The sequence below is a fragment of the Mangrovibacter yixingensis genome (genome assembly GCF_020523985.1).
In the GTDB taxonomy this organism is placed as follows: domain Bacteria; phylum Pseudomonadota; class Gammaproteobacteria; order Enterobacterales; family Enterobacteriaceae; genus Mangrovibacter; species Mangrovibacter yixingensis.
Window position 1 is genome coordinate 1267528 of record NZ_JAIVKM010000001.1, and the last position, 230686, is coordinate 1498213.

Consider the following 230686-nt stretch of genomic DNA (forward strand, 5'->3'; position numbering starts at 1 on the left):
CTGGAATTTCAACTTTCTTCGCGGCTTCGCCACCTTCTGCCAGCAGTTTACGGCCAGTCTCTGAATCCGCAGGAATGGCGTTAGGGCTCTGCAGAACACGTTTTTTGGCATCCGCTTTATAGATAAAGGCTGTGATCATCTGGTTTCCGCCCTGGTTAGTATCCATTTGGCGAACAATGTAGAAAGATGCTGCACCTTTTTCTTTAGCTGCTTTGGCAATGGCTGCGTTAACATCAGGTTGTGAGCGGTAGAAACCCTGCACAGTTACCGTATCAAATGGTTCCAGAGCGATCGCCTGATCTTTCGGTAATTCCATTACGCCTTCAATGATACGGTTTTTGGTTTTTTCTGCTTCTTTTGCATCGGCATGATAGATGTCGGCGGTAACTCGCGAGTTACCACTATTGCCATAATCATGTGAGTCAACAATATAAAATGATGCTGCACCCAGACTGTCCGCTTTTTTGGACACGGCGGCAACTGCATCGCCAATGGAGTTAAAACGACCAGTTAGCACGATACGGTCATAGGGTTTTAATGCAGCTGCTTTTTCTGGCGTCAGTTCAGTTGCGGCATGAGCCGATACTGCCACCACAGAAAAGAGAGTGGACGCCAGCAGGGTGTACTTAAAATTCATAGTTAATCCTTCGCCTTGCGCATAAAAAGTACTGATTACAGCCTTATAATACTGTTGTGTATCGCTCGATTATTACATTGAATAGCTTTACTGTCTTCGCCAATTTTGGCGGTTAATGCATTTCCCTTCACATGCTGCAATATCATTTTGTGATATTTATAGAAAATAGCCGCTTTATCAGTATATTCGCTAATCCTTATCACTTTTATAAGTTACGGTAATGTTAACTACTGCCGGAAGGCAAAAAATCGGATCGCGTTTTAACCGTAGATTGTGGCTGAATGTGTCACTTTTCTTAAAAATATAAGTAAAAAATATTACCTGAATGTGCACCTGACTACACTTTCACTGTTCAGATGAGAAATGTAAGACCTGAGATATAGATCACAGGCGTTATTTTCAGTAGGTTATAGAAACATTGTTACAACAGGATTTTCTTGCAGATTAAAAAGTCGTCAGTCGGTCAAAATGCCGGTTGTACGTCTTTTTTCTCATTTTCATTAAAACCATCACGAGAAATAGATGGAAGGGAAAACTATGCGTATTGGTGTACCTCTCGAACGCCTCAACGGTGAAACCCGGGTTGCCGCAACGCCGAAAACGGTGGAACAGCTGCGTAAACTCGGGTTTGATGTCGTCATTGAACATGACGCCGGAAAACTCGCAAGCTTTGATGATGATGCTTATGTCCAGGCGGGTGCAGAGATTGTGGATACTGCACAAGCCTGGCAATCTGATGTCATTTTTAAAGTGAATGCGCCTGAGCAAAGTGAAGTTGAGCAGATGCGTGATGGCGCAACCCTGGTCAGTTTTATCTGGCCGGCTCAAAATCCAGACTTAATGGCTATGCTCAGCACACGCAATATTAATGTCATGGCGATGGATGCGGTGCCACGTATTTCACGTGCGCAGGCGCTGGATGCATTGAGCTCAATGGCGAACATTGCTGGTTATCGGGCTATTGTTGAGGCCGCTCACGAATTTGGCCGCTTCTTTACTGGGCAAATCACCGCGGCAGGTAAAGTCCCGCCCGCGAAAGTGATGGTGATTGGAGCAGGCGTCGCTGGCCTGGCGGCGATCGGCGCTGCGAACAGCCTGGGGGCAATAGTTCGGGCATTCGATACCCGTCCTGAAGTGAAAGAACAAGTGCAAAGTATGGGCGCTGAGTTCCTTGAGCTTGATTTTGAAGAAGAAGCGGGCAGCGGTGATGGTTACGCGAAAGTCATGTCAGAAGCTTTTATCAAGGCTGAGATGGCTCTCTTCTCTGCTCAGGCAAAAGAAGTCGATATCATCGTCACTACAGCACTGATTCCGGGCAAACCAGCACCAAAACTTATTACCCGTGAAATGGTCGACAGTATGCAACCTGGTAGTGTTGTGGTTGACCTTGCAGCGCAAAATGGCGGCAACTGTGAATATACCGTGCCGGGTGAAGTTTTCGTGACGCCAAATGGTGTCAAAATCATCGGCTATACCGATTTACCGGGCCGCCTGCCAACACAATCCTCTCAGTTGTATGGTACTAACCTCGTAAACCTGATGAAGCTTTTGTGCAAAGACAAAGACGGTATCGTCACCATTGATTTTGAAGATGTCGTGGTGCGCGGGGTTACTGTCGTGCGTGAAGGTGAAGTTACCTGGCCTGCACCACCGATTCAGGTTTCAGCACAACCGCAAGCGCAGGCTGCGCAACCGAAAGCAGCTGAGCCTGCTGCACCAGAAAAAGCCGCTTCTCCGTGGCGGAAATATGCGTTCCTTGCCCTGGTGATTATCCTCTTCGGCTGGTTATCTACTGTGGCACCGAAAGAGTTCCTGGGTCACTTTACTGTATTCGCGCTGGCCTGTGTGGTTGGTTATTACGTGGTCTGGAATGTGAGCCATGCCTTGCACACTCCCTTGATGTCAGTCACCAATGCCATTTCCGGGATTATTGTTGTAGGGGCTCTACTGCAGATAGGCCATGGCGGCTGGGTTAGTTTCCTCAGCTTTGTCGCGGTATTAATTGCCAGTATTAACATCTTCGGTGGTTTCACCGTGACTCAGCGCATGCTGAAAATGTTTCGTAAAAATTAAGGGGTAACAAATGTCTGGAGGATTAGTTACAGCTGCATACATTGTTGCCGCGATCCTGTTTATTTTCAGTCTTGCCGGGCTTTCCCGCCATGAGACATCAAAACAGGGCAACGTGTTTGGCGTATCAGGGATGGCTATTGCACTGGTAGCAACCATTTTTGGGCCGGATACCAGTAATGTTGTCTGGATTCTGGTTGCCATGGTGATTGGTGGCGGCATCGGTATTCATCTTGCCCGTAAAGTTGAAATGACAGAAATGCCTGAGCTGGTGGCAATTCTGCACAGCTTTGTTGGCCTTGCTGCTGTGCTGGTTGGTTTCAACAGCTACCTTGATCACGCTCCGGGGATGGAAGCCGTTATGGAAAACATCCACTTAACGGAAGTCTTCCTTGGTATCTTTATTGGTGCGGTTACCTTCACGGGTTCAGTGGTCGCTTTTGGCAAACTGCGTGGAAAAATCTCATCAAAACCATTAATGCTGCCACATCGCCATAAACTGAATCTGGCCGCACTGGTAGTCTCCTTCCTGCTACTTGTCATGTTTGTTCGCACGGACAGCGTGGGAACACAGGTCTTTGCATTACTGGTAATGACTGCGATAGCACTGGCTTTCGGCTGGCATTTGGTGGCATCTATTGGTGGTGCGGACATGCCAGTGGTGGTCTCGATGCTGAACTCCTATTCCGGTTGGGCAGCTGCGGCGGCAGGTTTTATGCTGAGTAACGATTTGTTGATTGTTACTGGTGCGCTGGTTGGTTCGTCTGGGGCTATTCTGTCGTACATCATGTGTAAGGCAATGAACCGCTCCTTTATTAGTGTGATTGCGGGTGGTTTCGGTTCTGATGGTGGCACTGGTGGCGAAGAAGTCACCGGCGAACACCGTGAGATTAGCGCGGAAGACACGGCTGAAATGCTGAAAAACTCTACGTCGGTAATCATCACTCCGGGTTACGGTATGGCGGTAGCCCAGGCACAGTATCCGGTTGCGGAAATTACCGAAAAATTGCGTGCGCGCGGCATTAAAGTGCGCTTCGGTATTCACCCGGTTGCCGGGCGGTTACCTGGGCATATGAACGTTCTCCTTGCCGAAGCAAAAGTACCTTATGATATCGTGTTGGAAATGGATGAAATCAATGATGATTTTGCCGACACTGATACAGTTTTGGTCATTGGTGCTAACGACACGGTTAACCCGGCAGCGCAAGATGACCCGAAAAGCCCTATTGCGGGTATGCCAGTGCTTGAAGTGTGGAAAGCGCAGAACGTGGTGGTATTCAAACGCTCTATGAATACTGGTTATGCAGGGGTCCAGAACCCATTGTTCTTTAAAGAGAATACTCAAATGCTGTTTGGTGATGCCAAAGCCAGCGTGGATGCTATTCTTAAAGCTCTGTAACCATGTAATCAGACCGAAAATGCAAAGCCCCGGAAACCATAAGGTAACCGGGGCTTTTTTTTGTAACGTCCTACTGGAAAATAAAAACCCGGCTTTTATCGCCAGGTTTTTACTTAATAAACAATGTTTGTTTATGAGGCATCAACGCTGTCTTCTGGCAATACCGGCGACTGATAGTCATCTGGTTTTAATGCCAGTAAGTCGCAGCGCAAATGGTCGATTACCTGTTCAGCTGTATTTCCTAAAAATGCTGCTGAAAGCCCGGTACGGCCAACTGTTCCCAGTACAACAATCCCTGCTTCAAGGTGAGTGGCTAAGTCTGGGATAACTTCTTCCGGCAGGCCTTTCTCAACATGAGTCAGGTTCTCTGGAATGCCATATTGTTGGCGCAAAGCTTTCATTGCCAGCAAATGCTGTCCACGAATTGCATCATTATAAATACTGGGATCAAAGTCGGGTAATTCGATAGCGATATTAATCGGTGTGGAAGGATAGGCGCTGACCAGATGGACTTCGGTATGGTCTACCTGTTCAGCCAGACTTATGGTTTCACGAACCAGTTTCTCATTGAGTGCACTGTGATAGGGCTCTTCACTGGACAGGTTGACTGCAACCAGTGCCTTACCGTGAACGGGCCATTCCTGATCTTTTACCATCCAAAGCGGGCAAGGGCATTTACGTAACAAGTGCCAGTCTGTTGGGGTGAAAATAACTGATTCCAGTTTGTCGTGCTGGTGTGCCATTTTCAGCACTAAATCGTGCCCGCAGGCCAGCACTTCCTGAATAATGGCTTCGTAAGGGCGATTGTGCCAAACCACCTTAATATCTATAGGAATTCCGGCTTCAAGGTAATACTGTGCTTGCTCTCTAATCCAGGCAGTACGTTGAGCAACCACCCCTTTACGCATCGCTGTTCGTTCATCCGGGGACAACAATGTTGTCATCTCATAAGAAAAGTCATAAATCGGTAAGAATGCTTTAATAGTACCGCCAATCCGTTGGTGCAGGTACACCGCACGCCGTAATGCAGGTTGATCATCCTGATTTGGGTCGATAGCTACCAACATGTTATGAAACTTTGCCATACAAGGGTCTCCTTACAACAAACTGTAATTACAGCTTAAATCAAGAGTAACCTATAAGCAGGGAATGAAACAGGGGAAAAAGTCTGCCGGATCAATAAATCAGTAAAATTTAACAATTCGGCAGATTTGGAAGGTCTAGGCTACGCTTTTTGACTGACCAGCCAGTACAGCTAACTCGTCACTGTTTTCGATAGTAATATATTTGCCTTTTACTGCCAGCATTCCGCTTTTCTGAAAGCGGCCTAACAAGCGGCTAATGGTTTCTACAGTCAGGCCTAAATAATTACCGATATCACCGCGAGTCATAGTCAGGCGGAATTCACGGGGAGAAAAGCCGCGTTGAGAGAAACGGCGTGACAAGTTATAGATAAACGCAGCCAGTCGCTCTTCTGCATTCTTCTTGGACAAAAGCAGAATCATGTCCTGGTCACCTTTAATCTCGCCACTCATAAGGCGCATCATTTGTTGGCGAAGATTTGGCATCTTACCGGATAAGTCATCCAATGTTTCAAACGGAATTTCGCAAACCATTGATGTTTCAAGTGCCTGAGCAAAGCTCGGATGGTGACCAGCACCAATAGCATCAAAACCAACCAGGTCTCCGGCTAAATGGAAGCCAGTAATCTGTTCGTCACCTTGCTCAGTGATGGTGTAGCTCTTAATAGTGCCTGAGCGAATAGCATAGAGTGATTTGAGCTCATCACCCGCCTTGAACAGTGTTTGGCCTTTCTGGATTGGCTTCTTACGTTCAATGATATTATCCAGTTGATCAAGCTCATGTTCATTCAATGTGAATGGGATACACAACTGGCTGATACTACAATCCTGGCAGTGGATTGCACATCCGCCCGATTGTATGCGTCGTATAATTCGCTTTTCTGGGATCATAGGTTTGCTCAGGCCATAATTGATTTTAGTCAATTTTAACATCTTTTTGGCGGCAAGGTACAGTGTGACGAAACACCTGGCCACTAAGAATGAAACAGCTTGCCCAAAATGTACTCACCATCTTCTTGAAATTTCTGAAAGAGTTTTGGAACCACACCATAATGTAACGGTTAAAGCGCACAAAATGTCACCTGCAACCGGGTAAAACAGGCTCTGAGGAGATCGCTCCGTAATCACGATATGCACGCGTAAAAACTCTCACTGGGAACACCAGTAACAAATAATACTTAACCGGAATTACTGGTGCTACGCGATTCATAAATCATGATGGTTAAAAAGCGAGCACTCATTGGTGTATTGTAAAGAATTTACCTTAGGTCAACAAATGTAGCGGGGAATATGTGCATTTCTGGCATCTGAATAAAGGGGTGGGATGCTTGTAATGATATCAGGTGAGGCTGTTATCTGCCGAAATATTCAAACAAGAAAAGATTGAGAGAATATATTTCCCATGAAAACCATTCTCATAAACTTCACCTTATAATAACTTTTTGCGAACGAAAAGTAGAGCCTAAAATGGGTTTGTCAATATTTTTATCAAGTGGTCAGGTCTGATGCGCTGTAATAGAGGTATTTCAAGATGATGTTTCTAAAGTAAATTAATTTTTAATTATATGGTTTTTAAGCAAAAAAAAGAGCCTGACGACATCAATCAGACCCTCAATTTCACACAGCAAGCTATTATCCATTTTGTATTTAACAGTGCTCCTTTATTTGCACCGTGTTAATCATATAACACAAACCTAAATTTTTCCTGTTGCATGCAGTGACTGATTTCACGAAATCTGCCTAATAAATGCTATATCCGCTATGTTGCTATGGTTAATTGCCCGGCATGTAAATAAAAAGAATAGTTTTTACTTACTGTGTGAGTGCGACTGTTATTTTAGCCTCGCTTAACTATGAGGGTAAATAAAAGGAAATAGTAATGACAGATTACAGATAATAAAAAGAGGCGGACTTTCCAGGCTGGAGTGGCATACAACCCAACGACATCGGTCTCTCTGGTTGGAGGGAAACCTTGAAAAGGGGTGACTACCGGGAAAGTAATGAAACAAATTATTCAGTGAAATCCGGTCTTGTCGCATCACCTGTCATTTGAGGTATAGTATAAAACTGGAACGGGTCTGATGCTGGAGGATTGGTATGAACCCTGACGACAAAGCCTTTTTTCTTGATGCCATGTCTGATGTAAAACCACTCAAATCAAACCAACATACACAGTGGCAACCGGCAACAAAGCCCAGTTTTGACAAGCGTGTATACTACCAGGAGGATGAAAATTTCCTGACAACGGGCTTTCTTGATGTTATTCCGCTGAGTGAACCGCTGGAATACCAGCAAGTAGGCCTTCAGCAAGGTGTTGTTGAGAAGCTCCGCAATGGGAAGTATCAACAACAGGCAAGCCTGAATTTATTACGTATGCCTGTTGCCCAATGCCGCAAGCAAGTGTTCGAGTTTATTGTGCAGGCTGAGCGTGCTGGTCTGCGTAATTTATTAATTATTCATGGGAAAGGCAGGGAAGATCGCTCTCATGCTAATGTAATTCGTAGTTTTCTGGCGCGTTGGCTCACTGAATTTGAGTCTGTACAGGCTTTTTGCCGTGCTGCAGACAACCAGGGAGGCAGTGGTGCTTGTTATGTTGTTTTGCGTAAATCGCAGGCAGCAAAAGAAGAAACCTGGGAACGGCACGCTAAACGGAGCCGTTAACATTTTTTGCTTTTGGGTATGGGTATTGAGGTGGTATGAACATAAAGGTTATTGCAGTAGATATGGATGGCACTTTTCTTACTGATCAAAAAACATATGATAAAGAAAGATTTATGCGCCAGTACCAGTCCATGGCTGAACAAGGTATTCGATTTGTTGTCGCCAGTGGTAACCAGTATTACCAACTCATTTCTTTTTTCCCGGAAATCCAGGGCAACATCGCCTTTGTTGCTGAAAATGGCGCTCTTATTTATGACCAGGGTGAGCAAGTTCATCATGGGGAATTGAGCAAAGCGGATACCCGAAAAATTGCCGATGTGCTGGCGGGTTTTGATGGCATCAATTATGTGACATGCGGGCTCAATAGTGCCTGGTACCAGCAAGGAGCCAGTGAAGCGTTTATCGCTCTGATGAAAAAACATTATCATCGGCTGCAGCCAGTGGCAGATGTTTACCAAATTGATGACACAATCTTCAAATATTCACTGAACCTTGACGATAAACATATCCCAGAGCTGGTAAGCAAGCTGAATCATGCTCTTGATGGTGTTATCCACCCGGTTACCAGTGGTTATGGTTTTGTCGACCTGATTATTCCCGGCTCTCATAAAGCCAGTGGTTTGCGCAGGTTGCTGAAGCGTTGGGATGTGTCACCTGAACAACTGGTGGCGGTGGGTGATAGTGCCAATGATGTGGAAATGTTGCACTATGCCGGTTTTTCATTTGCGATGGCTAATGCCGCGCAAGCCGTAAAAGATACCGCGGCATACCAAACCGTATCCAACAACAAAAGTGGCGCACTGGATGTGATTGACGCAGTGTTGCAACACCAACCCCCATTCAAATGATATTGCCCCCGGCGTGCGTACATGCGCATTAGTGCGCCGGGAGTATGTTGCAACGCTTAGTCACCTGGCATAAGAGCGATTAATGTAACCCGGCAGTCAGTTTCTCAATTGTATCCCGAAAACCGGTAACTGCTATGGCACGATTATCTGCCCGGTAGCGATCTTTTGGTGCCGGTGCCGAACTCTGAACCCCAATGATTTTCCACTGATTATCTTTTTTCAGAAGTATGGGGGAACCGCTATCGCCAGGTAAGGTGTCGCACTGGTGAGATAACACAGCACGCTGTGCCCAGCCGGTTATTAAACAATCGCTATCAGTAAAAAGCTGGTCAAGGTGATCAAGGGGATAACCAGACTGTGTAACTTTACGCCCTGTTTGTTTGAGCGCATTAATCAGTGCCTGGCGGTCACCGTCAAATAATGGCAGCGGGGTAATCCCTGAAGGGGGATTGCGTAGAATAACAATACCGATATCATCGGCAGCAGCCGAAGGTGGCACTATCCAGCCATCGCCGTCGGGCTTGAGTTTATGGCCAAGTGCGCTATTAACACGGCCTTCAATATCATGAATCTCATAGCGCCATACACCCTTCGAAGAAATAAAGCGCAGTGCAACCGCTTTATCACGTTTGCCGTAGGGGGGCATCAGCAAACAGTGGCCAGCCGTCAAGGCAACATTGTCGGCTATCAGTGTCGCAGTGCATAAGTTGCCGCTGGCAGTTTCTAACTGCCCAATTGCAGCCCACGGTGCATCTTGTGGGTTACTGACTGCAACACGGTCATCTCTGCCAAAAAATAATGTCTTAATTTCCTGAGGGCTGAGGTCCTCATCATCTGCATGAACCCACGCAGGCAGCAGAAACAATATACCCAGCAGAATAACAGGAGCTTTGCGCATAACACTCTCTAACGGCGTCACAGTGGATGATTAAGTTCCAGTCAGATAACTATAACAGGCTATAAAGAAGAAGGAATAAAATCAGCAAACTACCCTGTTAAATGACCAGATAATTAAGATTAAGGAATGTGATGGTGTGTGGTTTGTTTTTCTGTGTGTCTTTCGCCGTAAAAAAGATAAAAAAACACCCGGATAACCGGGTGTTTACCTTAAGGTTACTGCACTATTAATTATGCAGCAGGCTGAGCAGCCGGTTTAGCGGCTTCATGTTTTTTCACTACTTTTTTATGGTGTTTTTTAGCAGCCTGGGCTTTCTGAGCAGCCGGTTTAGCGGCTTCGTGTTTTTTCACTACTTTTTTGTGGTGTTTTTTAGCAGCCTGAGCTTTTTGTTCAGTAGCCGCTTTTTTGTGTTTTTTATGAGTCACTTTTTTGTGGTGAGCAGTTGCTGCTGGTGCAGAAGCCACAGCAGGAGTGGCGGCAGCAGCTGCAGGCGCAGCAGTAGTTTCAGCGGCAAAAGCAGCAGAAGAGAGACCCATAGCAGCGGCAACAACCAGCGCCAGAACTTTATTCATTGCGAAATCCTCGAATTATTTCAGTGTTAAACCCCACTGCGGGGCCGTTGAAAGCAACTATACGAGGGAAATAACGGCGCTTCAGTATGTGATTGGTATCGGTATGTAACGGTATGTACAAATTAGATTTGTTGTAACTTATTGATATTTAATTACTAAAAATCAAGAATAAAGAGTGGTTAAAAAATGTAAAGGCAGGCGGTGATGACTGCGCAGATAACCAGGCAGGTGAGGATGATTTCAAACCTGTAGCGGCTCAACATCCAGTACCTCCAAAAAACACCCGGCAGAAACCGGGTGTGATTAAATAAAGTGGCAGAAAATTCAGAATCAAGCAGCGGGTTTTACAGCCGGTTTAGTCACTTCGTGTTTTTTCACGACTTTCTTATGGTGTTTTTGAGCTGCCTGCGCTTTTTGTGCAACGGGTGCCGCAGCTTCATGTTTCTTCACCACTTTTTTGTGGTGCTTGTTGGCGGCCTGCGCTTTTTGCACTGTTTCGGCTTTTTTATGTTTTATATGCATCACCTTTGTGTGGGTTGCCGTCGCAACAGGTGCTGCTGCAGTTGTGGCAGCAGGGGTTGCGGGTGCCGCTGTCGTTTCAGCAGCAAAAGCGGCAGAAGAAATACCCATAGCGGTAGCAACAACCAGTGCCAGAACTTTATTCATATTAGTACCCTCAGTAACTTCCATCTCCCCGAAAGTGGGGTACTTATTACTATAAGTACCCAAATACCGGTTTTCCGTGAGTTAAAGGTATCGGTATGTAACGCTTTGTACATGGTTTTAATTTTTATAAAACAATGAATTACATATAAAACTATTCGGGAATAAAATTTACCTGAACATCTTTGGGGTTTGCATAGTACGGCCAGGATGTGACGATAAAATCAGCACCTGCAGCAATGAACTCGTGGATATTGCCCGGATTAACACCACCCGCTATTCCCAGACGGGTTGCCAGGCCAGCCTTCTCAATATGCGTTTTACACAGGCGAATATCTGCCGGGCTGAATTTATCCAGTTGCAATATTTCGGCCCCCGACTGCGCCCAGTGCATGGCATCTTCAATATTATGAACTTCTACAATAGCGCGGTGCTCAGGCGCACGTTGCTTAAGTTGAAACAGCGTCTTTCCAGAGCAGGTGTGAAAAAACTGCCGGTGTTCGGCAAACACCAGAATACTCTCCGATACGCCAAACCGGTGCATCATCGCGCCACCTGCATGTACGGCTTTTATGGAAAGGGCTTTAGTGCCAGGCACTTGTTTACGTGTGCAGGCGACAGGAACACCTTGAGCATTGTCGACCATTTCACGGGCTGCACTGGCTATGCCACTGGCCCATTCCACTAAAACCTGTGCGGACTTCCACACGGTAAGGAGCGTTGCAGCCAAACCCGACGCACTGAGAATGACATCCCCCGGGTTCAGTTGTGAACCAGAAGGTTGTACAAAAGTTAGTGTGGCACCTTTCAGTTGGAACATACGTGCGGCTTCTTCTGCGGCGCACAGAGTCATGGGGTAGCGCGCACTGAAATCGACACGTGCAGTTGTTTTCGCTGGGATCAATAAAGATGTTGTCAGATCACCCCACGGGGCATCGTCATTCAATAACTGCAAGATAGCTTCATCACTGAGAACTCTGTCCATAAAAACCTCGCATTTTGTATGGGAAATGCACAGAGCCATCATGACTCGCTTTCTGTTATCTGGCAATCACAGAAGCTAAAGGGGGCAGTGAGTAGTTATCAACAGCATATTGCTGTGCACAAATCTGTGCTAATTATATTCTTCAGGCAAAAACTGATTGAAAAAGGGAATAAAATGATACTGCTTGTACTGGGTATGGCAATATATGCTTATATATTTCTGGCATAAAATAAAGGTTTTGCAATGATCGAATTTCGCCCAATGCGCGAGTATGAATATCCGGGCTACCTGGAATACTTCATTACTGATTACGCTCGCGAGATTTCAGCAAACTATAAACTTACTCCTGATGACGCCCTTGCCAGAGCAAACAAAGAAATAGCTGAAAGCCTGCCTGGCGGAGTAAAAACGTCGGGCCATGTGTTGGTATGTTTAATCTCTCACTCAGATGATTCAGAAAAGCATATTGGGTATTTATGGTATAAACCTGATGCCATTATGCGCTCTGTTTACATTTATGATTTTTACATCTTCGACACTTGCCAGGGGCAGGGGTTGGGGAAACATGCGCTTTGGGAATTTGAGCACGAGATGCAGAAGCAGGGTTTTACAGAGATAAGGCTTCGCGTGGCTGGTGACAACGAGCGGGCAAGGCATGTATATGAGGCAGTCGGTTTTGGGGTGACTGGAATCAACATGAGCAAGAGTATTCAAGATTGAGGTAATGCTTTGTTAACCCATTACCAGCAGGTCACTCGTTATTAAATCGGAGGTGTTATGAAGCACCTCCGAAATAGGTGTTATAAATAACGCGTAATTAAATGTTGACGGAAATGGTCAGGGTTCAGTGACTCACCAGTCGCTTGTTTTACTAATTCGTCAGTTGCCAGCAGGCTACCTTTATTCCAAATATTGACACTCAACCAGCTAAATACTGGAGCCAGGTTTCCGCTGCGGATAACTTCATCTATATCCAGTTTCTGGCGGATTGTCGCCATAAACTGCGCTGCGTACATGGCACCTAATGTGTAGGTAGGAAAGTACCCAAAACTACCATCAGTCCAGTGAATATCCTGCATGCAACCATCGCGGTAATTACCCTGAGTGGAAAGCCCCAGAGATGCCTGCATTTTCTCATTCCACAAATCAGGAATGTCACCGACCTCAATATTACCTTCCACCAGCGCGCGCTCTATCTCATAGCGCAAAATAACATGCGCTGGGTAAGTTACCTCGTCAGCATCAACACGAATAAGCCCTGGAGTAACACGGTGGTTCCAGGCGATGAAATTGCCTTCTTCAAGCGCCGGTTGTTGAGGAAAATGCTGTAAAACCAGGGTGCGTAGCTGTTTTAAAAACAGAGGGTGGCGGCCAACCTGCATTTCAAAAAACAGGCTTTGCGACTCATGAATACCCATAGAGCGAGCCTCTGCTACTGGTTGCCCCCGCCATTCATGTGGCAAATTTTGCTCATAACGAGCATGACCGGTTTCATGGATCACCCCAAAAAGGGCACTGAACAGGTCATCTTCGCTATACCTTGTGGTGATTCGTACATCTTCCGGTACGCCGCCACAGAAAGGGTGGGCACTGATATCCAGCCTGCCAGCCTCGAAATCAAAACCCAGCACTTTCATTACATCCAGGCCTATTTCCCGTTGTAACGAAGTTGAAAACGGGCCTTGCGGGGTAACCAGCGGGAAGTCGGCCTGGCGAGCCATAATCTGCTGAGTCAGCTCCGGCAGCCAGCTTTTCACTGAACCAAAAAGTGTATCGAGTTTGGCACTGTTCATGCCTGGTTCGTACAGATTGAGTAAGGCATCGTAACGAGAAACACTGGTTGCCTCTGCGCGTAATGTTGCTTCTTCCCGGGCGAGACAGACCACTTCTTTTAACAACGGCACAAAACTTTCCCAGTCATTATTGGCCCGCAAGGTGCGCCAGGCGTGTTCGCAGCGGCTACCGGCAAGTGACTGCGCTTCAACCAGGTTACCGGGTAACACGGTCGCCAGTGTGTATTGCCGGGTTATTTCATGCAGGTTGGCCTGCTCACTGCTACTCAGGGGTAATGTTTGTGCTTCGGCAATCCAGTCTCCCACAACCGGTTCGGTCAGTAACTGGTGGCGCAATAAACGAAGCTCAGCCAGGGCTTCACCACGGGCGGCGGCACCTTTCGGTGGCATCATGGCCTGCATATCCCAGCCAGCGATGGCGCCAAGGTGTGCAAAGCGAGACAGTCGCTGGAAGCGATGAGTAAGTTTCTGGTAAGCGTTGGGCATTCTCAGGCCTTATATTTCCAAATTAACGAGTCAGGTAACCCATCAATAACACAGATATTGCATGCAAGTGAACAAGGCTCTACAGATGGATGTAAAACCTTGACAGGGAAAAATAACTGGGGGCAGGCATGGAGTGTGGAACGGTATATATTTACTGCCTCTTATTCACGTTGCCTGGTTGAGCATGCCATAAATAAGAGGCTTACATTTTCTAGTGTGCCTTGTAATGCAACCGCGCTCCTGTGCAAAGCGCCAGGCAAAGTAAAAGTGCGATAAACCCGGCAACTCCTGGCCAACCGGCGTTATGCCAGAAAACGCCACCTAAGGTGCCTGCGAGGCTGGAGCCCAAATAATAACTGAACAAGTATAATGATGATGCCTGGCCCTTGGCCCGTCGGGCGCGCTGCCCAATCCAGCCACTGGCAACCGCATGGGCGGCAAAGAACCCTGCTGAGAATAGCAACATCCCGGCAAAAATCGCCCACAGGTTATTAAACAATGTGATAAGCACACCACACAACATGATAGCTGTGAACAAAATCATAACCGGACCGCGGCCATATTTATTGGTCATGGCTCCCGCTCTGGGCGAACTCCAGGTCCCGGTCAGGTAAACCACAGACAAAAGCCCAACCACGGCCTGGCTCAGAAACCAGGGCGCAGACATCAGGCGGTAACCTATATAGTTAAATAACGTGACAAACGCGCCCATTAATAAAAAACCGGTCGCAAACAGCAGAGGCAGGCCATCATCCCGCCAGTGCAGACGGAAGTTAATCAGCAACGTTTTCGGGCGCAATGATACAGGGCGAAAGTGACGTGAAGCAGGCAAAATACGCCAAAACATAAAGGCCGAAGCCAGTGCAAAACAACCAATGAAGCCCATGGCGATACGCCAGGAGAACAAGTCCGTTACCACACCGGTAATCAAACGCCCACTCATGCCGCCAATTGAATTTCCGCTGATATACAGCCCCATAGAGAAGGCGACAACACTTGGGTGAATCTCTTCACTGAGGTAAGTCATCCCTACAGCTGCAACACCACTCAGTGCCAGGCCTGTCAGCGCGCGCATAACCAGGATCCCTTGCCAAGTGGGCATAACAGTTGCAAGGATCGTACAACCAGCAGCAAGTAACAACGCTGCGACCATAATGGGTTTACGCCCAATGGCATCAGAAAGTGGCCCGGTGAACAGCAAGCCAATTGCCAGCAACCCCGTGGACATTGACAAAGAAATACTGGCGCTGGCAGCAGAAATGCCAAACTCATGGGAGAGAATCGGCAAAATAGGCTGTACACAATAGAGTAATGCGAATGTTGCCAGGCCTGCTGTAAACAAGGCAAGTGTCACACGCATAAACTGGGGGGTGCCACGCTTGATAAATTCAGAACTAACCGGTGCTTCAGAGGGGTTACCGTCAATAACTCTATCCGGCGCAGAGGTGACGATGGTTGTACGGCTCACACGAATCCCTAATTCTTTTCTCTTCCCCCGCATTCAATGGGACGGGGTAACCACTTGGTGTAGGGTAGGAATTTTCGATTATTCTGTCTAATATATTAATAATCTCAAATAATATTTTAAAAATATGAATATAGAATTACGTCATTTACGTTATTTTATTGCGGTTGCAGAAGAGTGCCACTTTGGGCGCGCAGCAGCCCGTTTGAATATTTCCCAGCCGCCGTTGAGCCAGCAAATTCAAATTTTGGAGCAACAAATTGGCGCACGCTTATTAGCCCGTACCAACCGTAGTGTCAGCCTTACCGCGGCAGGCAAGCAATTTTTGGCAGATGCCCGGCAAATTCTTATCCAGGTTGAGGCTGCGGCAACCCGGGCCGAACGTTTGCACTTGGGGGAAATTGGTGAATTACGCCTGGGTTTCACTTCTTCCGCGCCATTTATTAAGTCTGTCTCTGCTTCGCTATCTGCTTTTCGCCGTCATTATCCTGGCGTACATATGCAAACTGTTGAAATCAACACGCGCGCACAAATTGCGCCGTTAAGTGAAGGGGCGCTGGATCTTGGCCTGATGCGTAATACCACATTGCCAGATACCCTTGAATGGCAGGTCATTCTACGAGAGCCTTTGTTGGCTATGCTTCCTATGGACCACCACCTTGCACACCAACCGGTCATTGCCTTAACGGAACTGGCTAAAGAACCTTTTGTTTTTTTCGACCCTCATGTGGGAACAGGGTTGTATGACGAAATTCTCGGGTTATTACGTCGTTATGGCTTGACCCCACAAATTACGCAGGAAGTGGGAGAGGCTATGACCATAATTGGGCTGGTTTCTGCGGGGCTTGGGGTTTCTATCCTGCCTGCTTCTTTTCGGCGAGTGCAACTCAAGGAGATGGTCTGGGTGCCCCTGGACGTACATGATGCTGTTTCAGAAATGTGGTTGGTTTGGTCACGCCATCATGAACAGAGTGCAGCGGCACAGCATTTCAAAACGCTGTTAATATCATCAATCAAAGGTCAATAAAGGGTTAATAAATCGCCAGCATACGGGCAAAAATGTGCGTTAATTCACAAGGCTGGGTAAATATTTGACGCCGGGTGCTGAAGTGCTTCACCATAGCGATGAAGATTATTTCGAAGCGCGAAAATAAAGGGAGCTGTCCGTAGTGGTTGACAACCAGCCTGGCCATATAGATCAGATTAAGCAGACCAATGCAGGTGCAGTTTATCGCCTGATTGATCAACTCGGCCCGGTTTCCCGTATAGACCTTTCTCGTTTGGCGCAACTGGCACCCGCCAGTATCACTAAAATAGTGCGCGAACTGTTGGAAGTACACCTGGTTCAGGAGACTGAAATTCAGGAACCAGGAAGCCGTGGCCGCCCAGCAATAGGCTTACAGGTAGAAACGGAAGCCTGGCATTATCTGTCTGTCCGTATTTCTCGGGGTGAGGTATGCCTGGCACTACGCGACCTGAGTGGTAAAGGTGTGGTAGAAGAAAATCTGCCCTTTGCGCCGTCAGGTGAAGCGCCATTCCTTGAACGCCTTGTCAAAGAGGTGGATGCGTTCTTTACACGTAATCAGTCGCGCCTTGAGCGGTTAACCGCTATTGCCATCACCTTGCCGGGGATTATTGATACAGAAAATGGCATTGTGCACAGTATGCCGTTTTATACCGATGTAAAAGAAATGCCACTTGGCAGCACCCTTGAAAGCCATACTGGTGTGCCCGTGTATATTCAGCATGATATCAGCGCATGGACTATGGCTGAGTCACTGTTTGGCGCATCCCGCGGGGCGCGGGATATCATTCAGGTCGTCATTGATCACAATGTGGGCGCAGGGGTGATAACTGACGGGCGATTACTGCATGCTGGCAGCAGTAGCCTGGTTGAAATCGGGCATACCCAAGTCGATCCTTGGGGTAAACGCTGTTATTGCGGTAACCACGGTTGCCTGGAAACCATAGCCAGTACCGACAGTGTTCTGGAGCTGGCTCAGCAACGTTTGAGTCAGTCGATGAGCAGTATGCTGCATGATCAGCCTTTAACCGTCGAATCTCTGTGTGATGCTGCTCTAAAAGGGGATCTACTGGCGAAAGATATTATTACTGGCGTGGGCACCAATGTTGGGCGAATTCTGGCAATCATGGTGAATTTATTTAACCCACAAAAAATACTTATTGGTTCACCGCTGAATCGGGCCGCTGCTATTTTGTACCCGGCCATGACAAATTGCATTCACCAACAGTCACTACCTGCTTACAGCAGGCATATTCGGGTGGAGTCTACTCAATTCAATAACCGTGGCACTATGGCGGGTGCGGCGCTGGTAAAAGACGCAATGTATAGCGGTTCTTTACTCATTCGTCTGTTACAAGGGTAACAATTTAAAGTAACCACACTAAAAATTGCGCTACCTCAAACTGGCTGTCTGAGGATTCTTTTAGAATTTCTGCACTGAATTATTTATTCCATTAACTATCCCTAATTAGTTTAAGTTGCAGAGCAAGCCTGCTTTACGTGGGTTTGAATGTGGTCGCAATAGCATTTCCAAAACAGTATTCGGCTCACCAGGCAACTTGAAGTACGAAGGGTTCTTTCCCTTAAAATATCGGTGGAGTCAACCATGCTGAAGCGTTTTTTTGTCACGGGTACTGATACAGCTGTTGGCAAAACAGTTGTATCCCGTGCATTACTTCAGGCGTTGGTGTCAGCGGGACATACTGCTGCAGGGTATAAACCTGTAGCCAAAGGCAGTCAGGAGACACCGGAAGGGTTACGTAACCGTGATGCGCTGGTGCTCCAGTCTGTCTCCTCGCTTGAATTACCTTATGACGCCGTCAATCCTATAGCACTGAGCGAAGAAGAAAGCAGTGTTGCACACAGCTTCCCTATAAATTACAGCCTGTTATCTGATGGCCTGGCGAAGTTGTCCGGCCAGGTTCAGCATGTTGTTGTAGAGGGCACGGGGGGCTGGCGCAGCCTGATGAACGATCTGCGGCCGCTTTCTGAATGGGTGGTGCAGGAACAATTGCCAGTGCTGATGGTCGTGGGTATCCAGGAAGGGTGTATTAACCACGCATTACTTACTGCTCAGGCTATCGCCAATGACGGATTACCGCTACTTGGCTGGGTGGCTAACCGTATTAATCCTTGCCTGGCGCACTATGCAGAAATAATCGACGTGCTCAGCAAAAAGATCCCTGCACCGTTAGTGGGTGAAGTGCCCTATTTGCCGAGGGCTGAACAGAGGGATTTGGCGCGTTACCTTGATTTATCCGTACTGGGCCTTACGGTAAATCGAGTCCGGCCACAACCAGCGTGATAGCACGGAAGCGATAACGCTTGCCAGCAAAAGGGCGGGTAACAAGCTGTACTCGCCCGTCATTTCGCAAACCATCAATGCAGCCATGATTGGCGCATGCGTGGTGGCTGCAAGTAAAGCTGCCATGCCTGTCAGGCCGAAGCACAGCACACCTTCAATATTCACGCCATAAAGCATGCCCCACAAGCGTCCTGCACATAGCCCTGTTGCCACGCCAATGAATAAGGTAGGTGTGAAAACACCCCCTGGCGCACCGGAACAACTGCTTGCCAGCACTGCCAGCAATTTACACAGCAAAATTAGGCCAATAAACCCGAACAGCGGGGGTTGGCTTAGGAATGCCTGAACTACACTGTAGCCATTGCCCCAAACCATAGGGGTAAAGGCAGAAAGACAACCAACGATTACCCCTCCAGCCATGAGCCTGACTGGCAATGGCGTTATTTTTTGGAACCCTTTGCGGCTGGCGCACATCAGCCTTAACAGTAATGCGCCCCAGCACCCCATAAACACACCAAGTAGTGCCATTTCAAGGTACTGATAAGGTGTTGGTGCGGAAAGGGGAATCACCTGGTAGAGTGTAGTTTTGCCTTCACTCAGTAATTGTGTCACCAGTTGTGCACTTACAGCAGCAATGACAACCGGCCCCAGCGAAGCCAACATTAAGGTGCCAAACAGCACTTCGGCAATAAACAGGCTTCCCGCAAGTGGTGCGTGATAGGCGCTGGCCATCCCGGCTGCAGCGCCACAGGCCAGCCATAATTTCCACTCTTTTTGTGGCGTCAGGTAGCGGCATAATTTGGAGGCGGCAAGTGAGGCAAGCAGTATCATGGCACCTTCGCGGCCGATGGCACTCCCGGTTGAAACCACAATCAGCGAAGCACCGGATTTAACCAGGCTGCGCTGAGTATCAAGCTGCCCGTCGCCACTTTCAATAGCTTCCATATAGTCATCCGGCCCGTGTGGGTGCTGGCGTGAATGGCGTTGCCAAAGCCACAAAACCAGGCCCGCCAATAAACCGCCTATAGCCGGAGTCAAAATTCGTCGCCAGACAGGTAAGGCATCGGCGGCTGCAACCAGGCTTCCATCGGCGCTCCCCAGCACCGCATTCTCCAGAAACAGCAATGTCTGGCGAAACAACCAGACTGCCAGCGCGGCTGCAATACCTGTGGCAATTGCCAGCAACAGGCGGCGCAGCATACTGCGAATTTCCGGAAAAGGGTGGAGACGATGCATAGCCGAGGTTCCCAAAAGTGAATCTCTATTTTAACTATCCATCAGTACCTTAGCATTCCAGTTATAAGGTTATATTGAAACGAAATATAACAAAAAGTGACGACGTCACGTTGTTAGGTGAATTTAATACCCGGTCTGGCTGCAATAGCCAGACTGGGTAGGAAAAGTGCAAGTTAGCGCCATAACGGTTTATCTGCGACGGGCACAGGGGATTCTGCTTGCCAGTGTTGAAGGGTTATTTGCGTGAGTTGGCACAGCGCAGAATAAAAATCACCAGGTTCACTTTCTGCCAGTACATTAAGAAACCGGGGAGCCCAGGGAAGTATATGCCAGGCAAGCAGTTCATTGGTGGCCTGTTCCTGGCCATTTTCCGCCAGCCATGCAGCCAACATTAAGAGAGTACCAATATGGTCTTCCGGTTCATTTTGGTTGGTTTCATACTGAATTCCAAGGTGTTGCATCCAGCTACGTAATGCCAGCAAAGAGTCCCCAAACAAGACATTTTCTTTATCAAGCCATACTGAACCCCATGGGGGAGACGGCAAAGTATCAGGGCCAATAAATAACCTCTGCCAGGTTTCATTCAACTGCATGCCCTGTGCAGCAGATGACTGCATTTTTACTGCAATATTTTTCAGTTTGTCATCCATCCAGGGCCAATCCTGTAACCAGCCACCACTTAAGAAAGCGTCAACTAACTGGCGAGATTGCTGTGCTTGCGGGGGAAAATAAAACAGCGCGCCAAGTGCGCGTCCTGTCAGAGCAATGTTCTCCAGGCGGGACATGTTTATACCTCAATCAACAGTAAATAAGCGGGCATCCTCGCCCGCAGAAAATTCAGCCTGCCACAGCCATACCAACAGTCATATGCAGGCCGTAAAATAACCCTCGGCCAATCAATTCACCGAGAATAACCAGCACCCATCCGGTGAGCAAGCCCGGTAACGATGGGTTTTTTCGCCGAACCAACGGGCAAACCCAGCAACCCAGCCCCAGGACCAGCAGTACCATGCGCACGGTTTGCCATTGTGCAAAATTGGGAAGCAACGCGGTGGCCTGTTGAACTGAACTATGGATCCCTGCAAGGCTTGTCGCCTGGGCGAATGATGCAATAAAGGCAACCAGCAGTGCGATAACACTGAGCGTTGCAAAACGACTACCACTGAACGAAACATTCGCCTGACGAAGTAAAATTGCGCCCAGTAACGGCCCGGTAAGCACCACCGTGAGGAAAAAGCCAAGCGTGGTATAGCCATTATGCCAGGTGGGAACGGTATCAATTTGGTAAACGCGAGTCATTGCCCAGACAAAACCCAGCCCGGCAATAATGCTTATCAACAGCACTGATTTTGCCAGCAACTCTGGCATCTTATGAAGAAAACTCAGTAACCACCATAAACCACCAATGGCAAAAAACAGCGAACCACTGGCGATTTCGTTACTCAGCGCAGATTGCCCTAAACGGTTAAGGGAATTAAGAGCACGCCACGGGGAACCAAGGTGCAGTATCGAGGCAACAAACGCCAGGCCCATTATTACCCACAGGAAAAACATGCTCCGCACCACTCGGCGTTGTGCTGCGGGGTTATTATCGAATGCTATCCAGCCAAGACCGGTAACAATTAAGCCACCAACTACACTTTGGCCCAACACAGTGAACAACACCAGGGGCCACTCTTGCCAGCCGCTGCCCATATTAAACCTCCTCCGGGTTAGCCAGATAACCGGTACGGTCTCCCGTTGGGCGGCTATTAGCGTTGGGTTTTATCACAATTGAGGGTTGCGTGAAGTGAGCTGCAGGGAGCGGGGCGATAGCAGCCAGAGAACCATGTTGTTTGCGCAGTTCGGCAATAGGGCCAAAATCCAGTGCCCGCAATGGGCAGGATTCTACACACACGGGTTTTTCACCCTTCGCTACACGGGAATAACAGCCGTCGCATTTGGTCATATGCCCTTTTGCCGCGTTATATTGTGGTGCGCCATAAGGGCATGCCATATGGCAGTAACGGCATCCGATGCAGACATCTTCATTTACCACCACAAATCCGTCTTCCCGCTTATGCATAGCGCCACTTGGGCAGACTTTAGTGCAGGCCGGGTCGGCACAATGGTTGCAGGCAATCGAAAGGTAATAGGCAAAAACATTTTGCCGCCAGACTCCGTCATCTTCCTGCCAGTTACCTCCGGCGTACTCATAGATGCGCCTGAAACTGACATCTGGTGTTAAGTCCTTGTAATCCTTGCAGGCAAGTTCACAAGTTTTGCAACCTGTGCAACGGCTTGAATCAATAAAGAAACCATACTGTGTTGACATGGGCAAGGCTCCTTATACCTTCTCAATTTCGACGAGGTTGGTATGTTGTGGGTTGCCTTTTGCCAGGGGAGATGGGCGCTGTGTGGTTAATGTATTGACACATGCGCCATGATCAATACGGTCTCCGGTCATATTGGCATCATGCCATGCTCCCTGGCCCATTGCGCTTACGCCGGGCATAATGCGTGGTGTCACTTTCGCGGGAATGCGTAATTCACCTCGGTCATTAAATACCCGCACCATATCCCCTTGTTGAATTCCTCGCTGTTTAGCATCTATCGGGTTGATCCAAACTTCCTGGCGGCAGGCTGCTTGCAAAACATCGACATTACCGTAGGAGGAATGGGTCCGTGCTTTATAGTGGAAACCAAATAATTGTAAGGGCCATTTCTGCCTGTCAGGAGAGTCCCAGCCCTCAAAAGTGCTGGCATAAACAGGCAGGGGGCTGATGACCTCGTCGGGTTTTATTTGCCATTGTTTTGCTATTTCAGCCAACTGGGAGGAATAAATTTCAATTTTCCCTGAAGGGGTTTTTAGTGGATGCGCAACCGGGTCATCGCGGAAATCCTTATAGGCAACGAAATGCCCGGCCGGGTCTTTACGTTTATAAATCCCCATTTTGCGCAGTTCTTCGTATTCCGGGAGTTTAGGGTCACGGGCCTGCATTTTACTGTACAGGTAGTGCAGCCACTCACGCTGAGTACGGCCTTCGGTAAATTTCTGATAAATATCGGGGCCAAGGCGGCGGGCTATTTCACTGGTTATCCAGTAGATTGGTTTACGCTCAAATTTTGCGGAAGTTGCTGGCTGAATAAATATCAGGTAGCCCATATTGCCCGCATAATCATTGGGAATAATATCTTCCTGTTCAACTGTCATCAGGTCGGGCAACAAAATATCGGCATATTTCGCCGAAGCTGTTAAAAAGTTGTCGATAACCACAATCATTTCGCATTGTTTATCATCCTGCAAAATATCATGAGTGCGGTTTACCTGAGCATGTTGGTTCACCAGCGCGTTACCCGCATAGTTCCAGATAAATTTAATGGGTACATCGAGCTTTTCTTTACCGCGCACGCCATCACGGAGTGCTGTCATTTCCGGCCCCCGAGTGATGGCATCGGTCCAGGTGAAACAAGAGATTGCTGTTTTGACCGGATTCTCCAGTACTGGCATTCGTTCTATGGTAATGGTCCAGGTCGATTCACGCGCACCACTGTTGCCGCCATTGATGCCAACATTACCGGTAAGAATAGGGAGCATGGCAATTGCGCGGGATGTCAGCTCGCCATTAGCCTGGCGCTGGGGCCCCCATCCCTGGCAAATATAGGCGGGTTTTGTGCTACCTATTTCCCTGGCTAGTTGAATAATTTTGTCCGCCGGAATACCGGTAATAGCCGATGCCCACTGCGGGGTTTTGGGCGTTTTATCGTCGCCAGCACCGAGGATCCACGCTTTATAATGAGCATTGGCAGGAGCATCGGCGGGCAATGTTTTCTCGTCATAACCAACGCAATAGCTATCTAAAAACGCCTGATCAACTAAGTTCTCGGTAATCAAAACCCAGGAGATACCCGAAACCAGCGCTGCATCCGTACCCGGGCGTATCGGAATCCACTCATCTTCACGCCCGGCTGCGGTATCCGTGTACCGGGGGTCAATGACTATCATTCTGGCATTTGAAATGGCTCGTGCCTGTTCGAGGAAATAAGTAATCCCGCCCCCGCTCATACGGGTTTCTGCAGGGTTATTCCCAAACATAACAACCAGTTTGGAATTTTGAATATCCGAAGTGCTGTTGCCCAGGTTGCTGCCATAGGTATAGGGCATGGCACAGGAAATTTGTGCGGTGCTGTAGGTACCGTATTGGTTGAGAGAACCCCCGTAGCAATTCATCAGACGAGTAACGAGCGATGCTGAAGGCGAGGAGCGTGTGACATTGCCACCAACGATCCCGGAACTGTAATTGATATAAACAGCTTCATTACCCCAAGTTTTGACCACCCGCTTCAGGTTGGTAGTAATGGTGTCCAGCGCTTCATCCCAGGAGATTCGCTCGAATTTACCTTCACCACGTTTACCAACCCGCTTCATTGGGTAATTCAGCCTGTCTGGGTGGTTCATTCTGCGGCGAATTGAACGCCCCCGCAGGCAGGCGCGCACCTGGTGATCGCCATAAATATCTAACCCGGTATTATCAGTTTCAACCCAGGTAACTTCGTCGTCAGTAACATGCAGGCGCAATGCGCACCTGCTACCACAGTTTACCGAACACGCCCCCCAAACCACTTTATCCGTGGCTGGCGACAGACCCTGTTTTACCGCCGCACTTGCAGGGCGCAAACCGAATGGCAAACTTACACTACCCGCCGCCAGTGCCAACCCACTCAGCACACCAGATTTCACCAGCGTCCGGCGGCTGATTCCGCTATGTTCATCGCTCGACATAACCTGCTCCATCACAATAAAAAGTGGGTAACTACAAAATGTAATGCGTTGATGAAGCGTGAATGGCTACGTGGGCAGATGCCAGTTGACTGCTACAGGCTCATTGCACCATGAAAAACGCTTCAGTCGCTTTTCGTTACCAGGCTAATAATCTTCAATGTGCAGTGTGGCAGGGCGAACGGAGGGAAATATTATTTCGAATCAAATATCCGGGGGTTTGTGTGATAAAACCAACAGAGTGCTGGCAAGGCAAAAAATAACATCAACTGTTGACGTGGCCTGAGAACAAGCCACGCCGGTAGTGGTCATTAAGGCGAAGGGGTGTGCATCTCTGCATCGCCATTGTTATCCGTGTTATCGCCTTTTTGGTAGAGAATTTTAAATGTATCGTTTGCACAATGACCAACAACCTGTGCGCCCGATTGCTCCGCCTGGTCATTGGCAACTATTGTCAGTGAGAAGTTATCCGGGTCAACACCATTATGAATAATGCGTTGTTCGATATCGGCTTTTACGCGTTCGCAGGATGCTGGCGCAGCCAGCGCAGAAAAGCTAAAACACAGTAACAATGCTGTAGGCCATAAAACGGCTTTCATAGGTATTACCTCCTGAATTTGTGTGATACCTCAGTCTGGCAGATAATAGGTAAAGTACTGTATTGCTTTATATCATTTAAACAGGTTAATTCTGATTTGATAAGGAACTATGTGCGATACGTCATTCCAGTGAGTTTAATGGCGATTTTCCTCGCAGGTTGCGATGACAATCAGCCCCCGCAGGCGCTGACGCCTGAAATGGCCAGTTTTTCTAATGAATTCGATTTCGACCCGGTGCGTGGCCCGGTTAAAACGTTGACAGAAATGTTGCTTAATGAAGAGGGCAAAGTTGAGCGGCGCTTCCACGCCACGTTATCTCGGGAAGGGTGCTTTAATACACTTGATATGCATGATGTAACGCGCAATACCGATTCCTCTTTGTTGCTCGATGCCAATTACTATGTCGATACGATTACCCAGGATAAGTTGATTCGGTTACAGGGGAAATGCCAGCTGGAATCTATTCCGGCTGTTGGGGTGACTTACCAGACCAACGATAATGATTTCATTACTGGCGTGGAAAGTAACAACTTGAGTATTACCTACAGCTATGCGCCAAACGGCTTTCCCCTGGGGCGGGTAACCAAAAGAGGTGACCACACGCTGGAAATCCGTAACTTCCCGGATAAAGACACACGGAAGTTACTCGATTACCACACAGAAACATGGGTAAATGGCAAGCAGGTGAGTAAAACGGTACAAGCGTGTGACTATGACAGCCACAACAACCCAACAACCTGCGAAATTGAAACTACCGATATTACAGCAAAACCAGAAACACAAACCCGGTATACGGTAAAATACGAGATTGAATATTACTGAACTGTACTGGCTGCACTTGTTGCAGCCAGTTAGCATCACTGCGCTGTGGGCTTCACCATCCCATTGGCGGGTATTTTGTGCAGTGCCATATACTGGTGCTGCAGAATATACATTCTGATGGTGTTGCGGTATTCACCATTAATAAAGAACTCATGCACCAATTCACCTTCCACAATAAATCCCAGCTTTTTGTAGATATGAATCGCTTTGTCATTTTCTTTATCGACAATGAGATAGAGCTTATACAGGTTGAGAACAGTAAAACCATAATCCATAGCCAGTTTTGCTGCCCGTGATGCCAGGCCTTTCCCCTGAAATTCAGGTGAGATAATTATCTGGAATTCTGCCCGGCGGTGGACATGGTTAATTTCAACCAATTCGACCAGCCCGGCTTTCTGCCCCTGGCACTCAACAACAAAACGCCGTTCGCTTTGATCATGAATATGTTTATCGTACAGGTCCGATAACTCAACAAAAGCTTCATAGGGCTCTTCAAACCAGTAACGCATGACACTGGCATTGTTATCGAGCTGGTGGACAAACCGCAAATCTTCGCGCTCAAGTGGGCGCAATTTTATTTCATCAGGCCCTGACATGAATATTATTCCCTATAATTTAAGTGTGCTCCCGGCTGGCGGGAGCGGGGAGATATTACGGTGCTATCTGGCGGCCAGTGTTACGGTCCAGGCAACGCAGCGTATTTGGTTCCCAGTATGCATTGACATTCGTGCTTTTCAGGCACCGATCACGTGCATCAAATGCTGCATCTTCTTTATCCCATTCTTTTTCAACTCGGTTATTCACCTTATTGCGCAAAGACCGCGTGTCATTCCATTGTTCTTTATCCATCGCTGCATTTTGGCGGCTTTGAGCACTATCGCCTGATTCAATAATCAGTTTATCGGTTTGTGATAAAGCGGGTGCAGAAAATGCCACTGCACTGGCCAGCAGGGCTACAGGTAGTAATGAAGCTAAAAATTGTCCTGCTTTATTCATAGAGACTCCTTATTTCACATAATCACCGGATCCTTGTTTTGTATTTACGTACAGGAAGGCCCGGGCACCTGTCTCGTAAACTAGCTCGAGTATATAACATTGTCCTGCTGGCTCAACACCGCAGGTATATCTCGTTGCAATTAGATGCAGGTTTATCATAAGAGCCTATCCCATTAGGGCTATTTTACTTGCCATTTTGAACCTGGGCAGTGCTCGAAATCCTCACTTACTTACTCCGTGTACGCTCCGGTTTCTGCGCGCAGCCCGCTGCGTTTTTAGGCATTAAAACACGATTTCATTTTATTTTGTGATTCAAATCACATTTAACTACCATTCTAGTCTTGTAGTAGGGGAAACATGTCGTACATCATGATCACACCTAACTGAGTCTGCCAGGATAAACCCATCCTGGTTTAATCCGCTGAATGATGAGTTTAATAATGGAAAAGACGTTATTAGCAGCAAAAGCAACCTGTCCAGCCTATGACAGAAGTGCGCTTAAAACCCGTATTGTTCATCTTGGTTTTGGTGCATTCCACCGCGCCCACCAGGGCGTTTATGCCGATATTCTGGCTGCTGAACACCAGAGTGATTGGGGTTATTGCGAAGTCAATCTGATTGGTGGTGAACAGCAAATCGCTGATTTACACCGCCAGGACAACCTGTATACCGTCGCCGAAATGTCGGCTGATAATTGGCAGGCTCGTGTTGTCGGTGTGGTCAACCGCGCTATGCATGTCTCGGTAGATGGCCTGGAAGCTGTTCTGGAAGCCATGTGTGAACCACAAGTGGCCATTGTCTCTCTGACAATTACAGAAAAAGGTTATTGCCACTCTCCGGCGACAGGCGAACTCAACCTTGACCATCCGATGATTGCAGAAGATTTACGCCACCCACAACAACCAAAATCAGCAGCTGGCGTGATTGTAGCCGCATTGGCACTACGAAAAGCGCGTGGTCTGGCACCGTTCAGTGTGATGTCGTGTGACAACATGCCGGAGAATGGCCATGTTACCCGCAAAGTTGTACTGGCCTATGCCCGGCAAGTGGATGCAGAGCTTGCTAACTGGATTGAGCAACATGTCACTTTCCCATGCACAATGGTCGACCGCATTGTACCGGCTGTAACAGCTGATACGCTGGATAAAATTGAAAAGATAACTGGCGTTCGTGACCCGGCAGGCGTTGCCTGTGAGCCATTCCGCCAGTGGGTGATTGAAGATAATTTTGTCGCAGGCCGCCCTGAATGGGAAAAAGCGGGCGCACAACTGGTTAGCGATGTAATCCCGTTTGAAGAAATGAAATTACGCATGCTTAACGGCAGCCATTCATTCCTTGCTTATTTGGGTTACCTTGCCGGTTACCAGCACATTAATGACTGCATGGGCGATGATAATTACCGCCGCGCAGCACATGCACTGATGTTGCGTGAACAGGCTCCGACCTTGCAAGTTCAGGGGGTGGACCTGGCGCGTTATGCTGATTTGCTGATTGAGCGTTACACCAACCCGGCACTACGCCATCGTACCTGGCAAATCGCGATGGATGGTAGCCAGAAGTTACCGCAGCGTATGCTGGATTCCGTTCGCTGGCATCGTGCACATAACAGCGATTTTTCACTACTGGCGATGGGTGTTGCCGGGTGGATGCGTTATGTCGGTGAGGTTGATGAACAAGGCCAGCCTATTGAAGTTATGGACCCATTGCTGCCGGTTATCCGTGAAGCTACCGCCGCATCTGCTGCAGATGACTCTCGGGTTAACGCCCTGTTAGGGATAAGCGCGATATTTGGTACAGATTTGCCACAAGACCCGGTCTTTGTGGATGCTGTTACCCAGGCCTGGCGTTCACTGCTTGCGAAGGGTGCAAAAGCGACTGTTGCTGCATGGGCTCAGGCTAATGCCTGATAGCTCGCCATCAACAAGATAGCGGCCATATAAAAACCAAACCCGGTTTTTTCCGGGTTTGATTCTGATGACAAACCTCATGTTCTCACAGAAAGAGAGAATGTCACCCAATAAAAAACCAGGAAAATCAATTCATTGATTTTCGGCTGCTCACTAAAAAGAAGGGAAAACCACGCTTTTCCCTTCTTTTTCATCAATCTGAAACCCGGCTTTTGCCGGGTTTTTTAGGCGGTTAAGCCTGTATTCTTAAGCGTTAATGCCCATTCAGAGTCATGTTAACTCAAGCTCAATCCCTGCGAACACTGCACGGTTTATTGCTCTTCTGTAAACCAGTCGCGGTTTTCCTGGCGGATTAACAACACCGACGCACTTATCTCAGCAAGATGCTGATGCATGGTTTCATCTGCCAGTTGTTCATCATGCTTTTCCAGAGCCCGGAATATCGACCAGTGTTGCTCAAGCAACATTTCATGAGGCGTAACATGGTCAAGGCTCATAAACCGGACCCTGTCCATTGCTGCTTTAATATTTTCGATAGTTTCCCAGGCAAGGCGACACTGAGCAATGTCACAAAGCCGTTGGTGAAAATCATCATCCAGCTGAAAAAAATCGTTCAACTGGTGGCGGTCAACCGCAGTACGCTGCTGATTAAGGTTTTGCTCTAACTGGTAAAGTTGCTCGTCTGTAATCAGCGAGGCGGCGCGGCGTACCACTGCACGTTCAATCGCTTCTCGCACAAAACCGCCACTACGTACCTGATTCAGTGAAATTTTATTGACGTAACTCCCACGCTGTGGGCGAATCTGGATCAGGCCATTTTCAGCCAGCTTGATAAAGGCCTCACGTACTGGCTGGCGCGAAACATCAAAACGGAGCGACACTTCTTTTTCTGAAAGCGGAGTGCCGGGCGGAATCAGGCAGTGCACAATATCGCGCCGCAAAATACGGTATATCTGCTGGTTAACAGGTTGGGTTGGGTTGAGAAACGTTTCAGCGGCCATGGTTTGCCTTTTGTTAGAGAAAACCCAATGATTTTACCCTGTTTTTTGCTATTCGCCCATACCCGGCAGGAATGCCGGGTGGGGACAATCAGGCGGAACGATGCACACTTAAACCGGCAAAAGTTTGGCTGACAGGCATCATCTCAAGCGTATTGATGTTGACATGAGCAGGCAGGGTGGCAACCCACCAGACCGCTTCGGTAACATCTTCAGGGGTCAGCGGTTGTGTATTCTGGTAAGTCTTGTCCGCTTTATCATCATCACCTTTAAAGCGTACATTGGAAAACTCAGTGCCACCAACCAGACCCGGCTCAATATCTGTTACCCGAACCCCGGTACCGTTCAGGTCAGTACGCAGGTTAAGGCTAAATTGGCGAACGAATGCTTTGGTCGCCCCATAAACATTACCGCCCGCATAAGGCCAGCTACCGGCAGTGGAACCAATATTGATAACATGCCCACGGTTACGTTCAACCATGCCCGGTAACACTGCGCGTGTCATATATACCAGGCCTTTGGTATTGGTATCAATCATGGTTTCCCAGTCATCCGCGCTGGCTTTATGTGCAGGCTCTAAACCCAGGGCGAGCCCGGCATTATTTACCAGAACATCAATATCACGCCATTCGGCGGGCAGCGAACTAATAGCAGATTCAATTGCCGCACGATTACGCACATCCAGTTGAAGCGTCAGCACACTGTCACCGAGAGCATCCTGTAATGTTTTTAAACGCTCAGCACGGCGCCCGGTGGCAATAACTCTATGCCCGTTCGCCACAAAACGGCGAGTAATTGCTTCACCAAACCCGGCGGTTGCGCCTGTAACCAGAATAAGCATCTGTCTGTTCCTCTAGATTTTGCGTGGTTTTGCTCATGGCAGTTCAGGGAGTGGGGCTCAGAGTCTCATTGATATCCAACATCGCGTTGTGAAGCCGGAAGTGAGTATTGGGCGACATCATTAAAGCCTGGGCTGCTGCCTGAAGAAGAAACTATACCTTAGCATGCAAAACATAAGCTTGAGAACTCTGCACCTGATGTCAGGGGTAGAATGTTCTCTGGTGGTGCAAGTGAGCCATTGTGGTGCAGTCGGTTCAGGCAAATAAGTACGGCAAATCGGGCTGTTAAACTAAAATAAGAAAGAGCAAACGGTTGCTTTAATATGCAACCGTTTGCGCCAACAAAAAAACGATCTTTGTTGCGCAAATGAATTAAAAATAACTAACTACATGAATAATAAGATTAAATATATAAATTAAAATTGGCACTCTGATTGCAAGTTACCAAAAACGATATTGTTATTTTATTCACCTGCATAATAAAAGAGGGGTAACCCTCATTAAAGAGGCTGATTATGGCTGTTAACTATACTCAGGCTGTCCGGGGGCAATTTTTTGATATAACTCAGCCTTCAGACGATCCTGCTACCATCGCTGAGCACGCCCGTTACCTGGAAGATGGCCTGCTATTACTTGAAAATGGGCATATTCTGGGTTTGTACGACTGGTCTGACGGACAACACTTGCTGAGAAACACGGATGATGTGGCGGATTACCGTGGAAAACTGATCGTCCCTGGGTTTGTCGACACCCATCTTCATTATCCACAAACAGAAATGATCGGTGCCTGGGGGGAACAACTGTTGAGCTGGCTGGAAACTTATACCTTTCCTGTTGAGCGCCAGTTTGAAAGCGAAGCCCATGCTATTCATATGTCAGCCTTTTTCCTGAATCAATTACTCAGTAATGGCACCACAACCGCGCTGGTGTTTGGCACGGTCCACCCGCAGTCAGTGGATGCGTTATTTAATGTCGCCTTGCAACTTGGCATGCGCCTGATAGCCGGCAAAGTAATGATGGACCGCAATGCCCCTGATTACTTGACAGAAACGCCCGAGCAGAGCGAGCAGCACACCCGCGAACTAATAACGCGCTGGCACAAAAAAGGGCGGCTTAACTATGCACTCACTCCGCGTTTCGCACCCACTTCTTCACCTGAATTGCTGGCGGTGGTTGAACGCCTGCGTACAGAATTTCCAGATATCTGGTTACAAACACATTTAAGTGAAAACCCCCAGGAAGTGGCGTGGGTAAAAAGCCTGTGGCCTGAACAGAAAAATTACCTCGGGGTTTATGACAGCTACCACCTGACCGGGCGTCGTAGCGTATTTGCCCATGCCATTCATCTTGATGACGACGAATGGAACTGCCTGCAGCGTACTGAGTCAGCAGTGGCTTTTTGCCCCACATCCAATCTGTTTTTAGGCAGTGGGCTGTTTAATTTACAGCGTTGCCAACAACAACGTGTGCGTATTGGCATTGGGACGGATGTCGGGGCAGGTACCACATTCAGCATGTTACGGACTCTTGGTGAAGCTTACAAAGTGGCGCAGTTGCAATCATTTCGCCTGAGTGCCTGCGAAGCATTTTACTACGCCACTTTAGGGGGGGCTTATGCCCTGGACCTGGACAACTACATTGGCAATTTTATGCCTGGCAAAGAAGCTGATTTTGTTGTGCTTGACCCGCAAGCCACACCATTGCAGCGCCTGCGCGACAGCCATTGCCGCGATATCTACGAGCGATTGTTCGTGCTGATGACCCTTGGGGATGACCGCAATATCTGGCAAACCTGGGTAAATGGGCGGCCTGTATGGTCCAGAGATGAATGCGAGGTGGCGGCATGATTACGTTTTTGCATAACCGGGCACGAACCACACTGACCGATATCGACCCGGATACCACTGTGCTGAACTGGCTGCGTGGCCCGGCGGGTTGCACGGGAACGAAAGAAGGTTGCGCCTCTGGTGATTGCGGGGCCTGCACGGTGGTCGTTGGCGAACCACAACATGGCAAAATGGTATGGAAAACGGCAAATAGCTGCCTGATGCTGGTAAGCCAGTTGCAGGGCAAACAGTTGTTAACCGTGGAAGACCTGGCACAGGGCAATCAGTTACATCCGGCACAGCAAACCCTTGCCGATAATCACGGCTCCCAGTGTGGTTTTTGCACACCTGGTATTGTGATGTCGATGTTCGCTTTACAAAAGAATGCCCCTGGCGCAGACCGCCACTCCATTGAGCAACACTTGGGCGGTAACCTCTGCCGCTGCACTGGTTACCGGCCAATCATTGAAGCGGCACAGGCTTTATGCCAGGCACCGGATGACGATCAGTTTCAGGCCAATTCAGCCGCTATTGCGCAACAACTGGCACAAATCACCGGCGAAGAAAACGACGACGAAGAAAACGATGCCACAACCGAACTGGCTGGCGGTAACCACCGTTGCCTGTTACCAAAAGATATTACAAGCCTTGCCCGGTTATACCAGCAATACCCACAAGCACACTTACTGGCTGGTGGAACGGACCTTGCGCTGCAGATTACCCAGTTTTACCGCCAGTTACCGCTGCTGATTAGCCTTAATCATGTGAAAGAACTTAGTGCCATCACCGTGACTGATTCCATGATAACCCTGGGGGCAACAGCCCGCCTGTCGGACATCGGCCATCAGTTGCAAAGTTACATTCCGGCTTTTAGTGAGATGCTGACACGTTTTGCTTCCTGCCAGGTTCGTAACCAGGCAACCCTTGCCGGAAACCTGGCAAATGCTTCGCCAATTGGCGATGGTGCGCCAATGTTACTGGCGCTGGGGGCAAGTCTTTCCTTACAGTGCGGCGAACAACAACGTGAACTACCACTGGATGACTTTTTCCTCGATTACCGTAAAACCGCACTGGCGCCGGGTGAATTTATTCGCGCTATTCATATTCCAAGAGTGACAGTGTCACCTTCATTTCAGGCATGGAAAGTGTCGAAACGGCGTGAAGACGATATTTCAACAGTATTTGGCGCATTTAATCTGCACCATGATCAGGGCGTCATCACCTCAGCCCGGCTGGCATTTGGCGGTATGGCGGCGGTACCGGCCAGAGCACTGGCCTGTGAGTCTGAGCTGTGCGCAAAGCCGTTATCAGAAACTACATTAGCGGCGGCCTGCTCAGCGCTGGATAAGGATTTCTCTCCAATGTCAGATTTCCGTGGCACAAAAGACTACCGCCTGCAGGTAGCAAAAAATCTATTGCGCCGTTATTTCATGAGCCAGCTACAAGGCTCAGACCTGGTGGAGGTGAGTCAGTATGTCGGGTAACCCAGTAAGCCTTGATGAACAGGCACTTAAAGCTCAATTTCTCAACACCTTCAACCAGGGCGCAGGGCGCAGGCAGAAACATGAAAGCGCTGATAACCAGGTGAGTGGCAAAGCCACCTATGTTGATGATCGTCTGGTCCTGCCGGGGATGCTCTATTTATGCCCGGTACTCAGCGAACATGCTCATGCCCGCATTATCTCTGTTGATACTGACGCCTGTTACCAGGTACCCGGCGTAGTCAGGGTGCTTAGCTGGCAGGATGTACCAGGGGAACTGGATATTGGCCCGCTCGCTCCTGGCGACCCATTGTTTGCCAAAGACACCGTGGAATATCACGGGCAAGTCGTGCTCACGGTTGCGGCGATAACACAGGAAGCTGCACGGGCGGGCGCAATGGCAGCAGTTGTTCGTTACCAGCCACTGGATGCCGTACTGGATGTAGAAGACGCACTGGCCCGTGAATTGTATGTCGAAGCGCCCCATGTCCACCTGCGGGGCGATGCAACAACCGCGCTTGCAACGGCACCTAACCGGATTCAGGGGCAGTTCCATATTGGTGGCCAGGAACATTTTTACCTGGAAGGGCAAATCGCAGTGGTACAGCCAGGTGAAGATAACCAGGTACAGGTCTGGTCTTCCACCCAGCATCCCACCGAAGTGCAGAAACTGGTGGCATCGGTATTGGGTGTCAGCATGAATAAAGTGACCGTGGATATGCGCCGCATGGGCGGGGGGTTTGGTGGCAAAGAAACCCAGGCGGCAGGTATTGCCTGCCACGCTGCCCTGGCCGCCAGCCTGACAGGCAAACCGGCAAAAATGCGCCTTTCGCGGCGTGATGATATGCGTATAACGGGTAAGCGCCACCCGTTTTTTGTCCGTTACGATGTCGGTTTCACCGACGAAGGTATATTGCATGGCGTACATATCGATCTTGCCGCCAATTGTGGTTACTCCCTTGATCTGTCTGGATCAATATGCGACAGGGCGATGTTCCACGCCGACAATGCCTATTACCTGGGCGATGCCCGCATAACAGGCTACCGATGCCGGACCAATCTGGCCTCCAACACGGCCTATCGGGGTTTTGGCGGGCCGCAGGGTATGGTGGCAATCGAACAAATCATGGACAGAATTGCTCGTGAATGTGGCCTGGATCCGCTTGAGGTTCGCCAGCGTAATTTCTACGGAGCACCGGGGCGTGATATGACCCATTACGGGCAGCAGGTCACCCATAATCTGGCGGAAGTGCTTACAAGCCAACTGGTTCACAGCGCCCAATATGCAAAGCGCCGGGCAGATATCTCCACCTTTAACCGCAATAACCCGGTGCTGAAGCGGGGGCTGGCTATGACGCCAGTGAAGTTTGGCATCTCTTTTACCTCAAGTTTCCTTAACCAGGCTGGGGCGCTTATCCTGATTTACACCGATGGCACGGTACAGCTTAACCATGGTGGTACCGAAATGGGCCAGGGGCTGAATACCAAAGTCGCTCAGGTGGTGGCGCAAGTGCTGCAAATACCACTGAGCGCCATTCAGGTTACGCCAGCCAGCACCGGGAAAGTACCCAATACCTCGCCTACAGCCGCTTCATCCGGGGCGGATCTTAACGGCAAAGCTGCGGAAATTGCCGCACAAACTCTGAAAAAACGCCTGACGGATATGCTGTGTGGCTTGCATCAGTGTAAAGAGGAAGAGGTGGTATTTAATAATGGCGTAGTCCAGGTGCCGGGGAAACACTACGCTTTTGCAGAAGTGGCAACCCTGGGTTGGCTTAACCAGGTACCACTCTCTGCAACGGGTTTCTATAAAGTGCCGGGGATCCATTACGACCGGTCGGCAGGTAAAGGTTCGCCGTTCTATTACTTCTCCTGGGGGATGGCTTGTGCCGAGGTGCTGGTGGATACCCTTACCGGGGAATACCGCTTGCTGCGCGCAGACATTTTGCACGATGTGGGGGATTCACTGAACCCAGCTCTGGATATCGGCCAAATTGAGGGGGGCTTTATTCAGGGCGCCGGATGGCTGACAACCGAGGAGTTGTGCTGGGATAAAAATGGGCGGTTAGTCACCGATGGGCCTATGAGCTATAAAATTCCGGCAATCAGTGATATTCCGCCTGATTTAAGAGTCAACCTGCTGGAAAACCACCCGAATCCGCAGCAAACGGTATTTCGCTCCAAAGCCGTGGGTGAACCCCCGTTTATGCTGGGGATCGCGGTATGGAGTGCTCTGCAGGATGCCATAGCCAGTGTGGCCGAATACCGGCTTCATCCTTCTCTGGATGCACCCGCCACCCCGGAGCGGGTGTTGTGGGGCGTAATGGCAATGCAGGAGGCCTGCAATGAACCAACCCGATGATTGGATTGATATTTTGCAACAACTGCGCACAGCCGGTACACCTTGTGTATTGCTGACAGTGCTGAATGAAAAAGGCTCCGTACCCCGCGGCGATGGCACCAAAATGGTAGTTACCGCCGGGGAAACCTGGCTGACAATCGGCGGCGGGAACCTGGAGTTCCAGTGCATCGCCCAGGCCCGCACAATGCTCCAGGCACAGGAAACCATGCCTCACCTGGAACATATTGCACTGGGAGCCCGCACTGGCCAGTGCTGCGGTGGTATGGCAAGCGTATTATTCGAACCGCTATTGTCCCCACGCCCGTCTGTTGTCGTGTTCGGCGCAGGGCATGTCGGGCAGGCGCTGGTAAACCTGCTGAGTACGTTACCCTGCCAGGTCACCTGGGTGGATGAGCGCCCGGGAATGTTCACAGCCGCGCCATCAGGGGTTATCTGCCGCCAGGTGGATGACCCGAATGACGAAGTCCGGTGTGCAACACCGGGCAGTTATTTTGTGGTTATGACTCACCATCACCCCCGGGATTTAGAGCTGGCCGAAACCATTCTACGCCGCGACGATTACCGTTACTTTGGGCTGATTGGCTCACGCACTAAACGCCAGCGCTTTGATTACCGGCTGGAAGGTAAGGGGATTGCCGCGCATAAACTGGCGAAAATGCGCTGCCCGGTTGGGTTACCGGATGTCAAAGGAAAGCTGCCTGCCGAAATAGCGGTTTCCATTGCCGGAGAATTGATTGCTGTCTGGCAGCAAGATGCCTAAGCTTGGGGAAGAACATCACTGATAACAAGGAGAACCAGTGGACAATCCCTTTTTAACGCCATCATCGCTTCCTTATGGCGCCCCGAACTTTGCCGAAATTCGTGTTGAGCACTACCGAGAAGCGTTTGATGAAGCTGTGAAACGTAAACGTGCAGAGTTGGCTGCCATTCTTGGTTGCACAGAAACGGCAACATTCGAAAATACCTGCCTGGCGCTGGAAAAAAGCGGGCAGTTGCTCAGCCAGGTCACCGCCGTCTTTTTTGCCATGGCGAGTGCCGATACCAACCCGGTAATTCAGCAACTGGAAGAAGCCTTTTCGGGAGAGTTGGCGGCACTGGCAGATGAAATTTGGTTAAACCCACAACTCTTCGAGCGGGTCGATTCCCTGTACCAGCGCCGTGAGGCTCTGAATCTTAGTGCAGAATCAACCCGCCTGCTGGAAGTCACCTGGCAACGTTTTACACTGGCTGGCGCAACTTTACCGCCAGGCAAACAAACCCGCCTGAGTGCGCTGAACTTGCAGGCGGCACAGCTTTCCAGTCAGTTTAACCGCCGTCTTCTGGCTGCGAACAAAGCGGGTGGGTTGGTCGTGGGTAACCCAGAAGCACTGGTCGGGTTATCCCCCGCTGACCTGGAAAACGCGCGCCAGGCAGCAGCAGATAAAGGCCTGGGTAACCAGTGGCTGATTTCACTGCTCAATACCACACAACAACCCGCACTGGCCGAACTGCAGAACAGGGCAACGCGTGAAGCGTTATTTAACCAGTCCTGGTCCCGAGCGGAACAGAATGATGAAAATGATACCCGGGCTATCATTTTGCAACTGGCAGCGGTACGCCAGGAACAGGCAGCATTACTGGGGTTCGCAGATTACGCCAGTTGGAAAATGGCCGACCAGATGGCACAGCACCCGGCAGCCGCATTGCAGTTTATGAATAACCTGGTACCGGCTGCGACACTGCGGGCACAGGCTGAACTTGCTGCTATCCAGAAAAAAGTGGACGACGAAAACGGCGATTTCGCAGTAAAACCCTGGGACTGGGCCTTCTATGCTGAACAGGTTCGCCAGGACACATGGCAGTTGGATGAAGCCGCTATTCGGCCCTATTTTCTGTTAGACCGTGTGCTGCAGGACGGGGTGTTCTGGGCAGCCAGCCGCTTATTTGGCATAACCTTCACGCCCCGTAACGATATCCCTGTCTACCACCCTGACGTGCGGGTATGGGAAATCCATGACAAAGACGGCACCGGGCTGGCACTGTTTTACGGTGATTTTTTCGCCCGCGACAGCAAAGCAGGTGGCGCGTGGATGGGTAACTTCACCGAACAATCTACATTGTTGGGCACAAAACCAGTTATCTACAACGTATGTAATTACGCCAAACCCGCAGCGGGGCAACCAGCGCTTATTGGTTGGGATGATGTCATCACCCTGTTTCATGAGTTTGGCCACACGTTGCATGGGTTATTTGCCAGCCAGTGCTATGCAAGCCTGTCTGGCACCAATACCCCGCGGGATTTTGTTGAATTCCCATCGCAAATTAATGAACACTGGGCCATCCACCCCGAAGTTTTCAGCCATTATGCATGCCATTGGGAAACCGGCGAACCCATGCCGGAAGCCCTGCGTCAACGTCTGTTTAGTGCCGCACTCTTCAATAAAGGCTACGATATGACTGAGTTGCTGGCTGCCGCACTGCTGGATATGCACTGGCACAGCCTGGCAGAAGGTGAGCAGGTGGCTGATGTCGCAGCATTTGAAGCGGCGGCACTGGCGAAGTCACATATTCACCTGGCAGCCGTTCCCCCCCGGTACCGTTCAAGTTATTTCGCCCATATTTGGGGCGGTGGTTATGCCGCTGGGTACTATGCCTACTTATGGACGCAAATGCTGGCAGATGATGGTTTCCAGTGGTTTGAAGAGCATGGCGGGTTAACCCCGGAAAATGGCCAACGGTTCCGCGAGGCCATTCTTTCAAGGGGTAACAGTAGTGATCTTGCTGAACTGTACCGCGAATGGCGCGGGCACAATCCACAAAGCGACCCCATGCTGAAACATCGCGGTCTTGCGTAATCATCAACAGGCCCTTGTTGTAAGGGCCTGAATAATCCCATATAGCAGCTTTAATAATAGTTATGTAATCCCTGTATTAAGAGCCTATCCCATTAGGGCTATTTTACTTGCCATTTTGAACCTGGGCAGTGCTCGAAATCCTCACGTACTCCGTGTACGCTCCGGATTCTGCGCGCTGTCCGTGTCCAGACTGGCTGCGACAATAACGCCTGGTGGGATAGGCTCTAAGTACTGCTGTTAGTTATTTTATTAATGCTTAATTAAGTTTATTTTATTAGGTAATTAAATAAATCTTCTCTGAATTATATTCATCTCATGAATAACTAATTTTTTTTCGGAAACACTCTCTCTTTCCACTTCACATAAACTAATTATCGGTATGAAATTTTGTGACAGCAGTGAATACTGTTGCGATATTTTAGCCATGCCCGTTTTTTAATAGCAAAAAAATGGGTAAAGGATGCGTATAACTGAAGGGAAGACAGATGGTTTCGCAAAAAAATACCGTTTTTTTTAACCACAATCACCATGTGATTTATGTCCGCGGGTGCACATCATTATTGGATGTTCTCGCATTTGAAGGCAAAGAAACGCTCAGCCAGCCGTTCCATTACCGTATTGAGTTTACTTGTGCCGATAAGGCATTAGACCCGGCGGATTTTCTGCTGAAACCCGCCGGGCTGACACTCCACGCTCCTGTAGCACAGCCCTGGGGAGGATGTAAGCTCGAACCTGCCAGGACTATTCATGGTGTGGTCACAGGTTTTGAATACCTTGGGTCATCAAGAGATGAGGCGCGCTACGCGCTGGTGCTGCAACCAAGAATGGCGTTACTGAGCAGCGCAAACAATAATGCTATTTTTCAGGATATGTCTGTACCACAGATTGTCGAGAGCATTCTGCGTGAGCGCCATAATATGCGCGGCCAGGACTTTCTCTTTTTGCTTAAGCATAAATACCCGCGCCGTGAACAGGTTATGCAGTTTGGTGAAAGTGACCTGCGTTTTATTTCCCGCCTGTTAAGTGAAGTGGGTATTTGGTTTCGTTTTACGCCAGATACTCGCCTGAAAATTGATGTAATTGAATTTTTTGACAGCTCTCATGGTTATGAAAAAGGCCTGGTTTTGCCCGATATTCCACCATCAGGGCATAATGATAATGGCGTTGACGCAGTATGGGGAATCGAGCGCTATTACCAGGTTGTGACACAGAAAGTCAGTGTTCAGGATTATCACTACCTGAATGCCGGGGCCGATATGCATGTTCAGGTGGATATTACCCGTGGCGACAGCACAACTTATGGCGAGGCATATCATTGGGGGAGCCATTACAGCGAACCCGGCGACAGGTTTACCCGCCCGTTGCCAGTTGAAACCGGGGTGTTTTATGCCCGGTTACACCACGAACGTTACCTTAATGGCAAAGCGGGCATGGCAGGGAACAGTAATTGTGCGGTGCTGGCACCGGGCAAGGTTGTTAACCTGGCGGACCCGGCTCAGGAAGGCGGTAGTTTATCGCCAGGCATGCTGGTTACCAGCATAAGCTGCTCAGCACGCCGGGACAGCTGTTTCACCGCACATTTCACCGCACTGCCATTTACTCACGACTACTGCTTTCGCCCCCCACTCATTCCTCACCCGCAGATGTCCGGCACCGTGCCAGCCTGTGTCACCAGTACCACAAAAAATGATATCTATGGCCATATAGATAAGCATGGTCGTTACCGGGTCAAACTGCTGTTTGACCGCGCTACCTGGCCCAAGGGGAGCGAAAGCCTGTGGGTTCGCCAGGCCAGGCCCTATGCGGGGGAGACATTTGGTTTCCATTTGCCGTTACTCGCGGGCACCGAAGTCGCCATCGCATTTGAAAACGGCAACCCAGACCGGCCTTATATCGCCGGGGCGTTGCATAACAGCAGCCATCCGGACCTGGTTACCATCCGAAATTACCGGCGCAATGTACTGCGCACACCAGCGAATAATAAAATCCGCCTGGAAGATGCCAGAGGCCAGGAACATATCAAAGTTTCCACAGAGTACGGCGGTAAAACCCAGCTCAATTTAGGGCATTTGGTGAACAGCGAGCGCCAGGTCAGGGGGGAAGGGTTTGAACTCCGTACCGATTTGTGGGGCGCCATTCGGGCAAAAAATGGCGTATTGATCAGTGCAGATGCCCAGCCATCTGCACGGGGTGAGCAGCGGGAAATGCAGGCGGCAATCAGCCTGCTTAAAGGCGCGCTGCTTGATTTAACACGCTGGGGCAGTATTGCGCCGGTTCACCAAAATTTCCCACCAGACACCGCCGGGCTGGAACACTTGGTTGAAGGTGCGGCAGGTTTAAGTTCGCCAGTTGTTGTGTTGAGTGCTCCACAGGGTATCGCTGCCGTTACTCCGGCCTCTGCCTTATTACATACGGGCAAAAGCCTGCATTTGCAAAGCCAGGGCGAGGTGCAAATAGCCACCTCAGCGCGCCATGCAGTTAACGCTGCTAAGTCAATATCGTTGCTGGCACACCAGGAAGGAATGCGCCTGGTATCGGCAAAGGGCCCTCTTGCGGTGGAATCTCATAATGACACTCTCTCGCTGTTTGCGTCACAGGATATCTCAGTCCGGTCTGTTCAGGGGCAACTTACACTCACTGCCACAAAAGGTATAACCCTGGCCTGTGGCGGAGCCGCCATTCATTTATCGGCTCAGGGCAATATTGAGATTTGCAGCAAAGGGCCACTTCTTCTCAAAGGTGCTCATTGCTTGCTTCCGCCAGAGACGTTTTCACCTTCATCTGCAGGCATGCCAGCCTCTGCGGCAGCTATACCCGCAGCAGTATGTGAAGGTTGCCTTCAACGCGCGCAAGAGCAGGCGACAGGAGTGGTTCTTCGTGGATAACACAGTGTTACCTCAGGCACTGGCAGACCAGTGGCAGGCGCAGGTGCAGTATTTACAAAACAGTGTTGGCGTGCCGCATATAGATGCCATCATTGATTTATCCGGCGATACGCTACCCTGTCTGGCAACTTTACCTGCATTATCGCCGCAAGCGCAGTGGTCATCTTTATTCGCCGGGTTGCCGGAATCCGCCCTGCAGGACCAGGGCCCGGTGCTGGTGCGCCTGCATAATAATGCGTGGCAACATCAGTAATGGCTCGGTGAACTGATGCGCTATTACGCGGGCAGGCACCGCTTATTATTGCTGGTATCGCCACTCGCTTTCTCGGTTGTGCAACAACAACTGTGCTCACTGACGCAATTTTTCTGGGGCAACCAGAGCGGTATCTTCCGTTTTTACGACCCACGCATATTCCCTGAACTCTTCAATCATGTCCTGACCCCGGGGCAACAAGACGCGTTCAACCAGCTTGGCTATTTTTGGGGATGGCTGGATCGCGATAACCAGCAAACCTGGCGAGCCGGAAAATTCCAGCCCCATTCAGATGCGGTTTTCTTACCCCATGAATTGCAGTTCACCGATAAGCAAATAGATGCCATTGGCTGCATCAGTGATGCCGATATCGCAGCACGAATGTATACCGGCACCGGGCTTACACCAGAGGCGTTGTTTGGCCGCTGCCTGGAAGCAGCATTTGCCGCAGCCCGTTCAGCCAGCGGCACACTTGAAGACTATCTCGATACCATCGTTCATAACCCCGGTAAGGCGCATGCCGCTGAATAAAACCGGGGATAGCGCTGCAAGGGAATAAACAACAGGAGCAGGAGATGAATAAAAAAGCAGTGTGGCTGGTGGTGCCGTTATGGTTACTGGCCGGTTGTGCCGGGGCCGGTTATGGCGATTATACCGCCGGGGATTTGCGGGGGTTTAACCACCATGCCCGTGCAGGAATTAACTGGTTCACGGTTAACGGCTATGGCGGGCGGACGACAGGAAACAGTTGCTGCGTGCTGTTACCCCGCAAATGGATACCGGGAATGGAAGCACTGGTTGAGTGGGAGGTGGATCCAAAAACAGCCTCACCGTTTCCTGGCTATACCGACAGAGAGAAGTTTGATAAATGGGCAACGGAAGTCAGAGCCAGTTTTCGCCGCCATAGCGCGGTGGTGGCGGTACCGGAATATGGGGAACAGCGTTGTGGTATGACGGTGCATTTTTTGCCCTGTAACCAGGTAAAAGTGACCACGGTATGTATGGGCTATGGCACACCGGATTACCCGATTAAAGAGCCGTTAAATATGCCGGAGCCGGAAAACTGCCCGGTGGCCGCAGCAGCTAATACCGCAGTGCGTAATGGATAAGCAACGGGCAGGAACGGGATTTATCCCACAGGGAACAAACAGGGCAGTGAACAACAACAGGAGCAGGAGATGAATAAAAAAGCAGTGTGGCTGGTGCCGTTATGGCTACTGGCCGGGTGTGCCGGGGCTGGTTATGGCGATTATACCGCCGGGGATTTGCGGGCAAAAAATCATGTCGCCGGCCAGGGAATTAACAGATTCGGTGTGAATGGTTATTCGGCACCCGGTCTGGGAGGAGGGTATTGCTGCGTGCTGTTGCCCCGTAAATGGATCCCGGGAATGGAGGTGCTGGTTGAGTGGGAGGTGGATCCGGATCCTTATGCAATATTACCCCCGTTGGGAACAGATCTTTTTCGCGAGGCCTATGCCCGGCATGCAGCACAATACCGCCGCCACAGTGCCGTGGTGCCGGTACCGGAATATGGGGAACAGCGTTGTGGTATGACGGTGCATTTTTTGCCCTGTAACCAGGTAAAAGTGACCACAGTATGTATGGGTTATGGCACACCGGATTACCCGATTAAAGAGCCGTTAAATATGCCGGAGCCGGAAAACTGCCCGGTGGCCGCAGCAGTTAATACCGCAGTGCGTAATGGATAAGCAACGGGCAGTAACGGGATTTATCCCACAGGGAACAAACAGGGCAGTGAACAACAACAGGAGCAGGAGATGAATAAAAAAATAGTGTGGCTGGTGCCGTTATGGTTACTGGCCGGTTGTGCCGGGGCCGGTTATGGCGATTATACCGCCGGGGATTTGCGGGGCATAAACCACACACCGAACGTTATCAACTTTGTGAAAGTTAATGGTTATGGCGGCCCCAATATTGCAGCTTATGGCGATGGCGGTGGGTATTGCTGCGTGCTGTTGCCCCGCAAATGGATACCGGGAATGAAAGCACTGGTTGAGTGGGAGGTGGATCCCAATCCCAGGGCCATCATTCCTCTTAAAAAGGAGGGGTTCGGATATGAAGAAGAAGCCTATGCCCGGCATGCAGCACAATACCGCCGCCACAGTGCTGTGGTACCGGTACCGGAATATGGGGAACAGCGTTGTGGTATGACGGTGCATTTTTTGCCCTGTAACCAGGTAAAAGTGACCACGGTGTGTATGGGTTATGGCACACCGGATTACCCGATTAAAGAACCCCGTAATTTGCCGGAGCCTACCCAATGCCCAATTTAAACCACCAGGGTGCGCAGCCCTGCTGGGCGCCACCGGCTTTTCCGGAAACAGGGCGGCTGGCATTACTGCCACAGACCGTTAATGGCAATTACTTGCTACAAGTGCAGGAAGAACAGCTCCACCGCCAGGCCGTTAACCAGCAGCAGGGAATGCGGGCAATGCCAGTGTGCTGCCAGAGCCTGCATATCAGCTTGTTTTTTGATGGCACCGGAAACAATGAGTATCACGATACTCACGTAGCCCAGCCCCCCAGCCCGTCAAATATTGCCCGTCTGTTTCATGCCACTCCCGAAATATTTGAACGAGGCTATTTCCGTTACTACATGCCCGGTGTGGGTACGCCATTTCCGGAAATCAACGAGTTTGATTACAGCTCTGCCGGCCTGGCCTTTGCCCGGGGTGGCGAAGACCGTATTAACTGGGCGCTGTTGCGCCTGGTGGATGCGCTGATGTACACCCTGACACCCGGGCGCGATCGCCTGAATGATGACGTTGCCCGTAACCAGTTAGCGCAGATGCGCGCCCACTGGCCAATAACCGGTGAAGTTAACCGGCGTATTGCCATAAATAACCTGCTGGCACCACTGCGTGAGCGGGTGGCGCTGGTGCGCCCAAAACCACTGGCAATTAAGCTGTTTGTCTACGGTTTTTCCCGCGGGGCCGCCAGTGCGCGCACCTTTGTTAACTGGCTGGCAGAGCTGTTTACTGCCCCGGCAGAAGGTGAAACGCCAGAAATGGCACTGCTGGGGCTGCCGGTACGGGTGCATTACCTCGGGTTGCTGGACACCGTGGCATCGGTAGGCCTGGCAGATCTGGTGCCGGGCGCTACCGGGCATATGGGCTGGGCGAATAACACCCTGCAATTGCCCGATGAAGTGCGCTACCCAGGCTATGTGCGGCGCTGTGACCACTTTGTGGCAGCCCATGAGCAACGCCAGAGCTTCCCGCTGGATTCAGTGCGCCGGGCGGATGGCAGTTACCCACAGGCCACCCGTGAAGTGGTTTACCCCGGAATGCATTCCGATGTTGGCGGAGGCTACCCGCCCGGCGACCAGGGAAAAGCGCGCGGCGGAGATGGCGAGCTGTTATCGCAAATTGTTCTGCATGATTTATACCGGGCGGCTTTTGCTGCCGGTGCACCTCTTGCTGTATTTCCAGAGATGGCTACCCAGTTAATACTTTCTCTTCAGCCTTTGAGAATAATACCACCTGAGATTAGCAACGAGTTTAGTGTGGCTGGTTCAACCATCCGCCGCTTTAATCTCTGGCGCGCAACCTTGCTGGAAACCGCTGCCTTACCCGATACCCCCCCGCCTGCCAGTGATCATGCAGATGCCTGGCAACCTTACCGCCTGCCGCGGGTGCTGGAAAACGTATTGAATAACCAAATGGGCTGGATAACCGCCTGGCGCATTGGGCGCTATGCCCGTAACAGCCTGCTGGTACAACCCTTTTTCCTACAGGCGCCTCAGCATAATGCGGAGCAGGCAAAACAGGCTCAGCAGGCACAGGCAGAACGTGAGCAGCAAAGGCGCAAGGCGCGTAACCGGGTGAACCGGCAAGAGGCTGGCTGGCAGAGGCAAATGGAGCCAGGCAATAAATGGGAACCCACCCAGTCACAGCACCAGTTGCGAGAAGCCGCACGGGAATTTGAGCACGATTACCGCGGGTGGTACCGGGTTATGAATGGCACTTATCGGAGTAAAACCCGGCAGTTCATGTTGGATGGCGTACTGAAATACCCGGTATTTATGCTCAAAGGAGAAGATGAAAAAGCGGAGTACGACCAAATGAAAGCCGCCGGTGACGGGCTGTACCACCAACTGTTTACTGATGAACTGGGCAGCGGAACCCGTGAGATGCCGGGGGCCGAATTACTGGCGCTGTATGACGAGCACATTCATGACTCACGGGCCTGGTTTATGCAAAGTGAACTGGGCAGCCGGGAGCCATGGGGTGACTATTTCCGTTACCGGATGCTGTTCTTTGGGCAGCGCGCTAACAAGCATTTACGCCTGATTTACCAGGACGGGCGGGTAGTTGGCGCGGGTGAACCGGGCCGGGCGGTGGAATATACCGTGATTTCCTGGGATAACCGCGGCCAGGTTGCCGACCGGCACCAAATAAAAGACCTGGCGACCGGCGAATACACCGTGATTGAAGACACCGAGCTGCTCGCTGCGGATGACCACCCGGATGAACTGGCGGCACAGTGGCATGCCCGGCTGATGCAGGAAGAGCACGACGCCAGGATGCAGGCTGTTGCCGGGCATATTACTGGCGCTGGCGCGAAATTTATCGGGTAGCTTCTGCGGCTGCCCAGAAACGGACTGAACAACAGATAAAAAGGGAAGAAAATGCGGCATATCGTTCGCCAGGATGACACATTACTCGAGTATGGCGGCAGAGTGTTGGCCGGGCATAACCTCTGTTTTGGCAAAGGGATTGCCTGTGTGGGCGACCCGGTAATGTGTAACCGGCATGGCCTGACGGTGATTGCTGAAGGCAGCACGCTGTCCACATTAAATGGCGTACCAATAGCCTTACATGGGCACCGGTGTACCTGTGGTTGCACCCTGGTCAGCTCATCTCCAGATTGCCGGTGTGCACAATGAGGGCGTTTCAGTTTGCTCCCGCACTCCGGGCTGCCTCTCCACCTCGAAACCGCCGCTGGGCGCTGGCTGGTATGGCGCTGGTATTGCTGTCTGTCACCCTAAGTCTGGTGCTGGCAGGAGAAAAAAGCAGTTCTACATTGTTAGTGGTTACCGCAAGCTTTGCCAGTGCGCTTGTTCTGCTGTGCTGGCTTTCCCGCCAACTGTATTACCGCACTTCATTACATCTACAGGCGGACTGGCAGTATCGCACAGACCAGGAATATGCTGCCTGGTGGCAACACCACACACAAACTTTTGCTCTACAGGATGTCGTCCTGATTGGCCCGGCCGGGATATCACCAGCAGACTGGCAAGGTTTCCTGAACCAGCCACCTGGCCTGGCAACCGGCCGCAGTAGCGCAATAACTAATGGCCTGCTGTTTTCCTCCCGGCCTTGTGAACGGGAAACCCAACTGGCGCAGATGCTGGCACGCCAGTGGCATACCCAGTGTAGTGATCAGCTGTACCTGCCACCCACATCGTGCTACTGGCAGGGGAGTGAAACTGCCTGGCAGGCATTTTCAGCAGAAGTGGGCCTGTTATTTCCGTCACTCCGCCTTCCCGAACACCCGGAACCCCTGGCAAGGGGCGAACACACTGGCAGAGCTGGCTGCCCATTTCGCATTAACAGCAGAAGAGAATCAGCAATGGTTCCTTGTTGCCGGTTGCCTTTCAGTGCCTGCAGGCAGCAGCACTGAGCCTGCCGGTGAGTCTGCGTCGCTCTGGAAAGTCGCCGCCAAAGGGCCAGTAACCCTGACGCGGGGCGAGGTGTTTTCTCCAGGCAAACATAACGCACGCCAGGTATGCCAGCAGGCTCAGCAACAAAGCGGGTTAACGCACCCACCGGAGCACTGCGTGTTGTTTTCACCAGCCATACACCCGGATTTTGCGCATTGCGGCTGGAACCTTTCCCGGCATGTGCAGGACCCATATTGGGGGCAAACCGGGGAAAATGAACCACTGATTGCTGTCTCACTCGCCGCGTTACTGGCGCTGCACCAACAAACCTCGTGTGGCTGGATTGCCACCGACCCGCAGTACCAACTCACTTTGGGAATAGTAAAATATCATGGATAAGGGCAAGGCAAATCAGCGCAGCCATTCTGGCTGGTATACCGTGGCGGTTGGGGTCGCTCTGGCAGTATTGGTGGCGTTTTTATACGGTGTGTTGTACTGGTATTTCGCAACAGATGCCTCGCAGGAAACCAGCGTGATCATTTCTGTGGTGGTGCGCAGTGGGTTGCTGCTACTGGTAATGTTATCGCTAATGGTTCTGGCATGGCTTGGTATGCAACTCAGGCAACTGGTTCGCATCAGGCAGGCTGCTCGCCTTCAGCCTGCGCCACTCAGTGCAGCCACCGGAGCCGGTGCGCGTCTTGCTGAACAAATTCGCCACCGGCTGAAAATGCGCCACCGCCTGTGGTGGCGTTCTTCTGTTCGCCTGGTGTTGGTGGTCGGTGATAACAACGCGGTGGAACAATTGTTGCCAGGTCTGGTGGCGGAAACCTGGCTTGAAAGTGAGCACCTCGTTTTTATCTATGGGGGAGATGGCAGTGCGCATGGGTATGAGGCGCCCCTTGCCGCTGTGCAACGGTTGTGGCGCTTGCGTCCACTGGATGGCATTGTGCGTGTGCTGGGTGTGGAGGCGCAATTATCACCACAGGCCAGTGACAACGATTTGCGTATGCTGGAAGAAATTGGCCGGGTTCTGCGCTACCAGCCTCCGGTCTGGTTATGGCAGTTATGTGCCAGCAAATGGCCACAAAGCGGGCGAGAGGAGCAACCTGTCGCCACTTACTTCACGGCACGGGCAACCGCGCAAGAAGTCCGCACTCGTCTGGAAAATCTGATCCCGGTACTGCGTGCTCAGGGAATGCTTCAGGTATCTGAAAACCAGGATCATGATTTTCTGTTGCGCCTTAGCCAGCAACTGCAGGATGGCGGCATTGCGCACTGGGAACAGCAGTTGCAACCCTGGTTGTATGCCTCCCAGCCACGGGTTCCGCTCCGCGGGTTGATGTTCAGCCTGGTCACCTGTAATGAGCCTGTACCGGAAGGTAGCGGGGTGAAAAGCAACGCTTTGGCGGTTTTCACTCATGCGCTGGTGTTACCACCCCGGCTTGCCGGGCTTATTTCGGCAAGCCGCCATACCAAAGGGCTGCGCCCCAGGAATGCCTGGTTCACGGGTGTGGCGGCCGGGCTGGTGGGCTTGCTGGCACTCTGGGGCGTTGGCTTGTTGGTTTCATTTATGGTGAATTACCATGCAGTGGCAGCCACGGCACAACGTATTCAGGCCCTGGAATCTCAGGCAACCACACCCGACCAGCAACTGGTGGCATTACACGCACTGGGTAACCATATCGAATGGCTACAGAATAAAAACAGCCGTTTTTCTCTGTGGTACCTGCCTGGTGGGTTTAATGTTAATCCGCGTATACTGGGTGCATTGATGCCTGTGTATATCACCGCCTACAACAGGCAGGTGCGTGACCAGTCCGCCAGCCAGTTACGTGAACCTTTACAGGCATTTATCCAAATTCCGCCAGAAAGTGCACGGAGAACCGCACTTGCCGGGCAGAGTTACAACCAGCTTAAAGCCTGGTTGATGATGGCGATGCCAGAAAAAGCCGACGCCCAGTTTTATACCCACACACTGAAATCCTTCTCGGGTGCGCCGGAAGGAATAGCTCCCGCGCTGTGGGAAACACTGGCTCCGGATCTGTGGGCCTTTTATATGGCGAATTTAGCACAATGGCCTCAGTGGAAAATCTCCCCGGACACCACTTTGGTTGCCAAAGTACGTGAAGCATTATTGCAACAGTTAGCGCACCAGAGCGCGGAACAAAACCTCTATAACCAGATTATCAGCAATGCCCGCGCCAATTACCCCGACCAGACACTGGAAACCATGGCACAGGGCACGGATGCCCGGCGTGTGTTTGTCTCCAATGAAGTCGTGCCAGGTGTATTTACCCGCCAGGCGTGGGAGGGCAGTATTCAGCAGGCCATTGCGCGTGCAGCAACGGCCCGGCAGGAAGAAATTGACTGGGTGCTAAGCGACAGCAGCGCTTCTGCCAGCGCAGACGCGGTATCTGCAGACGCGCTTAAGGCCAGCCTGTCAGCACGTTACTTCGCTGATTTCGCCGGCACCTGGCAGCACTTTCTTAATAACCTGCAACGCCAGCCCGCCAGAACGGTATCAGAAGTAACCGACCAGCTAACACTGATAAGTGATGTACGCCAGTCCCCGGTGATTGCGTTACTGAATACCCTCGCGTTTCAGGGGCAAACCGGGCAAATCAACCGCTCGCTGCCAGATACACTGATTCAGGCCACAATGGAAAAACTGGGCGGCCAGGAGCCTGTGGCTATTGATACACTTCGGCAGTTACCTACAGGCGGTGCCGAACAACACTTCAGGCCCATATTGCAGGTGATGGGTATTAATACCCGGGCTTATGGCGACACGGGGAATCAGCCACTGAGTGTACAGGCGTGGCTAACTCAGGTGACCAGAATCAGGCTGCACTTGCAGCAAATTATCAATACGCACAACCCCCAGGAGAGTATGCAATTGCTTGCGCAAACCCTGTTTCAGGGGCAACCGCACGACTTCACTGAAACACGCCAGTACAGCAACTTGCTTGCTGCAAGCCTTGGGCAAGAGTGGCAAGGGTTTGGTGAGGCTATTTTTGTCGGGCCAATGAATGATGCATGGAACAGTATTTTGCAGCCCTCTGCCGCCGGGTTAAATAATAAATGGCAACGCACGGTGCGGGCAGAATGGCAGGCTACTTTCTCTGGCCGCTACCCTTTCGCCACTGCTCAGGGTGAAGCCTCATTGCCCGCGCTGGCAGACTTTATTCGTAAAGATTCCGGGCGTCTGGCGCGTTTTGTGGCCGATGAACTCGGTGGCATTGTGAAACTTGAAAGCCGCCGCTGGGTACTTAACCCGGTGCACTCCCGGGCTGTTCGCATTAATCCGGATTTTTTAGCCGCAATTAACCAGCTTAATGAGATAGCCGATATTCTGTTTATTGATGGAGGCCAGGGCGTTCAGTTTGAACTCCAGGCAAGGCCATCGCACGGGGTGGTGGAAACGCAACTTAATATTGACGGGCAAAAGCTGCACTATTTTAACCAGCAGGCAGACTGGCAGCTATTTCGCTGGCCCGGCGAAACCTACAAACCCGGTACCTTACTGACATGGCACCGCACCGGTGCGGGAAACCGGTTATATGGCGATTACCCTAGTGGCTGGGGGTTACTCCGCTGGCTGGAAACGGGGCAATATGAACAACTGGATAACAGCCGCTGGCTGCTGACATTTATTGCCCCGGATGGCGTGCAATTACAGTGGGTGCTGCGTTCGCAAGTGGGCAAAGGGCCGCTGGCACTGTTAGCCTTAAGACGCTTTCAGTTACCTGAAAATATCTTTATTGTTGACCCGGTCATGTAAAACCACAGCCAGAAACAGGAGGCACTGTGTTAGACAACTATTTTGGGCCACGGCCAACGCAGGCGGAACAGCAGCGGTTACTGGCCGTGCAGGCGGCACTGGAACTGGTGCGGGCAACCAGTGTGGTTTCAGGGGAATCCGGCAATATTCCAGAGAATACTACAGCGCTGAATCTGGTATCGGTAAGCCGGGATATCGCCGGGCTGGCGGATGCGATTCAGGCCGCGCTGGTAGTGCGTGAGTAAACCGCAAAGCACGCCAGAAAAGAAAACGGGAAATGCCGACATCGTCATTTCCCGCAAATAATACTGAGTTTGATTATGGCAGCATTCCTTCGCGCTACACTGTTCACTTTACGTGCTGAACATTAAGGTAAGCTTAAGACCTGTTACAAAAAGTAAAAATATTTGTCATTGGTCATATTTTCACTGTGCAATAAACGGCTTTAAGGAGCAAAAATGTTAACGGTATGGGGTAGAAAAACGTCGTCGAATGTTCAGGCGTTGATGTGGTGTATTGGTGAACTCAACTTACCTGTAAACCGTATTGATGTTGGCCATCGCTTTGGCGGCAACGACACCCCGGATTTTTTGGCGATGAACCCAAATGGCACAGTACCCGTTCTCCAGGATGGCAAAAATGAGCCCATGTGGGAAACTGGCGCAGTGTTGCGTTATCTGGCTTATGAATATGGTGCGCAGAGCTTTTGGCCGCAAAATAACCGGGAAAGGGCGCAGGTTGATAAGTGGGCAGAGTGGGCAAAGCTCAACATTGCCCTAAATTTTACCGCACCGGTATTCTGGCGGGTCGTGCGCACTCCTGCCGCTCAGCGTGATGAAGCCGCTATTGCGGCGGCACTAAAAACTTTGCATCACTTTATGGCAATCGCTGAAAAGCAACTGGAACATCACGCATGGCTGGCGGGAGACCAGTTCAGTCTCGCTGATATACAGTTCGGCCACATACTGTACCGTTACTATGATATCGCCATTGATCGTCCGGTATTCCCGGCAATCGAAGCCTGTTACCAGCGGCTACACCAGCGCAAGGCCTGGCTTGACCATGTGCAGGTGTCGTATGAAGAGTTAAGGGCTGTGTAGTTTTGGGGGAAGAAAAGCGTTTACAGTTACTTCAGGTACTGCCAGGCATAAACTGCAATAGCAACAACAATTAAAACCAGAGTGGATTTTCTCATTTAATTCAATGCCTCGTTAAAACCGCAAGGTTGCAACAACAAAGACAATAGAGCAAGTCGCGTTTTGCCAGTTTCTGCGTGTTGTCACATGAATACTGTTGTAGCAACCGGTGCCACAACAGTATTCACCACAAATTAGTGCATGCCCAGGCGAATCAGTTCAATTGGTGCGAACTGGCCGTCAGCGCCTTCCACTTCTACCGTTGCCTGGCGGCGTAAATCACGTGCACTCAGCCCATCGGCATGAATTGCTTTAATGACACCAGTAAGGCCTGTGCCATTAATCATCACGCGGCTACCAGTTGTAATTACGTTACGGTTACGGTCATAAGTCATCATTGTGGTTTTCTCCTCTAAAAACGCGATAAAACGGATATCGGTATATATCGGCAGCCACTATTCTGAGCGCGTTAAAACGCGACATCAATCACAAAATCGGCCGTGTATTGACCTGTGTCAAAAGTTTCATTGGGTGATAATTAACCCGGTCTGATGGTTAATACAGCAATGCAAGGATTTTTTGGGTTGGAATTATGTTGGCGGAAGAAAGAAAAAAATCCCCTGGCAGGGAGCCGCAGGGGATAAAGTTATGCTCGAAATAATCCAGTTCAGGTGAATAGCGACACCAGCAAACCACAGCCGCCAACAAAGTAAGCAACCGCACAGAGCAAGGCCGACAGCACCTGCAATTGAATTATGAAGAGCATTTGCGAACATTATTTGTTGCGCTATTAGAGTAAGTCACTTTTTTTGCCTCACATAAATAATACAGCGAGAAAATAACTTTACTCAATATATTATAATTAATGTCTCTAATTAACATAACTCATAGTCATCAAATTGCGTTGATGGCGCTGTTCAGGCAGTCTGGTGTTCAGTTATTACTTCTCTTTAGTTATTTAAGAGTGCCGAAAATAAATAAAGAGACACAGTGTAAAAATTTCAAATGCCATTATCTTTGAAAGATATCAAAACATGGCTTGCGTAATAATTAGTCAGGCTGAAAATTAAAAATCACGTAAAATAAAGAACCTGGCGCGGCGAAAAATATACTTAAAACTCATCAGGCTATTAGCCATAAATCAATATTCTTTACCATAGTGTAGATAAACTCATGAACGACGGCTGTTTCGCATAACATGGCTACCCAAACAATAGAAACACTGATCAGGGCAACATCGTAAATATAAAAGATCTTATTTATTCTACCCATGGTAATTTCCTCTTTGGTAATGTTGAGTGGCATATTTTTGCTGAACTAGAAATCAGCCAGTGCACAAAGTATGGTCAGTTATGCAGCATAAATATGTGATGGAGATCAAATAAAATATTTATGCTTTGCTTTTGATTTTTAAGTTTATTTTTATGATTTATCGTGTTTTTAACTAAAACGAACCAATATTACTAATTGATAATTATGGCGGGCTACCACGAAGTGAGTAAACTAATTCAGTACCATGAGTAATATGCAATGCCCTCTATTTTTCCAAATGGGTAAGTGGAAGGGGCTGAATGAAAAACGCCCTTTGCATCGAATGTAAAGGGCGTTTAAGTACCGTAATACGATTCAGGTTGCATCAGTCATTCCATTTGTGGCTAAGGCAGGCAGCGAGCCCGCCTGCACCGACAAACAGCACGACAGCAGCAAATACATAACTCAGTTCAACAGACATGATAAGCCTCCAGCCGGTGTAGGTTTGAATACAGGTACGGTTTAACACCGTATTGGTTACTATATCGGCTGAAAATTAAACAAACCTTAGGCTTTGTGAACGAATTTCTCGAGAGTTGTAAAGGTTTTTCGATAATGACGCGGTGAAACATTCAGGTATTGCTGAAAGTAGCGCCGCATCACGCTGGCGGTGCCAAAACCAACATTCTGTGCAATATACTCAACCGGCTTATCACTCTCTTCCAGCAACTGCCTGGCTCTTTGCAGCCGTTGTTGCAAAAGCCAGCGCGCTGGGGTGGTTCCTGTGGCATCAGCAAAGCGCCGCAGCAAAGTCCGTGGGCTCATACCGCAGCGTTGTGCCAGCGCCTCGACACTGTGCGAACAGTGCAGATGTTGGTGCAAATAATCAAACAAATCACCCAGGCGGCTGCTTTCATACTCTTTTGCAACCGGAGCAGGAATAAACTGAGCCTGCCCGCCATCGCGGTGAGGGGGGACAACCAGCCGCTGGGCTACCAGGTTGGCCGCTTGCGGGCCGTAATCTTTACGCACCAGGTGCAGGCACAAATCAATACCAGCCGCACTCCCAGCGGAAGTCAGGCACTGGCCTTCATCTATATACAGCACATGTTCATTCACCTGAATTGATGGGTAACGGGCCTGCAATTGAGATGCATAGCGCCAGTGTGTGGTGGCTCGGGCACCATTCAGCAACCCAGTAGCGGCAAGCACAAATACGCCAGAACAGATAGATATCAGGCGGCATCCCCGGTTTGCAGCCTGGAGCAGGGCATCTATTACTGCATGCGGAACCGGGGCATCGTAACCACGCCAGCCGGGAATGATAATAGTATCGGCCTGCTCAAGCAGTTCAAGGCCACCATCCACCATAATGCGAATGCCGCCTGTGGCACTTAACGGACCTTCATCCAGCGCAGCCACAGCAAAGCGATACCAGTTGTCACCCATCTCTGGCCGTGGCAGGCCAAATACTTCGGTCGCGACAGAAAACTCAAAGGTACACAACCCCTGGTAAGCCAGTACAACCACAAGAGGTTGTTGCGGTGAGGATTTTGTCATATTCAGTGCGTTATTTGGCATGAAGTGGCGTGGCCTGGATTAAAGGGAAAGTGCAATCTGTGAATACCATACATCACAGGAGAACATGAATGAATCCCGTTACCCAATATCCGGCAGCTCCGAGCAGCCAGGCCCTGGCCTGGTTTCAACAGAAACTACATTTCGAAACCGATTGTGCGGATGTACACAGTGCGTTGTCTCAGGGGGATGACCCAGAATTTGTGCTGCTGCATGTGGTCGGTGGGGCAGAACAATTTGCGCGCAGGCATATTCCTGGTGCGGTTCATTTGCCACACCGCGACATCCGGCCCGAGATTATGGCCCGCTGGCCCGACGAAACACTGTTTGTTGTTTACTGCGCCGGGCCGCATTGCAATGGTGCTGATCAGGCAGCAATGAAACTGGCGGCGCTGGGCCGGCCCGTGAAAATAATGATTGGTGGTTTGACCGGGTGGGAAGATGAAGGGTTTGCATTCACTGCAACGAAGAGTGCGAACGAACATGAATAAATTTCATGGTGAGTGAAATTTTCTCGTTTGTCGTACTTTCATGGGCATGACATCATTCTGGACATGTAGCCATCCAGATGGCTGTAGTTCACAATAACAATTATCACGGGAAGAAACTTTCCCGTGAAAGGAGAAGACAATGCAGCGCCCTGAAGCTCCCTTTCGTGCCGAAATAGTAGGCAGTTTTTTACGCCCTGATACCATTAAACAGGCCCGCGAAGCTTTTGCCGCAGGTAATCTCAGCGCAGAAGCCTTACGCCAGTGCGAAGATGATGCAATCCGCCAGGTGGTGGAACAGCAATGTGCCTGTGGCTTACATGTGGTAACGGATGGGGAATTTCGCCGGGCGTGGTGGCATTTTGATTTCTTCGATGGGTTACAAGGGGTTGAGCGTTTCGAATCTGACCATGGGATCCAGTTCAACGGCGTGCAAACGAAAGCTCACGGTATTCGGGTAACAGGCAAATTGGGCTTTGGCGAACATCCAATGCTGGAAGATTTCCGTTACCTGAAAAGTATCAGCGGCAACGCAGTACCAAAAATGACTATTCCCAGCCCAAGTGTGCTGCATTTTCGTGGTGGGCGTGACGTAATCGACCGCACAGTTTACCCAGAGCTGGATGCCTATTTTGACGACCTGGCAACCACATGGCGCGATGCAATCGCCGCATTTTATGCAGCGGGTTGCCGCTACCTGCAGCTTGATGACACAGTGTGGGCTTATTTATGTTCTGACGAACAGCGCAACCAGATTCGCGCTCGCGGAGATGATCCTGACGAACTGGCGCGCATTTATGCACGTGTACTCAATACTGCACTGGCAGATAAACCCGCGGATTTAACAATTGGTCTGCATGTGTGCCGGGGTAACTTCCGATCAACATGGATCTCCGAAGGTGGCTATGAACCAGTGGCAGAAGTTTTGTTTGGCAGTGTAAATGTTGACGCCTTCTTCCTTGAATACGATAACGACCGCTCCGGTGATTTTGCGCCATTGCGCTTTATTAAACCCGGCCACCAGCAGGTAGTTTTGGGGCTTATCACCACGAAAAATGGCGAACTGGAAAACCCTGAAGCAATCAGGGATCGTATAGAAGAGGCAACCCAATATGTTGCTAAAGAGCAGATTTGCCTTAGCCCACAATGTGGTTTTGCTTCAACGGAAGAAGGTAACAACCTGACTTCTGCCCAGCAATGGGAGAAAGTGAGCCTGGTGGCCAGTGTTGCCAGCCAGGTCTGGTAATACACTTTCCTCACTAAATAAGGCCCGTAAGACGGGCCTTGAGCCTGATAACAAACCTCATGTTGGCACAGAACGAGAAGGTGTCACCCAATAAAAAACCAAGAAAATCAATTCATTGATTTTCGGCTGCTAACTAAAAAGAAGGAAAAACCACGTTTTTTCCTTTCTTTTTCATCAATCTGAAGGCCCGTAAGACGGGCCTTATCTCTTCCCGGCTCTACTTCAACCAAAGCAAATACCAATGTTCAGGTAGTTATTCAGCCAGTTTGCTTATGGTTTGCTGAACAGTGCACAGCACCAGGGCGTTCATGCTCTGCCTTTGTTCTATTGAGGTGCGTTTTAGCGAGTTCCTTGCCGTGTTTCAACCAGATAAGGGATGTGATTTTATCTATCTAGTTGTATTAAAAGAATAATTAATATTTGGCACTGCATTTGCAACTGGGATTCCATCTTGTATACCAGATGGGATTCCAGGAATGAGTACAGTTGAATACGGGCAAACACTGGCGGAATGGCGGGCGCAGTACGCGCAAAACCCGCAAATTGTCAGTGATCTTCTTCCACGCTATGTAAGACAGTTTGATAAGGCGGATAACGCCTGGATCTATCTTGCCAGCGAACAGGACATTCTTAGCCAGTGCGCAGTTTTACTGGATGCACTGGCGGATGGATCAAAGACACTGGTTGATATGCCACTGTTTGGCGTGCCGTTTGCCGTAAAAGACAATATTGATGTAGCGGGGATGCCAACCACTGCAGCTTGCCCGGCGTTCCTTTATCACCCTGAAGTCGATGCCACTGTTGTTGCCCGCCTGAAGAGCGCGGGTGCAGTAGTGATTGGCAAAACCAACCTGGACCAGTTTGCCACCGGGCTGGTGGGTACCCGTTCACCTTTTGGCGCTGTGGTTAACACATTTAACCCAGACTATGTCAGCGGGGGTTCCAGCTCAGGCTCAGCATCCGTTGTGGCGCGTGGGCTGGCGGCATTTTCGCTGGGGACTGACACCGCAGGCTCTGGCCGGGTGCCAGCAGGTTTCAACAATATTGTTGGCCTGAAGCCAACCAAAGGCTGGTTCTCGGCACAAGGTGTGGTACCTGCCTGCCGCCTTAACGACACCATCTCTGTTTTTGCCCTGACGGTCGACGATGCCTGGCAAGTGGCACAAGTCGCTGGGGGCTACGATGCCGACGACGCCTACTCACGCGTTCATCCAGCAACGGCTCCGGCACAACTCAGTTCAACTCCGCGTTTTGCCGTGCCTGAACAGTGTGAATTTTATGGCGACAGCCAAAGCGAGCAGGCCTGGCAACAGGCGCTGGCAAAACTGGTCGCACAGGGTGTGGAACTGGTTCCCATTGATTTTACGCTGTTCCGCCAACTGGCAGAGCAACTCTATTACGGTGCCTGGGTGGCAGAACGCACAGTGGCGGTTGGGGAGATGTTAAACCAGCCACCAGAAACCATGGACCCAACCGTGCGCCAAATTGTCGCAAATGGTAAAGCTTATACTGCCTGTGATGCCTGGCAGGCTGAATATACGCGGGCTGAGTTGTCTCGTAAAATTCAGCAAGTATTAGCGACTGTTGATGCGCTGGTGGTGCCAACTTCACCAACTATTCATACCCTGGCTGAAATGGCAGAAGAACCGGTTCATTACAATTCCCAATTCGGTACCTATACCAACTTTACCAACCTGGCTGATCTTAGTGCGCTGGCCGTACCCGCCGGGTTCCGTCAGGACGGTCTGCCCTTTGGTATTACTCTTATTGCCCCAGCATGGTACGACCTTGCGCTGGCTGCATTCGCCCGCCAGTGGCAGCAGAGCCAGGCTCTTCCTCTGGGGGCAACCAACCGCCCGTTTACCCATCACGCATCAACCCCACCGGCATTACCTGGCAGTTATGTACGCCTGGCAGTGGTGGGCGCGCACCTGCGCGGCATGCCACTCAACCACCAACTCACCACGCGTGATGCGGTGTTTGTCGAAGAAACAACAACCGCTGATGACTACCGGTTATATGCCCTGGCAGGCACGGTACCAGCAAAACCCGGTCTTGCCCGCGCAGAGCAGGGTAATGCCATTATCGTCGAATTATGGGATGTACCGCTGGCGCGCTTTGGCGAGTTCGTGGCTGAAGTCCCGGCACCTCTTGGTATCGGCAGCATCACGCTGGCAGATGGCCGGGTCGTGAAAGGGTTTATCTGTGAGCCTAAGGCGTTGGGTGCCGCCACAGATATAACGCAATGGGGTGGCTGGAACGCCTGGCTTGCTCATCAAAAACTTGCCTGAGGAGGATGCATGTTTAACACGGTACTGATAGCCAACCGGGGTGAGATTGCCTGCCGGGCAATCCGCACATTAAAAAAAATGGGCGTGCGCAGTATTGCTGTGTATTCCGAACCTGACTGTAATGCGCCCCATGTGCATGAAGCGGACGAAGCAGTTGCATTGGCTGGTGAGAAAGCCAGTGACACCTATCTGGATATTGGCAAGATAGTTGAGGCAGCGAAAGCAACGGGCGCACAGGCCATTTTCCCAGGCTATGGCTTCCTGTCTGAGCGGGCTGAATTCGCCGCTGCCTGTGACGAAGCAGGCCTGGTGTTTATTGGCCCTACTGCACAACAAATTGCCGATTTCGGCCTGAAACACCGGGCACGTGAACTGGCGCAGGCGGCAGGTTTACCCATGACCCCCGGTACCGGTCTGCTCCAAACCCTTGACAGTGCGTTGATTGCCGCACAAGAGATTGGTTACCCGGTGATGCTCAAAACAACTGCGGGTGGCGGTGGTATTGGGTTAAGTTGCTGTGAAACCCCCGAAGACTTGAGTGAAACCTGGGCCAGTGTTAAGCGGATGGGCACACAATTTTTCGGTGACGATGGCGTTTTCCTGGAGCGTTTTATTGCCAGGGCCCGCCACATTGAAGTGCAAATCTTTGGCGATGGCAAAGGCCATGTTGTAGCACTGGGTGAGCGCGATTGTTCACTGCAACGGCGTAACCAGAAAGTGGTTGAAGAAACCCCCGCGCCGAATTTGCCACAACGCACCCGTGAGGCATTACATGCCGCGGCAGTAGCGCTTGGCCAGCAGGTTAATTACCGCAGTGCGGGCACGGTTGAGTTTATCTACGATGCCGCCACTGATGCTTTCTGGTTCCTTGAAGTTAACACCCGCCTGCAGGTGGAGCACCCCATTACTGAAATGGTGACCGGGGTGGACCTGGTTGAGGCAATGGTCACACTGGCGGCGGGTAAAGCACCCGACTGGCAGGCAATGGCACGGGCACCACAGGGCGCGGCTATTGAAGTGCGGGTTTATGCAGAAGACGCATTAAAAAACTTCCAGCCTTCACCCGGTGTGTTGACGGATGTCTTTTTCCCTGAGGGAATTCGGGTTGATGGTTGGGTGTCTACCGGGAGTGAAGTCAGCGCCTTTTATGACCCGATGATCGCCAAAATTATTGTGCACGGGGCAGACCGCCACCAGGCACTGGCAAAACTGCAGGGCGCGCTGGCCGCTACCCGGTTACAGGGTATTGCCACCAACCTGGACTGGCTGCGCCAAATTATTACCCTGCCGGAATTTACTGCCGGTGTGATGTGGACCCGCTTGCTGGACAGTGTTGAGTGGCAGCCACATGTTATTGAAGTGGTGCAACCTGGCACCTGGAGCAGTGTGCAGGATTATCCGGGGCGAACCGGGTATTGGGATATCGGTGTTCCGCCGTCAGGCCCAATGGATGATTACGCTTTTCAGTTAGCTAACCGTATTGTTGGCAACCACCCGTCAGCAGCAGGCCTGGAGTTTACGTTACTCGGCCCGACACTGCGTTTCCATTGTGATGCAGTCATTGCGATCACTGGGGCAAACTGCCCGGCAACCCTGGATGAAAAAACGGTCGCTTTCTGGCAACCCATAGTGGTTAAAGCAGGCCAGGTACTGGCACTGGGCCGGGCCAGCGAAGGGTGCCGTACTTACCTCGCTGTGCGTAATGGGCTTGATGTCCCGGTTTATTTGGGCAGCCGTTCAACCTTTGCCTTGGGGCAATTTGGCGGCCACGGTGGCCGGACGTTACGCGTTGCCGATACCCTGGCCATTTCACAGCCCGATTTACCAGCCTGTACCACGCCAGCGCCGATTGGCCTGCCTCAGGTGCCGGAGCCTGCCCTCATCCCCCGGTACGATACCGTGTGGGATATCGGCGTGTTATATGGGCCGCACGGCGCACCCGATTTCTTTACGCCCGAATCGATGGAAACCTTTTTTAGCAGCGAGTGGGAAGTGCATTACAACTCCAACCGGCTGGGTGTGCGTTTAATGGGGCCGAAACCTGAATGGACCCGTGCCGATGGCGGTGAGGCTGGCCTGCATCCTTCCAACGTACATGATTGTGAATATGCGATTGGTGCGATTAACTTCACCGGCGACTTCCCGGTTATTCTTACCCGGGACGGGCCAAGCCTGGGTGGATTTGTGTGCCCGGTCACCATTGCTCGTGCTGAGTTGTGGAAAGTGGGCCAGGTGAAGCCGGGAGATAAAATTCGCTTCCATGCCATCAATTTTGAGCATGCTCAGTCACTGGATATCGCCCGCCAGGTGGCCGTCACGAATTTATGTGCTGCTAACGCGTTACCAGACCGGCATCCAACCATCACACCAGAGAAAACCAGCAGTGCTGCAATTCTTGCTGAACACCCGGCAGAAGGTGCTATCCCCGCAGCCGTCTGGCGACAGGCAGGTGATAACTACATCCTGATTGAGTATGGCGATAACGTACTCGACCTCGCTTTGCGCTTGCGGGTGCACTTGCTGATGGAAGCCCTGCGCGCCAGTGGCCAGCCAGGTATCGAAGAGCTGTCACCAGGCGTACGTTCACTGCAGGTGCGTTACGACGCACAGCGTATTTCACAAAGCCAGCTTATGTCGCTGTTGCTGGAGCTGGAAGGGCAATTGGGGGATGTCAGTAAACTGCGCATTCCGTCACGGATTGTTTATCTGCCTATGGCCTTTGAAGACAGCGCCACGCTGGGGGCAGTGGAACGTTACCAACAGACAGTCCGCCAGCAGGCTCCCTGGTTGCCCAACAATGTGGACTTCATTCAGCGTGCCAACGGCCTGGCGCACCGCGATGAAGTGAAAAACATTATTTTCGATGCCAGCTACCTGGTGCTTGGCCTGGGGGATGTTTACCTTGGTGCACCTTGCGCAGTACCTGTAGACCCGCGCCACCGCTTGCTGAGTTCCAAATACAACCCGGCGCGTACCTGGACTGCTGAAGGCACGGTGGGTATCGGCGGCATGTATATGTGTATCTACGGCATGGATTCCCCTGGGGGCTACCAACTGGTGGGGCGTACCGTACCTATCTGGAATAAATTCCTGAAGAACAGCCAGTTTGGTGATGAACCCTGGTTGCTGAAATTCTTCGACCAGGTGCGTTTCTACCCAGTAAGCGAAAGCGAACTTACCGAATTCCGCGATGCTTTCCGTGAAGGCCTTGCCACCGTGCGTGTTGAGCAGAGCACCTTTGATTTTGCCGAATACACCCAGTTCCTGGCAGATAACGCACAGGATATCGCAGATTTCCGCACTCGCCAGCAGGCGGCTTTCGCCTCGGAAGTGGTGCACTGGCAAAACCAGATGGAAGAAGAAGCACTGCCGGAAACTGTTTCCGCCCAGGAGGATGAAGCGGTTGACGGCTACCTGGTGAGCGCCGACCTCAACGGTAATATCTGGAAAATTTTGGTCGAACCCGGTCAAAAAGTGAAACAGGGCGAGCCACTGATTGTGGTGGAAGCCATGAAGATGGAACTGATGGTGGAAGCGCCTTGTGATGGCGAAGTTATCCGTATCAGTTGCCAGCAAGGGCGGCCTGTGGCTCCCGGCGATGCCTTACTCTGGCTGGATAACGCCAGTTAAGTGAATACGCCGCGGGTACCTGCTTTCCCGCGGCAAAAAAGAGAACTGTACCCACATGACAAATATAACCAAAGCCCCACGAGCCCAGGGGCAGGCGGAACGGATTTACCACCAACTGAAGCAGGATATCTTCGATTTTCGCCTGCTTCCGGGCGACCGCTTTAGTGAAAGTGAAATTGCTGCGCGGATGGGCGCGAGCCGAACCCCGGTTCGCCAGGCTTTGTACGCACTGGAGCAGGAAGGTTACGTTGCAGTCCAGCCCCGTAGCGGCTGGCAGGTAAAACACATTGATTTTGATTACCTGGAGTCGCTTTACGATTTGCGGGTGGTACTGGAGCTGGAAGCGGTTAAGCGCTTATGCGCACTGCCGCCAGACAGCCAACCCGACATCTTGCTGGCGCTGAAAGCATTCTGGACGGACTCCCCACCACTCCCTGACGGCCAGGAAGTGGCCCGCTACGACGAACAGTTCCATATGGACCTGGTTGCAGCCGCGGGTAACCCGGAAATGGCTCGGGTACACCGGGATGTCACAGAGAAAATTCGCATAGTCCGGCGTATGGACTTCACCAAAACACCCCGTGTCGAGGCCACTTACGCTGAGCACGGTGCCATCTTGCAGGCCATTATGGCGCGCGAAACCGAGGAGGCCCAAAACCGACTACAGCAGCATATTGCACAAAGCCAGAAAGAAGTTCGTACGATAACGCTTCATACGCTGCACCAGGCACGGCAGCAGAAGCTTTGAAATGCGGCATTGCCGCGGACCTCTATTCATCAGGAGTGAATTTATGCACCGTCGTACTCTGTTAAAAGCTTTTGCCTTATCCGCATCCGTTATCAGCATGGGGTTGGCGTTTAATGCTTATGCCGCTGATACCATCAAGGTCGGTATTCTGCACTCTTTATCTGGCACGATGGCGATTTCAGAAACGCCACTGAAAAATATGGCGTTGATGACTATCGACGACATCAACGCCCATGGTGGCGTATTGGGTAAAAAACTGGAGCCTGTGGTGGTTGACCCGGCGTCTAACTGGCCATTGTTTGCTGAAAAAGCCCGCCAGTTACTGACCCAGGATAAAGTGGCTGTGGTGTTTGGCTGCTGGACATCGGTGTCCCGCAAATCAGTTTTACCGGTATTTGAAGAACTGAATGGCCTGCTGTTTTACCCGGTGCAGTATGAAGGTGAAGAGATGTCTCCCAACGTCTTTTATACTGGCGCGGCACCTAACCAGCAGGCCATTCCGGCGGTTCAGTACCTGATGAGTGAAGACGGTGGTGGTGCTAAACGTTTCTTCCTGTTAGGCACTGATTACGTTTACCCGCGTACCACCAATAAAATCCTGCGTAACTACCTGCACAGCAAAGGTGTGCAGGATAAAGATATCGAAGAAGTGTACACCCCGTTTGGTTACAGCGATTACCAGACCATTGTTGCCAATATCAAAAAATTCGCAGCAGGCGGGAAAACAGCGGTCATCTCCACCATCAATGGTGATTCCAATGTGCCGTTCTATAAAGAACTGGCAAACCAGGGTGTGAAAGCGACTGATATTCCGGTTGTCGCTTTCTCCGTTGGGGAAGAAGAGTTGCGCGGTATTGATACTAAGCCGTTGGTGGGGAACCTGGCTGCCTGGAACTATTTCGAATCGCTGGATAACCCAACCAACAAAAAATTCGTCGCTGAGTGGAAGGCATACGCTAAATCCCACAACTTGCCGAATGCCGATACCGTGGTCACTAACGACCCGATGGAAGCAACCTGGGTAGGTATGCATATGTGGGCACAGGCGGTAGAAAAAGCCGGTACCACCGATGTCGATAAAGTGCGTGCGGCAATGGCTGGGCAAACCTTTAAAGCGCCGTCGGGTTACACACTGACGATGGATGCCACCAACCACCACCTGCATAAACCGGTCATGATCGGTGAAATTGAAAGTGACGGGCAGTTCAATGTGGTGTGGCAGACTGATAAAACCGTACGTGCACAACCCTGGAGTCCTTATATCCCTGGGAATGAAAACAAGCCGGATTACCCTGTTAAATCAACGGGTAAATAACGTTTTCTCCTCCCGGAAACGGGAGGAACCCTCGTCTGGAGGAAATCATGAAACCTGTGCATATCATACGCCTGCTACTGGTGCTGGCGTATTTGCTTTCGCGTGTTGTCTGGGCAACAGATGCCGACACCTTTGTTAGTGTCAACCGTTCAGCGCAAGCCAAATTACTGCAACAGTGGGCCGCCGCACCGGACAAAGCACGTTTGCCACTTCTGAAAGCACTGAAACAGGAAGTGCTGGTGGCCGATGACAATCACCATGCGTTCAGCAAACAGAACAGTAACCTGGTAGCCCTGGGCGCTGCAGCCGCCCCAGAAGGGGATGTACATCCGGTCAGGTTGACCAACCGGTTGCGTATTTTAGTCTCTGGCGCGCTGGCAACACATCAACTATTAAGTGACAACGTCACGGAAAGGTTGCAGGGTGCCAAAAATCTGGTGGATGACAGCCAGGGAACATTGATTCCACTGATTACCCGCCAGCTTGCCAGTGAAACAGACACCAAAGTGAAAGCGGCGTTACAACTGGCGCTGGCGAACCTGCAACTGGGTAGCCCGGATGCTGCGGTGCGGTTGGCGGCGGTGAGCCGCCTGGGGCAGGACAGCGACCCGGATGTCCAGGCAAGACTTCACCCAATGACAGACCCGGCCCATGAACCCGATGCCCGCGTTCGTGCTGCCGCACAGGCAAGCCTGGACAAGATTCACCACCGCTTAATGCTTGGCGACATTCTCGGCCAGGCATTTATGGGGATCTCTTTAGGATCGGTGTTATTACTGGCGGCGCTTGGGCTGGCAATTACTTATGGGTTACTGGGCGTCATCAATATGGCCCATGGCGAAATGTTGATGCTTGGCGCGTACAGTGCCTGGATGGTGCAAAACTTGCTACACAGCTTTGCCCCTGGGCTGGAAAGCCTGTACCCGGTGGTGGCGCTCCCAGTGGCTTTCTGTGTGACAGGTGGCCTCGGCATGGTATTGGAACGTACCATCATTCGCCATTTATATGGACGGCCTCTGGAAACACTGCTGGCGACCTGGGGAATCAGCCTGATGCTGATTCAAATTGTACGGATGGTGTTTGGCGCACAAAACGTAGAAGTGGCCAATCCGGGCTGGTTGTCCGGTGGTATTCAGGTGTTGCCTAACCTGATCCTGCCATGGAACCGCCTGGTGGTTATCGCGTTTGTGTTGTTAGTGCTGTTCTTTACATGGCTTGTGTTAAATAAAACCCGCCTGGGTATGAATGTGCGTGCGGTTACCCAAAACCGGGCTATGGCCGCTTGCTGTGGGGTACCCGTAGGGCGTGTTGATATGCTGGCCTTTGGGTTGGGCTCAGGTATTGCCGGGCTCGGTGGCGTGGCGCTCTCCCAATTGGGCAACGTCGGCCCTGAACTTGGCCAGGGTTACATCATTGATTCTTTCCTGGTCGTCGTGCTCGGTGGTGTGGGCCAACTGGCCGGGAGTGTCGCGGCAGCATTTGGCCTTGGGATCTTTAACAAAATACTGGAGCCACACACGGGTGCGGTATTAGGCAAAATTTTGATTCTCGCCCTGATTATTTTGTTTATTCAAAAACGGCCGCAGGGGTTGTTTGCCCTTAAAGGGAGGGTTATTGACTGATGACACAGCCAATTACACTAACGCTGTACCAGAAAGCGCCACGCGTTGCTCAGGTTGCAGGCGCTATTTTGGTGCTGGCACTGTTTATTCTCCCGTTTCTTGCCTTGCTGCCAGCGGATAACCCGTTAAGTATTTCGGTGTGGACGTTAACCCTGCTGGGGAAAATTCTTTGCTACAGCGTGATGGCGGTGGCACTGGATTTGGTTTGGGGCTATGCCGGGATGCTATCGCTGGGGCATGGTATTTTCTTTGCCCTGGGGGGGTACGGCATGGGGATGTATCTTATGCGCCAGGCTGCGGGCAGCGGGTTGCCTGATTTTATGTCTTTCTTGTCCTGGGATCATTTGCCCTGGTTTTGGCTGGGTAGCGAGCATTTTCTCTGGGCGCTGATGCTGATTATCCTGGTACCGGGCTTACTCGCCCTGGTATTTGGCTACTTTGCCTTCCGCTCGCGCATCAAAGGTGTGTACTTCTCGATTATCACCCAGGCGTTAACCTGGGCCGGAATGTTACTGTTCTTTCGTAATGAAACCGGCTTTGGCGGCAATAACGGGTTTACCGGTTTCACCACGCTGCTGGGTTTTTCTGTTACCGCCACCAGCACCCGTGTGGGGTTGTTTATCGCTTCACTTATCCTGCTGCTCGCAAGCCTGGGCGCAGGGTTGTGGTTGGCGCGCAGTAAGTATGGCCGGGTGTTGACAGCGGTGCGTGATGCCGAAAATCGCCTGATGTTTTGCGGCTATGACCCTCTGGGCTTCAAATTATTAGTCTGGACACTTTCTGCTGTGTTGTGTGGCCTTGCCGGGGCGTTGTATGTGCCACAAGTCGGGATTATCAACCCCAGCGAAATGTCGCCGACAAATTCGATTGAAGCCGCTATCTGGGTAGCGCTTGGTGGCCGTGGAACATTGATTGGCCCGGTTATTGGCGCGTTTTTGGTGAACGGAGCAAAAAGTATTTTTACTGTGGTGTTGCCAGAATACTGGCAAATTTGCCTCGGGCTGGTTTTTATCCTGGTGACCCTGTTCTTACCACGTGGTGTTGTGGGCTTACTGCGCAAAGGAGATAAGTAATGGCGATGCAGGATACGCTTTTCACCCGGCAGTTACCCGCAGATCAGTTCCGTGAGCAGACAGACCCGGTTCTGCAACTGGAGAATATCAATGTTAATTTTGATGGCTTCCAGGCGCTGACAAATCTGTCCATGCGTATTGGTGTGGGGGAGCTACGCTGCGTGATTGGCCCTAATGGGGCGGGTAAAACAACCTTAATGGATGTTATTACCGGGAAAACACGCCCTCAAAGCGGCACGGCTGTTTATGATCAGTCAGTCGATTTACTCAAACTCAATTCAATTGAAGTGGCCCGTAAAGGCATAGGGCGTAAATTCCAGAAACCCACAGTTTTTGAAGCCCTTAGCGTGTTCGAAAACCTGGAAATAGCACAGAAAACACATAAAGGCGTCTGGGCCACACTCAGGGCGCGGCTCAATAGCGAACAACGTGACCGTATCGACAGTGTGCTGGCGTTATTACATTTATCGCAAGAACGCCATCGTGCCGCAGGTGCGCTGTCTCATGGGCAAAAGCAATTTCTGGAAATAGGGATGTTGCTGGTGCAAGAGCCGCACTTATTACTGCTTGATGAGCCTGCAGCGGGCATGACAGATGCTGAAACTGAATATACCGCAGAATTATTTCGCGGGCTTGCCGGCCAGCATTCATTAATGGTGGTTGAGCATGATATGGGCTTTGTTGAAACCATTGCGGATTCCGTAACCGTGTTGCATCACGGGCAAGTTCTTGCCGAAGGTTCACTGGCTGAAGTTCAGGCTAACGAGCAAGTGATTGATGTTTATCTTGGCCGTTAAGGGGGCATTATGCTGGATGTAAGTAACCTGCAACAGTATTACGGTGGCAGCCATATTTTACGCGGTGTGACATTCAATGCCCGCCCCGGAGAGGTGACCTGCCTGCTGGGGCGTAACGGGGTTGGGAAAAGCACTTTGCTCAAATGCCTTATGGGGTTAATTCCGGCCAAATCAGGGCAGGTTACCTGGAACGGGGCGGATATCACTCACCGTAAACCGTATCAGCGTGTCAACGCCGGGGTAGCTTATGTGCCCCAGGGGCGTGAAATTTTCCCGCGCCTTACTGTTGAAGAAAACTTGTTGATGGGGTTGTCCCGGTTTCCGGCAAGGCAGGCAGGACAAGTCCCGGAAGAGATCTATCAGTTATTCCCTGTACTGAAAGAGATGAAACAGCGCCGTGGCGGTGACCTGTCTGGTGGCCAGCAACAACAGCTGGCTATTGGGCGCGCACTGGCCTGTAAACCGGGGTTGTTAATTCTGGATGAACCGACAGAAGGTATTCAGCCTTCTGTTATCAAGGAAATCGGCCAGGTTATCCGTACCCTGGCCGCAAGGGGGGATATGGCTATTTTACTGGTCGAGCAGTTCTACGATTTTGCCGCAGAGCTAGCCGACCAGTATCTGGTGATGTCACGCGGAACCATTATCCAACAGGGTTCAGGCGCACAAATGGAAGCAGACGGTGTGCGCGGGCTGGTGGCAATATAACCCGCGTTATTGACTGGTTTGGTGTGCAGCACGTGGCGTGTTGCGCACCTCCATCCCGAGTAACATTAACCACCAGGCGGCGCAAATCGCGACAATAAAGGCACAAAACAGAACTGGCGCTGGAAACCAGGTCAGCATATAACCAGTGACCAGTGGGTTAGCTGCAGCACCCAGGTTGCCAATGTTTTGTGCCGAGAAGTAACTGGCTTTCATGCCCGGCGGTGCAATGTGATCAATCAGCATATATTCACCCGGTACATAAATCAGTTCCCCAAAAGTAAAAATAACCGATGCTAAACCCCAGATAACCAGGTTATTTCCCGCGTATAGAAAACCCAGTAAGCCGATGCTGAAGCAGACAGAGCCAATAAACATCCACCCTTTTAACCGCGAAGGGCGTAACTGTTTCCCTACCCAGTATTGAAAGCTGACTACCACCAGTGCATTAATGGGTAACACCACACTGACCACTTTTTCGGCCAGCGCATTATCGGCAACAACCAACACATACTGCGATAAAAACGAGACAAACGAACCACACACCAACGAACTGAGAAAGCCCGACAGTGTGAAATAGCCCAGTGCTTTATCGTGTAACAAAACAGCGAGTGACCAGGGGGCCTGGGGTTTTTCATCCGTACCCGCTATTTGATTGCTGGCCTGGCACGCAGGTGGCTGGGCAGGCACTCGTAAGCCAATCAATATAAATGGCAGAGTAGCGCTGAGCGCTGCGAGCCAGAAGGGCAAATGCACACTGTAGAGCATGACCATCGTGCCGAGCGGTGGGCCAATGGTCCAGCCAATATTAATAAAGGTGTAATTGAGCGAAAAAATACCAGGGCGTTTCCCCGGGGGCAGTGTGTCGGAAAAATAACCTTTAAGAACCGATGCAAATACCGAGTATGAACAGTTAATAGCCGCATAAAATGCCACAGTCATCCACGGCGAATGGCTAAGAGGAATACCAATAAACCCGGCAATAAAGCAGCCAGTGGCAATCAGCATATACCGTTTTTTATCGAACCGGTCTGCCAGCATGCCAAAGGTCAGGCTGAATATCACACCAATGACCAGGGCAAACGTCATTGCCAGCCCCACCTTATCGACACTCATAGCATACTGGCGATTCAGGTAAATAGTCATAAAAGGCAGTGTCATACCACGGCCTAAAGTGATGCATAAAGAAGCCAGTAGCAGTATAAGCACTGGCTTGTCTGGTAAACGTTTTTTCTTATGAATCATGGGGAAGTGATGCACAGCGTAAATAAAATTATATTTACACAGCAATAACATGCCACGGGGCGGCTGTACAGCATCATAAGCTGAGAGTATGTGCTTTTTGTGCGGGCAAAAATCTGGGTATCGCCATTTTGTTAAATATCTATTAACCTGGTGTATCAGTAACGCAATGAAAAAAATAGGAACGAAGGTTAACAGGGTATGACAAAAAAAGATGGATTTCTGGCGTTGATGGTAGTGGTTGTCTGGGGGTTAAATTTTGTGGTTATCAAAGTGGGATTGCATGATATGCCCCCCTTGTTACTTGCCGGGTTGCGCTTCCTGTTTGTTGCGTTTCCGGCGTTGCTCTTTGTCCGGCGGCCTAAAATACCATTTCGCCTGCTTGTCGGCTATGGCCTGACTATCAGCTTTGGGCAGTTCGCTTTTTTATTTACCGCGATTAAATTTGGTATGCCCGCGGGGCTGGCTTCTCTGGTTCTTCAGGCGCAAGCATTCTTTACCATTTTGCTGGGTGCCATTTTTTTCAACGAGCGTTTAACGGTTAAACAACTGGCAGGTATTACGCTTGCGGTGCTGGGGATATTGGTACTGATTGAAGGCAGCCTGACAGGCGAAAACATTGCACTCAGTGGTTTTATGCTAACGCTGGCTGCGGCATTCAGTTGGGGATGTGGGAATATCTTTAATAAAAAAATCATGCAGCTGTCACAACCGCCTGCCATTATGTCTCTCGTTGTTTGGAGTGCGCTTATCCCGGTGCTGCCATTTCTCCTGGGGAGCCTGGTGTTCGACGGCCCGGCAGTTATTGTATCCAGTGTTCAGCATATTGATTTAACGACAATACTTTCACTGGCATATCTGGCCTTTCTTGCCACTATTGTGGGCTATGGTATTTGGGGCAGCCTGCTCGGGCGTTATGAAACCTGGCGTATTGCTCCGTTATCATTGCTGGTGCCGGTATTCGGTATGGCAAGTGCAGCGCTGTTACTGGGTGAACACCTGAACCTGTACCAGCTTGCTGGCGCAGTACTGATTATGCTGGGGTTGTATATCAATGTGTTTGGATTACGGTTACCGCAGGGTATTCGCCGGGCGCGTTCTTCATCACTGTAAAAAGCGTTACAGGTAAAGGTTGCCAACCGATGTCCACTTGCGGGCATCGGTGTATCAACACTTAGCGGTTTGCGTTGTTATGGTAGAAAGCTACCCCCAGATTTTCGTTACGCTCCTGGGCTGCATCGGGTTTTGCGCTGTTGAGGCTTGTGTTACTGGCTGAAGGCATCAGCATTGCACCATGCCCAGTTTGCCGGGGAATAAATTCGCTGGGATGTTCTGCCATAACACTGCCCGCGACTAAAACCAATAGTAGCGCAGCACCTTGTGCTAAATGTTTCATTTGTCCTTCTTACACCTTTACCGGTGGAATTAAAAAGCGACCAGCAGACACAAGGTCTGTGGCCGATTTGAGGTCATTGACTTTACGGTATTACTTGCCTGCACTTAGTTCATGCAGTAATGCTGCCCGTCATGGTTCAGAGGGAATAAAAACTTTCCCTGGGTGGGGGCATTATTCGCAACACGGTACTTGTGCGGCGGAATTGAGAAATAATTCTTAAAGGTTCGCGTCAATGTTTGTTGAGACTCAAAACCATAGCGTTCAGCAAGATAAAGAATTGGCTCATCGCTTTCTTTCAACTTCTGTGCGATTTCCGTCAATTTGCGATTGCGGATATATTGGCCCAGTGAGTGTCCTGTCTCTTTTTTGAACATCCGTTGCAGGTGCCATTTCGAATAGCCGGAGCGCTGGGAAACTTTCTCCAGTGACAGCGGGGATTCCAGGTTATCCTCAATCCAGTCTAAAATGCTGTGTACGGTAATCGCATCATTATTTCGTCTGGACATAGCTTCACCTCATCTGTTTAGAGCAGAATTTTTTTCAGCAAACATTCAAGTTGTGCAATTTCTTCTGCCGTCAGGTTTCTTGTTAATTCTTCATGCAGGTCGTGCCCCACTAAACGGTGGCAGTACTGGCATAACTCACGGCCTTCTTCTGTGAGTTCGACGATGACACACCGTTTGTCGTCAGGGTTTGGTCGACGTGATACCCAACCTTTACATGCCAGGCGATCCAGCATGCGGGTAAGGGCACCCATATCAACCGAGAGTGTCTTACTTAAGTCTCCTGGCGTAATCGCCACCTCACAGAAGATGCTGCACAACACTTTAAATTGCGGTGCAGTCACATCCTGCGGAGAGAGATATTCAGTTAACAGACGGTCTTTCTTTTGATTCACCAGGTGGATCAGACGGCCCAGCGGGATGATTTCATTGAACAGATCGCATGTCGTTTTCACAATTCATTGCCCAGGCAAATAGATTAATCACGCGAGATACTATTGCCCAGGCAAGGATAAGTCAATCGTATGGCGATCTGGATCACACAAAGTGCTAAAACACTTAGTCTGATAAAAATATACATGAGTAACAATCATGGGCGAATGCTGTTATTACGCGCTTAGGTGAGCTAGCATTTATCTCTGATTTGATTGGATTAATCGTAAAGCAGCAGAAGGATAAGGGAATACAGAATGCTCGAACTCGTTAAAGCAGTCGGTATTGGGTTGGTCGTGTTATTGCCTTTAGCAAACCCGCTCACTACGGTGGCACTGTTCCTTGGGCTGAGTGGGAATATGAATACCCAGGAGCGCCATCGCCAGTCACGCCAGGCATCTATTAATGTATTCATCATTATGATGGTAGCCTGGTATGCTGGCCAGGTGGTGATGAATACGTTCGGTATTTCGATTCCTGGATTACGTATTGCCGGTGGATTAATTGTGGCGTTTATCGGATTTCGTATGCTGTTTCCGAAAGAGAAACCTCACGAAATTCCGGAGGCTAAATCCAAATCGGAGGAGTTAGCACGCGACTCTGGGGCAAATATTGCTTTTGTGCCGCTGGCCATGCCTTCTACTGCGGGCCCCGGGACAATCGCCATGATAATCAGCACCGCGTCTACCGTTCACCACACCACGGAATTTCCCTACTGGGTGCTGGTGGTAGGGCCTCCGGTAACCTTTTTGTGTGTCAGCCTGATCCTTTGGGGCTGCTTGCGCGGCTCGGGGGCGGTGATGCGTATTGTGGGTAAAGGGGGAATAGATGCGATTTCCCGTGTGATGGGCTTTCTGTTGGTGTGTATGGGCGTGCAGTTTGTCATTAATGGCGTGCTGGATATTATTCAGCATTACCCTGGACATGCATGACTGACTGGAAACAGAGCGTTTTATTGATTTTCGGCTGCTAACTAAAAAGAAGGAAAAACCACGCTTTTTCCTTCTTTTTCATCACTATGAAACGCCCTGGTCAGAAACAGGGCGTTTTTACTTTCAGCGTTAGGTTACCAGAGCATTAATGGCTCGGCTGGTGCTCCAGGCTTTGCGGCCAGCGGCGGAAAATCACCACGGACCAGACCAATGCGGCAATCGCAGGCAGTGCGCCCAGGTAGCCAATTGCTGACATAGAAAAATGCAGGCTTATTTGGTTACCCAGCAGCGCTCCGGCACCAATCCCAATATTGAAAATTCCTGAAAACAGCGACATTGCTACATCAGTCGCATCAGGTGCCAGCGCCAGAACTTTTACCTGCATACCCAGCCCGATAACCATAAAAGCAATGCCCCAGAACAGGCTCAGGATAATCAGCCCGTTTGATGAAACGGATGCAGGCATGAGCAACGCAAGGCAGCACACCAGAACCCCGATGGCACAGCTGACCAAGCTTGAAGCATGCATATTGCCAAGCTTACTGAAAATGATACTGCCAATAATACCGGCCCCACCGAGAATCAATAACAATACAGTGGCGAAATTGGCGCTAAATCCCGCAATGGTCTGCACAAAAGGCTCAATATAGCTATAAGCGGTGTAGTGCGCGGTAACGACAACCACTGTCAAAATATAAATGCTCACCAGTGCCGGGCGGCGGAACAGAATCGGCAGGCTTTTCAGTGAGCCGGAATGTTCACTTGGCATACGCGGTAACAGTTTAAGCAAGCACACCAAAGTAATGAGCGCACCAACACCAATGGCAAAAAAGGTAGTGCGCCAACTGAAATACTGCCCAATCACACGGCCAAGAGGCAACCCGAGAACCATTGCTAATGCGGTTCCGGTAGCCAGAAAACTGAGCGCCTGCGCGCGTTTGCCAGCGGGGGCAAGGCGAATAGCCAGAGATGCAGTAATCGACCAGAAGATAGCGTGGGCAAAGGCGACACCAATACGGCTAATTACCAGAACCGTAAAGTTCCATGCCAGGAATGACAGCGCATGGCTGGCAATAAACAGTAAAAAGATACCAATCAGTAGCTTTTTACGTTCCATCTGGCTGGTTAACAGCATGAAAGGCAACGACATCAGCCCAACCACCCAGGCATAAATTGTCAGCATTATCCCCACCTGAGCGGTGCTCATATTGAAGCTTTCGGCAATGTCCGATAACAGCCCAACAGGGACAAATTCGGTGGTATTAAAGATGAATGCAGCGATAGCGAGGGTCAGAACCCGGAGCCATGCAACATGTCGGGAAACAGTCGTGGATGTGTTCATTTTTTGAGTCTGCGCAGGTGGTCCCATCGGTGGATGGCGCGATCATAAAACCAACAATGCAAGCGCACAAGATGAATTGTGAGCTATATCTCTTTTTTACATTTCAGTACAAGTGAATTCTCACAAAATGGTGTGGCCGGGGTTGTTATTTCCCCGGCAACCTGGACCGCTACTGTGGCAGGCGGGCAATATTTTGCTGAATAATGCGGGCGGCGTCGTCAAACTTAGCCTGTTCGTCTGCAGCCAGTTGCAGCTCAATAATTTGCTGTACGCCACTTTGTGCCAGTACAGCCGGAACCCCTATGGCGATACCTGTTTTCCCATATTCACCATCCAGCACACAAGAAATAGCCAGTGCCCGGTGGCTGCCGGTAAAAATGTTACGGCAAATCTCAGTAATGGTGCCGGCAATGCCAAATTCGGTACAACCTTTACCTGCGTAAATTTCAAAACCCAGCTTACGCACTTTTTCGGCGATAGCGTCTGTGTCCAGCTCTGTGCCAGTACGTCGTTTCCAGACATCGCTAACCGGTGAGCCGTACACAGAAGAGTGTGACCAGACAGGAAACTGTGCGTCGCCATGCTCACCTAATATAAAAGCATCAATGCTCTGCGGGCCAATATCCAGCGCCTGAGCGAGCGTTCGACGCAACCGGGTGGTATCCAGCCATACTCCAGTACCAATAACCTGGTTACGGGGCAAACCGGATAATTGCCACACCTGCCAGGTAATGATGTCGCAGGGGTTTGTGGCAATAAGGAAAATGCCGTTAAAACCGTTAGCCATCATGTCTGGCACTATTTTGTTCATGATTCGCGCAGTGTTGGTCAGTTCATCAAGCCGGGTTTGCCCAGGTTTCAGTGGGCCACCAGAAACCGTTATTACGGCGATATCCACGTCGGCGCAATCACTGGCATCACGTTGGGTAATGGTCATCATACCTGGCATATAAGCCGCTGCGTCAGACAGGTCCTGACAATGGGCTTCTGCTCGGGTTTTATTCAGGTCAACCAGAACCAGTTCTTCGCAAATGTTTTGGTTGAGTAAGGCCCAGGCTGCGGCTGTGCCAACATTACCTGCACCAATAATCATTACCTTACGGGGTTTGGTATTCATGTGAGTTCCGCACAATTTAAACAAGCAGGGCTACGTTACACCGTAGCGGGCATGGCTAAAAATTATATTTGCTTATCATGGGTATTACAGCAAATTAATCAATGCGCGCAGTTGCGGTGTCAGGCTGTCTTTACGCCAAATTAAGGCCGTTTCACGCCATCGCCAGGCTTCGCTAACAGGCCAGATATTCACCTGATGCGCACCAGGCATAATTGCCAGCATCGCACGAGGAATCATTGCCAGGCCTGCACCGGCAATAACACAGGCAAGAATGCCATGCCATGATTCCATCTCATAGATATGTCCGGGGCGGGCGTTATCTGCCTGAAACCAGGCTTCAAAATGATGGCGATAGGAACAGTTAGCTTTGAAGGCATACAAATTGGCGCCATCTACTTCTTTGGCTCGGTGTACTGGGGAGTGGCTGCCCGGTGCAATGATAACCATCTCTTCATTACACAATGAGCGGTACTCCAGCGCCGGGTTTTTAAAAGGGACATCGGTAAATGCTGCCGCAAGGCGGCCACTGAGCACGGACTCTATCATATCGCCAGAAGGCCCCGTGGTAAGCGTTAGCTGCACTGAGGGGTAACGTTGATTAAAGCGCGCCAGAAGATCTGGAATACGGATGGCAGCGGTACTTTCCAGTGAACCGAGAGGCAACAACCCCGATGGCACATCGCCAGTGACTGAAAAGCGCGCTTCATTTGCCAGTGCTAACAGGCGTTTACTGTACTGGTAAAAGTTTTGCCCCGCCGGGGAGACACGTAAGCGCTGGTTCTCACGAATAAACAAATTAACCCCCAGTTCCTCTTCCAACTGGCGAATACGGGTGGTCAGGTTGGACGGCACCCGGTGTACCTGGCGGGCCGCCTCACTGATGCTGCCAGTTTCGACCACACTGACAAACATACTGAGTTGAGTAAAATCCATAGCCTTTCTCAAAACGTGAATGGTTTCTTTATTATTATTCAGTTTTCATAATCATTGGGCAAGGCTATTGTGGCCGGGTAGCAAACTAAGGAGCATCTGATGACCACAACGAATACCCAAACCTCGGCGACTAATCCTGCGACAGGTGAGATTCTTTCATCCCGGCCTTATGCAAGCCAGGCAGATATAGAACAGGCTATTAGCCAGGCCGCCAGTGCCAGTAAAATTTGGGCTGATACCCCGTTGGCACAACGTGCCGCCGCTATCATTCGCCTTGCTTCAGTACTGGAAAACCAGGCACAGACACTGGCCCAGACTATTACCCGTGAAATGGGTAAACCGATTCGCCAGGCGCGGGCGGAAGTGGCTAAGTGTATTAACCTGTGCCACTGGTATGCAGAGCATGGCCCGCTGATGCTGGCGAACCAACCAACACAGGTGCCAGGTCAGCAGGCTGAAATCGCTTTTCGCCCACTGGGCGTTATTCTTGCGGTGATGCCGTGGAACTTCCCACTGTGGCAAGTATTGCGTGGTGCAGTGCCGATGCTGCTTACCGGAAACACCTACTTGCTGAAACATGCACCCAATGTTCCGGCCAGCGCCGGGTTACTGGTTCAGGCGTTTCTTGATGCGGATTTCCCTATTGGGGCATTTGCAGAAATCAATGCCAGTAATGAAGGGGTAAGCTCGTTGATTGCAGACCCACGCGTTGCTGCAGTTGCTTTAACAGGAAGCGCCCGTGCCGGGGAAGCCATTGGCTCACAGGCAGGTAAGGCACTGAAAAAATGTGTGCTTGAGCTTGGCGGTTCTGACCCATTTATTGTTTTAAACAGTGCAGACCTGGATGATGCGGTTAACGCAGGGGTTGCCGGGCGTTTTCAAAATACCGGGCAGGTATGTGCTGCAGCGAAACGGTTTATTGTTGAAGAAGGTATTGCTGATGCCTTTATTGAAAAATTTGTTGCTGCCACCAGCAAACTGGTAGTGGGCAACCCGAAGGATGAACAAACTGATATCGGCCCGATGGCGCGTTTTGATTTGCGGGACGAACTGCATCGCCAGGTGGCAGAGACTATTCAGCAGGGGGCAACCTGCATACTGGGTGGCGAAAAACTGCCAGGCGAAGGGAATTTCTATGCGCCAACCATACTCACTGGCGTGACGCCAGCGATGACGGCTTTTCAGGAAGAGATGTTTGGACCAGTGGCCGCTATTACTATCGCCCGTGATGCTGAACATGCGCTAGAGTTGGCAAACCTGAGCCAGTACGGGCTTTCGGCAACAATCTATGGTGAAGAGCGCCTGGCGTTGCAGTTAGCTGAAAAACTGGAGTGTGGCGGCGTATTTATTAATGGTTATAGCGCCAGTGATCCACGCGTTCCTTTTGGTGGTGTCAAGCGCAGTGGTTTTGGCCGCGAGCTGTCACATTTTGGGCTTTATGAGTTCTGCAATATCCAGACCGTGTGGAAAAACCGCCACTAATGCTACCTCTCTGTGTTTATTACACCTTAAGCAAAATGCCGGAAGTTCCCACCTTGCTTCCGGCAATATGGGTTGTGTACAACTTCCGTAATTCATTCAGTGGCCTGTTTGTTATCTACTGATTTTAAACATTTATTTTTATGATGTAAGTTGCTGGCTACCGGGTGGTACTGTGCCACCGGCCTGCGCTGTATTGTCACTAAAACGTCATCTTCCACCGATACACTCACTGCATACTTCGCCTTTTATTCCATTTTTCTTAAGCTAAATCATGAAGATAAAACTAATAACGGCATTACTGCCACAGCGATTTCATTTCCGGGGTATGGGTTTGCTCAGCGGGATTGTGTGTGTTATTGGGCTGTTTTTGCTGGTTCAGGTGATATCTACCACCGGGCTTGGGTTGCTGTTAAACCAGGTCCGTGCTCAGGTTACTCGGCAAGGTGTTGAACAAAATGCACAGCGTCAGATGGATGAAGCCCGTATTGGGTTATTGACGGCCAGTGATTTGGTAAACCGCGCGGGTATTTGGTTTATGCAGGATAAAGAAACAGGCTCGGTGGGAAGCTGGAACAGCCTGGCGGATGATGCCGCGTCAGCGTTAAACACCAGCCAACAGGCCTTCGAGCGGTTTCGCCATCAGGCGCCGCCTACGGCGCAAAATAAAGCGGTCATCCAAAGTTACCTGCAATTTTATGCCGGGTTGAAAGAGCAGGTTGACAGCCTGCGGGAAACACAATCAATAGACAGTTTCTTCGCCGTGCCCGTACAGGCATTTCAGGCGCAATTCAACCAGGATTTTGCCCAATATAAAACAGAGAGTGACCGCCTGCGCCAACAAGGCGACAACATGCTACTTGCCGGTCTGAACCAAATGCAGACACGTTCGCTCAGTGCGCTACTGGTCGTACTGGTGGTGGCGATTTTTACCGGTGCCGGGTTGTTATTCTGGGTTATTCGCCCATTAAATCGTTTGTTACAGCACCTTGACCAGCTGGCTGATGGCGATTTATCTGTGCTGCCAGCCACACCTGTACGCGTTAACCGGGAAGTTTATGAACTGTGGCAGCGTTTGATGGCAATGCAGCAGGGCTTGAGGCAAGTGGTTAATGCAGTACACAGCGCAACGGATAATATGGCTGGGCAGATTGCGGCCATGAATGATGAAAACCAGGTGTTATCTGCGCAAGCGACAGAACAAAGCCATATGCTCACCAAAGTTACCGACGGTATACGCCAGTTATCGGGCAGCGTGGATGAAAATACCCGTTTTGCGGGTATAGCGAACCAGCGAGCCGATGAAGCCCGTGATATTGCTCGTGGCGGTGACGCGATGATGCTGGCTGTTAACAACTCTATGCAGGCAATTGAAGGCAGGTCTGATGAAATGCGTGGCATTGTCGCAATGATTGAAACCGTAGCCTTCCAGACGAATATTTTGGCACTGAATGCAGCTATTGAAGCCGCTCACGCAGGCAACCATGGGCGAGGCTTTGCTGTGGTGGCGAAAGAAGTGGGTATCCTGGCGCGCAAAAGTGCACACTCTACACAAACTATTCAGCAATTGATCAATCACTCTCTTGAAGGTATTTCTCAAGGCGCTGGCGCTGTTGCCCGGCTTGAGCAAAACCTTGCATCAGTCACACAATTGGTTACTGCGATGACCGTTCTGCTCAATGATATTGCTGCCGCATCCCTACATCAGGGAGAGAACATACAGATGGTCACTGGCCAGATAATTGCTCTGGATGACGTAGCCAGCCGTACAGCCAGCCTTGTGCAACAAAGCCAGCTTGGCGTGCGGCGGCTCTATGAAGGGCAACAGCAACTGACTACTGCGGTGGCGCGTTTTCGTTTAGCCTGACGAGGTGTATACTTCCCGCCACTTTTTGTTTGCTGGGGTGACGGGCGTGGCGCAACAATTGGATAATCAGTTACTGGAACAGATACTGGAGGCAGCCAGGCCCTTAATTGGCAAAGGGAAGGTTGCCAGTTATATTCCCGCACTGGCGGAAGTGTCGGGGAATAAACTGGGGATTGCCATCACTACCGTAAAAGGGGAGCGTTTCCAGGCCGGTGATGCCAATGAGCGCTTTTCTATTCAGTCGATTTCCAAAGTGCTTAGCCTTGTGCTGGCAATGACGCGTTACGATGAAGACGAAATTTGGTCCCGTGTGGGCAAAGATCCATCCGGCCAGCCGTTTAACTCGCTGGTTCAGCTAGAACTCGAACAGGGCAAACCCCGAAATCCATTTATTAATGCTGGCGCGCTGGTGGTATGCGATATGCTGCAAACGCGCCTGAGTTCACCCCGCCAACGCATGCTGGAAGTTGTTCGGCTGCTTTCTGGGGTACCTTCAATCACCTATGATGAACGTGTTGCACGTTCTGAGTTCGAACACTCTGCACGTAATGCCGCCATTGCCTGGCTTATGAAATCATTCGGTAATTTCCATAATGATGTCGCCACGGTGCTGCAAAACTATTTTCATTACTGCGCCCTTAAAATGAGCTGTGTGGAACTGGCTGACACCTTTATGTTCCTTGCCTGCCAGGGGTGCACATCCGCCTGGCCTTATCCGGTACTGACACCGCAACAAACTCGTCAGGTGAATGCGCTTATGGCAACGAGCGGCATGTACCAGAGTTCTGGTGAATTTGCCTGGCGTGTTGGTATTCCGGGTAAATCAGGCGTTGGTGGCGGCATTATTGCGGTTGTGCCCCACGAGATGTCAATTGCAGTTTGGAGCCCGGAGCTGGATGATTTTGGTAATTCACTGGCGGGTGCCGCGGTGCTGGAAAACCTGATTGCGGCACTGGGCCGTTCTGTTTATTAAAAAATATGGCATAAACCAATGGAATCCATGGAGTCTCTTTTTCAGCGCCTTGGGCGTTCACGTTTTCGCAGCCGTTTCCGGTTAGGGGGGAAAGAACGTGAGTATTGTCTGAAAAAAGGGCCAGAGGTGGTGTGCCAGCATGCGGCAGATTTTATTGCAAAGCGGCTGGCTCCCGCCAGTATTCCTAATGACGGAAAACAAACGCCTATGCGTGGGCATCCGGTTTTTATTGCCCAGCACGCCACAGCAACTTGCTGCCGGGGCTGCCTTGCCAAGTGGTATGGGATCCCTGAAGGCATTCCACTCACGGCTCAGCAACAGCACGATATTGTTGGCGTTATCTATTATTGGCTGCATTTACAACTGGTTCAGGAATCTGTTGTGGCAGGTGGCACGGATAAATCGCAATAATAAAAATAGTGTAACTAAAATAAATCGGATAAAACTGTTAAAATTTAGGTTATATTCGAGTTGTTCTGATTTGCATAGCGGCGGTGAAAACCGCAAAAGACGGGTTCTCAATTCGAAGTAAAATAATGGCGAAAAATCGGTTTCTTTCCAGAGAAAAACCACTTATCAGTGCGGTTTCTCTCTTTGTTATCACCACAGTATTTTACTTTTTTGGTGCCAGTTTGCGGGTGGTGGAAGCATTGTCGCTCTTCTGGCCACTCAATGCGGTGCTGGCTGCTGTCTTTATTCGTTATCCCTTTCTCAATAATCCGTTTTATTACGCATTATGTTATGCAGCAATGATAATTTATGACGGTGTGACCACCAACTGGGGAACCGCATCGTTATTAATTAACTTCTCTAATATGGTGTTTATTATCACCGTTGCGTTGTTGGTGCTGCGCGAGAAACGGCGGGCAACAGTTACGCTACCATTGCCTGTCCATGCCCTGAGCTTGTTTAATTACTGTATTTTTGGGGCAGCATTATGCGCCTTATTTGGTGCAGTAGGCTCAATGCCTGTTGACCGACATGCGTTTTACCCACTATTTGCCGACTGGTTCAGCGAACAATTTTCGACAGGGGTGCTTATACTGCCATGCCTGCTTTCTATGGTTCGCCCACAGTGGCCTAACCTGCGGCTGGATAACCTGTACCCGCTGCTTGCCGTGATTGTCTGTATGGTGGCGTCAGTGGGTATTGGTGGCGCTGGTAGCCTTGCATTTCCGTTACCGGCGTTAATTTGGTGTGCCACGCGCTATCCGCTGCCTTTCGTGTGCCTGATTACCCTGATTACCGGGATGACGGAAATTGTGTTGGTGGCTAACTCCATTATCGAAATTCATATGACATCGCCGCTTTACGTTAACCAGATGTTTTCCGCTCGCCTGGGGATTGCCACTATTGCGTTATGTCCGTTGATGGTGTCCGTCAGCGTGGAAACTATCAATGCCCTGGTTCGTAAGGCATCTCGCCGGGCTGATTATGATTATCTAACGCAAGTGCTCTCCCGCTCAGGTATTTACGAGAAACTGCGTAACGAATCCGGTTGTATGGCGCCCAGTAATCGGCAGTTAGCGGTGATGCTGCTGGATATTGATCACTTCAAAAACATCAACGATAGCTGGGGGCATGATTGTGGGGATAAAATCCTTGCAGAGTTTGCCGCGGTGGTTAACAAAGTCGTTGGAGATAAAGGTTGGTTTGCCCGCATGGGTGGGGAAGAGTTTGCAATTGTGTGCCCGGCTATGTCCAATGCTGATGCCATTATGCTGGGGCACCAGGTGCGCGAGCGGGTAGAACACCACCACTTTGCATGGAAAAACCATACTCACCACATTACGGTGAGCCTGGGGTTGTCCTGGACTGCCTGCGCCGCGAGTTCGCTAGAAACCAGCTTTAATGCGCAAATGACAGAAGCAGACCGTTACCTGTACCAGGCGAAACAACATGGGCGTAATCAACTGTGCGCACAAAATGTTCCCGTGATGAGCAGGGCGGCATCCTGATTCAATAAGCATAGTGAAATAATTATAGTGACATTGTCACTTTTTCGCCCTTGTTGCTGCCGGTTCCGCTAATTAAACGCGGTTAGTTAACGGAGCGTAGCGATGCAATCATATTCACTTTAGCGGTATTAAGGTGGTTACGTAATGCCCGTGATGCCGCTAAGTCATCGCCGCAAATCATGGCGCTAAGAATCGTCATATGTTCGTCCACAGCGACGATATTTCGTTGTTTTAAATCGCTTTCATCCCACTGATAGTGGAAATGGAAAATAACCGAAATAATCTCCAGAGACTGGTTAAAAAAGATATTGTTAGCGGCGGAAAGCAACAGGGCGTGGAAATCGCGATCCAGCTCAGCAAACATCCGGTAATTGTCACCTATTGTGCCCCGCATTGTGCGATGCCGGGCTAACAGATCTCTGGCCAGCAACCAGTTAGGCTCATCTGCAGGCAGGTTCATGAAACGTTGCAGTGAGTGAGTTTCCAGCATTTCACGTAACTCAAAGAGTTGCTCAGCCCAGGCTTTATCAAACACTTTCATACGCCAGGTACCGCGGCGCTCACTTTCTATCAGCGAATAACGGCTGAATTTAAGCAAAAACTCACGTACGACTACCGGGCTGACTCCCGCCTGTTTTGCCAATTCAACTTCGGTAAATTGATCTCCGGCACGTAATTGCCGTTGGTTAATCATGAGATAAAACGCACGCTCAAAAATGCGCTGCTGGGCTTCTGCAGGCACGCGGGCTTGTTGGTAGCCATCTTCTTCTAATGGCATACGGGCAATAATATATTGCCCTTGCTCCAGAACCAGCACCTGGCGTGATAGCAGGTGTTCCAGAATATGGCGCACGGTGGTGCGGCTGATATTAAACATATCGGCTAGCGCATTTTGCGAAGGCAAAGGCGAAGAAAGGTGGCCGCGAACAAGGCTTTCAATAAATTGGTTAATAACATTATGGCGCAGGTTTTGCGTCCGGCTCATGGGCAGTATCGTTTCAGTAGGGAAAAGGCAATTAAATACCAATTAAAAACCACTTAGTGTGACACTCATCACATTACCACACAAAGGAAGAGGGTATTTCAGGCCGAATCAGGTGAGATAAGTACCAGAAAGTGTAGCTGGTTATAACTGGTTACCATGACTCCATAGTTTGCATAATACAGGACTACATCGTGAAAACCCTTAATCGTCAAGATTTTCCCGGTAACGCTTACCCGGACCGTATCATCCAGTTTGGTGAAGGTAACTTTTTGCGTGCTTTTATTGACTGGCAAATTGACCTGCTGAACGAAAAAACTGACCTCAATGCCGGGGTAGTGATTGTACGGCCTATCGACAGCAATTTCCCGCCGTCATTAAGCACTCAGGATGGCCTGTATACCACAATTATTCGTGGTTTGAATGACCGCGGTGAAGCAGTGAGTGAATCCCGCCTGATTCGTTCTGTAAACCGTGAACTCAATGTTTACCAGGATTATGACGAATTTCTGAAACTGGCTCATAACCCGGATATTCGCTTTGTATTCTCAAATACCACCGAAGCAGGTATTGCCTGGCATGAAGGTGACAAATTTGATGATGCGCCAGCTGTCAGCTTCCCTGCTAAATTAACCCGCCTGCTGTTCGAACGCTACAGCCACTTCAATGGCGCGAAAGATAAAGGCTGGGTGCTCATTCCTTGTGAACTGATTGATTATAACGGTGAAGCCCTGCGCGAACTGGTGCTGCGCTATGCAATTGCATGGAACCTGCCATCTGCGTTCAGCCGGTGGCTGGAAGAAGCCAACACATTCTGCTCTACGCTGGTGGACCGAATTGTAACGGGTTACCCGCGTGATGAAGCGAGCGAAATTGAACAATCCCTGGGTTACCACGACAGCTTCCTGGATACCGCAGAACACTTTTATTTGTTTGTTATCCAGGGCCCGCAATGGCTTGCCAAAGAGTTACGCCTTGACCAGCTGAAACTGAATGTGCTGATTGTCGATAACATTAAACCTTATAAAGAACGTAAAGTTGCCATCCTGAATGGTGCCCATACCGCTCTGGTTCCTGTTGCATTCCAGGCTGGGCTGAATACCGTTGGCGAAGCCATGTCTGATGGCGAAATTTGCGCTTTTGTTGAAAACGCCATTCGTGAAGAGATTATTCCTGTACTGGATTTGCCGCAGGATGAGCTGGAGTCATTTGCTCGTGCAGTGGTTGGCCGCTTCCGCAACCCGTACATTAAACACCAGTTACTCTCTATTGCCCTTAACGGGATGACAAAATTCCGTACCCGTATTTTGCCGCAACTACTGGCAGGGCAGAAAGCAACAGGTAAATTGCCTGCTCGCCTGACATTCGCATTGGCTGCGCTGATTGCCTTCTACCAGGGCGAACGTAACGGAGAAGCTTACCCGCTGCAGGATGATGCTCACTGGCTCGACCGTTACCAGCAATTATGGGGCGGTGTGCGTGACAAACAAGTCACCGTGCGCCACCTGGTTGAGACCGTTCTGTCTGACAGTGAACACTGGGAACAGGACCTCACTAAGGTACCGGGCATGGTTGAGCAAGTTACGGCTAACCTGGAATCCATTTTGAAACTTGGTATGCGTTCAGCGGTAAAACCGCTGTGCTAATCGGTTAAACCTAAGATTTATGCAACCCCGGTACTGGCAGGCTTTGTACCGGGGTTTTTTATCAGACATACTATAGTTACAACATACTTATTGGTATAAGTAAAACCCTACCTGGTGACACCGCATACCGGTTCTGCAGGGTAGTAAAGAGCAGTTAAAGTTACATAATAAACTGTTTTTTAAGAAATTAATTATGCAGGCGCGGTTTCGTGAAAATATTCAATAAATCATAAATACCTATGCATTTTCTCTTGTTCCCAGTGCTTAACAGGCGAATAATTCGTTATGTTATTAAATATATAGCGAGGGGATAATGAATAAAAAATTTCGGCCACTGGCCTTATTAATTGGTTTTTGTATTGTGAGCACTTCTGCTATGGCATCGTCCGATATCAAAGTGACTTACGCCGGTTCTATGGGAAAAGTGATGGATCAAAAGCTGGGGCCTGCATTTGCAAAACAGAACCAAGTGCAATACCAGGGTCAAGGACAGGGTGCTTATGGCATGGCGCGTTTACTGGCAAGTAAAAAGGTGCAGGCAGATGTGTTTGTTTCGATTACACCCGGGCCAATGCAAATTCTTAAAGATGCCGGTTTAATTGATACTGCCGTGCCTGTGGCAAGTACCAGTATGGTTATTGCCTGGAACCCGCACAGCAAGTATGCCTCTCAATTTGCTGCCGCAAGTGGTAAGGATGACTCTTGGTTAAAAGTATTAGCTGAACCCGGTGTTAAGTTTGGCCGCACAGACCCGGACAGTGATCCGAAAGGCCAGAACATTGTATTTACCTTATTGTTGGCCGATAAATACTACCAGCAACCAGGTCTTGGGGAAAAAGTGATGGGCGGCGTGCAAAACCCGGCTCAAATCCATATGGAAGGCGGGCTATTAACCCGGCTTGAAGGCGGGCAGGTTGATGCGGCTGCTGGTTATGAGAGTGAAGTTATTTCCGCCAAACTTCCTTATGTCGCTCTACCGGATCAAATAAACCTTAGCAATCCGGATATGGCCAAAAAATGGTATGACAAAGTCAGCTTTACCATCAAAGACAGTAAAGGTCAGGACAAAGTGTTACATACTCAGCCACTGGTCTATTATGCTGCCGTTTTGAAAAATGCCCCGGATGGTGTGAAGGAAGGCGAGAAATTTGTCCAGTTTATGCAGGGCAAACAAGGCCAGTCACTGTTTAAACAGAGTGGTTATGCTGCACCTAAGGGTTCTGCATTGTATGTCCAATGATCGCTGAATAACTAGATGTCCCTAACTACGATGTACCGTAATCGTGTTATTTGGTTGTCCTTACCGGCACTGGTTTTATTACTGGTGCCTTTTATTACGCTAATTACGCAAACGCCATGGGCAGGCTTTCACCTGGCCTGGGGGGATGGAGATGCGATAACCGTTTCTCTGGCCCTGGGGATGGTGGCGATGGCCATTATTGTTTTGGGTGGGACTCCCGTAGCCTGGTGGCTTGCGAAAGAAAGCGGGCGTATATCCAGGTTTGCTGAGTTAATTGTATTGGTTCCGCTACTCACGCCACCGCTTGCTATGGGAATTTTGCTGGTTTCAGCGTGGGGGCCATATAGCTTACCCGGGCTGGCACTAAGCCATTTTGGCATGTCTTTAGTGAATAACCCCGCGGCCTTTGTTTTGGCCCAGGTATACGGTGGGTTGCCGTATTTTATTATTGCTGCACGTTCCGCTTTCTATGGTGTTCCTCAGTCTATTTTAGAGGCCGGGCAAACCCTGGGAGCGGGGCGGTGGCAACGGTTCTGGCATTTAGCTTTACCTATGGCAAGTAAAGGTCTTGCCAGCGCGCTGGCTCTGGCGTGGGTAAGGGTAGTGGGGGAGTTTGGTATTGTGATGATTTTTGCTTTTTTCCCCCAGGGAATGCCAGTGAAACTGTATATCAATTTACAAAATGACGGGATCAATGCTGTTTACACACTGGTCTGGTTACTGCTGCTGTTCACACTCCCTTTGCCTTTGTATTGCTTTTCCCGTGCACGCAATGTGTCTGGGGTGCGTTGACCACCATAGGTGGTGGTTTGTGCTGTAACAAAGGTAGTTTGTGGTGTTTTATAGCAATTGTTTGCCGTTACTTGCGCTACTCTGAATCTCTGGCTTATTCTTAAACAAGATGACTAAGCCCTATACTTTCTTCTTGATAGTTTCCACCTTGCCTGAGGTGGTTTAAGCCTTACTCTGACCCGCCCCTGGCGGGTTTTTTGTTATTTGAACTCTGAGATATATCTAAGGAAAATCTCATGATTATTCACCCGAGGTAAGCTGCCCTGAGCGGTTTTTATTGATGTGAATTAGTGCCTGAGATAAGATTCATCAAATAATTAAAGGACTATAATATATGCATGTAATTGACTCGCTACTGGCTTTTTGTGCTTATTTTTTCATTGGCTCTGCTCTGGTTGTGTTATTTTTAAATGTCTACTCTAAAATAACTCCATATAATGAGTGGGTGCTTATCAAACAAGGAAATATGGCGGCATCGTTTGCTTTTAGCGGCGTGCTTCTGGGGTATATTATTCCGCTGGCCAGTGCGGCTATCAATTCTGCCAGTATTCCAGATTACCTGCTCTGGGCTGTAGTTGCCTTTATTGTCCAGTTGCTTGTCTACGTAGGTGTTCGGCTGTATATCTCTGAATTAAGTGAAAAAATAACTAATAACCATACTGCGGCAGGTCTGTTTATGGGAGCAGCTGCATTGGCCGGTGGGATTTTAAATGCGGCCTGTATGACTGAATAGTAGCAACTTATGTCGAAGAAAAGAAAAAGTAAATGGGAATCCATTCGAAAAAAAGAAAAGCCCCTATGCAGGAACATGCCTTAAATTAGCGATTATGGGCGGAGCGGCTTTTTTCGTTCTGAAAGGATGTACTGATACCGAGTCATCGGATAATGACGGTGATGGCGTATTTTATTCAACAGTACAAGATTGTATGAAAGACAATAATACATTCGATGTGTGTACTGATGCCTGGCTTAATGCTGAAAAATCTTTTGTTGGCGAAGTGCCTCGTAACCTGACGCTTGATCAGTGCCAGCAGCAGTTTGAAACGTGCCGTTTTGATTACTCCAGTTACAGCTGGGCACCAGTAATGGCGGGTTTCTTATTGAGTAAGCATGTTCGCAAGGACAAAGATGAAGATCATACCTACAGCAGTGGCGGGGGGGCTTACGCATCACGCCCTGTCTGGAAAACAGCTGATCGCAGTTTTGCCTGGCATGTTGGCCGCGGGGCTGACAGTGAGCGGCGCGGAATGAAATTTTATACCCGCAAAGTTGCAACTTTGTCTCGGGGTGGCTTTGGTCGCTCAGCCCACGGTGGGCACTGGGGAGGATAGGGATGTTACGCCACGATGTACCTGTGCGGCCAGGTCTGGATAAACTCGCACAGCAGCACGGTTTCGATTTTCATATTATCGATAATGAAATGTACTGGGATGAACGCCGTGCCTACCGGTTTACGCTACGCCAAATTGAAGAGCAAATAGAACAACCCACCGCTGAACTCCACCAAATGTGCCTTGATGTGGTTGACCGTGCGGTCAACGACCAGCAGATGATGGAGCAACTCGCTATCCCGCCGCTTTACTGGGATGCAATCGCCCAAAGCTGGCACCAGCGTGACCCGTCGTTATATGGCCGGATGGATTTTGTCTGGTGTGGACAGGCCCCGGTTAAGTTACTCGAATATAATGCTGATACGCCAACTTCACTGTATGAGTCGTCGTATTTTCAGTGGCTGTGGCTGGAAGATGCGCGCAACAACGGCATTATTCCGCGTAATGCAGATCAGTATAATTCCATTCAGGAACGGTTGATTGCTCGTTTTGCGAAGCTCTGTTCACCAGAACCGCTGTATTTTTGCTGTTGTGAAGGCAGTAATGAGGACCGTACCACGGTGCTGTACCTGGAGGACTGCGCCAGGCAGGCAGGGCAGGAGACACAATTTCTGTATATGGAGGATATCGGGCTGGGCGTTGGTGGCGAGCTAACCGATCTTGAGGATCATGTGATTCGTAGGGCATTCAAGCTTTACCCCCTGGAATGGATGATGCGAGATGAAAACGGTCCTTTATTACGTAAGCGACGCCAGCAATGGTATGAGCCATTATGGAAAAGTGTGCTCAGCAATAAAGGCCTTTTACCTCTGTTATGGCGTTTTAACCCAAATCACCCCAATTTGTTGCCCGCCTGGTTTGATGGTGAAAAATCCCTTTCTGCACCAGGTGAAAGTGTGGTGCGCAAGCCTTTGTTTTCTCGCGAAGGTGGCAATATCACTGTATTAGACAGCCAACAGCATGTTATTACCCAAACAGATGGCAATTATGGCAGTGAACCTGTTATTTATCAGTCATTTAAACCATTGCCACGTTTCGGTGACAGCTACACGCTTATTGGTAGTTGGATAATCGACGACGAAGCTGCTGGCATAGGGATTCGTGAAGACAGTTCGCTAATAACTAAAGATACCTCACGCTTTGTGCCACATTATATTGGTTGAGCTATACATTTATACATAAGGCAGGCAATGAGAACCATCACTGTTGTGGCATATGATCCCCGGTGGTTTGAAATGTGATGCTCTTCTAATTAATCAATAATCATGCCAGATTTTCTCTATCATTGTGTATATCATAATTATGGGTAAAGTTTTCAGAGTGTAAATGTTCGACTATTTACACTATATATAAAATTAACAAAGAGTTGATGGATCAACAGATGAAGATTTTTTTATTAATATTAGGTGTATTTGTAATTTCTTCTTGCAATGATGAATCCTATACATTAAATGATTTTTTAATAAATGAAAATTTAAGAAATAACTTTAAATCGAAGTGTGTAAGCAACGAATCAAAAAACTGCAGTTACTTTTTATCTTCAATTGATATTATACAGAAAGCTGAAGGTGGTGATATTGATAAACAGATGCTTTTAGGTGAGGTATACCTGGCTGCAGGTAATTTTAAAGATTCAATACATTGGTTAACTATGGCAGCAGACAATGACGATGATATTGCTTTTAATAAGTTGGGCGAGATAGCATATTTTTTTGAAACTAAAAAGGATTTTACTGTTAATGAAATGGATGCTTTTCATTTACTGAACAAATGGGATGGATTTCAAAGGAAAAGGAAAGGGAGTGTTCTCCGGTACTATTTAAATGCACTATCAGATGGTGATTTTGAAGCTTTAATATCATTAGGTATTATGTACTGGCGAGGAGAAGGTGTTGAACAGAATTATGATATTGCAATATCTTATTTCATGCGTTATACAGAGGCTGAGGCTGTAAAAGCTCCTGGGTGGGGGGAATATTATCTTGCCTATATGTATATTGACGGACATGGTTTCAATAAAAGTGAAATCTCTGCTATTTCTTTATTTGATAAATCCTGTAAGCTGGGGTTTGTACTATCGTGCATCAAACTCGGTGACTTATATTTTTATGGCGGTAATGAGTTTGAACCAGATTATAAAAGATCGACTGAACTTCTCGATGTTTATTTCTTTGGTGAGTATATTGATATCAGAGCAATCACATCTGCAGACAATTTAGTTGAAATGTACAAGAATGGGGGGTTTGGAATACATAAAAACCCCAATAGAGTTCAGCAGCTACATGAGATAATATGTCACAATTCTAGCTATCCAAAATTTTGCAGGTAGTCCGTTGTCTATCCGCTGAAAATATGGCGGATAGACAACTGTTTGGTATGATCTTATCCTGGTGCATGACGACATGCTAAAAAATTTTTGGCCTGTTTTTTTTAGTGTACTTTCGAAACTTCAATAACACCATAATCAATCCCTTGGGCCAGCCGCTCTATCCATTTCGCAAAACGAAAATATCCAGGGTCTTGCAAGCAAATGTAGCCTATCCACGCCGCCCATCAGGTGAATTTTCAGGGCACATAGCTTACGAGGGAGCGCTTAAAAGACTGCCGTTGTCATCACGTTTCAGTAGTGACCAGCGTACACGGTGCATCCTGCCGTTCTTGTCCTCAAATGATGGCATCTTTTGCCCCTCGAGTGCCCGGATGTACTGCGCGGCGCCGTTAACGATGGCGGCCCATTCTCCTGAATGGGGGGCGGGTTCATCCGTCCAGCAGGTGATGCGAACCGGCTCTTCTTCCAGCCCGGCGTCTTCTTCATCCAGCCGTGCGCTGGCCTCATCAAAACGGCGGTACCACTTCATGGTGGATTCAGTTTCGAACTGGAAGTCTGCGTATTCAGAGTAAAAGTGCAGGGAGCGGGGTTTATCGAACCGCACGGGTCTGATTATCTGGTTCACTCTGACCAGCAGCGGTGGTAACGGTTCTGTATTTGTTTCACCCAGCGCTGGCGGCAGCGATCCGGCTTTAAGGATGACGCCGCTGTTATAGGGCAGGAGCTCAATATCCGGTGTTTTCGCCAGGCGGCGCTGGAGTTTTTGCATGCCGCCCAGCTTCTCCAGCCACGGGTTGCCCAGAATGGTGTACCAGCAGGGGCCTTTCAGACCAATGGGGGCTGCGGATCCCTCCAGCGTGCTGTATTTCCAAGCTTTTTGATATGATGGCTTCTTTGCAAGAGACCAGACCATGAGCTTCCTCAAACTTTTCACATGCCAGTGGCGGTCCAAATCGGGGTAAGCGTTCCCTGATGATACTCAGCGTCAGGTTAGTAAGTGGCGCTGGCAATTAACGGTTTCCAGTACGAACAAGCTTAGGCATGAAACAAGTACGAATTTACCAACCTGAAGGAAGAGAAAATGGTATGTCCGATAGAGAGAAGATTAAATATGATTTGGAACGCGCGTGACGTGAGCCTGATACCAGGCAAAAGAATGTGGCGGCAGCCATCAGTCCAAATGGCGTGAGTACGATATCAGTGCTTTAAAAAGAGCTTTCAGAGGCTACCAGCGACCAAGACACAATGACAACCGTCAAATGCCAGATTCTGCCTTAGTATACATTGGTGCGCATAATGTATATTATGTTAAATTGCATGTGGCATCCATATTCGTTCATAACTGCCAACATACCACGTTGATCATACAGTTACCCTGCTCATCCTCTTGCAATGTAATGCCCCGGTTTTAGTCGTTCCAGCCGGTATGCATTTCTCGCTTATGTACATATATATTAGTCAGAGAATATCGTTGTAATACTGTTATTATCTAACCTTTGTCTTATAAATTGGTTCTGCTAACTGTTTGATTTGTTCAGGCAGTCGACAAGCAGGCGCTATTTGTCCTCATGGATTGAAGGAGCTATCTGAGATGAACTTCCCTGGTCAGAAATCACCTGATAAAACTCTACTTGGTTACGACCTGGCTTACATTTTTGGCAGTCAGACTGATGTTGATATCGATTTTAAGCAGTTAGCAGATAAGTTTGACTGCATGCGTAACTTTTATAAGGTCGGTATTATTTTTGATGATGGCAGCCGACGCTGGTTAGTACGCCCTTCTCGTCGTATTTCAAATGCTAATCAGAGTACTGTCAGCCATGTCGTAATAAGTAAAGTGCCAGATATCAAGCAACATTGTGCAGAAAAAGTTGTGATGGCAACATTAACAGCCCCTTCACTGGCAAATGAAATCACCTCCACGGGTTTTGCCTGTGGTGCAATGCTTGTTACGTTATTTATGGCGTTTGGTGCCGGTGCGACAGTTCCTTTGACTGCGGGTGGTTCTGGAATTATTGCAGCGATAAGTCTGTCTGGCACGTTGGCGACTGGTGCACAATGCATACTTGGTGCAGGAAGACTGCTGGCTATCCACAATGATTTCGGTTCTGATATAGCCTGGCTGGACAGCCAGGACTGGTATGTAGCTACCACTACGATATTGGATGTAATTTCACTGGTTGCTGCTGGAACAGCACTCAAAGGCACTTTAGACACCTACAAACTGATGAAAGCGGCATCTTCAAGTAAAGTTACTACTTGGTTACAAAGCCTGAGTCGTGTTGAGCGGAAGCGTATTACTGAAGAAATAATTAAAGTGCAGAATCCGGGTATTTCGAGTGCAGGTGTGAAGGCTGCGATCCGCGCTGGAGTATATCCAAAACGTTTCCCTGGTGAATCATTGCAAAAATCACTGCAACGTGAGCTGATGAGTGCTGTGACCAGTGCGTCGGCTTTTGGTAGCAGTTCACTAGCCGGAACCATCCGCAATCCACAGAATACACTCCAGTCCGGTCGCTATGTGGTCGGTTTATTACAGTCATTTTCCCCTAACTAAGCACAGAGTATCCACATGTTGAAAGTATTCTCCCGCCGTTTACAACACTGTAACGATGTGGCGAGCAGCATCAATCAGGCCAGCACAGCTCAGTTACACCAGTTGAAAGCACAGTTGGCTGAACAGATGGGGAAACCGGTTGGTCTGCATACTATGGGTTTTCCTGCGGTGATCAGTACTCTGGGTATTATTGTTAGTTTTGCTCTTCCACAACTTTGGTTAGGTTACGGTGTACTCGCTTCCCTGAACCAGCCTGCCGAACGGGTATTCGTTTGGGTTATCCTGGTTGCGCTATTTTTTGCCGGCATTAACGGCCTGACTGTGTTTATGATTGGTAAAGGCAGTATGCGTGCCCTGCGGTTACATTTCGCACTGGCAGTGATAAGCCTGCTATTGACGTTAGCCTGGCTGGTTTCTGTGCTGGCTGGCGCTAATTCTCCAGGTAATGATTTGGTTGCTGCGTTGTTGAGTGTTGCCATGCTGCTACTAAGTGGTGGCTGTATTTTGTCTACTGCCTTCTATAAGATGCTGCTCTTCGCCCTGCATAATAGAGCATGGCGCCAACTGATCCGCCGGACACGGAAAGACTCACTACTCACACCTGACTAAAAGCTAACATGCGGCGACATTCTCGACGGGTTATTCTACACGAATCAACTGATATGTGACTTCCGGCCAGATATCTTCTGCGTCGGTAGCCCCGCGAATGCGGCCACGAATCGGTGGTATCTTCTTCTGCCAAAACCACGGCCATACTTTGCTCTGCTGGTTTGGTCTGTGATGCTTCATTTATAACCTTCATTCATGAATCCTGGTTATAATTTATGCAACTGCCCAGGCTGTTTTTTGCCCGTCTTTTTCGCCATTCCCGCGCATGAGTCAATTACGCCTTACATTCTACTCACCATTTGAGTAGAATAAGGGTGTTATTTGCCTCAGGAGAACACTATGTGGATATGGCAACAACCTTTGTGGCCTGAATTTACCTGGGATCCGGCCCCGCTGGCATCATTACTTCGTGATACGCGCTTTTTACAGGGCAAGCTTTATGGCAGCAGCCAGGTACTGAATTCAACGCAAACCACGTTAGATACCCTGTTGGCGAATATCCTTTATTCCAGTGATATTGAAGGCGAACGGCTGCATGCGGGTTCGGTTCGCTCTTCACTGGCAACACATCTTGGTGTGGATGATGAAATCACTTACCCGGTGGACAAACGCACAGAAGGCCTGGTTGAATCCGCTCTGGATGCTATCAATAATCTTGATGAACCTTTAACAGAACAACGCCTGCTGTACTGGCACTCGCTGTTATTTCCGCCTGAAGAAAAGTTATTTAATGCAATTAAAGGTGGGCTGTTTCGTACCGGCCCGGTACAGGTTATTTCCGGGCGAATAGATAAGCCGGTTGTCCATTTTGAAGGGCCGGATGCCATGCGGGTTCCGGGGGAAATGGAGGCTTTTCTGCGCTGGTTCAACACCAGCAGGCACGATGCCCAGGCTGACCCAATCTTGCGGGCAGGTATTGCACATTTATGGTTTTTAACCATCCACCCGTTTGAAGATGGTAATGGCAGGATCGGCCGGTTGATCATGGATCTTGCTCTGGCTCAGGCCGAACATAACACGGTGCGTTTATATGCTATGTCGCGCACTATCAACACGCATCGTAATGATTATTACGCGGTTATAGAACAAACTCAGCGTGGTGAACTAGATCTCACCCAATGGCTTGGCTGGTTCGTCAATATGCTGAAAGCTTCTATTGAGGAAACACTGGGGCTGATTGACCAAACCCTGTTTAAAACCCATTACTGGCAACGTTTTAACCAGGCGGCGCTGAACCATGAACAGATCAAAGTGATCAACCGGATGCTGGATGGCGATTTCCAGGATGGTATCAATAACAGCCAGTATAAAGCTGTTGCCCGGGTTAGCCGCGCTACTGCAACCCGCCACCTGGCGCATCTGGTTGAGCTTGGTTTTTTGCTGCCAAATGAAGGTGGTGGCAGAAGCACGCGCTATTCTTTGCCGGGGAAAAGCGGTATCTGACCGGGTTACGGTGCACTGCCCTTCCCTGCCAGTGCATTAAGGGCTATTGCTGCGGCGGCCGTGCGGTTATCTACCGCCAGTTTAGGAAACACCAGTTCCAGGTGTTTATTAACTGTGCGTGGGCTTAAATGCAAAATATCGCCAATCTCCCGGTTGGTTTTTCCCCGGGCAATCCATAGCAGCACTTCGGCCTCCCTGGGCGTCAGGCTAAGGTTTGCCCGCAGTGTATCCAGCGCGCTGTCTTCATCACGTGGGTTGATTTCCTCTATACGCAGCAGGCATTCACCTTCACCCGTCTGGCGAGAAAAGTAAAACTTCAGCGGTATATCCAGGCGAGAAAGGTCCAACGCCTGGCGAACACCTTCGCTGCTGTTTAACCACATCAGCATACGGTTGATAAACTTGCGGGTGGGCAGAAAATTTTCATCACAACAGGAACGCATTAACTGCCAGGCATTGGGTGTCGCCCACAGAAGTTGCCCTTGCTGATTAACGACACACATCGTTTGCCCAACGAAATCCATTGCGCTGTAAGCACTTGTGGTCAGGCGTGAATTCCGCAAATGGGTGCGCATTCTTACCAGCAACTCTTCCATGCGAATCGGTTTCACCACGTAATCCACCACGCCAGCATCAAAGGCATTGACCACGTTATCGGTATCGCTCAACCCGGTCATAAAAATAATGGGCGTATTCCAGAGTGCCGGGCTTTCGCGCAGGCGTTTGCTGGTTTCGAAACCGTCCAGATGCGGCATCACGGCATCCAGCAAAATAATATCAGGGGTAATTTGCCGGGTAATAGACAGTGCCTGGCTACCTTCCAATGCCACCAGCACTGTAAAACCCGCTTCATCCAGTGTGTCGTTTAGCATACTTACGGTATTAATATCGTCATCAACAATCAGTACGGTAGGTTTCGCGGAACTCATGAAGTGCCTCCCAGTTGTTCAAGGTATGACACGATCTCTTCAAATCTGAAGCAGTCTGTTAACTCATTAAGCCTTGCGCTGTCAGTGGTGCTGATAGATTTAGCGTTGGTGTGCTGGCTGAGTAATTCGCGCAGCCCGCGCACATATCCCAACCTGGCAAGGTCTTTCATTTCATTAATTTGGGCACCAGTCAGCCCGGTTGACCCGACTGTATTTTCCTGGTTTACCGCTAAACGGTGTTCACTGTCCCATGTCAGTTGCAGAGCTTCACCTATCGATTCCAATAGCAAAGGCACCTGGACCGGTTTCACCAGGTAACGCAGCTCTTTCTCTTGAGTGTTGTCGCGCGATTTTCCCTCACCGGCTTCAGCGGAAATCATAATAACTGGCTGGGTAAATCCGTGACACTGTAACTTATTGCGTAATTCCCAGCCTGATGTCACAGGCATGGCGACATCAAGCAAAAATAAGTCCACCGGGTTATCTGCGGCGGCAACCAAAGCCTGGGCCGCACTTTCTGCAGATAAAACAATAAAACCAATCGGCGTAAGTAAGTCATCCATTAGCTGGCGATGTGCCGGGTCATCATCCACCACCAGCACGGTTTGCCTTCGCCCCAGGTACCCTACCACCTTTTTTGGCTCTACGGGTTGATAGCTGGCGCCACTGTAACTGGGCAGCATCAGCGTTAACTTAAAGGTGGAACCTGTTCCCTGGACACTTTCTACCTGCAAATCCCCACCCATCACATAGGTTAACAGGCGGGTAATTGTCAGCCCCAGCCCGGTACCAGTACGTCGGCTGTCTTGTGACACACGTTCGAAGGGATTAAAAATGCGCTCCAGGTTTGCCTGTCCAATACCAATGCCGGTGTCATGAACAGAGAAGAAAGCCAGTTCGCTGCGATACTGGAAATCAAGAGTAACCCCACCTTTATCGGTAAACTTTATGGCGTTGGATAACAAGTTGATGAGGATCTGGCGCAAACGCTTCTCATCAGTCATTACGGCATCCGGGAGCCAGTGCGGCGGGTTATAGTTAAATGTCAGTCCCTTGTCTATTGCCTGCTGTTCGAACATGGCTACTAGTTGCTGCACCAGCTCACCAATACGGACTTCTTCGCGGTAAATTTCCAGTTTTCCCGCTTCAATTTTAGAAATATCCAACAGCCCTTCTATCAGGTTCGCCAGGTGCTCTCCGCTACGGCGCATAATGCTGATACCTCTCTGGCGTGCAGGTGGAATATCATCAGCACGCTCCAAGAGTTGCGCATAGCCCAACATGGCATTAAGGGGAGTACGCAGCTCATGAGTGATACCGGTTAGATAGCGGCTTTTCGCCAGGTTTGCGTCATCGGCGGCCTCTTTTGCCTGTTGTAATTGCCGGTCTGTGGCTTCGTGAGCAATGATTTCTTTCATTAGACGGTCACTTTGCAAACGCAGTTCATCCTGGGCGATTTGTCGGCTTTTATTGGTCAGCACAAACAACCAGGTGGTGACGCCGGTAACAATCAATAAAATGAAGAATACTTTCCACAATGTTGCCGCCAACAAATGCTGCTCATTGCCGAAATCGCCGCGCATTTGCGCAAATACCAACATCAGCAATAGCCCAATTACCGAGCTGAACAACAGCAGAATACTTAAAAAGCTCCATACACGGGGATCAACGCGTAATTTGTTCCCACGCATAATTTTCTTCAGGAGGCTGGCCGCCTGCTCATGGTAACGAGCGTGGGGTTTGCAGGCATCATTGCATTGAACATCCAGCGAGCAACATAGCGAGCAAATACTCCCTTGGTAAAAGGGGCAAAAGCTCATCTCTTGTTTTTCGAAATGGTTACCGCATACACAACATTCTGTCGATATCGCCTGAACGGGGTTACGGGCCAGGTAGAAGCGCCCTTGCGTCAGCCAGGCAATCAACGGCGCGGTACAAAATGCCAGGACCAGAGAGAATAGCGAGGCAAAAACTTGCAATGCCTGGCCAAACCACCCCATCCAGGCCGACAACCCAAATGCCATAGCAAGCCCCATGGCGCCAATGCCTACCGGGTTGATGTCGTACAGGTAAGCCCGTCTAAACTCTATCTTTTCCGGGCGTAGTCTTAACCATTTATTGACAGTAAGGTCCGCCACAACACTGCCAAGCCAGGCGGTGGCGGCCACGGCATACACGCCCAATATATCCTCAAAAACCCGGTAAACCCCTAACTCCATCAATAACAGAGCAATACCCACATTAAAAAACAGCCAAACTACCCGCCCTGGATGGCGGTGTGTCAGGCGTAAAAAGAAATTCGACCAGGCGATAGAACCGGCATAGGCATTAGTCACGTTGATTTTTAACTGTGAAAGCACAACGAAAATACCGGTCAGTGCCAGTAACCCTGAAGAGGAATGGGTGACATAACTGAATGCAACCAGGTACATATGCGTAGGTTCACTGGCAAGTTCAGCCCCCAGCCCATAATTAAAGGCGAGCACGGCAAGAAACGAACCCAGTAAAATTTTAATTGCGCCAATCACAATCCATCCTGGCCCGGCAGCAATGACTGCACCATACCATTTCCAGCGTGGCCCCTGCCCGTTATCCGGCAAAAACCGCACCTGGTCTACCTGCTCACCAACCTGGCTTACCAACGAAAGCAACACTGAACACACCGCACCAAGGCGCAGCAAGTCGAACTGAGAATCGTCAGGAACCAGAAAACCAGGGAAGTGAATCCATGCACTGAAAGCGTGGTTATCACGCAGCAGGATAAAAACAAAAGGTAACAGTTGCAGAGCAAGCCAGCAGAACTGAGTAAATTGCTGAAACCGCGAGATAAATGTAAAACCCCAGGTCACCAGCGGAATGACCACCAGCGAACTGATTAAATAACCTAAATGAAGCGGCAGGCCAAACAACATATTCAGCGCCATCGCCATGATAGCGGCTTCCAGTGCAAAGAATATAAACGTGAAAGTCGCGTAAATCAGCGATGTTACCGTGGAACCCAGGTAACCAAACCCGGCTCCACGCGTGAGTAAATCAATATCCAGCCCATGGCGGGCTGCATTGACTGCAATCGGTAACGACAGCAAAAAAATAATAACACTGACCAATCCCACTGCAGCAATCACATAACTGAAGCCGTAAGTCAGTGTAAGTGCGCCACCAATTGCTTCCAGCGCCAGAAAAGTGATCGCACTTAACGCTGTCATTACCACACGTTTTGTATGCCAGCGACGGGAAGACTGCGGTGTGTAACGTAACGCAAAATCCTCAAGGGTCTGGTTGGTTACCCATTGGTTATATTGCCTTCGTGCCTTAAATGCTTTTTGCTGTACCGTCATCCAGCCCTCACTGTTTCTTTATGTTGCGCCCGTGAGAATGCCGCCATATCGGCGCCGGGCCAATACGTCAAATGACGTAATTACTGCGTCACCTCGCGCATTGTTGGTTACCCTGCCTGGCCGTCATGATTACCTCAACCGAGGGTAAACGTAACTGATGATGAGGGCTACCATGAACGAACAAGTCTTTCCCCCACAGCAACACCAGGGGTTACTGCGAAACAATCTGTCTGGCCGCTTCACGCGGAAACTTAAAATGCTGGCAGCAGCGAGCCTGATGCTTGCTGTGCACTCCGCTATGGCCGCACCAGCAACGGCCGATGTGAACACCACCGGGCTGGCAGTAACCGATAACACGGTAAAAGTGGGCATCCTGCACTCGTCTACGGGCACGATGGCAATCAGTGAAACGGGATCCATACAAGCAGAAAAACTGGCCATTGAACAGATTAATGCTGCAGGCGGTGTGCTGGGGCGAAAAATTGAATACGTTCAGGAAGATGGCGCCAGCGACTGGCCTACCTTTGCCGAAAAAGCCCGTAAGCTGCTAGTGAGTGACAAGGTTGCGGCTATTTTCGGTGGCTGGACATCCGCTTCCCGCAAGGCCATGTTGCCAGTGCTTGAACAGTACAATGGCATGCTCTATTACCCCACCTTTTATGAAGGGCTGGAAGAATCACCTAACGTTATTTACACCGGTCAGGAAGCAACCCAGCAAATTATTTCCGGGCTTGATTGGGTCGTGAAGAATAAGCACGCCAAAACCTTTTATCTGCTAGGTTCAGACTACATCTGGCCACGCACCGCTAACAAAATTGCCCGTCATCATATTGAAAAGCTGGGGCTGAAAGTGGTGGGTGAAGATTACTACCCGCTTGGCAATACCCAGTTCAACTCCGTGATTAACAAAATCAAGCTGAAAAAACCGGATGTGATTTATGCCATCGTGGTTGGCGGGTCTAACGTTGCATTCTACAAACAGCTTAAAGCGGCGGGTATTGATTTAACCAAAGAGAAACCCCTGCTGCTGACCATCTCCGTTACCGAAGATGAAATCCGTGGTATTGGCGGTGAAAACATTGCTGGTGCCTACGCCTCAATGAAGTATTTCCAGAGTATGGATAACCCGGCAAACAAAGCTTTTGTTGCCGCCTTTAAGAAACGCTGGGGTAAAGACATCGTGATAGGCGATGTGACTCAGGCTGCCTATCTGGGCCCATGGTTATGGAAAGCCGCGGTAGAAAAAGCGGGTTCATTTGATGTGGACAAAGTACGTAAAGCATCGCCTGGTATTGAACTGAAAGATGCGCCTGAAGGTTATGTCCGGGTTCATGAAAATCACCACTTGTGGTCGAAAACCGTGATTGGCCGGGCAAGAACGGATGGCCAGTACGATGTGGTGTACCAGACCCCGAACCTGATTGAACCCAATCCATTCCCGAAAGACTGACTCTACTCCCACGGGTAACCGTGGGATATCTTCAATTCGCTGAGGAATACACCATGTTCAGTGGTTACAGCTTTGCTGATCTCGCCTCAATTTTTGTTATGCAGGGGTTTGCGGGGCTCAGTCTGTTTGCCGTATTTGTGCTGATGTCCCTGGGGCTCGCCATTATTTTTGGCCAGATGGGTGTCATTAATATGGCTCATGGGGAATTTATGATCCTCGGTGCCTATGTCACCTGGTTAACCGGGCGCTTTTTCAGTAGCCATTTGCCCGCGCTGTTTGGTGGTTATTTCTTTGTCGCCATCATACTGGCTTTTATTTGCTCGGCCTTGTTGGGGGCGTTGGTCGAAAAAGTATTGATTCGCCATCTCTACAAACGCCCACTTGATACCCTGCTGGCAACCTGGGGTTTAAGCCTGATACTGCAGCAGTGCTACCGCTCATTATTTGGCCCGCGTGAAGTGGGGGTTGACCTGCCTGACTGGATGATGGGGTCCTACCATTTTGCAGACAATATCGATATCCCTATAAATGGTGTGTTTGTTCTGGTTCTCACTCTGGTCATTACCTGTATCACCGGCTGGATAATTTACCGTTCCGCCTGGGGAATTAAAGTTCGGGCCGTTGTCCTGAACCGGCCAATGGCAAGTGCCGTGGGAATAAACACCGCAAGGGTGGACAACCGTACTTTTGCCCTGGGTTGTGGTATTGCAGGCATTGCCGGTAGTGCTTTCACCATGATTGGTTCTACGGGGCCAACTGCCGGGCAGCAGTACATTGTCGATACCTTCCTGGTTGTTGTGTTTGGTGGCGCGCAAAGCCTGTTAGGCACTCTCGCTTCTGCATTTTCTATCTCACAGTCGCAATCTACCCTGGAGTTTTTCCTTAGTGGCTCTATGGCGAAAGTCATCACGCTGTTGATTGTTGTGGGCATTTTATTACTGCGCCCCCAGGGCTTGTTTGCCAGCCGGATTCGTCGCTAGGAGTCCCGTTATGAATCGTTTACGCAATTTCCCAGTTATTGGGATAGTTATTCTGGCCGGGTTACTGCTGGTAGTTATGCCTGCCGTCCTGGATATTTTTCGACTTAACCTGATGGGGAAATACCTGACTTACGCGTTTGTGGCGGTTGGGCTGGTATTGTGCTGGGGCTACAGTGGCATTCTCAGCCTGGGCCAGGGCATTTTCTTTGGGTTGGGCGGCTATGCCATGGCGATGTTCCTTAAGTTGGAAGCATCTACAGTGGCGGATACCAAAATGCAGACCACGCCGGGTATCCCTGATTTTATGGACTGGAACCAGCTTACTGCCCTGCCCGATTTCTGGCAGCCGTTTCACTCGTTTACCTTAACCGTATTGGCAATTCTGTTCGTGCCCACGTTGTTTGCCTGGGTGCTAGGATCGGCCATGTTTAAACGCCGGGTTGGTGGGGTCTACTTCGCCATTATTACCCAGGCAATTTCTGCCATTCTGACCATTTTGATTATTGGCCAGCAGGGTTATACCGGGGGAATCAACGGCATAACTGACCTGCGCACACTGTTGGGTTGGGACACTCGTACCGATTCTGCCCACTACATTTTGTATTACGCCAATGCTGGTCTGCTGATGCTGGTTGTGCTTGCCGGGTACTTTGTGGTTAACAGTAAACTTGGGCGTTTAATGGTTGCTATTCGTGACCAGGAAGACCGGGTGCGGTTTTCCGGGTATGACGTCGCCAATATTAAAACGGTTGTGTTTTGTATCAGCGCCCTGTTCTCCGCAATTGGTGGTGCCATGTTTACTCTGCAGGTGGGTTTTATGTCGCCTGGGTTTATTGGCACGGTAGCCTCTATCGAAATGGTGGTGTTCTGTGCGGTTGGTGGGAGAGGTTCTTTACTGGGCGCGGTCTATGGTGCGTTGTTGGTTAATGTGGCCAAAAGCAGCATTTCCGAATCGTTTCCTGAATTATGGACGATTGCTATGGGTTGCCTGTTTATTGCCGTCGTTCTGGTCTTTCCTAAAGGGCTGGCGGGATTATGGCAGCAATATATTCAGCCTCACCTTTCATTAAGAATGCGCAAAATGGAATGGCTAAAAACCAAAACTGATTCGGAGGCCGCGAAATGATCAAACCCATCAAGGAAATTATTTTGGCGGTAGAAGGCCTGACAGTCTCATTTAATGGCTTTAAAGCAGTCGATGACTTTTCAATGTATATCGATGAAGGGCAAATTTACGTCATTATCGGGCCTAATGGTGCCGGGAAAACAACGGTTCTGGATTTAATTTGTGGGAAAACACGCCTGACAAGCGGCAGTATTAAATTTGATGGCAAAGAACTTAGCCGCATGAAAGAAAATAAAATTGTTCATGCAGGCGTGGGAAGAAAATTCCAAAACCCATCTATTTATGAAAATCTGACTGTATTTGAAAATCTTGAATTGTCATATCCCAAGGCTCGTACCGCGGTGGGCGCTCTATTTTTTAAACGTACCGATGAAATAGTACGGGCCGTTGAAAATACCGCCCAGGAAATTTTTCTGGAAGATTTCCTGCATGTTCAGGCCGATTTGTTGAGCCATGGGCAAAAGCAGTGGCTGGAAATTGGCATGTTGCTGATTCAAAACCCCCGGTTATTGATGCTGGATGAACCCGTTGCCGGGATGTCGGTTACTGAACGCCAGAAAACCGCCCAGCTATTACGGCGTATAGCCGGTGGGCGTTCGGTACTGGTTATTGAGCATGATATGCAGTTTGTGGAAGACATCGCTGACCACGTTACGGTGATGCATCAGGGAAAAGTGTTATCGGAAGGCAGTATCAGCAAAGTTAAGCATGACCCCCGGGTTATTGATGTCTATCTGGGTCATTAATAAGGAGAACAACATGTTGGCACTTTCTGATTACACTGTGGCTTACGGGCAAAGCCAGGTGATTAACGGCCTGAATCTGAGCCTGGAACCCGGTGAAATTGTGGCGGTTGTTGGCCGTAATGGAATGGGAAAAACCACTTTAATGAAATCCTTAATTGGTATGATCCCAGCCCGCGGTGGTGAAGCCCGGTTCGATGGGCAATCACTCATGACGGTCCCCGGCTATGAGCGGGTACAGCGCGGAATGGGGTTTGTTCCCCAGGGGCGGATGGTATTTTCGTCAATGACTGTAGAAGAAAATATTAAGACAGGTATTCATAGCGGTAAACCACTGGTTGTGCCCGGGCATCTTTATGAATATTTCCCTATATTGCGAGAATTTCGTAAACGCATGGCCGGTAATTTATCTGGTGGCCAACAGCAACAATTAGTCCTGGCCAGAGCGCTGGCCGGGAAACCAAAACTTTTGTTGCTCGATGAGCCCACGGAAGGTATTCAACCTTCAATTATAAAAGAGATGGCAAAAATATTACGTCAAATCCGCGATGCGGAAGGGTTAACTATATTGGTATCCGAGCAAGTACTGAGTTTTGTTATGGATGTAGCGGACAGAATTATTGTGCTCGAAAAAGGAAATATTGTTCATCAAGAAAACCGCGTCAGTGCGGACGAGAAAAAAATAGCATCATACCTTGCTGTTTAATGTATTACCCACCCACAATTAATGAGAGAGGTCTATTATGGCTAGCACCGGCAGTGTAAGTTCATGGGATGAAGCATTATTAATCGCGGCAATACAGTACCCTGTTCCGGTAATTAAAGGGCCGGAAGATATTCAGGTTCAGGTGGATAAAATATGCAAAGCGGTTGATGCCACCAAAGCAGGTTATCCTGGTCTGGATGTGATTGTTTTCCCTGAATATTCCACTCAGGGTTTGAACACAAAAATCTGGACCTATGACGAAATGCTGTTAACGCTGCAAAGCCCGGAAATTGACCAATTTAAACAGGCTTGTATTCGTAACAAAGTATGGGGCGTATTCTCGCTGATGGAGAAAAACGAAGACCCGGACTTACCGCCGTATAATACTGCCATCATTATTAATGACCAGGGGGAAATCGCCCTGCATTACCGTAAATTGCAGCCCTGGGTGCCTATTGAACCATGGATGCCTGGTAATATGGGCATGCCAGTGTGTGACGGGCCAAAAGGTTCAAAATTGGCTGTGTGTATTTGCCATGACGGCATGTTCCCAGAACTGGCGCGCGAAGCTGCTTATAAAGGCTGTAATGTTTATATCCGTATCTCTGGTTACTCAACACAGGTTAATGACCAGTGGATCTGGACTAACCGCACCAATGCCTGGCAAAACCTGATGTATACCGTATCTGTTAATTTGGCCGGATATGATGAAGTATTCTATTACTTTGGCGAAGGTACTGTATGTAATTATGACGGTAATGTCATTCAGCAAGGGCATCGCAACCCATGGGAAATTGTCACAGCGGAACTCTTCCCTCGTCTGGTAGATAAAGCGCGTGAAAATTGGGCGCTGGAAAACAATATATTTAACCTTGGCTGCCGTGGCTATGTTGGCAAGCCAGGCGGCGAACGGGAAAATTACCTGACCTGGGTGCGCGACCTTGCCAATGGTGAATATAAACTACCATGGGATGAAAAAATCAAAATCCGTGATGGCTGGGAGTATTACCCTGATGGTGTGAAACTGGGGCCATTACCTAAAAGTAAGTAATACCCTATTTCCCCTGCTGTGTTGTTGAGTAATAAATGCCCCTGCGGGGGCATTTCCCATTTGTGCGATTTACCCTGGCGTGCCCCCCGCTGGCATTATTTGTCAGGTAAACTGTGACAGTTTTATGAATTGCAAATGGAATACATCAAATGGATCGACTATCCAGCATGGCAATATATGTTAAGACCGTAGAACTGGGGTCTTTTGCTGCGGCTGCCGATGTGCTGAATATGTCCTCTCAACTGGTTGGGAAACATGTTGCGGCCCTGGAAAACCATCTGGGCGTCAGGCTAATTAACCGTACGACCCGCCAGCACAGCCTCACGGAAGCGGGGCAAAATTTTTATGAACGGGCCAAGATTATACTGGCAGAAGTTGAAGCCGCGGAATCCTTCGCCGAAGAGACCAGAATGGAGCCTCGGGGCAGGTTGAAAATAAACGCACCACATACTTTTGGAATCAACGCCCTGTCACCTTTTTTGCCTGAATATATGGCACGTTACCCGGAAGTCTCTGTTGAACTGACTCTCACTAACCGGATGATAGACCTGATTGACGAAGGTTATGATGCTGTATTTCATGTAGGAGAATTGGAAGACAGTAGCCTGATGGCGCGTGTCCTGGCACCCTACCGGCTGATTACCTGTGCGTCCCCGCGGTATCTGGAGAAATCGCCACCGTTAAACCACCCCAAAGATTTACAGCACCACGAATGCCTGGTGTTTGCCCACACATCCCTGCGTACCCAGTGGGAGTTTCAAGGCCCTGAGGGGCTAATAAAACAACCCATTTCAGGGCGACTGATGATTGATAACGGCGAAGCACTGGTGAGTGCGGCACTGGCAGGTTTTGGGGTGACAACTCAGCCTTCTGAACTGGTATTACCCTACATTCACTCAGGTAGGCTCGTTAGCGTTTTGCCTGAATACAGTGTACCAGAGCGCCCTTTATATATTGTCTATGCTCAGGACCGGCGGTTGACGCCAAAATTGCGCAGTTTTCTTGATTTTACTGTACGCCATTTTGGTGAAGACAGTAACCTTCTTCCATGTTCACTGCATAAAGGGGAAACATTATCCAAATAAAAACCACTGTATCAGGCAATACAGTGGTGGCCCAGGAGGAGGCAAAATCAGTTCAACACCTGTTTGGGGCAAATGGTATTGGGTAACGGCGTTACTTTTGTTGTTCTTTGCGCCAGCGTCCAGGCGGCACATGAAAATAGTGAGAAAAGATACGGGTGAAAGTTTGCTGGCTACTAAAACCATACTTAGTAGAAATGGTTAAAATAGAGACTTCATCATTAGCTAAATCGTTAGCCGCCTCTTGAACTTTCTTTTTACGGATATAGTCTCCCACTGTCATCCCGGTCTCTTCCCTGAAAAGCCGCTGAATATGCCAGCGTGAATACCCCGATATTTCCATAACATCAGTTATATTGATGGGATCATGGATATTATCATCAATCCATTTAACTAAATCGCGAATAACATTTTTATGAAGTAGCATACGTCGTACTCTAAAGATAAACCAAAAAAAGATATACCCAGTGCCATTAACACTAAATTTGCTGGTGTTTGCAGCAACAACAGGGGTATTGAGCCTGTGCTCTTTACAGACCTGTGTGCGTAACACCCATACTCAGGTATAAGGTAATCACCCATAGGTTTATCACCCTTCAGGTGCCATGGGCGGTAGAGGTTATTGAAAATAAGTCGACTTTGCGCTGGGTTATAATTTTTTTCGGCTTTATTGCCTGTTTATTAAATGCGCAATTATTATAAAAGAGTAAATTCTGTAATGAAAATTCTACCCAAATTCACATTGTGGATAAATGGAGGTTTCATTTCGATACTCAAAACAAATTGTTTTGAATCGAGCGTTGTGTAAGAAAACTCCCATCTAAAAGGAAAGTGTTTTTGTAACAAAATAGCGTAAATGGGTTAATAGCACATATAGCATAGACATTACTGTAGATATGTCTTTAAAGAAAAGGCCTGCATATATGCAGGCCATAGAATGATAATCAATCAGAAACTGAGATTAGCACTAATGCCACCAACAAAGGCATCATCCACTTTGCTCACAGCACCCGGTGCAGCAATATATTGCAGGTTCGGGCGAATCTGCAGCCAGTTTGTGGCCTGGACGTTATAATAAATTTCGTAATTATATTCAGAGCCTTTCTGAATCGGTAAATAGGTTGGGCTGTTATAGGACGTTTCACCATTATAATGGTTGGTGTCACGCAACATTTTTGTATAAGACGAGTTGACGTGAATGCGGCCAGCACCAATACCAATTTCATCCTGTGGGCGGGCGTCAAACGGCCCTTTCCACGTTAATGCAATGGACTGGTAGTTATCGGTTTTCGAGGTTTTGTGGTCATTCATTACAGCCTGAACTGTTAATGTGATACCCCGGTCTGCGGAACCACCTTGTGCAGTCAACTGCTGTTGAGCAAGGATGTAGCCGCCATATGCATGGGCTGTATCATTGTAACCACCCTCACGCCATGAACCATACACATCATCACGGGCTGAAGAGTAGTAGTAACCAATACGGTAATTACCCGGTAATTTTTCTGCGCCAAGTTTAGGCTGCCAGCCCAACTCTACCGGGACCAGGTTGCCTTCTGTTGGGCTGAATTCAAACCGGAAGCCGTCGCCTTTGTCATAGTTATACGGGGTCTGGTTATAGAAACCGACCTGCATAAAGATTTCCGGGGTAAAGTTGAGGCGAACACGGGCACCCCATTGTGACACTGGCCAGTTATACCAGTGGTCACCCCGCCAGTTCCCCGCCTGGCCACTGCCAAACGCCAGGTTCTGGAACTTACTGTCGAAGTTGTCAAAATCTTCCCCAACAGTCAGCCGCCCTGCTTTAACATCCAGAGTGTGGTCAAAAAAGCCTTTGCGTAGCCAGAACTGGGTTAAACGCCACGTCTGGCCACGGCCATACACTTCCTGCACCGATGACAACGTACCTGTGCGAGGATCACCGACTTCGTCAGAAAGATTCTGCCCATCACGGTTGGTAATGGTTAACTGGAATTCAGTATCGTTCCAGTCGAGGAGTTTTTGCAGATCCAGATTAACCCCAAATGCCCACTGGTCACTGTAACGTGCGGTGGTCGATGTGTTATAGCCACCAGCCAGGTTAGAAGCGCTTTCCATGGTGTAGTCAACATTGAAGTTCACACCATCTTGCTGAAGGTCTGTGCGTAATCCATTCCAGTCACCCAACATCCAGGGCGAGTCGGCACTGAATGCGTCGGCTGCATGAGCAAAATCGGGCTGTAAGGTAAGAAGGAAAACGCCAGGGATAACGGCTTTAATAGAATAATTCACCACTGATTTGAGTATTTTCATCTTCGTTATTCTTTTAGATTTGTTGTAAATGGAGATTTGAGTCTAGTTAGATAGCAGGCTAATTATTTATTATTTTGTGCCGTGAAATATATCCATTTACAGAAAAATGATCTGCTCCACAAAACAACAATCTGAGGTGAGATTTTTCGTAAAAATCGCATTTTTCATGCTCGCTCAACAGAAAGCGTGGCTTTTCGCCCCTGCTGTAGCGCGCAAAATACGCACTTATGAAGCTGATTGTTTTATTTCAACAGGCAAATATCTATATAAGATGAATATTCATTGTGCTATTGCACAATAGCCCTGTTTCCAGCCCGCGCGTAAAGTGATTTGTTATACATTTATGTTAAGGACAAACGGACGGATGAAAAAAACATTACTGGCGGCTCTCTGTTGTGCGGCTCTCTCCCCTGTTCTCTCCTATGCTGCCCGTCCTGTTACCTGTTCACCGGTAACATTTGGCGGAAAAGGCGACGGTAAAACACTTAATACCCAGGCCATTCAGCAAGCTCTTCAGCAATGTCATGATCTTGGCGGTGGTACGGTATCTTTGACTCCAGGTATTTGGCTCAGTGGCCCGTTGCAACTTCTCAGCAATACAACCCTGTCTGTCCCCAAGGGGGCCGTGTTGCAAGCCAGTAACCAGGAAGGAAAGTTTATTTCGGCATTTATTGGCCGCCCGGCAAAGGCGAATGAAGCATTTATTTTTGCCAGCCATGCCAGCCATGTTGGTCTGACTGGGGGTGGAACCCTGAATGGTGATGGTGAACGAACCTGGTGGCCTGATGCCCTTGCTATGAGGGCGAAAGTGCGCAGTGGCGACAAGAAAGCCTTTACTGATCGTTTCCCCGGAATTCCGGTCGCCAATGGTTTCCCCCGCCCGTGGTTTGTTGAATTTAATGATGTCAAACAAGGCCGGGTTGATAACCTGAGCCTGACCAATTCACCAATGTGGAATATTGTGATCCGCAACAGTGCTGACATTGCCATTCATCATGTGACGATAACTAACCCGGTAACCTCACCAAATACAGATGGAATTGATATTGTTTCATCACGAAACGTGACGGTGTCACATGCGGATATCCACACGGGAGATGACAATATCGCCATCAAGTCTGGGCTACAGCCCGGCACTGCTGGGCCTTCCAGTAATATCACCGTTAAGGATTCTGTCATGCGGGATGGGCACGGTATCTCCGTGGGCAGTGAAACGGCTAATGGTATTGGGAAAGTTACTGTCCAACATATTACCTTCCTCAACACCGAAAATGGGATTCGCATTAAATCCGCACGGGACCGCGGAAACCATATTGGCCCCCTGGTTGCGAGCCACCTGACTATGACCGATGTAGCAACCCCTATTCTGGTTACTGACAGTTATGGTGGCCAGTCCGGGGCGCTGGGGCATCAGGAAATAGCTGCAATTACATCCGCGCAAGTGACGGCCACCACACCAAAAATCGATGGCATACAGATTACTGATCTCAAGGCAACCGGGGCACATACTGCCATGATCTTAAGTGGGTTGCCTGAGTCTGTTATTGAAGGGGTAAGATTCAATAATATTCATATAGCATCCCAGACAGGGATCCTAGCCCGTTATGTGAATGGCGATATGCGCCGTGTTCAGGTTGTGGCGAGTAACGGTAAGTCACTGGAAAAAGGCCCGGCGGTTTCTCTGGAAATGCGCTAAGCCTCTAAGGCCTGTTGATTCTGGCGGTTCCAGCCAGTTCAACAGGCCTGGGGTACATATGCTGGCAAATATAACCTGGGCATGTTTACTGGGTAAGAATCAGACAGCAACCGCCTCTTCACAACTGGCTTGCAGTGCGGCCCAGTCATCACGTGATGACGCCGCTTCGTCGGAAATAATCATATCGATATCAGCGATACGTGCATAAACCATGCGGCTGGTGACACCTATTTTACTGTGATCGGCCAGAATGATGCGTTTGTTTGCATTACAGATCATCGCTTCGGCAATTGCTGCCTCGTGGTGGGTAAAGCTGCTCGCTCCCGATTTACTGGAAATGCCAACAGGCGACAGCAACGCCACATCTGCACGGAACCGCTGCAGTTCACGGATGGTCATCACACCACAGGTCGCCTGGGTTACCGGCCCCATTTCTCCCCCAAGTAAAATGACTTCATGGTTGAGTGAACGGGCATACTCAGATTCCGTCAGCCGGGAAGCCACGCTGAGGCTATTTGTGATAATCGTCATGCCGGGCATTGAAACCAGTTCATCAGCGACAACAGATGTAGTGCTGCCAGCGTCAATAAAAACGGTTTGCCCGGCACGTAATTGCTGTACTGCGGCACGGGCAATAGCCAGCTTCTCTTTACCGCGAACAGTTGCACGAATAGAGAGTGGAGGCTCTGGTTCTGCTCCCAATGCGACAACACCACCATGTACCCGGCGCAACTCCCCCAAATTCTCCAACTTAACAATATCTCGGCGCACGGTTTCCCGTGACACGTTCAGGTGCTGAATCAGTTGTTCAGTAGAAATTCGGTTAAGCGTGGAAAGCAAGGCTCGGATACGGTGTAAGCGGGTTTCTTCTAACATTTTATTCCTTAATGATTTCCAGCATGAGGCAGACAACCTTATTCGCCGGGAAACCAGACCAGTGAACAGAGCACCTGGCTTGTTCGTGCCATTATGTGCAAATAACAGGAAGCAAGGGTGATTTTTCTGATAAAAAATAAACTATATAAAAACAAGTAGATAGGTTTTTAATTAACATCATACCTGCGGTGATCTGAGAATAATACCTTGTGTAATTGTATTTTAGCAGCCCAGTATGCACATTTGTGTAATTTACCGCGCCAACCTGCCAGCAATTATTCATATTTAGCAATACGGGTAATTAAATCTCCATGGTTAATTTGTACTGGAATATTAATCGCTTGCGCCTGCTGAAAAACGGTTGAATGGCCTGGATGTGTGGTTTGGTACCCAGACCTATGCTGAATAGTGCATTCTGCTCTGGCATTGATTTATATAAAAAACCTTTATTATCATTTAATTAAAATACATAAGTATTTTATATGGATTATTTTGATGTGTCTTTGTGTGCTTTTGTGTATTTTATTGCAAAAGGCACGGTGAGGTTGCCGGTCAACAACACAGAAATGATAAATGAGAGGCTTTCATGGCGACGCGCTCCACCATTATGGATACCAACAGCTTTCGCGCAGAACATGCGGCAGGGCTGGATGAACAAACACGTACATTAACCGAGAAACGTGCGCGTTTATTGGGTGATTCTTACCGCCTGTTCTATCGCAATCCGGTGCACCTGGTGCGTGGTGAACAGCAATATTTATGGGATGCGCAAGGTAACAAATACCTTGATGTTTATAACAACGTAGCCAGTATTGGCCACTGCCATCCGGCCGTGATTGAAGCTGTGCAACAGCAGATGAGCCAGCTTAATACCCACACTCGCTACTTGCATGAACGTATTCTTGATTATACCGAGTCTCTGCTTAAGTACGTGCCGAGCGAAGTCAGCAAGGCCATGTACATGTGTACGGGTTCTGAAGCGAATGACCTGGCTATTCGTGTTGCACGTGCCTGGAGTGGTGGTACCGGGATTATAGTTACCCGTGAAGCTTATCATGGTACCAGTGAACTCACCTCCGGCGCCTCTCCTGCCCTGGGCAGTGGTCAGCCTTTGGCTGCGACAACTCGCCTGGTTCCTGCCCCGGACCGTTACCGCGTGGATACCCCGGATATTGGTGCCTGGTTTGCGGCTCAAATCCAGGAACAAATTGATGATATGGCGGCCCACGGCATTAAGTTTGCTGGTCTGTTGGTTGATTCAATTTTCTCGTCGGATGGTGTGTTGCCGGGCCCTGCCGGTTACCTGAAACCTGCGCTGGATGTTGTGCATCGCAATGGTGGGATCTTTATTGCCGATGAAGTGCAGCCTGGTTTTGCCCGTACCGGCGAAAGTTTCTGGGGTTTTGCCCGTCACGGTATTGTGCCGGACGTTATCACTATGGGTAAACCTATGGGCAACGGTATTCCTGTTTCGGCAATGCTTGCCAAACCGGAAGTTCTGGCGGCATTTAGTGACACAATCCCTTATTTCAACACTTTTGGTGGTAACCCGGTGTCTATTGCTGCGGCCCAGGCAGTCCTGAAAGTGATTGAAGATGAGAAGCTGCAACAACACAGCCTCACTGTTGGTACTCAGTTGCAAAAAGAATTGGCCGCTCTGGCCGCGCAGCATGATTGTGTAGGTGATGTGCGTGGTGCTGGCTTGTTTATCGGTTTTGAACTGGTTACTGATAAAGCCAGTAAAAACCCGGACAAACAACGTGCGCTGGATGTGATTGAACGCTTGCGTGAAGACCATGTGCTGACTTCTGTTGCCGGCCCACATGGTAACGTGCTGAAGCTGCGCCCGACTTTGGCTTTCCAGGCCCATGATATTGACTGGCTGGTTGGCTCACTGGATAAAGCGTTGCGCGCTGGCCGCTGATTCAGCTTTTCACTGACTTCACTAATAAAAAATCCGCCTTACACTGGCGGATTTTTTTATGTGGTACGGCGCTGGCGCTATACCAGCCCTTTCAGCCGGGCCAGTAAAAATGCGGTAACGGACGTGGCATCGGTAATTTCACCGCTGGCAATACGCCCGGTAAATTCACTGACTGGTATACGCTTGCACACCAGCCCAACTTCTTCGGCATCCAGCGCCTGTGTGCCTTGTTCAAAATCGGATGCCAGCCAAATATGGTACCCCTGAGTCGAGTAGCCTTGCGCCAATTTCTGGTAACCCACCCAGGTCATGGTTTTGGCTCGTAATCCTGTTTCTTCTGCCAACTCACCTCGGGCGACGGTTTCTGCTTCTTCGCCGGGGCTCAGCTCCCATGCGCCCTGAGGGAGTTCCAGTGTGCGGGTTCCAAGGGGGTAACGGTACTGTTCAACCACATATATCTGGTCACCTTCAACCGGAAGAATAACGGCGAAATCAGGCTTTTCCACAACGGAATAAATCCCTTGCGAGCCATCTTCCCGCTCAATACTGTCTTCACGCAGGCTCATCCACTGGTTCTGGTAAATCGTACGTGAGCTTAACGTTTTTATTTCCACTATTAGCTACCTCGCGGACATCGTGTCGTTGTGTTGTGGTATTCCAGAACAATTTTCCAGCACAATTATTCCAGCATATTGAGCGCCCTGTTGACAGTTCTGGGGGGCAATTTAGGACGATGGAGTAATCTTCTAGGTGAATTCTGCTTGGTAAAAACGCAGGTGCCGGAAATGAATCATACTGCGCAGAGGGCGAGGAATGGCTGGTTGGGCGAGATAAACTCGTAACCTGAAAAATAAAACACTTCAGCACCCACCATAATGCATGGTGCATGATACATAGTGCTGAAGTGCCAGTCTGTTACGGTTGCTGTTGGGAGAAATCTTCAGCGTCGATATCGTAGCCAGACGGTTCCCAGCGAATCAGCAACAACGCCAGAATACCGATGACCGGCGACAGTGCAATCACCCAGAACAACCCCTCTCCCAGCGCACTGATAAGAATGGGGAACAGAAACAACGCCAGAGTGGAACTTACCCGGGTAATTGTCTGGTTTAACCCAACACCCACGCCACGAATGGATGATGGATAGCTGAGTGACGCATACACCATAGTGTGCGCACCTGGGCCAAAACCCTGACCGAGTAGAAACAGTGCCAGCAAACCAAAGCACAGGATGGCGTCAGGAGTACCGACTGGCTTCCCGACCAGCGCCAGGCCCAGTAAAGCCACTAGTTGGCAGGCGTACCCGGCCAGCGTCATTCCCCGTGAACCCAGGTATGGCACCAATTTCACTGCAGCAATACCACCGGTAAAGGCAAAGCACAGGTTAAGCACCAGCGATGCCAGAATAGTCGTCAACAACGATTGCTGAAACAGTGTGGAAATAATAATCGGCAAACCAAATGCAATGGCCGAATACGCAAATGGGGAGACAAACGACATCACGCTGGTTAACACCGTGCGTGAACGGAAATGGCGTTCCCAAAGTACCGCATAGTTTTTCCAGCTTGCCTGGCGTTTGGTTGGCTCTTTCGCAGTGGTGTCTGCATCCGCAGCCACTTTTACCGGGATATTCCATGTGCTGCGCAGGATCTTCGCGGCACCTTCTAAATCCCCTTGCTGTGCGGCCCAAATCGGTGATTCTGTCATATAGCGCTTGCGGATCAAGATAATGATCAGCGCAGGAACGGCACCAAAACCAACAATGTAGCGCCACAAATATTCGTTATGGCTGGGGGGCAGTGAATAAAACAGCGCCAGAACCAGAATATAAGATACCGTAATCGCTGCATACCAGGTTGGGCACCACATGGCGACACTGGCCGCTTTATTCCCCTTGCCCTTAAGGCGAGAGAACTCGGCAAGAAATGCCATGGCGACAGGTAAATCAATCCCAATCCCCAACCCCATAATAAAGCGGCTTATTCCCAGCACTTCAGCATTCGGGGCGCAGGCACCTAAAATAGCGGCAAAAACGAAGAAGAACATATCAGCCATAAACACGCGGTAACGGCCAATTTTATCTGTCAGGTATCCTCCAATAAGCGCACCAATAATAGCCCCGAACGTAATGGCAGAAAGCACCAGACCAAGCCCTTTGGGGCTGAGGTTAAACTGGTGGGTGATGTCTTTTACGCCAAAAGCCAGTGCGCCGAGATCATAGGCATCCAGAAATACGCCACCCAGCGCGATTGCCATAATGATACGGGCATTGTTACGTGCCTGAGTTGAATTATTGACCAGGTTACTGACATCAGCCGCATTGCTGATGGTGTGCACTTCCTGTGGTGGTTCTCCTGAATACTCCCTGTCTGAGTAAAGTGGGAATTGCGTCATGTGTTTTGCTCTTGTAATGGACGTTTGGATGTCTAAGCATCCAGACTTTCATTTTTAATGCTTATGAGCAAGATTTTTGATAGAGCGATAGTCGATAACTAATAACTAAAAGAAATAAGTAGGTATGGAATGAGTATAATAAAGTGAGCCGGTGATCACAGTTAACCACCGGCAGAGGGCTGTCAGGCCAGGCCTGAATTCAGTGCGGCATAGACTGCATCGCGTACTTCCAGCGTGAGCTGACCGCACATTCCTTCATAGGCAGTGTTGGTCATTAACACTACCGTCAGGTCGTTGTGGCGGTCGACAAACCAGTTATGGCCGTAAACACCACCCCAGCATAGCGTCCCGGCACTTTGCGGTGTTCCTGTCGCTTCTGGGTCAATCAGCACTGCACCACCGTAACCAAAACCCCAACCAGGCCCTGCACATTGGGCTTCTGGGCCACAGTGTGGATGGTAGATGGCACTTTGCAAAGAGGCTGGCAGCAAGCCTGAGCCAGTGCGTAATGCTTCCAACAGATTCAGCATATCTGGCGCACAGCCATACATCCCTGCACCACCTGAAGGAAATGCTTTGCTGTCTGTTACCCGCGATGGAGAAAACCGAACGCTGCCCCCAAACCCTTCAGGTAATGGGATATCAACGTTTTCGCCAATAAGTACCGGGCCATGTTCGCTGTTGGCATAGGCGACGGCAATGTTATCAAGGCCCGCAGTAACAAAGCCAGAATGGTGCATTCCCAGCGGCAGCGTAACCTGTTCTGCTACCGCCTGCGCGAGTGGTTTTCCTGTTGCTTTCTCGATAACCGCACCCAGAACATCAATACCCAGTGAATAGCCCCAACTTTCACCGGGGCGGTAGAACAAGGGAACTGAACTAAGACGACGCAGGTTTTCAGTCAGATCAAAATCAACATGGTCCAGGCCATCAGAAATTCCTGCGGATAAATATGGCCCGTCACTTTGTTGATTAAAACCGTACCCCAACCCTGCTGTGTGCGTGAGTAACTGGTGAATAGTAATGCTCACTTCCTCACCTTGTGGCCCTGTTGGCGTAAATTCTGGCAACCACTGGGTCACGGGAGCATCCAGCGCAATAACACCATCAGCGACCAGGCGAAGAACCGCCAGCGTGACAATGGGTTTGGTCAGCGAGGATAAACGAAAGCCGGTGTTGGGTAACATTGGGCGCTGGCTTTCCCTGTCAGCAAAACCATGAGCACTGGCGTGGCACAGTTTCCCTTGATGGGCAACCACACAAACAGCCCCAACCACTCTACCTTGTGCTATTGCCTGGTCAAAAATACCAGGTAATGATGCATTAAGCGCATCTTCTGCTTGCATGAACTTTCTCCCGTTTTTGGTTATAACCCGCAGGTGTCATTCAGTTGTGTTCAGCCATACTCCAGCTTGGTAGAAAACATGTTGTATCCCGGTATTGATTACTATTAAAACAGTAGAAAACATGTTGTATCCCGGTATTGATTACTATTAAAACAATTGATTTTTAGCAAGGTTTTTATGCTTATGGCATTAATTAATTACATTATTCACCGGGTTAGGTTTGCAGGTGTGGGTTTCCCTGCACGACTTATCTGGTACAACAGTAACCTGTTGTAAGTCGTCTTGTGTTGCCAGGTAAAACTTATTCTCATGGGAGAAGAACATGCAACTTAATGGTGCTGTCGTGTTTGTGACCGGAGCCAACCGGGGGCTGGGGGAAGTTTTTGCTACAGAGGCACTCGCACGCGGTGCCAAAAAGGTCTATGCCACGGCACGTAATCCTGCAGCAATAAACATAGCCGGTGTCACGGCGATTGAGCTGGATGTCACGCAACCTTCGTCTGTTACTCGTGCGGTAGCACAGGCTGGCGATGTTACGCTGTTAATCAATAACGCAGGGATTGCGCAGACCGGAAGTTTGCTTGATGACAGCGCAGAACAGCAAATTCGCCAGCAAATGGAAACTAACCTGTTTGGCCCGCTCCGGTTATCACAAGCCTTCGCACCTGTTTTGGCTCAGGCAGGCGGCGGTGGCATTATCAACGTATTATCTGTAGCGTCGTGGATCAGTAGCGCACTGCTGCCTACTTACTCGGTGAGTAAATCGGCAGCCTGGTCTTTAACCAATGGCTTGCGTCTGGCACTGGCTGAACAAAGTACGCAGGTGCTGGGACTGCACGCGGGTTTTATTGATACCGGGATGACAAAAGATTTTGATGTACCAAAAACATCACCACTGGATATTGTCACGGCAACGTTTAACGCTCTGGAAGCCGGGCTGAGCGAGGTTCTTGGCGATGACGTTACTCGCCTGGTGCACCAGGGGCTGTCTGCTGACTTGCCCGTTTACCTTGCCCCACTGGTGCGTTAACCCGCCACTGTTTGCCCGTTTAGTTATCCTGTGTGCATCGGCCGGTGATAAAAGTTAATAGCTTTCATCGGCCCAGTTAGTGGCGCTGGCCATCATCTTGATGATTTGTGGGTCGTTCAGCCCCAGCTCACTGCCCAGCCGGTGTACTTCTAACCAATGCATTGTTTCATAGTGACGGACCAGATCGAGGATTTCGAACAACACGCCTTTGTTATCGACCAGTGCTGCATGAATACGTGGCGACAAAGTAATTTGCTCAAGCAGGACATGCAGTGGGTGATCCAGAATGGCATCAAGCAAAGAAAATAACCCGCACAAGAATGCGTCACCTTCCAGATAGGTCATATGTAATTCTTTAGCGATCAGTTCGCAGAACCTGCCACGAATAACACTGTTTTTGTACAGTTCAACAGGTTTTTCATCATCGAGGCTGTACAGGCTCACCAGTGAGACAAAACGGCGCAATTCATGGTCGCCAATATACAATGCGATATCGCGCAGCGACATGGTATTCACTTCAACGGGGAAACTGGTCTGGTAGCGGATGTTCTTGATATAACGCATAAACTTATAGGCGATAGACACATCGCGGTTGATCAGACTCCCCACTTTGTCATAGTCGATTCGTTGCTGGTTCACTTCGCGCATCAGTTCAATTAACCAGGCAATATTCAGTGCCAGTTTCTTGTTACGTAAAACTTCAGGGCGGCGGTAAAAATAGCCCTGAAACAAAGAAAAACCTAATGACTTGAATACCTGAAACTCTTCCTGGGTTTCTACTTTCTCCGCCAGTAACGTCATTTTTTCCAGCTTATTGCGGGATATATATTGCGCGATGACATCTGCAGGTGACTGGCGTACATCGAACTTAAGAATATCGATATAAGGCATAAAGCGTTCCCAACCGTCTTCCATGGCGAAGTCATCCAGCGCGACAGTAAAACCTTTATGGTGCAATTCGGTAATGGCGTTAAACAATTCATCATCGGGTTGAGCATCTTCCAGCACTTCAATGACCACACTTTCTGGCGGCAGGCTGAACACCTGGCGGTCAATAATCATTTTGTGGGGGAAATTGATAAAAGAGACATGGTTTTCCGTCACGCTCTGTAGCGGCGAGCCAAGGAACTGGTCTGAAATCAGCTGACTGGTGGCGTATTCCGACGAAACATCAGGAAACGAATTACTGAGGCCATTACGGTATAACAACTCGTAAGCAACGGTATTCATGTCCTGATCAAAAATAGGTTGCCTGGCAATGAAAGAGTACATAACTGCTCCTGATAGCGTGATACACCGGAACCGCCAATACATTGCGCCAAGGCTTCAGGCGCGTAAGAAATACACTTTTCCAACAGGTTTATCGACTAATACTGTTTCTAGTTTAGATAACCGCGCAGGAAGTGTGATGTATTTTGATAGAAATCAAAATAATACTTGGGGGGTAAACAAGGTCAGACTCCAGAGAAACTCGCCTCTGGCCGGGCATCCCTGCCCGTGAATTAAGGGGCGTTTTGTGACAGCAGGCTTTTCAGTTCCGGAATGCAGGAGCCACAATTAGTGCCACAGCCAAGTTGTTTACCCAGTGAGGTAACAGTCTGGCAACCGCTGGCGATAGCCTGGGTAATATCCCCAACGCGGGTACCAAAGCAACTGCACACCGTTTGGGCTCCCCGTGTATCGCCCAGAGTGCGCCCGGCAAGCAGCTGGTCGCTGGTTTGCTTATCCACTCTCTGACCAAGGCTTGCGCATACCAGTGCGCTGTCCGGCTCTGGTGCCGCCGGGCTGGCATAGAATGCAATGCTCAGCGTCCCGTGGTTAAACCCCAGTAAGTGGCAGGCAAGATTATTGTCCGTAGCCTGGCGGTATTCCAGCCCGGCCAGCCAGGGCTGTTGCTGGAGCCAGTCTGTAACACACCCATCCCCCGCAAGCCAAATTTGCCAGCCGCCGGGAACCGGAGCCCGTGCCCACCATTGCACACCGGAAATAGTGACACTGTCACTTATGTATAGCACCCCTTCCCAGTCACTGGTCACGGGCTGGGCACGTACCGGGGTGAATTTACTTTCCGGTTGGCCAGATATTTCACAACGATGAGCCGCTATTAGCCCTCCCGGCTGGCTCTGCGCGGCAAACTGGCTGTTCCAGTGCATTGGTACAAACACCTGCCCGGCAGGCTGTGCATCCGTTATCATCGCCCGGCACAGCATCCAACCTGAGGCAGACTGTAACCGTACCAGGCTATTTTCAGTGATGCCAGACTGGCTGGCATCCGTTGGGTTGATTTCACAATAAGGTTTATTGCGGTGCTGCAGCAGGCTCGGAACCAGCCCGGTTCGGGTCATGGTGTGCCACTGGTCGCGGATACGGCCAGTATTCATGACCAGGGGGTAACATTTACTGGTGGTACTTTTTGGTGGTTGTAGGTGAACGGGGATCAGGCGGGCTTTACCATCAGGAAAAGCAAATACGCCATCCTGAAATAACCGCGAACACCCAAGCGGATAGCGTGAATTCACTGGCCACTGAATGGGTTGTAACTGTTCCCATTCTGTGCGGCTTAAACCGCTTAACCCACTGATATCAAACAGGCGCTCCCCCCGGTTTTCAAAGCCGGTAAGTGCCGCGTGCTCACTAAAAATCTCATGAGGATGAGACCAGGCAAAAGCGTTCTCATACCCCAAACGCTGGGCGACTTGCGCAATTATCCACCAGTCTGGGCGGGTTTCACCGGGTGGTTCAGCAAAGCGCCGTTGCCGGGAGATGCGCCGTTCAGAATTGGTGACCGTGCCCTCTTTCTCTCCCCAGCCCTGGGCTGGGAAAAGTACATCAGCAAAGGCGGTTGTCGTGGTGTGCGCGGTGATGTCCGAAACTATCACGCATTCACACATCGACAGCGCCCGGGTAACCTGGTTGTTTTCCGGCATAGAAACTGCCGGGTTGGTGCCCATAATCCAGATGGCCTTGATGTCTCCCCGTTCGACTGCCTGAAAAAGCTCCACCGCTTTATAACCCGGTTTATGCGCTATGCGGCTGCTCCCCCAAAACCTGCCCACGCGTTCAATGGCCTCCGGGGTAAAATCCATATGGGCAGCAAGCTGGTTTGCCAGCCCACCCACTTCACGCCCGCCCATGGCATTGGGCTGGCCGGTGATAGAAAAAGGGCCACATCCGGGGCTGGCTATTTGCCCGGAAACCAGGTGAGCATTGATTATGGCATTGCATTTATCTGTCCCACTGGATGACTGGTTAATGCCCATACACCACATTGTCAAAACCCGGTTTGGTTTAGTGTACAACTGGTAAAAGTTTTCAACCTGCTGGGGCGTAAGACCACAGTGTTGCGCAACGACATCAACAGACCAGGGTGCGGCTGCCTCGGCCGTTTCGGTGCGCCCAACGGTTCTGGTACGCCATAGAGCATCCTCTTTCCCTTCTGTTATCAGCCAGTTCACAAGGCCGGTAAACAGTGCGCTGTCGCTGCCGGGTGTAATCGCCAGGTGCAGGTCTGCTTCAGCACAAGTCGTGCTGCGACGGGGGTCGATGGCGATAATTTTCATGCCTGGCCTGGCTTCCCGAGCAGCGGCCAGGCGTTGCCACAATACCGGATGTGCCCAGGCAAGGTTACTCCCTACCAGGACTACGACATCCGCCAGTTCAATATCCTCATAGTTGCAAGGCACTGCATCTTCGCCAAAAGCGCGTTTGTAGGCCGCTACAGCGGAAGACATACACAACCGTGAATTGGTGTCGATATTGCCGCTACCGATAAACCCTTTCATAAGCTTATTGGCTGCATAGTAGTCTTCAGTGAGTAATTGCCCAGAGGCGTAGAACGCAACTGAATCCGGGCCGTGCCGTTGAATAATTTCAGCCAGACGCCGGGCGGTATGGTCCAGAGCCTGCTGCCAGGAAACTCGCTGCTGTTTGATGTGCGGGGCGAGAAGCCGCCCCTGTAGCCCCATGGTTTTATCCAGTGCACTGCCTTTTACACAGATACGCCCCAGGTTTGCCGGGTGTGAGGTATCGCCCTGCACTTTTATTGCGGGTATCTGCCCGGCAACATTTGCTGATGCCCCAAAAACCTGCAGACCGCAGCCGGTACCGCAATACGGGCAAGTGGTCCGGGTTTCATTCATACAGTAGCCTCAACAACAGGCTCACTCAGTGTGGCTGGTTCGCTGGCAACCAGTACCTGCCCATTCACGATATGTACCGGCCAGCTGCGCAGGTGCGTTTCCCCTTCCAGTGCAAGTCCGTCAGCCAGACGGAAACGGTGCTTATACAGTGGTGAAATCACTATCAGTTCTCCCGCATTGTCTCCCAGTATGCCGCGTGACATCACACAGGCCTGGGTACCCGGTTCAATATCGTCCAGTGCCCATACTTGTTCGCCCATACGGAACAAGGCAATGCGGTGGTTGCCCAGGCGAGCACCAATACCCGCATTATTGGGGATAGCGGAAACAGCACACACCGTTTGCCAGGGTTCCGCAGGCAGGCGCGACTGGTGTGCGGTTAGCGTAGTGGCGGGTTGTATTTGCCCACGGCGGGTATCCCATTGCACAGATTCATCCGGGCTGTCGCTGTTGATGGTGGCGGTGAACCGGGCGAGTTGCTCCGGGTCGCTCAGCGTGGTTTGCCATTCACACTGCCAGGTATCAACAATGTGTGCCATGTTGGCTTCAAGCTGTGCGTTAATACCGAGTTTGTCGTCAATAACCACCTCACGGAGATAATCCAGCCCACCTTCCAGATTATCAAGCCACACGCTGGTGCGGGTCAGACGCCCGGCGGTACGGATATAGAACATCAGAACCCGGTCGATGTAGCGAATTAATGTGTCGCTATCAAGATCAGTGGCAAACAGGTCTGCATGGCGAGGTTTCATTCCGCCATTACCGCAGACATACAGGTTCCAGCCTTTGTCCGTGGCAATCACACCAATATCTTTGCTTTGTGCTTCCGCACACTCACGGGTACAGCCTGAAACCGCCATTTTAATTTTGTGAGGCGAACGCAATCCTTTGTAGCGTTGCTCCAGCTCAATCGCCATGCTGGTTGAATCCTGTACACCGTAACGGCACCAGTTTTCACCCACACAGGATTTCACCGTACGCAGCGACTTGCCATAAGCGTGGCCGGTTTCAAAACCAGCATCAATCAGTTCCTGCCAGATAAGGGGTAACTGCGCCAGGGTGGCACCAAACAGGTCGATGCGCTGGCCGCCAGTAATTTTGGTATACAAATTGTAGCGTTGGGCGACTTCACCAATGGCAATTAAGCCTTGCGGAGTTATCTCGCCTGCCGGGACCCTTGGCACGATGGAGTAAGTGCCGTTTTTCTGAATATTGGCAAAATAGCGGTCATTGGTATCTTGCAATGGTAAGTGCTCTGGTTTCAGCAGGTAGTCATTCCAGGCTGATGCCAGCAGCGAGCCAACCAGTGGTTTGCAAATTTCGCAGCCATGGCCACTGCCGTGGCGCTGGATCAGTTCATCAAAGCTGCGGATATTTTCAACCTGAATCAGGTTAAATAATGCCTGGCGTGACCAGGGGAAGTGTTCACAAATATCATCACTGACCGCAACCCCGGATTCTTCCAGTGCCTGTTCCATAACCTGTTTAACCAGGGCGGTGCACCCACCGCAACCTGTGCCCGCCTTCGTGAATGATTTCACCGCGCTAAGATCATGGTGGCCTGCGGTTACTGCTGCACTAATTGCGCCTTTGGTTACGTTGTGGCACGAACACAATACGGCGCTGTCCGGAAGTGCTTTAGTGCCCTGAGCAACGGGTTTATCCCCCGTTGCGGGTAAAATCAGTTGGGCTGGTGAATCTGGCAAGCCAATGCGATTGAGCATCAGTTGCAGTAAGTTACTGTAGTCGCTGGCGTCACCCACCAGGACGCCGCCCAATAGTTGTTTTTTATCGGCGCTGACCACAATTTTTTTGTAAATGCCATCCGGGCCGTTGTGCCACTGGTACACCAGGCTACCGGGGGTTTTGCCATGGGCGTCACCCAGCGAGGCCACTTCCACCCCAAGCAGTTTCAGGCGGGTACTCATGTCTGCACCACGGAATTGGGCTTCCTGCTCGCCTGACAAGCGGGCGGCGGCAATACGCGCCATATCATAACCGGGGGCTACCAGACCAAAAATAGCGCCCTCCCAGAGAGCACACTCCCCAATGGCATAAATCGCCGGATGGCTGGTACGGCACTGGTTATCAATAACAATGCCACCGCGCGGCCCGATGGACAGCCCGGCGATGCGCGCCAGGTCATCACGCGGGCGGATCCCGGCAGAAAAGACCACCAGGTCGGTATCCAGCGGTTCACCACTGCTGAACTGTAACTGCAACCCATTGGCACTGGTGGCGATTTTGGTGGTTTGCATCCCCGTATGGACATGGACACCCAGCGCCTGAATTTTGGTACTGAGCAGCGTAGCACCTTCATCATCCAGTTGAACCGCCATCAGGCGCGGCGAAAATTCCACTACATGGGTTTCCAGCCCCAGCGTTTTCAGCGCGTTAGCGGCTTCCAGACCAAGTAAGCCGCCACCAATCACCACCCCCCGTGTTGCATGGCTAGCACAGGCCTTAATCGCATCCAGATCATCCAGTGTACGGTAAACAAAACAGCGGTGGTCATCATGGCCTTCAATGGGCGGGACAAAAGCCCGTGAGCCGGTTGCCAGCACCAATTGGTCCCAGGCCAGCTCACGCCCCTGTGAGTCAGTCAGGCTTCGCCGGTCGGTATCAAGAGCTGTTACCTGGCTGTGGGTGCGCAATTCAATACCATGCTGTTCAAAAAAATCGGCATCCGTGAGGCTCAGTGTGCTGGCATTCCCGGCGGTAAAATAGTCGGTTAAATGCACCCGGTCGTAGGCCAGATGGCGCTCTTCACCATAAACCACAATCTGCCATTGCTGGTGCATACCCCGTTCAACCAGTTGCTCAAGAAAATACTGTCCGACCATGCCATGGCCAATAACAACCAGCGTTTTTTTGGTGTGCGTGTTGATATCCTGCATTGCTTCTGTCCTTGCGGTTGGTGCCGCTTCCGGGGAGGGAACACCCGGAAGGAGGGCGTGAAAATGAATAGGTTGGTGCATCAGCGCACTGATACGCGCGGCTTCACTGATATCGCCCCACAGGAGCGCACCTGTCAGGTGCCCGTCGTGGGTAAATAACCGTAGGTAGTCACCCGTGGACGTGTTCTCACTGATTAAGGGGGGAGCATTTTCCTGCTCCAGACGGGAGCCGAGACAAAACAGCTGCACCCCCCGCACTTTCAGGCGGGTGCCCTGGGGCGCGGGGCAGTAATCATCGATGGCCTGCCCTGCAAGGCGATGGGCGAGTACCACTGCCTGCGCCAGGCAAGGTGCCAGCAGGCCGGGTACGTCACCGTTAAACTCACTACACTCGCCGAGTGCGCTGATGGTGTGGTCGCTTGTCCGGAGTTGCCCGTCAACCTGGATTCCTCGCCCACATGCCAGGCCTGCTTCATGGGCAAGCGTTATATTTGGCCGGATGCCGGTCGCTATCACCACCCGGCCTGCTGGCAATATCTGCCCATCGGTAAGCGTTACTGCATCAGGGGTGATGGCTGTAATTCCGCTGTTCATCAGGCAGTGGACGCCCTGCCGGGACAGCCCACGGAGTAGCCGTTCGCCGCATTGTGCGTCAATCTGGCGTTCAAGGGGCCAGCCATGGCGGTGAACCAGAGAAACTTGCCGCCCTTGCTGTGCCAGCGCTGCTGCGGCTTCAACCCCAACGAACCCGCCACCCAGCACGACAACTGGTGTATCGGGCGGGTCATTTTGCAGTGTGGACAGATCCTGCTGGTGGCGGAACCCGCACACATGGGGCAACTGAATTCCTGTGACAGACGGCATTGCAGATTGCGACCCGGTGGCAATAACTAATTGATCCCACACAAGTGTGCGTTTATCCGTCACCAGTTGGTGGCTTTCCCGTTGAACGGAAAGTACCGTTTCACCCGTGAGCAAGGTGACACCCTGCTCCAGGTACCAGGATGACGGGTGCAGCACGGTTTCTGCGAAGCTTTTGTCACCGTTCAGAACGGACGGCAACTGAACCCGGTTGTAGGTTGCATGCTGCTCATTACCAATCAGCGTAACCCGGAAACGTTCCGGCGCGAGCGCTAACAGCGTTTCCACCAGCTTCAGTGCCGCCATTCCATTCCCTGCCACCACCAGATGCGGTTTCATTGGCCGTTCCTTAAGCTGCTGCGGGCTGTTTTTCGTACAGGAACTGCAATATCTGCTGGCGCAACTGGTGGTAACGCGGGTTATCCGCCAGTGCTACCCGGTTGCGGGGCCGGGGTAGATCGATCTCCAGAATCTCGCCCACAGTCGCGGCAGGGCCATTGGTCATCATTAACACCCGGTCTGAAAGCAACACGGCTTCGTCCACATCATGCGTTATCAGAACCAGTGTGGTATTCAGGCGTGCCTGGATTTGCATGACAGCATCCTGCAAGTGCGCGCGGGTCAGTGCGTCCAGTGCCCCAAAGGGTTCATCCATCAGTAAAACGCGGGGGCTCATAGCCAAAGCCCGCGCGATGCCGACACGTTGCTTCATCCCGCCGGATATTTCGTCCGGCCGTTTATCCATGGCGTGGCCCATTTGCACACGTTCAAGGTTATGTTCGGTCCATTCGCGCATTTCAGCTTTGGTTTTGCTGCCTTTAAATACGGTTTCTACAGCCAATGCGACATTTTCGCGTGCGGTCAGCCAGGGAAGCAGAGAGTGATTTTGGAAAACCACCGCACGTTCCGGGCCTGGTCCGGCAATTTCTTTGTTGTCACACAACAACCCACCACTGCTGGGCAGTGTCAGGCCGGCAATCAAATTCAGTAAGGTGGATTTACCGCACCCGGAGTGGCCAATCAGGCTGATGGTTTCACCTTCAGCGATGTCGAAGCTAACCCGGTCCAGGGCGATAAACGGGCCACTGGCTGTCATAAACTGTTGGCTGACATTTTGAACCTGAATGATTTTGTTCATTTATCCTCCTGGCTATCCCAGGTGAAGCGGCGTGCTATCAGCAGTAGTGCCTGTTCAAGTAACAGCCCTACTGCCCCAATGATTAAAATGGCGATCAGAATGTTTTCTACATTGAGGTTGTTCCATTCATTCCAGATCCAGAACCCTATCCCCAGACCGCCGGTGAGCATTTCTGCAGCCACAATCACCAGCCAGGCAATCCCCATGGAAAGGCGTACCCCAGTCATCACCGCAGGCAGCACGGCAGGAAACAAAATGCGGCGCATAATGGTCCACTCACTCAGCCGTAATACCCGGGCGACATTCAGATACGTCTGTGGAACCCGGCGCACACCTTCTGCGGTGTTGATTATCATGGGCCAGATAGCACAGATAAAAATGGTCCAGCTTGATGCCGGTTCAGCACGCTGGAACAGCAGCAAGCCTATTGGCAGCCAGGCCAATGGGCTGACCGGGCGCAGTAACGCTATTACCGGGTTAAACATCCGGCTGAGAAACTGAAAACGCCCCAGCAGAAACCCGGCGGGAATACCCACCAACGCGGCAAGGCTGAAACCGACAGCGACACGCTCAAGAGATGCCAGTACGTTCCAGCCAATTCCCTGGTCATTCGGGCCATTGTTGTAAAACGGGTCGGCAAAAAGGGTTTTGGCCGCTTCCAGCGTGGTGACTGGCCCCGGGAAACCCTGGCTGTGTAGCGCTGCCAGTTGCCACACCACGCCCAGTAATCCAAGCCCGGCCAGGACAGGAATGATGCGTTCCAGTAACTGGCGCAGCGTGTGAGAAATGCGATGTGGACGGCGAACTGGTTTGACCGCCAGGTTCACGACTTCACCCGGCATCTGTTTTTCTGCCCCCGGGCGTTCAGCGTTCAGGGGGGTTATCTGTTGTGCTGTTTTCATGTCCCGGACCTCATTGTTTAATGGCAAAGCTGTCTGCATACGCTGCGGGGTTGGTACCATCCCAAACCTTGCCGTCCATCAGCGTGCTTTTGCGCAGTGAACTTGTAGGAATAGATACGCCACCTACCGCGGTGGCCGCGGCTTTGTACACATCCACACGGTTAATTTGGCGTGCAATAGCGAGATAATCAGGTGAGGTTTTAATTAACCCCCAGCGCTTGAACTGGGTCAGGAACCACATGCCGTCTGAATCCCATGGGTAACTCACTTCGCCATCATGGAAGAAGCGCATTGCGTGGGCATCCTGCCAGGTTTTACCCAGGCCATCTTCATATTTCCCCAACATGCGCCCTTCAATGATTTCAGGTTTAGTGTTGATCCACGGGCGCTGGGCGATAACCTGAACGGTTTCACGTTTATTGGCATCGCTGGCGTCTATCCAGCGGGCGGCATCCAGTACAGCAGCCGTGAGCGCTCTGGCAGTATTCGGGTGTTTTTCTACCCATTCTTGCCGGGTGCCGAGGATCTTTTCTGGGTGATCCGGCCATACAGACTGGGATGTGGCAGCGGTGAAACCGATATTGTCGCTGATAGCCCGTTGGTTCCAGGGTTCACCAACACAGCAACCCACCATGTTGCCTATCTTCATGTTCATCACCATTTGTGGTGGTGGAACAACAACCGTGCGCACGTCAGTAAAGGGGTTAACGCCTGCGCTTGCCAGCCAGTAATAGAGCCACATGGCATGGGTGCTGGTTGGAAAAGTGTGGGCGAAGGTCATGGAACCAGCCGGTTTGGCATCAATGGCTTTTTTTAGTGATTCAACATTGGTAACCCCGGCCGCCTTGAGCTGGTTAGATAGTGAAATCCCCTGCCCGTTGTTATTCAGGGTCATCAGACTTGCCATGTTACGTTGCGGGCCAGCGACACCCAGTTGCAGGCCATAAATTAAGCCATAGAGAACGTGGGCAGCATCCAGTTCGCCGGACAGCAGTTTATCGCGCACTGCTGCCCAACTGGCTTCTTTGCTGGGCTGGATGCTGATGCCATATTTTTTATCAAATCCTTTGATGGCGGCCATCACCACTGGCGCGCAATCTGTCAGGGGAATAAACCCGACTTTCACCGTGGTCAACTCTGGCGCATCGGACCCCGCAGCCCAGGCTTGCTGGCGAATACCGGGCAGGAGCAAGCCGGCTCCCAGGGCGGCACTGCCTGCCAGAAACTGGCGGCGGGAAAGCGTAAAATGCGTTTTGCTCATCAAAGCGTCCTGTTCTGAGAATAAAAAAAAGGCGTCCGTACTCCGGCCGAAGCCAAAGTAAGGACGCCTTTATCCAAAGCACTCGTTTCACCGCCATTGGCGAAACAAATGCACGATTGTCAGAACTTAATTAGCAATTGCTGTGCCATATCTGATTGCCCTGAAAATACTGGCTTGCGCTCAGGCTTTCCCCTTCATTGGGGACAGCTACGCACAGCAACAGAGCAAAATACGCACAATTCTTGTGCAGCTACTCATTAAGGGGTAGAGGTAAACACGGTACTGACATCCAGCATTGCCTGAGCGATTTCAACCACTTTCTTATTCTGGTTCATCGCTGTTTTACGCAACAGATGCCAGGCCTGCTCTTCCGTTAGCCCCTGGTACTGCATTAACAGCGCCTTCGCCTGCTCAATGGTTTTACGTTCCATTAACGTTGCACGAAGGCCTGCCAGTTCATTATCAAGCGTTTTGAGACGATGAGCCTGGTGCTGGATCAAGTTAAGTAAAGAACGGTTAAGTTGTGGTGGCAGACCAGTATCGTCATTCGTTTCTTTGCTGTGACTGGCAGCGAAATAGGCAGCGACAGGTTTTTCTGGCGGTACAATAATACCCGCCAGCGTTTGCGGGTCATCCATGTTTGATGACTGAACGCGCAGTAAGCTTTGCTGACACAGGTGCATCACTTTGTTAATCAGCTTGTCTTCAATAATTTTCATCAGGTCCAGGCGCTGGGACGCCAGGGCAAACCAGCTCAGGGCAGTTTCTTCTTCGCCAGGTGCGCCAGTGCATGCCTGGCGACGCAGGCGTTCAAACTCACTGCTTTTCCCTTCCTGTTTATTCCAGGCTGCGAGAATATCTGCATCGGCAAAGCCTGCAAAAGTGGTGAAACAGCTTTCCTGGGCGGTAATGAGTTCGACCATCAGCTGGCGACTATTCTCAGAAAAAGCATGAGCCGCAAACCCTGCCGAAGCCAGAGCCCTTTCCTGCCCGGCATATTCTTTACCCTGAATAAAGGTGAATAGTGCCACCAATGCCGTGGCGACTTGCCCATCGGCATCAATGTCTGCGACTTCATACACCAGATTAAGCACTTGCTGAATAATGTTGCTGAAACTTTCCATCGCTTGCTGATGGCTGATGGTTCGCTGATGTATCTGGACGCGCAATTCAGGCAGGTGTTCCAGCGCCATCAACATGGTTCCAATGCGGTGGTAAACCCGAAATGCCCCAGGCTGAAGAGCACTTGCTGGCGGCAGTGTGGGTAAATCAGTAAATAAATTCTCCATAGACTGGCTAACGGCTGCTGCACGGTGTGCCAATTCTTCGCCGAAAAGCAAGCCTTCTGAACAAAGCCAGATATTCGAGCTGCCACGTTCACGTTGCAGAACATGGACGAAATGGCTTAGTTGCCCAATGAGTTTCCCTGCCTGGAGCACATTATCCAGGCGAGATATTTCACACTCTCGTGCAGCAAGAAAATAGTGGACAGCATGAAGTGACTGGCTCATGGGAAGAGATCCTGGAAGAAAAGTAATTCATAATGAGCAATACCTATGCCAGAAACTAACGAAAAATAACATCGTTTTTTCCGTGGATAATAAAGAAATTTGTGCTAAGTCGAGTGTGTCTTTTGGGAAATAACAACAGAAAAGGCCAGGCATAATGCCCGGCCTTAAAGTTTGCTATCAGATAGTTGAGGAATTAATAGAGACCAAGTGGTTTGTTATCGTAACTGACCAGTAAGTTTTTCACTTGCTGGTATGCCAGCAACGCCATTTTGTGAGTTTCACGGCCAATCCCGGATTGTTTGTAGCCACCAAATGCCGAGTGTGCCGGGTAAAGATGGTAGCAGTTAGTCCATACGCGCCCTGCTTTGATAGCCCGGCCCATACGCCAGGCACGGTTTATGTCTAGCGTCCAGACACCGGCCCCCAAACCGTATTCAGTGGCGTTAGCCAGTTCAATGGCTTCTGCTTCATCTTTGAAGGTTGTTACACCAATCACCGGTCCGAAAATCTCCTCCTGGAAACAGCGCATCTCATTGTGGCCTTTAATCAGCGTTGGGTTGATATAAAAACCATTGGTGAACACATCGCCATGGCTAAGGTGATTCCCACCTACCAGAATTTCGCCACCTTCATCACGGGCGATATCAATATAGGACATAATTTTATCGAACTGTTCTTGTGAGGCTTGCGCACCAATCATGGTATCGGTGTCGAATGGGTCGCCTTTACGGATAGTTTCAATACGTTTGAGTACCCTATCAACAAACTCCGGGTAGATAGATTCCTGAATCAGTGCGCGGGACGGGCAAGTACAAACCTCACCCTGGTTGAAGAAGCCAAGAACCATCCCTTCAACGGCTTTATCAATGAAGCTTTCATCGCCGCGCATGACATCTTCGAAATAAATATTGGGTGATTTTCCGCCCAGCTCAACGGTACTGTGAATGATGTTTTCCGCAGCACAGGAAAGAATGTGACGGCCAATGGAAGTGGACCCGGTGAAGGCAATTTTTTCAATACGTTTGCTGCGTGCCAGCGGCTCCCCGGCTTCGGTACCGTAACCATGCACCACGTTTACCACGCCTGGTGGCAGCAATGGCCCAATCAGTTCCATCAGCACACTGATGCCCAGGGGTGTTTGCTCTGCAGGTTTTAGCACTACAGTATTTCCGGCAGCCAGTGCCGGTGCCAGTTTCCAGGCAGCCATCAGGATGGGGAAGTTCCACGGGATAATCTGCCCCACCACACCCAGGGGTTCATAGATGTGATAAGCCACAGTACCACTGTCAATCTCTGCTGCACTGCCTTCCTGGGCACGAATGCAGCCGGCAAAATAGCGGAAATGATCCACCGCAAGAGGAATATCGGCATTCAGTGTTTCGCGAACTGGCTTGCCGTTATCCCAGCTTTCTGTCAGTGCAAGCACTTCCAGGTTTTCCTGAATACAGTCGGCAATAGCCAATAACACATTAGAACGTTCCTGAACGCTGGTTTTTCCCCAACTGTCTGCGGCAGCATGGGCGGCATCGAGAGCTTTTTCAATATCCCGATAATCCGAACGTGGGAACTCACCTGCCACCTGCCCTGTTACTGGCGTGGTATTGGTAAACCAGGTGCCTGATACCGGTTCGACAAAAGCACCGCCGATGTAGTTGCCATAATGTGTTTTCAGCGAAACACGTGAACCCGGCAAACCTGGATGGATATATTTCATATTATTTCCCTCAGTCGGTTTTGCGATGAATCCAGAGCTGTTGGCCCTGTTGTGTTGTGCTTCAACATAAGCATGTCTTATGCCATGTATGTTATTAAATAGTTAAATTTTAGTATTTCATTGTTTTAAAGAGAAAAGATTTGAATGGCTGGGTTTGCTTTCTGTCACATCCTTCTGCCCGGAATGAAGGCTGTCTTATTTTTGTGTTGCGTGTCGCAACAGGCGGGACACTTAGATGCTACAAATAATTAACATTTATTTTGAGGCTCGCCTATGCGCTACCTGCCACGTGATACAATTTTGTTATCTTCTGCCAGTGTATTAAGTGACTCATGGTTGCGTAGCCAACATTACGGATTGTCTCGGGAAGACGATCACCACCCGGTGGCAGACCATGGGCAGCTTGGCGAAAGCCGCCATCAATATGACTGGGTTGCTCGCTACGCTTCACCACTTCTGGCTCAGCTCACTCCCCAATTTCGTACACGTGCCGGGGTTCTGGTGTTATCAGACCCAGGAGGCATGGTGCTGGAGAGCACGGGGAATAGCGGTTTTCTCAAAAAAGCGGAACAGCTCTCTTTGGCACCCGGAAATCTGTGGAGTGAAGATGCACGCGGTACCAATGCAATAGGTACTGCGTTGGCACTGGGGCGCTATTGTGAAGTCAGTGGTAAAGAGCACTTCCTGAGCCGCCATGCTGCATTGTTTTGCGCGGCTATTCCGGTCTACTCCCCACAGGGGAAACTGGCTGGAGTGATTGATATCTCCTCACCTGCGTCTACGCCATGGCAGGATGCGACGGAGTTGTTAAGCCGGGCTGCATGGGAAATAGAGCAGCATTGGGTGCAAAAGCAAGTCTCTCCCGGCCAGATGATGGTCCAGCTCCGCCTTCCTGGCCCGCCAGAACAGGTTACGTATACGCATTCCCTCGTATTTGAAGACGGTATTTTACAAGGGGCTAATTCACTTGCCTGCCGGGATTTTGGTTTGCAACCACAAGATTTTGGCAAGCGCCACCAGGACACGCTTTTTACGGCAGGTATTGAAGATTGCGCAATGACCCAGGTTGGTGATACCGCATACCAGGTGTCTATTCAAACACCGAAAAAACGCACGGGTATCACTGTGCCGGGTAAAAGCCCCTGCAACCTCACGCCTGAAATACCCACTCCACTAGCGCCTTCTGGGGTGAATATTGAAAAAGCATTGCGTGTCGTTAATGCTGGTATTGCTCTGTGTATTAATGGAGAAACGGGGTGTGGAAAAGAATACCTTGGGCAGCGTTTATACCGCCAGAGCAAATGGCATGCGGGTAATTTTGTGGCCATTAATTGCGCAGCACTGCCAGAACACCTGATTGAATCGGAATTATTTGGTTATATGCCCGGCGCATTTACTGGTGCCAGTTCACGGGGCTATATGGGCAAATTTCGCGAAGCAAACGGCGGTATGCTGTTTCTGGATGAAATCGGCGACATGCCCGTTGCCCTGCAAACCCGCTTATTGCGCGTTTTACAGGAAAAAAAAGTCGTCCCTCTCGGTGGAAACCGTGCATTCCCGGTCGAATTTTCCCTGGTGTGTGCAACACACCGCAATTTAGTCGCACAGGTAGAACAAGGGTTGTTCCGCGAAGATTTGCTCTACCGTATTCAAGAATTTACTGTCGAGATCCCGCCATTACGCCAGTGGCATGACCGCCACCAGTTTATTGAACAACTATGGGCTGAGTTAGGTGGTCCGGCCCGTGGAATCCGGTTGTGCCAGTCAGTGGTGCGCTATCTTGCGGATTGCCCGTGGCCTGGCAATGTGCGCCAGTTACTCAGCCAGTTAAAAGTATTGTTGGCTTTAAGTGATGATGGGCACACCGTTACCCTGGGCGACCTCCCGGTAAGGCATTCCCCTTCGAGAACCAGTGAACCTTCTGGAGCAGAAGCTGTTTCACCGCAACACCCAGCCCCAGGTGTCAGAGAGTTGGAAGCAATACATCTTAGCCAGGGAAATATGAGTGAAGCCGCAAAGCGGTTGGGGATTTCTCGCAGCACTTTATACCGCCGGTTAGAAAGGCAGCGCACGTGATTTTTTAGGTGGAAACAATTACTCCTGAATAGGTATAAACAAGCTTGTAATTAATTTGATTTACTTTAAAAACATTATTTATTCGTTATTTATCTGTCATGTTTATTTATTTTTGCAGGTTTGCACTTTAGATAAAAATGCAGGCAAGATCACGCGCGGATGCTTGTTTTAACGGCATTTTTAGGCCATTCTTGACTTGGGCTTAACAAGATTATCTATTAAAAATATTTCTGAATAATTAACTTTTTTTAGTCAGGATAAAATAAAAAGGCACTAATAAATAATTACCGCTAATACAGCTTTATGGTTTGCGGGTATTAATGAAATAAATACGGCAATGGTCTTACCGTATTTATCGTTTCGCGGCCATGGAAGGTAGCGGCTAAACAGACCGGGGGCACTACCTATTTTCACAGATGTGTAGTGCCCTCAATAAATGGAGGCATTCGTGATTAGAACGTCACGCTTGCTTCCAGTACCACGTTACGTGTTGCACCTTCCCGAACCCGCAGGTTTCCCCCGCTGGATGTGTAGTAATGCTTATTGAACATATTGTTCAGGTTCAGGCGTAGCTGAGTCTGTTTACCCAACAGTTGGTTATTCCATGCGACAAAGCTGTCTGCAACCACGTAATCCGGCAGTGTGAAGCTGTTTTCCGGGTCTCCGGCACGGGCCCCCACATAGCGTGCGCCCCCACCAACGCGGAATTCACCGGGTACTGAAGGAATACGGATTCCGCCGTGGCTCAGGTATAAAGCGCCAGAATGGCGTGGCGCGTTCGCCAGGCGGTTGCCATCGTTGTCACTATCCACACCATCATCGACAATTTTTGCCTGGTCATAACTGTAGTTGGCGCTGATATCAATTCCTGGCACGACTTCGCCATTCAGTTCCATCTCGACACCACTTGAACGGGCTTTGTCGATTTCATGTGTATCGCCGTTGATACTTAGCGACATATCTCGCTCATCAATACGGTATAACGCCAGGGTAGCAAAGAGTTTTGGTGTGACTTGCCATTTACTGCCTACTTCCCAGGTGGTGCCTTGCTCAGGTTTACCCACCTTGCCATTGTCATCGGCATCTGTAGATGGCGTGAAGGATTTGCTGTAGCTACTGTACAAAGAGACAGACGGTGTCAGTTTGTAGATAAGCCCCATTTGTGGCAGAAACTTATTGCCCTCGTCATCCATGGTCAGTACAGCCGGAACGCCTTGGGATGCACGCTGTTCATAATGCTGATAGCGCCCGCCTACAACCCCTGTCCAGTTTGAAGTCAGTTCAATACTGTCTTTGAGATAAACGGAACGGTTATGGATGCGGTTAAGGTTATTCGCTGCACTGGTTTTTTCGGTGGTGTCATCCGTTACCGGCCAGGCTATACCGTATTCAGGATCATTATAGTTAAAAGTGGTATTGGATTTGCCCTGATACTGGTGTGCGCGGTAAGTCTGCACCATTTCATAATCGGTACCAAACAGCACATTGTGCGTCATCCCGAACAGTGTCGGCGTGCCCATCATATCCCACGAAACATATTTGGTTTTGTGGTTATAACCGCGGTTGGCATCTGCCCGGCGGGTAACTGCCCCTGTTGTGGTGTTGACCGCGGTGACACGCACTTCGTTATTATCATAACGACGTTGGCTCAGCCCCAGCGTGACACGGGTGCTCCAGGTGTCATTGAATTGGTAGTTGTACTGAGTATTGAACGTTTTGTTACGTCCCCATGCGTGGTTTGCATAGTCGTCCAGCCGGGTTTTATAACCTACGTTGATCGGTTTACCATTAATAAAGGCAGTCCCACGGTCGTAAGGAATGTCGTACTGGTAATCTTCATAACTAATAAGCACACTGGCTTTTTCCCCGTACCACTGTAGTGACGGAGCAATCAGTGTATGTTTATCGGAGCCAAAATTACGCCAGTAATCCTGATTTTGTTTTTCAGCAATTAACCGGAAAGCAAATCCGTTACCTAATGGGCCCGTGACATCCACAGAGCCCGCTCCGCCCCCTTCGCTGCTAGTGCGGCCACTGACTTTAGTCTGCCATTCGTATTGCGGTTTTTTACTGACAACGTTGATGACCCCACCAGGGTTCTGGATCCCGTAAAGCAGCGATGCCGATCCTTTCAACACTTCAACATGGTCGGTTGTTGCATCCAGGTTCAGCCCCTGGCTGCTCCGCACGCCATCACGAAAAATTGAACCATCAGAGTTGGAGCCAAAACCGCGGCGCATAATGCCATCTTCAGTGCCTGCCAGGGTATTGGCTTCAGCCACCCCACTGACAAAGCGCATAGCATCACTTAATGATGTCACTTGGTAATCGTTAAGCTGCTGCTGCGTTACTACACTAACAGACTGGGATTCATCTAACCGGTTGGTCGGCATTTTGCTTGCCGTACTAACCTGTGGGGCTGTGTAGCTGTTATCTGTATCTGCATTGGCGGACGCATTCGCCGTAACGGTAATTTGGTCTTCTGCCTGTGATGTTGTGCTGTCTGCACTAAAGGCGGGAAAAGCGGAAGAACATGCCAGAGCCAGCGCAGTTTTGAAGAAAATTTTTCCAACAGGAAAATGAGATAAAGAAGGATTTGCCACGTGTAACCACTGTATTTTATTGTTAATGATTCTTATTATGATAATCGAAATCATCACATTCAGTCACTAAAATTATTGTCCTGAGAATTGTTGTTAATTCCTGAAGATCCGCTCTATCTTGAGGTTTTATAAGTAAAAAAACAGGAATGTGGGTGATAAGACTGTCAGCGGCTAAGGCTCTCTGGTAATGTGGCTACCAGGTAGTCGAGAAAAACACGAATAGCGGGGTTCATATGTTTACGGCTGGGGAACACAGCATGAATAATATGGTTATGAGTGGTCCATTCCGGCAAGAGTTGTGTGAGCTTGCCCTGGCGAATCGACTCACCTGCAATAGAATGCGGGATCAATCCCACACCGATGCCCTGAAGAGTGGCTTCAAGTTGTACCCGTGGGTTCAGGCAGAAAAGTACCGGCCGGTGCCGTACCACTTCAAGGTTGCCATCCTGGCAAGATAACTCCCAGCGTAACTCCCCTTCGTGGCGGTCAGTGACAGCACTGATTGTGTTCAGGTTGCAGATATCTTGTGGGTGTTGAGGGACGCCGTAGTGGTTAAGAAAGTCCGGGCTAGCTACCAGCACCAAATGGCTGGCGGCAATAACACGAGAGATTAACCCCGGTTCATTATCAATAAGTTGATGAGCCCGCAACGCCAAATCAATACGCTCTTCTATAACTTGTACCGGGCGGTCTGTTGCATCAAGAAATACCTTTACTTTTGGGTAGCGGTGCATGAATCCCGGTAGTATCGGTGCCAGGTGGTACTGTGCTAATACCGTTGGGCTGCTTATCCGTATGTTACCGGACGGTTCAGCGATATGTTCAGAGAGGGATTCATAAGCCGCTAACCCTTCTTTTACCATATCGGTTGCATGCTCATGCAGCATTTGCCCGGCTGCAGTTAAGGAAAAATGGCGGGAATTGCGTTGTATAAGGCGTACATTAAGCCGCTCTTCCAGTTGGGCAACCCGGCGGCTCAGTAATGATTTTGTCACGCCAGAGGCTTTCTCTGCCGCAGTGAAACCACGGTGCTCTGCAATCAAGTAAAAATAGTAAAGGTCGTTGAAATCCATATACATTCCCTACTGATGACAAAAGCCGGCGAACCACAGATAAGGCGTGAATCATCAAATAAAACTGATTGAAAATCAATCCCTTGATTTGTAACTGGCTTTCAGCCCTGCCAGGTTAGTGCATGATTTTCTGGCACCCCATCGCAATTGCCAGAACCAGCCCGGTAATACAGATAGCATGGCCAAAATCGAGGCTCGCCAGGATGATTGACTGCTGCTTAACCTGGTTTGCCACCCATACAAATGCTGCCTTACTTGCCTGGTCTGTGCCCAGCCATTGGCTGTATTGCTGGCTTACTGCATGTACTGCTGCCTGGTAGACAGGGTTAGTGGTTTCAACGGCATTATTCAGGATATTGTAATGTGCAGTTGTCCGCCATTGCATTCCAATATTTGCCACTGTCAGGCCAATTGCTGTTGCAAATTGCGCGGCCATATTTTTTATTTGGTTGGCATGTGAAAATACCGTTTCGTTGTGCTGTATTTCACGAAATGTTTGCATGGCTGTGGTGGCCATTACCAACATAATAAATGCCCCATAACAGCCAATAGCAGGCACAATGTTGACCACCAGATTCGCCTGCGGGGATAAATCCCCCATAATGCCGCCATAGAGCGCCAGTAAAATAAAGCCCGTAATAAAGAACTTTTTGGCACCTGGTCGTTTGGGTAAAAGATGCCCCATAATCAACCATGCTATCAGTACACCGCTCAGGCCCGCGCCATACCAGGTGCCAACCGTTCCCCATGAATACCCCAACCCCGTTCGTAATAGTTGCGGCAAGAAATAGCCGTTCAGCCCAATCATGATGTAGCAAAAAGAGAACAGGCTAACACCCAGAATATAAGATGGCCGAGAAAACAGCTCACGTACCATCAACAATGGCACACCATGAAAGCGCACAACGCTTGTAAGGAAGTAATAAAGCGCGGTGATACCTAACAAAAGGATAAGCCCAAGGACAACTGAATCACTGAAAAAACGATAATCCGAGCGCTGTAATACCCAGAGAATAGCGAATGCACCTGTTGCCAGCGCCATTAACAAAAATGGATGAGACTGGCTTTTTAGCCGCTCTGATGGCGTTTCATCAGGCAGGCAACTCACCGACAGCATCAAAACTACCGTAGCAATCAGGATTAACAGCAGAAAAATGCCTGTCCAACGCACATCTTCTACACACCATGCAGCGAGAAACGGTGCCAGTGCCGTGCCTGAGGCTAACCCCGAAGCAAAAGCTTTAATACCCGAAAAACGGCGTGGGCCGGGGGGAATCAAATTCACCATCACTCTGGCGCCAGTAAGAAAAGAGGCCCCGCCTGCCGCCATCACAATGCGCCCGGTAAGCAGACTGTGATAGGTATTACTCTTGCTGCACATAAATGCGCCAACCGCGAAAATCATCAGCGACACAGCGATATATAACCGCCAACCAGTGCGCTCAACAATCCAGCGCTGCTTAGAGATCATTAAAATCGCCACACAGGCATAACTGGCGGTAATAAAGCTATATTGTTCTGGAGAAGTGCCGGTTTCACCCATTAATGGGCCTGCTGCGAATGCCATCATCCCGCTTTGCAACATGTCTGTCAGTGTCAGTAAAAAAATAATAAGCAACAAAATACGTTGTTTACCCGGTGTGGTAATAAACCAGGGGGTTTGTTTTTCCATGCAGGTGTTGTTCCGAAGATGGCAGCCTTGTTGGCTGCTCGAGTTGTCATTATCCGACGTGGATAAACAGCATAGCGTCGTCATATAATTATAACAATAATGAAAATTGCGACATGTTGTCCCAAATATGGGATGAACTATTCCCACAAAAGCGCGCTCTCGCTAAGAAATTCCTGTTATCCTTCGTCCAGCGCAGTGAAAAGAGTATGACTCCATGGCAATAGATAACGAGATTACTTTTCGTAAGCTTGCAGTTTTTAAAGTATTTATGGAAACGGGAAACATTGCCCGTACGGGCGAAGCACTGGGGTTAAGTGGTGTCAGTGTCCACCGTGCCCTGCACTCCCTTGAAGAGGCCATTCGTTGCCCGCTATTCAGCCATAAAGGGCGTAACTTAGTGGCGTTGCCTGCAGCACGTAAATTGCTTGAATATGCCGAAGAAGCGACAGGTATTCTGGAAACAGGCATTGAGGAAACACGCAAAATTGCCGGGATTGGCCAGGGGCGTTTACGTATTGGTACGCTCTATTCATTGACACTGGAAACAGTGCCGCGCCTGATTATGGGCATGAAGTTGCGGCGCCCGGAAGTTGAAATGGATCTCACTATGGGGTCGAACCACATGCTCCTTAACCAACTGGATAACGGCACTCTCGATGCCATTTTGATTTCAGTTAATGACGGTGAGCTGGACAAAAACCAGCTAGAGGTTCTGCCGCTGTTTCATGATGATATCTACCTTGCTGCGCCATCCACTGCGCATTTAGCAGGGCTGCAACCTGCCGACTTGCGGGACTACCACAACCAAAAATTTGTTGCATTGGCAGAAGGTTTTGCTACTTATGCCGGGTTTCAGGAAGCTTTTCATGTTGCCGGGTTTGAACCCGATATTATTACCCGCGTTAACGATATTTTTTCGTTGATTAGCCTGGTTCAGGCAGGGGTTGGGTTTACACTGATTCCTGGGCGGATGCGTAAAGTTTATGAGCATGATATTAAACTGTTGCGCCTTGCCGAACCCTACCAAATGCGCCAACTTATCGCGATTGTCTTTGCCCGTAACCGCGAGCGGGATCCTAACTTGCTGGCACTGGCTGCTGAAGGGAGAATGTATGCGCGTAGTCTTGGGTCAATGGAGAAATAATTTTGGCAGCCCGGTTGGTTAGCTTGTGCGTGGCGATGTCTTTCTTACCTATAGCTATGGCGCAATCCACTGTAACTTCCCCGCAGTTTCCCGTTCAGGCTAACGCCGAGTGTCTCCCTGATTCACAACATGTTTGCCTGCAAACCGTTGAACTGGCAAACCATGCCGGCAATTTTACCTGGTACATTGCCAGAGCTAATGGCATGAGTGCCCCAAATGCGGCGCTGATAGTGGTGCATGGTTACCCACACGATGCCAGGCGCAGCCTTGATGCTGGGCTGGCTGCCATCAAAGCAGCACGCATTACCACGCCAACCCTGGTTATCGCACCAATATTTCCAGCTGAGAAAGGCGCGCATTGCCAAAAGCCTGGTGAGGTAAGCGTGAAACCTGGCGATGCCCGTTGGTCTTGTGGGGGCTGGATGAGTGGTGAAGTATCTCTGGGGAATCCACCTGGTATAAGCTCATTTCACGCCATGGATACGTTAGTGCGCCAACTTCACCGGCAGTGGCCAGATTTACACAATATCACTGTGGCAGGGTTTTCTGCGGGTGGGCAGTTTGTTCAGCACTATATTGGTGTTGCTGCTCCACCACCTGACGGGATGAATCTGCGCTATCTGGTGGCTTCACCCGGAAGCTGGCTTTATTTCGATGCACTGCGCCCTGTAGCTACACTTAACCGCAAACCTGTCTTAGCGAGTTCACAATGTGGCAGCGCTGATGTATACCCGGCAAAATGCCATATTACTCTGGCTTTACCTGCTGCAACGACTTGCCCAAATTACAATGCAGGGAAATATGGCGTTGCCAACTGGCCTGCATCAAAAATTAACGCCGCACGTGTTCGTTACCAACACGCGAATGTCAGTTATATCGTTGGTGCAAGGGACAGTGGCACTGGGCCGGGTACGGCAAGTAAACGCCTGGATAAATCCTGTTCGGCAATGTTGCAAGGGGAATTTCGGTTGCAGAGAGCACAGAATTATTTGGCCTGGGAGCGAACCCGCCTTCCCCCCTCACTACACCCCGGAACCTTAAGTGTTGTACCCGGTTGCGCGCATGACGTAGCCTGTGTGCTGCCAGGTTTTGCGGCAAAGCACCCGTTATTTTAGATGGCCTGCCACATTATTTCTGCCCTGTACTGAGGACTTTGTCCGGGCGAATTGTTATTTTTCTGCATCTTCGCCTTATTCGCCTTTCACCCGTTGCGCCAGCCGCTGAATTGTCGCGAGCGGTGTAGTGGCAAACGCTACACATTCACCCTGGCTCACAGCCTGGCGGGTTAACCCCGTCAGTGTGCTGCCGGGCTGCATTTCAATAAACAGCCTGGCGTCACGCTCCATCGCAGCCACCATGGCATCACGCCAGTTAACTGTGCGGGCCATGTTAAAAGCAAGGTCGTTTGCGATTGCTGGCCCTTGCCACACTGCCCTGGCTGTGCTGCCACTTATCCAGGTACACTGTGGACGTGACACTGTCACTGATTCCATGGCTTGTGCCAGTTTTTCCGCAGGTTTATCCAGTAACGGGCAATGAGAAGGAACACTGACATCCAGCTGTTTAGCACGGCTCGCGCCCTGAGCCATAGCCTGTTGAGCAACATGCGCCATCGCCTGGGTGCTACCAGCAATCACAATCTGGGTTTCAGCATTAATATTTGCCACCCAGGTTGTTTGGTTATCCACCAGTTTTTCAACCTGCCCCAGGCTAAGGCCCATAATGGCAGTTAGCCCGTAACCGCTGGGCCAGGCCTCTTCCATTAATGTACCGCGTAAAGCAACCAGCCTCACGGCGTCTTCATATGCCAGCGCCCCAGCGACTACGGCTGCCGGGTATGCACCTATTGATAACCCACAGACTAAATCGGGCCGCACACCTGCATCGGCAAGGGTGCGTGCAGTAGCCACACCGGCAATTAACAAGCAAAGCTGCACCGCTCGTGTGTGCTTGAGCGCAGCAGGTGTATCCAGGTTGTCGAACTCACTGCCAAGAATTGACCGGGTTTGCGCAAAAATATTATCTGTTGCAGCACCCTGCGGGCAATCAGCCAACATGCCTGGATATTGCGTCCCCTGTCCGGGGAAAGTAAACATCACTTTCATCAGAACGTCTCTCCTGTGACGGGTTGCCAGGGGTGCTGTGTATTGTATGGCCCGGTACTGGTTTTAAGCAGTACCCGGCCATCACGCAGCCATTCATTCAGGGAAAAACCGCCGCAGGGCGTTTCCACCTGGGTATCGGCACGGCAGGCAAGTCGCGATACCACCTGTTGCCAGGCAAATAGCTGTTCACGGGGGATTGCGACCGGTGCCCGAATCAGAAGATCCAGATCACTGTCGCGATGTAAAACAGCTTGCCCGGTTGCCAGAGCAAAACCACTACTACCGGTAATTCCCCACACCCAGGGCCAGTTGTGCTGGCACAATTGTGCTGCGGCACGCAGTGGTGCCTGACTGGCAAAAGAGGAATTAGCAATGTGTGCAGGTGTTGCCAGCGTCTCCGGCGGCAGGTAACCGACCACCTGCTCTGGCATCACCCAACCAGCAGCGCGTTGACCACGCCCTTTGCCACGAATACCAACAGGAATCGCGCCATCATCGCGCCAGTCCCGCCGCACAACAACCGGTAAAGCCAGTGACCAGTGCTGGTGTAGCCAGTCTGTTTGCTGTGTAAAAACAGGTTCACTATTAAGCCACAAGAGGTCATGCGGGCGGTATTGCATGGTTAAAGTCCTGAAGTCAGGGAAATAAACAATGGCAAAGACAGAATACACAGTACAGAGCTAATCAACAGGACTGCTTCTGCATCAGGTGACTGCACACCAAAACGGTTGCCGAAAACGACACCAAAGAACCCGGCAGACAGTGCAATCATCAGCACCCCGGTAATAGCGACTGAACCGTGTAAACCCAACGCCCAGACAATAGCAAACGCAATGATTGGTTGGATCAGGAGCTTGGTGATACTGGATATAATCACCATGCTGTTAATTTTCAGTTTACGGGCAGACAGAATCACTCCGGTCAGGAACAACGCAGCAGCGGTTGCAGATAACCCCAACGGTTTAATTGATGACAGCAGCAATTCCGGCATATGAATACCGATGGCGGAGAGGATTACCCCCAGTAACGGGCCCCATACAATAGGTTTTTTCACTGAGCGCCACATCAGAACTGGCAGCATCGCCATCGTTGAGCGGGTATTTTCCCCAGACTGGCGCGCTTTTTCACGTTCCAGAATCAACAGGCACAGCGGGGTCAACAGCACAGAACCGCAGGCAATGGAAACTGCAACGGATAAAGATGTTGACGGCCCTTCCCCCAATACACTTCCAAGGATTGGCAAACCAAGTGCCGCATAGTTTGGCAGTGCAACGGTCAGTGTCAGCACAGCAGCATCTTGCGGGCTTTTCTTAAACACCCCCACTGCCAGGAAATAGATAGCGGCATAAGTTACCCACATTGCCAGTACCAGAATAAGGATCAGTGGAGACTGCTTCACAATGCCGAGCCAGGGGGTTTGCACTGTCGCACTAAACAGTGCGGCAGGTAAGGCAAAATCCATTACAAAAATATTGAGCAGTGAGACATTCTTGTTATCGACCATCTTTGTTTTACCGGCCATAAATCCCAGCAGCATGATGACAAAGATGGGTGCAAGTGCATGCACAATTACATACGTCATAAATTCACCTGTAGTTATAACAATGAAGAGTTTGCGATGTTTTACAGACGAGCGGGGTTAATGGGCGCTAAGCGCCCATGCTCATCTGGCAGGTTTTTATGAGAATTTTTACCAGGCAGCTCGCAGATGTTTACGAACCAGTTTTGAGTGGCGGCGGTTTTCCGCACCCAGCCGGTTTTTCAGGGTGATGTCATTGCGGGCATCATTGACTGCCTGTGCCAGTGCCTGTGTTACCTGATTCAAATCATCGGCTGTCGGGGCATCCGGGTTAGCAATGTCGAGTAATGCACTGAGCAGGCCCAGTGTGCTGTAGTTTTTGATGTCGTAGGCCATAGGCGGAATGGTGGAGGCCAGTTTTTCCAGCGATTCGATGGTACGTAACGTAATACGCGCAGCAGAAGCTTTGCCCATGGCGTGAATCAGAACGTTGTCATCATTAAGAGCAATAAGCCGATTAGCCTGGTAACCGTGCGCCAGAAACGCACCAGACATCGCTTTACCAACAATTAACCCAACAATCGGGTGTCCGGCCAGCCGTGCTTTGGCGTAACCGCCAGCAGCACCGGCCAGAGCCTGGTGAATACCAAAAGCTTCTTCACGGCGGCCATAAGCCTGGCTTGGTACGTCAATCACCGCAATAATTGGGCGTTTAACGCTGTTTTCAGCATCTTCTTCAATTGTGCGGTTTAGCACTTTGGCCAGTGTCCAGCCTTCCAGCAGGCCAACTTCGCCACCTGCTGCTCGGGGGTAATGGTTATTAGCATCAGGTACGACAGCAATAAAACGTACTTGTTGCCCGTCGAGGGTAGCATCAGCAACCTGTACTGATGGGCATAACCCCGGCATACGTTGAACACCAAATGCCAGTTTATCCAGCCATACTGCAGCACGATTTTGTTGGCTCATTTATTTATCCTCCCCGGCAAAAAATGCAGTGATTTGCGCGGAATCGGCCTGTTTACTGGTATCGAAAGCGGTTAAACGGGCGAGAAACGCATCATAACGGTCGGAACGGTGAGTTGCGGGTACACCGTTGGCAAGGCATTGGTTAACAGCGGCTTTCATGGCATTCACGTTGTCATCAACCAGGCCATCAACCAGCCCACTACGAGAGCGAACTTCGCCACCGGTCATGCTCCAGATAAACGGGCGGTCACGGGAGTCGTACTCTTCAATACCGGCTTCCTGCTCAATAACCTGTGGGCCATTAAGCCCAAGGCGGGCTTCGCGGGTGACCAGCAAATAACTGCATAACCCAGCAGCAATAGACATCCCACCAAAACACCCTACCGTACCAGCAATAATGCCAACAACTGGCTGGTAACGGCGCAGGTCAACAATCGCCGCATGAATATCAGCAATTGCCGCCAGGCCAAGGTTAGCTTCTTGCAGACGTACCCCACCCGTTTCCAGGCACAATACGGCTTGGGTCGGAATACCGTTGCGGTTATCTTCTGCCGCTAACTCCAGGGCTGCCGCCATTTTGGCACCAGAAACTTCGCCCATACTACCGCCCTGGAAAGCGCCTTCTACAGCAATCACGACAGAGGGCTTCCCCTGAATGGTGCCTTTGGCGATAACCATGCCATCATCACTTTGGGGAACAATTCCTTGCGGCCCAAGCCAGGGGGAAATCAACCCATCAAATGGCCCGAGTAATTCACGGTAACTGCCGTCATCCAGTAATGCTTTGGCCCGGTCTCTGGCTCTTAGCTCAATAAAGCTTTTAAACTCACGCATGATTCACCTCTTCAAATACTTGTTCGATGCGAATACGAGCCACACCTGGCGTTGCGCCGAAATCATGGATCTGCATTTTGCCTGCGGGTAATTGCCCCAGTGAACGAATACGTTCAAACAGCGCCTGCCAGCGTGCCTGGGAATTATCCACTGAAGTGGTGATTGCGATTTCCAGTGTTTGTCCTGCAGTGGACTCAAATAACACTTCCATATCGCCTGACCCCACAACGCCTGCCAGTGCTTTGCCACTGACAATGCGGGAGGCCGGAAAAGACAATGAAATCTGTTCCATAACAACCTCTTAAAAATTACGTTTACAATGCCGGCAATGCGACACGGTCAATAAATAGAGTGGCGGCCAGTAAGTCGGCGGCACCACCTGGCGATGCATTGAGCCTGAGCATAGTCTGGTCGAGGTCAGCAAGTTGCTGCTTGCCAGCGTGGCTGGCACATCCGCCAGCTTTCAGAACCGCCCCGGCACCTTGTTGCATCGCTTCAAGACCAACCATTCCGGCACGAGATAACACGCAGGTATCACTCAGCGTGGTCATGATGGACATCAGCGCATCCAACATCGCGTGCTGCTCGCTGGCCCCTTGGGCGCGGCTGTGCAATAAAGCAGGCAGCCCCCGTTTCATCACATGAGGAAAACCCTGAGCGGCCTCTTCCCGTGCACCAGGTACCTGGTAACGGTGGCTGGCCCGCAGCCCCTTACTGAACACCGTTGGTGCGGCGTGGTCTGGTAACTGAGCCAGGTGTGCTGCCTGCTCACTTATCGCACTGGCGGTGGCATTGCCGGACAACATGGCACAACTGCTTACCATCAGCCCAAGTGCCCAAATTGCGCCACGGTGTGTATTTACGCCGTTGGTCGCCGCCATCATGTTCTGCTCACCTTCTCGCCCAAGACGGCCTATTAATTGGCGTAATGCGACATCTGCCGGTCTGCGCCAGCACTGTTGTGCCAGCGCGAAGAATGTCGGGGTCAGGCTGTGTGCAGAGCGCTCCATCAGACTGAGTGATAAATCGCTGTGCGCGCCATTTCCCCGGCTGTCCACAAGACCAGGCTTCGGGCTAAGGCGGGCTTCGTCAATCAGGCAGCGGGTTGCTGTCTGTGCCAGACGTTGCGCAACAGCATCAGCACTGCTCTGTGGCTGTAGTTTCATTACCAGCTCCGGAATTTTGCTGGTGGGTTATACAAACCGCCTGACCATTCAACCAGGTCAGCAACACTGCCTGCGGCCAGTAAAGAACGGGTTGCATCGGTGCGGCGAATACCCATGTCTTCTGGGAATCGTACTTTTCCGCTGCGGCGTAATGCCTCAACCCGGCTGGCATCAACACCCAAACCGATATCGGTTATCCCGGCTACCGCGGCAACCATGGCACGGCGCTCTTCGAGGCTTTCGGCCTGATAGAGATAGGCAATGCCCTCTTCGGTCAGCACGTGGGTCACGTCATCGCCATAAATCATGACTGGAGCCAGCGGCATACCAGAGGTTTTAGCAACTTCAACCGCATCCAGTTTTTCAACAAACGTCGGTTTAACGCCTGCCTGGAAGGTTTCTACCATCTGCACGACCAGTTTGCGGCCACGCTGCATCGGATCGGGTTCGTTGATCATGGCAAGCCAGGCGGGAGTAGCATGGCGGCGGCCATGAGGGTCATGCCCCATATTCGGTGCACCACCGAAACCTGCCAGACGGCCGCGGGTTACCGTGGATGAGTTGGCCAGACCGTCAACCTGCAGAGTGGAACCAATAAACATATCAACGGCGTACTGCCCGGCTAACTGACAAAAAGCACGGTTGGAGCGCATGGAGCCATCAGCGCCAGTAAAGAACACATCAGGGCGGGCTGCGATATAGTCTTCCATGCCCAATTCACCACCAAAGCAGTGCACACTTTCCACCCAACCACTTTCAATCGCAGGAATTAATGTGGGATGCGGGTTGAGCGTCCAGTGTTTACAAATTTTGCCTTTCAGCCCCAATTGTTCACCGTAAGTGGGTAACAACAGTTCAATAGCAGCGGTGTTAAAGCCAATGCCGTGATTGAGTGACTGTACCTGGTGTTCGGCATAGATTCCCTTGATTGCCATCATGGCCATCAGGATATGTTCTTGCTTAATAAGACGCGGGTCGCGGGTGAACAGCGGTTCAATAAAGAAGGGTTTATCAGCGACAACGATATAATCAATCCAGGAGCCAGGAATATCGACACGCGGTAAATCGCACTCGTCATCAACCAGTTCATTCACCTGGGCAATAACTATACCGTCATGGAATGCGGCCGCTTCGACAAGAGCCGGAGTGTCTTCGGTGCTTGGCCCTGTATACAGGTTGCCTTTGCGGTCGGCTTTATAGCCAGCGATAAGCGCGACATTGGGCGCCAGGTCAACGTATAAACGTGAATAAAGTTCGATATAGGTATGGATGGCACCAATTTCCAGCAACCCATCTTCCAGCAACTGGGAGATACGTAAACTTTGCGTACCGGAAAATGAGAAGTCGAGCTTGCGGGCAATACCTTTTTCAAACAGATCCAAATGCTCGCTGCGGCCCACACTTGGCATGATCATATGTAAATCATGAACTTTCTGTGGGTTTACCTCAGCCAGCATCCGGGAAAGGAAGTCTGCCTGTTTTTGGTTATTACCTTCAAGAACGACCCGGTCACCCGGTGCCACTAATTTTTCCATCATTGAGACAAGTTCCCCAGTGGGGATAACTTTGCCCTGCACGCCTGTTGCGGCCATACGCTGTTGCTTATTGGTACGGCGCTGGTTCCAGACGCGGGTTGGCGTTTGCCCAGACAACATTATAACCTCCTGATTAAGCTAATCATTTTGATTTGCCTGCTGTGAGATTAAGTCTGCGCCGTTAAACCATTAGCATCAATAAAGTAACGAGTGAAATCATTACTCTGAGAGTAATGATTAATTCTCTCTTTTTTGATCTGAACGTGGTTTTTTCTGATTTTGGAGCAAAGGGAAGCGAAATAAATGGGGAAAACGCCAGCGGCCAGAACAATACTGTAGCAGTTGGCGCTAACGTTTAGTTAAGTGTAGTGCGGCGTTTTTGTGCTTCGACTTCCATCAGGAAGTGGTACAAGGGGGCCAGCCGTTCAAACCCTGCCTGTAATAAACCGGGTAGCTTGTCATCAAACAGGGTTTCCATTTCTTTTCCATCATAAATCAGTGCAAATGATTTACGGTTATACCAGTCTGCCAATGCCTGTGGCTCTTTCAGTAACGGGCGCTTATAAGATTCACCTTCCAGGCTGAAGTCAGAAAGTAAAGGCTGCGTGATGGACAGAAAATGATCACGGTTATCCAACATCTTTTCCCGGAACAAATTCATGGTTTCGCGCGATGCACTGTAATACCCCAACCCATAACGCCACCAATCTGGGCCAAACTCAAAGAAATACGTGGGCGCATCGGTCCAGTTTTTACTGCTGCGTTTGAATGTCAGCCACAGGTTGCTGCGGTACAGGGATTTATCACGGGAAAAACGGGTGTCGCGGTGAATACGTGACAGTGTTTTACCAATTGCCGGGCGGGTTTCAAATTGGTCGTCAATTTGCAGCATCGGTAGCGCAAGCTCACTGACCAGCGAGCGGAAAGGCTTCACCAGCAGGTTGTCATAAATTGAACGGTTTTCGTCGAACCACTCTTTGCTGTTGTTCTGCCGGACATCGTGCAAAAACAGTAGTCCTTGTGGGTCAAACCCGGTGAACAGGGGGAGTTGAGTTACCATGCTTTCTCCTTGCTTATGTGGCAACAGTGTACGCCCAATCGTGTTCCTGCTCATCTGTTCGTTGCAGGTAAATTGTATTGCTAGCCACAAGCGTGATTGTAATGTGTGGCATACAATGTGATGGCAAAGATGCCCACACGCCAGAGGAACAGACAATGCAGAAAATAGTAAAAGCCCGGTGCCACTGTGGCGCTGTTCAGTTTACCGTTGAATTGAGTGATGGTTTCAATACCGCCCGGCGGTGCAATTGTTCATTTTGCCGGATGCGTGGCGCTGTGGCCGTGTCTGCAGAACTGTCTGGTATCACAGTGACTAAAGGCAAAGACAAACTGACCGAATACCGCTTTAACACTGGTGAAGCCGCACACTATTTTTGCTCTGTCTGCGGCATTTATACCTTTCACCAGCGCAGATCCAATCCCCAGCAATATGGCGTTAATGTTGCCTGTATTGAAGGTGTATCCCCTTTTGATTTCTCACCTGTTGCAGTTCTGGACGGGGTTAACCACCCGCGGGATGGTGCCAGCAGCGGTGTAGTTGGCTGGTTAACATTCGCGCCGGAAAATAAGCCCTGACAAACAACCTGTTATTGCGCACTGCGTTTTAACGGTGTTTCGCGCAAAAACCAGGACAGCGCAAAAGCAATAACCATAATACAAGCCGCCATCAAAAACGCGGCATGAATGGCGTTGCCAAAGGCTGCAAGGTAGTGGTCATGAACCATTGCCGGGAGCTGTTGTGCTGCCAGCGGGTTCATTTTTTCTGGCAAGACTGTGCCAGTGGGCAATGAATCAACCAGGCGCGATTGTAAAACGTGGCTGAATACTGCACCAAACACCGCGACCCCAATTGAACCGCCAATCGAGCGGAACAGAGTAACACTTGAAGTGGCAACCCCATATTCCCCCGGCGCTGCATTGTTCTGTACTGCCAGAACCAGTACCTGCATCACCATCCCTAAGCCCATTCCCAGGATACTGGTAAACAGATACAGCTTAGCAATTGAGTCTGCGGGGGTTATCGTGGTCAGCAGCATCATGCCACAGACTGCCAAAAACGTACCGGCAATGGGGAACAAGCGGTATCTTCCGGTGCGGCTGATAATTCTGCCACTGATAATGGAAGTCAGTAACAACCCGCCCATTAGCGGGAGTAGTTGCATTCCTGCTTGTGTTGGGCTGGCATTTTTAACCACCTGCAGATAAAGCGGCAGGAAAGTAATCGAACCAAACAGTGACATACCAAAAATAAAGCTCATCAGGCTGCATAATAAAAATGTCCGGCCACGGAACAGGCGCAGTGGAATAATCGGTTCCCAGGCCAGCCCCTCCTCATAAATAAAGCCAATAACCCCAATAATCCCGAATGCCAGAATGCACCAAAGTTGCGGGTCGCTCCATGCACGAACGGCGCCCCCTTCTGTGGTAAACAACGTGATACAGACTAATGCCAGAGTGAGATAAATAGCGCCCAGCCAGTCAATCTGGTGGCGGTTACGTTGGCCTGAACCATTAAATACGGTAGTAATAATCACTAATGCCAGTAACCCAAGCGGTACATTAATGTAGAAGATCCAGCGCCAGGACATATGCTCAACAATAAAACCACCCATCATCGGGCCAATAACAGTGGCTAAACCAAATACCGCGCCAAACAACCCCTGATAGCGCCCCCGCTCTGCCGGAGGAATCACATCTGCCACTGCAGCCATGCTGATAACCATTAACCCGCCACCACCCAAACCCTGCAAGGCTCGCATCAGGACCAACTGGGTCATATTTTGAACCACACCGCATAACACTGAGCCCACCAGGAACAACACAATCGCTATTTGCAGCACCCGCTTGCGGCCAAAAACATCACCAAATTTGCCATAAAGTGGCACCGCCACTGTCGAAGTGAGAATATACGCGGTAACAACCCAGGATAGCTGGTTCAATCCCCCCAGTTCACCAACAATGGTGGGCAGCGCAGTGGATACAATGGTTTGATCGAGTGCTGACAACAGCATAACCAGCATTAAGGCACTGAACAGCAAACGTAATGATGACACCAGTGGCTGTGGTGAGAGAGAATTGTTGACCGTTTCAGTCGGCATGACGCACCTGTTAGTAATTAATTAAATACACAATTAATATTAGGCTGATTGATATTCTGGTCAAGGGAGAGGTAAATGACTACCGCACAAAAAGCGACTTCACCACGTAAGCCTGGGCGCCCGCGAGGTGGGAAAAGTAACACGGCGAACCGTGAGCAATTGCTGGATATTGCACTGAATTTGTTTGCCCGTCAGGGTGTTGCACCCACGTCGTTGAACGGAATAGCCAGAGAAGCCGGGGTAACTCCGGCAATGATGCATTACTATTTTCATTCCCGTGAGCAGTTGCTGGATGCCATTGTCCAGGAGCGGTTTATGCCCATCAGGGAGCGTATGACGGCACATTTCACGGCCCATGCAGACAACCCGGTCCAGGCCTTCTCTTCCATGGTGCGTGAACTGGTAAACCAGTCGGCACAACACCAGTGGTTTGCCCCATTGTGGCTACAGGAAATCTCCGGTGAAATTCCCGTGTTGCGGGCGCATATGGCAGCCAGTGCGAGCGATGACAAATATCAGGCACTGATGGCAAAAATAAAAGCCTGGCAGGATGCCGGAAAGCTGAATGCCGCCCTCGCCCCTGAGCTACTGATTACCTCTGTATTATCTCTGGTGCTGGTGCCTGTGGCGCGTATGCAACATGATGAACGCTTCAGGCACCTGGATTCTGATGTGGTGCTCACACATGCGTTGGCAATACTGAACTGTGGTATTGGGGGTTAACCCCGCTTACCTGGGCTGGTACAACGAACTTTCTATCTCAGCCTGAGTTTTACGTAATTCTGCCAATAACAGCATTTTGTTCCGATGAAAGCGTAATGCGGGAACCGCTATGGAAACCGCATATATTCCACTGATGCCGGTATTAATTGTAAATGCCAGCCCGCATACACCCTCGGCGTGTTCTTCGTTATCTGTGGCGAACCCTTGCTCACGGATTCGCGCTATTTCCCCCAGCAGTTCCGCTTTATCGGCTACTGTACAGGGAGTGTTGGTAGCCAGAGTTTCAGGAAGCAGCGAAGCCAGTACGGTGTCACCCATTGCCGCCAGCATCGCTTTGCCGTGGGCTGTACAGTGAACAGGAAATGCAGTGCCAGGGGCCGAGACAACGCGTAATTCTCTGTCAGAGGCATACTGGTCAACCAGCACAGCGTGCAGGCCACGAGAAACGCTGACATCAACGGTTTCCCGGGTTCTCCTGCCCAGCGCAACCACCGCGGGCCGGGCAACAGTAACGAAATCGGTATGCGCTGCGCTTGCCAGAGACAGCAGTGCCGGCCCAAGGCGCACCCCTTCTTTTGCGTTAATTACCAGTTGCTGCTCTTCAAGCGTTGCCACCATGCGGTGGACGGTAGAGCGAGGTAACCCACAAGAACGTGATAACGCCGTGATATTCATACCGGTCATCGACTGGCTGATGATTTTTAAAATCGTTGCTGCTCTGGCAATAACCTGTTTACTCGTTTTTTCCGTTTCCATCCGTCCTCCTGCCTGCGTGGCGCGGCATTTATGGTATGATAACCATTATATGGATTATGTGTCCACACAGTGGTTATTTGGTGAGAGTAAAGAGGTTTACCGATGCCAAAAATTTCATTTTTAGGCGGCCTGACATTATTGATGGTTGCCTGCCTGACCATTATGGTCGGTTGCGTTATTGTTCCGGGCTTACCTGCGATTGCACAACAATTGCAGGTTGCCAACGCTTCTGGCTGGCTGGTCACACTGCCTGCTTTGGGGGTTGTATTGTTTGGCCCGTTAACAGGAAAAATGACCGAGAAAATCGGTTTGCACCGCACGCTGTGCTGGGGGTTGCTTCTCTACGGTTTTCTGGGGGCTGGCGGTGCATTTTTGCGGGGCTACCTGCCTTTATTCTTTGACCGCCTGTTGCTCGGTGGCGCAACGGCCATGGTGATGACATCAGGAACAGGGTTAATCTCGCAGTTTTATCAAGGCAGCCTGCGCCTGAAGATGATTGCACTGCAAGGAATGTCAATTGAGCTTGGTGGGGTAATTTTTTTATTTATTGGCGGTTTGTTGGCGGGAATATACTGGGCCAGCCCTTTTGGGCTCTATCTGTTTGCCTGGTTCCTGTTAGGTCTGGTGTTGTTCTGTGTGCCGCGTGCAACAGCTGAGTTTGCGCCTGCGGCGGGTACGACGACTCATTTTCGTACATCTGGGGCAATCCGGCTAACGTTGTTTGCTGCCCTTGCCTCTATGATTATCTTTTTTACGGCGGTGATATTACTCCCACTCTATTTTTCCCATCAGGCAATCAGTTCATCGCAAACCGGGATGTTCTTATCTTTTATTTCACTGGTCGCAGTGTGTGCTGCAGCACTCATGCCGCGGGTAAGCCAGAAGATTTCAGAGCCGCGAACGCTGGCACTGGCCTTTGCCTGCTATGGGCTGGGATTAGGAATTTTCAGTGTTGCGCCTGGCATCATGTGGATGCTGCCCGGTGCCGTCGCGATGGGGTTTGGTTTCGGGCTGTCTATACCCTTGGTTAACCATTTGATTGTGATATTGAGCCCGGTCCCGTTACGAGGGCGCTACCTGGCCCGGCTATCCATGGCTATTTTCTCGGGGCAGTTTATGGCGTCTTTTATGAGTTACCTTCCAGGTAGCTTACCCACTATTTTTGCCATGGTTGCTCTGTTGGCACTGGTTGTAGGTCTCTGCCTGTTGGTAACACAGTCGCCCTGGAAAAAGAGTATACTGGCACGGCCCAGCCGTTGAGTGACATACCCCGGCTTCACGCCGGGTTCAGATTGATGAAAAAGAAGGGAAAAACGTGGTTTTCCCTTCTTTTTAGTTAGCAGACGAAAATCAATAAATTGATTTTCCGGGTTTTTTATTGGGTGACATCCTCTCTTTCTGTGCGGACATGAGGTTTGTCATCAGACTCAACCCGGCTTCACGCCGGGTTAAACACCACAAGTTAATAGTCCTGCGCGGTATCCAGGCGGAAGAAACGCACTTCCTCATGCAGTGAATCCGCTTGCTCTGACAACGACTGCGCAGCCACAGCAACCTGTTCAACCAGTGCGGAGTTCTGCTGGGTCACCAGGTCCATTTGTTCAACTGCCCGCCCAATTTCACTAATACCTGTATTTTGCTCATCACTGGCCAGAGAAATATCGCCAACAATAGCAGTAACCCGGTTCACCGAGGTTTTGATGTCTTCCATCGCTTTACTGGCCTGTGCTGCCTGCAATGAGCCCTGGTTAATTTTATCGACAGTATCATCAATGAGTTTTTTGATGTCCTGAGCCGCATCAGCGGTTTTCTTCGCCAGTACCCGTACTTCATTAGCCACTACAGTAAAGCCTTTCCCCTGGGTTCCCGCCCTGGCGGCTTCTACTCCGGCGTTCAACGCCAGCAGGTTAGTCTGGAAAGCAATACTTTCGATGACCGCAATAATATTGACTATCTCTTTGGAACTGTTGGAAATATTCTGTATTTGCCCAATCATATTCTCAACAATGTGCGAACTTTCCACCGAGGCATCTGATGTACGCTGAGCCAACTGGCTGGCAGTTTTCGCGTTATCAGTGTTTTCTTTAACGGTTTGAGTAATACGCGTCATATTAGTGGATGTTTCCAGTAATGAAGCCGCCTGCTCTTCCGTGCGTTGTGCAAGGTTGGTGTTACCCTGGGCAATTTCTGTCGATGCCTGAGAAATACTGTTACTGCCAACCATAATATTGCTGATAGTCAGTTTCAGCTTTTCTTTCATGGTATCCAGCGATGCCAGCAGGCTGGTGCTGTCTTTTGCCTTCAGAGTAATGGGTACGGTTAAATCGCCATCGGCGATTCGGCGCATTATTCCCATAGCATAAGCTGGTTCACCGCCCAATTGTGTGGAGAGGTTACGGGTAAGTATGGTGGCAATAACCCCGGAAACCAGTAAAGCCAGTGCCCCCAGCGCCAACAACATTTTCACGGCAAAACTGTAACTCTCGGCCGCCTGTTCTGATGACCGTTCACCCGTGGCAATTTCCTGATCGACCAGTTGCGCCAGGTCTTTCATTAATTGTGTCCGGTATTTCGCTGAGTTCTGCCCGCTTATCTGGCTGGCCCCGGCAATGTCTTCTTTATCTAACGCCGCCAGTACCAACTGGTTTGCATCGGCAAAAGCCGAGAAATTATCCACCACGTTTTGTGCCAGCGCTGACTTACTGATGTCAGTTTTAAGGGCAATGTAACTCCGCTCGGCAGTGAGGAAATTGTTAATAGCTTGCGCCAGTTCTTCGCGGTGCCCATTACGCTCTTTGAGCGTTTTGGATGCAATCATTTGAACTTGTTGTAAGCGTAATTCCGAAAGAATACCGCGCATTTGCAGGGTATAGCGAATACCCGGCACCCGCTCATTACGGAAATCAACAATGCGCTGGTTATTACTATTGAGCTGGTATACAGAGACGGCGCCAACAACCGCCATAAGTACCAAAATAAGTGAAAAACTGAGGACTATTTTATAAAAAAAGGTAAGTTTTTTCATTTATTGCAGCCTGGATAAAATTAAGGGTCAGTGCTGCTATATAACGACTCAATTCAGTAAAACTTTATGGTTTTAATTGGCGCTGATTTTATGTAACTATTTGATATATACTATGTTAATGAATTTACGTTTTAGCTGAAACGTTTTTTGTTGATCTGGGTCACTAAAAAACGCATCTAATCACGGCCAACGACATCCATCACCAACGGGCAACCCACTAAGTGGCTTAATCTCTTTAAGCACAAATGAGGTTTCCATCGCTTTTATCCCAGGCAGGCGGCGAATAACTTTCATGGCAAAGTCTGAATAGTCATCCAGGTCTCGAGCTACAACCTGTAATAAAAAATCTGCACCACCACCGATGGCGTAGCATGCAATCACCTGAGGTAACTCACACACCGCCTGCTCAAAATTGACTGCCTGTTGTTCACTGTGGCTGTCAATATTAACCCGGACAAAGGCCAGAATTCCCAGCCCTGTTTTTTTACGGTCCAGCACCGCCCGGTAACCGGCAATCACCCCGGCTTCTTCAAGCTGGCGTATTCGCCGCCAGCAAGGGGTGGCAGACATACCACACTGCTCAGCCAGTTGCTGGTTAGTGAGCCGGGCATCTTGCTGTAATAGCATCAGTAACTGAATATCTTTCTTGTGCAAGGAAACGGACAGATTTTCCATAAACTCTAATTTTCCGGAAAAATAATTCCTTTTATAAGCAATAACACGCAAATTGAGAAACCTTTTTTCACTGTAACAGTGCCAGACTATTGGCTGAAAACACAGGGGAGGAAAACAGGATGGATGATTTTGCGCTTGCCGTGGTTGTTAACCCGGCATTACCTGCCGGGTTGCTGGCAAATACCGTTGGAACACTGGCAACGGGCCTGGGAGCCAGGTTCCCTGCTCTTTCCGCCGGGCAAGTCTGTGACCAGGCTGGTTTATGGTTTGATACCAGCAGCCGTTTGCCAATGCCAGTTTTACAGGCCGACACCGCAACACTGCAACTTTTGTTGCAGCGCTGCCAAACGCGTCACAGCCGCAGCGCAATGGTGGTGTACCCCTCTTTTGCCCGGGAGATTCAACAGATAGATACTTACCTGGCAGAGGTTGCCCGGCGGGATTTGAGCGCAGAACCGCTGGATGGTATCGCATTATGCGGGCCACGTAAGTGGGTTCGATCTTTGACAGGGGCGCTCAAATTATTGCGCTGAACGGGCACCAACGAATCTGGCCCCTGATGGGGCCAGAAATGCAGAGATTATTCTTGCGTCACGGTACTTTTATTTGCGATATCACGCAGCGGTGCTTTACGCACTGGCGCATCACCTGCCACGTAATAATCCGCATCTGATGGCGGCAGTGCTTCGCGGCCACGAATCATGTCGGCAATTTTTTCACCAATCATAATCGTGGTCGCATTGAGGTTACCGGTGACAATTTGCGGCATTACTGATGCATCCACTACTCGCAAACCGGTTAAGCCATGGACACGTCCTTCACCATCTACCACTGAGAATTCATCGCTCCCCATTTTACATGTGCCACAAGGGTGAAATGCTGTTTCCGCGTGTTCACGTACAAACGCATCCAGCTCTTCGTCACTTTGGCATTGGGGGCCGGGGCTGATTTCTTCTCCACGGAACTTATCCAGCGCAGGTTGCTGCATAATTTCCCGTGTCAGGCGAATGGCGGCACGGAATTCTTCCCAATCTTGCTCACAGGACATGTAATTAAACAGAATGCCTGGTGCTTCACGTGGATCTGTTGAGCGCAGTTTTACCCGCCCCCGGCTTGGCGAGCGCATTGAACCGACATGGCACTGGAAGCCGTGCTTCTGTATAGCATTTGAGCCGTTGTAATTAATGGCAACAGGCAAAAAGTGGTACTGAATATTTGGCCATTCAAAACGGGAATCAGACCGAATAAATCCCCCGGCTTCAAACTGGTTGCTGGCCCCAACACCGGTGCCTTTGAATAACCACTCCGCACCGATTGCAGGCTGGTTCCACCACTGTAACGCAGGCCATAAGGAAACCGGTTCTTTACACTCATACTGAAGGTACATTTCAAGGTGGTCCTGAAGATTAGCACCGACACCGGGTAATTCGTGCACCAGCGGGATCCCCAGTTCTTGTAACCAGTCGGCACGGCCAACACCCGAACGTTGTAAAATTTGCGGTGAAGCGATGGCACCTGCGGATAGCAACACTTCGCGTGCGGCGTCTGCTCTGACGGGGATATTGCTGTCGCCTTCCAGGTACTCAACCGCTACCGCTTGTTTACCTTCAAAAATAATGCGGTCGGTTAAAGCATGGGTGACAATGGTCAGGTTTGCGCGCTGTTTTGCCTGGTCCAGATAACCACGGGCAGTACTGGCGCGGCGCCCTTGTGGGGTTACAGTCCGGTCCATGGGCCCAAAACCTTCCTGCTGGTAGCCATTCAGGTCTTCAGTACGTGGGTAACCTGCCTGAACTCCTGCCTCAATCATGGCGTTAAATAGCGGGTTATTGCCCGTTTTCGGCGTAGTCACGCTAACCGGCCCTTCTCCGCCGTGCCATGGGTTGGCACCAATATCACGGCTTTCAGCTTTACGGTAATACGGCAGGCAATGGCGGTAATCCCAGGCTTTCAGCGCCGGGTCTTGTGCCCAGTTATCCAGGTCGAGAGCATTACCGCGGATGTAACACATGCCATTAATCAGTGATGAGCCACCCAGGCCTTTACCCCGCCCGCACTCCATGCGCCGGTTATTCATATGTGGCTCAGGTTCGGTTTCATAGGCCCAGTTATAACGCCGCCCCTGCAGTGGAAATGCCAGTGCAGCAGGCATCTGGGTGCGAAAATCTATGCGGTGATCCGGCCCGCCAGCTTCCAGCAATAAGACCGTGGTTTGCGGGTCTTCCGTTAACCGCGCGGCCAGCACATTTCCTGCGGACCCGGCGCCGATAATGATGTAATCATATTTCATTCGTCGCTCCTCAGGGTTTAAAACAAAGAACTGAAATCGCCCAGTTCAACCTGGACAGACTTTAACTGGGTATAGTGCTCAAGTGTCGCCAGGCCGTTTTCCCTGCCAATACCCGATTGCTTGTAACCACCCACGGGCATTTGTGCAGGCGATTCACCCCAGGTGTTGATCCAACAGATCCCGGCATCCAACTGGTGGATGATGCGGTGCGCACGGCGTAGATCATGGCTGACAACGCCTGCAGCAAGGCCATACTGTGTGTCATTGGCTCGTGAAATAACTTCGTCTTCGTCTTCCCAAGACAGGATGCTCATCACCGGGCCGAAAATCTCTTCACGGACAATGGTCATATCATCACGGCAATCCGTGAAGACTGTGGGTTCAACCCAGGCACCGGAAGCAAAGGCTTCCCCTTGAGGTGCGCCACCGCCACATAACACGCGCGCCCCTTCTGCTTTGCCTTTCGCGATATAATTCATTACCCGGTCACGGTGCGGAAAACTCACCAGTGGGCCAAAGTTGGTTTCCGGGGCGAGTGGGTCACCGGCACGGATGCGGGCAACTCGCTCACAAATGGCTGCTTCAAACGCAGTCTTCATGGTTGCAGGAACAAATACACGGGTGCCATTGGTGCAGACCTGGCCTGAACTGAAAAAGTTCGCCATCATTGCGATGTCGGCAGCCATCTCAATGGGTGCGTCTTCACAGATAATAAGCGGTGATTTACCACCCAATTCCATGGTGACATCTTTAAGCGATGATGCTGCAGCACTCGCCATAACGTTTTTCCCGGTAGGGACACCACCTGTAAAGGATATTTTAGCGATTCCAGGGTGGGTGGTCAGGCACTGCCCGGTTTGTGGCCCGATACCAGGCAACACATTAAATACCCCATCAGGCAAACCGGCTTCGGTGTAGATTTCCGCCAGTTTAAGTGCGGTAAGTGGAGTAACTTCGCTGGGTTTAAAGATCATGGCGTTACCGGCTGCAAGCGCGGGTGCAGATTTCCATAACGCAATCTGAATGGGGTAGTTCCATGCACCAATACCGGCAACCACACCCAGTGGTTCACGGCGAGTGTAAACAAAAGCACTTTCGCGCAGCGGGATCTGCTGCCCTTCCAGCGCAGGGACCAGACCCGCGTAGTACTCCAGTACATCGGCACCGGTGACAATATCCACGGTACTGGTTTCACTGTACGCTTTCCCGGTATCCAGAGTTTCCAGATGCGCCAGTTCGTCGTTGCGTTCGCGCAATATTGCTACGGCTTTTTGCAGGATACGCCCACGTTCTATCGCTGTCATTGCGGCCCAGATTTTCTGGCCACGGGCGGCAGATTCGACCGCTTTGTCCACATCCGCCTGCCCGGCGGCATGAACCTGAGCCAGCACTTTGCCGTTGGCCGGGTTGATGGTCTCAAAGGTGGTACCTGCCACACTCGGGACATAGCGCCCGTCGATGTAGAGTTGTTGTTCACCCAATGGGGACATGTGTTTCTCCTGTGTTAATCGGTGCCAGACAATGCGTTGTCGATATAAACCATGGCGATTGCCATAGATTGCACCCGGTTAAAAGGTTTGCCACTTAGTGAGGCACGTAACCATAGCCCGTCAATCAGCGCACTTAACCCGTAACCTGCAACCCTTGCCTGCGGTTGTGGCATCACTTTACGAAATTCTGCAACCAGGGTTGAAAGCAACCGACGGCTACTGATGGTCTGTAAGCGGTGCAACATTGGGTGGTGCATACTTGCCGCCCAAAATGCCAGCCAGGCCTTCATCGCGGCAGATGTGGTTTGGCCTTCATCAAAATTACCCTCAACAATGGCATTCAGGCGGGCATGGACATCGGACGGGTCCACCTGGCGCAAACGCCCTACCACAGCATCGCGCAGATGCGTTGTGATATCGCGCATGGTTGCCTCCAGCAGACCGTTCTTATCACGAAAGTAGTGGCTGATTATTCCTGTGGAGACACCCGCGCGTGAAGCTATCTGCGCAATGGTTGCATCATGCAAACCCACCTCGTTTATGGCGCTGAGCGTGGCATCAATCAGTTGTCTGCGCCGGATTGGCTGCATCCCCACTTTTGGCATTCTTACGGCCTCATTCATCAATATTTGTTATCTATTTAATCTTTTTTTAATTGAACGTTCAATAAAAAATGTGTATTAATTGTTACATGTGATGATTGCTATGGTTAAGGAAATGAGCGTTTATTGATGTAAACAACTCGAACGAATGATTTAAAATCATTGATTTATGATTAAAACAGGCAAGGATTCGGCCTGAATAAAACTCAACAAACGGATATTTGTCACCTGCGCTGCTCTTAAGGGCGGTCACCATTACTTAAACAGAGGTAATTGATGACGACACCGAATGCATCTCCCGCCAGGGAAAAAAACAAACTCAACCCCGTGGTCTTTTGGTTTTCCGCCGGGCTGATTTTGTTATTTTCATTCTGTACTATCCTGTTCCGGGATTTTTCCGCGACCGTAATTGGCCGCACACTAAGCTGGGTTTCTGCAACCTTCGGCTGGTACTACTTACTGGCTGCCACGTTATATATCGTTTTTGTCGTATTTCTCGCCTGCTCCCGCTATGGCGACATCAAGCTCGGGCCTGAACACTCGCGGCCGGAATTCAGCCTGCTGAGTTGGGCTGCAATGTTGTTTGCTGCGGGGATAGGCATTGATTTGATGTTCTTCTCTGTTGCAGAGCCTGTCACCCAGTATATGTCCCCACCGGAAGGTGCCGGGCAAACTGTTGAGGCCGCACGCCAGTCAATGGTATGGACCCTGTTCCATTACGGCCTGACTGGTTGGGCAATGTATGCACTGATGGGCATTGCTCTGGCTTATTTCAGTTACCGCTATAAGTTACCTCTCGCAATTCGCTCAGCGCTTTACCCCATTTTTGGCAAGCGTATCAATGGGCCAATTGGACACACAGTGGATATCGCGGCAGTAATTGGTACGATTTTTGGTATTGCCACCACGTTGGGGATTGGCGTTGTTCAGCTTAACTATGGGCTGAATGTGCTGTTTGATATTCCCGATTCCATGGGCGCGAAAATTGGTTTAATTGCGTTTTCCGTGCTGGTCGCCACTATTTCCGTAACCTCAGGGGTTAATAAAGGCATTCGTCTGTTATCGGAACTCAATGTACTGATGGCGCTGGGCCTGATTCTGTTCATGCTGTTTGCCGGTAACACTGAGTTCCTGCTGAATGCACTGGTACTGAATGTTGGGGATTACATTAACCGCTTTATGGGAATGACCCTGAACAGCTTCGCATTTAACCGACCAACCGAGTGGATGAACAACTGGACGCTGTTTTTCTGGGCATGGTGGGTTGCCTGGTCACCGTTTGTTGGGCTGTTTCTTGCGCGAATTTCCCGTGGGCGCACCATTCGCCAGTTTGTGCTGGGTACGCTTATCATTCCGTTCACCTTCACCCTGCTGTGGTTGTCTGTGTTCGGTAACAGCGCCCTGTATGCCATCATGCAGGGTGATGCCGGTTTCGCAACCGAAGCAATGGCCCACCCGGAACGTGGTTTTTACGGGTTGTTGGCGCAATACCCTGGTTTCACTTTCAGTGCGTCTATTGCCACAATTACCGGCCTGTTGTTCTACGTTACATCGGCGGATTCTGGTGCGTTGGTACTGAGTAACTTCACCGCCAAACTAAAAGATATCAACAGTGATGCACCGAACTGGTTACGCATTTTCTGGTCTTTGGCAATTGGTGTACTCACTATCGGTATGCTGATGACTAATGGCATACCGGCCTTGCAGAACACCACTGTGATCATGGGGTTACCCTTCAGCTTTGTCATGTTCTTTGTGATTGCCGGGTTGTATAAGTCACTCAAGATTGAAGATTACCGCCGGGCCAGTGCTTCAATGGACTTAGCCTCTGTTCCTGAAGCGCAAGGGCGACTGAGTTGGAAAAAACGCATCTCGCGCCTGATGAACTACCCAGGACAAGGTTATACCGAAAAAATGCTGGAAACTATTTGCCAACCAGCAATGGAAGAAGTTGCCAGCGAACTGGCTAACAGTGGCGCAGAAGTGGAATGGAAACGTGTGCCAAATATGCAGGATGCATCGGAACCTGGCTTCCTGTCTCTGCGTGTTGGGCTGGGCGATGACTCTGACTTTATCTATCAAATTCACCCGCAGCGCTACGCTATTCCGGGTTTTACTTACCGGGCACAAAGCGGTAAATCCACCTACTTCCGGCTGGAGACCTTCCTGCGTGAGGGTAGCCAGGGGAATGATTTGATGGGCTATAGCAAAGAACAGGTCATCACGGATATTCTCGATCAGTATGAGCGTCACCTGAACTTTATTCACCTCAACCGTGAGGCACCTGGCAATACTATCGTGTTCCCTGCTGCCTGAGAATCGGTCTGGTGACTGACTACTGACCCACTGCTGCACGCCTGTGCAGCAGTGTTTTTGCATAAAAAAAGCGCCTTACGGCGCCTGTTACTCATTCCCTGCAAATTAGAGTTCATACCCTGGTTTCTTAGCAAGGTTATCCATTTCAGGCGCTATTTCGCGGTCGTACACCTGTGTTTTCCAATGTTCGGGGGAGATATAACCCAGCGCCACCGACACAGTGTGCTCTGCAGCCTGCAAATGTTTTTGTAAGACCTGGCTGATGTCATCGGCCAGGGCTTTTTTTTGCTCTTCGGTTAACTCGCGTGGATAACACTTAATATCAACATGGGGCATATCACCACTCTCCGGTAAAATTGACAAGTTCGCAAGATAACGCGTATTTGCCACATGTTCACGCAAAAATCCCCACTTTTATTCAGGATTGTGTAAGCAGGAATAACCGGCGTGATAACACCGGTTATGTGCGCAAAAATGGGCGTCAGTATTTCCCGGAGAAATTCGCGCTGACGCGCTGAGCCAGGTAGTCTTTGGCGCTAACTGGCGGGTATTTCCCCAAAGGCCCCTGAATGACCACATCTTCATTGGCCTGGCAGAAAAAGGCCAGGCTATAGCGTGGGCCATTATATTCACCTGCTCTGGGGTTACGTACCCGGTGGAAATTAGATGGCAGCAGATCATCACTCCAGCGCATTAACATATCGCCAATGTTACAGGTGATCACATCGTCGTACGGTTCAATGGGTGTCCACGCCTGGCTCTGGTGCTCTTTGCCGGGGCAAACCTGTAAACCACCCTGCCCGGCGCGCTGGAATAACAGTGTCAGGCAGTCAAAATCGGTGTGAGCGCCAGCGCGCCAGGATTGTGTGTTAAGTGGTACCGGGTAATAGTGCAGCATGCGTAACGTGCTCTGGTAGCCAGGGCTTGCCGGGTCATGTGCCGTGGTGAAAAAATCCTCGCTGAATCCGAGTTTCAGAGCAAAGCAAGAAAGTACCTGCATACCCAGCGCCCAGCACTGCTGCTCAAATGCCAGTGTCTCCTGTTGAAACCCAGGTAATACCTCCTCTTCCGGCCACAGGCCGGCCATGCGAGGCCGGGTTAATTGCCAGGACTCTTTCTGGTCTGGCGTACCTGTCGAAGGGCGTATTTGAGCTTTGCTTTCCCAGCCTGCATTACGGTTTAGTGGGTAACGTGCTTTGGTTTCCTGAGGAAGGGCAAAAAATTGCTCAGCACGCTCAAATGCGGACTGAATATTCTCAAGGGGAATACCGTGGTTTTTTAGCTGAAAAAAGCCAATATCTGTGGCGGCAGCCCAAATCTCGTCGGCAATCTTTGTTTTACGCCCGGCAAAGTCTTGCATGTCAATGACACGGACTTCACGCTGAGCTTCCAGGCCTGGTGCGCCCATAGTGGCTTCTTTATTCAGTTCATCCAGTGAATAAGAAGCGGTGACAGGTTGATTCATGGTTCACCCTCTTTAAAAGACAGGGGTGGCCCGGTGTTTTGGGCCACAACTCAGTAAACACCACTGATTGTGGTGCACATTGAGCAATGACCCACCGGTAAAGACAGGTAACCGGCTGAACGCTTCTACTCATAAGTATTTCAGCAAAAGCCATGCCAGCATTCCTGTTTGCTCTATCATATTAAAATTATTCATTTTTTATTACTGAGATGTCGCTAGTTACTGCGTGGCGCGCACAATATCAGTGCGTTGGTGCAACTTTTGTTTCACGATAGTGCACAATAAAGTAACTTGATGTTTACATTTCCGCATCTTTATTGGGGAGCGACTAGTGAAAGATTGATTTTTTATATTTATATCAATGCATTAGTTATTTCAGGCTTGAACTGGCACTGCCTTTGCAATAGCACATTCAGAGTATAAGCGGTTAGTGCGGCCAGCCCGCATGGGACATTGCTCTGCAACGTTAGCGGTTCCTCATCAGGAGCCACGCGTATTGCAATGAGCATACCGCACCCCTGATGAGGCGTTACTTGTCCATTACTCTTTGGGGGTTTTATGTCGTTTAACTTCAGATGCCATCCCGTCGCCACTTCCCTGCTGTTTGCAGCAATGTTTACCCATTTCGCCCACGCCAATGACAAGCTGGTTCTGCAAACCACCTGGGTTGCCCAGGCTGAGCAAGGTGGCTATTACCAGGCGGTGGCTACCGGAATTTATAAAAAATATGGTCTGGATGTTGATGTGCGTGCCGGTGGGCCGCAACTGAATAATATGACTTTACTGCTCGCCAAACGTGCCGATGTCATTGTGAGCTATGATTTGCAGGTACTCAAAGGCATTGAACAGCATTTCCCCCTGAAAGCCATTGCTGCCCCCTTCCAGTTTGACCCGCAAGGTTTACTGACCCACGGTAATGTTAAAAATCTTGATGACTTAACAGGAAAAACTATTCTGGTTTCTGCCAGTGGGCAAGCCAGTTGGTGGCCGTGGCTGAAAACGAAGTATCACCTGAAAGACAGCCAGGTTCGCCCTTATACCTTTAATATGCAGCCTTTTCTGGCCGACAAAAACACGGCGCAACAAGCTTATGCCACTTCGGAAGTGCAACAGGCAAAACAAGCCCAGCCTGACAGTGAATTCTGGCTGTTTGCTAAATACGGCTACCCGGCATATGGCGGCATTCTGGTTACCCGCAATGATTTACTGGCCGAGAAACCCGATGTCCTCAAACGCTTTGTTGAGGCTTCTATGGAAGGCTGGAAAAGTTACCTGAAAAATCCGGCACCAGGTAATGCATTAATTAAAAAAGAGAACCCACAAATGACGGATGCCGTGCTGGCGTTCGGCATCACCCAAATGAAGAAACTGCAACTTATTGAAGGGGGCGATGCCACAACCGGCGGTGTGGGTGTGATGACCGACAAACGCTGGGAAGCTACCCGCAATTTCATGGTCGATGCCGGGCTGCTGAATTCAGCGACAGACTGGAAAGCCGCTTATACCACACAATTTTATCCTAAAACCGCCATGTAATGGGGGACGGAGGCGATATGAGCAGCGTCTTATCTTTTGATTCTGAGCCATTACCAATGGCAACGCCTGGCTCGCGCTTTCTGATGGCGCGTGGAGTTGAAAAGCGTTACCCCAATGGCACTCTTGCCCTGGAGCGGTTAAATCTGGATATCGCTCAGGGTGAAATCGTTTCGTTGCTTGGCCCTTCGGGGTGCGGCAAAAGTACCCTGTTAAAAATGTTTGCCGGGCTGGAAAGCCCTACCGCCGGTCAGGTGCGCTGGAATGGTAAGGCAGAACGGGACGAGCACAGCCGTATGGGCATGGTATTTCAGGAAGCGACGCTGATGCCGTGGGCAACCGTTGCCGACAATGTGCGCCTGCCGCTGGATCTGCGCCGCGAAAACAAAAAACAGGCTAACCTGCGCGTGTTACAGGCGCTGGAGACTGTAGGGTTAAGTACCTTTGCCCATTCCAGGCCAAAAGAGCTTTCTGGCGGGATGCAAATGCGGGTTTCCCTGGCAAGAGCCCTGGTGACCAACCCCTCATTATTGTTAATGGATGAACCTTTTGGTGCGCTGGATGAATTCACTCGCCAGCGGCTTGATAGCGAGATTCGCACTCTGTGGGCGTCCCGTAACCTCACCGTGGTGTTTGTTACACACAGTATTTATGAAGCGGTTTACCTTTCTTCGCGCGTTATTGTAATGGGAGCACGGCCAGGCCGAGTGGTTGCCGATATCACCATCGACGGCCCACAAAACAGGGATTCAGGGTTTCGGACTTCAGAACGTTTTATTCGCCAGTGCGCATTATTATCGGCGCAACTGGAACAGGCCAGTGGAGGTCAGCATGACTAAGCCGTTGTTCGATAACCCAGCCATGCGCCGTGCAGTGTGGCCGGTGTTACTGGGCCTGGTGGTAATCGGTGCCTGGGAGGTGTGTTTCCGCCAGTTCGCTGTGCCTGTGTGGCTGGCACCAAAACCGAGCGATATTGCTATTGTGCTTTGCCAACAGTGGCCTGCTCTTCTGGGGAGCTTTTGGGTCACGCTGAAAGTTACCTTGCTGGCTTTTATGCTGGCAGTGTGTATTGGTACAGCCGTGGCGTTTTTATTTGTGCAAAGCCGGGTAATTGAATCCTGCCTGATGCCCTGGGCAATTCTGTTTCAGGTTACACCTGTAGTTGCTATTGCACCGCTGGTAATAATCTGGATCCACAACACCACGCTGGCACTGGTGGTGTGTGCAATGCTGGTTGCTGTCTTTCCGGTATTAACCAACACCACCCTGGGGTTACGCAGTGTCAGCCCGGGGCTGGTTAACCTGTTTCGTATCAACCAGGCGACCCGCTGGCAGGAACTGATGCGCCTGCGCCTGCCTGCGGCACTGCCACATTTTTTCAGTGGGTTACGTGTTGCCTCTGGGCTGGCTTTAATTGGCGCGGTGGTCGCTGAGTTTGTTGCCGGTACGGGGGGCACAGGTGCGGGGCTTGCCTGGCAAATCCTGCAGGCCGGGTTCCAGCTCAACCTGCCCTTGATGTTCGCCGCTCTGTTTTTAATTACCTGCACTGGTCTGGGGTTGTTCTGCCTGATGTCATTGCTCAGCCATTACTTCCTGCGTCACTGGCATGAAAGCGCACAATAAACCACAAGGAGTTGAGATGACCCGTTTACTGATTAAACACTGCCACACTATTATGACGGGCCTGGCTGGTGACCAGGCCCGTCATCGTGGGCACGATATTCTGGTTGAAGACGGCACCATAACAGCTATTGGTGACCTGGATACTCCTGCCAACACCCCAGTTTTGGATGCCCAGGGCTGTATTGCCTACCCTGGCTGGGTTAACACCCATCATCATTTGTTCCAGTCGCTACTTAAAGGTGAAGCCGGCGGGCTCAACCAAAGCCTTGGTGCATGGCTCGCTGCGACACCTTACCGTTACCGGGCTGCGTTCGATGAACAGACGTTTCGTATTGCCGCCCGTGTCGGTCTGGTTGAGTTATTGCGTTCCGGGTGCACTACGGTGGCCGATCACCACTATCTGTACTGGCCCGGTATGCCCTTTGACAGCGCCGATATTCTGTTTGAAGAAGCCAGTGCATTAGGGATCCGTTTTGTGTTATGCCGGGGCGGAGCCACACAAACTCGTGGTCTTGAGGAGAATTTACCTCAGGCGTTGCGCCCGGAAAAATTTGATAGCTGGATGGCTGACATGCAGCGGCTTACCAGCCGTTATCACCAGGCAAGCGATACAGCCATGCGCCAGGTGGTCATGGCCCCAACCAGCTCGCTGCACTCCACTACCCCGGAACAATTGCGCGAATGTGCAGATCTTGCTCGCCGCTGTGGAATTCGCTTGCACAGCCACCTGTCTGAAACGGTGGATTACCTTGATGCCGCCCGGAGTAAGTTCGCCATGACGCCGGTTGAATTTTGTGCGGAATATGGCTGGACCGGCCCGGATGTCTGGTTCGCGCATCTGGTGAAGTTGTTGCCGGAAGAAATTGCCCTGTTGGGGGCAACGGGTACCGGTATTGCACATTGCCCGCAAAGTAATGGGCGTCTTGGCAGTGGCATTGCCGATATTATTGGCCTTGAGCAGGCTGGTGTGAAAATTTCGCTGGGCGTGGACGGTGCCGGTTCGAACGAAGCGGCAGATATGATTAGTGAAACCCATGCAGCCTGGTTAATGCAGCGCGCACGCAAAGGAATGCTGGCAACCCCGCGCTATGATGGCGGCCAGTGGGAAGGTGGCGGTGACGCAGCAACAGTTGAAGACGTTATCCGCTGGGGAACATCGGGGGGAGCGGCTGTACTGGGGCTCAATGGCACTGGTTCACTGGCACCGGGTATGGCGGCAGATATCGCGTTGTACCAACTGGATGACCCCCGTTACTTTGGGCTGCATGACCCGGCAATTGCGCCCGTTGCCAGTGGTGGGCGGCCATCTTTGCGGGCATTACTGTGCGCTGGCCGGGTGATTATGGAAAACGACACGCTTGCGGGTGTTGACCTGGCCCAACTGGGGCGTGACGCCGCCAGTGCAGTGCTACAGCTACAAACCCGAGCCGGGCTGCGCCGCTAATTCACAATTACACAGCCTATATTAACTGTCCGGCAATGCTCAGCAACAATGAACATTGCCGGTTTACCTGCTTTATCTGCGGGTGTTTTCTGACATAAAACTTTATTCAAATCACAAATAATTAACATTATCGAAAATTTTTTTACTTGCTGGTTGTTTTTAAGTCTTTCTTAATCATGGCTGCGTACTGTTTGCTCATCGGCACTGATTGCGGAGAACAGACAGATGGATTCAGCCATGCCCTGGCAACTTACCTGGTCTTCGTCACGGAAAGATGAGACGCAACTGCGCCAGTTTATTCAACTGGCCTACGGCCATGAATTTGGCGCACAAATTCCCACGTTTCTCCCTTGGCTATTAGGTATTTACGATAAACACGGCCAGTTATGTGCTGCATGCGGTGTGCAACCAGCGCAAAGTGCCATGTTATTTCTCGAACAATACCTGAATGAGCCGGTAGACAAGCAACTTTCCACACTGTTAGCACAACCTGTACCACGTAATGGCATCGTAGAAATAGGCAATTTTGCTGCACGTGATGGCGGTGCAGCACGTATCATGTTTGCCGGAATATGCCTGCTACTTTCCGCTTATGGCTTCAGCCATATCGCCTTCACTGGCACCAAAAAAATTCGCAATATTTTTAACCGGTTGCGCATGCAGCCCGTAGCCCTTGGGCCTGCCCTTGCCTCACGCCTGGCCCACCCGGAAGCAAATTGGGGAAGTTATTACCAGCACCAGCCAGTGGTGATGGCGGGCAGTTTGGCCCATGGCATGGATGTATTACGCCACCAGTCAATGCTACTGACTCTGTTCCGTGAATTACCCTCCGCCCCATGGTTTGATGAAAAGGAGCGCAATCATGTTTATCTCGGCGCTTGAATCACTGGCTCTTAATTACCCGAGTCAACCTGCGATAAATGGCCTTGCTGGCCCGGTTACCTGGCGTGAATTAAACGACCATGTTTGCCGGATGGCGACCATCCTGACTCAAAACAACATCCGCCGCCTGGCGGTGGAACTGGATAATGGACTGCCGTGGGTTATTGCGGATCTGGCTTGCCTGAAAGCGGGAGTCATAATGATTCCGGTACCGCTGTTTTTTAGTGAGCAACAAAAAGACTGGTTATTGTTTAGCAGCAGCGCTGATGCGCGCCTGTCAACCTATGCAAAAGAGAACTGGCACAATCTGGCGTGCCCTAATGGTGTCTTGCAACAACGCCGGGTAGACGTCCCTGTACCACTGGCTCACGACACGGTAAAAGTCACGTTCACTTCCGGTACCACAGGTGAACCCAAAGGCGTCTGTTTACGTGAGAAAGGCATTAACTTCACTGCTCAGGCACTGGCGAAACGCCTTGCCCCACTGGGCATAGAACGCCACCTGGTGGTATTGCCCTTCGCTTCCTTACTGGAAAACTTATGTGGGCTGTACTTGCCACTCGTTCTTGGCGTAGAAACCGTGGTGTTACCCCTTGCTGAAGTGGGTTTTCGGGGTTCCAGCGAATTCGACCTGGCGCAATTTATTACTGTGTTGAATCACTGGAAACCACAGAGCCTTATTTTAGTTCCTGAGTTACTCCGCCTGTTGTTATTAGCCGCGCAACGTGCTCCAGAATCTGTTCAAAGCCTGAAATTTGTAGCTGTGGGCGGCGGCAAAGTACCGCCTGCCTTGCTGTTGCAGGCTCGTAAGTTTGGGTTACCGGTTTACGAAGGCTATGGTTTGTCAGAATGTGGCTCGGTTGTGGCTTTGAATGTGCCAGGAGAAGACAGGCCTGGTACAGTTGGTAAACCCCTCGAAGGGCTTGAGCTTACCGTTGACGCTGATGACATTCTGCATGTTAGCGGGCCTGTCGCCATGGCGGGTTATCTTGGCAATCCTGTATCGGGTAATTCAATTAATACTGGAGATATCGCCAGGGTTGACGACCAGGGCTTCCTCGCGATTGAAGGCCGCCACAAGCATATTCAAATCACAGCCTTTGGCCGGAATTTCTCCCCAGAATGGGTGGAAGCTGAAGCCATGCTCTGCCCATCGGTGCTGCGCCTGGTGGTCTATGGCGAAGGATTACCACGCAATATCGCGCTGGTTCACTGCCTGCCCGGCCATGAAGAGCAGGCACGGGCCCAATTGGCAGCGCTCAATGAACACCTGCCGGATTATGTCCGTCTTGGGCAACTTATTTTCACTGATGAAATAGCAAAACCTCCGTTTGTCACCGCAAATGGCCGGCTGCGAAGACGGGCTATTTACCAACAATTTTTTGCTGATAACCAACTTATTCAAGGGGAGACCGCCCATGGCATTTTATCAACAACTCGTTGCACAGACTGATAGCGCGAGGCGGCAGATGCTGAACAGCGCCATTATTGACCGCTGCTGCAAAGGGCTGGTCACGCGCAACGCATATTGTTATTTCCTGACGCAGGCTTATCACCATGTTCGCCATACTGTTCCGTTATTGATGGCGGCTGGTAGCCGCCTGGATAACCAGCATGAACCGGTGCGGGCGGCAATTGTGGAGTATATCCGGGAGGAATATGGGCATCATGAGTGGATCCTCAATGATCTACGCACTTGTGGTGGTGATGCACTGGCCGCCCAACAGAACCCGCCTGGCCGGGCAATCAGCCTGATGGTACCGTGGCTGTATTACCAGATTGAACACCATAATCCGATGGCGATTTTTGGCATGGTACATGTACTGGAAGGTACCAGTGTCAGTATTGCCACCGTCGTAGCAAAACAGCTCCAAAAAGGCCTCGAGTTACCAGACAGCGCATTCAGTTATCTGAACTCCCATGGTGAGCTGGATAAATCCCACATTGAGTTTTTCATCCGCCTGATGGATGAGATTACACAGCCCCAGGATCAGGCCGCCATTATTCATGCTGCGCAAATGGTGTACCAGTTGTACGCAGAAATGTTGGCAGAAGTTGCCGGAGTTTACTGATGAAACTGACAGATAAACGCGTATTACTGACGGGAGCCAGTGGAGGAATTGGCCAGGCTTTGGCTCTTGAACTTGCTTCACAGGGGGCCAGACTGATTCTGGTTGGGCGTAATGGCCCGGCAATGAATGAGCTGGTTAAGCGCCTGCCTGCGCCGGAAAATCACCAGGTTATGACTGTTAAAAACTACAGCCATGATGAGATTAGCCAGTTGCGAGAACTACTCCAGTATGAGCCACGGCTGGATGTGCTCATCAACAACGCAGGGACTCAGTGCTTCCGCTGGCTGGAAAAACAGTCGTTTGGCGATATTCATGCTCAACTTTATACCAACACAGAAGTGCCGGTTTTGCTCACACGGGTGCTACTGGACAGGTTTAATGCCGACGGTATGGTGGTAAATGTTGGGTCTATCATGGGCGATATCGGTTATCCTGGCTACAGCCTGTATTGTGCCAGTAAGTTCGCGTTGCGTGGGTTCAGTGAGGCTTTGAGCCGTGAACTAGCAGACACCGGTATGCGTGTAGTATATGTCGCCCCCCGCGCCACTAATACGCCACTGAACAGTGAAGCCATGGTGGAAATGAACCGCTTGCTCGGTAATAAGAGTGACTCGCCACAGTGGGTAGCCCGCCAGATAATTTGCGCGATGCATAAACGGCGTTCGCGAACTCGCCTTGGCTTTCCTGAACGTTTTTTTGTGAAGATCAATGCCTTGATACCTGCGCTGGTTGATAACGCGCTGATACGTAAACTGGCAATTATTCAGCAGTTTGCACGAGCCAGCGTGACTTCAGGAGCAAAAAAATGATGAAACAGCGTATTTATATTACCAGCTCATTATTGCTGACCCTGCTGCCCGTAATAGCCCTTGCGGCTCCAACTGTTGCCAGTATTCAGCAGCAATGGTCTGTTTGCCAGTACGCAACACTGTCGGCACAGAAAAAAAACTGCCTGAAAGCGTTAAGCCAACAAGTGCATACGCAAGTAGCGCAACAGCAAAACAAGAATGCAGACTGGTTGATTTGGTCCGGTATTGTTGATAGCACACTGGCTGGCGAAGAAGGTGGGCTGACCGGGTTGGGGCTGGTGAAACAGGCACGCCAGGCGCTGGAAGCCTCACTTAAGCTCGACCCTCAGGCGTTATCTGGCTCTGCATGGACAAGCCTTGGTGTTCTGTATTACCAGGTACCAGGTTGGCCAATTGGTTTTGGTGATAAAGACAAGGCCCGTGAATACCTGAATAAAGCACTGGCTCTCAACCCTGATGGAATCGACTCTAATTATTTCTACGGCGATTTCTTACTAAATACGGGTAATAACACGGAAGCCAGACGTTACCTGGAAAAGGCACTAAAAGCGCCTGCGCGCCCAGGGCGTGAACTGGCTGATAGTGGCCGTCGCAAAGAGATTGAGCACGACCTTGCACAGCTAGAGCAATGAGTAACAGGTTGCCACTTCGTGCTTTTATCACCCATGCTGTGTGGCAGACTGAAAGCTGCCACTGATATTCTGAGAGGGAATCTAACCGGTTAACTGCTACGTTAACTGGTTTTTTATGACGATGTCGCAGTTTGACTAAGGACTATTGCAATGACTATCGACCAGATTGTTCGCAAGCGTTATACCAGCAAGGCTTACGATGGCAGCCGTAAGCTGACTCAGGAACAACAGCAACAATTGCTGGATGTGCTTCGTTTTGCCCCTTCTTCAGTTAACTCACAGCCCTGGCATTTTTATGCAATAACGTCAGATGAAGCAAAACAACAAATTATTCCGGCAGTGAGTGAACCAAATGCCGCGAAAATCAAAAATGCAGCGATGGTTGTCGTTTTTGCCACCCGTACTGCTATTGATGATGCCCACCTGAACGCGGTTCTTGAACAAGAACAGCAGGATGGCCGCTTCATCAACAATGATGCCCGCGAAGGCATGGATAAAGGCCGCCGTTATTTCGTTGGCCTGAACAGTACTTCCGCAGAAAAACAACGTGAGTGGATGGCCCGCCAGGCCTATATTGCACTGGGTTTCCTGTTGCTGAGCGCGGCATCAATGGGGCTCGATGCCACACCAATAGAAGGTTTCACCTCTGCCAAAATGGACGATGTGCTGGGCCTCGCAGAAAAAGACCAGACCAGCGTGGTGGTCGCAACTGTTGGTTACCGTAGTGATGCTGACTTTAATGCGAAATTACCTAAGTCTCGCCTCGGCGAAAGTGAAGTGATCACTCTACTTTAAGCTGCTCCGGGCCTGGTTTTCAGGCCCTTTCTCTTTGTATTCCCCCTCCCACAATTAGTGACAACGTCACGTATTAGTCATGCACTCTCATTGAATAAATATAAGCCAAACTTATAAAATTCTTACTTCTATGTTTTGCTTCATAAATGAATTGAGGGTAGGATTCTTCGTCATTTTTACACCCTTTCAGTCTAATAAAACCTAATGAAGGGGCAATAACGGCGAACAATTCACCAGAAAAGGCAAACGATTGTCCTTGGTGGGTCAGAAGTCAGGCTTATCGTTAATAAAGTATTACAGACAGGATTGAGCAGGCATGAAAGCAACATCAAAACAGGCAGCTGAGCAACATGCTGCAAAACGCCGCTGGCTGAATTCACATGAAGCTGGCTATCACAAAGCGATGGGCAACCGCCAGGTGCAAATGATTGCCATCGGCGGCGCGATTGGCACTGGGTTATTTTTAGGGGCTGGGGCGCGTCTTCAGGCTGCTGGCCCCGCACTGGCGCTGGTATATTTAGTATGCGGTATATTCTCTTTCTTTATACTGCGCGCACTGGGTGAATTAGTGCTGCACCGTCCTTCAAGTGGCAGTTTTGTCTCTTATGCACGTGAGTTTCTCGGTGAGAAAGCGTCTTATGTCGCAGGCTGGATGTACTTTGTGAACTGGGCGATGACGGGCATTGTTGATATCACCGCCGTTGCTTTGTATATGCATTACTGGGGCGCATTTGGTGATGTACCTCAATGGATTTTTGCTCTGGCAGCACTGGGTATTGTTGGCACCATGAACATGATTGGTGTGAAGTGGTTTGCTGAGATGGAGTTTTGGTTTGCCCTTGTTAAAGTGCTGGCGATAGTCCTGTTCCTGGTAGTTGGTGTGGTATTCCTGGGTAGCGGTAAACCACTGGATGGCGGCGCTACGGGTTTCCACTTGATTACCGACAATGGTGGGATGTTCCCCCATGGTTTATTGCCTGCGCTGGTGTTGGTTCAGGGCGTAGTGTTTGCGTTTGCCTCTATTGAACTGGTGGGAACCGCGGCGGGTGAATGTAAAAACCCGGAAACCATGGTACCGAAAGCTATCAATAGCGTTATTTGGCGTATTGGCCTGTTCTATGTCGGTTCCGTGTTACTGCTGGTGCTCCTGTTACCCTGGAATGCTTACCAGGCTGGACAGAGCCCGTTTGTGACCTTCTTTTCTAAACTGGGTGTGCCTTATGTAGGCAGTATCATGAACATCGTGGTGCTGACGGCGGCGCTTTCCAGCCTTAACTCTGGCCTGTATTCCACTGGGCGTATTCTGCGTTCCATGTCGATGGGCGGTTCAGCACCGCAGTTTATGTCGCGCATGAGCAAACACCATGTTCCGTTCGCGGGTATTTTGGTAACACTGTGTGTGTATGTTGTTGGCGTTTTCCTGAACTATTTAGTGCCTTCTCAGGTTTTTGAAATCGTACTAAATGTGGCATCGCTGGGGATTATTTCCAGTTGGGCATTTATTGTGGTTTGCCAGATGAAACTGCGCCAGGCTATTAAGCAAGGCAAAGCCAAAGATGTCAGCTTTAAACTGCCGGGTGCCCCTTTCACATCCTGGCTGACACTGCTGTTTTTATTCAGTGTGCTGGTGCTTATGGCCTTTGATTACCCTAACGGTACCTGGACGATTGCGTCGATTCCGTTAATTGCAGTGTTACTGGTTGCGGGCTGGTACGGTGTGCGTCACCGTGTACACCAGATTCACAGTGAGCTGGATTTTGATGCTGAGCCAAAAGCTGAGAAAACCGCTGAGTCTGCGCCACAAACACTTGTGCGTGATACCGAGTAATACGCTGATGTCATTAGTATGTCATTGCCAGGGAAGGCATTGACAAATGTAATACCTGAAACCTTCCTGATTTTCTTTCATTACGCCATTTTCTCTGCCAAATCTGCCCTAAAAACCACCAGTTTAAAGCCATAGCTAGTAATAGCGACGTATTTCTCCTTTTCATGTATTTACAAATCATTTACCATATATTCACAATTTTTAATGTAATTACCCATTGAAGTAACAGGCTATTTATGAAAATTTTTTCTGCCAGACAGCTCGTTTGCTCTGTCTTGCTGATTCCCGCGAGTGTTATCCCTCAGGCTGCAATAGCTGAACAAACAACCGATAACAGTGATTCCGCGTCAACATTGATTGTCACCGCTACACCACTCACCCCTTCCGAGCTGGACACACCGGCGGCTGTTACGGTAGTTAATGGTAATGATATCCGCCATGCCAAACCCCGGATAAATCTTTCTGAAAGCCTGGGTGAAGTTCCCGGTCTGCAAATTCTTAACCGCCAGAATTATGCGCAGGATTTACAACTGTCGATACGCGGTTTTGGGGCGCGATCAACCTACGGCGTGCGCGGCATCCGAATTTATGAGGATGGCATCCCTTCAACCATGCCCGACGGTGAAGGCCAGACTTCAAATATTGATTTAAGCAGTGTGGGCACCATTACTGTGTTGCGCGGCCCCTTTTCCGCGCTTTATGGCAGTTCCTCTGGTGGCGTTATTGATATTCAGAGCGAGAAAGGGAAATCCCCCCCAGAGATTGAAGCCAGCAGCTACTACGGCAGTTATGGCACCTGGCGTTATGGTCTGAAAGCCACAGGCGCAACGGGTGATGGCAACCATAGTGGCGATGTTGATTACACAGTTTCCACTCAACGAATGACCACAAAAGGTTACCGTGACCATAGTGGTGCGCGTAAAAATCTGGCCAATGCCCGGCTGGGTGTACGCCTGAATGATGTCAGTAAACTGACGTTATTGTTTAACAGTGTGGATATTAAAGCCAATGATCCTGGCGGCTTAAGCCAGTCTGAATGGCGCAGTAACCCGCGTCAGTCTCCGCGTGGCGACCAGTACAATACCCGTAAAACCGTAAAACAAACCCAGGCAGGGTTACGTTATGACAGGCAGTTGAGTCTGAATGATGACCTGAGTGTCATGATGTATGTGGGTCAACGTGATATGACTCAGTACCAGTCCATACCTTATACCCCGCAATTGAAACCCACTCATGCGGGCGGTGTTATTGATTTAACTCGTGAATATCAGGGGGTTGATACCCGCTGGACGCACCGGGGAAATGCAGGGCCGATACCCTTCAGTGTCACTGGCGGGCTGGATTACGAGAACATGCAGGAACACCGTAAAGGGTACGAAAACTTCAATATGGTGGATGGTTCAGCGGTATACGGCGAAAAAGGTGCATTGCGACGCGACGAACGCAACCTGATGTGGAACCTTGACCCGTATATTCAAACGCACTGGCAGTTGCTCGATAAGCTCAGTCTGGATGCGGGCATGCGTTACAGTAATGTCTGGTTTGATTCCAACGACCACTATATTACGGCTGAAAACGGTGATGGTAGCGGTGATACCAATTACCATAAATGGCTGCCGGTTGGCTCGCTTAATTACGCTGTAACAGATGCCTGGAATGTTTATTTATCTGCTGGCCGCGGTTTTGAAACGCCAACGATCACTGAGCTTTCTTATCGCAATGATGGCGCATCTGGCCTTAACCTCAACTTGAAGCCCTCAACCAGTAATACCGTAGAGCTGGGCAGTAAAACACGTATTGGATATGGGTTACTGAGCGCAGCTGTTTTCCAGACAGACACTGATAATGAAATTGTTGTAGACAGCAGTTCCGGTGGCCGCACCACATACAAAAATGCAGGTGAAACACGCCGTCGTGGTGTTGAACTGGGCCTTGATGAGCAATTTGCCGATAACTGGAAATTGAAATTGGCATGGACCTGGCTGGATGCCACTTATCGCACTAACGTATGCAGTGACAGTAATTGTAATGGCAACCGTATTCCGGGAATCGCCCGTAACAATGCATGGGCATCTCTGGGCTGGGAGCCGGACGATGGCTGGTATGCCAGTGGGGATATTCATTACCTGAGCAGTATTATGGCCGACGATGAAAATACAGCGAAAGCGCCTTCCTGGACCACCGTTGGGTTAACCACAGGGTACAAGTTCCATTACAGCAATATGCTGGTTGATGTGTATAGCCGCGTCGATAATCTGTTCGATAAAGAATATGTGGGTTCAGTGATAGTTAATGAAAGTAATGGGCGCTATTACGAACCGGCACCAGGCCGTAATTACGGTGTGGGTTTGTCTGTGAGTTGGCAATTTCAGTAAATTGGCTGAATAACATACGGCAGTAATGGTAAGCGAGGCGTTTGCCTCCTTACATTTAAAACTTATGGCGGGCAGCATTATTTCTTATGCGCACGCCATTGTTCTGTGCGGTATTTAGTCTCTGAAGGATGTTTTTAGCGTTTTGCCTCAACATCAAAAAAGTGGGTCATAGCCAGTTGGTTACTGTGCTCAATCGCCAATACCAATTCTTCCTGCGCTTTAGCAACATTTTTGCTTTTAATCGCATCCAACAATGCATCATAGCTATGGCTGTGCTGAGTAATTCGTTCAGGCAGCTGGCGTAAAAAATGAAAACAAGGCCCAACGCGAATCCACAGTTGTTCAATCATACCTAACAGTAAAGGCAATTGAGCCTGTTCATATAACGCAAAACGGAACTCCCGCTGGGCTTTAAGAGCATTGTGGGCATCCCCGTTATCGCGAGCAGTATTAAACATAGTGCTCAGCTCAACCAGTTGCTCCATATTTTCAGGAGGATGGTTTTCAATAAGCCGTTGAAGAGCAACACCTTCCAACTCCTTACGAATCAATGCTATTTCATCAAACTGTGCTTTGGTGATTTTAGGCACAGTAAACGCTTGTGCTGGCGCAACGCATAACGCGCCTTCTGCCACAAGGCGTAATACCGCCTCACGTACTGGGGTAATACTGACATGCATTTCTTCGGCAATATCACGTGTATTAAGGCGTTCGCCTGGTGCCATTTGGGCCGCGATAAGCGCGTGTTTAAGACGTAACTCAACCTGCATAGTTAAACTCAGGTGTTGTGCATTATGCAAATCCAGCATTGCTTCCTCCCTGTTATGGACACATAAAAATCCCTCCCTGGCCAATGGGCGCGGGATGGAGCATCTATTGCGTGAGTGTCTAATAAAATAAACTGCCAAAATGCATCTTTTTATTTGTTATAAATATGTGCGATTTAATAAATCATACTATAACGGTAATGAGAGTGGGTGACTTTAGGAACAATACGCAATTTTACTTTTTTTAAGTCAAATTATTACATTTTTCAGGAAGGCAAATTTAACCTCACAACAATATATATACAGGACTTGTCTGATTCATTGCGAAACTCACAATCATTTGGCGGCCCTAATTCAAGGCAGTCACCCTGCTCCATTTCATGGCGAACATCACCTTCAATAAAAACTAATGCACCTTGCTGTACCCAAAGTAACTGGCGTGCAAGTGCATAAGCCGCTGCAGGCATGGGAACAGACTGGTGTGCTGGTAATTCAATCTGCACTAAATCAACGGGCATGTCGCTACGTGGCGAAAGGTGGCGGCGAATATAACCTGTTTGGGGATCCAGCCATACGGGTTGTTGCCCATGGCGGAGCAAACGCCCCGAGGCCATTTCCGCTCTGGCAATTAATGTGGACATACTGATCCCAAGAGCGCCAGAAAGCCTCGCCAACAATGTTGCTGTTGGGCTGCTTTCACCCCGCTCTATTTTATGGATCATTGCCCGTGAAACCCCTGCTTTTTCTGCCAGTTCACTCACTGACCACCCATGGGATTCACGCTCTATTCGAATCCGCTGACAGATTCGTTGATTTAAGCCGTCTATTATATTATTCATATAGTCCATTATAGTGACACTTTGGAAAATATCACCAGGAGTGATGTATGCACATTCGTCAGGCGACAGAGGCAGACTGCGCGGCTATTGCCAAAATCTACAATCATGCTGTTGAACATACCGCAGCAATCTGGAATGACAAAACTGTCGATACACAAAATAGAATTAACTGGTTGCATCAGCGGCAAGATAAGGGTTTCCCAGTACGGGTTGCAGAGGAAAATGGCGTTGTCACCGGTTATGCATCGTATGGGGACTGGCGTCCATTTGATGGATTTCGCCACAGTGTGGAACATTCTGTCTATGTTAGCCCTGAATATGCAAGGAAAGGTATCGGGCGGGCCCTTCTGGCAGATTTAATCGAGGTAGCACGCCAGGCTGGTGTACATGTTATGGTTGCGGCCATTGAGTCCCAGAACATGGCATCACGCCATCTCCATGAACAACAAGGCTTTGTCGTTACTGGGCAGATGCCTCAAGTTGGCACCAAATTTGGCCGTTGGCTGGATTTAACCTTTATGCAATTGCAACTGGATACCAGAACAACCCCGGAAGCCGCCAATGAGTAACCCCCTTACCTTGCTCTGCCTGGTGCTGGCCGGTATTGGGCTTGTGATTCAGAACACATTGATGGTGCGTATTACTCAATCTTCCTCAACTGTGCTGATCGCGATGTTGCTCAATTCGTTGGTAGGCATTGTGCTGTTTTGTGCTTTCTTGCTCGCCCGTAATGGGACGGGCGGGTTTGTTGAATTGGCACGCAGTATCCACTGGTGGACAGTTATTCCCGGTTTACTTGGTTCTTTTTTTGTTTTTGCCAGCATTCAGGGTTACCAATATTTGGGGGCGGCAACCACCATCGCGGTGCTGGTTGCCAGCCAGCTAATTGGTGGGCTGGTGATGGATATTGTTCGCAGTGGTGGGGTTAGTATCCGGGCATTAGTTAGCCCATTATGTGGCGCTGTCTTGCTTATTATTGGTGCCTGGCTGGTTGCCCGTCGTGAATTCTGAATTTAAGGCCAGAGTGAATTTCTCCACAGATTCTTCATTTTTTAGCCGTGGCTCTCTGGCAAAGTGCCCTTCCTGCACATCGGTGTTCAGGGTTGTATGAGAAGGTTGCTATGAAAAAGTGTGTAATGATTTTATGCGCAGTGCTGGCCGTTGCCAGCCTGTCTGGTTGTGTTCCCTGGTGGGGGCCTGGCCCCGGTGGGCCTGGTGGTGGTGGTGGCCCTGGTATGATGGGTGGCGGCCCCCGCGGTTAATATGCTACGCCATTAGAGAATAATGCATTACGTAAAACGTCTTCATCAGAAGACGTTTTTTCATTGTGGTTATGGCTTCCTGCTAACAGGAATTTCGCCACCCTGACGCAAATGCGCATCACGCTCATCTGGCGAATCTTGATCTTCTTTATGACGTTGACCATGCTGAGCGATGGTAGTACGCAGCCTTTGTTGCTGCTCATAGCGGAATTCACGTGTTAACTCAGCGTTATTGCTCAACTCAACCAGTAGTTCGTTCATAGGAATAATTTGGTTAGAACGAATCGCTTCATCTACCTGCGCAATGATAGTTTCCTGAATGGGCATGCTCACCTCCTGTTTTTATTTAAAGAGTGTCTTCTTAACCAGCAACTGCATTATCTGCCTGCCCTGGGGCATAACGTGTGGCAAAACGTTGCAGTATTTTGGCACTCCAGGGTGTTTGGCTGATTCCTGCTTCTAACTCAGCCCTAAGTTGGGCTGGTAGCGCGTGTTTATCCGCACGATACTGGATAATTTTCCTCATTATCTGCCCGGAAAATTCCGGGTGAAACTGCACTGATAACGCCTCGGGTGAATAACGAATTATCTGGTGTGAGTCGTGGTCAGAAGAACCCAATACCTCAGCACCTGGTGGTGGTGTCAGTACACTTTGTTCGTGGGTCAGGAATGCAGAAAAAGACGCCGGGAAATCGTTCAATAGCGGGTCGTTCGTGGGTATACGCCAAACTATTTTTTGCCCCACTTCCGCCCCTTTCGGGTGGTAACCCACTTCGCCACCTAATGCCCAGGACATCAACTGGTGCCCGTAGCAAATACCCAGCAAGGGAACATGGTTGTCCATGAGCATATGCACCCATGCTCCTGTTGCATCGCTCCAGGGTTCATGATCAGTGACCATCGACCAGGAACCACTAATTACCACGGCGCTAAGTTCGTGCACTTCTGGCAAGGTTTCCCCCAAAAAAGGCCGTACAACCCTTACCGGGCATGACGGCCCCAGCGCCTGTGTGAACCAGGCCGCCTGGTCGCCAATAGAGTCCTGTAAAATCGCGGGGGGATACCCCATTTGCACAACCAACAACGGCCGCGACGAAACCATGGTTTACTCCTTATTCAGGCAAATGGATGATTATTGTGCGCTATGTGAATGCTATTTATCTTTCTGTTTGGCACTTTTTATACGGCCCGTCAAGCAGTTAGCTAAAAGGCGAAAGCGCTTTTTCTGTTTTAGTCAAGAAAAAGCCTCATTATTAATGGCGCGATGATTTGCCCCTTTTGCCCTCTCTTCCACCGTTTAGCTTCCCTAAGTGCAATTTATAGTAAAAACGTGAAGATAGCTTTTGAGAGCAAAACTGTGGCAAAAACATTATTACGAAGCGGTTTTCTTGATGATTTTCTGGCCCTTGGCGAGAACGGCCAGCCTGTATTTGATTCTGCGCGGCAAATTCGTGAAACCTTGCGTTTACGCCGCCTGCAGGTGGTTGCAGACAGCCTGGCTATCCCTCAACTCAATGATGATGGTGACCGGGTTGACTGGTATGCCAGTTTTTCGGGGAAAGTGACGACCTGGAGCAGTGCCAGTGACAGCCAACGTAAGCAGGCGTTAAAGACGCTGGAAAAGTACGTTGATAATATCGCGTCATTGAGCCAGCGCTGTTTGCAGTCTGGCAATGCGTCAATTCAGTTATTTGGCGCACTGTTGGCTAAGGCTGTGCACTTCCCTGGCGCTAACCATTTATTTCTGGTTGATGACAAGCCAGTGATCACTTTCTGGGGGTTTCTGCAGCTCAATCAGGATGTCCAGGATGATGTACTGGAATGTCTGCGTCACCAGGAACCTGTCGCCCCGGTGGTGATACCAGAACCAGAGCCTGAAGAGACCGCACCACCTGCATGCCCGCCCGAATTAAGCTCACCTGATGAGCCGTTACTTTACAGTAAGCCTAAACAAGCTGCGCCCACGGTAGAAAAACTCAATTCGATGTATGCGGAACAACCCGAGACACAGGAAGAAGCACCACCTGCTTCACCGCCCGTTTCTACTACTTCTACCTCTGGCAAAAAACGTCCTGTGTGGCTTGTGCCAGTAGCTGCTGCAGTAGCCGTTGCAATAGCTGCGCCTGCTGTCTGGTGGGGCATGAACCAGCAAGATGAGCCCGTACAGGCAAGCTCGCCACAGCCTCCTGTGCAGCCGGCCCCCCAAAAAACGACGATTGCGCCGTTACCCATGACGTTGCCTCTTGCCAGAGCAACCGTTGTGGCACCACCGCCGCCTCCGCCGCCAGAAATAAAACCCGTTACACCACCCAAGAATGCGCTTGAAATGCCGGTCACGGATGTGCGGATGGGGACTACGCGCTTCCTGAATGGTAACTGGCATGTCACTGTCAAACCACAAAAAGGCCTGGATGTGCCTGATGTGATGCGTTACCAAATACAAAAAAATAAAGGAACCGTGCGCTTTAACCCTGAGAAAAATGTTACCTGCCGGGCGGAAATATTTTCTGGTTTACTGAAAACTGGGCAGTTAATGATTAAGCCCAGAAGTAGTGCGCGGTGCAGTAATGGTAGCCGTTTCCCTATGCCGGAAATTGCCTGTGAACAGGGTGAAAACAACATTGCTGTTTGTAGCGCAAAATACAATGACCAACCGGCAACGCCTGTAACGTTAATTAAAGTGAGTAAGTAACCCATGCTGGCACCCCTGAGTGATTACAAACAAAGCGTCACACTGATTCAGAATAGCGGTGTGCAGTTTCTGGATTTTGGTGTCACGCCTTTTGATATGCCCAACCAGGGCTGTTTTGTCCGCAAAACAGCGAATGGGCCATTACTGCGCCTTGATTACGATATTATTCCAGGGAAATACAGCCTGCCGACCGTGGACGCCAGTGCACCAGAAGTGGTCAAACCGGAAGTTACCCAACCACTCAGCCAGTCACTGCAAATGATGGATGGTGTATGGTTGCCACTGCCCTTTCTACGTTTTAACCCTCCACGGACTTTTGTAGGTGGCCCGGATAACTGGGCTCGAATCCAAATCAGGCGCCTGGCATCGCCCGACAGCAAAGGGAATACTCACCGGATTGTTGTCGCCTTTGATACCCAACTGGCAGAAGATGAGCATCTTGCAAGCCTTGCGCCACTGCAAAGTGATGTACGTAATGGCACACGTTTTACTCTGGCCTGGCAAAACCAGGATGTTGCTGAATTTCTGGACCAAACCTGGGTTGATGGGTGGTTGCGTGAAGTCTTTGCACAGTATGCATCTCGTGAACAGGGCCGCTCCGAAGATGATATTGCCCGCGCACTGAAATTGTTTGAATACCAGGCCCACTGGATGAATGTGCTCACGCTGCTTAGCTCACTTAATATGCCTGAAGTGAAGATTGTCGGTGAAACCCTGCAAACCCCGGCGATTCCGGTTGATTTGGTGCTTGATGTGGGAAACACCCATACCTGTGGTGTGCTGATTGAGGACCATGGCCCAACAAACGACGGTTTACGCCAAACAATGGCGTTACAGATTCGTAATTTAAGTGAGCCGCAGTACCTGAACGCCCTGATGTTTACCAGCCGGATGGAATTTAATGAGGCGCGTTTTGGTAAAACCCATTTTTCCGTAGAGAGCGGGCGCGATGAAGCCTTTATGTGGCCCGCTATTGTACGTGTGGGCGATGAAGCCCGTAATCTTGCTATTGCACGCCGTGGCACTGAAGGCAACAGTGGCATATCCAGCCCTCGCCGCTACTTGTGGGATGAAACGCCAGGCAATGAGGAGTGGCGTTTTAGCCAATTCAATACGCATACCCAGCGTGAGCCACTGGCTACAGCCTGGCCGCTAATGAACCTGATGAATGATGAAGGGCAGCCACTTTATCAATTACCACCAGATGAGCGACTGCCGGTGTTCTCTCCGCATTACACGCGTAGTTCATTGATGATGCATATGTTGTGCGAATTGTTGATGCAGGCGCTGGCACAAATTAATAGTGTTTCCAGCCGCCTGGCGCAGGGTTACCCCACTTCCCCTCGCCAGTTAAGAACCCTGATTCTGACCTTGCCATCGGCCATGCCTAAGCAAGAAAAGGCCATTTTCCGCCAGAGGATGGAAGATGCCATTGCGGTTATCTGGAAAGCTCTGGGTTGGCACCCAACTGATGATGATTTCTCGCGCCCTGCTGAGCGCCAGCGCACGGTTGTTCCTGTTCCTGCTATTCACCTGGATTGGGACGAAGCCAGTTGTGGCCAGTTAGTTTGGCTATATAACGAAGCTGTGATGAAATTTGCCGGGAAAACAGATCTGTTTTTCTCGACACTTGCCCGAAAAGACCGTCAGGCAGATGATGAACAGCCAGGCCGGGCAATTCGCGTGGCGACCATAGATATTGGCGGCGGCACAACCGACATGGCCATCACCCGTTACCAGCTAGATGAAGGCACCGGCAGCAATGTTAAAATCGCCCCGACATTACTGTTCCGCGAAGGGTTTAAAATTGCTGGTGATGATATTTTGCTGGATGTTATTCAACTGGCAATTTTGCCTGCCCTTGAACAGGCTTTCCAGCAAGCAGGGGTCGTTGATGCAGCAGGCCTGATGGGACATCTTTTTGGTGAATCCGGCCGGATGGATACCCAGGGGATTTTACGCCAGCAAGCCGCATTACAGCTGTTTATGCCTCTGGGGCACAAGTTATTGAGCGCCTGGGAAGAACAAGATACCAGCGACCCGCTGTCGGGTGTTTACAGCACCTTTGGCGACCTTTTGGCAGTTCCACCAGGCGAGAATGTGCTCAGCTATATTCATAAAGCGGTTAAAGGGGTACTCCCTCCACAGAGTGACGGGTTTGACTTGATGTCTGTCCCCCTTGATGTGCCTTTTTCAATGCTCCATGAGGCATTAATGGCAGGTAAGTTCCGGATAACCGCGCCACTTCATGCACTGTGTGAAGCGGTATCTCATTATTGCTGTGATGTATTATTAATTACTGGCCGCCCAGGTTGTTTGCCAGGCGTTCAGGCGCTGATTCGTTACCTGCAACCCGTTCCTATCAACCGCGTGGTATGGCTGGAAAACTACCCAGTTCATGAATGGTATCCGTTTAGTGAACAAGGGCGTATTGGCAACCCCAAATCCACCGCGGCTATTGGCGCTATGCTGTGCAGCCTGGCACTGGATCTGCGCCTGCCTGGTTTCAATTTCAAAGCGGCAGATATCAAGGCCTATTCAACTATTCGCCATCTGGGTGTGCTGGACAGCAATAATATGTTGAGTGAAGAGAATGTCTGGTACAAGGATATTGACCTGGATAACCCAGGTGAAAAACTCGCCGCCAAGGTGAGCTTTCCTTTGCGCGGCAATGTGACGTTGGGTTTTCGGCAACTGGATAACGCCCGTTGGCCTGCTACTCCGCTGTATACCTTATCTATTGATGACGCAGGGCTTTCCCGATCTATTGCGGGTGACGGTGTATTAAATGTGCGCCTGCAACTTCAGGCACATGGCGGTGATACGCCGTTGTCGTTCGAACTGGCGGATGCGTGGTTACAAGATGGGCGCAAAGTGCCATTGTCGCAGTTGAGCCTGAAACTGAACACGCTGGCTTACCGGCAAAACAGCGCAAATTACTACTGGATTGATAGCGGGAGCGTCTACGCATGAGCCGTAAAATTACTACTGCGGATACGCTTGCCGCATTGATAAACTGGGTTGAAAAATACCGCGAGCAAGCCAGTGTGTTGGATGAAGATGGCGACAGGTTGTGCCAGCATGTTCAGGAAAAACAATTCAGCCTGCGCCAGCTTGAGCAGTCCCTTGAATCCCCTCCAGCTCTCGGGCTTTACGGGCAAGGGTATGATGCCAAAGCCTGGTTGTTGCGGGCACTAACGGATAGCCCCGATGGGCGCGTACAAATCAGTGCTCAGGGCAGAAGTATTGATTATTTAAGCCATATCCAGCCAGGCCACACAGCGGCGACTATGGCGGTGCGTTTTACAACACAGCCGCAGACGACGGCTAAAGGCTACCCGGTTACTTTGCGTTTACTGAGTGAAACTGCGTTAGTTGCGCTGTTTATGAGCTATTACCATTATCAACCCGGTTTGCAGCCGCTGCCGCCGTCACGTTTGCAGAGCCGGTTACAACAAGCCGCATTACGCCGCCAGCCCGGTATACAAACGACAGTGAACCCGCAAGAAGTCAGTTTACTGGCCCGCCACTGGGCACAACTTCCTGCACGTACAACCTGGCCGGTAAGTGATGCAGACTGGTTCCGAATAGCGCGTTTGTTACCTGAACTTAGCCTGGATGACCGCCAGAGCCTGTACAGCCTGTTTTGGGGGGATAACCCGGAACTGACCAGCCAGTGGCGTATACTGGCTGACGCCCTGGCCCGGTTAAATGGGGTGCAAACTGTTTGTGCGCCACTTGATCTTCTGGTGGATGCCTTCTCACTGCCAACCGAAAATTTTCTCTGCCCTGCCGAATTTGATCTCGACCAGGATCAGGGCGATGTGATCGTTTGCCCGGTCCAACAAAACCGTGTTGAAGGCCAGGTCAGTATTGCGCTCTCTTCTCTGGCACTGTTGTGTTATGAGGTGGTGTTTACACTTGCAGGCACACCGGCGCTGGACGGCGTTGATCTATTGGATCTGCCGCCCTATGGCAAGCCAGGCTCTTTACAGAAAACCAGAGCATTAATGCTGCCAGATTTATATGCATGGCAGACCAGCCCTGATTTATTGCTGATTAACCAGGCGGTATCTTCCCGGCGTGACATCTACCCGGTAAGCCAATTACTCAAACGCTGGCAACAGGCCACGCAGGCATCCACTGAAAATGGCGATAACCTACCCGGTATGGCCTGGGTTATCACGCCATTTGACGGGCGCCAACATGGACAAAACCCGCTTGATGACGGGTTACAACGCCTGTGCGGTAAACCCGGCGTGGACTGGGGAACATTGCAGGCACTGGATGAACACAACCTGTCGCGCCTTAAACGCTGGCTGCAAGATGCATTAACCCCAGAGCGCCACCAACAACGGCTGGCATCATTGATTGCCGGTTTGCGAGCGGATGTTCGCCTGTTATTTTCCTCTTATGCAGTAACAGAACAGGCTGACCCTGAACAGACTAAATCCCTTGCCAACCAGTTAGTGAGGGCATTGCAACGCCAGGCGCAATATCATGGCGATATTATTCGCGGTTTGTTACCTCCGGCCGGGTTAACTGAGAGCCTGAACAATGAGCAGAGCCAGCCCGTTGTAAGTGCATTACCTATTTTTGATCCGGGCCTGGATTTATTTAGTGACGACCCAAAACCTGCGGCAACGGAAAGTACTGCTACACTGCCGCCGGGGCAAACATTATTCCTTCAATGGGTGCGCCATGTCCGCCAATGGGCAGGTATGCCTGACACGCCTGTCTCGACAGGTCTTTCGCCTGATGAGTTGCAATTACTGGCCGATATTATTATCACCACCAGCTATCGTACGGGGCTTAGGGAGCAACTGGAGAAGGCACCGACAAATCTGGTGGCAGGATATGCCTTGCTGGGGAATTTTATTACCTGGCTAGGCTACAGTGAAATACCCCTTGAGCAACGCCCGCAAAGCCGGGTTAACCGTGGTAAGGGTATTTTCGCTCCGCATATTCAAGAAGGTGGCGCAGTACGCCTGACACGCTTAGGAGAACAACCTGTTCATGCTGCAACCCACTATGTGTATGACTGGCTGGTAGCGTTGTACCAGTGTGCGCTGGAAAACAGGGATTACGCTCGCCCTGGCGACTTAAATAAAACACAGCGTAAAGCCCTGGTTACTCTGGTATCAAGGCTCGCTTAAGCGTTAACCGTTTCCCCGCCGGGGGAAACGGTGGTTTCATTGCCTGTAGCGGCGTTTATTTGATGGGTTTTGCCAAGTGAATAACCCACAATTCACTGAGTGATTCAGGTGGTTTCAGCGCCGAGAGTGCAACGGTGCTGGCAACGGGCTTGCCATTTTGGGTAAGTTTGCCTTTGCCGTCTGCACGGTAGTCATCGAGCTTGTTCGCCCCGTCTACCGGGTTTGCCAATGAAGACTGCAGGCCAAAATCATTGTCATTGGTCACGGCCAGTGTCTGATTGTCGATGAGTGCAAGCCCTTCTGCTTTTTCTTGCTGCCAGCCTAAAGCAGGTAAATCGACAATTTCGGCCTTGGTCGCAAGGTGAATATCGCGCCCTTTTAATTCTTCAGGCGTGTTAAATTCCGGCGGAGTTTGGTTGTCAAACGCTGTTAAATCAGTCGCATGGTGTAAATCAACTTTGTAAATGCGGTTGTGCATCACTTTGTCTTTATCTTTACCCTGCTCAATCAGTAACACTTCATGGTTGTTGAGCGCCACGACATCACCAATTTTGGCGTCAGATGCTTTTTTGTAATGGGTATCAATCGGGTAACCATACATCTCTGTTTTGCCTGTCGCCGGGTCCAGCATCACCAGTCGGGTAAATACCGCTTTATCTTTACTTTTACCGTCAATATTCAGTGTGCTTTGCACCGCGCCAAGGATTTTGCCGTCCGGCAGGCGGGTTACACCTTCAAAACCACGGTTAGGCTGACGCCACTTGATAATGGCCGGTAACCCCCTGGCAACACTCTGCTCGCCTGCGGCAGGTTCCGGGCCATACTTCGCCAGGATTTTCCCCTCACCGTCCACATGAATCAGGAATGGACCGTATTCATCGCATAACCAAAAACCACCTTTGCCATCGGGCGTAATGCCTTCGGTATCCAGGCCTCTCGCATCTGGCTTGAGCGTTTTCAGTTCGCTGTTCAGTGCCACTTCATTGGTAGAGCCGACCATTCCTTGCGGCAGTGGCAGGCCGGAAATATTGCCCTTATCATCATGAATGGGGCGCTCTTCGCCAGCCAGTGCATGGTTCCCAGACACGCGAATTGTCATAATAAATGGCGTGAAATCTGGTGAGGCGAAGATTTTCGATGCCATGTCACCTACATCGGGTGAATCGGCGTTGGGGCCCCGGTCTGTTACAGTGGCAAAAATCAGTTCGCCCTTCTCTTTACCCGTAAATGCCAGGCCTGAACCAACGCCCGCCGGTAATCCATTTGGAAAAGTATGTTGTAACGCCTGGCTTACCGCGACACGCTCCCCACCAGGAAAGCTGACAACATATCTTTCAACCTGAAGTTGCGCTGCCAGTGAACAAAAAGGAATAAGTCCTGCTAACAGAAGTGGTTTAAAGCCCATGAGGTTATCCATTTTGGTTGTTTTGTGTGGGATTTATCTAAGCGGGCATATGTGACACTACAATGACAGGCAGCAGAATAACCTCAATCGAGTTTGACAGGTGCTTGAGGCTAATCCTAAAGCATGAGTAATTTGGAGAACAGTATCAGGTTATGAGGGTTATTTAAGCGCTAAAATGATGTTTCGTTTGTCGCTTATCACAAACTTCACGAGTAAAATATAGATTAATCCTGGTTACGCACAGCGTGCCAGAAAAGTAATGACTGGCATATCGAGGGACGCGTTGTATGACCGCACTACGAACCATGAAACTCAACCTATTACTCACCTGGATGTCTATTGGTGCGGTGGTGCTGACAGGATTTCTTCTGCTAACGTCGCTGTACTTTTATCAAAAAGCAAACATTGAACGCACTATCCTTGAGAATAATAACGCGTATGCCCAGAAGCTGGCAGAGACAGCGGACAGAGTGATTGGTATCAGCCAGCAAGAACTAGCCTACAGCGCCAGTAAAATCCATAGTTTCAGCGACTATAAGACCATGGTTAATGAAGCAGACCGTCTGCGGCTGCAATCGGGCTTTTTTAACTCAGTTCTCGTGGTAAATGACCACGGGATTATTCTGGCCACATCACCGGAAAGCCTAAACTTGCGCGGAATTGGCCTGCAGTCACAAGCTAATACAAATGCATTAAAAACACGTAAGCCCTATATTTCACAGCCTTTTTTCACTGGGACTACTGGCCGTTATGTCATCTTCCTTTCGTCCCCGGTGTTTGACAATGCAGGTAATTACCTTGGCTATATTGGTGGCTCAATTTACCTGAAAGAAAAAAGTATCCTGAACCAGATTATCAGCACCCACTTTTATAATTACAGTGCCAATGTGAGCATTGTTTCCAATGACGGGCATATTATTTTTAATAAAGACCCGAACAAAGTGGGTAGCCAGATTGGTATTGATGACCAGTTGAAAAAAATGTTGCACCAAAATGTCAGTGGCACTTACGTGGTTAACCATGGCGCAGATACGCAATTACTGGGGGTTGGCAACCTGACTAAAACAGACTGGAATGTCTTTGTTTATGCCGATGGCACTTTGGTTAACGATATTATGTTTTCCACTATCCGTCAGTCTGTGTGGTTTATCGCCCTGATTTTAGTGTTTACTTCGTTGTTGTCATTTGCTTTATCAACCCTGATAGCCCGGCCATTACGCCGTCTGGCCATCCTCTCGGCCAGTAAGCCCACCGCCCATGTGGTAGAGGAAATTCGCCAAATAGATGCCTGGTACTACGAAGCTAATAAACTGAAAGTTTCAATCAGCGCCGGAATGGTGTCCACCATTAAACAGGTGAAAAACCTTGATCGTGAAGCATCAACTGACCCGCTGACCGGACTGCTTAACCGCCGTGGATTTATGACACTGGCGAGCATTTCAGGAAAACACAGCGACAACGCGATTATTTCCCTCGACCTGGATCACTTTAAACGTGTCAACGATACCTGGGGGCATGATACGGGGGATAAAGTTCTGGTGATGGTCAGTGGTATTCTTAAAACTATTTGCCGGGAAACCGACCTTGTTGGGCGTTTTGGTGGCGAAGAGTTTGTCATTCTGTTGCCCGGAACCAGCACCGAGAATGCAGAAAAAATTGCCGAACGTATTCGTTGTACTATTGAGCAGGAAAAACGGCCCGATTTGCCTTCTGTGACTATTTCAGCGGGTATTGCTGCACTGGAGGATGCCGACAGTATTGATGAAGCCATTAAAATGACTGATATCGCGTTGTATGAAGCTAAAGATCAGGGCCGTAACCGGGTTGTGCTTTACCGCTCAATATGCCCACTTCCCGAGTCTACCAGCGTTCAGACGGCCTCTTCATCTCGCACCTGATGCCCCGTTAATAGCGGGCGGAGAAACCGCCCGCATATACACAACTTAATGCTTAAACATGACATGGCGGACTACGGTGTAATCTTCAAGGCCGTACATCGACATATCTTTGCCATACCCTGATGATTTTAACCCGCCGTGAGGCATTTCACTGACCAGCATGAAATGGGTGTTTACCCAGGTACAGCCATAACGCAGACGTGCGCTCAGGCGGTGAGCACGGCCAACATCTTTGGTCCAGACCGATGAAGCCAACCCATAATCAGAATCATTTGCCCAGAGTAATGCCTGTGCTTCGTCTTCAAACTCGGTCACACTGACCACCGGGCCAAACACTTCACGCTGAACAATGTCATCTTCTTGCTTCGCACCAGCAAGCACTGTGGGTTGGAAATAATACCCAGGACCGGGTACCCGGCTGCCGCCTGTTACCACACTAATATGTGGTAATGACTTAGCCTGGTTCACTGCTTTTTCAACACGTTCAAGATGCGCCAGTGAACTTAACGGGCCCAGTTCTGTGGCGGTATCATCAGGGGCGCCTGTCTTCAGTGTGCTGACAGCGTTACCCAGTTTTTCAACCAGTTGGGCATAAATTCCTTTCTGTGCATAAATGCGGCATGCAGCAGTACAATCTTGCCCGGCATTATAAAAACCAAATGCCCGAATCCCATCGACTACTTCATCAAGGTCTGCATCATCAAACACCAGTACCGGCGCTTTCCCACCCAGTTCCATATGTGTACGTTTCACGCTTTGCGCAGTATGGCGAATGATATGCGCCCCGGTGGGGATTGAACCGGTCAGTGACACCATAGCGATATCTTTATGGCCGGTAAGTGCATCACCAACGGTCTGGCCACGGCCAAATAACACACTTAACACCCCTGCGGGGAAGAGATCTTTTGCCAGTTCAGCCAGTTTAAATGTGGTCAGCGGCGTGATTTCTGATGGCTTAATGACCACGCAGTTACCTGCTGCCAAAGCCGGGCCAAGTTTCCATGCTGCCATCATCAAGGGGTAGTTCCATGGCGCAATGGACGCCACCACCCCAACCGGGTCACGGCGAATCATGGATGTATGCCCTTCCAGATACTCACCCGCAGCGGAGCCGCTCAGGCAACGAGCAGCACCGGCAAAAAAACGGAATACATCGGCAACAGCAGGGATTTCATCGTTTAGTACCGCGTGAAAGGGCTTGCCACAGTTTTGTGATTCCAGGTGGGCAAACGTTTCTGCGTTTTGCTCAATGATGTCGGCAAGTGCCAGCAGCTTTTCTGCTCGTTCACGTGGAACAACCTGGCTCCACTGGTCAAATGCAGCACTGGCAGCGCTGACTGCACTGTTAACTTGCTCCACTGTTGCTTCAGGCACCTGAAGCAACACTTCACCGGTAGCAGGGTTGTAGACGGGAAGAGGTTCACCTTGTCCAGAAACCAGTTGTCCATTGATTAAAAGTTGGCTTTGCATGTAATTTTCCTTGTTTGCTTTGGTGTTGCTGTCTCATTATTTTTCACTGCCTGCGGTTGTGTCGGTGTCGCGTGTTAACCACCATGCCCCCAGAATGGGCAACATGGTGGCGACCATCACAACCAGTGCTACAACATTTGTCACAGGGACATCCCGTGGTCTTCCTAGCTGGTTCAGTAACCATAACGGCAGTGTTTGTTCATGTCCTGCCGTGAATGTCGTTACGATTATTTCGTCAAACGAAAGTGCAAATGCCAGCATCCCGCCAGCAAGCATGGCAGAGGCCAGACCGGGTAAAATAATGTAGCGAAAGGTTTGCCAACCATCCGCCCCCAGGTCCATGGATGCTTCAACCAGGTTCCAGGATGTTCGCCGAAAACGTGCCACCACATTGTTGAACACAATGACCACACAGAAAGTGGCATGCCCAACAACCAGTGTGAACATCCCCGGCGTTATCCCCAATTTGTTAAAGGCGGTGAGCAATGCCAGCCCGGTGATAATGCCGGGTAATGCAATGGGTAACATCAATACAAAACTGATGATGTTACGGCCAAAAAATGCCTTTCGCCAAAGAGCTGCTGCAGCTAACGTGCCAAGTATTAAAGCAATAACCGTGGCAAGTGCCGCAACTTTAAGTGACAACGTCACAGCAGCGAGGATGTCCGCCCGTGATGCAGCCACTTGAAACCAGTGTAGCGTGAATCCGGACGGCGGGAAGCTGAAGGCAGCTTCTTCTGTATTAAACGCATAAAGCGCAATGATGATTAACGGGAAGTGAAGAAAGATGATGACCACCCAGGCAGTGGCCGTGAGCCAAAATGGGGCGCGATTAGAGTGCATCGAACGCTCCCAGGCGTTTAACCAACGCCAGCCATAAGCCTATTAGCACACAAGGTACGATGGTAAACGCCGCAGCCATGGGCATATTGCCTATAGCGCCCTGCTGAACATAGACCATATTGCCAATGAAGTACCCCGGTGGGCCCACCAGTTGCGGAATAATAAAATCCCCCAATGTCAGTGAAAATGTAAAAATGGAGCCCGCAGCAATACCGGGAATAGCCAGCGGCAGAACCACATAGCGCAATGTTTGCCCCGGCCTGGCTCCCAGGTCTGCCGAGGCCTGCAATGCTGAAGACGGCACCCGTACCAAGGCTGCATGTACCGGGAGGATCATAAAGGGCAGCCAGATATAAACAAACACGCCAAAACGCCCAAGCCCGGAGGTCGATAACGTTGTTCCTCCCATACCAGGTATACTGAGTACAGCGTTTAACACACCCTCCAGCCCCATATGGGTCAAAAACCACTGCGCCACGCCATCTTTTGCCAGTAATAACGTCCATGCATAGGCTTTAACAATATAGCTGGCCCACATTGGCAGCATAACCGCAATATACAAAAAAGCTTTCATGCGGCCACTGGCATAACGCGCCATATACCAGGCAAGCGGAAAAGCCAGCACTGCGCTTGCCAGTGTGACGAGTAAAGCCATAACCAGTGTTCGGGAAATGATGTCGTAATTTGCCGGGGTGAATAACGCAGCCAGGTTGGCGAGTGTCAGGTCTGGCAATACTGACATCGTGAAGTCGTCAAACGTGTAAAACCCTTGCCACAGCAGTGTGAATAATGAACCCAGATAGATGATGGCGAACCACATCACCGGTGGAGTCAATAATAACGCCAGCCACAATAGCGGCCTGCGCCAAAGAAACGTACTAACATTACGCCTTAAGCTGTAGTGCGGTATCTCTTTTGCGGCTCCCTGCATATTCATCGGCTTTCCTCCGCCAATGGCACCATTGCTGCTTCAGGCCATGACAGAGACACTTGCTGGCCTGGCTGGTAAAGCCCGTAATCACTTCCCAGCGTATTAGTGTGGCTCACCAGCAAACGTTCACCATTGGCTAACTGCACATCCAGCCGTGTTGCCGCACCGAAATATTGAACCTCCTTTACTGTGCCTTGTGCCTGAAATTCCGCCAGGTTATCCAGTTGGATATGCTCAGGGCGAAGTGCAAAACTTCCCGTCTTCCCGGTAATTGTGTTGCAGGATTCTCCCGACAGCACATTGGCTGTCCCCACAAAACGGGCGACAAACTCAGTCGCTGGTTGGTTATACAGAACACGAGGGGAATCAACCTGTTCAATACGGCCATTATTGAATACTGCCACCCGGTCGGACATGGACAGCGCTTCACTTTGGTCATGGGTCACGAAGACGAAAGTGATGCCCAGAGAGCGTTGCAGCGTTTTCAGCTCTAACTGCATTTGTTCACGCAATTTAAGATCAAGCGCGCCAAGTGGCTCATCCAGCAGTAGTACCTTTGGGCGGTTTACCAGAGCACGGGCCAGTGCAACGCGCTGGCGCTGCCCACCAGACAGTTGCCAGGGTTTACGCTGGCGCACAAACCCTAAAGCTACCCGTTCCAGCGCTTCCTGCGCCTGAGCCATGCGCTGTTTTTTGCCAACGCCTTTCACCATCAACCCGTATGCCACGTTATCCAGCACACTCATATGGGGAAATAATGCATAATCCTGAAAGACGGTATTTACATCGCGTTCATAAGGTGGGATTCCTGTGACATCTCGCCCATGAATTAAAATACGCCCTGCACTGCTTTGTTCAAAACCCGCAATCAGACGCAGGCATGTGGTTTTGCCCGAGCCGGATGGCCCGAGCATGGAGAAGAATTCCCCTTCGTTGATTGCGAGAGTGACGCTGTCAACAGCGCGTACTTCGCCAAAACGCCGGGAGACATTTTCAAACTGTACTGCGTAAGACATAAAACCCCCGGCATTAACGCCCACCCATTATCGCGATGTAATCCTGAGTCCAGCGGCTGTAGGGGACATATTTGCCACCCTGTGCAACGGGTGTTTTCCAGAATGCGATTTTAGAAAAGCTGCCGTATCCATTGGTTTCGCACCCTTTGTCGCCCAACAAAGTGCTGGCTTTGCAGCCTGCCGGGACTGCCGGTAATGAACCAAACCAGGCGGCTACATCACCCTGCACTTTTGGCGTCAACGACCAGTTCATCCACTTGTATGCGCAGTTAGGGTGTTTTGCATCCGTATGCATCATTGTGGTGTCTGCCCAGCCAGTAACACCTTCTTTCGGTATGGTGGTGGCAATGGGCTGCCCTTCGCCTTTCAGTACGTTAGCCTGATAAGGCCAGGATCCGGATGCCACTACGCCTTCATTTTTGAAATCACTCATCTGGACCGTGGCATCATGCCAGTAGCGGTGTATCAGGGCGTGCTGGTCACGTAATACTTTCAGTACCGCTTTATACTGTTGTTCGTTAAGTTCATAGGGGTCGGTTATCCCCAACTGGGGTTGGGTCGCTTTAACAAACAATGCGGCATCGGCAATGTATATCGGGCCATCATAAGCCTGCACGCGGCCAGCATTGGTCTTTCCATCAGGTAGTTGCTGTTTAGTAAAAACTACTGACCATGAATCTGGCGGGGTTGGGAAGGTTTTCGTGTTATACATCAGCAGGTTTGGCCCCCACTGATACGGTGTGCCATACACTTTGCCTGCCACCGTAAACCAGGGGGCATCTTTAAGACGTGGGTCAACATTTTTCCAGTTCGGTATCAATGCCGTATTAATCGCCTGAACGCGTTTACCCATGATAAGTCGCAATGAGGCATCACCTGATGCAGTCACCAGGTCATAGCCACCTTTTGCCATCAAACTCACCATTTCATCGGAAGTCGCTGCAGTTTTAACATTTACTGCACACCCCGTTTCTTTCTCAAATTGCGTTACCCAGTCGTAGTTTTTATCACTTTGCCCCCGCTCGATGTACCCAGGCCAGGCAATGATATCGAGCCGCCCTTCACCGGGCCCAACTTCTGTGGGCGCAGCATAAACTACCGGGCTGGCAATGGCAGAAAATAAACAGAGGGATAACAGGCTGCGTGCAAAACGATATGTCATGAGTATGGCTCCTGTCTTATTAAAAATAATCAGGCCCGCCCTGGCGTAAAAATATCTCCCGTAAAAACAGTAGACTGTTCCGTCTCTTTTCCGGTACCTGTAACAGACTATTTCGCCGGGCTGTGATTAAGCGCGCAATTTTGTCTGGCAGGTTTTTAGGAGTTTCAGAAAGAGAGTGAACTTTTAAAGTGTAGACAGGGAGTTAGCGGTTGTTCATGAAAAATGGAGAGTATTGAAATTTCCTATGAAGACATTGCCTGCGCATGACGTAATAACTTGGCAAGTGTACGCACAGCCTGTACTTCCCGCTCCTGCCAGGGGAATGAGGTATTAACACGGAACCCATTAAGCCCTGCGGGGCCGAAGGTAAACATGCTGACAGGAGCCAGGCTAATTTGAGCATTAATTGCCGCAGTATTAAGCGCCCGTGTATCAATACCATCAGGTAATGAGACCCATAAGAAATACCCACCATCGTGTTGTGTGATAACACAACTTTCTGGTAAGTGCTGGCGCAGTATTTGCCAGGCCTTTTGTTTACGCTCTGCCAACACTCGGCGCAAACGACGCAGATGGGTATCGTAGCTTCGGGTGGTGAGGTAATCAGCCAGCGCCATTTGCACTGGAGCACTCCCGGAAAGGGTGCTCATCAGTTGCAGTTGCTGAATACGCCGGGCATAACGACCAGCAGCGACCCACCCTACACGGAATCCAGCAACCAGGCACTTGGAGAATGAAGAACAATGCAGTGTAATTCCAGAGGTATCAAAAGCACGGAAAGGCGCTGGGCGTTGGTTACCCTGATAAAGCTCACCATATACATCATCTTCAATTAATGTCACCTGATGCAGTGCCAGCAAATCAATTATTTGTTGTTTCCGCTCGTCAGGTAATGTGAAACCGAGCGGGTTTTGGTGATTTCCCATCAACCAGCATGCTTTTACTGGCCAGTTGTGCAATGCCTGCTTCAGCGCCGAAAGATCAATACCATGGTGAGGTGAACTGGGAATTGCTATGACTTTAAGTTTGAGGCGCTCAATGGCCTGTAGCGCACCATAAAAGCATGGCGTTTCCACTACAACCCAGTCTCCAGGTTCTGTGACTGCCTGCAGGCTAAGATTTAGTGCTTCAAGCGCCCCAGTAGTAATGACTATTTCGTCCGGTGATATGGTTAACCCATGTTGGGCGTAGCGGCGGGCGATGGCCTGGCGTAACTCGCGATGCCCGGGAGGCAAGTTTTCAGTCATGCTTACAGCACTGGTGTTACGTGCCACGTGAGCAAGAGAACGGTTAAGCTGTGCCAATGGAAACAAGCGAGGATCTGGGAACGCAGAACCAAAAGGAACCACACCCGCACGGCTACTGGCCTGCAATACATCAAAAATGTAGCTGTTGATGTCTACATTCTCCTGGTGAAGCAGCGGTGCAGACATGCCCGGTGTGGTAGTTGGCGCAGGTGGTGAGACGTAATAGCCGGATTGTGGGCGTGCTGAAATTAGCCCCCGGCTTTCCAGCAACTGGTAGGCATGAGTGACAGTCATAAAGCTCATACCACTGTGACCTACCTGCTCACGTATTGATGGTAGCCTGTCACCGGGGTGCCACACGCCTAATTCAATCTGATGAGAGATACGTTCAGCCAGTTGCTGGTATTTTTTCACAGGCTATGGCGCGTCATCGAACAATGGGGTTGATTTGCCGTTATCATCGACTGCAACAAAGTTAAACTCACCATGAATAACTTCTTCCCTGCCATCGGCATACATCTGCTCCAGATAAATAGTCACAGTGACAGTCAGGCTGGTATTACCCACGCGAGTCACTCTGCCAACCAGCTCAACAATCGAACCCGATGGGATAGGATGTTTAAAATTGATCTTTTCCGTAGACACCGTAACCAGACGTTTGCGGCAAAAACGGGTGGCGGCAATAAATGAAACTTCATCCATCCAGGCCAGGGCAGTTCCACCAAACAGTGTTGAATGGTGGTTGATAGTGGTCGGGAACACAACTTTGGCAACACTGGTTTCGGAAAAATTAATCTTTTCTTCTATCCAGGCCGCATCTTTTTGGTTCATTCGCGAGACTTCCTGTTAACAAATTTTACCCACCTCACGAACACGCACAGGCTTTGCTTTGTACACAGTATGCACTTGGCATCAGGCAGGTTTAGTGGAGCGCTATGATAACACTTTTTTAACTAACAGGTGCCACCTCTGCGAGTCATCAATAACAATTTAATTATTTTTGGCATTTTTTTATAACTGTTATAGATAAATAGCCGCTAACTGTGGCTGCTAAACAGAACCACGGCTAAATAAGATAAAGCCACTACTCGGTATCTATGAGGTTCTTATTGTGGCGTTTGATGCCTTTCACCTGGCGAGGATCCAGTTCGCTTTTACTGTTTCGTTCCATATTATTTTCCCGGCTATCACCATTGGGCTTGCCAGCTACCTGGCGGTGCTCGAAGGGCATGTGTTTCGAGGGAAAGTTAATGCCGAGGGAGGGTACCATTAATGAACCGAACGCCGGTATGGCGAAAGCTGAGTTGGCTCTTGATCATTTGGGCCGCCAGTGTTCTGACGCTGGGTGTGGTCAGTTGCTTATTTCGCTTGCTGATGCAACTGGCTGGGTTGCATTCCCATTAAACCTTACTCGCCAGGCTTAATTTGCCTGGCGGTAACCACATTGTTTCTTCGTTACCCGGCTATGCCCATGTAGCCATGTACCCCCATATACACCCCCACCAGGGCAATAAGTACACTGGAAAAGTAAGGTGCCCGACGTGCCAGCGTATTGAAACCCTGCCAGCGTTTTGCAACTTGCTGCACACTGAGTGCAGCACCAACACCGACGGTTACCAATGTCAGCGCAAGGCCAATACTGAAACAGACCACCAGCGTTGCTCCCAGCGCCAGCGCTTTCAACTGAATGCAAATAAGCAGCACTGTAATTGCTGCTGGGCATGGCAACAAACCACCGGTCAGGCCAAACAATAGAATTTGCCAGTTGGTAACTTCTTTGCCATGAAAGCGGTGGCGAATATCGTTGGCATGGGCAAGTTCGTGGGCATCTTGGTATTCTTTTGAATTCACATCCAGGCCTGCAAGCATTGCATGATCATGCCCATGGTCATCTTCGGTAAATGCTAATTCGTACTTATGAGAATGCCCACTATGGCCCAGTGATAATTGCACTGTGAATTCATGGGGTTCCGGCACTGCGGCTGTAGATTCCAGATAACTGCCCTTGTTTACAAAACTAAAGGCATCTACTGCGCCACCTGGCTCACGTACAGTTTCCAGATAAACGTGTTCTGCTGGCCATGTATGCCCACTCAGCATTGATAACCGCCAGTGAGGTGGCTGCCCTTCTTCAAATATAGATAGCTCCACTACCCCATGTCCGGTATCTATCTGTTGAACATCTGCGTGATGGCTATGACTGTGAGAGTGATCATGTTCATGCTCTTGCATAGATTCAAGCCAGTTTTTCTCACCTTGCCATGTGCGCCTGAACATCCACCACGCTGTTCCGAGAATGATGATTGCGGAGATGACTTGCAGCCAGGGTTCTGCGGATTCAGCAGTGAATTTATTGCTGAGATACATGCCGCCAAAGGCAATCAACCACACCACCGCCGTATGCGACAACGTTGCCGCAAGCCCAAGCATAGCGGCCTGGCGCACAGTACCTTTAATGGCAATAATGAACGCTGCCATCATAGTTTTAGAATGACCAGGTTCCAGACCATGAAGAACCCCGAGTAGAATGGCGCTGGGAATAAAAAACCATGCATTACCTTGCTGAAGAAGTACTGTGAACTCATTCATGATAATAATTCTTATTTTGATTATGAAGATTTTAAAATTGTACTCCCCCCCAGTAAAAAATACTACTGCCCAGTATAATTGTTATGTTATATTGTACCAATATCTGCTATTCAGGATCGCTTTATGCCCCATACAATTCGTGACAGAAAGAAACTAAAAGCCCGCACCAGCAAGATTCAGGGGCAAGTTGCTGCGTTGAATAAAATGCTTGATGAACCACATGAGTGTGCGGCTGTATTGCAGCAAATTGCAGCAATACGTGGTGCGGTAAATGGTTTACTGCGCGAGGTTATCAAAGGTCACCTGACCGAGCATATTGTCCATCAGGGTGAAGAGATCAAGCGTGAAGAAGACCTGGAAGTTGTCCTGAAAGTGCTGGACTCCTACATAAAATAACCCTTCCCACCCACTAAAATTTTACTGGTGACAATCTTGCTGCCGGTTTTTAGTTATGGCAAAATCAAAACAATCCGTATAGATTGATTGTTCATTAAAGGAATGCCATGGCCCGTTCCCGCAATAAAGATCCTCAGGCGCTGCGCCAGTCTCTGTTGGATTTCGCAACCCACTTAATTGTAACGCAAGGCTTGCATGGCCTGACTATGGACAAGGTCGTGAAAGGCACTGGTATCAGTAAAGGGGGTCTTCAATACCACTTCCCTACTCGCCAGGCACTGGTAGATGCTGTGTTTGACACAACAATGCAGCAATTTCTTACTGAAGTGGAAACAGAAATGGCCGCAGATAAAGGCCCAGGTTTACGTGCAACCAGAGCTTATATCCGGGCATGTGTAAGAGAAATGAGTGAGCAGGAAGTCGCGCTTAATCAAGGAATTATGGCCGCATTATTTGCCGACCCTGTATTACGGGAACGCTGGGCAGACTTCATTAACACCCAAATTCCTGTAGATGATAAAGACATCGATAATGGGACAACTGCCCTATTCTGCCGTATGGCGGCCGATGGCCTGTGCTATGCCAGTTTATGTAATTTGCACCCAATGACCCCCCCCCAACGTGAAGCCCTTGTTCAACGCCTGTTAGCGCTGACGGAGTAATTACCCATGACCTGGTTTTATCTGAGCATTGCAATTCTGTGTGAAGTTATTGCTACTTCCTCCCTGAAATTATCCGACGGTTTTACTCGTCTGTGGCCTTCCCTGATTACTGTTCTGGGATATGGTGTGGCGTTCTATTTGCTTGCAGTATCCATGCGAACCTTGCCTACTGGGATTATTTATGCGATCTGGTCGGGTACCGGTGTTGTGCTGATAGGCCTTGTGGGTTGGTTATTCATGGGCCAAAAACTTGATTTACCCGCCATGCTGGGAATGGGGCTAATTATTGCCGGTGTGCTGGTTATTAACTTATTTTCTGGTACGGTTTCTCATTAATGCTAAGTGCTGTGCTCTGGCCTTTATTGCTACCAGAGTCGCCATCAGCTTATTCTGCATTTGCTTTTCTTACACTCCCTTTGCAAGGCTTTGCAAAACTCCTGACAGATTGATTTTTTCTCTGCAATAGTGAGCGGGTCAGCCGGAGGGAGTGTAGCAATGCGTCATGCAGCCGTTTGTTTAATCTTAATCTGTTGTTCACTGGCGACCAACCAGGTCACCGCCTGGACGCTAACACCTGAGCATGCCGGGTTGCGCAGCCTGGATTACCAGTTGTTGCATGAAGCAGACACCGATGAGCTTCGCGCAGTAGCAGAAGAAGCAGCTCATGATTCCCGTGAACAACTTCATGAAGTGACTCACCGTAAACCAATACGTTACCAGTTCTGACCACAGACACCCATCACCGGAGATACATCGTTATCTCTTCTATTATCCAGGTTTACCACTTTGTCATCTTCTGCCTGTTAACGATTAAACAGTTAGTCTAATCGTTAATTACTGCTTTAAGGTTCGGTTTTATGTTTTTGTTTATTCCTGTGATGGTCTGAATCGCTATGATATTCTTCGGTGGCTACTAAAATCTATTTTTATAAACGGAGTTATAATGAAGAAAGGATTAACTTCATTCGCGGCCCTTTTATTGTTAGCCGGATGTAAGGAGCCAGATATTATTGGCGAATGGGCCGGGGACCATAACACATTCAATGCCGGTGCGATTATTTCTTTATTTTCCGATACAGAACTAAAATTCGCCAGTGAAAAAATAACCGTTTCAGATTTGAAAAAATCAGGCGGCACATATATTTTTTATGTGAAATTAGGTGAAGCAAAGCATACCCGTGAATGGGTGGACGAAGCACTGGTCAAAGCAGAGCGGCGGCGAACACCGCATAAAACCCATGTCAACCTCACCATCACTGATTTACCAGAAGAAACCAAAGTTTTTGATACGGTTGATTTGCAAAGCCTCTCCAGGGCAGGCTTACTGGAAACAGGGGAACATACCGCTTCTATTAACTGGGAAAATGCACGTATTTTTGTTTATACCAGGGCACTAGAGGGTAAATACACTAATCCTTATACATTCCGATCCAGTACCTGGTGTGCCTTGAAAGTCCCCTTTACCGGGTCTCTCCCCAAAGTGGCAGGTTATCTTCGGATACCTAAAGTTACTCGTGATGATATAGCGCAAGATCCTGCCCACTATGGGATGACTGATTTACAAATTGACGAGATGGTTAAAAATAAAAATGAGATTATTGATGTTTTTAATGATGCCTTCTCTGCCATTACTGTTAACTACCCACACACAATAACTTTCAGTGACTCTTTTATGGACTTATTTGTGTCCAAAGGAGGAAATCAGCCTATGGGAAAATTCTCTTACGCCATAAGCGAAAAAGAACTTATTCTTTATTATGGAAAAATGGATGGGGAATATATCAATAACGTACTTGGGAGGAGTTTCGATTATAGTGGAACCAAGCACCACACATGCGAGAAAATTATCACAGAGAAAACCCCTGAGATTATGAATGCAAAATACCATGCACTCAGATATAACAGATTAGCACTGCTTGCAATTAACCCTGACGGGGAGTTTGAAGACTGATTTCTTAACTCTGTCACGATGATTCTCTGTAGACCTGTTGCCCCGGTACAGGGGGCAACAGAGCCCAACAGCCTTAAAATTAACGCCCTTTCCGCCCTGGCAATGTTTTCATTAACTCTTCCGGTGTCACTGATGCCACCACGCTGCCTGGTAACGGCATCTTCATAATATGGTTTTTCATTTTGCCAATGACGTGCATCTCACAGGGTTTACAGTCAAACTTCAGAGTCAGCACTTCATCCTGATGCACCAGTTGCATGGGCGTTGCCCGCCCTTTCACACCCTGCACGCCTTTGGCCTGTTTGGGGCATAAGTTAAACGCAAAACGCAGGCAGTGTTTGGTGATCATTACCGGTACATCGCCTTTCTCTTCATGGGCCTCATAAGCCGCATCAATCAGTTTAACCCCATAACGATGGTAAAAATCCCGGGCTTTCTGGTTGTACACATTGGCAAGAAAAGTCAGGTTTGATTCAGGGTAAACAGGGGGTGGAACGCTGACGGGTTTACGGCTGCCACGTTGGTAATTCGCCATACGGGCATCAGTTAACAGAGCGACGGTTTCACGGCGTAACTGGTTCAACAGGCTGTTGGGTACAAACAACGGTGGCGCTAAAGCTATGCTCACATCACGCGGGTAATAGCAACTTTGCCCCAGTTTCGCCACGCCATCATGCAACTGGCTTTGTGCTTTTTCCGGGTTATTCGCAATATCAAACTGGCCATCAAGGGTATGCGTTACACTCACGCCATCTTCACTGGTTGCAGTCAGTACCAATTGTTCCTGCCAGCCACTTAATTCAAGATCAACCGCGATACGCCGTTCGCTGGAGGTTTTGAGTAAAGCCTGTTGCCAGTTGTGGTCCAGGTTGCGATTAAGCGGATGATGAGGGCGGATTTTATGTAAATCAGCAGGCATTTCATTCGGCCAGACCCGGTAACGCCCTTCCCCCGTTTTCTCAACGGTATTCACCCGGAAACCCACTACCTCGCGTTTGATCATCACATTCAGGCCATCACCGTTAGCCAGTGGCTCACTGGTTTCCACATCAAGGTGTTTAGCTGCAACACTCAGCACTTCACCAACAGGCAAGCCAATAAATTTCGGTGAATCAAAAGCACCAATATCCTGCTTACGCTGATTCACAAAATAGTCTGTGCTGCCGCGGTGAAAGGTTTTATCCGGAGAAGGGATAAAGAAGTGTTCAGTGCGCCCGGCAGAGGCACGTGCAAGATCACTGCGCGACTCAATAATGTTATCCAGTAACTGGCGGTAATAAGCGGTTATGTTTTTCACATAACTCATGTCTTTATAACGGCCTTCGATTTTAAAAGAGCGCACACCCGCGTTGATTAACGCTTCCAGGTTGGCGCTCTGGTCATTGTCTTTCATCGAAAGCAGGTGTTTTTCATAAGCAACTACCCGGCCATGGTCATCTTTCAGGGTATAAGGCAGGCGGCAGGCCTGGGAGCAGTCCCCGCGGTTAGCACTGCGCCCGGTTTGCGCATGAGAGATGTTGCACTGCCCGGAGTACGCCACACACAACGCACCATGAATAAAAAACTCGATGGTAGCATCGGTATTTTCATGAATATCTGCAATCTGGTTCAGATTCAGCTCACGCGCCAGAACGATTTGCGAGAATCCGGCATTCCCTAAAAAACGGGCTTTATCCACACTGCGAATATCGCATTGGGTGCTGGCATGCAGCTCAATGGGGGGAATATCCAGCTCAAGGATCCCCATGTCCTGAACAATCAGCGCGTCCACCCCGGCCTGATACAGGTCAGTAATCAGCTTTTGTGCGCCAGCTAACTCATTGTCATGAAGAATCGTATTCAGTGTCACAAACACTTTGGCACCAAACTGGTGAGCAAAAGGAACCAGTTCAGCAATATCTTTCAGGCTGTTCGATGCGTTATGGCGGGCGCCGAAGTCCGGGCCACCAATATAGACCGCATCAGCGCCATGCAGAATGGCTTCGCGGGCTATTTCGGCATCGCGTGCCGGGCTGAGCAGTTCAAGTTTATGAGTTTGCAGGCGCATAATTGTCTTATTCAGGTTTATTGAAAGGCGGCTATTGTAGTCAGAATCGGGTATGAGCAAAACCGCTTTTCACGGGAAAGTTGCTCCGTTTTAAACCGTAGACGATGGATAGTGAATCAGCGACTGAAATACCGTGGTTATTCCACTACGGTTGGCATAACTATGAGGAACATCGGCAATAAAGCGCCATGCTTCACCGGCGGAAAGGGTGTGCCATTGCCCATCAACACACAACGATAATTCGCCTGTAAGAACAACCACATGTTCAATAACACCCTGTTCATGGGGGCTGGAGTCACTCTGTGTCCCTGGTGCCAATGTAATGTTGAACATATCGAAACGTAATGCCGGGTCATAGGGGAATAGAGGTGTCACCACCATTGCCTGTTGTTGAGCATCATAAACAGGCCGTTCACTGCCAGGCGTGGTAATAAACCGCGACAAAGGTACATTCAGGCCAGTGGCAATTTTCCATAGTGTGGCCACTGTCGGGCTGGATTCATTGCGCTCGATTTGCCCAAGCATGGCCTTTGAAACACCGGTTTTCTCAGCAGCCTGAGCAAGGCTCCATCCACGTTGTTGACGCAACTGCTTCAATGTTGATGCCAGCCAGCTTGCAATATCATCCATAAATTTCTCCTGTGTGGCTGGTCAGTATAGCGCCTTGTACGTTATAACGCACGGTGATATAGTCCGGACGTTATAACGCACAGCGCAGGAGACGTTATGAGGCACACATTCCTTCCTTTCCCAACGGTTATGTCCGGTTTTGTTGCGGTATTAGTTGGCTATGCCAGTTCAGCCGCTATTATTTGGCAGGCAGCCACTGCTGCAGGTGCGACAGCCAACCAGATTGCTGGCTGGATGACCATGCTGGGTATTGCGATGGGTGCCAGTTCTCTGATTTTATCCTGTTGGTACCGTATTCCGGTGCTCACCGCGTGGTCCACGCCGGGTGCCGCATTACTGGCTACCAGCCTGCACGGGCTTACTATTAATGATGCTATTGGCGTTTTTGTCTTTGCTAATCTGCTTATTGTTTTGTGTGGCGTGACGGGGTTATTTGCCCGGCTGATGAAAATCATTCCCCACAGCCTTGCTGCGGCCATGTTGGCTGGGATATTACTGCGTTTTGGGCTGGATGCATTTACTAACCTGCAGGGTCACCTGGCGTTAACCGGTACCATGCTCGTTTGCTGGGTGGTGGCACGCCGTATTGCGCCGCGTTATGCCATTGTTTTCGCTCTGCTTGTCGGGCTGGTTATTTGTGCAATGACAGGCAGTATAGATACCCGGCATATTAATACCCATTTTGTAATACCTCAGTGGGTAACACCGCACTTTTCTCTGCCAGCCTTATTGGGGGTTGGTGTGCCCTTTTTCCTGGTCACTATGGCATCACAAAATGCGCCAGGTGTGGCAACCATGAAAGCATCTGGTTACCACCTGCCGGTTTCATTATTGATGGTTGTCACCGGCACCTTGTCACTATTGCTGTCGCCATTTGGGGTATTTTCTGTCTGTATCGCTGCCATAACCGCCGCGATTTGCCAGAGCCCAGAGGCACATCCTGATGCACAACAACGCTGGAAAGCATCTGCAATGGCTGGCGTATTTTATCTGCTTGCTGGGTTATCTGGTGCCACCATTACATCTTTGATGGCCGCTGTACCGCAGGCGTGGATTCAAACACTTGCCGGGTTAGCATTATTAGGCACCATCAGTGGCAGCCTGGTGCAGGCGCTGAATATCCCTCACCAGCGTGATGCTGCCATTATTACCTTTTTAATCACCGCAAGCGGGGTAACTTTGGGTGGTGTAGAAAGTGCGTTTTGGGGGCTGATTGCCGGTGGTGTTTGTTATGCTTGCCTGGCCCCTAAAGCGCGCATGGCGGAAGGTGTACAGCCATAAACAGCGCGGAAACGGTTTGAAAAATGGCTCGAAGAACTGAAACCACACTGCAGAGCGATATCGGTAAGCGGTAATTGCCCTGCTTTCACCAGTTGTTCGGCTTTGATCATTCGGCGCTGCATTACATACTGATGCGGCGCAACACCAACCGACTGGCGGAACATGCGCGCAAAATGAAATTCGCTGAGCCCTGCCTGCGCCGCCAGCCTGTCCAGAGTAATGGCCGTATCAAGGTGATGCTCTACCCATTCCACAGTCTGGCGTAAAACCACTGGTGCCAGACCACCTTTTACCGGGGGCAACTTCCACTGAACGGTGCTGTAGCGCTGCACAATGTGAGTGAGCAACAATGTAGATGCGGTACTGAGCACCAGGTGGTTTGCCTGTTCCCCCCAGGCGTTATTGAGCAAAAACTGGCGATAGAGTTGGGTAATCTGGGTATCTTCGGCAAACGTCCGTTCATCAAGCTGAATACTGGCCGGGCTGCGGTCCCAAATCTCTTCCGCAATTGCGCGTAAATGCGTATCGGTACAATAAAGGTGGACAAACGAAAGATCTGCCCGCACATCCCATGTAGATTCACTCTGCTCGGGCATCAGGCAAAACCGGTCTGGCCCGCCGCCGTTTTTCCAGCCCTGGTGTGTTTTGTGGTAGGTTTCGTACCCGTCGGCCACATACAAACTTAATGTATGGTGGTCACTCATCTGCGTGATGGTGTCATGCTTATTTGACCAGGATGCCAGTTGTACCCCAGAGTTAAGCTGCACACTGTCGTGTAATACCGCCTTGTGCTGGCGCAAATTTTCGAATGCGTGGTAACCCATATCGCTCTGCCATTGCTTCATCTGTTTGACAGTCTACGGTGGCAATTTCTCCCCTGCCAGCCATTACCAGAAAAAAAACCGCAAGAATATGCAAGTACACCACAACCGGCTGCAAGCCACTTTGCGCAGGCCGCTGCACACTACTTGTTACTTTTTCAGGGTAATGAGGTTATTCATGAACGCAGTACTGTATATTTTGGTCGTGGTCATCTGGGGGACTACCTGGATTGCCATTGCCATGCAACAAGGGCCGGTTGCTGTATCCGTTTCTATTTTCTGGCGGTTTGCTGTGGCTTGTGTCGTGTTATGGCCGGTGATGCTAATGACCCGCCGCCTGAAGGCTATGCACAAACAAGACCATTTACTCTGCCTGCTACAGGGGTGCTGTGTTTTCGGGTTCAACTTTTTTTGCTTCTACCATGCTGCCGCCTGGATAACCAGCGGGTTGGAGTCAGTTATCTTTTCTATGGCTGTTCTGTTCAACGCGGTAAACAGTTTCCTCTTTTTTGGCCAGCGCCCGGCACCACGTTTTTATGTTGCTGCTGTATTGGGGCTGGTTGGTATGGTGGTGTTGTTCTGGGATGATGTGGCAGGCCATACGCTTTCGCTTACCTTGCTGGCGGGTATTGGTTTGAGTGCATTGGGAACGTATGGGTTTTCTTTGGGGAATATGATTAGTGCACGCCACCAGAAACGTGGGCTGGATACACTCACCACCAACAGCTGGGCCATGCTGTACGGTACGTTGGTGATGGGAGCGATTGGCCTGTTCAGTGGCAGCCATTTTATGCCTGAATGGGATACCCGTTATATTAGCGCACTGCTTTATCTGGGGATTTTTGGTTCAGTCATTGCTTTCGGTGCCTATTTCACTTTGGTTGGCCGTATTGGCCCCGCGAATGCAGCCTGGAGCACTCTGCTTTTTCCCCTGGTGGCATTAACAATTTCAACCTTGTTTGAAGGTTACCAGTGGAAAATTAACGCGGTCATTGGGCTGGTTCTGATTTTGGCAGGAAACCTGGTTATGTTCGTGCCTGTCAGTAGAATTCGTGCCGGTTTACGCCTGAAAAGCGCCTGACACTCTGTGCGACAGGGAAAAGTGTGGTGCGCGTAGCACAAAGGCACTTTTGACAACACATGCAGCCCAGAAGCTGCAACACTGCTTAAGATACTGTCAAAAAGGGCTTTTACGATGAACACGCCACACTTACGTATTGCCAGACCGGTTACCTCTCTGACACAAAGTGAAGTGCTCTACTGTACAGGGCTTGGGCTGGAGGTCACTGGCCGCTTTGATGAGCATAATGGCTTTAGCGGCATTATGTTGTCGTACCCGCAGGCAGCATGGCACCTTGAGTTCACATTGTGCCATCGCCACCCAATTACTCCGGCTCCGGGAAGCGAAGACCTGCTGGTACTCTATTACCCAGACCCAACCTGCTGGCGGCAGCGTTGCGAAAAAATGCGCCTTGCCGGGTTTCATGCGATTAACAGTTACAACCCCTACTGGGATCACCATGGGCAAACTTTTATTGATAACGACGGCTACCGCACAGTGATTCAGCAAAGCCAGTGGCCGGTTACACCTTCTGAGCCAGCAGCGTCGCAAACCGCAGTTTAATGCGGTTGCCATCGCTGTCAGTTTTATGCAATTCCCCCACATCTTCATTGTATTTATGCAGGTCCCAGCCTGCATAATACGCAGCCAGTTCACCCTCTTTGAAGGTAAACGGGAATCCGACAGAACATGGAAAATCAGCGGTACTCATTGCTGAGACAATTAAATTCAACCCACCAGGGCGTGTGGCTTCCTGCATCTGGTTAATCAGCCGGGGAATAGCCGCAGGTTCCAGAAACATCATAACCACGGTGGATAATAATAAATCATACGCACCGTGGAAATTAACCTGATTCAGGTCCGCCACTGCAGCGTCGAGATTATTTAATTTTTCCTGCCGGGCAATGCGTTGCAGGTTTTCTATGCTGGCAACGTTTTTATCCCAGGCCTGTACTTGATGCCCGGCATCTGCCAAATAAAGGCTGTTTCTCCCATTACCACAGCCCAGGTCAAGCACCTGGCTGTTAGGTTTTAGCCGGGGAGCCGCACTGCGTAATTCAGAATGCGGTAAGGTAAGCCCGTAGTTGTCATGAAAATAGTTTTCTGTGCGCATCGTTTTCTCCCACCACTGCCTGCAACGAGTGGCAAAGCCTTTAGCGTCTGCCAAAATTAATACAGTAAACGGAGATGATAATGAAAAAATACCAACTGAGCGACCACTGCCGTACGCTTATTTCCACACAGGGGGAAAGTGTCACTCTGTACCAGGTCTGTGCATTGATAGACTTTGGTGCGGTATGCAAAGGTCAGTTGGGAGGTTGGGTGGATGGGCCGCATTGCCTTAGTCAACATGGTTTCGCCTGGATTGAAGAGCAAGCTGAAGTCTTTGGTGGTGCGCAAGTGAGTGGCGATGCACAAATTCTTGGGCACAGCCGGTTAACAGGCCTGCTTCAGGTAACTGATAGCGCGTTGATAAGCGATTGCCAAATGGATGGGCTTGCTCATATTGGCGGTGAAGCCCAATTATTCGACTGCCGTGTAATGGCGGGGATGGGGTTTACCGCAGACCCAGAACAGGTTCTTACTGTCAACGGTAATGCGCATATCCGGCGCAGTTGGCTGGCTCACCAGGTCAGTGTTTGTGACCATACTTATATTGATTTTGGTTTTCTGGAACATCGGGCTTGTGTGAGTGGTTATGCCATTATTCAGGGAAACGATTCCTGTAATGTCTGGCTGTGTGACAATACTTGTGTGACTGACCATGCTCGTATTATTTCAAGCCAGGATGCCGATGGTATACCGGTATTACGTGGCCGAGCCCGGGTTGCGGATTATGCGGTGGTTGAAGGCAACTGCGTTATCTCGGGGGATGTAAACTTGCGGGATTATGCGAACCTGCACGGCGGCCCGATCGTTTTATGCGACCATGTCACCGTACGTGGGCATGGGCGTATCGCGGGTAATGTGCGCCTGGAGAATGCCATAGAACTTCGCGATAACGCCTGTATAGAAACCTGGGATGATGAAACTGTTTTATTGCGAGGCTCAAAAACACTCACGGGCAACCAGCGCATTACTCGGGCCAGCCCTTTCCTGCCTTTTGAGTGTTAATTATTTAGCGCAAGCCTTGCTGGCATCAATAATACGGCCATAGATATTCTGGTCATGATAAGCGCCATTTAGAAATTCGGCTTCACGCAGCCGCCCTTCAAGGGCAAACCCATTGCGCTGAGCAACCTGGTTACTGGCGGTATTGGTTACAATGCATTTAATGACGAACCGGCGCACCAAACCTTCTTGTACATATTTCATCATCATCGCGTTTAGCGAGCGGGACAAAATACCTTTCCCCTGAGCGGCTTCATCGAGCCAGTAACCAATATAGGCAGTCTTATTTGTTGGCTCTATCAGGTTAAAAGACACTACGCCCACCAGTTTTGACTTGCACAAAATCATAAACATTTTGGTGATATTGCGGTGGTGTAACAAGTAATTACCCTGAACCGTTTTCACAGTATCTTCACGGGCATTAACAAACTGAGGCCAGTTCATACTTTGTTGCAACCAGTCTTTATTACGCAAAATCAGCTCAAACAGAGGGTCAACAAAGCGTTCATGCACTGAATGCAACTGAATATGCGAATCCACAGAAATCACTTCATCCTGCCATGTTTGGGGCGTATCCACGGTCGTACCTCATATCTTTTCTATTATTTCAAAGACTAAGTGAAAAATTCGTAAAAGTCTTGTGCTTTATCCGCCCACTTTTGGTGCATGAAAACCCTTTTCGCACCATAAATACGCAATTCATTGCTCAGCTAATATTGCCGGTCATTGTTTGCCAGCCATGAAACCTTTAGTGAAACCATTGGTACTCAGTGCAACTAAAGTTTCAATGCATCTATAACCGCACTTGGTACAGAAATTGCAAAAATTCTGTTACAGAACAGGAGGCAAGCATGAAAGCAATTATAATTGGTGGTGGCATTGGCGGTTTGTCCGCAGCGATAGCCCTTAAACGCTGCGGCATTGAAACCGAAGTCTATGAAGCCGTAAAAGAAATTAAACCCGTTGGCGCGGCAATTTCCATTTGGCCAAATGGGGTAAAATGCCTGAATTATCTTGGCCTTCATGAACATATTGCCGAACTTGGCGGAGATATGGCAAATCTTGCCTATATTGACGGGCACAGTGCAGCCACCCTCACCCGTTTTAGCCTGTCTCCTCTGGTTAAAGCTGTGGGGGAACGCCCTTATCCGGTAGCGCGTGCTGAATTACAAAACATGTTGCTGGAGCAATATGGAAAAGACGCTGTGCAATTCGGTAAGCGGGTTACTCATATAGAAGAGCAAGCCGATGGTGTTTGTGCCTGGTTTGAAGATGGGCATAAAGCAACCGGCGACTTGTTGGTTGCTGCCGATGGCACCCATTCCGTTATCCGCAATTGGGTATTAGGCTACCAAACCGAGCGCCGCTATGCGGGCTATGTGAACTGGAATGGGCTGGTTGAAATCGATGAAAGTATTGCCCCGGCAAATCAATGGACCACCTTTGTTGGCGAAGGAAAACGTGTGTCTTTGATGCCGGTGGCGGGTAATCGCTTTTATTTCTTCTTTGATGTGCCGTTACCTAAAGGCCTGGAAGAAGACCGGACCACATTGCGGAACGATCTTAAGCGCTACTTTTCTGGCTGGTGCCAACCGGTTCAAACGCTTATTGACACGCTGGACCCTCAAACCACAAATCGCATAGAAATTCATGACATCGAACCATTTATGCAACTGGTTCGTGGCCGTGTCGCACTTTTAGGTGATGCCGGGCACAGTACCACACCGGATATTGGCCAGGGGGGGTGTGCGGCAATGGAAGATGCTGTGGTGTTGGCAATTGCACTACAAACCAACTCATTGGGTATTGAAGATGCCCTGCAACGTTATCAGGAAAAACGCAATGAGCGGGTAAAAGACCTGGTGCTCAAAGCGCGTAAACGTTGTGATGTGACACACGGTAAGGATAAACAAGCTACACATGCCTGGTATGATGAGCTGAAAACTGAAACAGGCGAGCGAATTATGGCTGGAATTGAAGATACTGTGATGGGCGGACCTCTGTCCTGACACGATTCCCGGCACATAAAAAACCGCGCAGGCTGCAAACCTTGCGCGGTTTTTTACTCTATGGCCTAGCGCATCTGGCGGTCATCAACATATTTGCGCTTATCCGGTGCCGGGGGGAAATACTGGTAAAGCCAGGTTTCACTAATCGCTTTACCCTGGCAGCGCAGGAACATCCGCATTTCTACTGGATCCACGGAATCGGAAGTGGGATACCAGTCGAACAGAATACGGTAGCCATCAAAGGGTTCCACATACAGAATTTCTACCTGGCGAGCTTCGCCACTGGACAGAGTAATCACAGGCTCGATACCTTTCGGCGCGGCATCTTTCAGGTCTCCACCTACAAAATCGATGGCAAAGCGGCGCGACCATTTTTCTGGGAAGTGTTCACCCGGTGCCCAGCCTTCAGGGAAACTGCCCATTCCTGTACGGGTTGCATACACTTTGGCCATATTGGTGTGATAAGGCGGCAAGCTGCTCCAATACAGGCGGTACTTAAAGTTCAGCGTGTCTCCTGCTTTTACTGGTTTCTCCGGCTGCCAGAAACACACAATATTATCCAGCGTTTCACCCGTTGTTGGGATCTCCATCAGGCAAACATGGCCTTTGCCCCATTCATTACGCGGTTCAACCCACAGGCTCGGGCGTTTGTTATACCAGCCCATCACATCCTGGTAGCTTTCAAAACGGTGGTCGAGTTGCAGCAGCCCAAACCCTTTCGGGTTTTCGTCCATAAATGCGTTGAACTGCAGACGCTGTGGGTTATTGAGCGGGCGGCAAATCCACTCACCATTGCCGCGCCACATTGAAAGGCGGTCTGAGTCGTGAATTTGTGGGTGGATTGTGTCGCACATTCTGCGTTCATTGGTGCCGCAACTGAACATACTGGTCATTGGGGCTATCCCCAATTGCTTGATGTCCTGGCGTGCATACAAGTGATTTTCGACTTCCATAATCACCTGGGTTTCTTCGCACTGAATGGTGAATTTGTACGCACCAGTGGCACTTGGGCTATCCAGCAAGGCATACACGACAAAAGTTGTGTCGCTGGCTTTCGGCGTTTCAAACCAGAATGCCGTAAAATCCGGGAATTCTTCCGGTTTATCGGTAAAGGTATCAATGGCCAGGCCACGAGCGGAAAGCCCATATTGCCAGGTATTATCTACAGCACGGAAATAGCTTGCGCCGAGAAAAGAGACCACATCACGGCGCGCCAGTTCAGGGGCTTTAAAAACTTTAAAACCAGCAAAGCCCAGGTCTGGCTGCCCTTCTAATTGGCTAACGTCCACACCCGCATCGTGGTAATTGAAAAGATCAGGCCGGAAATGCACTTCTCTTGCCTGGTGGGTTGCCGGGTCGAGAGAGAACATTCTGACACGGCGGCGAAAGCCCATTCCTACGTGGAAAAACTGCACATCCAGTTGGCGGTCTTCAATGTTGTGCCACAAAGAATGCGCTGCATCATACTGAATGCTGTTGTAAGCCTGCGGCGTTAAATCGGCCAGAGTTTGCGGCAACGGACGAGGTGCGCCGCCCCAGGCTTTTTGCGCCAGGTCATGAGCCATGGACTGCAACACAGAAAAATCGAAAGTGCGGGTACTGCCATCGGCAATTCCTGACTCTTGTGCCCACGCAGCGCGTGAGAAGAAAGTGGCAAGTGCTGGTGTGCCACAGGCAGCGGCCAGCGCCATAGAGGCTTTTATAAAACGTCTGCGATTCATGCCGGATTCATCGTCCTTTTTGTCAGGATATTAGCGTTAGGTTAACGGGCATCCTCACCATGCACTTAAGCCCGTTGCCATGACACTCTAGACAAAATTTATCGTGAATCCAACAACACAACGCTACGACCCGCTTGAGCGCCTGTTTTTCGGACATGTCTCCCTCAGGCCGTAGCGCTAACAGTGTTATTTCACGCTGACATCAATACCCGGGAAATATTTTTTAGCAAGTGTTGTGACTGTGCCATCAGCCTGTAATTTGCTGATAGCCGCATCCAGGCGTGCTTTGGTTTCGGTATCACCTTTGCGCAGACCAAAACCGATCCCGCTACCCAGAATTTTGTCATCGCTTACAGGTTTACCGACGAAACCGAAGCCCTTGCCCTGGGGCTTGCTCAGGAAACCAGCCTGACCCGCGGCTGACATCACCAGTGAGGCATCAATACGGCCATTAAGTAAATCGGCCCACGCCATATTCTGGTCTTTGTATGACACAACGGTGACGCCCTGTTTTTCCCAATGCTCTTTGGCATACACTTCCTGAATAGAACCCTGCAGAACGCCAATGGTTTTTCCTTTTAGTGATGCTGCTGTCGCATCCATCCCACTGCCTGCTTTACCTACCAGTTGGGTTGGTATCCGGTAAATGGGGTGGGTAAAATCAATGCTTTTCTCACGCTGTTCAGTGATGTTCATTGCCGAGTTAATGGCGTCGAATTTTTTTGCCATCAGGCCTGGGATCAGTGCATCGAACGAGGTCTCTACCCATTCGCATTTTAGTTTTGCCGTCTGGCAAACTGCTTTGCCCAGATCGATATCAAAACCTTCTAACTGACCATCGGCGTTACGGCTTTCAAATGGTGGATATTCGGCTTCCAATCCAAAACGCAATGTGCTCTCTGCCGCAATAGCAGACAAAGAAGACAGCAACCCAGCGGCCAATATAAGTGATGTGATTTTTTTCATGAGTAACCCTGCTTAACGTGGTTTAACCTGGCATAACGCCTGTGCGCCTGCCTTTAATGTCGCATCGTCTTTCGCAAAAGAGAGGCGAATCAGTTTATTGTCTGTACCATCAGTGTAAAACGCGGATAACGGGATGGCAGCAACACCATGCTCCACAATCAGGCGTTTTACCATCTCGCTGTCGGATTCGTCACTAAAATGCCCATAACTGGCGAGCATGAAGAATGACCCGGCGCTGGGAATTAATTTAAAAGGGGATTCGGCCAGCAAAGACTGGAGTAAATCACGTTTACGTTGGTAAAACGGGCCAAGGCTTTGCCAGGTGACCGGATTCGCCATGTAGTCCGCAAATGCATACTGCATTGGCGTATCCGCAGCAAACATCAAAAATTGGTGTACTTTGATAATCTCATCCATCAGTACCTTTGGCGCCACGCAATAGCCAACACGCCAACCGGTAACATGGAAGGTTTTACCAAAGGATGAAATGATGACGCTACGCTCTGCAAGGCGTGGGTGGGTTGCCATGCCGTGGTGGCGCGCACCATCAAAAACGATATGCTCATAGACTTCGTCTGCCAGCAAAATGATATCAGTTCCCTGGGTCAACCTTACCAGTTCGCTTAAGTCTGATTCACTCAGTACCTGTCCTGTCGGGTTATGTGGGGTATTGATAATAATCATCCGGGTACGGCTGTTTATCGCCGCAGACACCTCATCCCAGTTAATGCGAAAATCAGGTTGGGTCAGTTTGATAGCAACCGGAGTGGCACCTTGTAAACGAACGACTGGCGCATAACTATCAAAAGAGGGCTCAAAATAAATAACTTCGTCGCCTGGGTGAACAAGCCCACTAATCGTTGAATAAATCCCTTCACTGGCACTGGCAGTAACCAGCACTTCATCCTGAGCATCATAATGCTGGCCATAAGCCAGGGCGACTTTTTCGCTAATTAGCTGTTTGAGGAGTGGTAACCCGGTCATTGGTGCGTACTGGTTACGGTTCTCCTTCATTGCTTTCGTCACACCATCGACCAGCGCAGGGTCACACGGAAAGCCTGGCGCACCCTGGGAAAGGTTAATGGCATTATGCTGTGATGAAAGTTGCCCAATAACGGTAAAAATAGTGGTACCTACATCCGGCAGTTTTGATTTGCATTGTACCGGGGATTGCATGGACATAGCTGCTCCTGTGATGGCTGCGAATTGCATAACTATTAAATTGCATAACTATTCAAGCGGGCCTCCATTGCAAGCACAACCGAATTGTTGTCATAATAGCCATGCAAAAATTGCATAGCTGGAGATGTGTATGCCCCGCCATTCCTTGCCACTAAATGCGCTTGAAGCCTTTATGGTTACAGCTCGTCACCTTAACCTGACTCATGCAGCGAAAGAGCTTTGCCTGACGCAAGGCGCAGTGAGCCGTAAAATTGCCTCACTGGAAAATTGGTTTGGTTTTGCGTTGTTTGAACGCCATGCACGGGGTTTGCACCTGACCACCCGCGGAAAAGCCCTACTTCCAGAACTTGAACAGGCGTTCAGGCAGTTACATATCGTGGCAGAACAAGCACGCCAAAAACCACAATCTGTGCGTCTGAAAGCCCCAACCTGTGCGATGCGCTGGTTACTGCCCAATCTGCTTGCTATTGAACATCACCACCCTGAGATTGATGTTGTGTTAACCACGACCACCGATCATGGCATTAACTTTCATGCAGAACCTTTTGATGCGGCAATTGAATATGGCAAAACAGAACGTGGGGAATTATTGTTTGATGAGTGTTTGACGCCTGTGGTGAGCCCTGTACTGGCCAACCAGTTAGCCTCACAACCAGACAGCTTATCGCGGCTGACATTTTTGCACCCCACCCGGGATAAAACAGACTGGCTATTGTGGTGGAATAACCAGCCTCGCCCGTGGCCGGTTATGCGAAAAAACCAGCACTTCGATACCATGGACCTTGCTATCAGTGCCGCAATTCAGGGCTACGGTGTTGCTATTGCAGATGAACACCTTGTTGCGGCAGATATCAAAGCCGGGCGGCTGGTTCGGCTATCTGAACGGGCAGTGCCTACGGGGGCGGCATACAGGCTGGTGCTGCGCCAGGCGGGTAGCGATGCGGGCAATTTAAACGATTTCCGCCGTGCGCTGCTTAGTCCAGATTTACATGGTGTTTCATCACCCGCTTAAATAACCGCAACCGTAACGGCATAAACCAGCGACGATGGCGAAAACCAAACCGCCGCCGCAAGCCAATTTGCAACACCCCTTGAGCCGGCCAGGCGACGGGCCCGGCCAAAACATGTCCGGTGGAATTTTCATGGCAGGCAAATGCTGCCCAATAATCAGCCAGAATAGCAGCGACTTTTCTGTCGGGCTCGGTTGTGGTTATCACCGTAGCCAGCGTATCAAAAACGTAAGCCACTTCATTACCATGGGCCGCACCAAATGGCAGGCTTTCTCTTTCGCCGTCACTGACATAATCAAACCAGTAACGCCAACAAGGCTGCCCTACTCGTTTTTGTGCATCACTGATAATCTGGCCAAGTGTGGTAAACGCCATGTCACGACATACCTCGCGCCCAAGAACATCATCACGCAAAGCGTGGGGATAAAGAGTACGTATCAGTGCAAGCCCACCGCGATGCGTTTTGCGCATTTGGCGAATCTGTTGCGCCGCATCCACACCAAATACAGAGAGCACACTGGCTTCGTCACTGTTACTTCCCACCAACACAGGCAATACATGTTGCTGACCTGCCATAAAGCAATCAAGCACTGGCTCTGGAAGCACAATGTCACCACTTACCGGGACCGGCGCAGGTGAATAAGGTGCCGCAAGTGACCAGAAACTATCACCGGGTAATGCCCGTAACTGTTCTGCGGTTGCATGTTTTAGCCCAAGGGCGGCAGCCACTTGTTCACCACTTTGTAATGCGTCTGGGCGGGGAGTATCAGGTAACGTGTAACCACTTTGAATAATCGCCCGTTGAAACAACCCTCTGGCGAGTGGTGAGGCCATCAGTGACATCACGCTCCGCGCACCGGCGGATTCACCAAATAACGTCACTTTATGTGGGTCGCCACCAAAGGACGCAATATTGTCCCTGACCCAGCCAAGCGCTGCGATTTGGTCGAGCAAAGCAAAATTATGTACCGGGCCACGGGAGTCTTCCCCGTCTAACGCAGGATGGGCAAAAATACCGAGGTGCCCAAGGCGGTAATTCACTGTTACCAGGATAACACCACGCTGGGTTAAACCGTGCCCTTCATAGGGTGGTAACCCTCCGGCGCCAATAGTAAACCCGCCACCGTGCAGCCACACCATAACAGGCAAAGGATGCGCTGGCGCTGTTGCCGGAGCCCAGACGTTTAAATACAGGCAGTCTTCGCTAAAGCTGCCAGGATCCCCTCCGCCCAATTCACGGCAATACTCTTCATCCTGCCAACTGGCTGGGCCGTACGCGTATGCTTGTTTCACGCCCTGCCATTGGGCTGGTGGTTGTGGTGCACGCCAACGCAGCGAACCAACGGGTGGCCTTGCATAAGGGATCCCACGCCATACCCGAACGTTTTGTTCACGCTTTCCCTCAAGTAACCCGTTACTTGTCATAACGCGACAATTATCCCTGGCCGGTACCTGAATCATATTTCTTTGCTCTTCCTTTCCTGAGTATTCATTTCCTGTGTATTCATCTCATGAATAAAATCAATAAAAGCACGCAGTGGTGCAGGCACCAGCCGTCTGTCTGGATAATAGAGCCACGGCCCGCTGAATGTAGGCCACCAGGGTGCCAGCACAGGTTCCAGTTCACCTCGTGTGATCATCGGTGCCAACCAGTCTTCGAACAACATCAGAATTCCTGCCCCTTGAATGGCGGCATCGACAGCCAGATCAACCGCTGCACCAATGCTGACAACCAACGGCCCCTGAACCTGAATCCGCAAGGTTTCATCTCCTTTGCAGAACTCCCAGTCAGAGATAACACCACTATGGTAGCGGCAACGAATACACCGGTGTTGCATTAATTGTGCCGGATGGTCTGGCCGCCCGGCTCTGTCAAGGTATTCAGGGGAAGCCACAACGGCAAACCTTTGGTGGCGCGGGCCGACAGGTACGGCAATCATATCCTGCGCCAGGCTTTCTTCGTAACGGATACCGGCATCGCACCCTGCACTGAAAATATCGACCAGATTACTTTCAGCAATGATATCCACTTCTATTTCTGGGTAACGGGAGAGAAATGCCGGGATAATACCCGGCAGGATAAGCCGGGCGGCACTCACGGGCACATTGAGCCGCAATGTGCCTCGTGGGGTATGGCGAAAGCCATTAATTTTGTCCAGCGCAGTTTCTACTTCATCCAACGCCGGGCGTAAGTTGTCCACCAACGCCCGCCCCGCTTCTGTCAACGCGACAGTGCGGGTTGTTCGGTTAAATAAGCGGACACCCAATTGTTGCTCAGCCCGGCGCACGGCATCACTAAGCCTTGATGGGTTGCTGTTTAGATTTCGGGCAGCTTCGCGAAAGCCGCCCGCACGGGCAACAGCAACTACTGCCTGCAAGTCGTTCAGGTCATAGGGCATTGTCCGGCTCCTCGCACATTGTGTCGTGATTAATTGGGATAGTCGCACAACATTAGGTTGCCTACAATTCTGGGTACACTAACAGGAGGTATTCCATGACAACCGCTCAACTGGCAGGCTCCCGGCAACTAGGCGATAAACAAGTATGCAGAATGGGTTATGGCGCAATGCAACTGGCTGGTCCCGGTGTTTTTGGCCCCCCAGATAACCCGGAACAGGCAATTGAAGTCCTGCAACTGGCTATTGAACAAGGTATTAATCACATTGATACATCTGATTTTTATGGCCCGCATATCACTAACCAGTTAATCAGGCAGGCTTTGCATCCATACCAGCAAGATTTATGTCTGGTCACAAAAGTCAGTGCCCGGCGTGATGAAAAGGGAAACTGGATACCGGCTATGTCGGAAAGTGAACTGACACGTGCAGTTGAAGAAAATCTTGAAAATCTTGGGCTGGACCACCTGGACGTCGTTAATCTGAGAAGTATGTTTGATGTGCATAAACCCGCAGAGGGCAGCCTGGAAGGCCCACTTACCACATTACTGAACCTGCAATCACGCGGTTTAATTCGCCATATTGGCTTAAGCAATGTGACAACTAAACAGATTAAAGAAGCGCTGGCATTAACACCTGTTGCCTGCATACAGAACTGCTATAACCTGGCTGACCGTAGCGATGACGCGCTTATTGACTGGCTGGCTGAGCAGGATATCCCTTACGTGCCTTATTTCCCGTTAGGCGGTTTCACTCCATTGCAGTCTTCCGAACTCAGCGCTATTGCCAGTGAACTGGCTGCGTCCCCCATGCAAGTTGCACTGGCCTGGCTATTACAGCGATCACCAAATATTTTGTTGATTCCCGGCACCAGCAAGCCCGCACATTTGCTGGGCAATATTGATGCCGCGAAGTTGCAACTACCTCAAGAGCATATCGCTCGCCTGAATGCTATTTAAGGTGTATCCGTCAGTCTGTTAACCGCGGCCAACCCGCAAGCGCGGCGGCTGCGGTTTTCAGCTTCCTGATATAAAACGAAGGCATCTTTCACCGCACAACCAAGGGCAGATTCAAATGCCTGCTGGCTGGCATGGCCCTGCTCCCTTACCTGCGTCTCAGCCCCTAAATTTGACTGGAAAATCCCGGCTGCACTGACAGGAAGAAAGTCTTCATAAGTGACTGGAGATGCCGCGAGCCAACCCCGGTCGATCAGTTCTTGCGGGTCGTCTTCTGGTTTTATCAACTGCCGGTTGGCATCCCCTGCGGGTAATAATTTGTAGCGGTACCAGGCCAGACCGGCACTGCGCAAAGTTGCTTCATCATCAGGAAAACGCGCAAATGCATTTTGCAAATGCTGTTGATGGGAAAAATTATCACCAGCAACACCGGCATCAGCTAATAAGTCATCGTACAACCGCCTTCCTGCTGGCGTCAGCGCTACCCCCCTTTGCTCAATTTCACCAAAACGGGCGGTATGTGCACCTTGTTCCCCTGCGGTAAAGATCACCTTTTCTTCGAGTGCCCGAAAGCTGGTCTGGCGCAGCAGAATGGGGTTTTTACGTCTTGGCGGGCCTTCAATCACGTTCTTTGGGGTAATACCATATTCAGGCATCAGGGCCTGAACCCTGTCGATATCCAGAGTGCGGGGCGTAAGGTGATTGATATGGCATCCAGGAAAACTAACGATATCTGCCACCAGGCGGTGTGCATTGTGTAGTGTCTGGTAGGTTTGAGCATCGACACAAGCCTGTTGGCGCCAGCGAAACGTTTCCAGCGCCTCACGCACAAAGCGCTGTGCCTGAGTAGTGGTTAAACCACCTTGCTCTGCGTGGATTTCAACCAATTCCAGGCAACCCGGCGTAAAAAGAGAACGCTTTGCCAGTATCTGCAGCGCCTTTGCGCGTAGCTGTGTATCTTCAATCAGTTCAGGGCGCAATAGTGATGTAAAAACACGAAACGGGTTACGCGCCAGCGCCGCGTCTTCAACAGGGCGAAATGCAGTTGAATGTACCGGTATTCCGGCAACGGACAAATCATAGTACCCCACAGGGTACATTCCCATAATGGCAAAAACCTTGCGCAAACCTGCCAGCTCTTCTGGCGTGCCAACGCGAATGGCTCCATGCCGCTCCACATTAAGCCGACCAATTTCCCCATCGTTTGTCAGCTTTTCAAGCAGCATGGCGTGTTTTTCCAGTACACCGATATTGACATCAGCAACCAGGTCCAACAACGTGCCATATAGCGGAACTTCCTGTTGGTACATCACAGACATCGCCTGTGCAAACATTTCCCGAATTTCATCTGCGCTGACATACTCTGCCATATTGCTTTCCTCAGGCTTTTTTCAAAGGGTAGATAACGCCTCTGCGTCACACTGAAATTATTCAGCTTTTGTGATCCTGGCAACGGGAGTATTTGTTGGCACGTTTCCATGTTTTTTCTCTTTCTATAACTAAAGCATATGATTTTATGCGCTCACCAATAAGCCACTCACCAATGCCACGATTCAGCCAGCCCGTGTTGAGGCATCATCGTTGTCATGACCTTTGTTTTGTTTAAAACTTACCTCGTTTGTTAACGTAATTTTGCAATGAAGTTATCAAAATACATCTAAGTAGCTTGAAAATAGTAAAAATTTAGTTTTAACATCCGTTATGGAAAATTATGGTCATTTCATGCAGCGCATTCGGTTGCGCCACTTACATACTTTCGTTGCCGTCGCTCAACAGGGAACTCTTGGGCGTGCGGCACAAACGCTCAACCTCAGCCAACCGGCGTTATCAAAGACATTAAATGAACTGGAGAGTTTGATAGGTTCTCGCTTACTTGACCGTGGGCGGATGGGCGCTCACCTGACCCCCACCGGCGAGCAATTTTTGACACACGCTCTGCGTATTCTCGACGCGTTACAAGTTGCCGGGCATTCGTTGTATTCAGCCACTCAGGGTGAACCCCAGGTCGTTCGCTTTGGTGCATTACCTACAGCGCTATTGGGTTTATTACCTGCGGTTATTGGACAGTTTCATCGCCACAACACGGGGGTAAGCCTGCAAGTCGCGGCAATGACAAATACCATGATTTTATCAGGATTAAAGAGTGGTGAGCTGGACTTTGGTATTGGCCGCATGTCAGACCCGGAACTGATGAATGGTTTAAGCTATGAACTATTGTTTCTGGAATCCCTGCGTCTGGTCGTGCGCCCTGGGCACCCGTTGCTCAACGAAACGCTGACGTTTAGCCGCATTCTGGACTGGCCTGCGGTGGTTCTGCCTATGGGTACACCACCTCGTGACAGAACAGAAGTACTGCTCAAGGACCAGGGGTGCACCCTTTCTCCTTGCCATGTTGAAACATTGTCTGCTTCGCTTTCCCGCCAACTGGCTATAGATTATGACTACGTTTGGTTTGTGCCCTCGGGCGCGGTAAAAGAAGACCTGAAAACGGGCGTTTTGGTCTCCCTACCCGTTGCGATCCCCGGCAATGGTGAACCTGTTGGCATTTTGACACGTGTGGATACCCCACTCTCTATCCATTCAGTAACATTAATTAATGCCATTCGACAAACTATTGCCTGATTGTATCGTGTTGCGCAAATTGCATGACAAGTAACACTGTTAAAACGTTCAGGAAACAATAACCGCACATTGTTGCGCGAATGTTGGTAATTTGCGGCGTATACTGATGTTATTCATTGCGCACGATATTGCGCAAATTTCCAGTATGGACGTCACACAATGAAATTTAAAACAGCTATAAAACCTTATCATGCCGCTGCCGGTGGCTGGGGATCGCTGGAAGCCACAACCCGGTTTGTCTTTGACAGCAAACGCGCTATTAAGAACTTACGTAACCTGATGCGCATGAACAAAGCCAAGGGTTTTGACTGCCCGGGTTGCGCATGGGGTGATGATAATAAGAGTACATTTAGTTTTTGTGAAAATGGCGCTAAGGCCGTCACATGGGAGGCGACTCGCCGCCATATTACCGCAGATTTTTTTGCTCAGCATACTGTCAGCGCGTTACGTAAACAGAGTGATTATTTTCTGGAGTACCAGGGGCGCCTGACAGAGCCATTGTGTTACAACCCCGAAACCGATCATTACGAAGCCATCTCATGGCAGGATGCTTTTGCGCTGGTTGCCCGCCATATACAGGCAATGGATAACCCAAACCAACTAGAGCTTTATACCTCCGGACGGGCAAGTAACGAAGCCTCTTATCTGTACCAGGTTTTTGGGCGTATGTTGGGCACCAACAATTTCCCTGATTGCTCGAATATGTGTCACGAAGCAAGTGGCAGTGGGTTAAAACGCAGCATTGGCGTTGGTAAAGGAACTATTCGTCTTGATGATTTCGATAGTGCTAACGCTATTTTCGTTTTTGGCCAAAACCCCGGAACTAACCACCCTCGGATGCTTCACAGCCTGCGCCATGCGGCAGAAAACGGCGCGCGTATTGTTACTTTCAATACCCTGCGTGAACGGGGTCTTGAGCGGTTTGCTGACCCACAAAAACCCCTTGAAATCGTTACTCCTTTAGCTGGGAATATCAGCTCCATGTATTATCAGCCTAATTTGGGTGGTGACATGGCAGCTGTCCGAGGCATGGCAAAAGCATTGCTTGAAACCCACAGGCAAAACCTGGCTGAAGGGCTGCCTGGAATTTTTGATGATGCGTTTATTCGCGAGCATACCCAGGGCATTGAGCAGTGGTTTGCCGAAATCGACAACACCAGTTGGGGCTTTATTACTCAACAATCAGGCCTGAGTGAACAACAACTGCGTGAAGCAGCAAGCATTTGGCAAAATGCTGAGCGGGTTATCTGTACCTGGGCTATGGGCATTACCCAGCATAAACACTCCCTTGATAGTGTTAGGGAAATCGTTAACCTGCAATTGCTGGGCGGACACCTGGGCAAACCAGGTGCCGGGTTATGCCCGGTGCGCGGGCACAGTAATGTTCAGGGTAACCGTACGATGGGGATTGATGAAAAGCCCCCTGCCGCATTGCTTGATAGCCTGGCTGCGCACTTCGGCTTTAACCCACCACGTGAACCTGGGCATAACACGGTGGAAGCTATTGAAGCCATGTTGCGTGATGAGGTTCGTGTTCTTATCACGCTGGGTGGCAACCTTGCAGCAGCAGCGCCTGACAGTGAGCGTACCGCCGAAGCTTTATCCCGATGTGGCCTGACTGTACATATCAGCACGAAAATGAACCGTAGCCACCTTTATCCTGGCGATGCCGCGCTTATCCTGCCAACGCTTGGGCGTACTGAAGAAGACATTCAAGAAAGTGGCCGTCAGTTTATTACCGTTGAAGACTCATTCAGCATGGTGCATGCCTCCGAAGGGATTGGCAAACCCCTTGCCGTGACGCAACGTTCCGAAACGGCTATCGTTGCCGGAATAGCCGCTGCAACACTTGGCAGTGACAACCTGGACTGGCTTGCCCTTAGTGCTGATTACAACCTGATTCGTGATCATATTGCGGCCACTATTCCAGGGTTTTCTGA

At 50.1% G+C, this 230686-nt stretch carries 199 protein-coding genes and 1 pseudogene (2 of these 200 running past the window's edge); 108 read left to right on the plus strand and 92 right to left on the minus strand.

Going from position 1 to position 230686, the window contains the following annotated elements; all coding sequences use genetic code 11:
* Nucleotides 1-637, minus strand: the 5' portion of a protein-coding gene (gene ydgH, locus LC084_RS05945; protein ID WP_226570191.1) for a DUF1471 family protein YdgH. Its footprint begins 308 nt before the window's first position; the window shows 637 of its 945 coding nt (coding positions 1-637); it begins with the start codon at nucleotides 635-637; the stop codon falls past the left edge of the window.
* 537 nt (nucleotides 638-1174) lie between these two features.
* Here ydgH and pntA point away from each other — a divergent pair.
* Complete coding sequence (pntA, locus tag LC084_RS05950; protein ID WP_226571148.1) at nucleotides 1175-2710, plus strand: Re/Si-specific NAD(P)(+) transhydrogenase subunit alpha; 1536 nt, start codon at nucleotides 1175-1177, stop codon at nucleotides 2708-2710.
* Between the two features lie 10 nt (nucleotides 2711-2720).
* The gene (gene pntB, locus LC084_RS05955; protein ID WP_226570193.1) at nucleotides 2721-4106 is read left to right on the plus strand and encodes a Re/Si-specific NAD(P)(+) transhydrogenase subunit beta; all 1386 of its coding nucleotides are present in this window, start codon (nucleotides 2721-2723) and stop codon (nucleotides 4104-4106) included.
* 131 nt (nucleotides 4107-4237) lie between these two features.
* On the opposite strand, the gene uspE is transcribed toward pntB, so the two are convergent.
* The gene (gene uspE / locus LC084_RS05960) at nucleotides 4238-5191 is read right to left on the minus strand and encodes a universal stress protein UspE (RefSeq protein ID WP_226570195.1); all 954 of its coding nucleotides are present in this window, start codon (nucleotides 5189-5191) and stop codon (nucleotides 4238-4240) included.
* Nucleotides 5192-5326: 135 nt separating this feature from the next.
* Nucleotides 5327-6079, minus strand: coding sequence for a fumarate/nitrate reduction transcriptional regulator Fnr (fnr, locus tag LC084_RS05965; RefSeq protein ID WP_226571149.1), 753 nt, complete (start codon nucleotides 6077-6079; stop codon nucleotides 5327-5329).
* A gap of 1206 nt (nucleotides 6080-7285) precedes the next feature.
* On the opposite strand from fnr, the gene smrA reads away from it, so the two are divergent.
* The gene (smrA, locus tag LC084_RS05970; RefSeq protein WP_226570196.1) at nucleotides 7286-7849 is read left to right on the plus strand and encodes a DNA endonuclease SmrA; all 564 of its coding nucleotides are present in this window, start codon (nucleotides 7286-7288) and stop codon (nucleotides 7847-7849) included.
* A 35-nt stretch (nucleotides 7850-7884) separates the two neighbouring features.
* A complete protein-coding gene (locus LC084_RS05975; RefSeq protein ID WP_226570198.1) occupies nucleotides 7885-8697 on the plus strand; it encodes a Cof-type HAD-IIB family hydrolase in 813 nt (270 codons plus the stop codon).
* A gap of 79 nt (nucleotides 8698-8776) precedes the next feature.
* On the opposite strand, the gene LC084_RS05980 is transcribed toward LC084_RS05975, so the two are convergent.
* The 4 genes from LC084_RS05980 to modD form a co-directional block, all read right to left on the minus strand.
* Nucleotides 8777-9595, minus strand: a complete 819-nt coding sequence (locus tag LC084_RS05980) for a trypsin-like serine peptidase (protein WP_226570200.1) — start codon at nucleotides 9593-9595, stop codon at nucleotides 8777-8779.
* 230 nt (nucleotides 9596-9825) lie between these two features.
* The gene (asr, locus tag LC084_RS05985) at nucleotides 9826-10167 is read right to left on the minus strand and encodes an acid resistance repetitive basic protein Asr (protein WP_226570202.1); all 342 of its coding nucleotides are present in this window, start codon (nucleotides 10165-10167) and stop codon (nucleotides 9826-9828) included.
* A 330-nt stretch (nucleotides 10168-10497) separates the two neighbouring features.
* Nucleotides 10498-10833, minus strand: coding sequence for an acid resistance repetitive basic protein Asr (asr, locus tag LC084_RS05990; protein WP_226570204.1), 336 nt, complete (start codon nucleotides 10831-10833; stop codon nucleotides 10498-10500).
* Nucleotides 10834-10984: 151 nt separating this feature from the next.
* Complete coding sequence (gene modD / locus LC084_RS05995; protein ID WP_226570206.1) at nucleotides 10985-11815, minus strand: ModD protein; 831 nt, start codon at nucleotides 11813-11815, stop codon at nucleotides 10985-10987.
* Nucleotides 11816-12058: 243 nt separating this feature from the next.
* Here modD and LC084_RS06000 point away from each other — a divergent pair, with 243 nt between their 5' ends.
* Nucleotides 12059-12535 carry a GNAT family N-acetyltransferase gene (locus LC084_RS06000; RefSeq protein WP_226570208.1) on the plus strand — a complete coding sequence of 159 codons (477 nt, stop codon included), beginning with the start codon at nucleotides 12059-12061 and terminating at the stop codon, nucleotides 12533-12535.
* Between the two features lie 80 nt (nucleotides 12536-12615).
* Here the strand turns inward: LC084_RS06000 and LC084_RS06005 are convergent, their stop codons facing one another.
* Both LC084_RS06005 and LC084_RS06010 read right to left on the minus strand, forming a co-directional pair.
* Nucleotides 12616-14094 (minus strand): carboxypeptidase M32, encoded by a 1479-nt coding sequence (locus LC084_RS06005; RefSeq protein ID WP_226570210.1) that lies wholly within the window; start codon nucleotides 14092-14094, stop codon nucleotides 12616-12618.
* Between the two features lie 211 nt (nucleotides 14095-14305).
* Entirely contained in the window at nucleotides 14306-15562 is a 1257-nt protein-coding gene (locus LC084_RS06010; RefSeq protein WP_226570212.1) for an MFS transporter, read from the minus strand.
* Nucleotides 15563-15686: 124 nt separating this feature from the next.
* Here LC084_RS06010 and LC084_RS06015 point away from each other — a divergent pair, with 124 nt between their 5' ends.
* The 3 genes from LC084_RS06015 to bioD all read left to right on the plus strand — a co-directional run bounded on the left by LC084_RS06015 (nucleotide 15687) and on the right by bioD (nucleotide 18888).
* A complete protein-coding gene (locus LC084_RS06015; protein WP_226570214.1) occupies nucleotides 15687-16586 on the plus strand; it encodes a LysR family transcriptional regulator in 900 nt (299 codons plus the stop codon).
* A 133-nt stretch (nucleotides 16587-16719) separates the two neighbouring features.
* The gene (gene mlc, locus LC084_RS06020) at nucleotides 16720-17946 is read left to right on the plus strand and encodes a sugar metabolism global transcriptional regulator Mlc (RefSeq protein ID WP_226571150.1); all 1227 of its coding nucleotides are present in this window, start codon (nucleotides 16720-16722) and stop codon (nucleotides 17944-17946) included.
* 243 nt (nucleotides 17947-18189) lie between these two features.
* On the plus strand, nucleotides 18190-18888 hold the full coding sequence (gene bioD, locus LC084_RS06025; protein ID WP_226570216.1) for a dethiobiotin synthase: 699 nt from the start codon (nucleotides 18190-18192) through the stop codon (nucleotides 18886-18888).
* Here the strand turns inward: bioD and clcB are convergent.
* The 6 genes from clcB to LC084_RS06055 form a co-directional block, all read right to left on the minus strand.
* A complete protein-coding gene (gene clcB, locus LC084_RS06030; RefSeq protein ID WP_226570217.1) occupies nucleotides 18838-20124 on the minus strand; it encodes a voltage-gated ClC-type chloride channel ClcB in 1287 nt (428 codons plus the stop codon). The genes bioD and clcB overlap by 51 nt on opposite strands.
* A 173-nt stretch (nucleotides 20125-20297) precedes the next feature.
* The gene (gene dmsD, locus LC084_RS06035; protein WP_226570219.1) at nucleotides 20298-20909 is read right to left on the minus strand and encodes a Tat proofreading chaperone DmsD; all 612 of its coding nucleotides are present in this window, start codon (nucleotides 20907-20909) and stop codon (nucleotides 20298-20300) included.
* Between the two features lie 52 nt (nucleotides 20910-20961).
* Nucleotides 20962-21819, minus strand: coding sequence for a DmsC/YnfH family molybdoenzyme membrane anchor subunit (locus LC084_RS06040; RefSeq protein ID WP_226570221.1), 858 nt, complete (start codon nucleotides 21817-21819; stop codon nucleotides 20962-20964).
* A gap of 1 nt (nucleotide 21820) precedes the next feature.
* Nucleotides 21821-22438: a DMSO/selenate family reductase complex B subunit gene (locus LC084_RS06045; protein ID WP_226570223.1), complete on the minus strand. Its 618-nt coding sequence runs from the start codon at nucleotides 22436-22438 to the stop codon at nucleotides 21821-21823.
* Between the two features lie 12 nt (nucleotides 22439-22450).
* Nucleotides 22451-24886, minus strand: coding sequence for a selenate/tellurate reductase subunit YnfE (ynfE, locus tag LC084_RS06050; protein ID WP_226570224.1), 2436 nt, complete (start codon nucleotides 24884-24886; stop codon nucleotides 22451-22453).
* 308 nt (nucleotides 24887-25194) lie between these two features.
* Complete coding sequence (locus tag LC084_RS06055; RefSeq protein ID WP_226570226.1) at nucleotides 25195-25482, minus strand: DUF1161 domain-containing protein; 288 nt, start codon at nucleotides 25480-25482, stop codon at nucleotides 25195-25197.
* A gap of 111 nt (nucleotides 25483-25593) precedes the next feature.
* Here LC084_RS06055 and LC084_RS06060 point away from each other — a divergent pair, with 111 nt between their 5' ends.
* On the plus strand, nucleotides 25594-26304 hold the full coding sequence (locus tag LC084_RS06060) for a YnfC family lipoprotein (RefSeq protein WP_226570227.1): 711 nt from the start codon (nucleotides 25594-25596) through the stop codon (nucleotides 26302-26304).
* Between the two features lie 35 nt (nucleotides 26305-26339).
* Here the strand turns inward: LC084_RS06060 and speG are convergent, their stop codons facing one another.
* Together speG and LC084_RS06070 are read right to left on the minus strand one after the other, a co-directional pair.
* Nucleotides 26340-26900 carry a spermidine N1-acetyltransferase gene (gene speG, locus LC084_RS06065; protein ID WP_226570229.1) on the minus strand — a complete coding sequence of 187 codons (561 nt, stop codon included), beginning with the start codon at nucleotides 26898-26900 and terminating at the stop codon, nucleotides 26340-26342.
* Between the two features lie 55 nt (nucleotides 26901-26955).
* Nucleotides 26956-27300, minus strand: coding sequence for a DUF1283 family protein (locus LC084_RS06070; protein ID WP_226570231.1), 345 nt, complete (start codon nucleotides 27298-27300; stop codon nucleotides 26956-26958).
* A 440-nt stretch (nucleotides 27301-27740) separates the two neighbouring features.
* Between LC084_RS06070 and LC084_RS06075 the strand changes: the two genes are divergently transcribed.
* Nucleotides 27741-29207 carry a mannitol dehydrogenase family protein gene (locus LC084_RS06075; protein ID WP_226570233.1) on the plus strand — a complete coding sequence of 489 codons (1467 nt, stop codon included), beginning with the start codon at nucleotides 27741-27743 and terminating at the stop codon, nucleotides 29205-29207.
* Between the two features lie 311 nt (nucleotides 29208-29518).
* On the opposite strand, the gene LC084_RS06080 is transcribed toward LC084_RS06075, so the two are convergent.
* On the minus strand, nucleotides 29519-30208 hold the full coding sequence (locus LC084_RS06080; RefSeq protein ID WP_226570235.1) for a GntR family transcriptional regulator: 690 nt from the start codon (nucleotides 30206-30208) through the stop codon (nucleotides 29519-29521).
* Nucleotides 30209-30296: 88 nt separating this feature from the next.
* Entirely contained in the window at nucleotides 30297-31046 is a 750-nt protein-coding gene (gene ydfG / locus LC084_RS06085; RefSeq protein WP_226570237.1) for a bifunctional NADP-dependent 3-hydroxy acid dehydrogenase/3-hydroxypropionate dehydrogenase YdfG, read from the minus strand.
* 513 nt (nucleotides 31047-31559) lie between these two features.
* Here ydfG and guaD point away from each other — a divergent pair.
* The 18 genes from guaD (at nucleotide 31560) to LC084_RS06170 (ending at nucleotide 53192) form a co-directional block, all read left to right on the plus strand.
* Entirely contained in the window at nucleotides 31560-32891 is a 1332-nt protein-coding gene (guaD, locus tag LC084_RS06090) for a guanine deaminase (protein WP_226570238.1), read from the plus strand.
* Nucleotides 32888-34354: a xanthine dehydrogenase small subunit gene (gene xdhA, locus LC084_RS06095; RefSeq protein WP_226570240.1), complete on the plus strand. Its 1467-nt coding sequence runs from the start codon at nucleotides 32888-32890 to the stop codon at nucleotides 34352-34354. Before guaD ends, xdhA begins: the two co-directional genes overlap by 4 nt.
* Nucleotides 34344-36713, plus strand: coding sequence for a xanthine dehydrogenase molybdopterin binding subunit (gene xdhB, locus LC084_RS06100; RefSeq protein ID WP_226570242.1), 2370 nt, complete (start codon nucleotides 34344-34346; stop codon nucleotides 36711-36713). Before xdhA ends, xdhB begins: the two co-directional genes overlap by 11 nt.
* Nucleotides 36697-37473: a xanthine dehydrogenase accessory protein XdhC gene (gene xdhC, locus LC084_RS06105; RefSeq protein WP_226570244.1), complete on the plus strand. Its 777-nt coding sequence runs from the start codon at nucleotides 36697-36699 to the stop codon at nucleotides 37471-37473. Before xdhB ends, xdhC begins: the two co-directional genes overlap by 17 nt.
* Nucleotides 37474-37510: 37 nt before the next feature.
* Complete coding sequence (gene dcp / locus LC084_RS06110) at nucleotides 37511-39547, plus strand: peptidyl-dipeptidase Dcp (RefSeq protein WP_226570246.1); 2037 nt, start codon at nucleotides 37511-37513, stop codon at nucleotides 39545-39547.
* A gap of 485 nt (nucleotides 39548-40032) precedes the next feature.
* A complete protein-coding gene (locus LC084_RS06115) occupies nucleotides 40033-42432 on the plus strand; it encodes a type VI secretion system Vgr family protein (RefSeq protein WP_226570248.1) in 2400 nt (799 codons plus the stop codon).
* Nucleotides 42425-42685: a DUF4123 domain-containing protein gene (locus tag LC084_RS23330; RefSeq protein ID WP_404808328.1), complete on the plus strand. Its 261-nt coding sequence runs from the start codon at nucleotides 42425-42427 to the stop codon at nucleotides 42683-42685. Before LC084_RS06115 ends, LC084_RS23330 begins: the two co-directional genes overlap by 8 nt.
* Nucleotides 42686-42700: 15 nt before the next feature.
* Nucleotides 42701-43216: a DUF4123 domain-containing protein gene (locus LC084_RS06120; protein WP_404808329.1), complete on the plus strand. Its 516-nt coding sequence runs from the start codon at nucleotides 42701-42703 to the stop codon at nucleotides 43214-43216.
* 44 nt (nucleotides 43217-43260) lie between these two features.
* A complete protein-coding gene (locus LC084_RS06125; protein WP_226570250.1) occupies nucleotides 43261-43794 on the plus strand; it encodes a DUF3304 domain-containing protein in 534 nt (177 codons plus the stop codon).
* A 69-nt stretch (nucleotides 43795-43863) separates the two neighbouring features.
* Nucleotides 43864-44394 carry a DUF3304 domain-containing protein gene (locus tag LC084_RS06130; RefSeq protein WP_226570252.1) on the plus strand — a complete coding sequence of 177 codons (531 nt, stop codon included), beginning with the start codon at nucleotides 43864-43866 and terminating at the stop codon, nucleotides 44392-44394.
* A 69-nt stretch (nucleotides 44395-44463) separates the two neighbouring features.
* Nucleotides 44464-44979 (plus strand): DUF3304 domain-containing protein, encoded by a 516-nt coding sequence (locus LC084_RS06135; RefSeq protein WP_226570254.1) that lies wholly within the window; start codon nucleotides 44464-44466, stop codon nucleotides 44977-44979.
* Nucleotides 44967-47285 carry a T6SS phospholipase effector Tle1-like catalytic domain-containing protein gene (locus LC084_RS06140; RefSeq protein ID WP_226570256.1) on the plus strand — a complete coding sequence of 773 codons (2319 nt, stop codon included), beginning with the start codon at nucleotides 44967-44969 and terminating at the stop codon, nucleotides 47283-47285. Before LC084_RS06135 ends, LC084_RS06140 begins: the two co-directional genes overlap by 13 nt.
* A 51-nt stretch (nucleotides 47286-47336) precedes the next feature.
* Entirely contained in the window at nucleotides 47337-47594 is a 258-nt protein-coding gene (locus tag LC084_RS06145; RefSeq protein ID WP_226570258.1) for a PAAR domain-containing protein, read from the plus strand.
* Complete coding sequence (locus tag LC084_RS06150) at nucleotides 47591-48331, plus strand: hypothetical protein (protein ID WP_226570259.1); 741 nt, start codon at nucleotides 47591-47593, stop codon at nucleotides 48329-48331. Before LC084_RS06145 ends, LC084_RS06150 begins: the two co-directional genes overlap by 4 nt.
* The gene (locus LC084_RS06155) at nucleotides 48309-48710 is read left to right on the plus strand and encodes a hypothetical protein (RefSeq protein ID WP_226570261.1); all 402 of its coding nucleotides are present in this window, start codon (nucleotides 48309-48311) and stop codon (nucleotides 48708-48710) included. The genes LC084_RS06150 and LC084_RS06155 overlap by 23 nt, the downstream gene beginning before the upstream one ends.
* Nucleotides 48703-52092, plus strand: coding sequence for an ImcF-related family protein (locus LC084_RS06160; protein ID WP_226570263.1), 3390 nt, complete (start codon nucleotides 48703-48705; stop codon nucleotides 52090-52092). Before LC084_RS06155 ends, LC084_RS06160 begins: the two co-directional genes overlap by 8 nt.
* Before the next feature lie 26 nt (nucleotides 52093-52118).
* Complete coding sequence (locus LC084_RS06165; RefSeq protein WP_226570265.1) at nucleotides 52119-52337, plus strand: hypothetical protein; 219 nt, start codon at nucleotides 52119-52121, stop codon at nucleotides 52335-52337.
* Between the two features lie 213 nt (nucleotides 52338-52550).
* Entirely contained in the window at nucleotides 52551-53192 is a 642-nt protein-coding gene (locus LC084_RS06170) for a glutathione S-transferase family protein (protein WP_226570267.1), read from the plus strand.
* A gap of 230 nt (nucleotides 53193-53422) precedes the next feature.
* On the opposite strand, the gene ydfZ is transcribed toward LC084_RS06170, so the two are convergent.
* Both ydfZ and ftrA read right to left on the minus strand, forming a co-directional pair.
* A complete protein-coding gene (ydfZ, locus tag LC084_RS06175; RefSeq protein WP_226570268.1) occupies nucleotides 53423-53626 on the minus strand; it encodes a putative selenium delivery protein YdfZ in 204 nt (67 codons plus the stop codon).
* Between the two features lie 1420 nt (nucleotides 53627-55046).
* Nucleotides 55047-56060, minus strand: coding sequence for a transcriptional regulator FtrA (gene ftrA / locus LC084_RS06180; protein ID WP_226570270.1), 1014 nt, complete (start codon nucleotides 56058-56060; stop codon nucleotides 55047-55049).
* Between the two features lie 68 nt (nucleotides 56061-56128).
* Between ftrA and LC084_RS06185 the strand changes: the two genes are divergently transcribed.
* From LC084_RS06185 to urtE (LC084_RS06230), 10 genes are all read left to right on the plus strand, one after another.
* Nucleotides 56129-56548, plus strand: a complete 420-nt coding sequence (locus LC084_RS06185) for a rhodanese-like domain-containing protein (RefSeq protein WP_226570272.1) — start codon at nucleotides 56129-56131, stop codon at nucleotides 56546-56548.
* 139 nt (nucleotides 56549-56687) lie between these two features.
* A complete protein-coding gene (locus LC084_RS06190) occupies nucleotides 56688-57791 on the plus strand; it encodes a cobalamin-independent methionine synthase II family protein (RefSeq protein ID WP_226570274.1) in 1104 nt (367 codons plus the stop codon).
* Nucleotides 57792-58267: 476 nt separating this feature from the next.
* On the plus strand, nucleotides 58268-60082 hold the full coding sequence (gene atzF, locus LC084_RS06195) for an allophanate hydrolase (protein WP_226570276.1): 1815 nt from the start codon (nucleotides 58268-58270) through the stop codon (nucleotides 60080-60082).
* A 9-nt stretch (nucleotides 60083-60091) separates the two neighbouring features.
* Entirely contained in the window at nucleotides 60092-63712 is a 3621-nt protein-coding gene (gene uca / locus LC084_RS06200) for an urea carboxylase (protein WP_226570278.1), read from the plus strand.
* A gap of 55 nt (nucleotides 63713-63767) precedes the next feature.
* The gene (locus LC084_RS06205) at nucleotides 63768-64460 is read left to right on the plus strand and encodes a GntR family transcriptional regulator (protein WP_226570280.1); all 693 of its coding nucleotides are present in this window, start codon (nucleotides 63768-63770) and stop codon (nucleotides 64458-64460) included.
* A gap of 43 nt (nucleotides 64461-64503) precedes the next feature.
* Nucleotides 64504-65775, plus strand: coding sequence for an urea ABC transporter substrate-binding protein (gene urtA / locus LC084_RS06210; protein WP_226570282.1), 1272 nt, complete (start codon nucleotides 64504-64506; stop codon nucleotides 65773-65775).
* A 56-nt stretch (nucleotides 65776-65831) separates the two neighbouring features.
* Complete coding sequence (urtB, locus tag LC084_RS06215) at nucleotides 65832-67397, plus strand: urea ABC transporter permease subunit UrtB (RefSeq protein ID WP_226571151.1); 1566 nt, start codon at nucleotides 65832-65834, stop codon at nucleotides 67395-67397.
* Nucleotides 67397-68470 (plus strand): urea ABC transporter permease subunit UrtC, encoded by a 1074-nt coding sequence (gene urtC, locus LC084_RS06220; RefSeq protein WP_226570284.1) that lies wholly within the window; start codon nucleotides 67397-67399, stop codon nucleotides 68468-68470. The genes urtB (LC084_RS06215) and urtC (LC084_RS06220) overlap by 1 nt, the downstream gene beginning before the upstream one ends.
* Complete coding sequence (urtD, locus tag LC084_RS06225; RefSeq protein ID WP_226570286.1) at nucleotides 68470-69267, plus strand: urea ABC transporter ATP-binding protein UrtD; 798 nt, start codon at nucleotides 68470-68472, stop codon at nucleotides 69265-69267. The genes urtC (LC084_RS06220) and urtD (LC084_RS06225) overlap by 1 nt, the downstream gene beginning before the upstream one ends.
* A 9-nt stretch (nucleotides 69268-69276) precedes the next feature.
* Nucleotides 69277-69975, plus strand: a complete 699-nt coding sequence (gene urtE / locus LC084_RS06230; protein ID WP_226570288.1) for an urea ABC transporter ATP-binding subunit UrtE — start codon at nucleotides 69277-69279, stop codon at nucleotides 69973-69975.
* A gap of 6 nt (nucleotides 69976-69981) precedes the next feature.
* On the opposite strand, the gene LC084_RS06235 is transcribed toward urtE (LC084_RS06230), so the two are convergent.
* Nucleotides 69982-71217, minus strand: coding sequence for an MFS transporter (locus LC084_RS06235; protein ID WP_226570289.1), 1236 nt, complete (start codon nucleotides 71215-71217; stop codon nucleotides 69982-69984).
* 198 nt (nucleotides 71218-71415) lie between these two features.
* Between LC084_RS06235 and eamA the strand changes: the two genes are divergently transcribed.
* Complete coding sequence (gene eamA, locus LC084_RS06240; protein WP_226570291.1) at nucleotides 71416-72327, plus strand: O-acetylserine/cysteine exporter; 912 nt, start codon at nucleotides 71416-71418, stop codon at nucleotides 72325-72327.
* A 61-nt stretch (nucleotides 72328-72388) separates the two neighbouring features.
* Here the strand turns inward: eamA and marB are convergent, their stop codons facing one another.
* The 3 genes from marB to marR form a co-directional block, all read right to left on the minus strand.
* Nucleotides 72389-72610 (minus strand): multiple antibiotic resistance regulatory protein MarB, encoded by a 222-nt coding sequence (marB, locus tag LC084_RS06245; RefSeq protein ID WP_226570293.1) that lies wholly within the window; start codon nucleotides 72608-72610, stop codon nucleotides 72389-72391.
* Between the two features lie 104 nt (nucleotides 72611-72714).
* Nucleotides 72715-73116, minus strand: a complete 402-nt coding sequence (gene marA, locus LC084_RS06250) for an MDR efflux pump AcrAB transcriptional activator MarA (protein WP_226570295.1) — start codon at nucleotides 73114-73116, stop codon at nucleotides 72715-72717.
* A gap of 17 nt (nucleotides 73117-73133) precedes the next feature.
* The gene (gene marR, locus LC084_RS06255) at nucleotides 73134-73568 is read right to left on the minus strand and encodes a multiple antibiotic resistance transcriptional regulator MarR (RefSeq protein ID WP_226570297.1); all 435 of its coding nucleotides are present in this window, start codon (nucleotides 73566-73568) and stop codon (nucleotides 73134-73136) included.
* 234 nt (nucleotides 73569-73802) lie between these two features.
* On the opposite strand from marR, the gene LC084_RS06260 reads away from it, so the two are divergent.
* Nucleotides 73803-74477 carry a MarC family NAAT transporter gene (locus LC084_RS06260; RefSeq protein WP_226570299.1) on the plus strand — a complete coding sequence of 225 codons (675 nt, stop codon included), beginning with the start codon at nucleotides 73803-73805 and terminating at the stop codon, nucleotides 74475-74477.
* A 145-nt stretch (nucleotides 74478-74622) separates the two neighbouring features.
* Here the strand turns inward: LC084_RS06260 and LC084_RS06265 are convergent, their stop codons facing one another.
* From LC084_RS06265 to ptrR, 3 genes are all read right to left on the minus strand, one after another.
* Nucleotides 74623-75819 (minus strand): sugar transporter, encoded by a 1197-nt coding sequence (locus LC084_RS06265; RefSeq protein ID WP_226570301.1) that lies wholly within the window; start codon nucleotides 75817-75819, stop codon nucleotides 74623-74625.
* 169 nt (nucleotides 75820-75988) lie between these two features.
* Nucleotides 75989-76936 (minus strand): L-lactate dehydrogenase, encoded by a 948-nt coding sequence (locus LC084_RS06270; RefSeq protein ID WP_226570302.1) that lies wholly within the window; start codon nucleotides 76934-76936, stop codon nucleotides 75989-75991.
* Between the two features lie 84 nt (nucleotides 76937-77020).
* On the minus strand, nucleotides 77021-77869 hold the full coding sequence (gene ptrR / locus LC084_RS06275) for a putrescine utilization regulator PtrR (RefSeq protein WP_226570304.1): 849 nt from the start codon (nucleotides 77867-77869) through the stop codon (nucleotides 77021-77023).
* 99 nt (nucleotides 77870-77968) lie between these two features.
* Here ptrR and LC084_RS06280 point away from each other — a divergent pair, with 99 nt between their 5' ends.
* The 5 genes from LC084_RS06280 to LC084_RS06300 all read left to right on the plus strand — a co-directional run bounded on the left by LC084_RS06280 (nucleotide 77969) and on the right by LC084_RS06300 (nucleotide 84146).
* Entirely contained in the window at nucleotides 77969-79351 is a 1383-nt protein-coding gene (locus tag LC084_RS06280) for an aldehyde dehydrogenase family protein (RefSeq protein WP_226570306.1), read from the plus strand.
* A 271-nt stretch (nucleotides 79352-79622) separates the two neighbouring features.
* Nucleotides 79623-81215 (plus strand): methyl-accepting chemotaxis protein, encoded by a 1593-nt coding sequence (locus LC084_RS06285; protein ID WP_226570308.1) that lies wholly within the window; start codon nucleotides 79623-79625, stop codon nucleotides 81213-81215.
* A 46-nt stretch (nucleotides 81216-81261) separates the two neighbouring features.
* A complete protein-coding gene (gene glsB / locus LC084_RS06290; protein ID WP_226570310.1) occupies nucleotides 81262-82188 on the plus strand; it encodes a glutaminase B in 927 nt (308 codons plus the stop codon).
* A gap of 18 nt (nucleotides 82189-82206) precedes the next feature.
* The gene (locus tag LC084_RS06295) at nucleotides 82207-82599 is read left to right on the plus strand and encodes a DUF4186 domain-containing protein (protein ID WP_226570312.1); all 393 of its coding nucleotides are present in this window, start codon (nucleotides 82207-82209) and stop codon (nucleotides 82597-82599) included.
* A 125-nt stretch (nucleotides 82600-82724) separates the two neighbouring features.
* The gene (locus tag LC084_RS06300; RefSeq protein ID WP_226570314.1) at nucleotides 82725-84146 is read left to right on the plus strand and encodes a sensor domain-containing diguanylate cyclase; all 1422 of its coding nucleotides are present in this window, start codon (nucleotides 82725-82727) and stop codon (nucleotides 84144-84146) included.
* Between the two features lie 82 nt (nucleotides 84147-84228).
* Here LC084_RS06300 and LC084_RS06305 read toward each other — a convergent pair whose 3' ends face one another.
* Nucleotides 84229-85131 carry a GntR family transcriptional regulator gene (locus LC084_RS06305; RefSeq protein ID WP_226570316.1) on the minus strand — a complete coding sequence of 301 codons (903 nt, stop codon included), beginning with the start codon at nucleotides 85129-85131 and terminating at the stop codon, nucleotides 84229-84231.
* A 191-nt stretch (nucleotides 85132-85322) separates the two neighbouring features.
* Between LC084_RS06305 and LC084_RS06310 the strand changes: the two genes are divergently transcribed.
* The 7 genes from LC084_RS06310 to LC084_RS06340 all read left to right on the plus strand — a co-directional run bounded on the left by LC084_RS06310 (nucleotide 85323) and on the right by LC084_RS06340 (nucleotide 92466).
* The gene (locus LC084_RS06310) at nucleotides 85323-86774 is read left to right on the plus strand and encodes a tagaturonate reductase (protein WP_226570317.1); all 1452 of its coding nucleotides are present in this window, start codon (nucleotides 85323-85325) and stop codon (nucleotides 86772-86774) included.
* A 376-nt stretch (nucleotides 86775-87150) separates the two neighbouring features.
* Nucleotides 87151-88014, plus strand: a complete 864-nt coding sequence (locus LC084_RS06315; RefSeq protein ID WP_226571152.1) for an extracellular solute-binding protein — start codon at nucleotides 87151-87153, stop codon at nucleotides 88012-88014.
* A gap of 15 nt (nucleotides 88015-88029) precedes the next feature.
* On the plus strand, nucleotides 88030-88806 hold the full coding sequence (locus LC084_RS06320) for a molybdate ABC transporter permease subunit (protein WP_226570319.1): 777 nt from the start codon (nucleotides 88030-88032) through the stop codon (nucleotides 88804-88806).
* Between the two features lie 334 nt (nucleotides 88807-89140).
* Entirely contained in the window at nucleotides 89141-89539 is a 399-nt protein-coding gene (locus LC084_RS06325; RefSeq protein WP_226570321.1) for a DUF350 domain-containing protein, read from the plus strand.
* A 94-nt stretch (nucleotides 89540-89633) separates the two neighbouring features.
* The gene (locus LC084_RS06330; protein ID WP_226570323.1) at nucleotides 89634-90137 is read left to right on the plus strand and encodes a DUF1190 domain-containing protein; all 504 of its coding nucleotides are present in this window, start codon (nucleotides 89634-89636) and stop codon (nucleotides 90135-90137) included.
* A 2-nt stretch (nucleotides 90138-90139) separates the two neighbouring features.
* Nucleotides 90140-91300, plus strand: coding sequence for a glutathionylspermidine synthase family protein (locus LC084_RS06335; protein ID WP_226570325.1), 1161 nt, complete (start codon nucleotides 90140-90142; stop codon nucleotides 91298-91300).
* Nucleotides 91301-91518: 218 nt separating this feature from the next.
* Nucleotides 91519-92466: a hypothetical protein gene (locus tag LC084_RS06340; protein WP_226570327.1), complete on the plus strand. Its 948-nt coding sequence runs from the start codon at nucleotides 91519-91521 to the stop codon at nucleotides 92464-92466.
* A gap of 250 nt (nucleotides 92467-92716) precedes the next feature.
* Here LC084_RS06340 and LC084_RS06345 read toward each other — a convergent pair whose 3' ends face one another.
* Complete coding sequence (locus LC084_RS06345) at nucleotides 92717-93379, minus strand: type VI immunity family protein (protein WP_404808330.1); 663 nt, start codon at nucleotides 93377-93379, stop codon at nucleotides 92717-92719.
* Nucleotides 93380-94057: 678 nt separating this feature from the next.
* Here LC084_RS06345 and LC084_RS06350 point away from each other — a divergent pair.
* Nucleotides 94058-95023 carry a hypothetical protein gene (locus LC084_RS06350; protein WP_404808354.1) on the plus strand — a complete coding sequence of 322 codons (966 nt, stop codon included), beginning with the start codon at nucleotides 94058-94060 and terminating at the stop codon, nucleotides 95021-95023.
* Between the two features lie 15 nt (nucleotides 95024-95038).
* Nucleotides 95039-95632 carry a hypothetical protein gene (locus LC084_RS06355; protein WP_226570331.1) on the plus strand — a complete coding sequence of 198 codons (594 nt, stop codon included), beginning with the start codon at nucleotides 95039-95041 and terminating at the stop codon, nucleotides 95630-95632.
* A gap of 30 nt (nucleotides 95633-95662) precedes the next feature.
* Here the strand turns inward: LC084_RS06355 and LC084_RS06360 are convergent, their stop codons facing one another.
* The gene (locus LC084_RS06360; RefSeq protein ID WP_226570333.1) at nucleotides 95663-95812 is read right to left on the minus strand and encodes a hypothetical protein; all 150 of its coding nucleotides are present in this window, start codon (nucleotides 95810-95812) and stop codon (nucleotides 95663-95665) included.
* A gap of 159 nt (nucleotides 95813-95971) precedes the next feature.
* Here LC084_RS06360 and LC084_RS06365 point away from each other — a divergent pair, with 159 nt between their 5' ends.
* Nucleotides 95972-97075, plus strand: coding sequence for a Fic family protein (locus tag LC084_RS06365; RefSeq protein ID WP_226570335.1), 1104 nt, complete (start codon nucleotides 95972-95974; stop codon nucleotides 97073-97075).
* A 5-nt stretch (nucleotides 97076-97080) separates the two neighbouring features.
* Here LC084_RS06365 and LC084_RS06370 read toward each other — a convergent pair whose 3' ends face one another.
* A complete protein-coding gene (locus tag LC084_RS06370) occupies nucleotides 97081-98004 on the minus strand; it encodes a response regulator transcription factor (protein WP_226570337.1) in 924 nt (307 codons plus the stop codon).
* The gene (locus LC084_RS06375; protein WP_226570339.1) at nucleotides 98001-101342 is read right to left on the minus strand and encodes a hybrid sensor histidine kinase/response regulator; all 3342 of its coding nucleotides are present in this window, start codon (nucleotides 101340-101342) and stop codon (nucleotides 98001-98003) included. Before LC084_RS06375 ends, LC084_RS06370 begins: the two co-directional genes overlap by 4 nt.
* 172 nt (nucleotides 101343-101514) lie before the next feature.
* Between LC084_RS06375 and urtA (LC084_RS06380) the strand changes: the two genes are divergently transcribed.
* From urtA (LC084_RS06380) to LC084_RS06410, 7 genes are all read left to right on the plus strand, one after another.
* On the plus strand, nucleotides 101515-102792 hold the full coding sequence (gene urtA, locus LC084_RS06380; protein WP_226570341.1) for an urea ABC transporter substrate-binding protein: 1278 nt from the start codon (nucleotides 101515-101517) through the stop codon (nucleotides 102790-102792).
* Nucleotides 102793-102845: 53 nt separating this feature from the next.
* Complete coding sequence (gene urtB / locus LC084_RS06385; RefSeq protein WP_226570343.1) at nucleotides 102846-103772, plus strand: urea ABC transporter permease subunit UrtB; 927 nt, start codon at nucleotides 102846-102848, stop codon at nucleotides 103770-103772.
* Nucleotides 103773-103782: 10 nt separating this feature from the next.
* A complete protein-coding gene (gene urtC, locus LC084_RS06390; protein WP_226570346.1) occupies nucleotides 103783-104898 on the plus strand; it encodes an urea ABC transporter permease subunit UrtC in 1116 nt (371 codons plus the stop codon).
* The gene (gene urtD, locus LC084_RS06395) at nucleotides 104895-105644 is read left to right on the plus strand and encodes an urea ABC transporter ATP-binding protein UrtD (protein WP_226570348.1); all 750 of its coding nucleotides are present in this window, start codon (nucleotides 104895-104897) and stop codon (nucleotides 105642-105644) included. The genes urtC (LC084_RS06390) and urtD (LC084_RS06395) overlap by 4 nt, the downstream gene beginning before the upstream one ends.
* Before the next feature lie 13 nt (nucleotides 105645-105657).
* On the plus strand, nucleotides 105658-106347 hold the full coding sequence (urtE, locus tag LC084_RS06400; protein ID WP_226570350.1) for an urea ABC transporter ATP-binding subunit UrtE: 690 nt from the start codon (nucleotides 105658-105660) through the stop codon (nucleotides 106345-106347).
* A gap of 37 nt (nucleotides 106348-106384) precedes the next feature.
* Nucleotides 106385-107398 (plus strand): formamidase, encoded by a 1014-nt coding sequence (locus LC084_RS06405; protein WP_226570352.1) that lies wholly within the window; start codon nucleotides 106385-106387, stop codon nucleotides 107396-107398.
* A 149-nt stretch (nucleotides 107399-107547) separates the two neighbouring features.
* Nucleotides 107548-108483, plus strand: a complete 936-nt coding sequence (locus LC084_RS06410) for a LysR family transcriptional regulator (RefSeq protein ID WP_226570354.1) — start codon at nucleotides 107548-107550, stop codon at nucleotides 108481-108483.
* A 91-nt stretch (nucleotides 108484-108574) separates the two neighbouring features.
* Here the strand turns inward: LC084_RS06410 and LC084_RS06415 are convergent, their stop codons facing one another.
* Together LC084_RS06415 and LC084_RS06420 are read right to left on the minus strand one after the other, a co-directional pair.
* Complete coding sequence (locus tag LC084_RS06415) at nucleotides 108575-109033, minus strand: helix-turn-helix domain-containing protein (protein ID WP_226570356.1); 459 nt, start codon at nucleotides 109031-109033, stop codon at nucleotides 108575-108577.
* A 395-nt stretch (nucleotides 109034-109428) separates the two neighbouring features.
* The gene (locus tag LC084_RS06420; RefSeq protein WP_226570358.1) at nucleotides 109429-110769 is read right to left on the minus strand and encodes a carbohydrate porin; all 1341 of its coding nucleotides are present in this window, start codon (nucleotides 110767-110769) and stop codon (nucleotides 109429-109431) included.
* A 364-nt stretch (nucleotides 110770-111133) separates the two neighbouring features.
* Between LC084_RS06420 and LC084_RS06425 the strand changes: the two genes are divergently transcribed.
* Nucleotides 111134-112465, plus strand: coding sequence for a glycoside hydrolase family 28 protein (locus LC084_RS06425; protein ID WP_226570360.1), 1332 nt, complete (start codon nucleotides 111134-111136; stop codon nucleotides 112463-112465).
* 99 nt (nucleotides 112466-112564) lie between these two features.
* Here the strand turns inward: LC084_RS06425 and LC084_RS06430 are convergent, their stop codons facing one another.
* Nucleotides 112565-113341 carry a DeoR/GlpR family DNA-binding transcription regulator gene (locus tag LC084_RS06430; protein ID WP_226570362.1) on the minus strand — a complete coding sequence of 259 codons (777 nt, stop codon included), beginning with the start codon at nucleotides 113339-113341 and terminating at the stop codon, nucleotides 112565-112567.
* Between the two features lie 586 nt (nucleotides 113342-113927).
* Between LC084_RS06430 and LC084_RS06435 the strand changes: the two genes are divergently transcribed.
* Nucleotides 113928-115265, plus strand: coding sequence for an aspartate aminotransferase family protein (locus tag LC084_RS06435; RefSeq protein WP_226570364.1), 1338 nt, complete (start codon nucleotides 113928-113930; stop codon nucleotides 115263-115265).
* A gap of 77 nt (nucleotides 115266-115342) precedes the next feature.
* Here the strand turns inward: LC084_RS06435 and LC084_RS06440 are convergent, their stop codons facing one another.
* The 3 genes from LC084_RS06440 to LC084_RS06450 form a co-directional block, all read right to left on the minus strand.
* Nucleotides 115343-115879, minus strand: a complete 537-nt coding sequence (locus LC084_RS06440; protein WP_319004398.1) for an NUDIX hydrolase — start codon at nucleotides 115877-115879, stop codon at nucleotides 115343-115345.
* 301 nt (nucleotides 115880-116180) lie between these two features.
* Nucleotides 116181-117659: an MFS transporter gene (locus LC084_RS06445; protein WP_226570365.1), complete on the minus strand. Its 1479-nt coding sequence runs from the start codon at nucleotides 117657-117659 to the stop codon at nucleotides 116181-116183.
* A 182-nt stretch (nucleotides 117660-117841) separates the two neighbouring features.
* Complete coding sequence (locus LC084_RS06450; RefSeq protein ID WP_226570367.1) at nucleotides 117842-119005, minus strand: serine hydrolase domain-containing protein; 1164 nt, start codon at nucleotides 119003-119005, stop codon at nucleotides 117842-117844.
* Between the two features lie 322 nt (nucleotides 119006-119327).
* On the opposite strand from LC084_RS06450, the gene LC084_RS06455 reads away from it, so the two are divergent.
* On the plus strand, nucleotides 119328-120035 hold the full coding sequence (locus LC084_RS06455) for an SDR family oxidoreductase (protein WP_226570369.1): 708 nt from the start codon (nucleotides 119328-119330) through the stop codon (nucleotides 120033-120035).
* Between the two features lie 54 nt (nucleotides 120036-120089).
* Here LC084_RS06455 and LC084_RS06460 read toward each other — a convergent pair whose 3' ends face one another.
* From LC084_RS06460 to LC084_RS06495, 8 genes are all read right to left on the minus strand, one after another.
* On the minus strand, nucleotides 120090-121307 hold the full coding sequence (locus LC084_RS06460; RefSeq protein ID WP_226570371.1) for an EAL and HDOD domain-containing protein: 1218 nt from the start codon (nucleotides 121305-121307) through the stop codon (nucleotides 120090-120092).
* Between the two features lie 230 nt (nucleotides 121308-121537).
* A complete protein-coding gene (locus tag LC084_RS06465) occupies nucleotides 121538-124174 on the minus strand; it encodes a nitrate reductase (RefSeq protein WP_226570373.1) in 2637 nt (878 codons plus the stop codon).
* Complete coding sequence (gene nirB / locus LC084_RS06470) at nucleotides 124171-128271, minus strand: nitrite reductase large subunit NirB (RefSeq protein WP_226570375.1); 4101 nt, start codon at nucleotides 128269-128271, stop codon at nucleotides 124171-124173. The genes LC084_RS06465 and nirB overlap by 4 nt, the downstream gene beginning before the upstream one ends.
* A 10-nt stretch (nucleotides 128272-128281) precedes the next feature.
* Nucleotides 128282-129070, minus strand: coding sequence for an ABC transporter ATP-binding protein (locus LC084_RS06475; protein ID WP_226570378.1), 789 nt, complete (start codon nucleotides 129068-129070; stop codon nucleotides 128282-128284).
* Entirely contained in the window at nucleotides 129067-129972 is a 906-nt protein-coding gene (gene ntrB / locus LC084_RS06480) for a nitrate ABC transporter permease (protein WP_404808331.1), read from the minus strand. Before ntrB ends, LC084_RS06475 begins: the two co-directional genes overlap by 4 nt.
* 10 nt (nucleotides 129973-129982) lie before the next feature.
* Nucleotides 129983-131233, minus strand: coding sequence for an ABC transporter substrate-binding protein (locus tag LC084_RS06485; protein WP_226570379.1), 1251 nt, complete (start codon nucleotides 131231-131233; stop codon nucleotides 129983-129985).
* Nucleotides 131234-131490: 257 nt separating this feature from the next.
* The gene (locus LC084_RS06490) at nucleotides 131491-132744 is read right to left on the minus strand and encodes a nitrate- and nitrite sensing domain-containing protein (protein WP_226570380.1); all 1254 of its coding nucleotides are present in this window, start codon (nucleotides 132742-132744) and stop codon (nucleotides 131491-131493) included.
* Between the two features lie 193 nt (nucleotides 132745-132937).
* Entirely contained in the window at nucleotides 132938-134458 is a 1521-nt protein-coding gene (locus tag LC084_RS06495) for an aldehyde dehydrogenase family protein (protein WP_226570381.1), read from the minus strand.
* A 273-nt stretch (nucleotides 134459-134731) separates the two neighbouring features.
* On the opposite strand from LC084_RS06495, the gene LC084_RS06500 reads away from it, so the two are divergent.
* Nucleotides 134732-136534 (plus strand): sigma-54-dependent Fis family transcriptional regulator, encoded by a 1803-nt coding sequence (locus LC084_RS06500; protein WP_226570382.1) that lies wholly within the window; start codon nucleotides 134732-134734, stop codon nucleotides 136532-136534.
* Between the two features lie 452 nt (nucleotides 136535-136986).
* Here the strand turns inward: LC084_RS06500 and LC084_RS06505 are convergent, their stop codons facing one another.
* The 3 genes from LC084_RS06505 to LC084_RS06515 form a co-directional block, all read right to left on the minus strand.
* Entirely contained in the window at nucleotides 136987-139074 is a 2088-nt protein-coding gene (locus LC084_RS06505) for a TonB-dependent siderophore receptor (RefSeq protein ID WP_404808355.1), read from the minus strand.
* A 227-nt stretch (nucleotides 139075-139301) separates the two neighbouring features.
* The gene (locus LC084_RS06510; protein ID WP_226570383.1) at nucleotides 139302-140210 is read right to left on the minus strand and encodes a LysR family transcriptional regulator; all 909 of its coding nucleotides are present in this window, start codon (nucleotides 140208-140210) and stop codon (nucleotides 139302-139304) included.
* 115 nt (nucleotides 140211-140325) lie between these two features.
* On the minus strand, nucleotides 140326-141882 hold the full coding sequence (locus tag LC084_RS06515) for an MFS transporter (RefSeq protein WP_226570384.1): 1557 nt from the start codon (nucleotides 141880-141882) through the stop codon (nucleotides 140326-140328).
* A 214-nt stretch (nucleotides 141883-142096) separates the two neighbouring features.
* On the opposite strand from LC084_RS06515, the gene LC084_RS06520 reads away from it, so the two are divergent.
* Both LC084_RS06520 and LC084_RS06525 read left to right on the plus strand, forming a co-directional pair.
* Entirely contained in the window at nucleotides 142097-143026 is a 930-nt protein-coding gene (locus LC084_RS06520) for a LysR family transcriptional regulator (protein WP_226570385.1), read from the plus strand.
* Between the two features lie 2 nt (nucleotides 143027-143028).
* Nucleotides 143029-144141 carry a hypothetical protein gene (locus LC084_RS06525; RefSeq protein WP_226570386.1) on the plus strand — a complete coding sequence of 371 codons (1113 nt, stop codon included), beginning with the start codon at nucleotides 143029-143031 and terminating at the stop codon, nucleotides 144139-144141.
* 75 nt (nucleotides 144142-144216) lie between these two features.
* Here LC084_RS06525 and mdcH read toward each other — a convergent pair whose 3' ends face one another.
* The 9 genes from mdcH to LC084_RS06570 all read right to left on the minus strand — a co-directional run bounded on the left by mdcH (nucleotide 144217) and on the right by LC084_RS06570 (nucleotide 152214).
* On the minus strand, nucleotides 144217-145131 hold the full coding sequence (gene mdcH, locus LC084_RS06530) for a malonate decarboxylase subunit epsilon (protein WP_226570387.1): 915 nt from the start codon (nucleotides 145129-145131) through the stop codon (nucleotides 144217-144219).
* Nucleotides 145131-145751, minus strand: a complete 621-nt coding sequence (locus LC084_RS06535; RefSeq protein WP_226570388.1) for a malonate decarboxylase holo-ACP synthase — start codon at nucleotides 145749-145751, stop codon at nucleotides 145131-145133. Before LC084_RS06535 ends, mdcH begins: the two co-directional genes overlap by 1 nt.
* Nucleotides 145752-145753: 2 nt before the next feature.
* The gene (locus tag LC084_RS06540; protein ID WP_226570389.1) at nucleotides 145754-146713 is read right to left on the minus strand and encodes an AEC family transporter; all 960 of its coding nucleotides are present in this window, start codon (nucleotides 146711-146713) and stop codon (nucleotides 145754-145756) included.
* Nucleotides 146714-146821: 108 nt separating this feature from the next.
* The gene (mdcE, locus tag LC084_RS06545) at nucleotides 146822-147619 is read right to left on the minus strand and encodes a biotin-independent malonate decarboxylase subunit gamma (protein WP_226570390.1); all 798 of its coding nucleotides are present in this window, start codon (nucleotides 147617-147619) and stop codon (nucleotides 146822-146824) included.
* Nucleotides 147620-148453, minus strand: a complete 834-nt coding sequence (locus tag LC084_RS06550; protein ID WP_226570391.1) for a biotin-independent malonate decarboxylase subunit beta — start codon at nucleotides 148451-148453, stop codon at nucleotides 147620-147622.
* The gene (mdcC, locus tag LC084_RS06555) at nucleotides 148446-148745 is read right to left on the minus strand and encodes a malonate decarboxylase acyl carrier protein (RefSeq protein WP_226570392.1); all 300 of its coding nucleotides are present in this window, start codon (nucleotides 148743-148745) and stop codon (nucleotides 148446-148448) included. The genes LC084_RS06550 and mdcC overlap by 8 nt, the downstream gene beginning before the upstream one ends.
* 22 nt (nucleotides 148746-148767) lie before the next feature.
* A complete protein-coding gene (locus LC084_RS06560; RefSeq protein ID WP_226570393.1) occupies nucleotides 148768-149619 on the minus strand; it encodes a triphosphoribosyl-dephospho-CoA synthase in 852 nt (283 codons plus the stop codon).
* Nucleotides 149619-151274, minus strand: coding sequence for a malonate decarboxylase subunit alpha (gene mdcA, locus LC084_RS06565; protein ID WP_226570394.1), 1656 nt, complete (start codon nucleotides 151272-151274; stop codon nucleotides 149619-149621). Before mdcA ends, LC084_RS06560 begins: the two co-directional genes overlap by 1 nt.
* Nucleotides 151275-151509: 235 nt before the next feature.
* The gene (locus tag LC084_RS06570) at nucleotides 151510-152214 is read right to left on the minus strand and encodes a DUF2461 domain-containing protein (RefSeq protein ID WP_226570395.1); all 705 of its coding nucleotides are present in this window, start codon (nucleotides 152212-152214) and stop codon (nucleotides 151510-151512) included.
* Between the two features lie 155 nt (nucleotides 152215-152369).
* On the opposite strand from LC084_RS06570, the gene LC084_RS06575 reads away from it, so the two are divergent.
* Nucleotides 152370-152789, plus strand: coding sequence for a GFA family protein (locus LC084_RS06575; protein WP_404808332.1), 420 nt, complete (start codon nucleotides 152370-152372; stop codon nucleotides 152787-152789).
* 11 nt (nucleotides 152790-152800) lie between these two features.
* On the opposite strand, the gene LC084_RS06580 is transcribed toward LC084_RS06575, so the two are convergent.
* A complete protein-coding gene (locus LC084_RS06580) occupies nucleotides 152801-154312 on the minus strand; it encodes an MDR family MFS transporter (protein WP_226570397.1) in 1512 nt (503 codons plus the stop codon).
* Between the two features lie 75 nt (nucleotides 154313-154387).
* Between LC084_RS06580 and LC084_RS06585 the strand changes: the two genes are divergently transcribed.
* A complete protein-coding gene (locus LC084_RS06585) occupies nucleotides 154388-155035 on the plus strand; it encodes a TetR/AcrR family transcriptional regulator (RefSeq protein WP_226570398.1) in 648 nt (215 codons plus the stop codon).
* Between the two features lie 6 nt (nucleotides 155036-155041).
* On the opposite strand, the gene LC084_RS06590 is transcribed toward LC084_RS06585, so the two are convergent.
* On the minus strand, nucleotides 155042-155791 hold the full coding sequence (locus LC084_RS06590; protein WP_226570399.1) for an IclR family transcriptional regulator: 750 nt from the start codon (nucleotides 155789-155791) through the stop codon (nucleotides 155042-155044).
* 102 nt (nucleotides 155792-155893) lie between these two features.
* Here LC084_RS06590 and LC084_RS06595 point away from each other — a divergent pair, with 102 nt between their 5' ends.
* Entirely contained in the window at nucleotides 155894-157051 is a 1158-nt protein-coding gene (locus tag LC084_RS06595) for an MFS transporter (RefSeq protein ID WP_226570400.1), read from the plus strand.
* A 202-nt stretch (nucleotides 157052-157253) separates the two neighbouring features.
* On the opposite strand, the gene LC084_RS06600 is transcribed toward LC084_RS06595, so the two are convergent.
* A complete protein-coding gene (locus LC084_RS06600; protein WP_226570401.1) occupies nucleotides 157254-158816 on the minus strand; it encodes a methyl-accepting chemotaxis protein in 1563 nt (520 codons plus the stop codon).
* A gap of 180 nt (nucleotides 158817-158996) precedes the next feature.
* Complete coding sequence (locus LC084_RS06605) at nucleotides 158997-159491, minus strand: Lrp/AsnC family transcriptional regulator (protein ID WP_226570402.1); 495 nt, start codon at nucleotides 159489-159491, stop codon at nucleotides 158997-158999.
* Between the two features lie 119 nt (nucleotides 159492-159610).
* On the opposite strand from LC084_RS06605, the gene LC084_RS06610 reads away from it, so the two are divergent.
* Complete coding sequence (locus tag LC084_RS06610; RefSeq protein WP_226570403.1) at nucleotides 159611-160024, plus strand: DUF2000 domain-containing protein; 414 nt, start codon at nucleotides 159611-159613, stop codon at nucleotides 160022-160024.
* A 47-nt stretch (nucleotides 160025-160071) separates the two neighbouring features.
* On the opposite strand, the gene betA is transcribed toward LC084_RS06610, so the two are convergent.
* The 3 genes from betA to betI are packed head-to-tail and all read right to left on the minus strand — an operon-like array spanning nucleotide 160072 to nucleotide 163876.
* A complete protein-coding gene (betA, locus tag LC084_RS06615; protein ID WP_226570404.1) occupies nucleotides 160072-161781 on the minus strand; it encodes a choline dehydrogenase in 1710 nt (569 codons plus the stop codon).
* Between the two features lie 17 nt (nucleotides 161782-161798).
* A complete protein-coding gene (gene betB, locus LC084_RS06620; RefSeq protein WP_226570405.1) occupies nucleotides 161799-163271 on the minus strand; it encodes a betaine-aldehyde dehydrogenase in 1473 nt (490 codons plus the stop codon).
* Nucleotides 163272-163285: 14 nt separating this feature from the next.
* The gene (gene betI, locus LC084_RS06625) at nucleotides 163286-163876 is read right to left on the minus strand and encodes a transcriptional regulator BetI (RefSeq protein WP_226570406.1); all 591 of its coding nucleotides are present in this window, start codon (nucleotides 163874-163876) and stop codon (nucleotides 163286-163288) included.
* 273 nt (nucleotides 163877-164149) lie between these two features.
* On the opposite strand from betI, the gene LC084_RS06630 reads away from it, so the two are divergent.
* On the plus strand, nucleotides 164150-166189 hold the full coding sequence (locus tag LC084_RS06630) for a choline transporter (protein WP_226570407.1): 2040 nt from the start codon (nucleotides 164150-164152) through the stop codon (nucleotides 166187-166189).
* Between the two features lie 105 nt (nucleotides 166190-166294).
* Here the strand turns inward: LC084_RS06630 and pptA are convergent, their stop codons facing one another.
* Entirely contained in the window at nucleotides 166295-166525 is a 231-nt protein-coding gene (gene pptA / locus LC084_RS06635) for a tautomerase PptA (protein WP_226571156.1), read from the minus strand.
* Nucleotides 166526-166670: 145 nt separating this feature from the next.
* Nucleotides 166671-167654: an isopenicillin N synthase family dioxygenase gene (locus LC084_RS06640; RefSeq protein WP_226570408.1), complete on the minus strand. Its 984-nt coding sequence runs from the start codon at nucleotides 167652-167654 to the stop codon at nucleotides 166671-166673.
* A gap of 558 nt (nucleotides 167655-168212) precedes the next feature.
* Here LC084_RS06640 and LC084_RS06645 point away from each other — a divergent pair.
* The 12 genes from LC084_RS06645 to pqqU all read left to right on the plus strand — a co-directional run bounded on the left by LC084_RS06645 (nucleotide 168213) and on the right by pqqU (nucleotide 181647).
* The gene (locus LC084_RS06645; protein WP_404808333.1) at nucleotides 168213-169190 is read left to right on the plus strand and encodes an ABC transporter substrate-binding protein; all 978 of its coding nucleotides are present in this window, start codon (nucleotides 168213-168215) and stop codon (nucleotides 169188-169190) included.
* 17 nt (nucleotides 169191-169207) lie between these two features.
* Entirely contained in the window at nucleotides 169208-170026 is an 819-nt protein-coding gene (locus tag LC084_RS06650; protein WP_404808334.1) for an ABC transporter ATP-binding protein, read from the plus strand.
* Nucleotides 170007-170810, plus strand: coding sequence for an ABC transporter permease (locus LC084_RS06655; protein ID WP_404808335.1), 804 nt, complete (start codon nucleotides 170007-170009; stop codon nucleotides 170808-170810). The genes LC084_RS06650 and LC084_RS06655 overlap by 20 nt, the downstream gene beginning before the upstream one ends.
* Before the next feature lie 16 nt (nucleotides 170811-170826).
* Nucleotides 170827-172254, plus strand: coding sequence for an amidohydrolase family protein (locus tag LC084_RS06660; protein WP_226570410.1), 1428 nt, complete (start codon nucleotides 170827-170829; stop codon nucleotides 172252-172254).
* A gap of 225 nt (nucleotides 172255-172479) precedes the next feature.
* Complete coding sequence (locus LC084_RS06665; RefSeq protein ID WP_226570411.1) at nucleotides 172480-173136, plus strand: thermostable hemolysin; 657 nt, start codon at nucleotides 172480-172482, stop codon at nucleotides 173134-173136.
* Nucleotides 173117-174589, plus strand: a complete 1473-nt coding sequence (locus tag LC084_RS06670; RefSeq protein ID WP_226570412.1) for an AMP-binding protein — start codon at nucleotides 173117-173119, stop codon at nucleotides 174587-174589. Before LC084_RS06665 ends, LC084_RS06670 begins: the two co-directional genes overlap by 20 nt.
* Entirely contained in the window at nucleotides 174555-175208 is a 654-nt protein-coding gene (locus tag LC084_RS06675) for a TenA family transcriptional regulator (protein ID WP_226570413.1), read from the plus strand. The genes LC084_RS06670 and LC084_RS06675 overlap by 35 nt, the downstream gene beginning before the upstream one ends.
* A complete protein-coding gene (locus tag LC084_RS06680; RefSeq protein WP_226570414.1) occupies nucleotides 175208-176017 on the plus strand; it encodes an SDR family oxidoreductase in 810 nt (269 codons plus the stop codon). The genes LC084_RS06675 and LC084_RS06680 overlap by 1 nt, the downstream gene beginning before the upstream one ends.
* Entirely contained in the window at nucleotides 176014-176649 is a 636-nt protein-coding gene (locus LC084_RS06685; protein ID WP_226570415.1) for a tetratricopeptide repeat protein, read from the plus strand. The genes LC084_RS06680 and LC084_RS06685 overlap by 4 nt, the downstream gene beginning before the upstream one ends.
* Before the next feature lie 150 nt (nucleotides 176650-176799).
* Nucleotides 176800-177444 (plus strand): oxygen-insensitive NAD(P)H nitroreductase, encoded by a 645-nt coding sequence (gene nfsB, locus LC084_RS06690; protein WP_226570416.1) that lies wholly within the window; start codon nucleotides 176800-176802, stop codon nucleotides 177442-177444.
* A gap of 316 nt (nucleotides 177445-177760) precedes the next feature.
* Nucleotides 177761-179272, plus strand: a complete 1512-nt coding sequence (gene ansP, locus LC084_RS06695; RefSeq protein WP_226570417.1) for an L-asparagine permease — start codon at nucleotides 177761-177763, stop codon at nucleotides 179270-179272.
* 236 nt (nucleotides 179273-179508) lie between these two features.
* A complete protein-coding gene (gene pqqU / locus LC084_RS06700) occupies nucleotides 179509-181647 on the plus strand; it encodes a TonB-dependent receptor PqqU (protein ID WP_226570418.1) in 2139 nt (712 codons plus the stop codon).
* Nucleotides 181648-181781: 134 nt separating this feature from the next.
* Here pqqU and LC084_RS06705 read toward each other — a convergent pair whose 3' ends face one another.
* Together LC084_RS06705 and LC084_RS06710 are read right to left on the minus strand one after the other, a co-directional pair.
* Entirely contained in the window at nucleotides 181782-182456 is a 675-nt protein-coding gene (locus LC084_RS06705; RefSeq protein ID WP_226570419.1) for an FCD domain-containing protein, read from the minus strand.
* Nucleotides 182457-182680: 224 nt separating this feature from the next.
* Nucleotides 182681-183253: a helix-turn-helix domain-containing protein gene (locus tag LC084_RS06710; protein ID WP_226570420.1), complete on the minus strand. Its 573-nt coding sequence runs from the start codon at nucleotides 183251-183253 to the stop codon at nucleotides 182681-182683.
* A 47-nt stretch (nucleotides 183254-183300) separates the two neighbouring features.
* Between LC084_RS06710 and LC084_RS06715 the strand changes: the two genes are divergently transcribed.
* The 3 genes from LC084_RS06715 to LC084_RS06725 all read left to right on the plus strand — a co-directional run bounded on the left by LC084_RS06715 (nucleotide 183301) and on the right by LC084_RS06725 (nucleotide 184515).
* Nucleotides 183301-183822 carry a GNAT family N-acetyltransferase gene (locus LC084_RS06715; RefSeq protein ID WP_226570421.1) on the plus strand — a complete coding sequence of 174 codons (522 nt, stop codon included), beginning with the start codon at nucleotides 183301-183303 and terminating at the stop codon, nucleotides 183820-183822.
* Entirely contained in the window at nucleotides 183815-184264 is a 450-nt protein-coding gene (locus tag LC084_RS06720) for a DMT family transporter (protein WP_226570422.1), read from the plus strand. Before LC084_RS06715 ends, LC084_RS06720 begins: the two co-directional genes overlap by 8 nt.
* Before the next feature lie 110 nt (nucleotides 184265-184374).
* Complete coding sequence (locus LC084_RS06725; RefSeq protein WP_226570423.1) at nucleotides 184375-184515, plus strand: hypothetical protein; 141 nt, start codon at nucleotides 184375-184377, stop codon at nucleotides 184513-184515.
* 69 nt (nucleotides 184516-184584) lie between these two features.
* Here the strand turns inward: LC084_RS06725 and LC084_RS06730 are convergent, their stop codons facing one another.
* Both LC084_RS06730 and LC084_RS06735 read right to left on the minus strand, forming a co-directional pair.
* Nucleotides 184585-184842 (minus strand): DUF2526 family protein, encoded by a 258-nt coding sequence (locus LC084_RS06730; RefSeq protein ID WP_226570424.1) that lies wholly within the window; start codon nucleotides 184840-184842, stop codon nucleotides 184585-184587.
* Between the two features lie 34 nt (nucleotides 184843-184876).
* Nucleotides 184877-185617 (minus strand): glutamine amidotransferase, encoded by a 741-nt coding sequence (locus LC084_RS06735; RefSeq protein ID WP_226570425.1) that lies wholly within the window; start codon nucleotides 185615-185617, stop codon nucleotides 184877-184879.
* 255 nt (nucleotides 185618-185872) lie between these two features.
* Between LC084_RS06735 and LC084_RS06740 the strand changes: the two genes are divergently transcribed.
* Genes LC084_RS06740 through LC084_RS06750 form a run of 3 tightly spaced genes read left to right on the plus strand, consistent with a single transcriptional unit; the run spans nucleotide 185873 to nucleotide 192363 of the window.
* Nucleotides 185873-187207 (plus strand): SrfA family protein, encoded by a 1335-nt coding sequence (locus LC084_RS06740; RefSeq protein WP_226570426.1) that lies wholly within the window; start codon nucleotides 185873-185875, stop codon nucleotides 187205-187207.
* A gap of 3 nt (nucleotides 187208-187210) precedes the next feature.
* Complete coding sequence (locus LC084_RS06745; protein WP_226570427.1) at nucleotides 187211-190180, plus strand: virulence factor SrfB; 2970 nt, start codon at nucleotides 187211-187213, stop codon at nucleotides 190178-190180.
* Nucleotides 190177-192363 carry a virulence factor SrfC family protein gene (locus tag LC084_RS06750; protein WP_226570428.1) on the plus strand — a complete coding sequence of 729 codons (2187 nt, stop codon included), beginning with the start codon at nucleotides 190177-190179 and terminating at the stop codon, nucleotides 192361-192363. Before LC084_RS06745 ends, LC084_RS06750 begins: the two co-directional genes overlap by 4 nt.
* 55 nt (nucleotides 192364-192418) lie before the next feature.
* Here LC084_RS06750 and LC084_RS06755 read toward each other — a convergent pair whose 3' ends face one another.
* Entirely contained in the window at nucleotides 192419-193768 is a 1350-nt protein-coding gene (locus LC084_RS06755) for an esterase-like activity of phytase family protein (protein ID WP_226570429.1), read from the minus strand.
* A gap of 287 nt (nucleotides 193769-194055) precedes the next feature.
* Here LC084_RS06755 and LC084_RS06760 point away from each other — a divergent pair, with 287 nt between their 5' ends.
* Nucleotides 194056-195666: a sensor domain-containing diguanylate cyclase gene (locus tag LC084_RS06760; protein ID WP_226570430.1), complete on the plus strand. Its 1611-nt coding sequence runs from the start codon at nucleotides 194056-194058 to the stop codon at nucleotides 195664-195666.
* A gap of 45 nt (nucleotides 195667-195711) precedes the next feature.
* Here the strand turns inward: LC084_RS06760 and patD are convergent, their stop codons facing one another.
* The 7 genes from patD to LC084_RS06795 all read right to left on the minus strand — a co-directional run bounded on the left by patD (nucleotide 195712) and on the right by LC084_RS06795 (nucleotide 203166).
* Entirely contained in the window at nucleotides 195712-197136 is a 1425-nt protein-coding gene (gene patD / locus LC084_RS06765; RefSeq protein WP_226570431.1) for an aminobutyraldehyde dehydrogenase, read from the minus strand.
* 36 nt (nucleotides 197137-197172) lie between these two features.
* Nucleotides 197173-197979 carry an ABC transporter permease gene (locus LC084_RS06770; RefSeq protein ID WP_226570432.1) on the minus strand — a complete coding sequence of 269 codons (807 nt, stop codon included), beginning with the start codon at nucleotides 197977-197979 and terminating at the stop codon, nucleotides 197173-197175.
* The gene (locus LC084_RS06775) at nucleotides 197969-198910 is read right to left on the minus strand and encodes an ABC transporter permease (protein WP_404808356.1); all 942 of its coding nucleotides are present in this window, start codon (nucleotides 198908-198910) and stop codon (nucleotides 197969-197971) included. Before LC084_RS06775 ends, LC084_RS06770 begins: the two co-directional genes overlap by 11 nt.
* 2 nt (nucleotides 198911-198912) lie before the next feature.
* Nucleotides 198913-199926 carry an ABC transporter ATP-binding protein gene (locus LC084_RS06780; protein ID WP_226570434.1) on the minus strand — a complete coding sequence of 338 codons (1014 nt, stop codon included), beginning with the start codon at nucleotides 199924-199926 and terminating at the stop codon, nucleotides 198913-198915.
* 13 nt (nucleotides 199927-199939) lie between these two features.
* Complete coding sequence (gene ydcS, locus LC084_RS06785) at nucleotides 199940-201088, minus strand: putative ABC transporter substrate-binding protein YdcS (protein ID WP_226570435.1); 1149 nt, start codon at nucleotides 201086-201088, stop codon at nucleotides 199940-199942.
* A gap of 242 nt (nucleotides 201089-201330) precedes the next feature.
* Nucleotides 201331-202749, minus strand: a complete 1419-nt coding sequence (locus LC084_RS06790; protein ID WP_226570436.1) for an aminotransferase-like domain-containing protein — start codon at nucleotides 202747-202749, stop codon at nucleotides 201331-201333.
* 3 nt (nucleotides 202750-202752) lie between these two features.
* Nucleotides 202753-203166, minus strand: coding sequence for an acyl-CoA thioesterase (locus LC084_RS06795; protein ID WP_226570437.1), 414 nt, complete (start codon nucleotides 203164-203166; stop codon nucleotides 202753-202755).
* 277 nt (nucleotides 203167-203443) lie between these two features.
* Between LC084_RS06795 and LC084_RS06800 the strand changes: the two are divergent.
* Together LC084_RS06800 and LC084_RS06805 are read left to right on the plus strand one after the other, a co-directional pair.
* Nucleotides 203444-203587 (plus strand): annotated as a pseudogene (locus LC084_RS06800) (cytochrome ubiquinol oxidase subunit I); the annotation flags it as partial.
* A gap of 20 nt (nucleotides 203588-203607) precedes the next feature.
* The gene (locus tag LC084_RS06805) at nucleotides 203608-203739 is read left to right on the plus strand and encodes a DUF2474 domain-containing protein (RefSeq protein WP_226570438.1); all 132 of its coding nucleotides are present in this window, start codon (nucleotides 203608-203610) and stop codon (nucleotides 203737-203739) included.
* Nucleotides 203740-203790: 51 nt separating this feature from the next.
* Here the strand turns inward: LC084_RS06805 and LC084_RS23335 are convergent, their stop codons facing one another.
* A complete protein-coding gene (locus LC084_RS23335) occupies nucleotides 203791-204924 on the minus strand; it encodes a nickel/cobalt efflux protein RcnA (RefSeq protein ID WP_226570439.1) in 1134 nt (377 codons plus the stop codon).
* 123 nt (nucleotides 204925-205047) lie between these two features.
* On the opposite strand from LC084_RS23335, the gene rcnR reads away from it, so the two are divergent.
* The 5 genes from rcnR (at nucleotide 205048) to LC084_RS06835 (ending at nucleotide 207933) form a co-directional block, all read left to right on the plus strand.
* Nucleotides 205048-205320 carry a Ni(II)/Co(II)-binding transcriptional repressor RcnR gene (gene rcnR, locus LC084_RS06815; protein WP_226570440.1) on the plus strand — a complete coding sequence of 91 codons (273 nt, stop codon included), beginning with the start codon at nucleotides 205048-205050 and terminating at the stop codon, nucleotides 205318-205320.
* A 107-nt stretch (nucleotides 205321-205427) separates the two neighbouring features.
* Nucleotides 205428-205982 carry a TetR/AcrR family transcriptional regulator gene (locus tag LC084_RS06820; RefSeq protein ID WP_226570441.1) on the plus strand — a complete coding sequence of 185 codons (555 nt, stop codon included), beginning with the start codon at nucleotides 205428-205430 and terminating at the stop codon, nucleotides 205980-205982.
* A 6-nt stretch (nucleotides 205983-205988) separates the two neighbouring features.
* The gene (locus LC084_RS06825) at nucleotides 205989-206318 is read left to right on the plus strand and encodes an SMR family transporter (protein WP_226570442.1); all 330 of its coding nucleotides are present in this window, start codon (nucleotides 205989-205991) and stop codon (nucleotides 206316-206318) included.
* 159 nt (nucleotides 206319-206477) lie between these two features.
* On the plus strand, nucleotides 206478-206708 hold the full coding sequence (locus tag LC084_RS06830) for a DUF2554 family protein (protein WP_226570443.1): 231 nt from the start codon (nucleotides 206478-206480) through the stop codon (nucleotides 206706-206708).
* Between the two features lie 217 nt (nucleotides 206709-206925).
* Nucleotides 206926-207933 carry a hypothetical protein gene (locus tag LC084_RS06835; protein WP_226570444.1) on the plus strand — a complete coding sequence of 336 codons (1008 nt, stop codon included), beginning with the start codon at nucleotides 206926-206928 and terminating at the stop codon, nucleotides 207931-207933.
* 79 nt (nucleotides 207934-208012) lie between these two features.
* Here the strand turns inward: LC084_RS06835 and LC084_RS06840 are convergent, their stop codons facing one another.
* Together LC084_RS06840 and LC084_RS06845 are read right to left on the minus strand one after the other, a co-directional pair.
* Nucleotides 208013-209980 carry a peptidase U32 family protein gene (locus LC084_RS06840; protein WP_226570445.1) on the minus strand — a complete coding sequence of 656 codons (1968 nt, stop codon included), beginning with the start codon at nucleotides 209978-209980 and terminating at the stop codon, nucleotides 208013-208015.
* 90 nt (nucleotides 209981-210070) lie between these two features.
* Nucleotides 210071-210610 (minus strand): helix-turn-helix domain-containing protein, encoded by a 540-nt coding sequence (locus tag LC084_RS06845; protein ID WP_226570446.1) that lies wholly within the window; start codon nucleotides 210608-210610, stop codon nucleotides 210071-210073.
* Nucleotides 210611-210706: 96 nt separating this feature from the next.
* On the opposite strand from LC084_RS06845, the gene LC084_RS06850 reads away from it, so the two are divergent.
* Nucleotides 210707-211891 (plus strand): benzoate/H(+) symporter BenE family transporter, encoded by a 1185-nt coding sequence (locus tag LC084_RS06850; RefSeq protein ID WP_226570447.1) that lies wholly within the window; start codon nucleotides 210707-210709, stop codon nucleotides 211889-211891.
* Here LC084_RS06850 and LC084_RS06855 read toward each other — a convergent pair.
* The gene (locus tag LC084_RS06855; RefSeq protein ID WP_226571158.1) at nucleotides 211840-212715 is read right to left on the minus strand and encodes a helix-turn-helix domain-containing protein; all 876 of its coding nucleotides are present in this window, start codon (nucleotides 212713-212715) and stop codon (nucleotides 211840-211842) included. The genes LC084_RS06850 and LC084_RS06855 overlap by 52 nt on opposite strands.
* 175 nt (nucleotides 212716-212890) lie before the next feature.
* On the opposite strand from LC084_RS06855, the gene LC084_RS06860 reads away from it, so the two are divergent.
* Together LC084_RS06860 and LC084_RS06865 are read left to right on the plus strand one after the other, a co-directional pair.
* On the plus strand, nucleotides 212891-213793 hold the full coding sequence (locus LC084_RS06860) for a DMT family transporter (protein WP_226570448.1): 903 nt from the start codon (nucleotides 212891-212893) through the stop codon (nucleotides 213791-213793).
* A 114-nt stretch (nucleotides 213794-213907) separates the two neighbouring features.
* Nucleotides 213908-214336 (plus strand): VOC family protein, encoded by a 429-nt coding sequence (locus tag LC084_RS06865; RefSeq protein WP_226570449.1) that lies wholly within the window; start codon nucleotides 213908-213910, stop codon nucleotides 214334-214336.
* Here the strand turns inward: LC084_RS06865 and tehB are convergent.
* Nucleotides 214296-214886: a tellurite resistance methyltransferase TehB gene (tehB, locus tag LC084_RS06870; protein WP_226570450.1), complete on the minus strand. Its 591-nt coding sequence runs from the start codon at nucleotides 214884-214886 to the stop codon at nucleotides 214296-214298. The genes LC084_RS06865 and tehB overlap by 41 nt on opposite strands.
* An 80-nt stretch (nucleotides 214887-214966) precedes the next feature.
* Between tehB and LC084_RS06875 the strand changes: the two genes are divergently transcribed.
* Complete coding sequence (locus LC084_RS06875) at nucleotides 214967-215887, plus strand: LbetaH domain-containing protein (protein ID WP_226570451.1); 921 nt, start codon at nucleotides 214967-214969, stop codon at nucleotides 215885-215887.
* On the opposite strand, the gene rimL is transcribed toward LC084_RS06875, so the two are convergent.
* Nucleotides 215888-216463, minus strand: coding sequence for a 50S ribosomal protein L7/L12-serine acetyltransferase (gene rimL / locus LC084_RS06880; RefSeq protein WP_226570452.1), 576 nt, complete (start codon nucleotides 216461-216463; stop codon nucleotides 215888-215890).
* A gap of 272 nt (nucleotides 216464-216735) precedes the next feature.
* Here rimL and hpxO point away from each other — a divergent pair, with 272 nt between their 5' ends.
* On the plus strand, nucleotides 216736-217893 hold the full coding sequence (gene hpxO, locus LC084_RS06885; protein ID WP_226570453.1) for an FAD-dependent urate hydroxylase HpxO: 1158 nt from the start codon (nucleotides 216736-216738) through the stop codon (nucleotides 217891-217893).
* A gap of 65 nt (nucleotides 217894-217958) precedes the next feature.
* On the opposite strand, the gene LC084_RS06890 is transcribed toward hpxO, so the two are convergent.
* The 3 genes from LC084_RS06890 to LC084_RS06900 all read right to left on the minus strand — a co-directional run bounded on the left by LC084_RS06890 (nucleotide 217959) and on the right by LC084_RS06900 (nucleotide 221762).
* Complete coding sequence (locus LC084_RS06890; RefSeq protein ID WP_226570454.1) at nucleotides 217959-219614, minus strand: glucan biosynthesis protein D; 1656 nt, start codon at nucleotides 219612-219614, stop codon at nucleotides 217959-217961.
* 186 nt (nucleotides 219615-219800) lie between these two features.
* Nucleotides 219801-220580: an ABC transporter substrate-binding protein gene (locus tag LC084_RS06895; protein WP_226570455.1), complete on the minus strand. Its 780-nt coding sequence runs from the start codon at nucleotides 220578-220580 to the stop codon at nucleotides 219801-219803.
* A gap of 12 nt (nucleotides 220581-220592) precedes the next feature.
* The gene (locus LC084_RS06900; protein ID WP_226570456.1) at nucleotides 220593-221762 is read right to left on the minus strand and encodes a methionine aminotransferase; all 1170 of its coding nucleotides are present in this window, start codon (nucleotides 221760-221762) and stop codon (nucleotides 220593-220595) included.
* Between the two features lie 130 nt (nucleotides 221763-221892).
* Between LC084_RS06900 and LC084_RS06905 the strand changes: the two genes are divergently transcribed.
* On the plus strand, nucleotides 221893-222774 hold the full coding sequence (locus tag LC084_RS06905) for a LysR family transcriptional regulator (protein WP_226570457.1): 882 nt from the start codon (nucleotides 221893-221895) through the stop codon (nucleotides 222772-222774).
* Here LC084_RS06905 and LC084_RS06910 read toward each other — a convergent pair.
* Nucleotides 222737-224233, minus strand: coding sequence for a carboxylesterase/lipase family protein (locus LC084_RS06910; protein ID WP_404808336.1), 1497 nt, complete (start codon nucleotides 224231-224233; stop codon nucleotides 222737-222739). The two genes, LC084_RS06905 and LC084_RS06910, sit on opposite strands and share 38 nt — an antisense overlap.
* Entirely contained in the window at nucleotides 224230-225171 is a 942-nt protein-coding gene (locus LC084_RS06915) for a LysR family transcriptional regulator (RefSeq protein ID WP_226570459.1), read from the minus strand. The genes LC084_RS06910 and LC084_RS06915 overlap by 4 nt, the downstream gene beginning before the upstream one ends.
* A 95-nt stretch (nucleotides 225172-225266) precedes the next feature.
* Between LC084_RS06915 and LC084_RS06920 the strand changes: the two genes are divergently transcribed.
* Entirely contained in the window at nucleotides 225267-226127 is an 861-nt protein-coding gene (locus tag LC084_RS06920; RefSeq protein ID WP_226570460.1) for an oxidoreductase, read from the plus strand.
* Here the strand turns inward: LC084_RS06920 and hglS are convergent.
* Nucleotides 226124-227494 (minus strand): 2-oxoadipate dioxygenase/decarboxylase HglS, encoded by a 1371-nt coding sequence (hglS, locus tag LC084_RS06925; RefSeq protein ID WP_226570461.1) that lies wholly within the window; start codon nucleotides 227492-227494, stop codon nucleotides 226124-226126. The two genes, LC084_RS06920 and hglS, sit on opposite strands and share 4 nt — an antisense overlap.
* A 331-nt stretch (nucleotides 227495-227825) precedes the next feature.
* On the opposite strand from hglS, the gene LC084_RS06930 reads away from it, so the two are divergent.
* Together LC084_RS06930 and LC084_RS06935 are read left to right on the plus strand one after the other, a co-directional pair.
* On the plus strand, nucleotides 227826-228746 hold the full coding sequence (locus LC084_RS06930) for a LysR substrate-binding domain-containing protein (RefSeq protein WP_226570462.1): 921 nt from the start codon (nucleotides 227826-227828) through the stop codon (nucleotides 228744-228746).
* 159 nt (nucleotides 228747-228905) lie between these two features.
* Nucleotides 228906-230686, plus strand: the 5' portion of a protein-coding gene (locus LC084_RS06935) for an FdhF/YdeP family oxidoreductase (RefSeq protein WP_226570463.1). It continues 514 nt past the right edge of the window; the window shows 1781 of its 2295 coding nt (coding positions 1-1781); the start codon lies at nucleotides 228906-228908; the stop codon falls past the right edge of the window.

What these genes read in the sequence shown, in the direction of transcription:
- pntA (WP_226571148.1), top strand. Translation starts at nt 1,175, where the DNA reads ATGCGTATTGGTGTACCTCTCGAACGCCTCAACGGTGAAACCCGGGTT.
- pntB (WP_226570193.1), top strand. Translation starts at nt 2,721, where the DNA reads ATGTCTGGAGGATTAGTTACAGCTGCATACATTGTTGCCGCGATCCTG.
- uspE (WP_226570195.1), bottom strand. Translation starts at nt 5,191, where the DNA reads ATGGCAAAGTTTCATAACATGTTGGTAGCTATCGACCCAAATCAGGAT.
- fnr (WP_226571149.1), bottom strand. Translation starts at nt 6,079, where the DNA reads ATGATCCCAGAAAAGCGAATTATACGACGCATACAATCGGGCGGATGT.
- smrA (WP_226570196.1), top strand. Translation starts at nt 7,286, where the DNA reads ATGAACCCTGACGACAAAGCCTTTTTTCTTGATGCCATGTCTGATGTA.
- LC084_RS05975 (WP_226570198.1), top strand. Translation starts at nt 7,885, where the DNA reads ATGAACATAAAGGTTATTGCAGTAGATATGGATGGCACTTTTCTTACT.
- LC084_RS05980 (WP_226570200.1), bottom strand. Translation starts at nt 9,595, where the DNA reads ATGCGCAAAGCTCCTGTTATTCTGCTGGGTATATTGTTTCTGCTGCCT.
- asr (WP_226570202.1), bottom strand. Translation starts at nt 10,167, where the DNA reads ATGAATAAAGTTCTGGCGCTGGTTGTTGCCGCTGCTATGGGTCTCTCT.
- asr (WP_226570204.1), bottom strand. Translation starts at nt 10,833, where the DNA reads ATGAATAAAGTTCTGGCACTGGTTGTTGCTACCGCTATGGGTATTTCT.
- modD (WP_226570206.1), bottom strand. Translation starts at nt 11,815, where the DNA reads ATGGACAGAGTTCTCAGTGATGAAGCTATCTTGCAGTTATTGAATGAC.
- LC084_RS06000 (WP_226570208.1), top strand. Translation starts at nt 12,059, where the DNA reads ATGATCGAATTTCGCCCAATGCGCGAGTATGAATATCCGGGCTACCTG.
- LC084_RS06005 (WP_226570210.1), bottom strand. Translation starts at nt 14,094, where the DNA reads ATGCCCAACGCTTACCAGAAACTTACTCATCGCTTCCAGCGACTGTCT.
- LC084_RS06015 (WP_226570214.1), top strand. Translation starts at nt 15,687, where the DNA reads ATGAATATAGAATTACGTCATTTACGTTATTTTATTGCGGTTGCAGAA.
- bioD (WP_226570216.1), top strand. Translation starts at nt 18,190, where the DNA reads ATGCTGAAGCGTTTTTTTGTCACGGGTACTGATACAGCTGTTGGCAAA.
- clcB (WP_226570217.1), bottom strand. Translation starts at nt 20,124, where the DNA reads ATGCATCGTCTCCACCCTTTTCCGGAAATTCGCAGTATGCTGCGCCGC.
- dmsD (WP_226570219.1), bottom strand. Translation starts at nt 20,909, where the DNA reads ATGTCCCGCCTGGAGAACATTGCTCTGACAGGACGCGCACTTGGCGCG.
- LC084_RS06040 (WP_226570221.1), bottom strand. Translation starts at nt 21,819, where the DNA reads ATGGGCAGCGGCTGGCAAGAGTGGCCCCTGGTGTTGTTCACTGTGTTG.
- LC084_RS06045 (WP_226570223.1), bottom strand. Translation starts at nt 22,438, where the DNA reads ATGTCAACACAGTATGGTTTCTTTATTGATTCAAGCCGTTGCACAGGT.
- ynfE (WP_226570224.1), bottom strand. Translation starts at nt 24,886, where the DNA reads ATGTCGAGCGATGAACATAGCGGAATCAGCCGCCGGACGCTGGTGAAA.
- LC084_RS06055 (WP_226570226.1), bottom strand. Translation starts at nt 25,482, where the DNA reads ATGAAAGCCGTTTTATGGCCTACAGCATTGTTACTGTGTTTTAGCTTT.
- speG (WP_226570229.1), bottom strand. Translation starts at nt 26,900, where the DNA reads ATGTCAGGGCCTGATGAAATAAAATTGCGCCCACTTGAGCGCGAAGAT.
- LC084_RS06070 (WP_226570231.1), bottom strand. Translation starts at nt 27,300, where the DNA reads ATGAATAAAGCAGGACAATTTTTAGCTTCATTACTACCTGTAGCCCTG.
- LC084_RS06075 (WP_226570233.1), top strand. Translation starts at nt 27,741, where the DNA reads ATGGAAAAGACGTTATTAGCAGCAAAAGCAACCTGTCCAGCCTATGAC.
- LC084_RS06080 (WP_226570235.1), bottom strand. Translation starts at nt 30,208, where the DNA reads ATGGCCGCTGAAACGTTTCTCAACCCAACCCAACCTGTTAACCAGCAG.
- ydfG (WP_226570237.1), bottom strand. Translation starts at nt 31,046, where the DNA reads ATGCTTATTCTGGTTACAGGCGCAACCGCCGGGTTTGGTGAAGCAATT.
- guaD (WP_226570238.1), top strand. Translation starts at nt 31,560, where the DNA reads ATGGCTGTTAACTATACTCAGGCTGTCCGGGGGCAATTTTTTGATATA.
- xdhA (WP_226570240.1), top strand. Translation starts at nt 32,888, where the DNA reads ATGATTACGTTTTTGCATAACCGGGCACGAACCACACTGACCGATATC.
- xdhB (WP_226570242.1), top strand. Translation starts at nt 34,344, where the DNA reads ATGTCGGGTAACCCAGTAAGCCTTGATGAACAGGCACTTAAAGCTCAA.
- xdhC (WP_226570244.1), top strand. Translation starts at nt 36,697, where the DNA reads ATGAACCAACCCGATGATTGGATTGATATTTTGCAACAACTGCGCACA.
- LC084_RS06115 (WP_226570248.1), top strand. Translation starts at nt 40,033, where the DNA reads ATGGTTTCGCAAAAAAATACCGTTTTTTTTAACCACAATCACCATGTG.
- LC084_RS06120 (WP_404808329.1), top strand. Translation starts at nt 42,701, where the DNA reads ATGCGCTATTACGCGGGCAGGCACCGCTTATTATTGCTGGTATCGCCA.
- LC084_RS06125 (WP_226570250.1), top strand. Translation starts at nt 43,261, where the DNA reads ATGAATAAAAAAGCAGTGTGGCTGGTGGTGCCGTTATGGTTACTGGCC.
- LC084_RS06130 (WP_226570252.1), top strand. Translation starts at nt 43,864, where the DNA reads ATGAATAAAAAAGCAGTGTGGCTGGTGCCGTTATGGCTACTGGCCGGG.
- LC084_RS06135 (WP_226570254.1), top strand. Translation starts at nt 44,464, where the DNA reads ATGAATAAAAAAATAGTGTGGCTGGTGCCGTTATGGTTACTGGCCGGT.
- LC084_RS06140 (WP_226570256.1), top strand. Translation starts at nt 44,967, where the DNA reads ATGCCCAATTTAAACCACCAGGGTGCGCAGCCCTGCTGGGCGCCACCG.
- LC084_RS06145 (WP_226570258.1), top strand. Translation starts at nt 47,337, where the DNA reads ATGCGGCATATCGTTCGCCAGGATGACACATTACTCGAGTATGGCGGC.
- LC084_RS06150 (WP_226570259.1), top strand. Translation starts at nt 47,591, where the DNA reads ATGAGGGCGTTTCAGTTTGCTCCCGCACTCCGGGCTGCCTCTCCACCT.
- LC084_RS06160 (WP_226570263.1), top strand. Translation starts at nt 48,703, where the DNA reads ATGGATAAGGGCAAGGCAAATCAGCGCAGCCATTCTGGCTGGTATACC.
- LC084_RS06170 (WP_226570267.1), top strand. Translation starts at nt 52,551, where the DNA reads ATGTTAACGGTATGGGGTAGAAAAACGTCGTCGAATGTTCAGGCGTTG.
- ydfZ (WP_226570268.1), bottom strand. Translation starts at nt 53,626, where the DNA reads ATGATGACTTATGACCGTAACCGTAACGTAATTACAACTGGTAGCCGC.
- ftrA (WP_226570270.1), bottom strand. Translation starts at nt 56,060, where the DNA reads ATGCCAAATAACGCACTGAATATGACAAAATCCTCACCGCAACAACCT.
- LC084_RS06185 (WP_226570272.1), top strand. Translation starts at nt 56,129, where the DNA reads ATGAATCCCGTTACCCAATATCCGGCAGCTCCGAGCAGCCAGGCCCTG.
- LC084_RS06190 (WP_226570274.1), top strand. Translation starts at nt 56,688, where the DNA reads ATGCAGCGCCCTGAAGCTCCCTTTCGTGCCGAAATAGTAGGCAGTTTT.
- atzF (WP_226570276.1), top strand. Translation starts at nt 58,268, where the DNA reads ATGAGTACAGTTGAATACGGGCAAACACTGGCGGAATGGCGGGCGCAG.
- uca (WP_226570278.1), top strand. Translation starts at nt 60,092, where the DNA reads ATGTTTAACACGGTACTGATAGCCAACCGGGGTGAGATTGCCTGCCGG.
- LC084_RS06205 (WP_226570280.1), top strand. Translation starts at nt 63,768, where the DNA reads ATGACAAATATAACCAAAGCCCCACGAGCCCAGGGGCAGGCGGAACGG.
- urtA (WP_226570282.1), top strand. Translation starts at nt 64,504, where the DNA reads ATGCACCGTCGTACTCTGTTAAAAGCTTTTGCCTTATCCGCATCCGTT.
- urtC (WP_226570284.1), top strand. Translation starts at nt 67,397, where the DNA reads ATGACACAGCCAATTACACTAACGCTGTACCAGAAAGCGCCACGCGTT.
- urtD (WP_226570286.1), top strand. Translation starts at nt 68,470, where the DNA reads ATGGCGATGCAGGATACGCTTTTCACCCGGCAGTTACCCGCAGATCAG.
- urtE (WP_226570288.1), top strand. Translation starts at nt 69,277, where the DNA reads ATGCTGGATGTAAGTAACCTGCAACAGTATTACGGTGGCAGCCATATT.
- LC084_RS06235 (WP_226570289.1), bottom strand. Translation starts at nt 71,217, where the DNA reads ATGATTCATAAGAAAAAACGTTTACCAGACAAGCCAGTGCTTATACTG.
- eamA (WP_226570291.1), top strand. Translation starts at nt 71,416, where the DNA reads ATGACAAAAAAAGATGGATTTCTGGCGTTGATGGTAGTGGTTGTCTGG.
- marB (WP_226570293.1), bottom strand. Translation starts at nt 72,610, where the DNA reads ATGAAACATTTAGCACAAGGTGCTGCGCTACTATTGGTTTTAGTCGCG.
- marA (WP_226570295.1), bottom strand. Translation starts at nt 73,116, where the DNA reads ATGTCCAGACGAAATAATGATGCGATTACCGTACACAGCATTTTAGAC.
- LC084_RS06260 (WP_226570299.1), top strand. Translation starts at nt 73,803, where the DNA reads ATGCTCGAACTCGTTAAAGCAGTCGGTATTGGGTTGGTCGTGTTATTG.
- LC084_RS06265 (WP_226570301.1), bottom strand. Translation starts at nt 75,819, where the DNA reads ATGAACACATCCACGACTGTTTCCCGACATGTTGCATGGCTCCGGGTT.
- LC084_RS06270 (WP_226570302.1), bottom strand. Translation starts at nt 76,936, where the DNA reads ATGAATACCAAACCCCGTAAGGTAATGATTATTGGTGCAGGTAATGTT.
- ptrR (WP_226570304.1), bottom strand. Translation starts at nt 77,869, where the DNA reads ATGGATTTTACTCAACTCAGTATGTTTGTCAGTGTGGTCGAAACTGGC.
- LC084_RS06280 (WP_226570306.1), top strand. Translation starts at nt 77,969, where the DNA reads ATGACCACAACGAATACCCAAACCTCGGCGACTAATCCTGCGACAGGT.
- LC084_RS06285 (WP_226570308.1), top strand. Translation starts at nt 79,623, where the DNA reads ATGAAGATAAAACTAATAACGGCATTACTGCCACAGCGATTTCATTTC.
- LC084_RS06295 (WP_226570312.1), top strand. Translation starts at nt 82,207, where the DNA reads ATGGAATCCATGGAGTCTCTTTTTCAGCGCCTTGGGCGTTCACGTTTT.
- LC084_RS06300 (WP_226570314.1), top strand. Translation starts at nt 82,725, where the DNA reads ATGGCGAAAAATCGGTTTCTTTCCAGAGAAAAACCACTTATCAGTGCG.
- LC084_RS06305 (WP_226570316.1), bottom strand. Translation starts at nt 85,131, where the DNA reads ATGAGCCGGACGCAAAACCTGCGCCATAATGTTATTAACCAATTTATT.
- LC084_RS06315 (WP_226571152.1), top strand. Translation starts at nt 87,151, where the DNA reads ATGGCATCGTCCGATATCAAAGTGACTTACGCCGGTTCTATGGGAAAA.
- LC084_RS06320 (WP_226570319.1), top strand. Translation starts at nt 88,030, where the DNA reads ATGTCCCTAACTACGATGTACCGTAATCGTGTTATTTGGTTGTCCTTA.
- LC084_RS06325 (WP_226570321.1), top strand. Translation starts at nt 89,141, where the DNA reads ATGCATGTAATTGACTCGCTACTGGCTTTTTGTGCTTATTTTTTCATT.
- LC084_RS06330 (WP_226570323.1), top strand. Translation starts at nt 89,634, where the DNA reads ATGGGCGGAGCGGCTTTTTTCGTTCTGAAAGGATGTACTGATACCGAG.
- LC084_RS06335 (WP_226570325.1), top strand. Translation starts at nt 90,140, where the DNA reads ATGTTACGCCACGATGTACCTGTGCGGCCAGGTCTGGATAAACTCGCA.
- LC084_RS06340 (WP_226570327.1), top strand. Translation starts at nt 91,519, where the DNA reads ATGAAGATTTTTTTATTAATATTAGGTGTATTTGTAATTTCTTCTTGC.
- LC084_RS06345 (WP_404808330.1), bottom strand. Translation starts at nt 93,379, where the DNA reads ATGGTCTGGTCTCTTGCAAAGAAGCCATCATATCAAAAAGCTTGGAAA.
- LC084_RS06350 (WP_404808354.1), top strand. Translation starts at nt 94,058, where the DNA reads ATGAACTTCCCTGGTCAGAAATCACCTGATAAAACTCTACTTGGTTAC.
- LC084_RS06355 (WP_226570331.1), top strand. Translation starts at nt 95,039, where the DNA reads ATGTTGAAAGTATTCTCCCGCCGTTTACAACACTGTAACGATGTGGCG.
- LC084_RS06360 (WP_226570333.1), bottom strand. Translation starts at nt 95,812, where the DNA reads ATGAAGCATCACAGACCAAACCAGCAGAGCAAAGTATGGCCGTGGTTT.
- LC084_RS06365 (WP_226570335.1), top strand. Translation starts at nt 95,972, where the DNA reads ATGTGGATATGGCAACAACCTTTGTGGCCTGAATTTACCTGGGATCCG.
- LC084_RS06370 (WP_226570337.1), bottom strand. Translation starts at nt 98,004, where the DNA reads ATGAGTTCCGCGAAACCTACCGTACTGATTGTTGATGACGATATTAAT.
- LC084_RS06375 (WP_226570339.1), bottom strand. Translation starts at nt 101,342, where the DNA reads ATGACGGTACAGCAAAAAGCATTTAAGGCACGAAGGCAATATAACCAA.
- urtA (WP_226570341.1), top strand. Translation starts at nt 101,515, where the DNA reads ATGAACGAACAAGTCTTTCCCCCACAGCAACACCAGGGGTTACTGCGA.
- urtB (WP_226570343.1), top strand. Translation starts at nt 102,846, where the DNA reads ATGTTCAGTGGTTACAGCTTTGCTGATCTCGCCTCAATTTTTGTTATG.
- urtC (WP_226570346.1), top strand. Translation starts at nt 103,783, where the DNA reads ATGAATCGTTTACGCAATTTCCCAGTTATTGGGATAGTTATTCTGGCC.
- urtD (WP_226570348.1), top strand. Translation starts at nt 104,895, where the DNA reads ATGATCAAACCCATCAAGGAAATTATTTTGGCGGTAGAAGGCCTGACA.
- urtE (WP_226570350.1), top strand. Translation starts at nt 105,658, where the DNA reads ATGTTGGCACTTTCTGATTACACTGTGGCTTACGGGCAAAGCCAGGTG.
- LC084_RS06405 (WP_226570352.1), top strand. Translation starts at nt 106,385, where the DNA reads ATGGCTAGCACCGGCAGTGTAAGTTCATGGGATGAAGCATTATTAATC.
- LC084_RS06410 (WP_226570354.1), top strand. Translation starts at nt 107,548, where the DNA reads ATGGATCGACTATCCAGCATGGCAATATATGTTAAGACCGTAGAACTG.
- LC084_RS06420 (WP_226570358.1), bottom strand. Translation starts at nt 110,769, where the DNA reads ATGAAAATACTCAAATCAGTGGTGAATTATTCTATTAAAGCCGTTATC.
- LC084_RS06425 (WP_226570360.1), top strand. Translation starts at nt 111,134, where the DNA reads ATGAAAAAAACATTACTGGCGGCTCTCTGTTGTGCGGCTCTCTCCCCT.
- LC084_RS06430 (WP_226570362.1), bottom strand. Translation starts at nt 113,341, where the DNA reads ATGTTAGAAGAAACCCGCTTACACCGTATCCGAGCCTTGCTTTCCACG.
- LC084_RS06435 (WP_226570364.1), top strand. Translation starts at nt 113,928, where the DNA reads ATGGCGACGCGCTCCACCATTATGGATACCAACAGCTTTCGCGCAGAA.
- LC084_RS06445 (WP_226570365.1), bottom strand. Translation starts at nt 117,659, where the DNA reads ATGACGCAATTCCCACTTTACTCAGACAGGGAGTATTCAGGAGAACCA.
- LC084_RS06450 (WP_226570367.1), bottom strand. Translation starts at nt 119,005, where the DNA reads ATGCAAGCAGAAGATGCGCTTAATGCATCATTACCTGGTATTTTTGAC.
- LC084_RS06455 (WP_226570369.1), top strand. Translation starts at nt 119,328, where the DNA reads ATGCAACTTAATGGTGCTGTCGTGTTTGTGACCGGAGCCAACCGGGGG.
- LC084_RS06460 (WP_226570371.1), bottom strand. Translation starts at nt 121,307, where the DNA reads ATGTACTCTTTCATTGCCAGGCAACCTATTTTTGATCAGGACATGAAT.
- LC084_RS06465 (WP_226570373.1), bottom strand. Translation starts at nt 124,174, where the DNA reads ATGAATGAAACCCGGACCACTTGCCCGTATTGCGGTACCGGCTGCGGT.
- nirB (WP_226570375.1), bottom strand. Translation starts at nt 128,271, where the DNA reads ATGAAACCGCATCTGGTGGTGGCAGGGAATGGAATGGCGGCACTGAAG.
- LC084_RS06475 (WP_226570378.1), bottom strand. Translation starts at nt 129,070, where the DNA reads ATGAACAAAATCATTCAGGTTCAAAATGTCAGCCAACAGTTTATGACA.
- ntrB (WP_404808331.1), bottom strand. Translation starts at nt 129,972, where the DNA reads ATGAAAACAGCACAACAGATAACCCCCCTGAACGCTGAACGCCCGGGG.
- LC084_RS06485 (WP_226570379.1), bottom strand. Translation starts at nt 131,233, where the DNA reads ATGAGCAAAACGCATTTTACGCTTTCCCGCCGCCAGTTTCTGGCAGGC.
- LC084_RS06490 (WP_226570380.1), bottom strand. Translation starts at nt 132,744, where the DNA reads ATGAGCCAGTCACTTCATGCTGTCCACTATTTTCTTGCTGCACGAGAG.
- LC084_RS06495 (WP_226570381.1), bottom strand. Translation starts at nt 134,458, where the DNA reads ATGAAATATATCCATCCAGGTTTGCCGGGTTCACGTGTTTCGCTGAAA.
- LC084_RS06500 (WP_226570382.1), top strand. Translation starts at nt 134,732, where the DNA reads ATGCGCTACCTGCCACGTGATACAATTTTGTTATCTTCTGCCAGTGTA.
- LC084_RS06510 (WP_226570383.1), bottom strand. Translation starts at nt 140,210, where the DNA reads ATGGATTTCAACGACCTTTACTATTTTTACTTGATTGCAGAGCACCGT.
- LC084_RS06515 (WP_226570384.1), bottom strand. Translation starts at nt 141,882, where the DNA reads ATGGAAAAACAAACCCCCTGGTTTATTACCACACCGGGTAAACAACGT.
- LC084_RS06520 (WP_226570385.1), top strand. Translation starts at nt 142,097, where the DNA reads ATGGCAATAGATAACGAGATTACTTTTCGTAAGCTTGCAGTTTTTAAA.
- mdcH (WP_226570387.1), bottom strand. Translation starts at nt 145,131, where the DNA reads ATGAAAGTGATGTTTACTTTCCCCGGACAGGGGACGCAATATCCAGGC.
- LC084_RS06535 (WP_226570388.1), bottom strand. Translation starts at nt 145,751, where the DNA reads ATGCAATACCGCCCGCATGACCTCTTGTGGCTTAATAGTGAACCTGTT.
- LC084_RS06540 (WP_226570389.1), bottom strand. Translation starts at nt 146,713, where the DNA reads ATGACGTATGTAATTGTGCATGCACTTGCACCCATCTTTGTCATCATG.
- mdcE (WP_226570390.1), bottom strand. Translation starts at nt 147,619, where the DNA reads ATGAGCCAACAAAATCGTGCTGCAGTATGGCTGGATAAACTGGCATTT.
- LC084_RS06550 (WP_226570391.1), bottom strand. Translation starts at nt 148,453, where the DNA reads ATGCGTGAGTTTAAAAGCTTTATTGAGCTAAGAGCCAGAGACCGGGCC.
- mdcC (WP_226570392.1), bottom strand. Translation starts at nt 148,745, where the DNA reads ATGGAACAGATTTCATTGTCTTTTCCGGCCTCCCGCATTGTCAGTGGC.
- LC084_RS06560 (WP_226570393.1), bottom strand. Translation starts at nt 149,619, where the DNA reads ATGAAACTACAGCCACAGAGCAGTGCTGATGCTGTTGCGCAACGTCTG.
- mdcA (WP_226570394.1), bottom strand. Translation starts at nt 151,274, where the DNA reads ATGTTGTCTGGGCAAACGCCAACCCGCGTCTGGAACCAGCGCCGTACC.
- LC084_RS06570 (WP_226570395.1), bottom strand. Translation starts at nt 152,214, where the DNA reads ATGGTAACTCAACTCCCCCTGTTCACCGGGTTTGACCCACAAGGACTA.
- LC084_RS06575 (WP_404808332.1), top strand. Translation starts at nt 152,370, where the DNA reads ATGCAGAAAATAGTAAAAGCCCGGTGCCACTGTGGCGCTGTTCAGTTT.
- LC084_RS06580 (WP_226570397.1), bottom strand. Translation starts at nt 154,312, where the DNA reads ATGCCGACTGAAACGGTCAACAATTCTCTCTCACCACAGCCACTGGTG.
- LC084_RS06585 (WP_226570398.1), top strand. Translation starts at nt 154,388, where the DNA reads ATGACTACCGCACAAAAAGCGACTTCACCACGTAAGCCTGGGCGCCCG.
- LC084_RS06590 (WP_226570399.1), bottom strand. Translation starts at nt 155,791, where the DNA reads ATGGAAACGGAAAAAACGAGTAAACAGGTTATTGCCAGAGCAGCAACG.
- LC084_RS06595 (WP_226570400.1), top strand. Translation starts at nt 155,894, where the DNA reads ATGCCAAAAATTTCATTTTTAGGCGGCCTGACATTATTGATGGTTGCC.
- LC084_RS06600 (WP_226570401.1), bottom strand. Translation starts at nt 158,816, where the DNA reads ATGAAAAAACTTACCTTTTTTTATAAAATAGTCCTCAGTTTTTCACTT.
- LC084_RS06605 (WP_226570402.1), bottom strand. Translation starts at nt 159,491, where the DNA reads ATGGAAAATCTGTCCGTTTCCTTGCACAAGAAAGATATTCAGTTACTG.
- LC084_RS06610 (WP_226570403.1), top strand. Translation starts at nt 159,611, where the DNA reads ATGGATGATTTTGCGCTTGCCGTGGTTGTTAACCCGGCATTACCTGCC.
- betA (WP_226570404.1), bottom strand. Translation starts at nt 161,781, where the DNA reads ATGAAATATGATTACATCATTATCGGCGCCGGGTCCGCAGGAAATGTG.
- betB (WP_226570405.1), bottom strand. Translation starts at nt 163,271, where the DNA reads ATGTCCCCATTGGGTGAACAACAACTCTACATCGACGGGCGCTATGTC.
- betI (WP_226570406.1), bottom strand. Translation starts at nt 163,876, where the DNA reads ATGCCAAAAGTGGGGATGCAGCCAATCCGGCGCAGACAACTGATTGAT.
- LC084_RS06630 (WP_226570407.1), top strand. Translation starts at nt 164,150, where the DNA reads ATGACGACACCGAATGCATCTCCCGCCAGGGAAAAAAACAAACTCAAC.
- pptA (WP_226571156.1), bottom strand. Translation starts at nt 166,525, where the DNA reads ATGCCCCATGTTGATATTAAGTGTTATCCACGCGAGTTAACCGAAGAG.
- LC084_RS06640 (WP_226570408.1), bottom strand. Translation starts at nt 167,654, where the DNA reads ATGAATCAACCTGTCACCGCTTCTTATTCACTGGATGAACTGAATAAA.
- LC084_RS06645 (WP_404808333.1), top strand. Translation starts at nt 168,213, where the DNA reads ATGTCGTTTAACTTCAGATGCCATCCCGTCGCCACTTCCCTGCTGTTT.
- LC084_RS06650 (WP_404808334.1), top strand. Translation starts at nt 169,208, where the DNA reads ATGAGCAGCGTCTTATCTTTTGATTCTGAGCCATTACCAATGGCAACG.
- LC084_RS06660 (WP_226570410.1), top strand. Translation starts at nt 170,827, where the DNA reads ATGACCCGTTTACTGATTAAACACTGCCACACTATTATGACGGGCCTG.
- LC084_RS06665 (WP_226570411.1), top strand. Translation starts at nt 172,480, where the DNA reads ATGGATTCAGCCATGCCCTGGCAACTTACCTGGTCTTCGTCACGGAAA.
- LC084_RS06670 (WP_226570412.1), top strand. Translation starts at nt 173,117, where the DNA reads ATGTTTATCTCGGCGCTTGAATCACTGGCTCTTAATTACCCGAGTCAA.
- LC084_RS06675 (WP_226570413.1), top strand. Translation starts at nt 174,555, where the DNA reads ATGGCATTTTATCAACAACTCGTTGCACAGACTGATAGCGCGAGGCGG.
- LC084_RS06680 (WP_226570414.1), top strand. Translation starts at nt 175,208, where the DNA reads ATGAAACTGACAGATAAACGCGTATTACTGACGGGAGCCAGTGGAGGA.
- LC084_RS06685 (WP_226570415.1), top strand. Translation starts at nt 176,014, where the DNA reads ATGATGAAACAGCGTATTTATATTACCAGCTCATTATTGCTGACCCTG.
- nfsB (WP_226570416.1), top strand. Translation starts at nt 176,800, where the DNA reads ATGACTATCGACCAGATTGTTCGCAAGCGTTATACCAGCAAGGCTTAC.
- ansP (WP_226570417.1), top strand. Translation starts at nt 177,761, where the DNA reads ATGAAAGCAACATCAAAACAGGCAGCTGAGCAACATGCTGCAAAACGC.
- pqqU (WP_226570418.1), top strand. Translation starts at nt 179,509, where the DNA reads ATGAAAATTTTTTCTGCCAGACAGCTCGTTTGCTCTGTCTTGCTGATT.
- LC084_RS06705 (WP_226570419.1), bottom strand. Translation starts at nt 182,456, where the DNA reads ATGCTGGATTTGCATAATGCACAACACCTGAGTTTAACTATGCAGGTT.
- LC084_RS06710 (WP_226570420.1), bottom strand. Translation starts at nt 183,253, where the DNA reads ATGAATAATATAATAGACGGCTTAAATCAACGAATCTGTCAGCGGATT.
- LC084_RS06715 (WP_226570421.1), top strand. Translation starts at nt 183,301, where the DNA reads ATGCACATTCGTCAGGCGACAGAGGCAGACTGCGCGGCTATTGCCAAA.
- LC084_RS06720 (WP_226570422.1), top strand. Translation starts at nt 183,815, where the DNA reads ATGAGTAACCCCCTTACCTTGCTCTGCCTGGTGCTGGCCGGTATTGGG.
- LC084_RS06725 (WP_226570423.1), top strand. Translation starts at nt 184,375, where the DNA reads ATGAAAAAGTGTGTAATGATTTTATGCGCAGTGCTGGCCGTTGCCAGC.
- LC084_RS06730 (WP_226570424.1), bottom strand. Translation starts at nt 184,842, where the DNA reads ATGCCCATTCAGGAAACTATCATTGCGCAGGTAGATGAAGCGATTCGT.
- LC084_RS06735 (WP_226570425.1), bottom strand. Translation starts at nt 185,617, where the DNA reads ATGGTTTCGTCGCGGCCGTTGTTGGTTGTGCAAATGGGGTATCCCCCC.
- LC084_RS06745 (WP_226570427.1), top strand. Translation starts at nt 187,211, where the DNA reads ATGCTGGCACCCCTGAGTGATTACAAACAAAGCGTCACACTGATTCAG.
- LC084_RS06750 (WP_226570428.1), top strand. Translation starts at nt 190,177, where the DNA reads ATGAGCCGTAAAATTACTACTGCGGATACGCTTGCCGCATTGATAAAC.
- LC084_RS06755 (WP_226570429.1), bottom strand. Translation starts at nt 193,768, where the DNA reads ATGGGCTTTAAACCACTTCTGTTAGCAGGACTTATTCCTTTTTGTTCA.
- LC084_RS06760 (WP_226570430.1), top strand. Translation starts at nt 194,056, where the DNA reads ATGACCGCACTACGAACCATGAAACTCAACCTATTACTCACCTGGATG.
- patD (WP_226570431.1), bottom strand. Translation starts at nt 197,136, where the DNA reads ATGCAAAGCCAACTTTTAATCAATGGACAACTGGTTTCTGGACAAGGT.
- LC084_RS06770 (WP_226570432.1), bottom strand. Translation starts at nt 197,979, where the DNA reads ATGCACTCTAATCGCGCCCCATTTTGGCTCACGGCCACTGCCTGGGTG.
- LC084_RS06775 (WP_404808356.1), bottom strand. Translation starts at nt 198,910, where the DNA reads ATGCAGGGAGCCGCAAAAGAGATACCGCACTACAGCTTAAGGCGTAAT.
- LC084_RS06780 (WP_226570434.1), bottom strand. Translation starts at nt 199,926, where the DNA reads ATGTCTTACGCAGTACAGTTTGAAAATGTCTCCCGGCGTTTTGGCGAA.
- ydcS (WP_226570435.1), bottom strand. Translation starts at nt 201,088, where the DNA reads ATGACATATCGTTTTGCACGCAGCCTGTTATCCCTCTGTTTATTTTCT.
- LC084_RS06795 (WP_226570437.1), bottom strand. Translation starts at nt 203,166, where the DNA reads ATGAACCAAAAAGATGCGGCCTGGATAGAAGAAAAGATTAATTTTTCC.
- LC084_RS06805 (WP_226570438.1), top strand. Translation starts at nt 203,608, where the DNA reads ATGAACCGAACGCCGGTATGGCGAAAGCTGAGTTGGCTCTTGATCATT.
- LC084_RS23335 (WP_226570439.1), bottom strand. Translation starts at nt 204,924, where the DNA reads ATGAATGAGTTCACAGTACTTCTTCAGCAAGGTAATGCATGGTTTTTT.
- rcnR (WP_226570440.1), top strand. Translation starts at nt 205,048, where the DNA reads ATGCCCCATACAATTCGTGACAGAAAGAAACTAAAAGCCCGCACCAGC.
- LC084_RS06820 (WP_226570441.1), top strand. Translation starts at nt 205,428, where the DNA reads ATGGCCCGTTCCCGCAATAAAGATCCTCAGGCGCTGCGCCAGTCTCTG.
- LC084_RS06825 (WP_226570442.1), top strand. Translation starts at nt 205,989, where the DNA reads ATGACCTGGTTTTATCTGAGCATTGCAATTCTGTGTGAAGTTATTGCT.
- LC084_RS06830 (WP_226570443.1), top strand. Translation starts at nt 206,478, where the DNA reads ATGCGTCATGCAGCCGTTTGTTTAATCTTAATCTGTTGTTCACTGGCG.
- LC084_RS06835 (WP_226570444.1), top strand. Translation starts at nt 206,926, where the DNA reads ATGAAGAAAGGATTAACTTCATTCGCGGCCCTTTTATTGTTAGCCGGA.
- LC084_RS06840 (WP_226570445.1), bottom strand. Translation starts at nt 209,980, where the DNA reads ATGCGCCTGCAAACTCATAAACTTGAACTGCTCAGCCCGGCACGCGAT.
- LC084_RS06845 (WP_226570446.1), bottom strand. Translation starts at nt 210,610, where the DNA reads ATGGATGATATTGCAAGCTGGCTGGCATCAACATTGAAGCAGTTGCGT.
- LC084_RS06850 (WP_226570447.1), top strand. Translation starts at nt 210,707, where the DNA reads ATGAGGCACACATTCCTTCCTTTCCCAACGGTTATGTCCGGTTTTGTT.
- LC084_RS06855 (WP_226571158.1), bottom strand. Translation starts at nt 212,715, where the DNA reads ATGGGTTACCACGCATTCGAAAATTTGCGCCAGCACAAGGCGGTATTA.
- LC084_RS06860 (WP_226570448.1), top strand. Translation starts at nt 212,891, where the DNA reads ATGAACGCAGTACTGTATATTTTGGTCGTGGTCATCTGGGGGACTACC.
- LC084_RS06865 (WP_226570449.1), top strand. Translation starts at nt 213,908, where the DNA reads ATGAACACGCCACACTTACGTATTGCCAGACCGGTTACCTCTCTGACA.
- tehB (WP_226570450.1), bottom strand. Translation starts at nt 214,886, where the DNA reads ATGCGCACAGAAAACTATTTTCATGACAACTACGGGCTTACCTTACCG.
- LC084_RS06875 (WP_226570451.1), top strand. Translation starts at nt 214,967, where the DNA reads ATGAAAAAATACCAACTGAGCGACCACTGCCGTACGCTTATTTCCACA.
- hpxO (WP_226570453.1), top strand. Translation starts at nt 216,736, where the DNA reads ATGAAAGCAATTATAATTGGTGGTGGCATTGGCGGTTTGTCCGCAGCG.
- LC084_RS06890 (WP_226570454.1), bottom strand. Translation starts at nt 219,614, where the DNA reads ATGAATCGCAGACGTTTTATAAAAGCCTCTATGGCGCTGGCCGCTGCC.
- LC084_RS06895 (WP_226570455.1), bottom strand. Translation starts at nt 220,580, where the DNA reads ATGAAAAAAATCACATCACTTATATTGGCCGCTGGGTTGCTGTCTTCT.
- LC084_RS06900 (WP_226570456.1), bottom strand. Translation starts at nt 221,762, where the DNA reads ATGTCCATGCAATCCCCGGTACAATGCAAATCAAAACTGCCGGATGTA.
- LC084_RS06905 (WP_226570457.1), top strand. Translation starts at nt 221,893, where the DNA reads ATGCCCCGCCATTCCTTGCCACTAAATGCGCTTGAAGCCTTTATGGTT.
- LC084_RS06910 (WP_404808336.1), bottom strand. Translation starts at nt 224,233, where the DNA reads ATGATTCAGGTACCGGCCAGGGATAATTGTCGCGTTATGACAAGTAAC.
- LC084_RS06915 (WP_226570459.1), bottom strand. Translation starts at nt 225,171, where the DNA reads ATGCCCTATGACCTGAACGACTTGCAGGCAGTAGTTGCTGTTGCCCGT.
- LC084_RS06920 (WP_226570460.1), top strand. Translation starts at nt 225,267, where the DNA reads ATGACAACCGCTCAACTGGCAGGCTCCCGGCAACTAGGCGATAAACAA.
- hglS (WP_226570461.1), bottom strand. Translation starts at nt 227,494, where the DNA reads ATGGCAGAGTATGTCAGCGCAGATGAAATTCGGGAAATGTTTGCACAG.
- LC084_RS06930 (WP_226570462.1), top strand. Translation starts at nt 227,826, where the DNA reads ATGGAAAATTATGGTCATTTCATGCAGCGCATTCGGTTGCGCCACTTA.